Below are 230,686 nucleotides of genomic sequence, written 5' to 3' on the forward strand. Positions count from 1 at the left end.
CACGTAAAAAACGCTTTTGTTTTCCTGTTAATTGCAAATTATTCACCTCTTAGTTTCTTTTCTAACTGGTCGACCAAATGCGATACTTCCAGATATTTCCCTGTCCATTTCTCAAATGCAAGCTGTCCTTGATATAGCAGCATAGCATGCCCATGATGAATTTTCGCCCCCCTGCTTTTGGCGTCTGCTAACAACTGTGTCATGATGGGCTGGTAGACAATATCACTCACTACTGCATTTACTCTCAGATTATCTAATGCAATAATTTGTCTCTCCACTTCTGGTTTCATCCCTACTGAGGTAGTCTGAATGATCAGGTCATAATCGTTTAACTGTGCCTCTGCTTCTTGAAAATGAATGACACTGGTAGACACATCACCTATTCTTAGGTCAAGTAATGCCTCTGCCCTTTCCGGCGAACGATTGGCAATATCCATTCTGGCTACTTGTTTTTGCATCAACGCTCGATAAATCCCACGCGCTGCGCCGCCAGCACCTAATACTAATACCGATGTATTGGAATGAAGGAGACCGGGAAAGGCCTCCTCTAACGAACGGACATACCCTTCCCCATCTGTGCTGTAACCTTTCCATTTACCATTGCTATGAACCACCGTGTTAACAGCACCTAATAAAGCGGCATCCGTGTCCATTTCATCTAAATAATCGATAATGACTTGTTTATAAGGAACCGTAATATTAAAACCATCTATCTCTTCAATCCTAAGCTTTTCAATGACTTGTGGCAAGGCATGTTGATCCCCTTCATATAATTTATATTCCCCATCTATCTGCGCTAAATCTAAAAAATGCTGATGAATCCATGGTGATAAGGAATGTCCAATCGGATTTCCTATCAATCCTAATTTATAACCCATTTATTCTCTCCTCTCCCAACACCGTTAAATCAAGGCTGGACGCAATGTGATTTGATTACCCTTGGGAACATGAACGGTGACGGTTATTCCACCTTCTGTTACCGTTAGCCAGCCAAGTCCCGGGATCACAATGTCTGTTTTTTCTCTAGGAATTTTAATGGTCTGTGCCACTAACGGCGGCAGTTGTTCTAATGTTGCTGGACTAGGCGGCTGCAACAATTCCCCAATATGCTTTTCATAAAAGGTATCTGCTTGCTCTAGTTTCGTCCGATGAATCATTAACTGATTTGAAAAATAACAAACGAATGACTGCTTCATTCCCTTTTCGATATCAAATCGGGCAAAACCGCCAAAAAATAGCGTTTGTTTGTCCTGTAATTGATAAATTCTTGGCTTAATCTCTTTTTTCGGATGGATGAGCTTTAAATCTTTATCCGTTACATAATGAACTAATTGGGAGCGATTGACCACTCCGGGAGTGTCATATAAATAACTAGTATCATCCAACGGTATTTGAATAAACCCTAACGTAGTCCCTGGAAAATAAGAAGTCGTAATCGCGTCTTTTACACCACTGGAACGATGAATTAACTGATTGATAAACGTGGATTTCCCTACATTCGTACAGCCAACAACATAGACATCTTTATGCTTACGATGCTTGTCCAGCTCTTGTTCCACTTTTTCAAAACCAATACCTTTGGTGGCTGACACCAAAAAAACATCTTGTACCTTTAAACCATAGTCACTGGCTGTCTTTTTCATCCAATGAATCAGTTTATTATGGTTCGTTGATTTCGGTAAAAGATCCAGTTTATTTCCTATTAAAACTATCGGGTTATTGCCTACTAATCGTTTCAACCCCGAGATAAAACTACCATCAAAATCAAATATGTCAACAATTTTCACTACCAAACTGTTTGTATCACTAATCTGTTGAATCATACGTAAATAATCGTCATCAGTATATTCTACATCCTGTACTTCATTGTAATGAGTCAGGCGGAAACAACGTTGGCAGATAACCTGTTGATTGGCTAATGCTGCCTTTGGGACATAGCCTGCCTTTGTTTTGTCTTCCGTTTGAATGACAGCCCCACATCCTTCACAATAGATCGTTTCCTCTACTCTTCCTCCCATGAAATCATGCCCTTCCTTCTCATCCATGCTAGCACCCTTCTTTCCATCATTCTATTGATCCGGGTAATCTTGCCATCTGTCTCTACGATTGGCACTACTAAAACCGTATAAAAACCGGCACGATTCCCGCCCAGTATGTCGGTTAGCAGTTGATCACCCACTACAACTATCTCTTCTTTTTTTAGTTCCATCTGCGTTGCTGCACGTTTAAATGCTCTAGTCAGCGGCTTTCTGGCACTGTAAACAAAAGGGGCCTCTAAGGGCTCGGAAAAGATACTAACCCGTTCTTGATCGTTGTTGGAGATAATTGTTACTTTTATATCGTTCTCTTTCATTTGTTGAAACCATTCGATGATCTCAGGAGTTGCGTCCTTTACATTCCATGCCACGAGTGTATTATCTAAGTCCGTGATCACACCTTTGATGCCTTTTTCTCGTAAACGATCAGGTGTGATATCTAACACGCGCGGAACATGCTCATTTGGTAAAAAGTTTTTAAGCAAATTTGTCCACCTCAACTATCCAATTACATACCTTTGTCTATCATAAACAATTTTCTGCATTTATTCAAAGGAAACTGAAGAATTTTTATAAAAATCAAGCTGGCGTATTTACGTTTTTTGTTGATAGAGTAGTCGCATTCCGTTGCTTTATTCAACGACTAGCCTTTTACTTCACATAACTCGCCTTATCGATGTTTTGTTAACATTCGCAAGGGATTTTATTTTCCATAAATTTGCCGATAACACCAAGCCAAACTAGGATGTTCCTCATGAAGAACAAAGATAGAACCAAGAATCGTGCGACAATTTACTACAAAACACGACATGTGGATAACTTTATTCACACTATCCACACTGACAACGATTGACTTCTCCCTTTATTCCACAAACGTTATACACAAGTTATGAACAACCCCATGTAGATAACTGTTCTGTTGTTGTTTTTTACGTTTCATGCTACATTTACTAATGACATGGGAAGGACAACCTATTTATGGGAGGGAAAACAATGGACAAATTATCAGATGAACTACTCATTGAATCCTATAAAAAAGCAAATGAACTATGCTTAAGCCATGAATTTATCCAGTTAATAGAAGAAGAAATGAACAAGCGCTCCTTGATGGATTATATCCAATTCGCCAAACAGATATAGATAATACGACACTTAGTCACCAAGACTGAGTGTTTTTTGTTTAAGTAAAAAAAAAACTAGCGGGTTGTGCCCGGGTTTTTTTCATGAGAAAGGAAAGCCTAGTCCTTAAACAATGTACCGATATGGAGTGGCTATACGGTAAAAAAACAAGTTACCATACTATCCGCTTAGTCTTAACCAACTATTATAAAGCCTCTCCACAATCATCACGAGAAGACAATAGAATAATTTTCCTCAACCATTTATCACCCTCTCACTATTAAAAATTTTTTTCGTTTATTTATAAATAGGTAGTTTCTCGTTATAATGGATAAATATCTTGTCATAATAATGCTCTACCCTTGTGTTTCGTAATAATTTTAGATTAAAATATAAGAGGATGTTCAAAAAAATATTCCATCATGAAATGAGCATATACACAAGGAGGAGCAATGATAGATGTTATTTGCAGTTTTTTTGCCGGTATTACTGGCGATTTTTATCCCTTTCTTTAGTAAATGGAAAGAAAAGATACATACAGGCTACTTTGTCCTGTTAGCACCACTAGCTGTATTCCTTTATTTCATTCCACACATCGGTAATGATTTTTCTCCTATCCAGCAATCATATAATTGGATTCCATCATTACATATCGATCTTTCTTTTTATTTGGATGGTCTTAGTTTATTATTTGTGCTGTTAATCAGTGGAATTGGAACACTAGTAACATTATATTCCATTTTTTATTTGGATACTTCTGAGCGATTAGGCCAGTTCTATGTCTACCTCTTATTATTTATGACAGCCATGTTTGGTGTCGTCTTATCTGATAATGTATTTGTTCTTTATTCATTTTGGGAATTGACCTCGATTTCTTCCTTTTTACTAATTGGTTATTGGAACTTTAAAGAACGTTCTCGATACGGTGCACTAAAGTCAATGCTAATTACTGTTTTTGGCGGTCTCAGTATGCTTGGTGGTTTCATCTTACTTACTTTGGAAACAGGGACTACCAGTATCCAAGGCATGATTAGCCAAGCTGATCTTATCTTATCCAGTGATTATTTTGGATTGATTTTAGCACTTATTTTGTTAGGTGCCTTTACCAAATCGGCACAGTTTCCTTTCCATATCTGGCTTCCAGACGCTATGGAAGCTCCGACACCAGTAAGTGCTTATCTGCACTCCGCAACCATGGTGAAAGCTGGGATTTTTCTTGTTGCACGTTTTACTCCCATTTTCTCGGGGAATGAATGGTTCTTTATTTTGGTGAGCGGTATTGGAATTGTCACGCTTATTTGGGGCTCGTATATGGCGGTAAGGCAAACTGATTTAAAAGGTATTTTAGCCTTTTCCACCATCAGTCAATTAGGTATGATCATGTCCATGTTGGGATTCGGTACAAGCGTAGCTATTTACGCAGCCGTCTTCCATATTCTTAATCACGCTACCTTTAAAGGAAGCCTGTTTATGATAGCTGGTATTGTTGACCATGAGACAGGCACTCGTGATATTAGAAAACTTGGCGGGTTATTCACACTAATGCCCATTTCGGCCACACTTGCCTTCTTTGGCACGTTTTCCATGGCTGGGGTACCTTTACCATTTCTCAATGGATTCTATAGTAAAGAAATGTTCTTCGATGCTTCACTAGCGATTGAAACCAGCTCGCAAATTGCTGGTACACTTGCTACTGCCATTCCTTATTTGGCGGTATTTGGCAGTATTTTTACCTTTGTTTATTCCATGTATCTGGTATTTGGGACTTTCATGGGCAAACAACAACTGGATGAATTACCCAAAAAACCGCATGAAGCACCCATTGGCATGTTGATTTCGCCAATTATTTTGGTGATCGGTGTGGTTACGATTGGTTTATTCCCTAATCTTGTCAATAGCTCCTTCTTGGCACATACGGCCGAAGCGATTTATGGCAGTCCGGTAGAGAAACATGTACAATTCTGGCATGGGTTTATCCCACCACTTTATATGTCGTTAATCGTGGTTGCGGTAGGAGCCGTTCTTGCCTTGACCATTCGTTATTGGAACAAGATATATACCATCTTACCTGGTAAATTAAGCCTTAATAAGTGTTATGATTTTCTCGTTGATCAGTCAGAAAAGACATCTGCTAAAATCACCAATACTTATATGAACGGTTCCTTGCGTAGTTATATGTCCTACATTTTGGTAGCGATATTGGCAGTCAGCATCACCGTCATGTGGTTGACAGATGGCTTTGCGTTGGATACATCTGATCTTGCTGTGATAACGATTGAAGAAATGGTGATTGCCATTGCAATGGCAGTAGCGGCCATTGCAACAATTTTTACTAGAAGCAAGCTGGCAGCGATTCTTATACTTGGTGTTGTTGGCTACAGCTTAGCCTTGCTATTTGTGATTTACCGGGCTCCTGACTTAGCCTTGACACAGCTTGTCATCGAAACGATCACGGTTGCCTTGTTTCTGCTTTGTTTCTATCACTTACCTAACCTGCGTCAACGAACAGAGAAAATTTCAGAGAAAACGACTAATCTCATCATTTCGATAGCCTTTGGCGGATTAATGACCTTAGTTGCCATTTCTGCTCATAGCACCAAGCTGTTTGACAAAATTTCGGACTACTTCTTAGAAGTTTCCCATGACATTGGCGGTGGCGATAATGTCGTAAACGTGATTCTTGTCGATATGCGTGGTATTGATACATTATTCGAAATCGTCGTGCTAGGTATTGCAGCGTTCGCTATTTATGGTTTAATTAAATTGCGAAAGAAAAAGGAGGCAGAATAGATGGAAATTGTAATGTCGATTCTTGCCGGTATTCTTTTTACAACAGGGATCTATAACTTATTACAAAAACAGATGCTGCGTATTGTAATTGGTACAGCACTAATCTCACATGGGGCTCACTTATTTATTTTAACAATGGGGCAATTAAAAACAGGAGCACCCCCTGTTTTGGAAGATGGAATTTCCAACTACACAGACCCATTACCGCAAGCTTTGATTTTAACATCTATTGTCATTAGCTTCGGTGTAACGAGCTTACTGTTAGTACTTGCATATCGAACATCGAAGGTAAATGGAACAGATAATATGGATAAATTAAGGGGTAACGAAGATGATGAGTAATTTAGCAGTATTACCAATTGTCATACCACTGATTGCTGGTGTGATTGTGGCGCTCTTTCCGAAAAAAAGAAAAGCAGCACGGATTTTCTCGCAAATACTTACCATAATCAGCACCCTTGTTGCTGCATGGGTATTATACTATGTGCAGCAGAATGGGACGGTTATATTAGAAGCCGGCAATTGGTCGGCACCTTATGGTATTGTACTTGTGGCTGATCTATTATCGATGACCTTAGTGCTAACAACCAATATCATCGCACTAGCCTGTGTCTTTTATGCACCTAAGTCGTTAAGTGAAAAACAGGAAGCATTTTATTTTTACACCTTCTATTTTTTATTGATTAGTGGTGTGTCAGGTGCGTTTATAACAGGAGATTTATTTAACCTGTTTGTATTCTTTGAGGTATTACTGATGGCCTCTTATGGATTAATTGTATTAGGCGGCGAACGCATTCAACTACGAGAATCGATGAAATATGTGTTGATTAACTTATTCTCGTCGATGTTGTTTGTGACCACGATTGCTTTCTTGTATTCCGTTGTAGGAACCGTGAATATGGCTCAAATTGCCGAGCGTATTGGAGAAGTGGAACAAACGGGCATTCTTACAACGATTGGAATTCTATTGTTTTTTGTCTTTGGGACCAAAGCAGCCTTATTCCCGCTATATTATTGGCTGCCCAAACCATATATCACACCAAACCCTGTTGTATCGGCCTTATTTGGCGCTTTGTTAACAAAGGTAGGTATCTATTCTTTATTACGTGTCTTCTCATTAATTTTTGTGCATAATCGTGATATCACACATGAGTTTTTTGTTTGGGTAGCGGCACTAACCTTGATATTTGGAGCGATAGGGGCATTATCAACCAATAATATTAAAATGGTGATTGCTTACAACATTATCCCTGCTGTTGGATTCATGCTGTTAGGAATCGGCGTATATAACGCTACAGGTTTTACAGGAACCATTTATTATTTAGTGAACGATATGTTTATTAAAGCAGCGTTATTCCTATTGGCTGGTGCGATTGCCTACCTCGTTGGAACGAGTGATTTACGAAAAATGCGAGGGCTCTTGCATCAGTATCCTTTATTAGGCTGGATGTTCTTTATCGCTGCTCTCGTATTGGCTGGTATCCCACCTTTCAGTGGATTTATCGGTAAGTTGGTCCTATTACAAGGGGCTATCGAAGCAGATCATATTGTGGTTGCCATTATCGGTCTTGGCTCCAGCTTGCTTATCTTATTATCGGTTATCCGTATTTTTGTTCGAGGTTTCTGGGGAGAGAAAGATGAAACGATTATTGCCGATAAAAAAGCTGCTCGAGGATTTGCTTGGCCAATTGCCTTCTTATTATTCTTCACCGTACTCTTAGGGGTTGGAGCAGAATGGTTCTATCCAAGTATCGAATCGATCGGTGACTACTTAATGAATCCTGATGAATATATTCAATCTGTGTTAAAGGAGTAAATTATTATGCCACTGCAAATAATCTTAAATATAATCATTGCGGTTATGTGGATGTTTTTAAGTGAAAGCTATACGTTCCCTTCTCTTTTGACAGGGTTTATCATCGGAGCACTATTATTGTTTATGTTGCGACGATTTATACCAGCTAATTTCTATTTGTATCGCGTATGGAAAATAATTAAGTTATTGCTCCTTTTTGTCAAAGAGTTACTTATATCCAATATTGACATTGTAAAATGGGTGTATAAACCAAAACAAACATACTATCCTGGTATCTTTGCTTATCCCACGGAATTGAAGAGTTCTTGGGAAATTCTGCTCTTAACGTCGTTGATTTCTTTAACGCCGGGTACATTATCCGTTGCCGTATCAGATAACAATAAGATCATCTACATTCATGCAATGGATATCGAATCAGATGAAACATCGATTAAGGAAATCAAGGAGACTTTTGAGAAGGCTATTATGGAGGTGACACGATGAGTGATCTGATCCAAATCGTCGCAATTATCTGCATGATTGTGATTACCATTTCTATTACCTTGTTAATGTTTCGTGTCGTTAAAGGTCCAAGCAATCCGGATCGTGCCGTTGCCTTAGATGCCATCGGTATTAACCTAATGGGAATGGTTGGGTTGAGTGCCATTCTCTTAGTGACCACCCGTTTAAATGACGTCATCCTCTTGGTTGGAATTTTACTGTTTATCGGAACCATTGCCTTAGCAAAATATATTGAAAAGGGTGTTATCATTGACCGGGACAACGATTGAAACCATCATTGATATTTTCGTGATTATCTTGCTGCTATTTGGTACGTTTTTCTTGCTGTCAGCTTCCATTGGTGTACTGCGTTTTCCTGATGTGTACACTCGGTTACACGCCTCCACGAAAGCTGCTACCTTAGGGATTGCTAGTGTGATGATTGGTGCTTTCATTTTCTTACATGCAGAGTATAACATCGTAAGCGGGAAATTGATCTTGGGCATCATCTTTATATTATTGACTGCCCCAGTTTCTGCTCATATGATTGGCCGAGCAGCCCATACGGCTGGCATCAAACCATGGTCACCAGACGGCCATACCAAAGACGCTTATGCCGATAATCAAGATAAAACGTCGTGACTAGTTCACGGCGTTTTTTTTATACACTAGAAATCACTATAATAGGAATTTGATTGAACTTTGAACGAATTAGACTACCTATAAGTTGGATTATGTTAGTAGATTATTTTTCTGATTGGTGCGTTTGATCGTATTATCTGTGCGAAGCAAGCGCTGCGGGAATATGGTGCGCTTCGATGCATAGGACATGCATGTGCAGTCGTGGCGATTGTCGTCGTGATCTTAGCCTGCGAACCTTCATGGCCGGCTTCAGCTAACTAAAAAGAAGAGCACTTTTTAGTGGATTTTCAGCTCGTCCTGCGATGCACAGGACGTTACGGTTTTACCTTGTAAACCATTTTCGAGTCTTCGCATATTCCCTCCGCTAGAAAATGATTCAACAATGGTTATCACTGCAAGGATAATGGATTCTATGCCCTTTAAAACATTAAATATCCATCATCGTATAACTTTTATAATGAAAGTATCAGGAAAACTCAGAAATAGCCATGCAAAAATTATCTCATCTCTCATCAGTAGAAAAAAGATAACTTATTGAATTATGCCTGTGACAAAACCGATTATGATGATGAGATTTTCGTTCCTTAGCTTCAGCAAAAATCAAGCATACAAACGGCTCTGATGTCGATCATCACCATGCTATTTCTTGCTAAAAGTGTGGAATCACTCCCTAGCAGAAGCCAACCACGTAGACAAAATGAGTAGTTCGCAGGCTAAACCAACCTTTGACATCCAGTCACACCCCTACACTTGCAAGTCTCGTGGCATGAGCGGAAGATCCACTTGGAAAAGTGCTCTTCTTTTGCCAGTTAACTAAAGCCATGCCTAGGTATGAGAAATACGATGAAGGTGTCCTTTACCTAAATCGCTTGTTGACTTATGCTCTGTGGGTAAAAGTGAAGGGCTTGGTTGGACCTTTGAGCTGCACTATTCATATCTCAAAGTGGTCCCTAGTCAGATTTACATAATCCAACTTATCGGCAGTTTTTTTACTTTGTTTTATTTGCAAGAAAGGACCGGGCAAATTTCAACCCGTTTCATATGTCCTCCTATTATTTTTCGATTGGTCTAACACACTTATAGAAAAACAGCTTGGACGTATGACACGTTGGACAACGGTACTGCATAGGATGGGATATAGGCAAATACCTAGTTTGATATCGCAGGAGGTGCTGTATTGTCCATTCTACTTGGTTTGTTAGCCTTATGTAAGGAGGCCCTATTCTTTGTTGCTTACGTAAAGCAAAACACCTTTCCTCAACCACTCCCACCTGAAGAAGAAAAACAAATGATCCAGCGATTGCATGCAGGCGATGAACAGGCGCGAAACAAACTAATCGAACATAACTTAAGGCTGGTTGCCCACATCGTAAAAAAATTCGAAAACACGCAAGAAGAGCCAGAGGATCTCATTTCCATTGGCACCATCGGATTAATTAAAGGGATAGAGAGCTATTCCAGTGGAAAGGGAACAAAATTGGCTACTTATGCCGCCAGATGTATTGAGAACGAGATTCTCATGTACTTACGCGCCACAAAGAAGACGAAAAAAGACATCTCGCTACAAGATCCAATCGGGCAAGATAAGGAAGGAAATCAAATTAGCTTAATTGATATTCTCGAGGCAGATAACGAAGATGTGACAGAGACGATTCAGTTACACATGGAATTAAAAAAAATTCAGAAATACCTGCGCGTGTTGGATAAGCGGGAAAAGGAGGTGCTGATTGCCAGATTTGGCTTGGCAAATACCGATGAACTAACACAGAGAGAGATAGCCTCTAAACTAAAAATCTCACGCAGTTATGTTTCTCGTATTGAAAAACGAGCCTTAATGAAGGTCTTTCATGAATATTATCGAAACGAACTAAAATAGCTGTCGTTCACTCGACAGCTATTCTTCTATATTTTGTACTACATGTATAATTAAGTTTGCTGCATTCTCTGCTGCCTTTTGCAGGAATTCATCAAAAGAAACCGACGAATCTTTTCCGGCAATATCTGATAAGGCACGTATCACCACAAATGGTCTACTGTATTGATAACATACTTGCGCAATTGCGGCAGCTTCCATTTCTGCAGCAATCAGATCGGGAAACGCTTGTCTTACTGCATTGACTCGATCTGCCTCTTGCATAAAGGCATCGCCCGTACTAATCAAACCTTTCATAGCTTGGACATTTTCTAATTGTTTTACGGCTAGCATCGCCTTTTCAATCAGCACTGGATCTGCCTTAAACATGGCAGGGAGCCCAGGCACTTGACCATATTGATAATCAAAGGCCGTGACATCCACATCATGATGAACCACGTCTGTCGATATCACAATATCACCAACTTCTAACCCCTCATGAAAACCTCCTGCTGAACCAGTATTAATCACGATACTTGGACCAAATCTTTCAAATAAGATCGTAGTGGCAATCGCCGCATTTACCTTGCCAATACCGGACTTTAACACGACCACTTCTTTACCGCCTAACATACCAACAAAGAATTCACTATTTGCAGCCTGAACGGTTTCTTTTACTTCCATACGATCTTTTAATAAAGCGACTTCCTCATCCATCGCCCCAATAATACCTATCATTCTGTTATCCCCCAGACGTTATCTTCTTTCCACTTCATGTAATTCCTCTACTAAAACCGGTTTCCAACCTTGATCCTCTACCCACTCTAAATGGACACGGTAAAATTCATCTTGATTAGATTCGGGAGAGACCGTTGCTTCTACGGCTTGTTCTCCAGCACCGCCAAACCACTGATCGATTTGTGCTTCACTTGGTATACCTGTAGCAACCTCAACAGCTTGTTTCATTTCCTGCCAGTCGGTAGACCCTTGTTCAAAAGAAGTGGTATGAGGGCCCTCTTGTGAGGTACCGATGGCTTCCCAATTACTTTTATAGGCGTTCTTCACATTGCTATCATCAGACTCGACTTCTTCTGTGTCGTTTTGTCCCTCTTCCTCTTCTTCCTCATCATCACCTTCCACTTCATTAACCTCCAAGTCTTTCTTCTCTTGACTTTCGGGTTCATCTGCCTCTTGATTGGAAGAGCCCAAAGCAAATTCTTCTGCCTGATTTTCCTCGTTTCCGGCTGTAGTATCACTCTCTCTACCTATAAAAATAACCGACAGCATCACAATAACTAATACACCGCCAATTACACTTAACCATGTAAGTAATTTTGTATTGGTTCTTTTTTTCTCAAATCTGTCTCTTCTTGTATTCGTTTCATGATTATCCGACATGTCTTTCCCCTCCCAATGTCATTATACTAAAAAAAAAACAAGTGTACCACGACCAGCTATTACTTTAGGAAAATAGATCGATTTTTTTCTGTTTTTGTCATCGTTGCAGGAATTTGTTCATAGTTATGGAATATAACTATAACGATAATGGTTAAGGAGTGATTACATGTTGTCAACAAGCTTTGATGCAACAATTTGGAAAGAAACCCCTTTTTATATGATCAGCTATGATAAGACAAAACAACTGCTTATCATTCATTTTCATGAAAATGATTGTGTTACTTTTGAGCCAGTATCCGAGAATCTTGTCTTTCAATTAATCATTTCAACCGATAAACAGCGTTTTATCGAAGAACAGCTTGAGCCGCTTCAACAAAAACGAGAATTGGTCTGACCTTTCTCTCGCCTGACTAGCAGCTAACTTCTATGACAAAATGGATGCCATACGTCATGACATCCATTTTACATGTGTTATTCTACATTCACTATTTTTACATTCATCTCACCAGCTGGTGTGGGAACCGTAATCTCTTCACCAATTGCATGACCAAGTAAACTTTTAGCAATTGGTGAATCATTGGAAATTTTCCCTTCAAAAGGATCCGCTTCAGCACTGCCGACAATAGTATAACTTTCTTCTTCACCGTCAGGCAATTCTAAAAAAGTAATCGTTCTGCCTAACGATACAATATCAGAATTCGCGTCCTCATTCTTTATAATAACGGCATTTCGAATCATGTTTTCAACCTGTACAATACGGGATTCTACAAATGCCTGTTCATCTTTTGCTGCGTCATACTCTGAATTCTCTGATAAATCCCCGAAATCTCTTGCTATTTTGATGCGTTCTACTACCTCTTGACGTCTTTCCGTTTTTAAGTATTCTAATTCTTCTTCTAACTTTTCCAGACCCTCTTCTGTCATATAAAATTCTTTTTCTTCTGCCATAACCCTACACTCTCCTTCAAACTATTACTATCACTCAGATAAGGCATATCTTGTACATGATATGAATCCTTATACAGAAATAGCACTTATTATATTGGTGAAAATGCTTTAATTACTAATCACTACTATCTCAGATTTTCAATTATTTTTCAACCGTTTTATTTGTCTATTTTTACTAACCTGACCGGATATGTTATAAACGCTAACCAGCCTACTAGAGCAGCTTGTTTTTCGTGTATACTCCTATTACTATACAAGTTGAACTTATAAATGTAACAAAAACGTGTTTCAAGCAAATCTCTACTCACATTATTTCCTATAATATAGTTTTGAATGACCATTCACACGCCTTTCAGTTCTGCTGAAAGGTAGCTGTATGATAAGATAATCAGAGAATAAATGCATTTATTCCTTGGTTATCTCATCTCATATTGCGTAAATGGATCAAGAGCACCTCTATTATTTCATTCAACTTATATAGTCATTTGCTCGTTTGATACTAATGGCAATTCCATCGCCAATAGGAAGAATAACCGTGTCATAGCCCTGATGTTGTAATAACCATCGATTATAGGCATCTATTTTTTTGACCATGTTTCGTAAACGCTTAGGGGCTCCGTCAGGATTTGCTACATAGCCATGAAACAATACATTATCAGTTATGATGACCCCATTTTTTGATAAAGTACCTTCATACAATTCAAAAAAGCGTCGATATTGACCTTTGGCAGCATCAATAAAAATCATATCAAATTTGCCTTTAGTCTTTGTTTCCACGGCTAGTTCTAAGGCGTCGCCTAAGATAACCTCAATTTGTGCTTGTCTCCCCTGATCCACTATATGATCCATAGCTCGTTGATACATTGCTTGATCTCGCTCTATCGTTACAATTTCCAAGTTGTTTTTAGCCTCGATCATGCGCAAAGCAGAATAACCAATTGCCGTCCCAATCTCTAGTAATTTTTGCGGCTGATAGAGTCGAATCAGTTGTTGCAATAAGGCAATTCCTTGTGTATCCATGATAGGCACATGATCTTTTTGGGCATCATGTTGCATTTGTTTCACCCATGCCGGCTCCTGTTTCGGTAGACTATCTAGGTAATGGATTAATTGGCTCTCATTCATGTTTCCACATTCCCCTTGTATCAAACAAGGTTAAAGCAGGGCGATCCCTGCTTTAATCTTGATTATGAATATATTGTTCTTCCAGTTGTTGGTGTTCTTCATACGTTTGCGCATAATGAACATTTCCATCTGTATCCGCCAAGAAAAACAAGTAGTTGTTATTGGCTGGATCAAGCACGGCTGATAATGAACTCTCTCCAAAGTTAGCAATAGGGCCAATCGGCAAACCGTCTATTTGGTACGTATTATACGGTGATTCAATCTCATAATCGTCATAGGTAAGCCGTGGGATGTGTTCCCCGTGAGCATAAATAACGGTTGGGTCTGTTTGCAATCTCATACCATCATTCATACGATTATAAAATACTGCTGCGATATTTCTCCGATCATCATTGGATGGCGCTTCTTCTTCTACCAACGAAGCAAAAGTGATGATTTCATGGGGCGAATAATCAGACTCCTCTATTTGCGATTGATAGGCTGCCATCACCTCATTCGTTTTATCAAGCATTTGTCTTACCACTTCATCTACGGTTGGATTCTCGTGATAAAATTCATAGGTAGCTGGGAACAAATAACCTTCTAATGGATAGATAATTTCTTCGGCTAATATTTCCTCGCTTAGGAAAGCAGAATATTCGTTTATCAAGGTTTCTATATACGATGTTTCTTGCATCCTATTCAAAAATTCATTCCGCTCGATACCTGCCTCTTCTTCAAAAATGGTTGCTATTTCTTCGATGTTCCGCCCTTCCGGAATCGTAACTCTCATAGCCGCTTCTTGCTGCAAAGTACCAGTTTCCAACTCATCAGAAATCTCTTTAAGTGTCATGGATGGACTTAAAGTATAATCCCCTGCTTGAAAATCAGATATATTATTAAATTTGACATAGAAGCGATAGACAAGGCTGTTTGCAATTAATCCTTCCTCTTCTAGCTGATTGGCAATATCGGAACTAGATGCACCAAGTGGAATGGTTAATTCTACGGTTTCATCAGATGATGGATCCACTGGTGTGGTGGCTGTCTGGATAAATTTATACGCAGAATAACCACCGATGATCATCAGGATAACTAATGCAATCAATACAATAGCTATGATCTTACGGGCAACGGTTATTTCCTTTGCTCGATTCTCGGCAATTTCTTTATATGTAGTTTTTTGGCGTTTTTCTTTCTTTTTACTCAATTTAGGGTTCCCCCTTTCACCCGATATATTATACTATAAATTAAATAAAAGGGAAACCATTCACTCATCTAATCGTTCTATATCGTCTATCAACAAGGCTAACTTATATAGAATTACTCCGTGTTCCCTTTGATATTCTGGATGGTTTATTGGTTTATTCCATGATGTGTTCCTAAGAATTAGCTTAGGAAAATAGCTTTAAACCTCATTTGATCTTTTCTCACTAAACCAATGTAGTATAATGGACATTTATGTCGTGTCATTTTTCCTATTTATTTATCTCTACGTTCCAATAAACGATGACACTGTAGATGTTAAACTATTTTACCCATTAGCAAAACCTCGTATCCAGGATTGGATACGAGGTTACTTTTCTTATGATTATTCGGTCAGATCCTCATCGGCTATGGTGTTTAACACTTCCTCTACCATATCCCATTCTTCATCCGACTCGATATGGAAAAGTTCGAGATCGTCCTCATTTTGCTTCTCTTCATAACGAAAAGCGAAGACTTCTACTTCTTCATCGTCACTTTGTTCTGCGGGTACAACGGCCACATAGGCATTCTCGGTCTCATCCACATCGAATGTAAATAAGACTTCAAACAAATGCTCTTCACCATTCTCATCTGGAATGATAATCCGTTCTTTTTCTTCCAATGACATGTTATCTACCTCCTTTACGATTGACTGTCCAAGTAACCTTGCAAAATCATGACCGCAGCCATTTTGTCGATTACTTTTTTACGTTTCGATCTGCTTATATCTGCCTCAAGCAAAACCCGTTCTGCTGCCATCGTTGTCAAACGCTCGTCCCACAAAACCGTCTCAATAGAAAAATCATCTTTTAGGAATTGAGCAAAATCTTGTGAGGCCTCTCCGCGAAATCCAATCGATCCGTTCATATTTTTAGGTAATCCAATAACTACCTTATCTATAGTGTGCTCTTCCATAAGTTGTTTAAACGTATCTTTGATTGAGTCATATTCTGGTTCCGTCCAATGCAAGGTGGTTAACCCTTGTGCCGTCCAGCCTAATTCATCACTTATCGCCACACCAATAGTTTTGGATCCTACATCCAAACCTAATATTTTCGTCATACTTGTTTTTTAGCGTTGATGTAATCCTTGACTAGTTCTTCCATGATTTCATCACGCTCTACTCTCCTTATTAAATTGCGTGCATCATTATGTCTGGGAATATAGGCCGGATCCCCCGAAAGTAAATAACCAACTATCTGATTAATCGGGTGATAGCCTTTTTCTTCGAGCGCTTGATAAACGACATGCAACACTTCCTTTACATTCTGCTCATCTGGCTCATCAGAAAAATCAAATTTCATTGTTTTATCCATTCCATCCAATCGAAGCACCTCCAAATTATAGTTCTTTCGGTAGCTTGTATTTGTCTATTATACCTGTTATTGAACTAAATTACCAAACTTATTCATGGGTTTGCACATATTTTTCCGCATAAGCAAGTGCCTGTGATAATTTTGTTGTGTCCTTACCACCTGCTTGTGCCATATCAGGACGACCTCCACCGCCGCCGCCACAAATTTTTGCGGCTTCTTTCATTAGATTGCCAGCGTGATACCCTTTTTCTACTAAATCTTTCGTTACTCCAGCAGCTAGTTGTACTTTATCATTATTAACAGCTGCTAATAAAATAATTCCTGAAGCTAATTTTTGCTTCATCTTATCCACCATTTCACGCAGTTGATTCATATCTGATACATCCACTTTCTGTGCAAGTACCTTTACTCCATTTACTTCTTTCACCTCATCCAAGATAGAAGAAGACTCCAACTGCGATAGTTTACTGTTTAATGATTGGATAGAGCGATCTTTCTCTTTCATTTCTTTAAAAAGATGTTCCAAACGCTCGGGTACTTGATCTTCTTTCGTTTTCAACAAGGATGCTGCTGATTGTAATAACTGCTGCTTGCCGTTAACAAATTGATAGGCTCCTTTTGCTGTAACGGCCTCTATTCTCCTTGTTCCTGCCCCTATTCCAGACTCAGAAATAATCTTGAATAATCCGATTTCAGCAGAGTTTCGCACGTGACAACCACCGCATAATTCAACGCTATAATCTCCTACTTCAACAACACGGACAACTTCTCCGTATTTTTCACCAAAAAGCGCCATGGCTCCCATCTGTTTTGCTTCGTCCATTGTCTTATTTGTGATCGTTACCGGTAAAGAATCCCATATTTTTTCATTTACTTTTTGCTCTATTTCTATTAATTCAGCCGTATTCACTGCATTGAAATGCGAGAAATCAAATCGCAGTCGTTCACTTGCTACCAAGGAGCCTGCCTGATTAACATGTTCACCCAACACATCTTTTAATGCTTGATGAAGTAAGTGAGTCGCTGTATGATTCTTAATAATAAACTGTCTGCTTCGCCCATCCACTGTGGCTTGGATGTCCTGTCCTTTTACCAGTTTTCCCTCTTTGACCAGAATACGATGGAGGTTTTGACCATTCGGTGCTTTCTGAACATCTAACACCTCGGCAACACCTGTTTCACAAGTAAGGGTACCTTTGTCCGCAATCTGTCCGCCGCTTTCTGCGTAAAATGGTGTCGCTTTTAAGATTACCAATGCCTCCACACCTGATACTGCTTCTTCTGCTAATTCCTTATCTACGACAAGTGCTTGGATCGTTGTTTCCTTGGTTAATTGCTGATAGCCAATAAAGCTGCTGTCTACCTGAAGGTCACTTAGTACACGATCTTGACTTTGCATTGAGTCCACTTTCTGCCTTGCATTACGAGCTCGATCACGCTGTTTCGCCATTTCCGCTTCAAAGCCTGCTTCATCAATTGTGAAACCAGCTTCTTCTGCGTATTCTTCTGTCAATTCTTTAGGAAAGCCATAGGTATCATAGAGGCGAAATACTTCTGAACCAGGGAAGACTTCACTGCCTGCTTCTTGTTGCTGCTCAATGATATGATAGAAAATTTGTAATCCTTCTTGCAATGTCTCATGAAATCTTTTTTCTTCCGTTTGAATGACGTTCTGAATGAAATCGGCTTTCCGCTGTACCTCTGGATAGAAGGCCTCCATAATCGAGGCAACGGTTGGCACTAATTGGTACATAAATGGTTGATCAATACCGATTTGTCGTGCATATCTCACCGCTCGACGTAATAACCGGCGCAGTACATATCCTCTGCCTTCGTTGGAAGGAAGGGCACCATCACTTACGGCAAACGTCACTGTACGAATATGATCCGCAATCACTTTAAAGGCCACATCTGTTTCTTCCTGCTGTTGATAGGTGGTATTAGCTAATTTTTCGGTTGCATGAATAATCGGAATAAATAAGTCTGTTTCAAAATTGGTTTTGGTATCCTGAATTACACTCACTAAACGCTCCAAACCCATTCCCGTATCAATATTTTTTTTCGGTAGTGGAGTATACGTATCATCAGGATTGTGATTAAACTCAGAAAATACTAAGTTCCAGATCTCCAAATAACGCTCGTTCTCTCCACCAGGATACAGCTCAGGGTCTTGTGCATCATATCCATATGCCTCACCGCGATCATAGAAAATCTCTGTATTAGGTCCACTTGGCCCCTCTCCTATATCCCAGAAATTCTCTTCCAAACGAATGATACGTTCTTCTGGCAGCCCAATATGATCACGCCATAAAAGGTAGGCATCTTCATCCTCCGGGTGTACGGTAACCGATAACCTTTCTGGATCAAATCCAATCCATTTCTCACTTGTTAGGAACTCCCAAGCAAAGACAATGGCTTCCTTTTTAAAGTAATCACCAATAGAGAAATTGCCTAACATCTCAAAAAACGTATGATGTCTCGCCGTATAACCCACGTTGGTGATATCATTTGTCCGGATCGATTTTTGTGCATTAGCAATGCGTGGATTCTCCGGAATAACCCTTCCATCAAAATATTTTTTAAGGGTTGCCACACCACTATTAATCCATAATAAGGTGGGATCCTCCTGCGGAACTAAAGATGCGCTTGGCTCAACGGCATGACCTTTCTCTTGAAAGAAATCTAGAAACATCTGACGGACTTGTGCAGAAGTTAATCGTTTCATATCTATCGCCTCCCATATATCAAATACTTGGATCCATTAAAAAACTCTCCTCCCCATGCAATAAATGCAGGGACGAGAGTATATCCGCGGTACCACCCTGATTACAGTAAAACACTGTCATCTTCTCATCGATAACGGTGATGTAACCGGCAGGTGTTAGCTGCACTTCAAACTAGCTTCTTGGATAAGGGCATTCCGGAATTCTTTCAGCCTCAGAAATTCCTCTCTGTTGAAATGATTGTCCAATACTCAGGTTCTTCCACGTTTTTAATATTTACTTCGCTAATTATAAGCTACATTTTACCTATCTGTCAACGTCCTTTACTTGTCGATAAGTAAGAGGAATAGCAACTTTAGCTATAGTAAGCAACGGTATAGCCAGTATCACTCCAACCACCCCCGTCGCTTTCGATAAAAAAAACAAGGTAAACATTAAATAAACAGGGTGGATATGGACACTTTTCCCCATAATAAACGGGGATAATAAATTACTCTCTAACAACTGGATGATCACCACAATTCCTAAAACAAACAGCACCATTTTTGTGGAAATAGTAAAGGCAATGAGTAGAGCAGGTATGGCACCAATAATCGGTCCAAAATAAGGAATGAGATTGGTGAATCCCATAATTACTGCTAATACCGCCGCATAGTTCATACCAACTATTTTTAGTAACACAAAACTAGTAATTCCCACAAGAAAGCAAACCAAGATTTGTCCTCGAATATATTGACCAAGACTTTCCTCGATTTCATGACCCAATTTTCTCGTAAAATCTCGATATTTTGGCGGTATCAGTTGAATAATCCTTCTTAACAGGGTTTGGTAATCCTTCAAGAAATAGAAGGAAAGGACAGGTATAAGTACAATCATAATTACAAAGTCAAATAACATCGGTACATTCATTAATACGCCGGTGATTCTCTCGCCTATATTACTTTCTATTCCCTCTAGAAAACGATCCAGATTATCATGAAACCCTTCTGGTAAAAAAGAAGTTTGCGAGTAAATATTATAAATAAAGGAACGATAGGCCTCCACATATTGCGGCAGGTTCTTTTGTATCTCTTCTATCTGTCTAATCCACACAGGCACAGAGGCATAAATACCTGCTCCAGCCATCACAAAAAAAAGCAAATAAATACTAACAATCGCTAGTGGACGCGGCAAGTGAAATTTTTGAATATATTGCACAACCGGATGTAAGAGATACGCAATTAAACCAGCGATTAGAAAAGGGGCACTGACCTTTAAGAGTAGGACGAGAATATCACGATAAAAAGGAAACAAGATATAAATTAAATAAATGGATAAAATGGCCAGACACAACATAAATAATTGTAGTATTCTTCTGATAATTCGATCATTAGACATCTTTATTCTCCTCAAGCCGCCTTTGCTCAATGGAAAATAAGTCGTCTAATGAATGAAGAGAGCCATCTGATTCTATTTCATGCAAATGAATCACATTATCCTGTACAGATAACTCCACATAACAACTCCAACAATAATATTGATTTGGGCCTATGATACCAATATTCTTTCCACGACAAATAGGACAAATCACTAGTCTACCTCATTTCATCATCATTTCCTTTCATTTTCGCCATATTTAAGTTGATTTATACGTCTAAACAGACAATCTTCAAGGCTTCATCAATATTTTTCCTGCATTATTTTGCTAACTATGTTACAATGCCGTTACAATATATTTAAATAGGAGGGAGAATTAAAATGAAGCAGATTTTTTACTTCATTTTACTGGCTATCTTTTTGGTAGCCTGCGGAAATCAGGATAGTGCAGAGTCATCTGAGGACGTGCCGGAAGAAACCACTTCAGAAACCGAGTCAGACATGGATGAGGAAACAGCAGATATCTCAGATTCAGATGATATGCCGGAGGTTGAAGAAGCAGTAGCCGATGAATCGGACAACTCTACTGTCGATGGAGAAGCACACGCATTGAAAGAATTAAAGGGATGCGAAGAGGTCTTAAGCCTTTTAAGTGAAAGTGTGAGTGGATTAACGATGCAATCCGATGTACCGGGAATCGTTGAACCAGGTGAAATCTCTTGTGAATTTGTTTCAGAAGCAGACAATGTGCTCACCTCATCGATTAGTGCCGATCAAATCGACACTGATCAAGATATGATGAACACTTTAAAAGAAATGGCTGAAGAGGATGAGATGACAGAACTTTTCGAGAATGAATCAGTAGCAGAAATGGGTGGTATTGCTCATGGGGTGGAAGACGGTCCGATTAAATCAACAGTCGTGATTCTTCCGCATTTTGAAATGCAGTATATAGCGCCTGCTGGTGAGGAAGGGCTCTATGGAAAGGATGCAATTGACGTATTACTGCAATTGTTAAAATAATAAAGTAATGTTCATGCGGCACGGGATTCTTCTTCCCGGCCGCATGTTTATTCGTAACAATCAGAAATAGCTACATCACATAAAGTCATATGGACTGAAGCTTTCCTGTTCTATTTCAACCGCGAGCAACTTCTCATCAGCGGTTAAGACCAGTTCCTTTGATTTTTCAGCAGGTTTTGCTTCCTCTTTCTGAAACAAATGATGCAGGTAGGTCACTAAGGATGTATAACGTTGATTGCTATCCTCTGTTGCGATGCCGCGTAGGAAGGCACGCTTATCACCACAGATGACTAACGACTGTTTAGCACGTGTAATCGCAGTATAGAGCAAATTTTTACGAAGCATCCGGTGGTAACCAGGAATCACGGGCATAATCACAATCTGAAACTCACTTCCTTGTGACTTATGAATAGATGTACAGTAGGCATGCATGAGATTGATCAAATCCGCTCTTGGATAGACTACTTCCCTTTCGTCAAAGCTGACCACCACTTGATCGACCTGATCCTCATTCTCATCCTTCTCCAAGATCGCTGCCACTTCTCCAATATCCCCATTAAACACTTGATCCTCTGGCTGATTTACCAATTGAATGACCTTATCCCCTTTGCGGAAAACGCTCTCGCCAAATAAAAGTTCCCGCCGTCCTTGCTGTGGAGGATTAATGGCGGCTTGTAATTCCTTATTTAAACGATGAATGCCTGCCTTGGAACGATACATCGGCGCTAACACTTGAATTTGTTTGAGGTCCACCCCTTTTTGATATGCCTTCTGCACAATATGGGTAACCATCTCCACCACCTGAAAATCAGGACAATCAATAAAATTAAAATCATTCGCTTTGGTTAACGTGTTAGGCATGACCTGATTATGCTTAATCTCATGCGCTAGCTGAATAATCTTAGAGCCCTCTTTTTGACGATACACTTCTGTCAAAGAAATGGAGGGAATCACCTTACTTTTTAGCAAATCTGCCAGCACCTGACCAGGACCTACCGAAGGCAACTGATCCTCATCCCCAACAATCACTACTTGCATATCGCTTGGTATCGCACGAAATAATTGATGGGCAAGCCAAATATCCACCATGGAGAACTCATCAATGACTAATAATTTTCCTTCTAGTTTATTATTCTCATCTTTTTCAAACGATTCATTTCCATCCCAGCCAAGTAGACGATGAATGGTCACACTATCAACACCCGTAGACTCCTGCATACGTTTGGCTGCCCTACCAGTTGGTGCTGTCAAAATAAAAGGGTATTCATCATCTTGATCATAAGCATGTTTGTTCATCGAGCAGTCATGGATAGCCGCGTAGGCGTTGAGAATCCCTTTAATAACTGTTGTTTTACCTGTCCCAGGGCCACCCGTCAGGATAAAAATCTTTTCCAATAAGGCCGTTTGCAATGCCTGATATTGTTCCTTACCATAGCTTAGTGCTTCCTCTTCTTCCATCTTTCCGACAATCTTAAGTAACTCAGCATCGGTAAACGTCGGCTCAATAGATTGGTTAGCTATCCGTTTTAATTTCGAACAAAAACCAGTCTCCGAATAATATAATGATGGCAGATACACCTTCCGCTCCATCACGATGATCTTTTTTTCTTTATTCAATTCGATAATCTGTTCACTCATCTTATCCGTCGGTATTTCATGAAGTTCACCGTCTATTAATTGGTCCATTTGGTATAATACTTGATCCAAAGGCAGATAGACATGACCATCTTGCATACTATTCTGCAAAACATAAATACAAGCGGCCTGCAACCTGGTAGCATGATCTACCGGGATGTCATGCTGTCTCGCTATTTGATCTGCCCGCACAAAACCAAAACCTTCTACTAAAAACACAAAGGCATATGGATTAGTTTGTAAGGTATCCAATGTCTCTTCTTTAAAAGCGGCATACATTTTTTGGGCCATTTTCAAGCCAAAGCCAAACTGGGATAACTGCACGACAATATGTTCAAACCCTTGATTTTCCTGGAGGACCTGATGGATTTTTTCTTGTTTTTCCTTAGACAGTCCTTTCACTGCTTTCAACGATTCTTTATTATGTAGGATAGTGGATAATGCGTTTTCCCCTAGCTCTTCCACGATATGCTCTGCTGTTTTCTTCCCTACTCCGGGGAATAAATTACTCGAAAGATAGGCAACCACCCCTTCTTTGGTTTCTGGTAAAAAACGTTGATAGCTTTCTACCTGAAATTGTCGGCCAAAACGAGGGTGATCTACCGTCTTTCCATAAAATTCGTAAGTCTCGCCAGGATCTAATCGTCTAAAATAACCCTTGACCACTACCTCTGATTCCTCGAATGACTGGTTAGTTTCAAGCACTTTGATCTTTGCAATGGAAAAATGCTCATCTTTATTTTCGAAAATCGTATGGATCATTTCTCCCTTGATATAATTTTTCCGATTGGCTCCTTCCATTACAAAGACCTCCTTTATCCGTCTTGCTCCCCTAACATTTTTTCAATCTGTTTCTTACCATTCCCTGCCAATAAGTGATCTGGTTGGATCTCAAGAGCCAGGTTGAAATGTTCAAGGGCTTGGCGAATCTCCTCATCATGCAACGCAATAACCCCTAAATTATAGTGAGCATCACTGTGCTGGGGCTCTAATTGCAGGGTGTGTTCAAAAGCTTCTCTAGCTTGTTCTAATTGTTGAGACTGTGCCAAGGCTAGACCATATTGGAATTGAATATCAACATCTTGCGGGCTTAGTTCCTGAGCGCGTTGTAAATATGGGAGAGATAAGCGATACTTCTCATTATATAAAAAGGTCATCCCTAACATAAAATAAGGATCGGCTTCCTCCAACCCTTTTTGAATCGATTGTTGAAAATATTCCTGTGCCTTGTCCAATTGTTCTGTTTCAAAATATACGTTTCCGAGTCCATAGAAGGCAGTTGCTGCCTTTGGATCGAGTTCTATTGCTTTGTGATAAAATCGTTCTGCGCGTTGATAATCTTTCATATGTAATAGAAGATTGCCGAAATTAATATAATGAACCGGTTCTTCCGGATTCGACTCAATGGCTTCGGTGAAATATTGTGCCGCTTCTTCTAGTTTGCCTTCTTGCATATACTGAATACCTGGGTCGATGTCAGACATAGGTGTGGTCTCCTCCTTCTGTTGGATGTAATTATTTGCTAGTAAATGCAGGAGTTCTTTATTCATTTTAGCCTACTATGCTCACCCTCCGCAACCTTCGCCTTTCGAAAAATTCATATTGGGCTAATGAATGGGTGAATGCGATCTTGTTTTTATAAGATAAAAAAGGTGGCATTCGTGATATCATTGTATTTGCATTGAATGAAACTTAACTGAATCGAAGTGTCGTTTCATTCAAAACTCATATCTTTCTAAAGCATATTACCCACGATTTTATGCTTGCCATCATATCAGAAAAACTGGCCACATCTCGCTCGGCTCCTTACCTATTCAAAGTAGTCATTGAACTGTCGATAACCCATCTTATCGGTACTCTGGTTCATTATAGATCAAATCGTTCCATATCCTATTATACCAAGGATTACATGCTTTTCTGTCATATTAAAAAGGACAGCATATCACGCGCTGTCCTTTTTGTTATCCTACGTAATCCAGTTGTTGATTGTTTTTACTTATTTCGTTGATTGTGCCACCGCCTAAACATACATCCCCTTGGTAAAAGACGACTGCTTGTCCAGGGGTAATCGCACGTTCTGGGGCGTCGAAAACAACTTTTACCTTACCATCATCTTGTGGATGCACCATTACGCCATGATCCTGCTGACGATAGCGGAATTTCGCTGTACAATGAAAAGATTCTATCGGCTGCTCATTGATCCAGTTTAACGACTCCGCCATCAGACTTTCTGAATACAAGGCGTCGTTATGATAATCTGCACCCACATACAGCACATTATCTTCCAGGTTTTTACCAACCACAAACCATGGACCACCTGGACCACCAATGCCGAGCCCTTGTCGTTGCCCAATTGTATAATACATTAAGCCATCATGGTTTCCTTTCTCGACACCATCTAATGTCATCATTTTACCTGGCTGTGCTGGTAAATATTCACTTAAGAAATCCTTGAAATTTCGTTCCCCGATAAAACAAATCCCCGTACTATCCTTTTTGTATGCAGTAGCTAAGTTATTCTCCTCAGCAATGCGACGGACCTCGGATTTTGGAAGATGACCAAGCGGAAATAACACTTTTTGCAAGACTTCTTGCGATAATTGATTCAAGAAATAGGTCTGATCTTTATTATCATCCACGCCTCGCAACATCTCCACTTGATTCCCTTCCCTTTTTATTTGGGCATAGTGACCGGTTGCGACATAATCAGCCCCTAGCGATAAGGCATGCTCCAAAAAGGCCTTAAACTTAATCTCTTTGTTACACATCACATCTGGATTGGGCGTTCTACCTGCCTTATATTCATCTAAAAAATAGGTGAATACCTTGTCCCAATATTGCTTTTCAAAATTCACGCCATAATACGGAATATCTAATTGATTACATACCCTGATGACATCTTCAAAATCTTCTGTTGCCGTACATACACCATTTTCATCCGTGTCGTCCCAATTTTTCATAAAAATCCCTACCACATCATAGCCTTGTTGTTTTAACAAGAGTGCTGTAACGGAGGAATCAACTCCACCGCTCATACCAACGACTACGCGGGTATCTTGCTTTTTTTTCATGTTATCACCACCTTATCTAGTCAGTCTATTTACTGTATCGGCTATCTTATCGGCTGCTTCTCTGATACTCTCTTCATCATTAGCTAAACCAAAGCTAAAACGGACAGAATTCATGGTGCGTTCTTCTTCATCTAAAAACATCGCACTAAGTACGTGGGAAGGCTCTATGGAACCTGCAGTGCACGCACTTCCGCTAGAAGCGGCCACACCGTTCAAATCAAAGTTCATCAACAGTGTCTCCACATTCGTACCAGGAAAACTTACGTTAATAATCGTTGGCACACTTGCACGCCTGTCCCCATTAACCACAAAATCCACCTCTTTGGCACGTAAGGTTTGCAAGAATAACTCAGCAAACTGTTGATAGATATCATACCGAACAGCTTGCGATTCTTGAACCAATTCAATCGCTTTGGCAAAGCCTGCAATACCTGCCACATTTTCTGTACCGGCACGGCGCTTGCGTTCTTGTTCACCGCCAAATTGCAAAGGCTGTAAGTTTAATTCTTTGTCGGCGTAAAGGAAACCCAAGCCTTTTGGGCCATTAATTTTGTGCGAAGAAACGGTTAATAAGTCGACTCGCAATGCTTGGATGTCAATAGGAAGAAGGCCATAGGCTTGCACGGCATCCGTATGAAACAATACATCGCGCTCGTGTAATAACCGACCTATTTCCGCAATTGGCTGTATCGTTCCTATCTCATTGTTCACCATCATAATCGATACTAAGATCGTATCTTCGCGAAGTGCATCCATGACTTGCTCCACATGAATATGACCTTGTTCGTTGACCTCTAAATAGGTCACATCAAATCCTTGCTTTTCTAAATGATTTACCGTGTGTAATACAGCATGATGCTCTATTTGGGTTGTAACAATATGCTTTCCTTTCGCTTGATTAGCTAAGGCCGCACCCATGATAGCCATATTATTTGCTTCTGTACCACCGCTTGTAAAGGTAATACTGCGTTCATCTGCACCGATCGATTCAGCTGCCGTTGCCCTTGCCCGATCAAGTATTTGCCTGGCCTTTCTTCCAAACGAATGGATACTCGATGGATTACCAAAATTCTCCTGATAGACCTGCATCATTACTTCGATCACTTCTGGATGGACCGGCGTTGTCGCAGCATGGTCTAAATAAATTGCATTCATCTTCTGTCATCCTTTACTTTCCTGTCTCTAATCATTATCTCCATAGAGTATAGTGCCAATATTAAATATAAAACATATAAGGATCTTGTATTCCTTTTTCACCATAAGTGGATAGGTCTTGTAATGTAGTTGTATCAAGCACCTCTTTTACGGCGTCTCGAATCCGGATCCATAACTCCTGTTTGGCAGGCTCTTCGTCTTCCATACCCTCTACTGGTGTGATCGGCCCTTCTAAGATTCGAATAATATCGCCTGCTGTTATTTCGCTAGGTTCTTTAGCCAGTATATATCCACCATATGCTCCACGAATACTCTTCACCAAGCTGGCGTTTCTTAGTGGCGCAACCAGCTGCTCCAAATAATGCTCCGATAACCCGTGTTCTTGGGCAATTGTTTTTAATGAAATCGGACCATTCCCTTTATTTTTAGCTAATGCAATCATAATGGTTAATCCATATCTACCTTTGGTTGAAATCTTCATTGTTACACCTCATTCTTTCATCCGCTACATTATTAGTTTGTGTTCAAAAGCCGCTTAAAGAATCATTCAGCGACAGCCCCAGGAGGACGATTACTCGATCCAGCAAAAGGATTATTCCAGGTGTTGGCACATCCGTCAAAAATGCCACTATCATTCATTGCGGTCTTTTTCTTGAATTTTGAACATCCTATATTAGTTGTATTATACCATGAATGTTATAATAATGGCAGAGCTATCCTTTATGGTTTGCATATTAAACAATAGTAAAAAAACAGACACTCCTTGTCAAGTTGATTGCTTTACAAGACACTAGGGAGTTCTGGTCATAATACATATCGGAAAGGAAAGAGATATTCACATGCCAAATCAACCGCTTGCCTTTCGAATGAGGCCAAAAAATATTCATGAAATAATTGGACAACAGCATTTAGTCGGGACAGGAGAAATGATTCAACGAATGGTCGAGGCCAATCGGTTGCATTCTATGGTGCTATACGGACCACCCGGCACAGGCAAAACATCTATGGCGATTGGAATCGCTAATAGTTTACAGATCCGCTATAAGATGCTCAATGCTGCCATTGATAGAAAGAAAGATATGGAAATTGCTGTAGAAGAGGCGAAAATGTCTGGACAGCTAGTGGTTATTCTAGATGAAGTACACCGTCTCGATAAAGCAAAACAAGATTTTCTTTTACCTCATGTAGAATCTAACCTGATCACCTTGATCGGCTGTACGACGGAAAATCCATATCATAAGATTAGTCCTGCTATTCGCAGCCGCTCTCATATTTTCGAACTGTATCGATTAGAAAAACAGGATATTGATGATGCCATTAATCGAGCAATAGCCGATAAAGAAAATGGGTTAGGTGACTTACCTTTGGTCGTGAAAGACGAAGCGAAGGATCATTTTGCCAATGCATGTAATGGTGATTTACGAGCTGCCCTGAATGGTTTGGAATTAGCCGCCTACTCTACCCCGCAGCAAAATGGAGAAATTGTGATTGATCTAAATAATGCGGAAAAATGCATGCAGAAAAAAAGCTTTTCTCACGATAAGGGTGGAGATGCACACTATGATGTATTATCCGCCTTTCAAAAATCAATCCGCGGTAGTGATGTGGATGCAGCACTTCACTATTTAGCAAGACTGATTGAAGCCGGCGATTTAGAAAGTATTGCAAGAAGAATGCTGGTTTGCGCTTATGAGGATATCGGTTTAGCCAATCCACAAGCAGGTCCCAGAGCCTTAGCTGCGGTAGAAACGGCGGAAAGAGTTGGATTTCCTGAAGCCCGCATTCCTTTATCTGTAGCCATTGTAGAGCTATGTCTCTCACCAAAATCAAATAGTGCACCAACCGCATTAGATGACGCTTTATCCGATATTCGCACCGGAAACACAGGAGACATCCCTGTCCATTTAAAGGATGCCCATTACAAAGGAGCTGCCGCTTTAGGCAGAGGAATTGATTATAAATATCCACACAGCTATCAAGGAGGCTGGGTGCAGCAGCAATACTTGCCAGATAAGTTAAAGCATAAGCAATACTATCACCCAAAAGATACAGGTAAATTTGAAAAAAATTTACAACAAATATATCAAAAAGTAAAAAAATAATGTTTATTCTTCCTTATTCCTGGTCACACTAAGCTATAAACAGAAATATCTATTGGTCCTGCTTGTGTGGAAGCAATGGACTGACCAAGATTGCTAGCTTCTCTGGCACCACTATCGACTTTCTACTTGGTATTTTAACAGGGAAATAGACTTCGACGATTACAAGGTGCAAGAGTTTATATGGTTGACAATAAAACAGGAATGATGAAGGAGTGAAGCACCATGACAAAGGTAAGACAAGACGCTTGGTCCCACGAAGATGATTTATTGTTGGCAGAAACAGTTCTGCGGCATATTCGAGATGGGAGTACACAATTAACAGCATTTGATGAAGTAGGAGATAAGCTAAATCGTACTTCTGCTGCCTGCGGATTTCGTTGGAATGCAGAGGTAAGGCAAAGCTATGAACAAGCCGTTCAAATTGCCAAAAAACAAAGAAAAGAGAAAAAACGGGAATTGGCTAAGCAAAAACAACCACAGCAACCCGTTGCTAAACAGGAAAAAGAAGCCGACCGAAGTATTGAGGAAGAGGTTTATTCTTTTCTAAATTGGAATCAAACAAAACAGCAGCCAACACAGCCTGCACCGACGGAAAATTATACGGAGACGTATTCCATTGATCTTGATCAAGTGATTCGTTACTTACAATATATCAAGAAGGATTACCATCATATTCAGTCTTCACAGGCTAGCCAGCAGCACGTATTAGAAAACCATGAGAAGCTTAAGCAAGAGTTAGCCAACGAACAGAGAAGGGTAAAAGAGCTAGAGCAGGAACTACGAACCATGAATGAGGACTATCAGGCATTTATGCAAATCGTGGAACGCGCCAGAAAAATGGTTGTATTCGATGAAGAAGAATCTCGTCCCGTACCCACGTTTCGCATGGACAAGAATGGAAATTTAGAACAAGTAGCCAAATAATAAGCCTTGATACTGATTAAATCAGTATCAAGGCTTATTTATCTAATATTACCATTACATACGGTCTTTCATATCTTAAAGATTTAATCTCTACTTTTACCGTAGTCTACTCTATATTTGCCCCAAAAAAAAGACAATCCCAATTGTGCCGTTGAAGAAAACAAGTTTTGATCCCGCTTCAAGCAGGTGGGTACCTTGTCCTGTACTTTGTGCGTCCGCAATAGATTCGTAAGTATAGCGGCATGCACTCCACACAAGAACAGCAGGTTCCCAATGTTATTAATGTTCGGTCAAAACATCATGAATTCAACGTACACATCAGGATTGCTTTTTCTATTTAACTAAATGATAGCATAACCATTTAAAAAATTCAAGCAATCACATACAATCTAGCCAAGCCCATTTTTAAGAATATACTTATTTTAACCTAAGGTGCAGCTCATTTAATTGTTTGTTATCTACCACGCTTGGTGCCTGTGTCATGGGATCGGCAGCAGAGGCTGTTTTAGGGAATAAAATAGTATCACGCAGGTTTGTACGACCAGCTAATAACATAATCAAACGATCAAAGCCAAAGGCGATTCCTCCATGCGGTGGTGCACCAAATTCCAAAGCTTCTAGCAAGAAACCAAATTGCGAAACGGCCTCTTCTTGCGTAAATCCAAGTTTCTCAAACATTTGATATTGCATGTCGCGCTGATAAATACGTAAGGAACCTCCGCCGAGCTCATAACCATTCAGTACAAGGTCATAGGCTTGAGCTTTCACGGAATCCGGGTCAGTGTCCACTTTGTCTAAATTAGCTTCTACTGGCATAGTGAAAGGGTGATGTGCTGCATGATAACGCCCCTCTGTTTCGTCATACTCCAAGAGTGGCCATTCCGTAATCCATAAAAAAGCAAATGTGCTTTCATCAATCAGATCATGGTCTTTTGCCAGTTTCATACGCAAAGCGCCCAGTGTATCGAAAACAACTTCTTTTTTATCCGCAACAAAGAAAAGAATATCCCCCGTCGATGCGTCAAAAAGGGTACGAAACTCTGTCTGTTCTTCCTCGGAGAAGAATTTCGCAATGGGACCCGTTAAAGCCTCTTCTTCCACCTTCAACCATGCCAATCCTTTTGCGCCGTAGATTTTGGCAAAGTCGGTCATATTGTCCAAATCTTTACGAGAGTATTGGTCTGCCTTGCCTTTTAAGTTCAGCCCGCTCACTTTTCCACCATTGTCAACCGCCTGACGGAAAACTTTGAAACTTGAGGTTTTGGCAACTTCAGATAAATTAACGAGCTCCATACCAAAACGGGTATCCGGTTTATCCGAGCCAAAGCGTTCCATGGCTTCCTCATATGGCATCCGTTGAAATGGCGTCTCTACCTCGAAATTCTTCACATCTTTCATTACCTTCTTCATCATTCGCTCGGTCATTGCCATAATTTCATCCATGGACATAAATGATGTCTCAATATCAATCTGGGTGAATTCCGGTTGACGATCGGCTCGTAAATCCTCATCTCGGAAACAACGAGCAAATTGGTAATACTTTTCAAAGCCAGCCACCATCAATAACTGTTTAAACAACTGTGGAGATTGCGGTAATGCATAGAAGTAACCTTCATGAACCCGACTCGGCACTAAATAATCACGAGCGCCTTCTGGCGTGCTTTTTGTCAGCATTGGCGTCTCCATTTCATAGAAATCTTCTTGATTTAAGAAGGATCGAATGGATTGTGTAGTCCGGTGGCGTAATTGAAAGGTTTCTTGCATCACTTCACGACGAAGATCTAAATAACGGTATTTTAAACGCAATTCTTCTGATACATCCATATCGTCTGTCAATGAGAACGGCGGCGTTTTTGCCTCGTTTAAAACAGAAATCTCGCTTACCATAACCTCAATCTCACCTGTTTGGATTTTTGGGTTGACCGTCTCTGCATCACGCTCAACCACTTCTCCCGTCACTTCGATCACATATTCACTGCGTACACTGTCAGCAATCGCATGAAGCTGTTTGCCGTTTTCAGCGTTCACCACAATTTGTACAACACCTGATCGATCACGTAAGTCGATAAAAATGATCTCACCTAAATCTCTGCGTTTTTGTACCCAGCCTTTCAATGTAACGCTTTTCCCTATATGCTCTTGCCGTAATGTTCCTGCTAATGTCCGCATCATCATATCCCCCTTATAGTATCTCTTTCATATGTTGTGTAAGCTGTTCCATGTCGATCGTCTCCTGATCTCCAGTTTTCATATTCTTTACAGCTATTTGCTGGTTGGCTAATTCATCATCACCCAGCACCAAGACATATTTAGCTTTAAGCCGATCCGCCGCTTTAAACTGAGCCTTGAATTTCTTATCTTGGTAATCTCGATCGGCCTGCACCCCTGCCAGTCGCAACTGATCGGTAATAGCTGCTGCTTTTAGCTTAGCCTCTTCACCAAGCGCTACGATGTAACAATCAAGTCCTTGATCAAGCGGTAATTCAATACCCTCTGCCTCCAAGGCCATCAATAGACGTTCCATACTTAAAGCAAAACCAATCCCCGGTGTTTCTGGACCGCCCAGATCCTGCACTAAACCATTATAACGACCGCCGCCAGATAAGGTAGTGATAGCACCAAACCCTTTGGCATCACTCATAATCTCAAATGCCGTATGGTTGTAATAATCAAGTCCTCTCACCAAGTTTGGGTCCACTTGATAAGTAATCCCCATTTCGTCTAAATATTCTTTTACTTTAGCAAAATAAGCTGTCGATTCCTCGTTTAAATAATCCAAAATGGATGGTGCTGTCTTCATTTTCGGATGATCTCGGTCCTTTTTGCAGTCTAATATACGCAGTGGATTTTGTTCCAGACGTGACTGACAATCGGAGCAAAGTTCTTTTTTCACCGGCGTAAAGTGATCAATCAATGCTTGACGGTGATTTTCACGACTTTCTTTATCCCCTAGACTATTAATTACTAATTTCAGCGACTGTAAACCGAAGACACGATAAGCATTCATCGCCAAGGATATCACTTCTGCATCGATAGCTGGGTCATCACTGCCTAAGGCCTCTACTCCATATTGGAAAAATTGTCGCATCCGGCCCTGCTGCGGTCTTTCGTAACGAAACATCGGACCAAAATAGAAAAGTTTTGTCGGCTGATTTGGAGAACCAAACAGCTTGTGTTCTACAAAAGAGCGCACAACAGACGCCGTTCCTTCTGGTCTTAAGGTAATACTGCGGTCTCCTTTATCTGTAAAAGTATACATTTCTTTTTGCACAATATCAGTTGTATCACCCACTCCGCGTTGGAATAATTCAGTATGTTCAAATATCGGCGTACGAATCTCCTGATAGTGATAATTGTAACTCAATTCTTGCAGTTTATTTTCGATATACTGCCATTTTTCAGAGATTCCAGGTAAAATATCCTGCGTTCCTCTTGGCGCTTTCATACTCATTTCCTCCTTCTTATCAAATGGTGTTATTTTCCTTTTTTAACCATATAAAAACCCCTCATCCCAGTAAAAAAGGGACGAGAGGTTACCCGTGTTGCCACCCTAGTTGAAGTATTACTTGACCACTTCCACTCAAACAGTTAACGCCTGTCTACGTTTATACCTACTCTTATTCAGTATAAAACCTCCAGAATGTCTTTCACGCAAGGCAGTGAGTAAGAATTCTTACAGCCAGTGGAATTCTCTCTCTTTTCTCCTGCTTCTTGGTTACTTTTTCCTTCTATGGTTCTTCCTTCATTGTAATGTTTCTATAATACTTGGTTGCGATATGATTTGTCAAGCTTGTTTTTGTCGATTGGTTGTTTTTTGTGTAGAAGGTATCTCCATTGCTAACAGAGCCAAACCGTTATGAGGGTGCTCTCGAAAGGATAATTCTTTGCTGGGATGTAATTGTTGTTTGTAATGATTGGTTGCTGCCGTTATAGGGTGATGCCGATTCTTATATCTCATCTGCTTATTCCTTTACTTTGTAGGATAGTCTAAGTTTCCCCAGAACAATCAAGTATATACGGAATAGCAGGTAATTCCCTCAACGCTTATATTCTTCACTATCGATAATCATGGTCACCGGACCATCGTTGGTAAATGAAATATCCATTTTTGCACCAAAAATACCGGTGGCTACCTGAATGCCCTTCTCGCTTAATTGTTTATTATAATATTCATATAATTGCTTTGCATGATCCGGTTTAGCAGCCTGAGTAAAACTTGGTCGCCTACCTTTTCTTACATCTCCATATAACGTAAACTGTGAAATCGACAAAACAGATCCACCTACGTCTTTTAGGGACAAATTCATCTTATCGTCGCTGTCCTCAAACACCCGTAAATGTATGGTTTTATTCACGACATAATCGACATCTGCCTCTGTATCGGCATGAGTTATGCCGACTAATGCCAAATATCCATGTTCTATTTCTCCGATGACTTGATTGTCTACAGATACGGAAGCATGTTTTGCTCGTTGTAACACTACTTTCATTTAGTCCTAACCTGCCTTTACTGAATCGTTCTTTCTACGGTATAGACATCTTGAATTTGTTTTAAACGATCTACTATTTTTTTTAAGTGTTGATTATTATGAATCAAAATATTAATGTGAATCACCGCTATTTTTTGTCGGTCGGATCGTCCATTTACCGCCATAATATTGGTTTTCGCTTCATTAATCACCTGCAATACATCATTTAATAAACCTTGGCGATCATACCCAGAAATCTCCAAATCTACATGGTAAGACCGTTTTTCTGATTGTTCATTTTCCCATTTCACCTCTAAGAGTCTTTCCTTGATATGATCGGTTTGCACATTCGGACAGTCGGCGCGATGAACAGATACACCACGTCCTTTGGTAATATACCCAACAATCTTGTCTCCTGGCACTGGATTACAGCATCTGGCAAGGCGAATCAGCATGTTATCTACACCTTCTACGCGTACCCCTGACTCCCCTTTCGCTTTTTTACGCATCGATTGCCCGCTTGCATTAACCTCTTCAATCGTTTCCTCGATTGCCTTATCCTTTTCTTGCTGTTCACGAATTTTCTCGGTTAATCGTGTAACAATCTGTGCTGCTGTTATCCCATGGTAGCCCACTGCAGCAAACATATCCGCTTCGGTCGTAAAGCTAAATTTCTCCAAAACGGTTTTCAATTGTTCTTCCGTCATCAATTCCTTTGGCTCAAAGCCAGCTGCCCTTAATTCTTGCTCCACCATTTCCCGACCTTTAGATACATTCTCCTCACGTTGTTGTTTCTTGAAAAATTGTTTAATTTTATTTTTTGCCTGAGATGTTTGGGTTAACTTGAGCCAGTCTTGGGAAGGTCCGTAGGAATGCTTCGATGTCATCATTTCAATGATATCACCATTTTTCAGCTGATAATCCAATGGTTCAATCTTGCCATTAATCTTTGCACCGATCGTGTGGTTTCCCACCTCGGTGTGAATCTTGTATGCAAAGTCAATCGGCACGGAGCCTCTTGGCAGTTCCACCACATCACCTTTTGGAGTAAACACGTAAACCATATCGGAAAACAAATCGACCTTTAGGGATTCCATAAATTCTTCTGCATCCGTGGCGTCATTTTGCCATTCCAAAATCTCCCGAAACCAAGCCAGACGCTCTTCATTGGACTGTTGAGAAGTATTTTTTCCCTCTTTATAAGCCCAATGTGCCGCAATCCCGTACTCCGCAATTTCGTGCATCTCTTGGGTACGGATTTGCACTTCTAAAGGGGCTCCTTTTGGTCCAATCACCGTGGTATGCAACGACTGATAAAGATTTGGCTTAGGCATAGCAATATAATCCTTAAAACGGCCAGGCATCGGCTTCCAACATGTATGAATAATGCCTAATACGGCATAACAATCTTTGATACTTGAAACGATAATTCGAACGGCCAATAAGTCATAAATTTCATTGAATTGCTTCTTTTGCAGCATCATCTTTCGGTAAATACTGTAGATATGCTTTGGCCTGCCTGACAATTCCGCTTTAATATCTACATCTTTTAACTGTCTTTTGACTTCTTCCATGACTTCATCAATATAATGTACACGCTCTTCACGCTTTTGCTTCATGAGGTGTACAATACGATAATATTGTTGTGGGTTTAAATACCGCAAGGCCGTATCTTCAAGTTCCCATTTAATAGCAGATATCCCCAAACGATGAGCAAGCGGGGCGAAGATCTCCAGTGTTTCATTAGAAATGCGGCGTTGTTTCTCTGCTGGTAAATGCTTTAATGTACGCATATTGTGCAACCGGTCTGCCAGCTTAATCAATATAACACGAATATCCTTTGCCATAGCAATAAACATTTTTCGGTGTGTTTCGGCCTGCTGTGCCTCTTTCGACATATATTTAATTTTCCGTAGTTTGGTTACCCCGTCCACAAGCATGGCAACTTCCTCGTTAAAGGCTGCCGAAATGTCTTCCAGTGTGTACTCCGTGTCTTCCACAACATCATGAAGAAAGCCACCTGCAACTGTCTCCGGATCCAATTTTAAGTCTACTAAGATTCCAGCCACCTGAACGGGATGAATAATGTAAGGTTCTCCTGATTTTCGAAATTGACCTTCATGCGCCTTTTCAGCAAACTCATACGCACGTTTAATAAACCCGACATCCTCTTTATTTAAATAACTTTCCGCTTCATGAAATACATCTTCAGGCGCTAAAATTTTATCCTTTGCCATATAATCACCTTTTACTAAGTAATACTTGCACATTAGATACAGCTTTTCAGAAATGCTCGCTGCTTTTCTATTCGATACTTATCTTCACATGTTATTGCATGGATATGCTAATAGTGTAGACCTTTATCATCGAACCAAAACGTTTATTTACTATCATAACAGAAAAATCGTGATTTTTCCTCATAAAAATCATATTTCTCTAATTGTTCGTCCCACATTTGGTTTTTACGATTGATGTTCTTTAGGAGTGATCTTCAAAAGTACACTTTATTCTTTATCTTGATAGAAGTGTATGCTCATGCTTGACTCGATAAGATGGATTATGTGAAGTAGCTTGGTCATTATGTTGAATATGTGTGGATGACAACGCTCCACCCAAGCCCTTCGTTAGGAATGGTATCCTACTGCGTTAATGGATCAAGAGCACATATCAGGTCAAAGAATGCTTTGTATCCAACTTCTTTTCTTTTTCATATATACCAGTGTCTAGAACCTATTCCCAAAGTGGATTATTTCACATAATCCACCTTATCGATACTTTAGCCGTCAAGCAACCTAAGCATATGGAATTATTTATGATTATCCATCGCACGATCAAAACCTTTCCAACTGCTGTTTAAGCAAGGGTTATATATCTTATTTACTGTATAAAAAAACCAAAGCATATCACTTTGGTTTTTTGTTCGGCATATGGTAATACGTGAACCTTATAATTAGTACTGCATAAGCGTTAATACATCATAGCCTTCTAATTTATCACGACCATTTAAATAGGTTAATTCAATTAAGAAAGCACAGCCAACAACGATTCCTCCAAGTTCTTCTACCAGATTGATGGTTGCTTCAATCGTTCCACCTGTCGCCAGTAAATCATCGGTAATAAGAACACGCTGTCCCGGCTTGATCGCATCTTTATGGATCGTTAGCACATTTTTTCCATACTCCAGTCCGTAGTCTACCTTAATGACTTCCCGTGGCAGTTTACCTTCTTTCCTAACTGGGGCAAATCCTATTTCTAAGGCAAACGAAACCGGACATCCAACAATAAAACCTCGTGCTTCTGGTCCTACTACCAAATCAATTTCTTTATTCGCCGCATATTCAACAATTTCTTCCACCGCAGCCTTGTAAGCAGGACCATTATCCATCAAAGTGGTAATATCCTTAAACTGTACTCCTTCTTTTGGCCAATCTTCTACTAAGGTAACATACTTTTTATAATCCATAGACGACTTCCTCCTCTTGTTCACTGTTCAATTGTTTCGTGATCCATGACTTTAATTGCTTATAAGATGAGTATACCAATATTTCTTCCAGTTGTATCTGTTTTTTTCTTTCCTTATATACATTGGCTTCCGTTAGATCCTTTTTAGAGGGACTCTGCAGCGGTACGATATTCTGACCATTTCCGCCAACAAAGTTTAATTCATGGAACACTTGAAACATAAATTTAATTTTGTCCAGCTTCCATCCCTTAAATTGGGCAAGTTTAGGAGCCTCTATTTTATAATTAAAGCTACCTTTTTTTAACAATGATTGATATAACCATTTGAACTCTTCGCGTGTCGGCAACGCTTCGAAATAATGACCTTGATTCGTTGGGTAACACAGAAATAAACGTTTGAAATTTAAGGTTTGTAACAAATGAATGACATCATCCAGTTGATTCGGCATATCTAATAGAAAAAGTCCATCGGTGGACCGATTTAGTTGTGCTGCTTGCTCCTTAGAAAGGACATGTTCACCATCATGCTGTCCTTGAAAACTAACAGTAATGTCTTGCGCTGTAGGTTTTATGTGCTTATGCCAATTTTTTACACCACGGTAATCAAATAATTGCCAATCAAACACGGCAATATCCTTTAGCATTAACTGAGGTTTGCGGATACCGTTCCATTCATTTATTTGCAGTTCAGCAATAACCTCTATCACGGAATCTTTTGCTAGATGAAGAAACGACGAGCCAAACCCAAAACCAATGGCATCCATTTGCACCCCTGCTTCCGCAAATTTTATTTTCAAATGATTCTTGGTTTCTCCAATTTGCCTCATCTCAGTAGGGACTGCCTCCAAGTGAAATAAAGGCTTTGGGTTTCCCATGCCAAATGGTGCGAGCTGTTGCAATTCCATCAACAAATCTAAATCAATCTGGCTGATCGTCAAATGACCAGTCACCGTTAATTGGGGTTTAAAGTCATCCTCTGCCAGCTGGATTTTGGCTAATGTCATTAATTCTTGTTGCAGCTTATTGATATTTTCAACGGGCAAGGTCATCCCAGCAGCTTGAGCATGACCGCCAAAATGCGTGAATAAATCTCGGTGCTGCATACAATTTTGAAACATATCAAATCCAGCTATACTACGTGCCGATCCTTTTGCTTGATTGGTTTCAGGGTCTATTGTTAATACAATGGCCGGTCGATGATAGGTTTGAATCAATTTCGATGCCACAATGCCGAGCACCCCTTGGTTCCACCCTTGCTTGGCCACGATAATGACATCGCCTTGTTGCTCATTTTCTTCATAGATTGCCATCGCTTCTTCTGTTATAGCAGAAACAATTCGTTGTCTTTCTGTGTTTAATTCTTGGATGTATCCTGCCAATTCTTCGGCTTCTTCTTCATCTTCTGTAAGCAATAAATCTACTGCCATATTGGCATCTTGCAGACGTCCAACCGCATTCAATCTTGGAGCAATTCGAAAGCCTACATCTTCTTCTGTTATCTGATCACTTATTTTACATTTTCTCATTAACGCTTGCATGCCTTTTCTTGATGTTTGGGCTAGTGACTGCAACCCATAATAGGCCAAAATCCGATTCTCATCTTGTAATGGTACCAAGTCAGCAATCGTGCCAACAGCTACTAAATCAAGATACTGTTTTGGTAGATAACCTAATAAGTGCTGGGCAAACTTAAAGGCGACACCTACACCGGCAAGTTCTTTAAAAGCGTAATCCTCCGAGCATTTTGGATGAATGACTGCCAAGGCTTCTGGCAGTTGTTCTTGTACCTCATGGTGGTCAGTAATGATAACATCCAGCCCTAATTCGTTAGCAACGGCTACTTCTTCCACTCCTGCAATGCCATTATCCACCGTGATAATTAACTGAAAGCCTTGTCGATGGGCTTCTCTAAATGCCGTCTCGTTTGGACCATACCCTTCTGTGAATCGATTGGGTATATAATAATCACACATGGCTCCCGCTTCTCTTAATGCTTCGATCATTACCGTTGTTGATGTTACACCATCTGCATCATAATCCCCATAAACAAGAATACTCTCTCCAGCTTCTACTGCTTGCTTTACTCGTTCTACTGCTGTATCTACCCCCGCCAAGTCACTCGTTGCAAGTAGATGATCTAAGGAAGGCTGTAGAAATTGTCTTGCCTTTTCCACCGAGTCAATTCCTTGCTGTACGAGCAGTTCCTTAACAACAGGGCCTGTGTCTATCGCGGCAAGCACCTCTGTGTTCGGTTTATTTTCCTGATTATATGTAAACAACCATTTTGACTGACTTTCTAACATGATTTCACCCCTGACTCACTTATTATACTAAAAGAGTAGCAGGGGTAGCAAACAGAAATTATTTATGATGGTTCGTCTCTTGTAAACTATGATTAGTTTCTGGATCCACCGTTTCCACATCTACAATCGGATCTTTCTTTGCTTTTAATGCATTTAATTCCGCTTTTACTGTCCGCAATTCTCTTTGCAACCGAATTAAACGAACGACGCCGACTGCTGCCGTAATCAATGCCCCCATCAATACAGAAAATAAAATGACAAGTATTAATGGTGCATGTCCGGTTCCGAACAAGTAATTCACTTCTACCGCATCAACATTGATAACCGCAAATATAGCAATAACAACAGCAAACACGACGGCTGATATAATGTATGTCTGACCTCTCATAACCACTCCACCTCCAAACAAGTCTCACTATTGTTCTATACCCTTTTCTCTTCTATCTATGCAAAACTTTTATCCTTCACACGATTTTCTACTTATTAAGAAAAGCCGGTCAAAATCCGTTCGGTCCTTTACCGACCACTCAAAGTAGTCACTGAACTGCCGATAAGATGGATTATGTAAATTAGTTTGCTTTCTTTAGTGGTGAGTTTGCCCGTTTTTTTATGCTAGGCGAGCGCTCCGTGAATATGCTGCGCTTTCCGTGGGGCCGGCTTCAGCTAACTTGCAAAAGAAGAGCACTTTTACAAGTGGATCTTCAGCTCGTCCTGGTCCCACTGGAGTCTCCGCATATTCCCTCCGCTAGGTAAAAGTACAACAATGGTTATCATTGCAAGGATGAAGCGTTCTAGGTACTTAGACACTATGATAGCAAAAGGAGAAAATCGTTAGCTGATTCTTCGGCTGTGTATTGGATCATGGTATAACTATAAAAGTCATAATGTATGATCGAATCGTTCTCAGAAAAAGGTTATGCGGTTTGCTTATTTGCAGAAATATAGTGCCTGGAACGCTTCATTCTCGCAGCCATTCGATTGTAGTACTTATTCCCCAGCGTAGGAAATAGGCGGAGACTCCTGCGAGAAAAGCGCAGCATATTCCCGCAGCGGCTTACTTCGCACAGATAAAACGGTCAAACTCATCACTCAAGAAGATGGATTATTTAACATAATCCATCTTCTCGGTACTCCGGTTCATTCAAGGTCAAATCGTTCCAAATCCCATTACATCAATGATTATAAATTTTTCTTACCTTAGAATAAAGGCTGGGGTTACCCAGCCTTTATCAAACTTGTGGACCGTCATTACGTTTTTTCTCAGCATAAATAATGGGTTTCTCTTTGATCGATCTTCCACGCCATACTAACCATAGCTGGGCGGCAATGAACAGGGACGAATAAGTACCTGCTAATAAACCGACAATTAAAGCAAACGAGAAGTTGGTAATAGCGCTAGCCCCGAATACAAACAACATCACGGCTGCAAAGATAACGGTAAGTACCGTATTGATACTTCGTGCCAATGTTTGCATTAAGCTGTTGTTCACAATTTTAGCTAATTCCGCAAATGACTTAATTTTCTTCTTACGTTTTAAGTTCTCTCTAATTCGATCAAAAGTAACAATGGTATCATTAATCGAATAACCGACGATCGTTAATATCGCTGCAATAATGGTAATATCAAACTCCATTCTCGTAATCGCGAACAATGCCACAATAAAAAAGGCATCGTGGAGCAAGGCGACAATAGCCGTAAGTGCAAAATAAAACTCAAAACGAAAAGCGAGGTAAACAACAATCGCAATGGAGGCATACAATACGGCCAATAAAGCATTTTCCGCTAATTCCTCCCCGACAATTGGGGAAACCGTGCTGACGGTCGGCGCATGGCCATACTGCTCTTCAAATAAGCTCCTCACCTCGGCCACTTTTTCCTGAGAAAGGTCTTCTGAAAAACGAGCAACCGCCATATTCTCATCCTCACCCGAAACAACAATCGGGGCACTTGCTTCTAATCCTAACTCTTCAAAGGAGGACTCTACCTGCTCTGAGCTGATCGCTTCGTCCGCCAGCACATCTACTCGTGAACCAGAAACAAAGTCAATCCCTAGATTTAAACGAAAGATCGCTAAGCAGACAATACCAACCACTACTAATAAAATGGAGATGCTAAAGAACTTCTTGCGGTGCTCTACAATGTTAAAATAGCGTCCAAACACTTTTGGTTCTACCTCTTCATTGCTGTTAATATCTTGAATTTGTGATTTTTTCACCCCAAACCAGCCTGGACGCTTTTTAAGAAAGTTACTCTTCACCCATAAGCCAAGAAATAGACGTGAACCGAAGACTGCCGTTACAAAACTTAACACAATACTTACGATAAGCAAGGTCGCAAACCCTTTGACAGAGCTTGTACCAAAGATAAATAACACGGAAGCTGCAATCAATGTGGTAATATTTGCATCCAAAATCGTGCTTAACGAATTCTTATTACCTGATTTAAAGGCCGCCTTAATGGATTTACCTTCTTTCAATTCTTCTTTAATCCGCTCGTAGGTGATAATATTGGCATCCACGGCCATCCCTACCCCCAGCACAAGGGCTGCGATACCTGGCAATGTCAACACACCATTCATAAGCTGGAACACCAATAAAACCAAATACACATAGATACTTAAGGTGATCGCTGCAATCACACCAGGAAAGCGATAAAAGCAAATCATATAGATAAAGATTAATAAAACACCTAAGAAACCAGCAAAAACGGTTTTATCCAAGGCCTGCTGACCAAACTGGGCACCTACAGAAGTTGAGTATTCCTCCTCTAAATCAACGGGCAGAGAACCCGCATTTAACAGATCAGCTAATTGCTGAGCGGACTCAACGGTGAATGTTGGACTCTCAATCATAATATCGGTGGTTCGTAAGACATTTTGAAAGCCTGGATCCGAGATAATTTTCGAATCTTCTTTATTTCTTTCTTCCTCGTAGCTGTCGCCTTCTTCATAATCCATCCAAATCACGACACGATTGCTCGCCTCAGGGTCATCCGCAATCGCCTGTGTTGTATCCCCAAAACGATCAGCATCCTTAAATTTCACACTAACGATCGGTTGATTGGTATCCGGATTAAAATCCTGCCTTGCACTTCCTTCCTGGAGATCGGAACCATCCAAGTACTCTTGGTCATTCACATCTCGAAAGGAGAGTTCTGCAGTAGTAGCCAGCATTTCTCTTGCCTGGTCTTGATTTTCTACTCCAGCTAACTGTACACGAATACGATCAGGTTCCTCAATACTAAAACTAGGTTCGCTGATCCCCATGGAATTCACTCGCCGCTCCAGATTAGCAACGGTTGCTTCCAGCACACTGCGGTCTATTTCTTGACCTTCCTCTTCATCTAAAGGTTTCACCTCATAAAGAACTTCAAAACCGCCCTGAAGATCCAAACCTAGATTAATTTTACTTGCTACTCCAGAATATGTAGTACCAATTGTTGCACCCAAAATAATAACAATAAGAAAAAAGGCAACAATTCTTCCTTTCTTTACCATTTATAAAGCCTCCCTAAATTAACAAACCCACTCCATTTTACAACAAATGCTAGTAAATCGACAAGTAACTGTGCTAAGCATCTGTTCTCCCTAGCACGGCATCCAGGGACTCTTGTAAATTGGTGTCCTCCCATGTACGCTGTGTTAAAAAGGTCATATACATACTCGATCGTAAGTGCATAATATCTTGTACCACCGCATTCAGCGATTTTTCCGGATCACCTTTCCATACTTTGGCTAGTAAGCATTGCCAAATATCCTCTGTCGAAATCTTGGAATAATCCAATAGTTTAAACTCTTCTACTTTACTCTCAAGCACAGGATCTAGTTCACTTTTCCAAGCAGATACTGCTTTTTTTGTCATTATAATTCCTCCGTTCATTCTACAAGGCTCTTTTCCTTAAAATAAAAAATCTATCTCATATTTGTCATGCCTGTCCTTATCTATTGCATATAATTCATTGTATATGAAAAATTTCGATTTGAGAAGGCAGGTCGATCAAAGTGACCAAACAAAATTTTTTAAAGGGAACATTGATTTTAATTACAGCAGGTATGATTACACGATTTCTAGGATTTATCAATCGAATTGTAGTTGCTCGCATAATGGGTGAAGAAGGAATTGGATTATATAATATGGCCCTCCCCACCTTGTTTTTGATGTATACTATCTCACAAGTTGGTCTACCTATTGCTATCTCTAAGCGGGTCGCTGAAGCAGAAGCTAAAAATAATCAGCAAAAAATCAAACAAATTCTGCTTATTTCTCTATCGATTACCATATCGCTTAGTGTTGTGTCCTCTGTGATTATGTTTATTAGCATCCCGTACATTGCAGAATATCTACTGACAGATAAACGGGTCATACTCCCCATGATGGCTATTATTCCGATGATTCCTATTAGTGCAGTAGGATCCGTTATACGTGGATATTTTCAAGGAAGACAGAACATGAAACCGCAAAGCTATGCCCAAGTAATTGAGCAAGTAGTTCGCATTGGCTTTGTGATCTTGCTTGTGCATTATTTGGTACCTTATGGTGTGGAATATGCCGCTGCAGGAGCAATGGTTTCCGTTATCATTGGTGAAGGCGTTTCGCTCTGGTATATGATTTGGGTGTTTCAAGCTAAAAAACGAATTAAAATAAGAAAAAATATTTGGCATCATTTAAAAACGGGAAAACAAACGTTATACCAACTGTTTTCAATCGCGATTCCGAGCACAGCCAGCCGGATGGTGAATTCCATTGCCAATTTTCTTGAACCAATCCTTGTTGCTCAAAGCCTTGCTTTAGCAGGATTTCAAGCTACGGTGGCTACGAAGCAATATGGTATGCTGACTGGTTATGCGCTGCCACTTTTATTCTTGCCAACCTTTATCACCCATTCGTTGGCAGTAGCGCTTGTTCCTAATTTAAGTGAGGCAGAGGCCTTGCATCACTCAAAACGGATTCACTATCGAATTCACCAGGCTATTCGTTTGTCGTTTGCTTCAGGAGCCATTGCAACCGTCTTATTAACCTTATTTGCTGATACGATTTTGCATTACATGTACGGAACGACCAATGCCAGTATCTTTCTTAAATTAATGGCTCCTTGTTTTCTGTTTATGTATATTCAGTTTCCGCTCAATGCCTCCTTACAGGCATTAGATCTGGCCAAGCAAGCCATGTGGAATAATATTATATCTACGATCATTAAATTTGTTGTCTTAATCGGGTTAACGACTAACCCAGAAATAGGTATTTATGGGGCGGCAATTGCGATGTGTGCTGGTGTTATTATTGGTACCATGCTTCATTTAATAACATTACATCGAGCGATTCGATTCCATATTCCGGCCATTATGATCGTAAAAATGCTCGCCTTAATTGTGCTGACATTTTGGCTCGGCGAACTATTGGTTCGAATTTTATCATTTGATTTAACCAATCTCGCTTCCTTTGTTGCCATACTCTTACTATTATTTGCTTGCTATATTATCTTTCTCTTCTGCTTACAGTTTATTCGTTGGGACGAGCTTAAACCATTATGGAAACGGTCATGATCAAAACAGAAGATAGCCTGATTACTATTAATTCCTATCTCTCATTCTTGATATCAATATACCACTCATCGTTCACATCAATGGAACAAAATGATATGTCCTCTATCGATCGATAGTTTTGCTCTTGCAATTGTTCAAGAAGCCATGCCTCATTTTTTCCTAATTGCTTCAAGGCATCGGGCTGGATTCTACTATCAATGATCAACGGTAGGACTAGTCCATCTATTTTCTGACGAATGGGTTCTTGGTCACCTTTCTCAATAATCGATAGATTGCCGGATGGTTCGAGGATGGCATACGAAACATCCTTGATGCTTTGGGTGCCATTTTCACGCAATTGCTGTAATAAATCATCGAAATTAAAACGGTTTTTCTTCATTTCGTATTCATCGATCTTGCCTTGAGAAATGATAATAGATGGCTTCCCTTCAAACCATTGTCGAAATAAGGGACTTTTCAATGAAATCCAAGCCGTTAATCGTTGAATAACTAATAATACAGCCATGGGAATCAGGCCATAACCAAAAAACATATCAAGATCATCAATGGTAAGCACCGCCATTTCTGCAATCATAATATACACAACAATGTCTAAAATGCTTAATTCACCAACTTCTCGTTTGCCCATTAATCGAAAAATAAGCACCACAATCACATAATAAAAGGCCGTTCTGGCAATTAACGCCAATATTTCTTCCATTGCCAATAAACTCACTTCCTTTATTTTTCTTTAACTATAGCTTATCCCGATTGAAAGGCATTATTCTTAGCTTCATCTAGCTAGAATATTACACTTTTTTCACTTCTAAGCAAGACAGGCTCTGCATATAGTTAAAGAAAAGCAATCGTTTGGGTTATTAGTTTGAGATTGCCAGTGCTGCCTGTTGCTTTTGTCCTGCTATAAACATCTGAACCCTACTCCAAACTTATGTAAATATCAACGATAACTTTGTGGGAAAACGGGGTTCTAACATCTCACTAACCATAAAATAACTAAAAGATTGGGGTGCTCCTATGCGAATGATAACCGGGGCGATGTATGGTTCTGTTTGTATCTTCACTTTGATGATAATCGCTAGCGTCATTTTGTCTTTTTTATTACGATTCACTTCACTAGGTGAATCTACACTTTCGTTAGCTGTATTATTTCTTAGCTTTTTTGCTTTGTTTACCGGCGGACTTATTGCGGGGCTGAAATCAAAACAGAAGGGCATTGTTGTCGGACTGATTACTGGATTGATGTTTAGTTTAATTGTTTGTTCTTATCGTTTTCTTGGATTGGGTGAAGCGTTCAGTGTAGTGGAAATCGTTCATCATGCTGCCTTTTTATTATTAGCCATGATTGGGGCAGTTATTGGTGTGAATTTGGCAAAACCAGAGGAAGCAAGTTAAATCGCTATTTTTTCGAGCTCCAGCTGGTCCATATGCTATCCATGAAGGAATATAGTATTATTCCATACTTCATGGAAATGACGACTGTTTTTCTGTGATTAAAACTTTTTTTGGTCGTCATTTTGATTATGACGACCGTTTTTTCGTGATTTGCGCTCTTTTTGGTCGTCATTTTCGTGATGACGTCCATTTCGACGCTTGTTCCTCAGATTTTGGCCGTCATTTCTGCGATGACGCCCATTTCAGTGCTTCTCCCTCGGATTTTGGCCGTCATTTCTGCGATGACGCCCATTTCAGTGCTTTTTCCTCAGATTTTGGCCGTCATTTCTGCGATGACGCCCATTTTAGCGCTTTTCCCTCGGATTTTGTCCGTCATTTTCGTGATGACGTCCATTTCGACGCTTTCCCCTCAGATTTTGGTCGTCATTTCCGGAATGGCGACCATTTCAGCGCTTTTCCCTTGGACTTTGACCGTCATTTTGTAGATGACGACCGTTTTTTCCTATTTCGCACTTTCTTACTGACTCCACGGTGAAAATCTTTTTCTGTTAAACTACAAAAATGCCTCGGCATTATCGATTGACATGTCAAGGCATTTTTGTTTGTTCCTCTATTAGCTTTGTTCTACAACATCACGTACAGCTGAACGATCATATGTAAGCTTCGTTCCATCAGCAGTAACTAGTACTAATTGGTTTTCGTCTAAGGCATGAACAGTTCCATGGAAACCACCAATTGTAATGATTTTATCACCTTTTTTAAGTTCTGACTGCATCTGACGCACTTGTTTTTGTTTTTTCTGTTGTGGTCTGATGAGCAAAAAGTAGAAGATTACAATCATCAATAGTAGTGGTCCCAGTGTTGCAACAAATTCCATTCTTGATTCCCCCCTTTCTAAAAGTTCTTTGCATTTGGTTGATTAAAACCATATTGTTCAAAGAATGCTTCTTTAAAATCTCCAAGCCGGTCCTGCATAATCGCTTCACGGACTTGCTCCATTAATTTTAACAGAAAATAAAGATTATGATAAGTAGTAAGCCTAAAACCGAATGTTTCATTTGCTTTCACTAAATGCCGGATATAGGCTTTTGTATAATTCTTGCATACATAACAATCACAATGAGGATCAAGTGGGGTGAAATCTCTAGCAAATTTGGCATTACGTACTACCAAGCGACCTTGTGATGTCATACACGTGCCATTACGCGCAATCCTTGTGGGTAATACACAATCAAACATATCAATCCCGCGAATCGCACCATCAATGAGCGAATCAGGCGAGCCCACCCCCATCAAATAACGAGGCTTGTCCGACGGAAGTAATGGTGTGGTATATTCTAATACTTGATTCATCACATCTTTTGGTTCACCAACCGATAACCCGCCAATCGCATATCCCGCAAAGTCCAATGAGGTGAGGTCACGTGCGCTTAATCTTCTTAAATCTTCATATTCTCCACCTTGTATGATTCCAAATAACCCTTGTTTGTCTTTCCTTTGGTGTGCCTCCAAACATCTTTCTGCCCACCTGCTGGTTCTTTCTACCGATTTTTTCATATAATCATGCTCAGCTGGATATGGCGGACATTCATCGAAAGCCATCATAATATCAGAACCTAAAGCATTCTGTATTTTCATAGCCTTTTCTGGGGACAGAAACAGTTTTGCACCATTTAAATGATTTCGGAAATGGACGCCCTCTTCCTCGATCTTACGCAAATCACTTAAACTAAAGACTTGAAAACCACCAGAATCGGTTAAAATAGAGCCATCCCAATTCATGAAGGAATGTAATCCCCCAGCCTCTTCAATAATATCCTCCCCTGGGCGTAACCAGAGGTGATAGGTGTTAGAAAGAATCATATTGGCTCCCATTTCCTTCAGTTCCTCTGGACTCATTGTCTTCACCGTTGCCAGTGTGCCTACTGGCATAAAAGCCGGCGTATCAAATGTGCCATGTGGGGTATGTACCTTACCTAACCGCGCACCTGTTTGTTTACATGTCTTGATATGTTCATACCTAATTGCCGTCATTATGCGTATTCCTCTCTTTACAATATTAACATCGCGTCACCAAAACTAAAAAATCGATAACGCGTATCCACTGCCCGTTGATAAGCCTCTAAAATAAATTCCCGATCCGCAAAAGCACTCACTAACATAATCAGGGTCGATTTTGGCAAGTGAAAATTGGTAATTAATCCATCAATAGCTTGAAACGAATAAGGTGGGTAAATAAAAATATCTGTCCAGCCATTCCTTTCAACAAAATGACCACCGGTATCTCTGGCGATGGTCTCCAGGGTCCTGGTGGATGTTGTACCTACCGAGATAACACGGTCACCGCGTTGCTTTACTTGATTAAGCTGGTCAGCAGTACCCTGAGTCATTTGATAGAACTCGGCATGCATTTTATGTGTTTCTATTTTATCCACACTAACCGGCCGAAAGGTACCTAATCCAACATGTAAGGTAATAAAGGCAATCTCTACTCCTTTTTGACGTAAAGCTGCTAACAAAGACTCCGTAAAATGCAATCCCGCCGTCGGTGCAGCGGCAGAACCTTCTTCCTTGGCATAAACAGTTTGGTAACGGTCCTTTTCTTCCAACTGTTCCTTAATATATGGAGGTAACGGCATTTCGCCTAATCGATCTAATATCTCATAAAAAATACCTTGATAATGAAAATGCAGCACTCTGCCCCCATGCTCTTTCGTACCAACACAAGTAGCCGTAAGCAGCCCTTCTCCAAACGTAATCGAGGTACCTACTTTAATTTTCTTAGCCGGTTTAACCAATACTTCCCATTCATCCGCTTCTAACTGGGTTAATAAAAGCACCTCCACTTTGGCGCCGGTATCTTCCTTCACTCCATACAGCCTCGCTGGAAGCACTTTGGTATTATTTAATACTAAACAATCACCCGGTCGTAAAAAGGAATCTATATTATAAAAATGGTGATTCGTAATCGTTCGTTCAGCGCGATCCAACACCATCAAGCGGGAACTGGCTCGATCTTTTAACGGCGTTTGTGCAATTAATTCTTCTGGTAAGTCAAAATCAAATGTTTCAATATCCATGTGCTTTCTCCTTCTGCTTATTTGAATCGTTGAACCAAGGCAAGTATAATGGCCAAAATAATACTAACGACAATCGATGTCATGATCGGAAAATGAAAGGAGACATTGCCTTTCTTAAAACTGATATCACCTGGCAGTCTTCCAAACAGGGACCATACCAAGCCAATCACAATAAACGCAATCCCTATGACAATAAAGATTTTTCCGAATCCCGTCAAGCCTCAGGCACCTCCCGATTAAAATGAGCATAAGCCTTAGCCGTTACCAATCTCCCTCTAGGTGTACGTTGAATAAAGCCTTCTTGTAGCAAATATGGTTCATAGACATCCTCAATCGTTTGTGATTCTTCACCAATCGAAGCGGCAAGCGTATCCAAGCCGACTGGCCCACCACTAAAACCATCCATGATCGATTCAAGCAATTTGTGATCAATATGATCCAAGCCTGCTTGATCGACCTGCAGCATGTTCAAGGCCTCTTTCGTCGTCTCTAACGAAATACTGTCCTCTCCTTTTACTTGAGAAATATCGCGAACTCTTTTTAACAGACGGTTTGCGATACGAGGAGTTCCTCTTGATCGTCTGGCAATTTCCAAAGCGGCCGATTTATCGATTTCTACTTGAAAAATGTCGGCCGTTCGCTCGACAATGGCTGATAAATCCACTATTTCATAGAATTCCAGGCGTGAAAGCACCCCAAATCGATCCCGAAGTGGTGCCGATAATAACCCTGCCCTTGTTGTCGCTCCTACTAAAGTAAACGGCGGCAAGTCAAGTTGAACAGAACGAGCACTTGGCCCCTGACCAATCACAATATCCAGACAAAAGTCCTCCATAGCTGGATAAAGAATTTCTTCTACTGCACGTGGCAATCGATGGATCTCATCAATAAACAGAACATCCCCCATTTCTAAAGAGGAAAGAATGGCAGCTAAATCCCCTGAACGCTCAATTGCCGGTCCAGAAGTCTGCTTAAATTGAACCCCCATTTCATTCGCGATAATCTGCCCCATCGTCGTTTTACCCAATCCTGGCGGTCCATATAACAACACATGGTCAAGTGGCTCATTACGCATTTTTGCCGCTTCAATAAAAATAGCCAAGTTTTCCTTCGCCTTATGTTGCCCAATATATTGTTTTAACAGCTGTGGACGGAGACTGAGCTCTTCTGATACATCTGTTTGTTGCAGCTCACTGGATATAATCCGTTCCTCCATTGTCAAGCCCCTTTCTCCCTATTTCATCAATAATGCTAACCCTTTTCTAATATATGTATCGGCCGTTTCTCCTGTTTCTTTCGTTAAAACAGGTTTAACTTGGTTGATTTCTCGCTCGGAGTATCCAAGTGCTTTCAAGGCCTCCACGGCTTCTTGCATCGCTACACTATGTTTTGTCGTTGTCTTGCTTGTGTTGACATTTTCTTCCATCGTATAAGTGAATGGCAGTTTGCCTTTCAAGTCAAGGATCATCTGTCGAGCCGTCTTCTTTCCTACCCCAGGGAAACTGGTAAGAAATTTCTCATCCTCTTGTTCTACCGCAATAACAAAGTCCTGTACGGAGGTAGTGGCCAGTACAGCTAATGCTCCCTTTGGTCCTATACCAGACACATTCAGTATATGAGAAAACAATTGCTTCTCTTCTTGATCTTTAAAACCATATAAAATTTGTGCATCTTCCCGCACATAGTGATAGGTATAGACTTTCAACTGCTGTCCAAGTTCTGCCTGAAAACGGAAAGGATTTGGGCAAATCAATTCATAGCCTACTCCGTTTGTATCTAAGACGATTACTTGCTCCGTTATTTCTGTTACTTCCCCTTTTATATACGCAATCATACCACTGATCTCCTCTTCATTCCAATTCTTCCTGCATTTCGCTTTCCTAATTCGTAGATTTTCTGCTGATAACGTACCATTTTATCATAACATTAACCTTTGATAGGAGAAAGCATTAATGAATGTTGGTCACGACTATCAATCATACGTTCGCATTATCTATCATAGCTTATCTTAGTAAAATTAGCAAGTCGACTTAAGAGAGAATCGTGTCCTTTGATATCTTGAAAACTAAAAAATGCAGCTGATTTTTTTTCATAAAAAAACAGGCTAGATCCACTGGCCCTTTACCACTTATACAAATGGTGTTAAATGACAAAAAAACATCAAGTACACACTGGTATGCTCCCCTAAGATAGACATTAAAACAAACTACTCTAGGGGAGCATACCAGATGATCCGTACCAGACTGTTTCCTATCTTTATTACTTGTCCACTTATTGGACCGGGTTCCATTCCATATTGCTTCTTTTCATTCCATAATTATTGTTTCATCCACATCGGTTCTAACATGTTTCCATCCATATCGGATACTTCTAAACCATACATTTGTTCTTCCGGTATTTCCGTGTCGATATGATAAGCATCGCCTCCGTTTGCTTTCGCTACTCGTCCAAATTCTTTGACTGCTTCCGCGCTTTCTAGGCTAAAACAGATTAAGGCAGCGTTTTCTTTTTGTGTATCAGCAATCTTCTTATCTCTGAGAAACTGTTGGTAAAACGAATGTTGTAACAACATAATATAAAAATGGTCGTCCCAAACCATACTGCTTGCATGATCACTGGAGAAGTGATCATTTTTCGTAAATCCTAGTTTTTCGTAAAAATTAGTGGCCTCAGCAACATTTTTGACTGGAAAGTTAACAAAAATCATTGTACTCATTAAAATGCCTCCTTTTTATTAGTTTACTATAAACCAATCATAAAAGCTTCTATTCAATTGCTCATGTAAAGCAATTTGTTAAACAACAAGAAAAGGCTGGATATTTGTTAGTACCCAGCCTTCTTCATGGTTCCTGTCTAGCTATTAACCTTTGAGTGCATTCGCATCTGAATAAACTCGAAATATCTCTAATGTATCTAAATAATCTGCTTTAGAATTGATTTTAATGCCTTCTTCCAGTTGTTGATACAATTTCGTCTCCAATTCTTCTGTATCAATTTGGTAAAAAGATTGAACAGCAGCTTCATGTAGAGGAATTCCTTCAAAAATGGTGAGCTGTCCATTTTTTAGTCCAAAATAACCGTTTGCCTTCAAATAAGGGGAAATATCATCTATTTCTTTTCGGAAACGAATATAACCTTCCGATTGCTCCATTACTTGCCAAGTTTCATATTCTGCCCAGAAGTCTTCCATGGAAGCGATAGACTTCTGCTTTCTTTCTGTCTCCACTCGCCCGTCCATAAACTGTCTTTCTAATTCGATCTCCAAGATTAATAGGTCACCTACTGCCTTTGCATTGATCTGATTACTATCTGAGTGATTGGTCGTCAAAAGAAAAGCAAAAACAGTTACACCAATCAATCCAATCACTGCTAATCCTATTTTACGCATCGACCATTACCTCCTATCAGGTTTTCTACTATATAGTTTGCCCAGCTTTTACAAGCTTAACCATCCAGGAGATTTTTTCTGATAAGATTCGTTGACATCGATTTTGCAAAGACAGACTACATCATTCACACGTTGCATGTTCCTTGTTTTGAACAACAGTCGTATTATAAAACAAAAAGACAGCCTCTTTAAAAGAAGCTGCCTGTCGTTAAAGTTGTGCCATGATTTCTTCAGCGGCATCCATGTTATGATACACTTCCTGCACGTCTTCCATCTCTTCCAGCATATTAACTAGTTTAATCATTTGATTGCCTGCTGTCTCGTCGACATTCGATAGTGTCTGTGGAATCATCGTGATTTCAGCGGTAGCAAAAGAGAAACCACTTTCTTCTAATGAGGTCTTGACTGATTGAAAATCCTCTGGACTAGTGAAGATTTCAAATGCTCCCTCTATAGTTTCCATTTCTTCCGCTCCAGCCTCAATCGCTTCCAGCATCACGGTATCTTCATCAGCAGCTGTTGAATCCTGTTCGATCACTAAATATCCTTTCCGGTCAAACATGAAGGCGACACAGCCATTTTCCCCAAGGTTACCTCCTGATTTACTAAAAGCATGGCGAACATCGGAAGCTGTTCGGTTTTTGTTGTCTGTTAATACCTCTACCATCACTGCCGTACCACCAGGACCATAGCCTTCGTATGTCAACTCTTCATAATTAGCACCATCCAGGTCGCCTGTTGCCTTTTTAATAGCACGGTCAATGTTCTCATTAGGCATATTATCGGATTTTGCCTTATCTACAGCTAAGCGAAGGCTAGGATTCATCTCCACGTCTCCTCCACCTTGTTTGGCAGCCACATATATATCTTTCGCGTGTTTCATAAAAATTTTCCCGCGTTTAGCGTCCTGTGCATTTTTTCGTCTCTGGATATTCTTCCATTTTGAATGTCCTGCCATCTAACTCACCCTCCAAATTCGTTTTCCTCATTTTATACTTTATCATAACTCGGATGAATTGAAAATGACATGGCACAATAAGCATTACTTCATCGACTCATTACGTTACATCATCCAACTTATCGGTATCGCGTTTCGTTCCAGGTCAACATCATTTCAAGTCCTATTATACCAAGGATTATTTCTTTACATACAAAAAAAGACGATCCAGAAAAGAATCGTCATCTAATGATTATTCCTTTCGATCGTCTCCACAACCACAGTCATTCATTGGTGGAAACATTGACATTTGCTGAGGAAATTGCGCCATTGGATAACCTGGCATACCCGGCTGAGGAATCATCGGCTGCTGCCCTTGCATCTGCATATTGCCTTGTTGTTGCATAGGCGGTGCTTGTTGCTGCATTGGCTGTTGCCACGGCATGCCATTCATCGACTGTGGCTGCATTGGTTGTTGCTGATAATTGCCATATTGATGCTGCATCGGCTGCTGAAAGCTAGGTTGTTGCATTTGTGTTCCCATTACTTGCGGTGAATAGTTTGCTGGCAATGGTGTTGGTTTTTGGTATGGATGATTGGTGTAACCAAAAGGAATGCCTTCCTGTGAATAACATGGTGCCTGATGTTGTTGCATTGGTTGCTGCATAGGCATTGGTGGCTGAGGGATTGGTTGCTGCATTTGCTGAGGTGGTTGTTTTTTTTCTTTTGGCGCTTCTGCTGGTGGCATCTGCTGTTTTTTTTCTTCTTGTTTCTGTGCTGGATGAAAGTGTGTTTCAAAATCAAAATTGTTGGTAAACTGCGCCCATTGTACTTCTTGAGATGGTTGCGGTTGCTGCGGTATCGGTTGTTGATTAAAATGTAACGGTAATGCTGGCATTTCCTTTTTTAATGGCTCCCATTTTTCTTGTTCATCTTCTTCAATTGCAGGTAGAATTTGATTGGATGGTTGTTGTTTTGGCTTCATCTCTTGCTTTTCTTTCATCTGGGTTTTAGGTTGTGCTTTGTTTGGTGTAGCAGCTTGTTGTTTGTTACTCGCATTGGCAGGAACCGTGATTTTCATACCTGGCATAACCATATTAGGATTCGAAATCTGTGGGTTAGCCGCAATAACCTCATCCACACTCACACCATATTTTTGGGCAATATTCCACAATGTTTCGTCCTTTTGCACGACATGAATTTTCAAACTTCTCTCTCCTTTCCTCCCCATAACATACATTAATCCTAGAAGAACATGACTAAAACAATCGTATTCTTCTTCGACGTTGGCTTCTTTACCAACATATGCAATACGCCCAAAATGTTGAATAAAAAACGATATTTTTTATAAATGCATGTTACCATCATTCAAAACAGCATCTATTCTCATAAAGAAAAACAGCTTAAGAAACTTGGGGAATTTCTGCCCGATCCTTTACCCAAAACCAGATGCAGACTATAGATAAGTTGAACTTATAAATGTAATAAAAACGTATGATAAGCACATCAATGAAAATAGTGTTCCTAATTCCTATCGATTTTTGCTTGCAAATGATAAAATAGAGAAACAAAAGGCTGTATATCAGTTAAAAGAAGGAGTTCATCCATCATGTCAAAAAAGATGATAGGAAAAAGGAGACGGGAGCAATTAGTGGGCTGGCTTCAGTCAAGTACCACCCCCATTACCGGCGCGGAGCTCGCTAACCGCTCCAATGTCAGCAGACAAGTCATTGTGCAGGACATTTCCTTACTAAAGGCACAAAACTATCCGATTATCGCTACAAGTAACGGATATTTATTTTTACAGCAAGACCCTTCACCTGCTTCGTATCGACGAGTGATAGCCTGTAAACATACCCCAGCACAGACCCGGGAAGAGTTATACACCATTGTAGATCATGGGGCTTCGATAGAAGATGTCATCATTGAGCACCCTATATACGGAGATTTAAAGGCATCGCTGCTGCTCGATAATCGTATGGACGTCGATCTATTTGTCAGAAAAATTGAAGAGGAACAAGCCCCTTATTTATTGGAGTTAACCGATGGCGTGCATAACCATACGATTATCGCAAACGAGGAGCAGCAACTGGACAAAGTCTTTGAAGCACTAAAACAAAAGGGATTTATTGTGGAATAAACTATCACCATACATTTAAGCATAGTATCGTTTCCTCAGCTGATGTAGTCATATCTTCTGAATCATACAGCTTGCTTAGAAACATTTCATTCTCTCAGGAAACGGGAAGAAAGGAAAAAACGCCTGCGATATTAAACCGCAAGCGTTACGCCATTTCCTGTGTGTAAATAATAAGGGTAACTTCCTAATATAGTAACACTACATCCTAAGGACTCCAACTCGGCAATTGCATTTGGAATCAATACTTCATCCAGCTTTTGCTCGATATCGATTAGAAAATAATAATTTCCCAACCCTGTCTTCATCGGACGGGATTCAATTTTTGATAAATTCAAGTTGCGCCACGCAAAGGCAGAAAGGACTTGATGTAAGGCACCAGGGCGATCAGATGGTAGCGTAACCGTGATCGTGGTCTTATGGCCTTTTTCTTCTAATGTATTGGATGTCACTTCCTGCGTATCCTCATGCAGGACCACAAAACGGGTATGGTTACTTTCAAAATCATGGATATCTTTTTGCACGATAGACAGCCCGTACTCTTTGGCCGCCAAATGATTGCCGATTGCTGCAATATTTTGTTCAGGATGTTGACTGACATACTCAGCAGCGGCGCCTGTCGACGTCATTGAGTCAGTGGCGACCTGTGGCAAATTAAGACGTAAGAACGCATGACATTGTGCAATCGCATGAGAATGAGAATAAATCGCTTGAAGCTTCATCCATTGATTGACATTGTCCGGATGAACCATTAAGTGTTGACGAATGGGGACAATCACCTCACTGACGATATGAATATCTTCTGTCTGTGCTAAATAATCCAGAGTAACATTGACCGTACCTTCAATGGTATTCTCCAAAGGGATAACGGCATAGGAAACCTTCCCTGTCGCAACCGCCTCTATACATTCTGGAATCGTTCCATAACCTTTCTTTTGTTCATCATCAAACATAGCGTCTACTGCCATCTTGGTAAACGTACCTTTAGGCCCTAGATAACCAACTGTTTCCTTCATTTCCTTTGTACCTCCTTACCTATGACACACCAGAGCTGAGTATTTCTACTTGATTCACATATTTCACCTGTTTTAACTCATATAGAAGCTGATCAATCTCTAGTTTCATACCATTTGTATTTAAAGATAATGTAACATTTGCTTTTCCTTGGATGGGGATCGTCTGGTGAATCGTAAGGATATTACAACCCGCTTCCGATACAACAGACAATAAACGCGACAATACACCTGTATGATCTTCTAGATGGAAAAACAGTGTGATCATTTGTGCCCTCACCATATCTTGGAAGGGAAACACGGCATCACGATATTTATAGAACACACTCCGTGAAACACCTACTTGACGTACTGCCTCATGAATCGATTCCACTTTGTGACTCTCTAATAATTTTTTAGCTTCTAATGTTTTTTTCATTCCATCTGGTAAAAATGTCTCGCTTACTAAATAAAATTTTTCGTTCTTCTCAGACATCCTGTTATTCCCCTTTTTTCGGATGATCTTTGCCTGCGCTTTGCTCTTTATTCCATAAACTCAAATTCATATTCCAATAATCGCACAGTATCCCCATCTTTGGCGCCACGCTCTCTTAAAGCATCGTCTACACCCATCCCTCTTAACTGTCTGGAGAAGCGCTGGATCGATTCGTCATGCGCAAAGTTGGTCATCTTGAAAAGCTTTTCGATGCGCTCACCATATAAAACATATGCACCATCCGGATCTCTTGTAATGGCAAATGGACGCTCTCCCTTTTCAAAGCGATAAACAACTCGTTCCTCTTGTTCTTCAATTGGTTTCGTATTCTTTGGTATCTGATCCAGTTGGTCGGCAACGGCAAACAGTAATTTCCTAAGACCTTGATTTGTCACTGTTGAAATAGGAAAAATAGGGTAATCCTTTTCCGTTAATTGTTCTTTAAAAAGGGCTAACTGCTCTTCTGCCTCGGGTAAGTCCATTTTGTTAGCCGCTATAATCATTGGCCGTTCTAATAATGATGGATCATACGCCGCTAATTCGTTATTGATAGTAAGAAAATCTTGATAGGGATCACGTCCCTCGGTCGCTGCCATATCAATCACATGTAAAATCACCCGTGTACGTTCAATATGACGTAAAAATTGCTGTCCTAAGCCAACACCTTGGTGAGCCCCTTCGATCAATCCAGGCAAGTCTGCCAGCACAAAACTGCGCTGATCCGCCGTATCCACGACTCCCAGGTTAGGAGACAAGGTAGTAAAATGATAATCCGCAATTTTGGGGCGGGCGGCGCTTACTGTTGACAACAATGTTGATTTTCCTACACTTGGGAAGCCCACTAATCCTACATCGGCAATTAGTTTAAGTTCTATTTGAATATCTCGTTCCATTCCAGGCTCCCCTTTTTCAGAAATATCAGGGGCTGGGTTTTTGGCTGTTGCAAATCGAATATTTCCTCTTCCACCGCGACCTGCCTTCGCAATCACGGCCCGTTGACCATGTTCCAGTAAGTCCGCAATGACCTCACCACTATTAACATCTTTCACGGTTGTTCCTTGAGGTACATGAAGGACGAGTGGATCTGCATTTTTGCCATGCATGCCTTTTCCCATGCCATTTCCGCCACGTTTGGCCTTAAAATGCTTCTGGTAACGGAAATCCATGAGTGTATGTAAACCCTCATCCACTTCAAAAACGACGTCACCGCCATTTCCGCCATCACCACCAGCAGGACCGCCCATGGGGACATATATCTCTCGTCGAAAGGCTACGATTCCATCACCACCATCGCCTGCCTTTACATATACCTTCACCTGATCGACAAACATCACTTCACACCTTCTTTCCTTATTCTTCCCATTCTATCCGAAGTTTATCATTTGCTGTCACCTGTTTGACAAATGAAAGAGAACGAAGCTCTTTCACTAATTGGTCTAGCTCATTCCAGTTCAAGCCAAGTGCTAGTTGAATATGTATTGTATGATGCTCTTTTTTAAAATGAAGTATACCATGATATTCCTCATATTCTTTTTGAAAAGAGGGAAGTATTTGAAATAATTTCTGCAGCTTTGTTAAAACCGCCTCATCGTCAATTAATATCGTATCCCCTTCAACAAATGACTTGAATTGAAGTTGAAAGGAAGCAGAACGCCAATTCAATTGGTACAACCACACCATGGTTTTCGGAATATTTAAACGATCTAATCCCTTCTCTTGATTAGACCTGTCCATTATGTCAGTAATTTTATTTTCTACTTTTTCTAACTTACCCAACTGTGCATAGCCTAATATTAATTGAAGATCATTTAACCAGTCATGTCGATAATGACGAAGCATCTCGACAACATCATGTTCTTCCAAATTTCTCACCTCTCATGCAATAAGCAAATTATAGCATAGAAACGCTATGTAATCATCCATCGGCTTCTAATTTCCCTTGATTCTTACTTCTATTAAGCAGTACTTGATAAAGGAAAAGGCTCTAACCTTGAAAGATTAGAGCCTTTTCCAACTTATTTATGCAGGGTATACACTTACTTGTTTACGATTGCGTCCTTTACGCTCAAATTTCACGATACCGTCGGCTTTAGCATAAAGGGTATCATCCCCACCGCGGCCTACGTTAACACCTGGATAAATTTTTGTACCGCGTTGACGATAAAGGATAGCACCACCACTTACGATTTGACCATCTGCACGTTTAGCACCTAAACGTTTTGATTCAGAGTCACGACCGTTTTTTGTACTACCTACCCCTTTTTTCGTTGCGAAAAACTGTAAATCTAGACGTAGCATATTACTGCACCTCCTTATTTTTCAGAGATAGAGATAAACTGACCATAATCCCGTTCCACTGTCTGTAAAGATACGATCATCCCCTCTAACAGCAAAGAAGCTTGCTCAAGCTTTTCTTTCGCTAGACCCTCAGGAATGGTTACCTTTAGAAAGCCACCTTCATCACCGGCTTGGTCGATCTCCAATTCGATTTCACATAATACAAACACTGCATTGACAGCACCAAAAGAAATACCAGACACAGCGGCGCATACAAGATCCTGGCCTGCTGGTCCGCTTTCGGCATGTCCTTTCAGTGTAAATGATTTAACATACGAGTGATCACGCTGGATTATGGCTTGAATCATGTAACCAATCCTTATGCATTGATCGCATCAATCGTCAGTTTAGTATATGGCTGACGATGACCTTGTTTACGTGAATAATTTTTCTTTGGTTTGTACTTAAATACGGTAATTTTCTTTTGACGACCTTGCTTTTCTACTTTCGCAGTAACGGAAGCACCATCAACATATGGTGTACCAAATTTAGCTTCTTCGCCACCAACAGTAAGTACTTTATCAAATGTTACAGAATCACCAGCTTCAGCTGCTAATTTCTCTACGTAGATCACTTGACCTTCTTCTACTTTGATTTGTTTACCACCAGTTTCAATAATTGCGTACATTCTCTGCACCTCCTTAGTTCACTCAGACTCGCCATACAGGCAGCTATGACAGCTTTACAACCTGTTCTGCGCGGTTGTAGCACGGGTGCTACAAATACAACAAAACGATTCTATCACAGTTCAGCTAAACTTGTCAATGACTATCTCTGGATGCTGTTTCATATATTCGTTAATCAATGTTTGACTTCCTGCACGCAAAAGTTGATAACCACTAATGGTTTCATCTATGTGGTAATACACATCCAACTGATAGGAGAAATTTTGCTGATGGAAACACGGATAAACAGCTGACTCCATGACAATAAGCACCGCTTCTACTTGCCGTTCTAGTTCCACTAGTTCACGTTGAAGCTGATAGGCAATGGAGGCATTCGATAATGGCGTGCGATAAGCGGATGTTCGATCGGTCAACAGCTGTAACAAGCCGATTCTTTCCCTTTTACGCGTCATCTCAAGCAACCCTAATGCCGTAAATTCGAATACCTTGGTTTGGACTGGGTCCTCTCTTAAGCACTTGTTTAATAATTGGATAATAACTTGTTCTTCTTTCGGTTTCATTTTGAGAAAATCGATCATAATCATGCCCGACATATTACGTTTTCGAATTTCCTCAACAGCGTACACAACAGCTCGTTTGTTCATTTGAAAGGTCGTCATTGCCTTATTTTGCCGACTTTTGAAGGCGTGACTATCTATATCTATGACCGATAAAGCCGCCGTTTCCTCCACGGTTAATACCATACCATCTTGTTTGCGTACTTCTGGCTGAATCGCCTCCACCAACCATTGATTAATATGCTTACCAGCAAAACGATGACGCTGCTTGCTTACCCGCATGTTTGCTGCTTGATTGGGATAAAGTTGCTGCATGGCTTGACATATCTTAGGATCGTCAAAGGTAATATCATCAAACGATTTATTTTGATAATCATTTAACATTTGATTAGGAACAAGTGGAGGTTGCCATAATAAAACTGGTGCTTCGGCTTTCGAGGCACTGTCTAAAAGATTTGTCCATTGACTCCGCAAATACCATAATTCTTTGCATATCGTTTCTTCTTCTGCGCTCTCAACATTGGTTCTTATAATTATCCCTTCACCGTTTTGTAATTCCTTCGCTACTATATTCTTCCAATGCCTCTGCATTGATTCTGGAAGCTTTCTGGAAGCAGTAATCTTATTGGCTATTGGCAGAAAAACAAGGTGTTGTCCTGCTATTGCGATATCTGCCGTTACCTGAGGCCCCTTATCCTGATAAGCTTCCTTGCTAATCTGCACCAGCAGACGTTTACCTTCCTGAAGATACGAAGACAGCTTGTCACCACGCGGTACAAATGGAATCATACGCTTGGGTAAAAAGGCAACCTTCTCCTCTCCAATGTCAATAAACGCCGCCTCCATACTTTCATCAATATTCCTAACCTTGCCTAAATAAACAGAACGATAACTTGCCTTTTGTATTTCTCGTTCTATAAATATATCTAAACATTGTTCCCCATCCAGCAGTAAACCTATTTTCTCGGATAAAGTCGTAATAAAATGCAGCTTCATCATGTATCCCTTCTATTCTGTAAATACTGCCCCTATTGTAGCATGAATCTGCTGTTCATCGAAGAAATAACGTAAACAATCTCTTTCTGACAAATAATGGACATCACCCGTTTGATCCAATACCTTCAATTGATAATGATTATGACGCTTAAAACGTTGAAAAACCTGCAACAATGGTGTCTGAAAGGATACCTCTAACACTCGTTGTTTGGCTGACTGTTCTGTACGGCTATACCGCTGCCATAAGGACTGCCACCAGCGATAATACACTCTTCTCCATTCCAAGCGATTCTCCCAGCCTAGAAATAGAATAAGCAGCATAAAACTTAAGGAAAAAGAATAGAAGCGCAACATACCATATGTCACTAAAAAGATGGTGACGAAGGATAGGATAATGGTAAGCTTATGAGCATATGTCAGTGTAAACAAACGTTCCAGCCCTAATTGCAGCAGTTTTCCACCGTCCAAGGGCCATATCGGTAACAAATTCCACACCAAAATAAAGGTATTATATTGCAGCATAAGCTGAAGCGTCGATTCGGATAAAAAAGAAGTCCCATCCGCCATATAAATAAAGAGATAAATCCACAGATGCTGTATGGGACCGGCTATCGTTACCAGACATTCTTCGTGCATGGGCCTAGAACCATATTCATCCGTTTCCATGACACCGCCAAATATCCATAAAAAAATCCGTCTGATCCGCCAACGAAAAAATCGCGCGCATACAAAGTGCCCCCACTCATGAAATAATACAATCCCAAAAATAATAGTGAATTCCAGCAACATCCCGGTAATGATAGCAACAAACAAGAAAAAAAAGAGAACCGGATGAATATGAATAATGGAGAATTTACGACTGATCGTCAACTTTTATCACCTGGATAGGATCCATAAATTGTTGATTTTTTTCAATAGCAAAATACATTTTATCGGTTGCTGCTTCCGGTTCAAATGTTCCAATTGCTTGATTTGCTTCGATCGATTGATAGGAGTGCACATCCAACGTGGATAGGTTGCCATAGATCGATTTACTGCGATCCTCATGCTGCAATATAATCGTATTCCCTGTTTCCCGGTCCTTACCTGCAAATAGAACCGTACCTGACTGGATAGCGACGACTTCTTTCTCCTCAGCGGATGAGATCAACACGCCTTCCCCATTCTCCTGAAAGGTTTGACTAATCTCTCCTGAAACCGGGAGAGCAAGTGGTTCTTCTTCGTTGACCTGTTTTTGCTGCAGGGCTAATGGCGCTCCAAATTTTGCTTGATACCAGGCATTTACAGTAGCAAAAGGGAATTCAACGGTATATAATTGCTTCGTAAATTGGTGTGGTTTTTCCAGCCATCCGTCCTGATTGGTTAATAATAGGGTGCTGGCAAAAAAAAGTGTAGTAGCAAGGAATGTTTTGATGAGAAACCTTCTTTGAAAAGAACGTTGTGGGACATGTGGTGTATTATTTTCTGAAAACGGCCTGTCCTTTTTTTGTTTATACATAACCGTATTCGACGCTTGAATCGTACTGGGACGTTTTTTCTTTTGTTTTCGCTTCATAATATTATGCCGAATGGTAGATAGATCTTTATTTTTCATCTCACTCAACCCTTTTTTATGTTTGTAACCAATATATGTGGACAACCCATAAAACATGCTAAAAAATATCTATATCGATTCCCTCTATATAAGCTATTTATTTCATCATATTCCGCATGGGAGCTCTCATTCATAAAAAATAAATTATTTTAGAAATATTTGAAGATTGGTTGAGCAAAATCTGAGAAACAGCCTGTACAATAAGAAGTATAGCAAAAGGAGGTAAGCAAATTGGACACCATATTAGAGATAAAACAACTAAATGTATCGTTTAAAAAACAATACGCCTTGAAAAATGTATCGTTATCCATCCAAAAAGGAGAAATTTATGGTTTGATCGGGAGAAATGGTGCAGGTAAAACCACCTTATTAAAGTCGATCGTAAAGCTCATCCATCCAACTAATGGACGAGTATCGTTATTCGGCTCCTCATCTGAAAAAAGCTGGACAACTGCTTTACATCGAACTGGTAGTGTAATTGAAATCCCAGTCGCGTATGACCAGCTTTCCAGCTGGAAAAACCTTGCTTATTATTGTAAATTACGAGGCATTACCGATGAAACAAAGGTTATTGAGGAAACACTTCATATTGTAGGATTAGATCCAACAGATAAAAAGAAATTCAAATATTTTTCATTAGGGATGAAACAAAAGCTTGGAATCGCCATCGCTATTTTATCTCGCCCTGATTTTCTCATACTTGATGAACCGATTAACGGCCTGGATCCTCTTTCTATCACTGAATTTCGTCAAATGATAAAAAGACTGCAGCAAGAACAAAATATGACGATTATTATTTCCAGTCATATCTTATCGGAACTGTATCATGTAGCTACCCGCTTCGGAATCATCGATCAGGGTAAAATTGTACAAGAGATTTCCAAAGATGAATTTGACACAATGGGACAGGAATACATCGTATTACAAACTTCACAAGTCGCAAATGCTTCCCGCGTATTGGAAGAAATCAACCAGTACCAAATCAAGATTGTGGCAAATGACAGCATCCATATTTTTGATACCTCGAACCAAATCAACCAAATCACGACCATGATGGTGCATCATCAGATACCGATTGATGGGATTTATTATCAAAAACAGGATTTAGAGAAATACTTCACCGGATTAGTTCAAGTAGAAACGGAGGAGGTTACGCATGATTAATGCAATTCGAGCCGATCTATATCGTTTATTCCATACAAAAGGATTTTATATCACCCAAGTTTTATTAATCCTGTTTGTCGTTATTAGCATTTTAGCTCAAGCTACCGGAACCGTTGGGGTTCAGTCTGATGAGACGACTGAGCTGCAAAGCCTGGTAAATCATTGGGATAGTTATCGGACATTTATCGCTTTTTCCAGTATGGCAAGCTTTTTGGTTTATTTTTGTTTACCGTTACTCGTGATGATTGTCGGTTATGATTTTGTTCATCAGAGTTATAAAAACCAACTGGCTTCTGGTGTATCCCGTTTTCAATATCTTGGTTCTAAGTATGTTATTTTTTCTGTTGTAGCTGCCTTACAGTTTATTTTTTATTATACCTCTGCTTTTTTCACGGCTGCAGCTGCGAATGGCATTGGTAGTATGCCTGATCATTTTTGGGTGAACGCCTTACAAACTATCGGCATTCAGTTTATTGCTTTCCAGAGTCTATTTATGATTGGCTTATGCATTTTAGTGATTACTTTTTCCAACATTAGCAGTATCATTAGTATTATCATCATTCCATTGGTGATGAATGTGTTATACGCCGTTTTCAACCGTCAATGGTTAACCTATTTCGATTTTCAAACAGGAATAAATCAAGCTTGGTTACGTGACATCCCTGATTTTTCCTGGTTCACTTTTTTGATTTGCAATATAGCTGTCATCTTGATTATGGCCGTTACCACCCATCAAGTTTTCCGTTATAAAAATCTATAAAAAAATGGAGGGCCGTTCTATAAATGAAAAGCCCTCTTTTTTTATGTGATAGGATTTGGAAAGATGATAACTTTGAATGAACTGAAGTGCTGATAAGACGAATTATGTAAAGTAGACTACTTTTGTGAGCAGTTGACTTTGCCCTTTTTTTTAGTGCTAGGCGAGCGCTCCGGGTAAAAGCGAAGGGCTTGGCTGGAGCATTGACCTGCACTATTTATATCTCAAAGTGATCCCTAGTAAGGTTTACCTAATCCATCTTATCGATAATCCTTATCTAGTTTCGAGTGACGATAAAGTACCGAGCAGAATTTGCCGAGTTTATCTAATTATTTTTCCAAGTTAAATGAACCGTAAACATGTCATTAAGCTCATGAATAGTCATATGACCATTCGTTAATTCGGTTAACTCTTTTGCAATATATAAACCTAACCCAGAAGAGTTCTCTGTATTAGACATATTTTCCGAATAAAAACGTGTTGTCAGATGTTCTATATTTTTTATTGGATGTTGCTCACCGTTTGTTACTTCGATTAAAACGTGTTCCTTTGTTTTATTTATATGAATCCGCAAATAATCTTTCCCATGTTTCAAAACATTCCCAAATAGATTTTGCATGATACGCTTTAATAAATCGGGATCACATGTTATTGTAATAATTTGTTCCAGATCCACATCTACATCAAAAGCACGATCGTTAAGTGTATCATAGAACAACACTAGCTCTTGCTTGATCAGTTCCGTAAGGTTTACCGATTGAAACACAGGCTGAACTGATTGCTCTAGAAGGTTTTGATACTCTAATAAAATATCTAAGCGATCGGCAACAATACGAATATTGCCATGGACTTTTTGTAGTGTTGGCTGCATGTTGCTCTGTTTTCTTAGCAACTGTTGTGTATAACCATTGGCAATCGTCAATGGTGTGCGAATGTCGTGGGTAATATTATGTAGTGCTAATTTTAAGGTTGCTTGTTCTTGCTGACTGGCAACTTTGGTAACTTTTAATTCATGAAAAAGCTGATTAAATGCGTGGATCAACTGATTGACTTCGGCATTTTTCGTTTGGCTGGTCAATAACAAGTTAGTTTCCGTGAGACGCTTTGTTTCGATATCCTCTAATAACCTTTTTAGCGCCTTTTTCTGTCGATAATAAAGAAAGATAAACACAGTGCATAGACCAACCAAGAAGATGGCAAAACCAATCATTTCTTCTCACCCGCCAAACGCACACCAAGCCCCCATATGGTTTCAATATATTCTTCTTTAGCATCTAAGGTGGCAATTTTTCTACGTAAATTACTTAATTGCGCATTCAAGGAATTATCTCCTGGCAAATAACTCTCTTGCCAAATCGTTTCGTATAATTGCTCTTTCGTATAAATCTGGTTAGGATGATCAAGTAAATAGGTCAAAATCTCAAATTCTTTTTTTCCTAGGCGCAGACGCTCCCCCTTACGTGATATCTCGAAGTTACGTCTATCTATCCATATATTTTTAATAGCTTGTACATCACTCACTGCTGATTCCACTTCCATATGACGTAGTTGAACCAGCACACGAGCTAGTAATTCATCATCATCAAATGGTTTCGTAATATAATCATTCGCTCCATTTAACAAGTACTCAGTGACCAGCCTTTTCTCACCTAAAGCCGTTATCATAATTATAGGTACTTGACTTACCTTACGAATTTCTTGCAATACTTGAGCCCCGTCTTTCCCTGGCAGCATAATATCCAATAATACTAAATCAGGTGCTTCCTTTTGTAGCAAAAGTAACCCTTCCGTTCCCGAGTATGCGCCGACTACTTGATAGTGATTAGACAGCAGCTCTCTCAGCATTTGGTTAATTTCATTATTGTCTTCTACCACTAAAATTTTCTTTTTCATCTGATTGCTCCTATATGCTTTATTGAGCAGCCTTCGTATGGTTCCGTTCCCAATATGTTAAGAAGAACCAGGCTAAATCGCCAGGTTCTTCCATGTTACGCTAGATGACTAAGATTGGTGAAGATAATTATCTTTTATAAAATGGTTACGGAGCAAAAGCTATTTTTTCCTCTTCATACCTAAAGCTTTTTTCACCTTATCCATGAAGGTTTCCTTGTTCTCTAAAGATTGTAATGGTACGGATTCTCCTAAGATTCTTCGAGCAATATTGCGATAGGAGATAGAAGCTCTTGCTTTCGGTTGAAAAGCAACAGGTTCACCATGGTTAGAGGCCTTTATCACGTCATCATCATCTGCCACTATGCCAATTAGATCAATGGATAGCACCTGTATCACCTCATCAACATCCAACATATCCCCATTTTTCATCATATGATTGCGAATTCGGTTTATAACTAAGTGGGGTGGTTCAATATCTTCTTGTTCCAATAAACCAATAATCCGATCCGCATCACGCACACTGGATTTCTCGGGGGTAGTTACAACAATCGCTTTGTCCGCTCCTGATACCGCATTATGAAAACCTTGTTCGATACCAGCCGGGCAATCAATCAATATGTAATCATAATCTGGCTTTAACTCTTCAATAATTTCAAGCATTGCTTCCGGCGTCAAAGCTGTTTTATCACTTGTCTGTGCTGCTGGCAATAAAGCCAGCTCGGAAAATCGTTTATCCTTGATAAGAGCTTGGGACACTTTACATCTGCCTTCGACCACATCCACAATATCGTAAATAATTCGGTTCTCTAATCCCATAATGACATCTAAATTCCGTAAACCGATATCCGTATCCACCAGGCATACCTTTTTATCTAATAAGGCCAATGAGGTTCCAAGATTGGCTGTAGTTGTTGTTTTACCGACGCCACCCTTACCAGATGTTATAACGATAGCTTCACCCATTCATAATTCTCCTTTCAAAAACATTAAGATCTGGACGATACCTTGAAATCGTACTAATACGATCCATAATGATTTGTTCGCCCTCCGCGTCTATAAAGCCGCACTCCATTGGTACGCCTACTTCATCCATCTTATCGGCACGGCTAATCAATTCTGCAATCCGCAGTTGACTCGGTGCCATGTGCGCTGCTGCGATAATTGCTTCTCGATTCCCTTGATAGCCTGCGTGTGCCACACCCTTCAGATTACCCATTATAAAAATGTTGCCCGTTGCGATAACTCTTCCACCAGGGTTCACGTCACCGATGAGTAATAAGTCTCCCGTTACCTGTAACACCTGTCCAGATCGAATGATTTTATTGTGTAAATGAATGTCTGTTTCGTCTTTCCATTCCAAAGCCTTTTGCCTTAACATCACGTTAGAAACAACCTGTCCCACTTCTAATTTATTGTATTTGCGAATTAATTCTGTTAGTGACTGTTCCTGTTCCTGTGTAATATAACGATTCCCTAATTCGACCTTTACCGTCACCACAGGCTCGTCCTCTGTGATATGTTTAGTGGAGAGGATCTCCTCCAATTCTCGTAAGATTTCATGCCATGCACATTGATCATCGAGAAAAAGCGTAAGACCATCCCTTGTACCTTTTATTGTTACCTGCTTGTTTGCTGGCATCCTTCTCAACCCCTTACCGCTTTCCTTCCGAGACGATGAAATACACGAGAAAATGATAGAGATATCTCGCTTCCCATCCATCAGCCTCTTATGGTTGTCTGTTCTGTTTTCTGACTATGTACATTCACTCCGGATGTCCTATCATTTAAACTAGTGGAAATAGGTAGAGTTCCTTCCACATAACTAAGAAAACCATACCATCTATATAACCTTCGCAAATTGCCTAAGATAACTGCCGGTCATCTAACAAATGGCAAACCTGTTTAATCCATACGGTCAAACTTGATCACGGACCAATTAGCTAATCGTTTCGAAAAGATCATGTACAATAAGATTCCAATGATCAGATTCCACAATACCGTTGGCAAGAGACGGTTTTGCCAATAGAAATACCAATCTACTTGTTGAATTTGGATTAATTGATAAAGAAAATTCACAACGGCATCTGCTGCGGTAACTCCCATTATAGTCATAAGCATAGCAATGAGCACATTTGCCTGTAATACTTTCATTAAAACCCGAATCACATATAAGGTGAAGGTATAGGCAAAGATGTATACGCCAATGACATCCGTGTATACAATATCAATAATCAAACTGAAGATGACAGAGAAGGCAATGGCGTAATAGGTATGTTCCTTTTCAAACAAAATGGTCACGTATATTAAAAAAACAAAAACAAAATGGGAAATAACCATCCAGTCTGTTGGAAGAAAGGGAATAGAAATAGCAGCAAACGTTCCTTCTAATATGACTAAAATAAAACAAATGAAGGCAATTAGAAAAGGAATCAATTGCTTCATGAAGATTCCTCCTCTGCTTGCTCATCCACCGTATCCATTGCACGGTCAATCACAATCACATGACTTAGGTCTGCCAAATCTGCAGCAGGCTCTACATAGGCCATGGTCGTCAATTCATACCGGTCTGCCTGCACCTCTTTAATCTCGCCAATTTCTAAACCTTTAGGAAAGATCCCGCCAAGTCCCGAAGAAAAAACGTTCTGGCCTTCCTCCACTTCTTGGTTGCTTTCATTCATTTCTAATACTAATAATTCTCTTTCTTCATCATAGCCAACGATAAAACCAGACATATCATTATCAGCCTCTGCTTGATTAACATTAACCGAGATGCGATTAGACCGATCAAACCCATTTAACAATAAAACCGTTGAAGTGAAAGGGGAACTGGTTTGCACCTTACCAATCATTCCATGACCAGCTATTACCGCCATATTAGGTTCCACGCCATCTTCTGTTCCCTGATTAATCGTTACCTCTTTAAACAACTTGTCTTTACTCCTAGCAATAACAGAGGCTTGAATCGTATCGAAATTCTGCAAAAAATCAGATTCCGTTTTATCGAGTACCTCTTTTAATTCTTCTATTTCCTGTGTTAGTTCTTGATTTTGATATTCTAACTGTCTTAGTTCACCTATATTCGTTTTTAACACTTGATTTTCCCGGTATACATTGCGAATTTCTTTTATATTGTTCGTCACACTTGCCGTAAATGCGATCGGTTTATTGACGATCTCTTGTACCCATCCCACGCTGTCATGTACAAAGTCCTCTACCATGGTTAAATTGGTACGATCTCGCAAAGTAAAACCAATCAATCCAACAATGATAATGAGGGATATCATGATGATAAACAGTCTTCTCTTTTTGTCAAACATTGTAACACCTTCTTTATTTGTTACGCATTACACGCCAACATTGGGATGTGCTTTAAAGTGATCAATATATTCCAATGCCTTTCCAGTCCCAATAGCGACACTATCAAGCGGTTCATCTGCTACAAATACAGGCATTTTCGTCTCATCACTAATGACTTGATCTAAATCTCGGAGTAAAGCCCCGCCTCCAGATAAAACTATACCTCGATCCATTATATCTGCCGCTAATTCTGGCGGTGTGCTCTCTAATGTATTTTTTACCGCTTCTACAATAGCTTCTACGGTATCTCTTAGCGCAGAGGTAATCTCTGATGATTGGATCGAAATAGTTTTCGGTAAACCGGTAAGTAAGTCACGCCCCCTGATGTCCATCTCTTGATCACTCTCTAGTGCTTGAGCCGAACCTATATCCATTTTAATCGATTCTGCGGACCGTTCACCAATCATTAAATTATATGTTTTTTTGATATATTGGATAATGGCATCATCCATGTCATCTCCTGCAGTACGGATAGAACGACTAGTAACAATACCACCTAAAGAGATAACGGCTACTTCCGTTGTTCCGCCACCAATATCAACGATCATACTTCCTGTAGGTTCCCAAACCGGCAAACCAGCTCCAATTGCCGCTGCAAATGGTTCCGCAATCGGAAAGGCATCCTTTGCTCCTGCTTGTTTGGTTGCATCAATAACCGCCCGCTCTTCTACCATCGTAATACCAGATGGTACACACACCATCACACTAGGCTTTTTCGCTAGACTGGAGCGATTTTTCTGAGCTAATTTAATATAGTATTTCATCATCGAAGCAGTTGTGTCATAATCAGCTATTACACCATCCTTCATTGGGCGAATAACCGAAATATTCCCTGGCGTCCTGCCAATCATATTTCTTGCATCACTACCAACTGCTTCAATGTTACCTGTCGTTTTATTTATCGCAACAACAGAGGGCTCTCGCACGATAATCCCTTTACTTTTAATAAATACCAATGTATTTGCTGTACCTAAATCAATTCCTAAATCTTGTGAAAAATTAAATATACCCACTCTTTCTCTTCCTCTCAACCAAGTTATTCACTTCTATTATTTTATGCTTTTCTAAGCGATCAAGCAAGAAATTGTATGTTGTCACAATAAGGAGCGCCTCCATACAAGCAATTCTTGTATAAGGCGCTATTCATAGCTTGTAACTTCTATTATACTGAAAAAAAAACAAAATAGATAGTATTATAAATACATGTATAAAAAGTTCGTTAAAAAGAATCATTTGTCTGTACATTTTCACGTTGCAGAACATCCGTAGAGACAGACATAAGCCAAGTGAACTTCTTGGTTTTAATACAGGAAAAAGATATCAAAACTCTATTACGTATAAAATGATGAAATGATCATTCTCTAGGATTTTGCCATCATTTTCAGAATAGGTGGTTCAAGCAGCGACAGTTCCATGTAGTAACAAAGGACCAAGTGTGTTTCTTTGATCTTCTATTATAAATACCCTTTTTCTTTTAAAGAGATAAAGGTATTATCCCCGATAATGATATGGTCTAATAGATCTATTCCAATCATCTTGCCACTATCTGCTAAACGTTTGGTTACATGAATGTCTTCTTGAGAAGGAGAGGGATCACCAGATGGATGATTGTGGGCACAGATTATCGAGGCCGCCGATCGCCTGACCGCTTCACGAAAAACTTCTCGCGGGTGCACAATCGACGAGTTAAGACCTCCAATAAAAATAGTTTGTCGATGTAAAACTTGATTTTTTGTATTAAGATATAGACAGACAAAATGTTCTTGCTTCAACGTCTTCATCTTCTCCATCAAGAAATTGGCACCATCCTCAGGGGTACGAATCGTGTAACGTTCTGGCTTTTTGTATACTTGAATCCGCTTACCAAATTCAACAGCAGCTAAGATGTTTACTCCCTTTACTTGGCCAATTCCATTGATGTTGGTCAATTCTTCAATGGTTACCTCTCGCAGCATGGACAAGCCTTCAAAGTGACGCAGTACCTTTTCCGCCAACTGATGAACATTTTCTTGGCGCGTTCCTGATCCCAATAATATCGCCAGTAACTCTTGATTCGATAAATGACTTGCGCCGTGTTCTAACAGTCGCTCACGTGGTCGGTCCTCTTTCGGTACTTCTTTCATTTTAATCGTTGTTGGCAGTTTCATTCTTTGTCCTCCTTTTCGCAATGATCTTATTGTAATAGGAAAAACAGCTGCCAACAAATGGTGAAAAACAGATTTGTGGTCGTTCACTACATCAGAAAAGCATCGTTTGCTAATGGTATAATCCGAATATAGCTTACTTTTACGTATCACTTTTAAGATTTTACTTATTCCGTTATTTATTGAGAAAGCATCTGATAAGCTTGAATTAATTCTAAAGTTGCCGCTTGTATCGCTTGTTCATTATTGGCTGATTGGATTTGCTCCAGTGCTTCTGTGATTGGTGCAGTGTCCAATGAATCTGTTCCTTGCCATTGATCGATTGCCCCTGCAGCATCTGCTCCCTCTAACAATTGCGTGATGATTGATTCCAATTGCGTTAATGCCTCCTGATCTGCACCGGTTATTTCCATAGAGTCCGAAGATATCTGCCATGGTTTGCCTGCATAAAATTCCATATCAGAAGGTAACTCGGAACTGGCAAATGCCTTTGAGCCTGCTTCATTCCCATCAACCCCTACCAACACATGAAATTGATTGTCTTCCACCCATGTCACAGATTTAATTTCTGCCCCTTGTAAGCGATCGACCAATTCTTGTGCCTTTGCTTCTTCGCTAAAAACACCAGCCTGTGTAACAAAAAAGGAAAAACTTTGTGATGCAAAGGTTGATGTGCTTTCAGTACCGTTTCCCTCGGCCTTGGTCGTCACAGTTTGTCCATTTGCCTGTCCTCCACTTTGAAAAGTTACTTCTTCTGGGTCTAAATCAATAAATATCTTCAACATAATCACACCTAAACTGACGCCAATGATTACAGCAATAAGCGTCGAAATAAGCAACCCTTTATACTTTTCGAAAAAAGAAGTTTTTTTTGAATAAGAAAAAGCTTGATTACCTGTAACGTGGGTATAACTTCCATTGTCCCAATCACTGTACCCTTTATGCACCAGCACATTATCTTGATTCGCTTGCTCTGTGTTACCTTCTTGATCTGTAGATGGAAATCTTGAACTATTTTTCTCTTCCATGCTTCTCCCTCGTTTCACCTTTGTTTCTATCACCCTACCATAATTGCTATAAAAAGTAAGACGACTTTTGTCAGTCTAGTAAAAAAAGTATCCGGCAATTAACGACAAAACAAAGAAACTTCATGGATAAAACGATAAATAATACGCAATAATAGGTTCTCCGCTAAACCAAGCTACCAATCCGGCAATAGCTAGAAATGGGGCAAAAGGGATCGGTCGTTTGTGGTGGATAAGGCGCAGCGCGATAAGACCATAACCCAACACCAATCCCAGCAAACTGGCGATAGATAAGGTTAATAATACACCTTTCCAACCTATTACTATCCCTATAACTGCCATCAATTTCATATCTCCTGCCCCCATCCCGCCACGAGACAATAGAATAATCAGCAACAAAAGCACGAATCCAAGGAGACTGCCCCAAATAATGTCATACCATGGAGTTGGTGTCTCTAGTAATCGCATGAAAAGTAATAGTGGAGTAAAACAAAGAAGTAAACGATCAGGAATTAACAGATAACGAATATCTGTTATGATCACAATCATCAATAAGGAGACAAAGAAGAGGCTGAGTAGACAAGCTGTGGACAAGCCAAAGAAATGATAACTCAACATAAACAAAAAGGCTGTACTTAATTCAATCAAGGGGTAAATGGGAGAAATTAGTTGTTGACAATGACGACATTTTGCAAATTGAAGTAGATAGGATACAACCGGGATTAGCTCATACCAACGGAGTACATGCCGACAATGCGGGCAAATGGATCGGCTCTGCTCTAAAAAATTTTGTTGCGGCACCCTTATTCCGACCACATTGAAGAAGGAGCCAAATACAAGTCCTAATAGACAAAAACATACATAGGGAAAAATGTGCAACACCGCCTTTATATAGAATATAGAGGAGTGCACGGAAGAGAGGGATAGTTCCCTTTCATTATAGAACAATGGACTATTATTGTCTATGTGGATGTAAGAAACACCCGCGAAAAAATTAATCGTTTTTCGCAGGCGAGTGATTCAACAAATACTTTCTTACTTGTGTAACAAATTCAACGGACCCAGTAACATACAATCGATCCATAGGCGCTAATGATAGTAAGAACGTTTTCCAGTCTACTGTCTGTACCTTAGGGAATGATAATGCTATTTCCTCTGTCTTAGCTGCCCGTGGATGGTCAAAAGTTGTACAGAGAATTTCATCAAACTGTCTTGCTAAACACGTCATCATGGCTGTAATGGGTTTATCTTTGAAAACAGCAAATAACACTTTTGGGGATTTACTGTTATCCCGTTGCGAAACGGTCCGACAAAATGCCTGTATGGACTCGTGATTATGAGCACTGTCTATAATAATCAACGGATGGCTCATCACCTGTTCAAAACGCCCCGATATAAAGGCATTGGATAATCCTATTTCCATATGCGCTTTTCCTATTGTAAAACCGTGTTCCTTTAATTGCTGACAAGCGGCAACAGCCAGTGCGGCATTGTCTACCTGATGCTCACCCACTATCTGTTTCGTAAATGTCAATCGATCACTACCCATCGTTAATTGTACCTGATCTATCCTATCAAGTGGGACATACTGATCCACGCTAAGCTGTTGTTCCAACCAAATCAAAGGGGCCGTTTGCCGTTCCGCTTCCGTTATAAACGTCTCTCTCGTACAAGCAGGGACTCTGCCCACTATCACTGGTGTATCCTTTTTGATAATACCTGCCTTATGGTAGGCGATCGCTTGATAGGTGTCTCCGAGAAAACGTTGATGATCTAAACCAATGGTTGTCACCACCGATACAAGTGGAGTGAGAATATTTGTGGTGTCCTCTCTCCCTCCCATCGCAACCTCAATAATGGCAATATCGGCAGACGCTTGTAAATGGACGAAGGCGATAACCGTTAATATTTCAAATTCGCTGGGAGGATCCTGTTGCTGATCTAATTGCTCAATACTCGGCAGCAGTCGTTGCAAAATATCAATAAAATCAGTGTCTGTAATCGATTGGTCACCCACTTCGATCATGTCCAAGAATGTCTCTTTTGGCGGAGAGGTGAAACTGCCCACACGATAACCTGCTTGCTCTAGTATACTCTTTAAAAAGACAACCGTAGAACCTTTTCCATTTGTACCTGCAATATGAACGGCATTCAGTAATTGCTCTGGATTTCCAACTGCTCCAGCCAGCTTCTCCACCCTTTGTAGGCCTGGTTTAATGCCTAATTGCCTGCGTTGTTGAAAAAAGTCGTGTGCTTCTTCCATTGATTGGATGCTTTTGTTAGACATGATTTTTTCACCCCTATTATCAGATAGACAGAACATTCTATGTTGTTGCTTGCTCTTAATGTAAAAATATACGATGACGGATTTTTCAGTATCGAGAACACTTCATTCTTGTCGTGAAAATTATTTTGGTCTATTTAACATCATCCCGTCTTATCAACAGTCACTTTCTGTGGACCGATTTTGACCTTGACGAATGGTGATGCCGATAAGATGGATTATGTAAAGTATCTAGTTCCATTATTCCATGTAGTAAAGTTGATTGTTTGTCTCTGCTAGATGGCGCTCCGAAAATAGGTTCCGCGTTCCGTGGGCTTGCGCTCAGCCTCCTCGTCAGCGAAGTTCGCTTCCTGCGGGGTCTTCACACTGCGTTTTCCCACAGGAGTCTCCACCTATTTTCTCCGCTAGGTAGTAGGACTACAATCGAATGACTGCTAGGATGTAGCATTCTAGGCACCATCATCATGCTAGATAAACTTTGTTGAGAGTATGATTCGATCATACATTATGGTTTTTATAAATGAAAGAACCATTTTGTAGCACGATCCATATGCAGTCGAAAAATCAGTTGGCGATTTTCTCTTTTTGCTACAAAATTATTTAGGTACTTAGAACGCTTCATCCTTGCAGTAACAACCATTGTTGTACGTATATCTAGCGGAGGGAATATGCGGAGACTCCTGTGGGACCAGGACGAGCTGAAGATCCACTTGTAAAAGCGCTCTTCTTTTGCAAGTTAGCTGAAGCCGGCCCCACGGAAAGCGTAGCATATTCCCGCAGCGCTTGCTTTGCACAGATAAAACGATCAAACTCACCACTAAGAAAAGTGGGCTACTTTACATAATCCATCTTATCGGCAGTTCAGTGGCTACTTTTAGTTATTCGTAAAGGACCGGGCGAATTTTGCCCGGTTTTTTCATTAATTATTTTTGTAACTCTTGAATACGTGCCTCTACCTTTTCTCTTTTCACAATATAATCTCTTTGTTTGTCTTTCTCTGCCTCGACTACTTGAGCGGGTGCCTTACTGACAAAACCTTGATTAGCTAATTTCTTTTCTACTCTAGCTACCTCTTGGTTTAATTTCTCGTGTTCCGCTCGCAGACGAGCCAGTTCTTTATCGATATCAATCAAACCTTCCAACGGCAGGAATATCTCTGCTCCTGTTACCACTGCAGACATTACCTTATCTGGAATGTCAAGCGATGTACCAATCGTTAGCTCACTTGGATTACAAAAACGTTCCAGATAGCTTTTGTTTGCTTCAAGCTGCTCTTGATTTGCTGTATCATTCGCCTGAATTAAAATGGGTATTTCTTTGGACATTGGTGTATCCACCTCAGCCCTTGTATTTCGAACCGAACGAATAATAGCAACCAGTTTCTTCATTACTTCGGCAGACTCCTTATTCGAAAGGGAATCGTCTACCGTCGGCCAGGAAGCGAGCACAATCGATTCTCCTTGATGTGGCAACTGCTGCCAAATTTCCTCCGTCACAAACGGCATAAATGGGTGAAGCATACGCATGGTAGCGTCTAAGACATACGCTAGAATGGAGCGTGTTGTCCGTTTCGCATCTTCGTCCTCCCCATAGAGCGGCAATTTGGCCATTTCAATATACCAATCACAGAAATCATCCCAAATAAAGTTATATAAATATCTGCCAGCCTCACCAAAATCATATTTATCAACATGGCGAGTCACCTGCTCGATCGTCTCGTTCAACCGGGTGAGAATCCATTGATCGGCAACGGATTTTTTTCCAGTTATATCGATCTGTTCGTGCGTCAGACCTTCCATATTCATCAACACAAATCGCGAAGCATTCCATATTTTATTAATGAAATTCCAGGTCGATTCCACCTTCTCCCAGTGAAAACGCAGGTCCTGCCCAGGGCTTGAGCCGGTTGCTAGGAAATAACGCAGTGAATCAGCACCATATTTTTCGATAACCTCCATCGGATCAACCCCATTGCCTAATGACTTACTCATTTTACGGCCATCTGCAGCACGAACTAACCCATGGAGCAATACATCTTGGAACGGTCGCTGATCAGTAAATTCCTTTGATTGAAAAATCATCCGCGATACCCAGAAGAAAATAATATCATACCCTGTAACGAGTACATTGGTTGGGAAAAAGTGTTTAAATTCCTCCGACTCCAAATTCGGCCACTCTAAAGTAGAAAATGGCCATAAGGCAGAAGAAAACCATGTGTCCAACACATCCTGATCCTGTTCCCAATTCTCCTCATCAGCCGGGGCTTCCTTGCCAACATAGATCTCTCCAGTTTCTTTGTGATACCAAGCAGGAATACGGTGTCCCCACCATAATTGACGAGAAATACACCAGTCCCGAATATTCTCCATCCAGCGCAGATACGTTTTCTCAAAGCGTTCAGGAACAAAATGGACTTTCTCTTCATCTGTACCTTGTTGCATATCGATTACAGCATCTGCTAAAGGCTGCATGTGGACAAACCATTGCGTAGATAAATAAGGCTCTACTACAGCGCCACTTCGCTCCGAGTGTCCAACTGAATGCATGTGTTCTTCGATTTCAAATAGAACGCCTTGATCTTGTAAGTCTTTTACAATCTGTTGCCGACAATCAAAACGATCCAAGCCTTGATACTTACCAGCATTTTCATTCATGGTGCCGTCCTCATTCATAATCAACACTCGCTCTAATTGATGGCGTTCCCCCACCTCAAAGTCATTGGGGTCATGAGCAGGGGTGATCTTTACAGCACCCGAACCAAATTCCATATCAACATAAGCATCAGCAACAATCTCGATTTCACGACCAATGATAGGTAGTTTTACCTTTTTGCCAATTAAGTGCTGATAGCGCTCATCGTCTGGGTGAACGGCTACCGCGGTATCTCCAAGCATCGTCTCCGGTCTTGTTGTCGCAATCTCAATATGACCGGAACCATCTACTAAAGGATATCTCATATGGTAGAAATGTCCTTGAACATCTTGATAGATCACCTCAATATCCGATAGCGCCGTTTTTGTATCAGGATCCCAGTTGATAATATATTCTCCACGATAAATGAGATCTTTTTCATATAATTTCACAAAAACCTCTTTTACCGCTTCGGATAATCCTTGATCAAGGGTGAAGCGTTCGCGGGAATAATCGAGACCTAATCCAAGCTTTTCCCACTGTTTCCGAATGAAGCCGGCATATTCTTCTTTCCAATTCCAGGCTTGCTCGAGAAATTTATCCCGTCCTAGATCATGGCGTGAAACACCTTCTTCACGCAGTTTGGCCTCCACTTTCGCTTGAGTAGAAATTCCAGCATGGTCCATCCCCGGCAAATATAATACATCATAACCTTGCATTCTTTTCACTCTCGTAATAATATCTTGCAAAGTCGTATCCCAAGCATGACCGATGTGCAGCTTCCCTGTGACATTTGGCGGTGGGATAACGATTGTAAATGGTTCCTTACTGGTATCATTCTGTGCTTCAAAATATTTTCCCTCTATCCATTTCTGATACCTGCCTTGCTCAACGGCAGCAGGATCATATTTTGACGGCAAATTTACTTCCGGCTGTTGTGTCATGTCTCTTCCTCCTTTTTCTGTGGACATTACAAAACCCTTCTCATCCTATTATATAAAAGGACGAAAAGGGTTAACTTCCGCGGTACCACCTTTGTTTATAGACAACCTGCCTATACACTCATTCAAGAAAATAACGGTTCCCACCGGCTAAACCTACTCGATTTTCAGCATAGCTGCTCTCAAGGCTACCTTCCTTCATCCCTTTTCGAGAAAACCTTTCAGCCAGTGGGTTTTCCTCTCTTTCGAACGGTGTGAAGTACTCTTCCTCATCAATGCATTTCATTGTTTATTTCTCATTACGTTATATGTTATTGTAGCTAAAAGGGTGTTCATTCGTCAAGTTTATTGTTAGAAAGTTCTATCACTTAAGCTGGGCATATCGATTAAAGAAGGTTTTATAGCCAAAATATAAAAACAGAATAACCGATAGAGAAACATTGCCCACCACACCCAGCATGATGACAATTTGATATTTGATCGCGTCTAAAGGCCCGGCACCTGATAAAATCACTCCAGTCATCCTACCCGGCAAAAATACGATTCCCATTCCGATCATACGGTGAATCGTTAGTAAAATAATCGAATCAAAGACATAATTTATAATCCCTTGAGGTCGCCCCTCACATTAGAGCTGCCTCTAATTCCTTTCTGTTGGCCTGATAACCCGTCAAAGCTGCTACCCCTAAGGTAATCCCTGTCATTGAATTTCCTACCAGCAAGACGACTATGGAGATAAAGTAACGAGGGTCACACCATGGAGAGAATTGCACGACAATGAAATTAAAATAGAACAAGGCAAAGGGAGGAAAGGGCGCTACTCTACATAATCCAACCTTATCTGCATCTCGGTTCATTCAAGGTCAAAATCGGTCCATATCCTATAATGCTGATCTTCTAAAAAAGAGCAGTCACCTTACGAGGCAGCTGCTCTTTTCTATACTTAGCGAAAATCTCGCTTATCTTCCATTTTTCTTGAAATTAGCACATATCCAACGGTTGCTAATGCTGTCAATAATGTATAGAACAATGTGTTTTTCATCTTGCTTTCCTCCTTGTAAGAAGAACTTGATATTTACCTCTAAAAAAGCGAATCTTTAAAATGGACGGAATTTCCCTTTTCTCAAGACGAGCATTGGTCCGCCAAGCAAGAACAGGTAACGATCATCAATGACATTTTTCATGACACTGGCAGATAAGCCATATAGTTTATTACCATCAAAAACCGTCCCCATCGCATCACTTCCACCTAATGAAGCCACTGTTCCCTTGTCATCAAAGGAAAATTCTTGTAAGGTACCACCAAAGATAGAAGTCTTAATGTTGTGAGCACACACATCTGCCTCCTGGATAGCAATTTGTGCAGTTGGAGGATATGGTTTGCCTGTTTCATTATTCATTACCCACGCACAATCACCGAGCATGTAAACTTCTTCATCACCAGGCGCACGCAGCGTGGCGTCAACATTCACTTTTCCTTTGGTCAATTCAAAGCCTGACTCACCAATGATTCGATTAGCTTGTACACCACCAGTCCAAACAATGGTACCTGCTTTTATTTCTTCGTTATCCTCGCCAACAATAACCGAATCTGCTTTTACTTCTTTAATCATCGTACCTAGTTTGAACTCAATACCACGAGCCTCTAAGGAATCCTTTGCATAATTTAATAATTCTTCGTCAAAACCGGGTAGAATGGTTTCCATTGCCTCGATATCAATAATTCGTACATCCCGGCGCGGAATGTCATATTTCTTGCACAAGACCGGAATCCGTTCCGCTAGCTCACCGAGGAACTCAATACCTGTGAATCCAGCACCACCAACAATAATCGTCAGCATACTTGAATCAGGATTAGCCTCATTGCGATAACGGGCAAATTGATATTCGATATGATCGCGAATCAACCGGCTTTTATCCACACTTTGAATCGAGAAGGCATGTTCCTCCATCCCTTTAATACCGAATGTAGCTTTTTCAAAACCTAACCCGACTACTAAATAATCATAATCCACTTTACCATTTTCCAATTGTACTGTTTTATCCGCTTTGTTAATTTTTTTCACGGTGTCATAGATCAAGTGAACACGTTTAGGGTTGATCACATCAGAGATCATTATACGCGAACGGTTAACATCAATCGTCCCTGCCGCCACCTCATGTAACCAAGTAGTTTGGTAGTGATAATTGTGTTTGTTAATCAGGGTAATCTCTGCTTCTTCTGGTGCAAATTGCTGCATTAATCGTTTAGTGGTCATCATCCCAGCATATCCAGCACCAAGTACAACTATTTTGGGTTTATTCTCTGACATACCTTTCATTCCTTTCTTTTCATTATGATCACTACTAAATTTTTGCTTTCACATAACCATATGTAACTGCATACAGTATAACAAAGATGTAAAAAGCCGTCTAATATGTTATACCCTTTCGAATAAAATATAATCATATCGCTACATAGTTATTGAAAAAAGAAAAGAGGTGTTTAGAATGAGTCGGTATTATCGATATCGCCTGCCTCCATGGGCAAGAGAATGGATTTTAATTTGTGAAAGATGTATGCTTCCGCTTGTAATCTTTCAGGCGATCCGCACGTTACTGCTGCCAACGACGTTTGATGTATTGCTTCTTGGTATCCTAATTGGTATTCTGATTGCCTTTCAATTAGAATGGATTTAACTCTATTCCATGACTTGCAGTTGCTGATAAACACTTGCCTGCATCTCGAATCCAAACAGCAAGGTGCGATAAATACGTTCCAGTTCCATGGAATATGACAAACTATCCAATCGATTGTTGTTTTGCTCCGTAGCCATATGTAACAAACGTGCTGGTGATAGTATTTGTAAAACAAACAACGATTTCTCAAAGTTGGTTAACGGCACATATTGACAATAGACTAGGAAGGCCTGCTTCAGTTTGTTCATATCGCAATCATGAAACTGAAATAGATATTGATAGTAGACCGTTAAATCGTAAGTAGGTGAGGACATGTAGGCGTATTCCCAATTCAATAGATACGTATAGGGGTTAGCTACCACATAATGAGATGGCTGCAGATTACCATGACATAAACAATACTTCATTTGTTCTGTTTTTTCTAGTTCTGTTACATAATAATTCTGCCATTCTTCCAACGTATCATATATCTGTAATAGATCGCGATAATACATACAGAACTGTAATTCTGCCGGTGCCATAAAACGTTTTGCCTCTATTTGACGCAGATAACCTAAGCTTTGTTCCCGATATTGCAATAATTCTTGTTGGAATTGTGCCGTTATCGTATCTTTATTATCTTTCAGTGACTGTGTTGGATGACTTTGCATCGTTGTCCCATGCAATCGTCCAATCGTATGCATGACTGTTTCATATTCATCAATGGGCTGCTCTTGTGTGCTGCGCTCCAACCAAGGCATTAAATAGTAGATAGCTTGCTGATCATAGATAAATGGCTGTTTTTGTTTACTCTGAAAAATCGGCGCAAACGCAAAGATTTGTTGTTGATCCAGATACTGCTGTATGGCTAACCATTTACCAAATACATCTTCCTGGTAAGGAGTGCGTTTCAGGGCATAGTATTGTTGATTGGCCTTGATCTTATACACCTTTTCCGTAACCTGTTCGATTTCTTCTGGTTGCAGTTGAAATGAATCCAGAATCTCGTTCCAATTCATTAGAAAACCTCCTCGAGATTGTTATCCTTCCTCCACCTAAAGACAATATAGGTTTTCTGGAGTTCCAAATCGTATAATACCAAGGATTATCTATATTCCCATTTTATCAGAAAAAAACCGAGCAAAACTCAACTGGTCCTTTATTACTATATAAGTGGAACGCATACATGTAACAAAAACGTGTGACAAACAAGTCTTTGCTCACATGCTTTCCTGCTAATACCTCGTTTGATCCATTTACACAGTATGATGAGATAACCAGATAAAATTCTTTGCTTAGTACAAAAAATCCCTTGCTGGTAGGACAAGGGATTCTATTGCTTCCTGCATATTAAGAAGATAGTGGGATATAAATAATCTGTCCCGTTGAAACATCCTCCTCTTCCAACCGATTCGTGCGGACGAGTTGATGCGTACTTACCTGATATCGTTCAGCAATATGATGGATTTGATCCTCCGGCTGTACGATATAAAGCTTCAATCGCGAATAATTGTTATCCTCTTCTTCTTGAAAAAGCTGTGACAAATAAGAAGTTTCATCGATATCCTGTTCTGCTGAACGAATATGGACTTGTTGCGTCTCCTCCGAAGGAACATCCACCACTTCGGCACCTTCTTCCTCGAAGTCTTCTATCTCCGCATCGGCAGTGTCTTCCGCCGTCGTTTTCTCTTCTTCAATGGCTTCTGCTTTCCTATCTGTTTCTTCTTGTTGAACACTTAACGTCGGTTCCTTTTCTTCTTGCCCCTCTGTCTCTTCTTGTGTAACAGATCGTTCCATTTGTTTTTCTTCTGTTGTGGTATTTTTGTGTGAAATCGGCTCTGCTACCTCCTCGTCACTATTGTTTTCCTCTTGCAATACCTGCTCTTCTTTTATGATTCGTTCTTCCTTCTGCAATAATGCTTCTTCCTGAGAGCTATCTTTCTTTATTTCCTGTATTTCCTCCTGCAATGCTTCTCTTTCCTGAATACTATCTTCATGTATTTCCTCTTCTTGCTCTAGCACTTCCTCCATCTTTTCGGGTATTGCTTCTTTGGCAGACGTTTCATCCATAATTGACGGGGTTACGTCTGCAACATCCGCAGAACGATTCACTGCAAACTGTTCTAGTTCTTCCTCTGTGATTTCCAAGTGAAAGCTTTCCTCACCCTCGTCCATCTCCTCTTCTTCCCGAAAAGCAGGCAGACTGTAAGTATCTTCTACTTCCTCTTCCACCTCTTCTACTTGCTGTCGAATGCCAGAGATAGCCAAGTTCACCTCAATTTCCATTTCAGCTGCAGAGTTTAATTTATAATCAAAGTGTTCTACATCTATCGCTACTGAATCCATGGATTCTACTCGATCAGCTGGAATGGAAATATCAATTAACAGCTTGTGAAAAAATTCATTGACGGTTTCAGACAATACATCCACTTGTTCTACATAAGTTCCGCGAATATCCTCTTCATTCTGCTCTATTGGGGCACTTGATCTCATATATTCTCCCTTTAGTTCCATCACTCCTCTAATGGACAAGCTGTGCTCCTGTTCATCAAAAGTAATGACAGGTTCCAGTCCAATCCCCAACATCTCTTGGATTTGCTGATCTTCTCGGAAGGCCAGTCTTTCCTGAAAATGAAACATAACGGTATCTTGCAACATCATTCCCCCTCTCCGATATACATGCGTTTCTCTTTATATGATATGAATCTTAATCGGTAATATGACTGTATTTCGTTAACAGAATCAAAAACGACCATCCTTTTATGGCTAACACAAAATAAAACGGATCTCCAAATAAAATCGATTATGTAAACTTGCTTTTGTAAATAGTGAGCTCCTAGGATAGGTAGGGTAAGGCGAACGATCATAATAAGAAAAACCGGGCGAATTTTGCCCGGTCCTTTACGAATAACTAAAAGTAGCCACTGAACTGCCGATAAGATAGATTATGTTAAGTAAAAGGCTATTCCAAGTGATCATGTTGAACATTTTTTATGTGCTAGGAAACGCTCCGGAAATAGGTTCCGCTTTCCGCGAGCTTGGCTCAGCCTCCTCGTCAGCAAAAACCGCTTCCTGCGGGGTCTTCACACTGCGCTTTTCTCGCAGGAGTCTCCACCTATTTCCTCCGCTGGGTAGTAGCACTACAATCGAATGACTGCTAGGATGAAGTGTTCCTGACACTATATTTCTGCCAATAAGTAAACCGCATAACCTTTTTCTGAGAACGATTCGATCATACATTATGACTTTTATATTTGTACCATGATCCATTACGCAGCCAAAGAATCATTTGACGATTTTTTCCGTTTGCTACAACAGTGTCTAGGTACCTAGAACGCTTTCTCCTTGCAGTAACAACCATTGTTGTACGCCAATCTAGCGGAACCTATTCCCGGAGCGCTTGCTTTGCACAGATAAAACGATCAAACTCACCACTAAGGAAAGTGGACTACTTAACATAATCTATCTTATCGGCACCACCATTCGTTCAAGATCAAAATCGGTCCACATCCTATCATACTCAGAATTCTATACTTTCTTACCTTTGAAAAAAAGATTCCGTATCCTCTATGATCTATAATCCGGCATATGAGAGATTATACAAGAATACACGAAAATAGGAGGGATGTACAAATCCCTGAAAAGAAAATCATTCAAAAGCGCTTTCCACCTTATCAACATAACGTTGGATGGAGGTTGACAGATACAAGAGGCAAGAAATATCTATTCGAAATATGCGATAAAGACGCGGTCACCTATCAGATAAACTTTAATCAGAAAGAATAGTATAAAAGTGAATATTTCCAATTGTTCACTGTTTTTGGGTGGGAATTTATCACGGAATAGGATTATTTTATCGTAAGCGATCAATAACCAAGTATCTATAAATGCAGCATCACCTCCTGTACACTTATGGTAAGACAAAGATACAGGAGGTTTTTCTATTTGATTGTTAATTTAAAGCAAGCGAAAGGGTTTTATATTGTATGTGGAAAAACAGACATGCGGTATGGGATTGATTCGTTGGCTTATACGGTGCAATCCCAATTCCATTTAGATCCTTTTCAAGAAGCGTTGTTTTTCTTTTGTGGAAACAAGCAGGATCGCTTCAAGATGCTGCATTGGGATGGAGAAGGTTTCTGGCTGTTATATAAACGGTTTGAAAATGGGCAATTAAAATGGCCTCGAACGACCAAAGAAGCCCGGGAACTGACCAGTCAACAAGTGGATTGGCTACTCCGTGGTTTTTCGATTGATCCACCGATACAAATCGCTTCTTCTCGCGCCTTTTATTAAATAAAGAGTGCTTTTATATCCCTTTTATGGTATAATATAGTTAGAAAATAAAAGGGAGAAACGCGTATGAGTCCCGAGGAGACATTACTAAAAATCAACGAAGCACAAGTGAAACAAATTGAACAATTAACAGCTCAGCTCGCTCAACAAGCGAATGAGCTGACATTGTTGCGGGAACAAGTCGCTTACCTCACCCAAAAAATCTTCGGTAAATCCAAAGAAACACTACCTCCTGATCATCAACTCACCTTCTTTGATGCAGCAGAAGCCCCTCCTATCGTGGAAGGGGAAATCGAGGAAGTTACCGTGAAACGAAAGAAAACGAAAGGCAGAAAAAAAGCCATCTTAGACCAGTTTCCGGAGCATCCTGTTCACCATCAACTGGAGGGGGAAGCCTGTACCTGTCCCACGTGCAAGGGAACGCTGGACGCTATCGGGAGCTATGCCGTGCGAGAAGAAGTCATTTACCTTCCTGCCAAGCTTCAACGAAAGGTGCACTACCAACATGCTTATAAGTGCGCAACCTGTTCCAAGCAGGGACCAGAAGATAAGATTATCAAAGCACCAGTTCCCAAAGCGCCTATCGATAATAGCTTGGGTTCTGCTTCGATTATTGCCCAGTCCATTCATCAGAAATTTGAGTTAAAAGTACCTGCCTATCGTCAAGAAAAAGGTTGGCACCGCATTGGTTTACCTATTACGCGCCAACAAATTGCCAATTGGCATATACGAGTGTCGGATTATTATTTAGCCCCTTTTTATCAACTGTTGAAAGACACGCTACTTCAACAGCCGATGTTACATGCCGATGAAACAACGTATCGGGTATTGGAAAGTGATACCGTGAATACGCATTTTTGGACCTTTTTAAGCGCCAAATATAGTGAAAAGCCGATCACGCTCTATCATCACGATCCAAGTCGGGGAGCCCATGTCGCCCAAAGCTTCCTTGATACGTATAAAGGGTACATCCATTGTGATATGTGGAAAGCTTATCAAGCCCTTTCTAACGTAGAGTTGGTCGGGTGTTGGGCGCATGTTCGTCGCAAATTCATAGACGCGATGCCAAAGGGTTGTCCCGCTGATGCGTTGAGTCGACAAGCAGCCGAGAGGTGTGACCAATTCTTCACGTATGAGCGCGCGTGGTCCAAACTATCCGATGAGGAAAGGCTGGAGAAACGCCAAACCATCTTGAAACCCAAAATGGATGCCTTTTTTGATTGGTTACGGGAACAAGATCCTTTATCCGGCAGCAAGTTAGGCGAAGCGATACAGTATGCTTTGACATACGAGTCCACGTTTCGCACGGTCTTGAAAGATGCGAAACTAGCGCTTGATAACAACCGAGCCGAACGGGCCATCAAACCCTTCGTGATGGGAAGAAAAAACTGGTTATTCAGCGCCACCTATGAAGGAGCGACAGCCGCTGCGATTATCATGAGTATCATCGAAACAGCGAAACAAAATAACCTCGTTCCCGAAAAATATATCACTTATTTACTCGAAGAACTTCCTAACCTTCCCACCTTAACCAATGAGGAAGATTTGAAGGCTTATTTGCCATGGCGTTCCCACGTCAAAGAACGTTGCCAGGAAAGAACGCTGCCAAAGCCACGAAACAAGAAATAAGGATAAATCTCCCCAACCCTTCTGTTCCTCTTTCTAGAACAGTTTATCGCAGGGTTGGGGATTTTTCTATACACTTGAGTATTGATCGCTTACATTTTATCTGGTCAAACACCCATTATGGTCGAGATTGTCTATTTTCTTTGCTTATTATGAAAAAACACCACCAAGCAATCTAATCTGCAAGGTGGTGTGGAAGATGACGCTTATTTTTTTGCTAATTTGGCGAACGCCTTTTCTACTGCTGCAATGGTTTTTTCTATATCTTCTTCGGTATGGGAAGTGGATAAGAACAATCCCTCGAATTGTGATGGCGGTAAGAAAATACCTTCTTCCATCATCGTACGATAGTAACTGGCAAATGCCTCGGTATCTGATTTTTTCGCCGTTTCAAAATTGATAACAGGTTCTTCTGCAAAAAAGATTCCTACCATGGAACCAGCTCGATTGATTTGTAGTGGGATCTGATATTCATCAGCGGCTAAACGGTATCCTTCTATCAAACGATCTACTTGTTGGTTTATCCATTGATAAGAAGAACGATCCAACGCCTTCAGTGTCTCTAGGCCAGCCGTCATAGCTAAAGGATTCCCAGACAGCGTACCTGCCTGATAAATATCGCCTACCGGGGCCACATGTTCCATAATCTCTCTCTTCCCCCCATAAGCGCCAACGGGCAGTCCGCCACCAATTACCTTTCCTAGACAGGTCAAATCCGGAGTGATTTCGAAATGACCTTGGGCGCAGTGGAAACCAACACGGAATCCTGTCATCACCTCATCAAAAATAAGCAAAGATTGATACTGCTTGGTAATATCCCTTATAGACGCTAAGAACTCTGCATCTGGCGGCACCACCCCCATATTCCCTGAGACAGGCTCAACGATGACAGCCGCTATATCATCACCAAATTGTTCAAAGGCATAACGAACGCTCTCAAAATCATTATATGGCACTGTTATCGTATGTTCAGCTACACTCTTCGGTACACCAGGGCTATCAGGCAAACCTAAGGTGGCCACACCTGAACCAGCCTTGATTAACAAGGAATCACCATGCCCATGATAGTTTCCTTCAAACTTCAGAATCTTATTCCGGCCCGTATAACCCCTGGCTAGACGCAAGGCACTCATTGTCGCCTCGGTACCTGAATTAACCATACGTACCATTTCGATCGATGGCACCCGATCAATGACCAACTGTGCTAATTCATTTTCCAAAAGCGTTGATGTTCCAAAGCTTGTACCTTTTGCCACGGCTTCTTGTAGTTTCGTGACAACCTGTGGATGGGCATGACCTAGAATTAGTGGTCCCCAGCTTAAGACATAATCGATATAGGCATTTCCATCAATATCATAAATTTTAGAACCTTCTCCATGATCCATATAAATCGGATTCATTCCTACCGATTTAAAAGCACGCACAGGTGAATTCACCCCTCCTGGCATTAAATCTATAGATTCTTTATAAGCATCTACTGACTTCTGGTTTTCTAACATGTTATTTGCCTCCTTCTCTATTTCGGAGCCATTTGGCAACATCTTTGGCAAAATAGGTAATCAAAATATCTGCACCTGCTCGTTTCATCGCCGTTAATTTCTCCAATACAATGGCTTGTTCATCCACCCAACCATTTTGACTCGCTGCTTTTACCATGGAATACTCTCCACTCACATTATAAGCTACAACAGGAACTGGATGTCGATCTTTCACTTCCCGAATAATATCCATATAGGCTAAGGCAGGTTTTACGATAAGAAAATCAGCCCCTTCTTCTATATCGGACTGCGCTTCACGCATAGCCTCTAACCGATTTGCTGGGTCCATTTGATACGTTTTTCGGTCACCAAACTGCGGCGTGCTTTCCGCTGCCTCGCGGAAAGGACCATAAAACGCAGAGGCATACTTCACTGCATAGGACATGATCGGAATATGTGTATAACCTTCCTTATCCAAACCTTTTCTAATCTCTGTCACAAAACCATCCATCATATTAGAGGGAGCAATAATATCAGCTCCCGCCTCTGCCTGGGTAATCGCTGTTTTTACATGAAGCGGCAGTGATTGGTCATTATCCACATCCCCAGCGCTGATCACCCCACAGTGCCCATGAGAGGTATACTCACAAAGACATGTATCAGCAATAATCAATAACTGATCTGTTTTTTGCTTAATGCGGCGAATGGCTTGCTGAACAATTCCATTCGGATCATATGCACCTGAACCAACTTCATCTTTGTTAGCAGGAATACCAAATAACAGGACAGAAGGAACACCTAAATCCAACAGCTCATCGATTTCTCCATCTAAATGATCCAATGATACTTGGTACACTCCTGGCATCGATCGGACTTCATCTCTGATATTGTCACCTTCCACAACGAACAGGGGATAAACCAAGTCAGCTGTGCTTAGTTCTGTCTCTCGTACTAGCCTTCTCATCACTTGTGAATGGCGCAGACGACGATGACGATCAAAATTGTTTGTTGCCATTAACGATCACCTTTTCTTAAATATTGTATATAGACATAAACCATGTCTTCTATAGTGTATGTTTCTGGATATATAATCTTGGAAAATTGCTGTTCTTCTAATACATTGGCGGTTGTATGCCCAATCGCTACTGCCGTCAGCTGTGTTGCCAGTTTCCTGAACATCCAATCAGGGAGAGACTGTTTAAACGCTTCAACGGTCGATGGACTAGTAAAAAAAACAGCATCTACACCAGAAACACTCTGAATCAGCCGTTGCTTGGATACTTTCTTTTTTATTGTACGATAAATGACGATTTTTTTAAAATAAATATCTGCTGCAGTCAGTATTTTGGGAATATCTTCTCGAGCACTTTCTCCACAAACTAAGGCGACGGACTGCTGCTGATATCGCTGCAGAAATTCCTTAGCCATTGTCTCACCACTGTATACAGATGGTTCAAAATCTATGTCATATCCTAAACGCAACAGCTCGTTTGTTGTTTTCTTACCTACAGAGCCAATCTTGTTGGTAACGGAATACGTCTCGCTTTGAACCCATTCATGGAAAAAACGGACGGTATTTGCACTCGTAAAAAAAAGCCAGTCAAATGGCGGCAACTGTTCTTCACATCGTTGTTCCAATTGCTGAAAAAGGGGTTCAAATTGCAGCAATGGGACAGATACGCAGTCCGCCCCATTCCTTTGTAATAATGTAATCAGGGGAGCTGCCTGAGATTCTTCTCTTGTCACCAAGACACGCTTCCCTGCTAAAGGCGAGTTCATTCTTGGTTTGCCTCGATCGCTTCATCGACCAATTGCTGGGCCCCTTGATCCTTTAATTTGTCAGCCGCCTGTTTACCAACTTGCTCAGGATCTGTACCCCTCACTACTTCTTTCAACACGGTCTTACCATCACTGCTCGCTACTAAAGCAGTAAGTATAATGTCTGTTCCCTCAAGGTAAGCATAGCCACCAATCGGTACTTGGCAGCCTCCATTCAATAGATGAAGAAAGGTACGCTCCGCCGTTACTGTTTTTTCGGTATAGGCATCATTGATCTGTTTTAATAAATCCAATAGTTCGGCATCATCTTCCCTACATTCAATCGCCAACGCACCTTGACCTACTGCTGGTACGCAAACATCTGGTTCCAAATATTCCGTTACGATTTCTTTATCCCAATTCATTCGATTTAAGCCGGCCGCCGCTAAAATGATCGCATCAAAATTCTCTTCTTTTAGCTTTCTCAATCTCGTTTCCACATTTCCTCTGATCCATTGAATTTCTAAGTCGGGACGTTCTGCTAATATCTGCGAACCTCTTCTTAAGCTGCTAGTTCCCACAATCGCACCAGCCGGAAGATCCTTTAGCGCCACATGATTATTTGAGATAAAGGCATCCCGATGATCTTCACGTACAGGGATCGATCCAATGATCAAACCTTCCGGCATGACAGCTGGCATATCTTTCATACTATGTACAGCAAAATCGATTTCCTTGTCATACATGGCCTTTTCGATTTCTTTTACAAATAATCCTTTTCCACCCACCTTAGACAAGGTTACATTGAGAATTTGATCTCCTTTTGTGACAATCTTCTTGATCTCAAACTCAAAGTGGTCACCAGCTCGTTCCTTTAATTGATCAATCACCCACTCCGATTGTGTGAGTGCTAAGTTACTTCGCCTTGATCCAACTACAACCTTACGCAATGTCATCCATCCTTTTTCTCACATAATTAATTCGTATAGCATCTGTATGCTTTTTCTTTCCCGCTAATAGTTGTCATAAAACCCCATCGATCCGAAAATGAAAGCATATGCACGTTTGCAACGGGTTAAGAAAAAACGCGCAAACTCTGCTCGGTCCTTTATTACTACCCAAAACCCGATACATCAACTCGGTTTTTATTCTCTTTTTATAAAAAAATGGTTAGGAATCATCCAAACCACTTTGAATAATCAGAAGACACTACTCTCTGACTCAGCGGCACAGCTGATTACATCCAGCTGTGCTTATTGTTATGAGCAGGCTGCCTGATTCCCTTAATGGGTTGATACATTCTGCAGCTTCTGAAATACTTTTTCTTTTGTTTTCGCCAAGGTAACTACCTTATCTTGCTCGGCTTGTTTCGTTTGTTCCACTACCTGATCCTCAATATTGAAGATTTTCATAAACAGATCCAAAGTTTCTTGCGCATCTTCCCTGCCAGCAAATTCTTTGGCCTGTAGAATTGGCTGCTTCAATAGTTGATTGACAATACTTTTGGTATGTTTATTCAATACTTTTCGTTCGCGTTCCGTTAGCTCTGGGATTTTCCGTTCAATACTCTTCATCGTCTCTTGTTGAATGGATAAGGCCTGTTCTCGCAATGCAGTAATAACCGGGACAACCCCTAATGTACCCAGCCATTCGTTAAACGCAATGATTTCTTCTTCAATCCATAATTCAATTTCCATTGATGCCGTTTGACGTACTTGCTTATTGGTATCTACCACATGCTGTAAGTCATCAATATCATAAAGAAACACATCTTCTAAATCTGCTAAAGCTGGATCTAAATCCCTTGGTACAGCAATATCCACAAAGAAAATCGGACGTCCTCTACGTTCAGATGCCACTTGTTGGTACATTTCCTTTGTCACTACATATTGATCGGAGCCCGTGGAGCTAATCACAATATCTGCTTCTTTTAAGGAATGAACCAACCCCTGAACCGTACATGCTTCTCCATTAAATTGCTCCGCTAATTGCCGGGCCTTCTCAATGGTACGGTTGACGACGGTTACTTGATTTGCGCCAGAACCATACACATTCTTAGCAGCTAGTTCTCCCATCTTTCCTGCCCCGATAATCATGACATGTTTATTTTTTAGATCTTGGAACAGCTTTTTGGCTAATTCAACCGCTGCATAACTTACAGAAACGGCATTCTCCCCGATCGCTGTACTTCGGTGTGCCTTCTTACCAATGGTAATCGCTTGTTTGAATAATTCATTAAAAATCGTACCCGTCAGTTGATGATGTTGAGCAGCTAAAAAGGTTTTTCGTACTTGACCTAGTATTTGTGTCTCTCCCATCACCATGGACTCCAAGCTGCAAGTCAATCGAAACAAGTGTTCAACAGCCGCTTCCTTTTCATAAATAATGATATGTGGTATAAAGTCCTCTTTGTCAATTTCAAACCAATCGGCAAGAAATTGCTTGATAAAGTATCTGCCCGTGTGAAGCTGATCAACAACGGCATATACTTCTGTACGATTACAAGTCGAAAGAATGACATTCTCTAAGATGCTTTTCTGTTTATTCAACGCTGTCATTGCTTCTACAAGCGTATCTTCACGAAAAGCAAGCAACTCTCGCACTTCCAAAGGTGCCGTCTTATAATTTATTCCTGCTGCTATAATGTGCACTATATCTACCCCCAAAAAAACAAAAGCCTAGCCAGTAATCTTCATTATAAAATACTCAAAAATAATTCTTTGTAGATTATTATTGTAATGAAGTTATTTTTCTCGTCATCAACCAGTGACTAGCAAAACTACTTTTATTATAACATGTTTTCCTAATGATTTCGTGATGATTTTATGAACAGTTACCGTATGAGTTATGGTAAAATGAAGTTCGGTACATTTATTATTAACAATTCATTTGTACTTTAGCATATTCAACATATTTTTTCAAGAAAATAAATTTAAATTAATAATCATTTTAATCTAGGAGTGTTTCGTTTGAAAAAGAATGGTTTGATGGCCTATTTATTAATTGGTATTGGTGTATTTTTCTTACTGCGAGAATTACACTTACCGATTTTAACCGATTTCTACTCATGGCCAACGCTTTTTATACTAATAGGGGCTGCCTTTCTCATCTATGCCTTTAATAGCAAAGAATATAAACAAATATTCCCTGGTGTCGTGTTACTGGGCTTCGGGATTCATTTTCATGGTCTGGCTCATTATCCTTTTTGGATTGATCATTGGGGAATGTACACACTTATCATCTCATTAGCTTTCTTGATTCGAGCCTTTAAAACGAAAAAAGGAGTAGTTCCGGGTCTTCTATTGTTAGCTCTTTCCTTGTTTGTCATGTTTGTTAATCAACAGCCAGGCTGGTTTTCGTGGGTTTATCAAGGAATGAACTGGTTAGAAAGGTTTTGGCCCGTACTATTAATTGCTATTGGATTTTATTTGTTATTGAAAAAGAAATAAGTAGCACGGTAAATGGTAAATGACTAGCTATAATGGTGAGGTGGATGGTCTTATGTGCAGGTGCTCCGGAAACCAGCTCCAATACAGTGTAACCGGAGCATTGTAATGCACATATAGTAAGATCTGATTATCGATCATGATTTTAACTGCTTATTGCAGATATTGCTTCAAATAGTTCCACACATCCTCTTTTCCTTCGCTTGTTTCTGCGGAAAACGGAATGACGGTATCTTCTGCTTCCATCTCCAGTGTGTTGATCACACGCTTAAGGTGAGAGGCTTTTTTATTCTTTGGAATTTTATCTAATTTTGTTGCTATCACTAACACTGGCAGTTGATAATACTTCAGAAATTCATACATCATGACATCGTCTTTTGTAGGCTGATGGCGGATATCTACAATCAAGACGGTTAGACGAAGTGTTTGTCGCAAAGCGAAATATTCTTCCATCATTTCACCCCACTTTGCCCGTTCCTTCTTGGACACCTTGGCATATCCATAACCAGGAACATCGACAAAATAAAAGGCATCATTAATGTTATAAAAATTCAACGTCTGCGTTTTGCCAGGTTTACCAGAAGTTCTTGCCAAATTCTTGCGTTGAATCATCTTATTAATAAAGGATGATTTCCCTACGTTCGATCGACCTGCCAAGGCAATTTCCGGCCATTGATCTTGAGGGTACTGTTTCTCTGAGACTGCACTAATCACAATCTCTGCTTTATTGACTTTCATGTTTCTCCTCCAATAATGCATACTTTAATACGGTATCCAAATGATCGACTGGAACGAAGCTAATTGCTTCCTTTACACTATCGGGAATATCTTCTAGATCTTTCTGATTATCGGCTGGGATAATAATCGTTGTAATGCCCGCGCGGTGAGCACTTAATGATTTTTCTTTTAGTCCTCCGATTGGAAGCACCCTTCCCCTTAAGGTGATTTCACCAGTCATACCAACCTCTTTGCGTACCGGTCTTCCAGTCAGTGCTGAAATAAGCGCTGTCGCCATCGTAATCCCTGCTGATGGGCCATCTTTCGGTGTTGCACCTTCCGGAACATGGATATGAATATCATTCTTTTCCAGAAAGTCAGGATCAATTTTTAATGTATCTGCCCTTGATCGAATATAACTCAATGCTGCCTGAGCCGATTCTTTCATGACATCCCCTAGTTTCCCCGTTAATGTAAGTTTTCCTTTACCCTTCGCAAGGCTTACTTCAATGGATAGAATATCGCCACCAGCAGCTGTATAAGCAAGGCCTGTAGCTGCACCTATCTGATCATTCAGCTCCATCATTCCATAACGAAATAGTGGTTTACCAAGTAGCTCTTCTAGTTGTTTTTCTTTGACAACGACACGCTTTTTGGCACCTGAGACAATCACTTTTGCAGACTTACGGCAAAGTGATGACAATTGTCGTTCTAAGCCACGTACGCCCGCTTCCCTCGTATATAAGCGAATCAACTTTAATAATGCTTGATCTCTTATTTGTAGCTGACTCTTCTTTAAGCCGTTTTCCTCTAGCTGTTTTGGTAATAAATGCTGTTTGGCAATAAAAAGCTTTTCTATTTCTGTATAGCCTGGAATCGTGATGACTTCCATTCGATCCAATAAAGGTCGTGGAATGGTCGCCAGATTGTTCGCCGTCGCAATAAACATTACCTTTGATAAGTCATAAGTCTCTTCTAAATAATGATCACTATAATTATGATTCTGCTCTGGATCTAGTACCTCGAGCATTGCAGAAGATGGGTCACCACGAAAATCATTAGACATTTTATCAATCTCATCTAACAAAAAGACGGGATTAATGGTTTCCGCTTTTCTCATACCTTGGATAATCCTGCCTGGCATAGCGCCAATATACGTACGACGATGCCCTCGTATTTCTGCCTCATCACGAACACCACCAAGGGAAGCACGGACAAAATGACGGTCAACAGCTTTCGCAACAGAGCGTGCCAAGGAGGTTTTTCCCACCCCGGGAGGGCCCACCAAACATAAGATAGGACCTTTCAGAGAATTAGTCAGCTGCTTTACTGCCAAATACTCAAGCACGCGCTCTTTCACCTTATCCAAACCATAGTGATCTTCATTTAAGATTTGTTCAGCATGCGCAAGATCTAAATTATCCGTCGTTTGTTCTATCCAAGGCAGGGCAAGAATCCAATCAATATAGTTACGGATAACCGAGCTTTCTGCAGAACTTTGCGGCACACGTTCATATCTAGATAATTCCTTGTCTACTACTTCGACGACACGCTCCGGCAATTCCTTTTCTGCCATTTTCTTGCGTAAATCGGCAATCTCACCTGTTTTGCCATCCTTGTCACCTAACTCTTTCTGAATCGCCTTCATTTGTTCTCGTAAGTAATATTCCTTCTGTGTATCCTCCATTGACTTCTTTACTCGCTGCCCAATCTTCCGTTCTAATTCCAACACTTCTTTTTCATTTGAAATAATATCCAACAGTAGCTGCAGTCTGGCCTTTACATCTAATGTCTCTAGTACCTTTTGCTTGTCCGACATTTTCAAAGTGATATGTGAAGCCACAATATCGGCCAATTGACTGGGCTCTTCCATGTCACTGACACTGGCTAATGTCTCCTTCGTCACTTTTTTGGATATTTTGGTGTAGTGTTCAAATTGCTCCAATAAGGCTCGCATTAAAGCGACTTCTTCTGATACGTTGTTATGAATATCCTCTAAGGCTTCAATTTCCACCAAAAAATGATTCTCTTGCTCGATAAAATGATTTAATTTCGCTCGATATATGCCTTCAATCAAGACCCGCACCGTTCCATTGGGCAATTTCAACATTTGATTAACCTTTGCTACTGCCCCTTGTGGATGGATATCTTCTGGTGACGGATCATCCAAGGCACTATCTTTTTGAGCTGCCAGGAAAATATGTTGATCAAGCATCATGGCTTTTTCCAAAGACTGAATTGATTTTTCTCGACCCACATCTAAATGAATCACCATTCCAGGGAAAATAATAAGTCCTCTTAATGGTATTAATGGCATATGTATTAAATTGGTTGTCATACGACACCTCCGTCATGCTGGCTTTATTTTTGAGTAAGTTATTCCTCTTCATACTTATAGCAGTAAAGAAAGGAACGGAGTCACTGTTATCAGTTTAATGAAGTTTTTCGGGTTTGTAAATCCCTTTAAGAGGTTGTTCAAAAGACCAATAAAAATGACACATAAATTTCTATAATAAGATAACCTCTGTCAAGGTTATCTAGGTCCAGTGGATAACGCAAAAATCAGCGTGATTAACTCTATTTTTAAACACGCACATCTCTGCTTCCTTAATCTTCCCTAAAAAAAAGAAAAGCATACAAAATCCCTTGTTGAAAAACAAGGGATTTCATGTTTATGCACTCTCTTTTGGTGATTTAAGTTCGATAACTGTACCATCTTCATGAACCAGTTTTGGACGCCCATTCTCTGTAGCTACTGTTTCTTTTGTGATAATACATTTCTTCACATCATCTCGTGAAGGTAATTCAAACATCACATCTAACATGATACCTTCAAGAATGGAACGTAGACCACGAGCACCTGTTTTCCGTTCAATTGCTTTTTCTGCAACGGCTTCTAAGGCTCCTTCTCCAAACTCCAATTCAACATCGTCGATTTCAAATAACTTACTATACTGTTTCACTAATGCATTCTTCGGCTGCGTTAAAATATCTACCAGCGCTTCTCTGTCTAACGGTTCTAAACTTCCAATTACAGGTAAACGACCGATGAATTCTGGAATTAGACCGAAGCGTAATAAATCTTCTGGCAGTACCTTTGAAAGCAAGGCAGCTTTATCTAATTCTTGATTATCACTTTCCGCGCCAAAACCAATTACCTTTTCGCCAAGACGACGTTTTACAATCTGTTCAATCCCATCAAAGGCGCCACCACAAATAAACAAGATATTCGAGGTATCGATTTGAATGAACTCTTGATGAGGATGTTTTCTTCCTCCTTGAGGCGGTACACTTGCAGTTGTCCCTTCCAAGATTTTCAGCAAGGCCTGCTGTACACCTTCACCAGAAACATCACGTGTAATGGACGGATTCTCTGACTTACGAGCTACCTTATCAATTTCATCAATATAGATAATACCCTTTTCCGCTTTTTCCACGTCATAATCAGCCGATTGAATAAGCTTCAATAGAATATTTTCCACATCCTCCCCGACATAACCGGCTTCCGTTAACGAAGTAGCGTCCGCAATAGCAAACGGTACATTCAATATCCGGGCCAAAGTTTGGGCGAGTAATGTTTTCCCACTTCCTGTCGGTCCGATCATAGCAATGTTACTTTTCGATAATTCCACTTCATCTTTTGATCTTGGGGAATTAATTCGTTTGTAATGATTATAAACGGCAACCGATAAATTACGTTTAGCCTTTTCCTGACCAATCACATAATCATCTAGAATTTCACAAATCTCCTGTGGTTTAGGTGTCTCTTTATATTCTACTTCTTCATCTGTACCTAACTCTTCTTCCACAATTTCTGTGCAAAGTTCAATACATTCATCGCATATATAAACACCTGGCCCTGCAACTAGTTTTCGAACCTGGTCTTGACTTTTACCGCAAAAAGAACATTTTAGCTGCCCTTTCTCCTCATTAAATTTATACATGTCTTTCACCCCTTGTTCAATAAATATAGCTTAAGCTACAACCAAACAATTTTAGCAAGCCTATCTTTACGTAATCATATCAAATTGTTTCGAAATACAAAAGCAATAAACATTATCAATGTCAAAGCCTACCAAGCTTTGGACATAATTACAAATAGTTTGCACTGTTTACCATGAGCTAAACCTTTATTATGATTTTATTTTGTGACGAGAAGCTATTCGATGAATGTCGATACGAGATCCAGTAACTCCGGTACAAAACGTCCATCGTCCATTCTCAGCAGAGGATAACGAACGCTTAGTCTCACTTCTATTATGTATATGTTGACCAGCACAATGTATTGCTTCTTTTTCATGTCTTGCTCTTCTCTTTGTGATACGGATGTAATCGTGTTGTATAGAAAACAAGGTGCAATGAGATGGCACCTTGTTCGCTATAGCGTTTATTTGGTTTTGCAATTATCTACAAGTACATTGATGGCTTTTTGAAATTTCAAATCATCCTGCAAAGCAGCGGCATTTCCACCAAGTGCTTGTTTAATTTGATCGATTTCCATATTATACATGGAAGCCATTGATTCCAATTCTTTTTCGACATCTTCATCTGTTACTTCTACATCCTCTGCTTCTGCAATAGCTTCTAATGTCAAGTTAGTTTTTACTCGCTTAGCTGCATCTTCTTTCATTTGTTCCTTCAAGGCGTCCTCATCCTGTCCTGAGAACTGAGTATACATTTCTAATGTCATGCCTTGCATCTGTAAACGCTGTTCAAACTCTTGCAGCATGCGATCTAATTCCGACTGCACCATTACGTCTGGAACATCTACTTCTGCATTATCAGAAGCTTGTTGAACAAGCGATTCCCTTTTGTTGGTCTCAGCTTGATTTTCTTTTTGTTCTTGCAGACGTTTTTTTGTTTTTTCTTTTAATTCTTCTAATGTTTCTACTTCTTCATCAACATCTTTAGCGAATTCATCATCCAATTCAGGCAGTTCTTTTGCCTTTATTTCATGAATTTTCACTTTAAACGTTGCATTTTTACCTGCTAGGTTTTCTGCATGGTATTCTTCAGGGAAGGTAACCTCTACTTCTGTTTCTTCCCCAGTTTGCTTACCAATCAACTGTTCTTCAAAACCAGGGATAAATGAATTCGAACCAATTTCTAATGAGTGATTCTCTGCTTGTCCACCTTCAAAAGCTTCACCATCAACGAAGCCTTCGAAATCGATGACAGCAGTATCCCCATCTTCAATGACACCTTCTTCTTTTACCACTAGTTCAGCTTGCTGTTCTTGTTGTTGTTGAATCTCTGCATCTACATCTTCATCTGTTACTTCTGTGCTTTCTTCCTCGACTTCTAATCCTTTATATTCACCTAATGTAACTTCAGGTTTTACGGATACCTTCGCAGTAAAAATTAGATTTTTCCCTTTTTCGATTTGTTCAATATCCACTTCTGGCTGATCAATTGGTTCAATTCCAGTTTCATCGATAGCCGCACTGTACTCTCCTGGAAGAATGAAATCTACTGCATCTTGGTATAATGATTCTACGCCAAAACGTTTCTCAAACATCCCTCTTGGCATTTTACCTTTACGGAATCCTGGAACTTGTACTTGTTTCACTACTTTTTTAAAAGCTTGATCTAACGCTTTATCAAATTTATCGGCATCTACTTCAATCGTCAGGATGCCTTCGTTACCTTCTTGTTTTTCCCACTTTGCTGTCATTCTTATTTCCCTCCAACATAAAACTTTGTATATTTGTCGCTTATTTTCTATTAGAACCGCACATAAATTGCAACCATTACATTATAACACAATTGCATCTGCTTTCAATAATAATGTATGTATTTTTATTTTGCAATCATTTCTGTCTTGTCCTCTTTGCTCTAAATATCAAGGATCGACGCATACAACTTATCAGACATCGTAATCATATCCACATAATGCTGTTTCATTTCCGATGTTTGGTGATCTGTATCATCGTAAAGCTGAAAACTTCTGCTCACATAATAAAATAAAGACTCTGCTAATAATTTATAATCATCCTTTGGCGGTAAAAATGGTGTATATACGTATGCGAAACGCTCCAAGATAAATTGAATCATTTGATATTTTGTTGGATCTTCCTGCTGCAATTCCTCTAAAAAGTACATAATACCCGAAAAAAATGAAGCTGGAATAATCGATTCCGTTGGATGTAACCTTATGTCATCTTGCAAGTTGAATTTCTCAATATGTATTGGTGCTTCTGTTCCCATTTTTTGATAATACTCAAGCATTGCTGTTTTCACGACAGGGTGAGTCGTTGGCTGGATCAACATTTCTCGGTATAATGGGCTGTCTTGATAAATATCCATTTTGGTTAATCGCTTGATCATATACCATTGCTGGCGGTCATTATTTTCTTGTAATGCCTGCTCTAACTGAGCGGTTACTTCATTAAAAGTCTGTTCATCATCTTGATGCTGTAATTCTTCACTTAATTGGTAAACATGACGTAGCTGTTCCTTGATCAATGCGGGCACTTCTTGATGGGATGAATTTCCTTCCAATACTTCATCAATTACTGACATAACTTCTTCATATTTGCTCGATTGAAACAATAGGGTCGCATAAATATGCACATAGGAGGAATAATATTGATCTTGCTTCGCGATTAATTGTTCACATAATTCTTCTGCTTCTTCTGCCATATTCAATTCCATCATACAAATTAGTTTACCTGTCATCACTTCGTGGGAGTATACTCCATTCTCCGTCAGTTGATGGAAATGTTCATAAGCCTCTTGAAAATGGCTGTCCTGCATAGCCTCTGTTGCCCTTTGCTCCAATGTGTGTCTCCACTGAGGCAGCATAACTATTTTTTCTTGGTCATTTTTCATATTGTCACCTGCCTTTTTCTTCCCAATTAGTAGTATATACAACAAATTCGATCAAACGATGAATCACACTCTCCAGCCGCTGAACTTTATTGACGTTAGCATAGCGGAATAAAAATTCAGATAGGCAAAAACAACAACTTTTTATTTAAGGTCGTTTTTATTCTTTTTCTTTGATAAAGCGACTGCCGAAATCCTTAAAAACAAAATACTTCACCATAAAAAAACTAGACAGAAATGACAAGAACATCGCTAAACCTTTGGCTAAGTTATACCGCAGCCAATTAGGAACACCGGTGTAATCCAATATTTCGTTAGTACCAATAAATACAAGATTGCTGACTCCTAAGCTAATCAGCCCCTGTATAACAAAAAGGATACGTTGGCGCTTACTCCCTATAGCTGAACGTTTGAATGTAATATTCACATTCCATAAATAACTATTTGCCACTGCTAAAGAATAGGCAATTGAATTGCATAAAACAAGCAGCATACGACTATCTGGATGAAAAAGGAGCAGCAACAGGTTCAATACTGCTATGTCCACTCCAGCATTAGAAACCCCAATTACACTAAATTGAAGAAACTGTAAAGGTCCTCGTTTTGCTTTTTGTTTTGTCATGAAATTCCTCTTTTTATACCTTTTTAAAGTTAACCACATGATGTTTACAAGTGATTAGTCCGCATAGACGATTTCTTCGTTAACTACGACCTCTTTATAATAATCCAGTACTTGTCTTGATTGGTGTTCCCAGCTCATGTTTGCCATATCAGCCCGCGCATATTGAACCAATCGTTCTCGTAACGTTTCATCTGTAAAACGTAAGACGGTGTTTGTAAAATCATCCTTTTTGTCTTTATCATATAGCAATCCATTACGATTATCTTCTACTTGCTCACAAGTTGGTCCACTTTTGGCTGCAACTAACGGTAATCCAGATGCCATCGCTTCTGTGATTACCAGCCCCAAAGTTTCTGAAGTGGACGGAAAGACAAAAATATCAGCAGACGCATATACTTTAGCCAGTTCTTCTCCATGCAGCATTCCAGTAAACACGGTGTTTGTGCCTGCAAAATAGTTTTCAAGCGACGATCGATGTGGTCCGTCCCCTACAATCGCCAGCACAAACTCATCGGATGCTTTGAGAACCGACCTGATTTTTTCAATTTCCTTTTCTGCCGCAAGCCTGCCGACAAAAAGGAGCAATTTTTTATCCGAATGACCAGCTGTTAGCTGCTTACGCATTTCCTGATCATATTTACTGGGGTGGAATAGTTCTGTATCAACACCACGTTTCCAAACCTCAACCCTCTGAAATCCATGTTCTTCTAGTTCTGTTTTAACAGCATGTGACGTGCATAAATTTAAATAAGCTTGATTATGAAGCTTACGAAAATACCACCACAAGAGACCCTTAAATATAGACAAGTGATAATAATCGAGATATTTAGGTACTTGCGTATGGTATGAAGCAATCATCGGAATTCCTAGCTTTTTGGCATACCGCACTCCGGATACTCCTAATAAGGCTGGGTTCACCACATGGACAATATCTGGCTGATATTCTTCCAGTATCTTTTTCACCTTGCGATTTGGCAGCGCGAATTGTTTAGAGCGATAAAATGGAAGTGTTCTGGCCGGAATCCCTGTTATCATTATTCCTTCAAACTCATCTACTCCAAGATCTGGAGCTATCACATGTATGTCATGTCCCTCGCGTTTAAAGTAGCGAATGCATGCTTTAAGCCTTGTCACCACACCATCTGTTGAAGGTATAAAGGTTTCTGTCACTATGGCGATTTTCAATCTTGATTCTCCTCCTAACAGCTACAAATAACAGCTTATTTCCAAGAAGCTTGTGGTAACACATTGCCTTCGATAACCCGTGACTTATGGATGATGACTGTCCGTAGTATTTCTCGTATGACATTATCATTTAGTAAATGAGGTTCTAGTCCCAAATCTTTCAGCTTCGTATTGACTGCTTGAAAGAAATGCTCTTCCAACTCGACTCTTGGATTGTCCAAGTGAGTGATTGCTGTTGGATAACTTTCTTCTTCAGCCACCTTTTGTACTTTTTCTGCCAATTCACCAACGGAAAATTCTTCGGTGAATTGGTTAAACACTCGGAATTCTCCTTTATCAGCAGGATTTTCTGCTGCTATCTCAATGCAACGTACGGTATCTTTGATATTCAAGAAACCTCGTGTCTGACCGCCTTTGCCATAAACAGTGAGGTCATGTCCAATCGTAGACTGGATGATAAAACGATTCAACACCGTCCCAAATACACCATCATAGTCCAAACGATTCGTAAGTACAGGATCCATTTGAGTTTCTTCGGTTTCCAATCCATAAACAACACCTTGATTGAGGTCCGTTGCTCTTATCCCCCAAATTTTACAGGCAAACATGATATTATGGCTGTCATGCACTTTCGACAAATGATAAAACGAACCAGGTTGTTTTGGATAAGGTAGCACATCTTTTCGACCTTTGTGCTCAACTTCTAAATATCCTTCTTCGATAGGAATATTTGGGGTTCCATATTCACCCATTGTCCCCAACTTAATCAAATGACAATCTGGTACAAATTCTTTGATTCCATAAAGAACATTCAATGTACCAACCACATTATTGCTCTGGGTGAAAATGGCATGCTCTCGATCGATCATCGAATAAGGAGCAGAGCGTTGTTCAGCGAAATGTACGAATGCATCTGGCCTCTCTTGTTTTAATACTTCACTGAGAAAGTCGTAGTGCGTAAGGTCACCTTCATATGTAGATATTCTTTTTCCAGTTAGTTCTTCCCATTTATTCACACGTTCTTCCAAGGACGCGATGGGTGTAATAGAATTAGAGTGCAGCTCTTGATCCATTTTTCTTCTTACCATATTATCAATAATAGCTACCTCATGTCCTTTTTTGGATAGATAAAGGGCGGTGGGCCACCCGCAAAAACCGTCTCCACCTGCTACAATAATTTTCATATTTTCAACCCCCGTCACTATTTTTCTTATCTTAAACAGCCTCTGTCTCACTAAGAAGCCTGTTCATAAAATATCACGTTCACCTTGACTTTACAAATATTCTGGTACAAAGGGAGCAATTATTTAGTGCTGTTTTTCGCATATAAAAATAGCGCTTCTGTGCTCTGGTGTACCCGTCTTATTGTTCTTTAGCAGCTACTTCTTTATCTTCAAAGCCTTCATCAAAATAACGATTATAACGTGCTTTAAACTTTCTGAAGACGAAGGTTACCAGCACTTTTCCAACAGCATATCCTGGTATACCAAGAATCACCCCGACAATTCCAAATAGTTTACCAGCCACTAATAAGACAAACATGATGGTTAATGGGTGCACCTTCATCGTTTTCCCCATCACATTTGGGGAAATAAAATGCCCCTCTGCGAATTGTACCACTGCCCATACTATCCCTAGTTTTAATAACATCCAAGGTGAAGTAACCAACGATATAATAATGGCTGGAGTAATAGCAATAATGGGTCCTAAATAAGGCACAACACTAGTAATCGCAGCAACACCAGCTAGAATAATGGCGTAGTCCAAGCCAATAATAAGGTAGCCTATGTATAATAAAAGCCCAATGCATAAAGCGACAAAGATCTGGCCTTGTATGTAAGAACCAACTTGTGTATCCATCTTATGCAGAATATTGGTGACATCTTTCCTGTATTTACGAGGAAACAATTTAAGGCAATAGTTTTTAAATCGCTGTCCATCTTTTAATAAGAAAAACAACACAAATGGAAAAGTGATCAACGAAACAATAATATTCGTCAATGTAGAGGCAAAATTAGCGACACCTTCCATCGTATTTCCTAATTGCGACATAATCCTAGAAGGAAGCTCCCCTAAATTAGATTCTACCCAACTTCTTGCTTCGTTAAAATAATTGGCAAAAATGGAGTTACTCATCAAACGATTGACTCCCTCGTTAATGGTGCTTACATAACCAGGGAAATTAGAGACCAATTCCTTTATCTGTGTTTCTATAATGGGAATGATAATAAATAGTATACCCGTGATTATACCTGAAAATGCGAGAATAATTAATATAATACCCCATACCCGTTTAATTCGCCATTTCTCTAACAGATTAACAATTGGGTTCAATAAATAGTAGGCGACAAAAGCCAGAATAACCGGTGGAAAAATCGTGGAGAAAACGATATGAAATGGATGAAAAATAAAAGATATTTGATTGTATACAATCACGGTAATACCAATTAAAATCAATGTTCCTAGTATAAATAAGATATTTTTTCCACCTAAAAATTTAATCAATCGATCATGAGATTGGTTCAACGTGAGCCCTCCTTGTTTCTACGTCATTTAATTATACCACTTTTTCATTCATTCAAAACGGGAATTTGAAATGGATCTGTGCAACTGTACCATTCATTATATCACTTTACCACTTCATTCGCCTGTTTGCTGTGTCTTCATACTGGATATGATATAATTTGGAAAATAGATGATGAATGGCCAGCTTAGATAGCCCTGTTCCAAAACCTATTCGTACCAATATGAACAATTTTTGGATAAATATATTTTACATGGAAGGAGAGGCATTAAGATATGAATAGACAGGAAGACTTAAGAAATTACCCACGTTCATGATAACACGAGGTATCTTCGTATCGAATATAAGGGAGCATGACATTCACAGAGGGCAGTTGAAAGACATCCGCATACGCTTAGGATTTCTTTCACTACCTTATGATAGAACCAATTAGTTAGTAAATACTTATTGAAAGTTGATATCGATATATAATTCTTCTCCGACATCTGAATAGTTTTCACCGCTATGCGGGGCGTCTATAATCAGTGTGCCGGATTTCATATTGTCTGCTAAACTGTCGATTGCAAAGTAGACTTCCCCTTTTTCCGTTACCTGACCTGAAACATCTTGACCTATATCAGCGGATAAGCCTAACTTGGTGTCTAGTATGAAATAAACCTCCCCTTCCTTCGTTGTTTGACCATTGAAATCGCCTCCTACATCATCAGATAATGCTGGTTTAGCGTCTAACGGCTTATTTGTGTTCGTTACCAAAACACCTTGGCTTGGATCAATTCGGATCGGATCCTCTGAGGTATTTTCGACCTCCATTTGGACAGTGACCATGGTTAGACTTTCTCGTCCATTAAATTGCTGCTTATATTCTTCTTCCGGCTCTAGACTAGCTACTTGAAGACTTTGGATCGTCAAATGAATCGGGCCTGTTTCATACGTATCATTCACATCCTGTTGCTCTGATTCTATTGTCAGTTTGCCGAATTCCGAGGTCTTTTTGTTGTCCTGGTTTGGTTCCACATTATTTGGCTCATTACTAACTTCAGAGGGATTTGCCAGCTCTTCTTCGTTATCGCCTGTATTTTTTGGTGCTGTTCTGCCGTCTGCTTCTTGTGTTCCAACGTCCTCTTCTGCTGTGCAAGCAACAATCAGCGTTAATATTGGAACAAGTAAAATAGATAAGAATACTTTTCTCACCGAATCACCCTTTTTATCTGTGTTCATTGCCCGTATTCTATCATACTTAAGAAAAACTAGGCAAATTCCGTCCGGCTCTTTATTATACCTTCTAAAAACCTATTTCTAAATTTCTTATTGACATTCCGCTGTTACCTTTATATAATTGTACTTGTCCGTTAAAAATTACATACCTAAACACCAGATTATGCGGGTGTAGTTTAGTGGTAAAACCCCAGCCTTCCAAGCTGATGTCGAGGGTTCGATTCCCTTCACCCGCTCCATGTCCCAGTAGCTCAGCAGGATAGAGCAACAGCCTTCTAAGCTGTGGGTCGCAGGTTCGAATCCTGCCTGGGACGTAAAGAGAACCCTTGTCAAAATGCTGACAAGGGATTTTTTATGGTATAATATATCCTATTTTTATTGAAAAGATTACATTATTTTAAACCCTGTTTTCTTAAATATGCGTCATTTTCTTTAGCTTGTTTGCTAACAGGATTGTCCTTCCACCATGCCCAGATACCTGCTGCGATGGTCGCTATACTGGACACCCCTTCATAAATCATTTCTTCACTGAATGGAAGAGGGTTAACACCAAATGCCACTAAAGCTTGATTAAGCAACACAAAGACTAATACAATTAACCTAATAATGGCTACTTTCATCAAATCACCACCTCTTCCTATATATATGAAAAAAGCAGCTTGCCCGATTGGACTAGCTGCTTATGTAACATGTTCTATTTTTTAGTGAAACCTTCTACAAGAAATAAATTAGCTTAAAGAAGTCTGATAAGCTAAACTTGAAATTTCTTTTCCATCTTTGGTATAAAAATGGACTTGCACATTTTCCAGATTATCATCGGACTCCAAAATGGCATAAGAACCGGGATGTGCACTGCGAGGCTGCTTGATACTGCCCGGGTTAATGAATAATTGATTCTCTATCTTTTCCGCCCCAGCAACATGGGAATGACCAAAGCAAACAACATTAGCACCAACTTCCTCCGCCCGATAAGCAACTGTCATTAGTGTCGCTTTAATGTTGTATAAATGACCATGCGTCACAAAGAAATGCAGCTTGCCAACCTTAACCTCAATATCCTCTGGCAAATTGCTGTCCAAATCCATATTTCCTTGAACGGATTCAAAACCTGCCAATTCATCACTACTACGCATTAATTCAGAATCCCCGCAATGGATCATAGCGTCTACCTCTGATCGGTGACGTTCTTGAATATGAACCAGTTCATCTGTCCAGCCATGACTATCACTGATGATTAATACTTTTGGCATATATTCCACTCCTTTACAACTGTTTTACCCAATTTTTCAGTTGATCTAACGCTTTTCTGCGATGGCTGATTTCATTTTTTTGTTCAGGAGTCAATTCTGCCATGGTTTGTGAAAGACCTTCAGGGACAAAGATAGGATCATAACCGAATCCATTCTCTCCTGCTGGCTGATTTGCGATCGTCCCTTCACATTCTCCACGCTTAAAAATCGTTCTCTGCCCTGGCTGTGCTACAGCTAATACACAAACAAAACGCGCACTTCGTTTTTGTTCAGGAATATCTTGCAAATTATGTAATACCTTTTCAACATTTGCTTGATCATCTTTGTTGAGGCCGGCATATCTGGCGGAATAAACGCCTGGCTCGCCATTTAAGGCATCTATTTCGATACCTGAATCATCTGCAATAACTGGCGTTTGTAATCTTTCACAAATAGCCTCTGCCTTCAATGCTGCATTCTCTTCAAAGGTTTCACCAGTCTCTGCAATATCTTCTACCGATTCTGTCAGATCCAGTAGAGAAGATACTTGGATCCCAAACGGCTCAAACAATCCCTTGAAATCCTTCATCTTTCCTTGGTTTTTGGTTGCAATAATTAATTCCTGCATCTAATTACTCCTTAACTTCCGGCATATATTCTAGGTACCTTTGCAATGCGTCTTGCTGTAGGAGAAAAATTTCCCTCATTCCTTTTTCGGCAAGTCCGAGCATTGCAGTTAATTGGTGGTTTGTAAAGGTAGCCTCTTCCCCCGTACCTTGAAGTTCAACGAATTCTCCTTTTCCGGTCATGACCACATTCATGTCAACATGGGCCTGGGCATCTTCGACATACTCCAAATCTAGGATTTCGGTTCCATCAGGTAAAACTCCCACCGATATGGCAGCCAAATAATCGGTGATTGGTAATGTAGTTATTTTTTTGGCATCCTTTAAGCTTCCTAAGGCTAAAACTACCGCCACAAAGGCACCTGTTATCGAGGCGGTTCTTGTACCCCCATCTGCTTGAATGACGTCACAATCGACCCAAATGGTCCTCTCACCAATCTTATCTAGATCCACCACTGCCCGTAAAGCCCGTCCGATCAGACGTTGTATCTCCATGGTACGCCCCGAGACTTTACCTTTGGACGATTCACGAATATTTCTTGTCTCCGTTGCCCTTGGTAACATAGCATATTCTGCTGTAATCCAGCCTTTTCCTGAGCCACGCATAAATGGTGGTACCCTGTCTTCTATACTTGCGTTACAAATAACCTTTGTGTCACCTACCGTGATTAAGACAGATCCCTCTGCATGTTTAGTAAAATTAGTGTCAATTTTGATGGATCTTAATTGATCTACTTCTCTTCCCGTTTCTCGCATGTTCATTTCCTCCTTACATCCTTTTTTATCTTAACATATTTTCCGTATCAGTTGGGTATTTCATGCATATTCCGCAAACAAATCACTGGATAACCTAAAAAAAGAAAGAGATGACACGATATCATCTCTTTTGATAGTTTTAAATACTTTTAGCAGGTGTTACCATTTCTCTTGTTACTGGTTCTGTATAGGGTTGTCCCTCTTCATTTATAACCTCTTGATGGTCTTCTACCGACACTTGCACAGCTTGTACTCCTTCTTGTTCGGTTAATGTGAGAACAATCGACTGGAGTACTTCATCAGCAATGACACCTTTTTCGCTATTCGAGAGGATATTCTCATTAAAGGTTAACGATAAGGTACCATCATCCAAGGTAGGAGCTGCTGTTAACTCAGACCCGTGATTAATATAATTCTCTAAAGGTAAGTCAAAGGCAGGACCTTCCATTAGGGCTTGTACAATCGATTGTTCCGTCTGATCTTGATCCATTTCAATATGCTGGGTAACTGGAACAAAGTAAACCATTTCATCGCCCTGCATTGGAAAGTAAAGCGTAGCAGCTTCACTTTCCATTAAATCGATACCAGTTGCTTGATGGACATTAATCCCTTCATCTCTTGAGTAACCTTGGGTTAACGGTGTTCCATTCACTGGCATTGTTTGCTGTTCTTCTCCATTGATCCAAAGCTTCACGCGATCTACATTTTTGAATTCCGTTAAGGTGTGCGTCATGGATTCAATAATTTTATCTTCGTCTTCTGCTTGATAATTAGCAAACTCTTCGGAAACATTAACCACCATTGTACCATCTTCTTCTAGGTTCAAATCAATAATCTCGGTCCCAGCTGGTAAAACGGCTTGAAAACCACTAGGTAGCATAGCCGTTACCGGACCATCTTGTACTAGGTATTGTAATACCTGTTTGGCTACCTCTTTGGAAGCTGGTGCAGGTAACTCCATCTCTTGTGGTACCACCAGACCATTTTGATCAATTAAATAGAGAACATGGGATAACGTTCCGCTTGCCTCTTCCCCCTCTGTTTCATCATCTGCCTCCGCGTCTGTTTCTTCTTCTGTTCCTTCTTCTGCGCCTTCACTTTCGTCCAAATCTTCACCTGCTTCATCCGTTTCTCCTACATTTTCAATATCATCCGTTACTTTTGCATCTTCAGGAGGTGCATCTATTTGATCTAGTGTTTGTTCCCCTTCAAATACATTACATCCAGCAAGCAATACGATACTTAATAATACTAGTCCTACACTTTTTTTCATCCAATCGACCCTCATACATCAATACCTCCTCGATGGTTTGTACTATTATGTATACGAGCTTATTACTAAAATAGACCAAGTAATTAGCAAAAGGAAACAGGAGAAATAAAAAAGTGAAAGACTAGATTGAATCCAGATAAAAATGTGTTCAGTCCTTTACGGATAGCTCAAAGCAGTCATTGAACTGCCGATGAGCTCATGTTTAAAATCATTCCAACAACTTTTGTAGCGAAAATTATATATTTAGCTGATTAAGAAAGATTGGAGAACCACGCCCGATCCTTTATTACTATATAGGTTGAACTTATAAATGTAACAAAAACGTGTGACAAACAATGATCTCCTGTTAATACCTCGTTTTGATCCATTTACGCAGTATGATGAGCTATGACTTTACGGAGTGGTGTGTTTGATCATTTTATCTGCGCTATCTCGCCTCGAGAAACGATCAACTTTATTAGATAGCATAGCTGGACTCGTTACGTTACATCATCCAATGTATTGGTATCTGATTCGTTCCAGGTCTACATTATTCCAAGGATTATATACTTTTCTACCTTACAAAAAAGAGCATAAGATTTACTTATACTCTTTAGCAAGCTTTGATAACATTTGTCATCACATGTTTTTCACCGTATTCAATTCGATCTGATCAACGGCTTCTATTCTTTTATTTAACCATCTGGAGGCTATATTTTCAAACACTTGCACATCACCAGTCGTATAAAAATGGTGCCGGGACGGGGCACTTCCTTGGTAAAGTTTTTTCTGATAACCCAGAATCGTACTGACTTCCCTAGCTGTTTCTTCGCCTGAAGAAATCACCATCACCATCGGACCCATTACTTCCTGAATGAGTTCTCTAATCATCGGGTAATGTGTGCAACCTAAGATCAAGGTATCCATGTTCACATGTCGCTTAAGTGGCTGGAGGCTTTCATAAACCACTTGATATGCCTTTTCTCCTTGCACCAATCCCTGTTCTACGATAGAGACAAACTGAGGGCATGCCAGATCAAACACATCAATCTCTGTATTGATATGCTGCAGGGCATTCACATACGCCTTACTACTTATCGTCCCCTCTGTCCCAATGACGCCAATCTCCCCTGTCCTACTGTGGGTAATCGCCGCTCTGGCACCAGGCTGGATCACACCAACAACCGGTATAGTCAATTGCTCACGTAGCTGCTCTAAGGTAAATGCCGTTGCTGTATTACATGCAACCACCAGCATTTTGATATCTCTTGCTAATAAAAACTGGACCATTTCCCACGTATATTGAACCACTTCTTCTCTAGGTCGAGGTCCATAGGGACAGCGTTTCGTATCCCCTACATAAATGATCGATTCCTTCGGTAATTGACGAACTAGTTCACTAGCCACCGTCAAACCTCCCACACCGGAATCAATCACACCAATTGGTTGTTTCACGTTCATCGCCTCTTTACACTTTTACATTTTTGTTTTGCTGCTTCATTTCTTGGTGAAGTAAATGGAGGAGTCTAGATAATTGCTCCATGTCCTCTCCTTTAACATTCGAGAGAACCTCTCCTAAATACTTCTGTCTTTTTTCAATTACTTCATTTATAATTTTTCGACCTTTATCTAATAAATGGATGCGGACGACGCGACGATCTTTGGTGTCCTTAACGCGTTTCACAATATCATTCTTCTCCATTCGGTCCACCAAATCGGTGGTGGTACTGAAAGCCAGATTGATTTTCTTTGATAATTCACCTAACGTTAGATCACCATTCTCAAGAAGATACTGTAAGGCTACAAATTGAGGAGTGGTCACAGGATAATTATGTAAAATTTCCCGTCCCTTTTGTTTAATGATACCTGCAATATATCTTAATTCCTTTTCGATATCGGTAATTTGCTCTATTTCTTTTGTCAAATCCCAGCTCTCCTTCACACACATACTAACTATACTATAACATTTTTTGTTACATATGGCTAAAGGGTTTATCTGTTAAAAGGTTTTGCATTTTTTTCCGAGAATAAAAATGCACACAAGGCACAAACTTGTTGTAATGGAATGGAGGTGGATCAATGTTTACGCAATCAAATCCTGCTATATATTATGAGAAGACAGGTCATGGTGTCCCTATCCTGTTTATTCCCCCACCAGCAATGGGGCATCTTACATTTCGCTATCAAACATTATTACGCCAATACTTTACCATACTTACCTTCGATCCTCGTGGTGATGGAAACAGTAGAGTGAGCGGAAAAGATATCACCCTAGATAATTGCCTAAGTGACATCGAACGCCTCCTAAAGGAAAATAAAATAGAAAAAGCCGTTATTTGCGGTTATTCCAATGGTGGATTACTTGCTCAACAGTTTGTCTTACACTATCCTGAACAAGCAATCGGCTTGATATTAATCGATTCTTTTTTTCATCCAACGAACCTATTGTTACGACTGGAATACTTGCTCGGCATCACCATTGCAACGTACCGAGCGATTCCTCTACTGGCAAAAGGACTTGCCCTAAGCCATTTTCCAATAGACAAAGAAGCAGCAGAGATGGAGCGGGCTGTAAAAAAAACAAATACTGCTTTATTAAAACAGCACTATCGACTGGGCTTCACATCCAATTTAACGAAACACTTGCAGAAAGTAAAGGTGCCATTACTATTGATTTACGGCGCCCATGATTACTATGTACAACATGCACAATATGGTTTTCGTAAACATATAGAGGATGTTGACGTCGCCTATGTCCATCTCGCTGCCCATCAGGTGCCAACTAGACATTATCGGGAATGTAATGCGATTATTTATGATTGGATGAAGCGCAAGATATTATGTAATGGGGATGACAGCAACCATCTGTAAGGAATGATTCCTTGCTGATGGTTGTTTGGTTAACAAGGAAATCCTACTTTTTTATCAGATTTGTAGCCAAGTGATATGTTATACTAAAGTAAGAATGACCAAGAATCTTACATATTGGAGCGTGATAAGATGACAAATGTGGTAGATGCTTATTTACAAGAACATCAATTAGATCGTCAAACACTTGCAAATGATGTTGGGCTACACACAGATTCCATTGCTGATTTAACCGGTAAGGATGTTATTCATTATCCAGTAGAAGTAGTAAGTGCCATTGCCTTGTCAATGGAAGAACAAGTGGGTACCGTGCTTAAAGCGTTACTCCTATTAGAAAAAAAGACTGCAGTGATAGAAGTGAACAGTGCAGCTGGACTGTTGCAAGCACTAAAGAATAAGGAAGACTTGATTATGATCCAAGGGGAATATGCAACAGAAGTACGTGAGTTAATCGATACCAAGCTGTCTGACACAGAATTACTAGGCTCAGAATTAGGTGCTGCAGGTACATTGTCCATCGCTGCTGAAGGCATTTACCGGCTTATTCAAACCTTCAGTAAACAAGCAAATGAACAAAAGCAGCTGGAAACACGAATCAGACGGTATAACGGGAAAGAATATAGCTCTCACACTATTGTGCTATATTTACGTGATGTTGACTATTGACATTTTTATGTTTTCTCTACACAAATGAAAAGGATGGAACAATAACTTATAGAAAAAATGAATGAATACGGGGATGAGGAGAGAGCAAACGATGAATATAGCTGTTTTACATGCACATCATTCCAATATCGATTATATGGAGCCACTACTTGCTACCAAGACAACGAAGCAATTACATTATGTTGATCCAGGGTTGCTTTACATTATTCCCAAACATTCAACCTTGAGGATAAAAAAGTTGGTAGCACAACAGTTAGCACGAATAGCTGAATCAAACCCCGATCTCATCCTTATCACTTGTACCAATTATGCTTTATACATAGAAGATCCTTCTATTTCAGAAATTCCCATTATAAAGCTGGATGACCTTTTCTTTCGAAGCCTACAATCATTTAATAAGGCTTCCTTATATTTCACTAACCCTCAAACCGTAGCTGGTACAATGAAACGAATGAACGATTATACCAAAAACAGTATTCCTAAAAATTATCAAACTCATGTAATAGAAGGCATATTCGATTGGATAATGGCGAATGAAAAGGATAAGTATGATCAGGCAATTGTTCAGTACATCTTAGAAAAACCGCCCGAACACGTAATAGCTTTTCCACAACTATCCATGTCAAATGCAGCGAAAATATTGAGACAAGAAGGATTAGAGGTTCTAACACCAATAGATGCTCTCCAAAAATACCTGTATAGTTATAGAAAGCTGCAATAACAAATACAGAGCGCTTTTTGCCCCATTTTTTGCATGACATTTGTATGGTGATTTCTCACAAGAAAAAGGGTGTTCCTCCTACCCTGGAACACCCTTTTTACTCTACAGCTTTAACTCACCCATTCGCAAAAGCTCCACGACAGCTTGGGAGCGCCCCTTTACACCCAATTTTTGCATGGCATTTGAAATGTGATTTCTCACCGTTTTTTGCGAGATAAATAATTCGTCAGCAATTTCTTTGGTTGTTTTATCTTGAACCAATAGCTCAAAGACTTCTTTTTCTCTTTTGGTTAGTAATTGCTTCGGCTTGTAGTCATTATCCTTCAAATGTGAACCCCTCCTTGCTAACTTAAGGGCGCTGAACTAGAGGGTAATTACTCAGTCCATTTATCATATGTTGCCCTAACAAAAGGGTGCCCTACAAGCGTCTAATTCCGCGAAAAAACGGCCCATATTCTTTCAAGAAAAAATATTGTTTTGCGTACATGTTAGGTGTTCATCATTTTGCTTTATCTTTAAGCACAGGCACAGGCATTAAAGGTTATTTCCAAATGATAATTTCTGGAGTGGTAAGTTTGATCGTTTTATCTGCGCAAAACAAACGCTGCAGGAATATGCTGCGCTTTCCGTGGGGCATAAGTCAACAAGTGACTCGAGCAAAGACCACTCTCGCCGTGTTTCCTATACCGTGGGCCGGCTTCAGCTAACTTGCAAAAGAAGAGCACTTTTACAAGTGGATCTTCAGCTCGTCCTGTGCATCGAAGCGGAACCTATTTCCGGAGCGTTTCCTAACACTGACAAACAATCAACTTTACTTTATGACAAGGATCATGATAATTAATACACTGGATTATACATGACCAGACTAGATACTGCCCTTTTAAAGTGGTTGTTTCAACATTTCATCATTCTTTTAACAACTAGTACTGTTTATATATAATACTAGACTATTTCCTGCCGCAATGCTGACTGCAATTTCTTTCCACATAGATTACTACAAACCACAAATAAACCATCCTGACCTTGTTCCTTGGCAGGGGAATCAGCTGTAGTAACAATCATCGGGACTTTTCTTTTCAAGGTGTGAAAGTAGATAGATACGACTTCGCCTTCTCTATTAGAATAATCAAATCCTTTATGGAATTTCACATCTATCGCTTTTAAAGATTGGTTATCACCTATTTTCTTGCCGCAGTATGCACATTCAAACATAAGTTGACCATTCCTTTCTCCTAATTGATATGAAAGCCCATTCATCATTGTTCCGTTCAAGCTTCTGGACAACATTACCCTATATAAGCACTCGTTTCTCCTTCCTCTCTCTTCCTATGATATACTTATTTTTGTACTGATAAAAGAGAAAGGGATTTTTGTCTTGCTTGTCTTTATAACCATGTTAGTTATTGGATTATTATTAGGATTTATCGGGGCAGGAGGATCGGGGGTTATAATTGCCGTATTAAGTGCTGTATTCGGGTTTCCGATTCACACGGCATTGGGAACCTCTTTGGCAGCCATGGTTTTCTCCTCCTTATCTGGCACTCTCAGTCACTTAAGAGAAGGTAATACAGTGATAAAAATTGGTGTTGCAACAGGGGTATTCGGGGCATGTGGGGCTTTTTTTGGTTCACAGCTAGCGAATATTATTCCAGGAGAAGAGTTAAAATGGTTCACAGCAGGTATGTTGATCTTGTCTGCCATCTTACTTTGGCTCCGTGTTACGATTGGCTTTGGCCGCTTTGCTACACAGACATTTGCAAGCCATAATCGATCGAAGCCTGCCCGTTTTTGGCTAGCGGCGGGAAGTATAGGTATAGTAACAGGTTTATTGTCAGGAGTGTTCGGTATTGGCTCCACGCCATTTATTCAGATTGGTTTGCTTGTTTTCTTTGGGTTATCGATTCAACAATCAGCCGGAACGACGATGCTAGTGATTATCCCAATTGCTTTAATTGGTGGTCTTGGTTATTATAGTGTCGGTTTTCTCGACTTACAATTATTTATCGAAGTAGTGGCAGGCACGATGGCTGGGTCTTATCTAGGTGCCAAATTCACCACACGATTACATCCACTCGTATTGAAAATTGCTATGGTTGCTGTACCTTTACTTGGCGGGATTGTGTTATTGTTTTGATGAATATTAGTTCTTTTCGTGCTTCAAAGTAAATGTCTGTTAAGATTTATAAAACCCTTCTTCGAGAACTCGAAGAAGGGTTTTATGCTTAATATGCATAATCACTACCGAAGAAATTCTTAAATGATTGAATATTAGTATCCCGATTTAATGCGGCAATCGATGTGGTCAATGGAATGCCTTTTGGACAAACTTCCACGCAATTTTGTGCATTACCACATCCAGAAATCCCACCATCTTCCATTAAGGCATCCAGGCGATCTCCTTTATTCATCTCACCAGTTGGGTGAGCGTTAAATAATCGGACTTGTGATAAGGCAGCTGGGCCAATAAAGTCAGAATTGCTGTTTACATTTGGACAAGCCTCTAGACACACACCACATGTCATGCACTTCGATAGTTCATAGGCCCACTGGCGTTTTTTCTCGGGCATTTTTGGACCAGCACCAAGATCATACGTACCATCGATCGGAATCCAAGCCTTCACTTTCTTCAAAGCATCAAACATGCGACTGCGGTCAACAACTAAATCTCGCTCCACTTTGAACGTCGTCATTGGTGCTACTCGGATCGGTTGTTCTAAGTTATCCACCAGTGTAGCACAAGCTTGGCGAGGCTCTCCATTAATCACCATCGAACAAGCACCACAAACCTCTTCTAAGCAGTTAGACTCCCATTGCACTGGAGCAACGTGCTGTCCTTCTGCATTAAATGGATTACGCTGTGTTTCCATTAAAGCAGAAATAATGTTCATATTCTTGCGATAGTTTATCTGAAAAGTCTCCTCATAGGGAGCTGAATCAGGACTATCTTGACGTGTTACAATCATCGTGAATTTTTCTTCTGCCATGTTTCGCTACCCCCTCTTATTTTGTCTTACTATAGTCACGTTTTCTTGGTTCAATAAGTGACACATCCACATCTTCATATTCAAATACAGGTGCCTTTTTAGATGGATCGAAGCTGGCCTTTGTTGTCTTCAGCCATTCCTCATCATTACGATCCGGGAATTCCGGTTTATAGTGAGCCCCACGGCTTTCATTTCGATTATAAGCACCTTGTGTAATCACTCGAGCCAAATGAAGCATATTCTTTAACTGACGAGTAAACATGACACCAGCGTTATTCCAGCGGGAGGTATCGTCCATATTGATATGATCCCAACGCTGTAACAACTCTTGGATTTTCTCATCTGTTTTTAACAGACGATCATTCTCACGTACAACCGTCACATTATCGGTCATTAATGCACCAAGTTCTTTGTGAATTTGATAGGCATTTTCTTCCCCACGCATGTTTAACAACTCTTCAAACTTCGCTTCTTCCTCTTTGAGTTGACGATCAAATACATCAGAAGAAATGTCTTCAATGGTTGTTTCCAAACCATCCATGTATTTAATCGCATTCGGTCCAGCGACCATACCGCCATAAATAGAGGATAACAAGGAATTAGCCCCCAAACGATTGGCGCCATGCTGTGTATAGTCACATTCACCAGCAGCAAAGATTCCTGGAATATTGGTCATCTGCTCATAATCCACCCATAGACCGCCCATGGAGTAATGAACTGCTGGGAAAATCTTCATAGGTACCTTACGCGGGTCTTCCCCAACAAATTTTTCATAAATTTCAATAATACCACCAAGCTTGACATCTAATTCTTTCGGATCTTTATGAGAAAGGTCCAAATAAACCATATTCTCGCCGTTAATACCTAGCTTTTGATTGACACAGACATCAAATATTTCTCGTGTGGCAATATCCCGTGGAACAAGGTTACCATAGGCGGGATATTTCTCTTCTAAGAAATACCAAGGTTCTCCATCCTTGTAAGTCCAAATTCGTCCACCTTCACCACGTGCAGATTCACTCATCAAGCGAAGTTTATCATCTCCAGGAATGGCCGTCGGATGGATTTGAATAAATTCGCCATTGGCATATACTCCACCTTGTAAATAAAGAGTCGCTGCCGCAGATCCTGTATTAATAACAGAATTCGTTGACTTACCAAAGATAATCCCTGGCCCACCAGAAGCCAGAATAGAGGCATCTGCCTTAAACGCTTTGATTTCGTGGGATTTAATATGTTGACCAATCACCCCGCGACCAATGCCATCATCATCGATAATCGCCGAGATAAATTCCCAGCCTTCATACTTGGTGACTAAGCCTTGTACTTCGTAACGACGAACTTGTTCATCTAATGCATACAGCAGTTGTTGCCCTGTAGTGGCACCCGCATATGCTGTGCGGTGGTGTTGTGTTCCACCAAAACGACGGAAATCCAACAATCCCTCTGGTGTTCGGTTAAACATAACTCCCATCCGATCAAGCATATGTATAATACCAGGTGCTGCGTCACACATTGCTTTTACCGGTGGCTGGTTGGCCAAAAAGTCTCCGCCATATACCGAATCATCAAAGTGCTCCCACGGGGAATCTCCTTCTCCTTTTGTATTGACAGCACCATTGATACCACCTTGTGCACAAACAGAGTGAGACCTTTTTACGGGTACAATGGACAGGAGATCTACGTGTACACCTGCTTCTGCTGCTTTAATAGTGGCCATCAGACCGGCTAAACCGCCACCAACAATCACCATATTTTGATCACTCATTACCTACTCACTCCCTTAACATCTTGACTACTTCCATTTAAACAAACGCGAATAAAGCTCGTACACCTATGTAGGTGACCGCTAAGAATACAATTAGCGTTGCATATGTAGCGATTCTCTGCGAACGAGGTGTGACTGTAATCCCCCATGTTACTAAGAAACTCCATAAACCATTGGCAAAATGGAATGTTGTAGAAACAACCCCTAGTAAATAGAAGGCAAACATGAACGGATTTGATAGGATATCTTCCATCATGTTAAAGCCAAGCTCCTTGGTTCCTAAACCAATCTGAATTCTTGTTTCCCATACATGCCATGCAATAAATACAAGTGTGATAATACCTGATATACGCTGTAAGAGAAACATCCAATTACGGAAAAACCCGTGTCGCCGTACATTGTTCTTTGCTGTAAGGACAATATACACTCCTAATACCGCATGGAATAAAATTGGAAGGAAAATCACGAAAATCTCCAAAGCATAACGGAATGGCAAGGATTCCATAAAGTGTGCTGCCTTGTTAAAGCTTTCTGGACTATAGGCAGCAAAGTGGTTGACCGTTAAATGCTGCAGTAAGAAAATCCCGATTGGCACCACCCCTAACAGGGAATGAAGCCTGCGATAAAAAAACTCCTTATTCTCCACTTTTTTTGTACCCCCCTCTTAAAAATCATGTTTTTGCAACATACGATTCTTTCTACGCTTGATTAAAGCGCTTTACAACTCATTTCACTATGTTACGATCTCATTTGGTTACTGGCAACTCTTTTTTTATTCCCATCCAAAGAAATTCGTATATTGGCACCACATTTATTGTACTTCTATCCGCAATAAGCGTCAAGAAAACGATATATTTTTTTGAGCGACCCTTCGCACTGTGAACCATCCTCCATCAAGATGGTTAGCACGATATGCTCTTTTTTTAAGGCAAGAAAGGTTAAAATCATTAATATAATAGGATTTGGAATGATGTTGACCTTGAATGAATCCGGGGTACCGATAAGACGGATTGATGTTAAGTAGAGTCCTTATGGTAAAAGCGGATTTTGTTACTATTTCTAATATCTACTGCAATTTATATTTATCTATTGAAAAAAATGGCACTTGTCAGTTCAAGAATTCTCTTTTTTCTCACTGTTATGCCTATGAAATCAAGGGTTACAAAAGATAGTTCAAGAAAATAACCAAGAAACATTTGCAGAAAACAGAGAAAAAAGCGATAATAGTAACTAAAGATAAAGTACAGTCTGACCAAGGCAAGAGAGGGGAAACAATCTAGTGACTAAACAGAACACCAGCATAGCCACTATACTCGCGAATCTGCAAACTACTAGCAGTGGTTATGATTTAATACGTTATATCGGGCTGCCCGATATGCTAGGACAAGAGAAAGATTTGATCCTGTATATTATGGGGAAAAACCTGGCACGTAAGGCACAATGTGGAAGTAAAGAAGAAATTCAGGAATTTTTTGTAGACGCAGGGTGGGGAGATCTGCACCTACTGCAAGAGAAACGACGCGGTTTTATATATGAACTCAGTGGCGAGATCATTGAGGCAAGACAGCAAACACTCGGACAGATCGATTATGTATTAGAGGCAGGGTTCTTGGCGGAGGCCATGGTCCAGATTATGGACGAAAGCTACGAATGTATCGTGGAAGAAAAAAAACAACAGATATTACTAAACGTCTTACATAACTAAAGCCCCTTTTCCTCTTATGGAAGGGGCTTTATGTCTCTTCTTTTAATTGCTGCCAGAGATTTTCAGCTACTGGCTTAGGGATTCCCAGTTTCATAATGTCTTCCAGCGAAGCTTGCTCGATTTCTTTAACGGATTTAAAATGAGTAAGCAATAGCTTTTTCCGTTGGGCGCCAATCCCCTCAATTTCATCTAATTTAGAACGAAAGGCACTTTTACCACGCAGCTGTCGATGAAAGGTAATAGCAAAACGGTGTACTTCTTCTTGAACCCGCTGAATTAAATAAAAAGATGGCGAGCGTCGATCGAGATCGATAACAGCAGGTGGATCACCATATAACAATTCACTTGTCTTGTGTTTATCATCCTTCGCCAAGCCGCACAATGGGATGTCCAGCCCCAATTCATTCTCTAATACATCCAAAGCGGCTGACATTTGTCCTTTTGCTCCATCGACTACGATTAAGTCTGGCAGAGGTTTGTTCTCCTTTAAAACCCTTGTATATCGACGCCTGATTACCTCTCGCATCGTTTCGTAATCATCTGGACCTTCTACCCCTTTGATCTTATATTTCCTGTATTCTTTTTTTGCTGGCTGACCATCTAAAAATACAATCATCGCAGATACCGGGTCCGTCCCTTGAATATTAGAATTATCAAAGGCCTCAATGCGATGTGGTGTCTCGATATTTAATGTATCTCCTAATGTTTCCACTGCCTTAATGGTTCGTTCTTCATTTCGTTCCATTAAACTAAATTTCTCTTGTAAGGCAATTTCAGCATTCTTCTTCGCTAACTCCACTAATTCCTTTTTCCTGCCTCGCATCGGGATATTCACGTCTACCTCTAACAGTTCATGCAATAATTCTGTACTGGTGGCTATGGGGACTAGAATTTGTTTTGGTTTGGGATGGTGATGGTGTAAATAAAAACTGCCGATAAAGCTGAGGAAAGTCTCTTCTGCCTCATCAAAAAAAGGAAACATCGATATATCCCGCTCAATTAATTTTCCTTGGCGAATGAAAAATACTTGAACACACATCCACCCTTTATCATAGCTGTAATTAAAGACATCACGGTCGACCTGATCATTAATGGTAATCTTCTGTTGTTCCATCACGGATTCGATATGTTGGATCAAATCACGAAATTCCTTGGCTCGCTCGAAATTTAATGATTCGGAAGCCGTCAACATTTTTTTCTTTAAATCTGCCTTAATCTCTTGATGTCCACCTTTAAGAAAACGAGCTATCTCTTGTGTGATTTCCTGATACTCTGCCACGGATGGCGGGTTTTCCGCACATGCGAGACATTGGTTCATGTGATAATACAGACAATGACGCCCTTTGGGATTGTTACACTTTCGTAATGGGTAAAGTCTGTCTAATAACTTTTTTGTTTCTCTGGCCGCCATGACATTAGGGTATGGGCCAAAATATTTCCCCTTATCCTTCTTTACCTTACGGGTAATAATTAACCGAGGATGCCGCTCATTGGTAATTTTGAGAAAGGGATAAGACTTATCATCCTTGAGTAATACATTATACCTTGGGTCATATTTCTTAATCAGATTCATTTCCAAAATGAGTGCCTCTACCTCTGACCCGGTAACAATATACTCAAAATCGACAATCTCTCGCACGAGACGCTGGGTTTTCTGATCATTTGCCCCAATAAAGTAAGAACGCACACGATTCTTTAATAGCTTTGATTTTCCCACATAAATCACTGTGCCATGTCTATCCTTCATGAGATAGCAGCCAGGCTGGGCTGGTAACACCGCTAATTTCTCTTTAATATGTTGATTCATGAATCCCCCTCCTCTCAAAAAACAATCCCCTATGAGCTTGTCATAAGGGATTGATAATCACATTACGCATGTTTGTTGATTGTTTCAACAAGTGCCTCTTTCGGTTGATAACCAACCACTTGATCCACTACTTCCCCGTCTTTGAATAGAAGCAATGTTGGGATACTCATTACTCCGAATTTACCTGCTGTCTCTTGGTTTTCGTCTACATCAAGCTTAACGATTTGTACTGTATCGCTCATTTCCCCATCTATTTCTTCTAGGACTGGTGCAATCATTTTACAAGGTCCACACCAAGTTGCCCAGAAATCGACTAATACTAATCCTTCACTTGTTTGATCTGCAAACGTGCTATCAGTTGCTGCTGTTATTGCCATTTTTAATTTCCTCCTTCATCCTATCCATTTTCTTCATCAGTATATCATCCTTGAATAAATCATCCTAATACTTTGCTTATTCTAATAAAAATGTTGCAATATACTCCTATCTACCTTAACTTACTGTAATACCGATAAGATCAATATATAAAAGTTGAACTTATAAATGTAACAAAAACGTGAGATAAGCAAGTCTTTGCTCCCATTATTTCCCGATAATCTATTTTGATCCATTTGTGTGGATGACCATTCACACGCCTTTCAGCTCTGCATAAATGGATCAAGAGCACATATTAGATCCATGGGAAATTATTTCATTCAACTTATATAGATAGCTATTTGATGTTTAAAATTCCTATCTTCTCGGGTTAGCAAAGCATGTTGATGTTGACCTTGCACTTACACCGTCATCACATAGTAAATACCTACGATAAGAAAGATTGCCGCTATTATCATCAAGACATATGCCAATGTTTTCACAAATACACCCCTTGGTTAGATACTGGAACCAATTACATAGGATAAGCCCACCGATATCATAAGTGAAATAAAACCAACTGCTCGATTATCCTCTGCAATTTCCTGATCAATTTTATAGGTTGGTGTCAAAAACTCAAAAATAAAGTAACCGAATAATAGCAGCAAGAAGCCAAATCCACCCCACGCAATACTTTCTAAAATCGTATCATTGTGTTCATTGGAATAGCGTAAAATATTGGCGATTCCAAATACTTTTCCACCGGTTGCCATGGCGACACTTATATTTCCTCGTCTTATTTCATCCCAATTCTTATAAGAAGTAACTAACTCAAAAATAACCAAAAATACGATTAGGCATAAGACGGCTACACTATATCTTGCAGCTGTCTCCACGTATACATTTGTCCAAAATTCAGGCATCGGTTTGCCTCCCTTTTTTTATCATGGAGTTCTCTTTCTTATTTATAAACAGAGATGTGCTCTGAACCGTCGCTTTGTTACCCGTATACAGCATTAAGCTGATTTACCATTGTGGCGGAAGACAAGTTCCATCGTCTCCCCCGTTTACTTTAATTCAAAAACTGTTACGCCACTGCCGCCTTCTCCCATTTCACCAGCACGGGAACCGGATACTTTGGAATGTTTTCGGGCGAAGTCGTTTACCCCTTTTCTCAAGGCTCCTGTGCCTTTACCATGAATGATAGATACTTTATTGTAACCAGCGAGAAGGGCATCGTCTACATATTTTTCAAGCTGGTTAATCGCGTCTTCATAACGCTCTCCACGCAAGTCTAATTCAGGCTTGACATGATATCCTGCGCCACGAATGGTGGCAATTGGCTGCTCGGTTTGCGGTTCATCTCTGCGGATAAATAAAAGATCCTTGCGTTTTGCCTTTAATTTCATAATTCCAACTTGGACTTGAAATTCATTCTTACCTGTCTGCTCTAAAATAGTGCCTTTTTGATCCAGATTTAGCAGCTTCACTTCATCACCAGTCTGTAATGTTTTGGCCTTGTTTTCATCGAAGCTAGGTTGTTTCTGCTCTTGTTTGCGAGTTAGCTCAGGATTAGCCTTTGACAAGCGTTTTCTAGCCTCTATCCATTCATGCTCTTTTAATTCTGACGCTGTTTGGGTTTGACGAAGTTGCTCCACAATCTCCTCAGCTTCTGTTCTTGCTTTCTCCACTGCTTTCTGTGCCTTTTCCTCAGCCTTTTTGTATAAAGACTCTCGTTCCTGCTCAAACTGCTTCCATTGCTTCTCCAAATCCTGTTTCACTTGCTCAGCCTCGATTAAAAGATCATGCGCTTGATCATAATCGGTTTCTGCCTTTCGTCTCGAATCTTCAAGAGAAGCAATCATATTCTCAACACTCTTGGAATCTGTGCCTATCAATCCTTTTGCTTCATCAATCACTATTTCCTGCAAACCAAGACGACGAGAAATTTCAAAGGCATTACTTCTGCCTGGTACACCGATAAGCAATCGGTAAGTAGGCTTTAATGTTTGAATATCGAATTCTACCGAGGCATTGGTTACACCTTCGCGATTGTAGCCATAGGCCTTTAGCTCGGGGTAGTGTGTGGTTGCAATCACCCTTGCCTGTTTGTTTCTTACATAGTCCAAAATAGACATGGCCAGTGCAGCCCCCTCTTGCGGATCTGTCCCTGCCCCTAACTCATCAAATAATAAGAGGGATTTCTCATCGAAGGTATCGAGAATCTCCACAATGTTTGTCATATGAGAAGAAAAGGTACTTAAACTCTGCTCAATCGACTGCTCATCACCGATATCGGCGAATACATCTGAGAAAACCGCCATTTTACAACCATCAAGTGCCGGTACATGTAAGCCTGCTTGTGCCATTAATGTACAAAGTCCAACCATCTTTAGGGTGACGGTCTTCCCACCCGTATTGGGACCAGTAATGACGATGGCCGTATAGTCTTCGCCTAATTCTACATCATTTGCCACCACTTCTTCTGCCGCTATCAACGGGTGTCGTGCCTGTCTCATTTTGATGATCCCTTGATCATTCATTACCGGACGTGTTGCCTTCATTTTGTGGCTTAGTTTAGCACGAGCAAAGATGAAATCAACAGCTGCTAGTGCCTCCACATTTTGTCGTAAGAGCGTTTCATCTTGGGCAATTCTTTCCGTCAGCTCTCGAAGAATCCGCTCCACCTCACGCTTTTCTTCTACGCGTGCTTCCTGGAGTTGATTGTTAAGATCTACTACCGCTTGTGGTTCCATAAAAAGTGTCTGTCCGGAAGAGGATTGATCATGAACAATGCCACCGATCGTACCGCGATATTCTTGTTTTACCGGCAGTACATACCGATCGTTTCGTATGGTTATAATCGCATCCGACAGCATCTTTGTTTGGCTCTTTGTATATTGATTTAAGCGATCCCGTACCCTGTTTTCACTTGTGCGGATCTTGGAACGGAGGCCACGTAATTTATCAGAAGCACCGTCCATCATATGTCCATGCTCGTCGATACAGTGCTTGATCTCTCGTTCCAATTCATTCAATGGTACAATCTCTTCAGCAAACTGGTCTAAGATAGGAATCTCAATATCCTCTAGATTTTCGATAAAATATTTCAGCTGTTTTCCACCATAGATTGTACTGGCAATGTCCAGACATTCATGTGTGTTTAGTACACTGCCGATCACTGCTCGTTTGACGCTTGGCTTGATATCTACGATTCCTCCTAACGGGACATGACCCTTCAGGCGAATCACATGATAAGCCTCATCTGTTTCCTTCTGCCAGCCCACTACCTGCTCAAGGTTGGTTGAAGGCTTTAATCCATATACTTTTTCAGAGCCTAAGGAACAAGCCGTTTGTTCTAATAACAACTCGATTATTTTTTTAAATTCTAATACATCGAGGATTCGATCGTTCATAAGCTAGTCCTCCTGCTTTATTTATTTCTTTTTAAAAATTGTTGCAGTGCTTCTTTTGTCATCGTATTGATGACCGTTTGTTTCTTAATATGTCCCCTTCTCGCCGTACCGATTCCGCTTGTCATATCCTCTAACATTTGATAGTTGTGGGCATCGGTATTTATCGCAAGCGCCACGCCTTGTTCCTGCGCTTTTTCCACCCATTGTGCCGATAAATCCAGACGATTAGGGTTGGCATTTAATTCTAACACGGTATTCGTTTCTTTCGCTTTCTCGATCAACCAGTTGACATCAACAGGATAACCTTCTCGTCTACCTAACAATCTCCCCGTTGGATGGGCGATCATATGCACATATGGATTTTCCAGGGCTTGAAGCAGACGCTCATGAATTTTATCCAGAGATTGGGTAAAGCTGGAATGGATCGAAGCAATGACAAAATCTAAGGTCTTTAATATGTCATTATCAAAGTTCAAGCTAGCGTTAGGCAGAATATCCATTTCCGTTCCTTTAAGGATCAGGATATCCGGATGCTTTTCCCTTACCTTTTCAATTTCCTCTGCCTGTTTTTTCAAACGGGTTTCGTTTAAACCGTTTGCTACTTGTAAGAATTTGGAGTGATCGGTAATCGCAATATATTCATAACCCTTCTCCTTAGCACGTACGACCATCTCCTCTATCGACTGTGCACCATCACTCCAAGTTGAGTGCATGTGTAAATCACCACGTATATCCGCTGCTTCAATTAATTCAATCGGTTCGGTCGCCTCGTCTAGCTCATGCTTTCCTTCCCTTATTTCAGGAGGAATGTAAGGAAGACCAAAGGATTGATAAAACTCGTCTTCGGTAGTGAACGTAGCCACTTCACCTGTTTCTGTATCCTCGACACCATATTCACTGATTTTCTTCCCTTGTGACTTTGCTAACTGACGCATCTGCACGTTATGATCCTTCGATCCAGTAAAATGATGTAACGTAGTAGCAAATTCCTTATCGGCGACCAAGCGAAAGTCTACACCGATGGCAAACTCTCCTTGCATGACAATCGACACCTTGGTATCTCCCGAGGCAATCGTTTCCATATGTCCATCAATCTGAAGGAGTTTTTCACGCACCTTCTCTGGCTGTTTGGTCGCAATAATAAAATCCAAGTCCTTTACAGTTTCACGAAAACGACGCATACTACCAGCAATGGAAAAACGGTCGATTTCCGCTATATCGGCTAAATAATCCTCTATTTGTTTCGCCACTCGTAATACACTAGCTACCGGCAAGCGATCTGGTCTTGTGCCGATATTATGGAGTACTTCCATGATTTTTTCTTCTGTTTTTTCACCAAAACCTTTAAGAGCTTGTACTTCTCCTGCCTCACATGCCTTGCGCAAGGTTGTTTCATCTACAACGGCTAATTCGTGATATAGTCTAGCCAGCTTCTTTCCACCTAAACCTTGTAAACCAAGTAAAGGAATCAAACCAGAAGGAATTTCCTGCTCCAATTGTTGGAGTGTCTCTGAATGACCGGTATCAACAAATTCATTGATTACCGTGGCAGTTCCTTTGCCTACTCCTGATAACTTGGTAAAGTCATCAATCTCTGTTAAAGAACGGTCATCTCTTTCCAAGGCTTGGGCAGCCTTACGATAAGCCGAAATCTTAAAAGGATTCTCCCCTTTTAGCTCCATATACGTTGCGATTTTCTCTAATAGTTTGATGACATCTTTTTTATTAATAGACATAGTCTCAACCTCTTTTCACCTTTTCAAAATCTATCACAGTGGAAAGTACCCTTGCTAAAACCATGGCAAGGGTACCCTTATTCGTCATTATTAAATGGATCATTTTCAAATAGGTAGGTTGTTACCTTCTCTGTTAACACAGGTGTATGCTCCACCATTCTTTTTGCGATGCTGGATGTCTCTATATGATCCTGCACGAATGAAACGGGTGCTAGTGCCAGTATATACAATACAATAAATAGGATAAAGTACACCTCTAGAAATCCAAGTACAGCCCCTAATATTTGATTTACAAAACGCATAAGTGGGATATCCGCAACAAAATCAAGCATGGTCGCCAAGATTTGCAGGACGATTTTCGAAACAAAGAATAACACTCCGAATGCGATGGCATTATAGTAAGCAGCTTCCAAAGGTAACGTTTCACCAAATATTGCCCATGTTGAATCAGACATCATCTCTGGATAAGGGACATATAGCTCCAAATGTGCCGCCAGATTGTCGTAATATTTCGCGGCTATTATAAACGCAATAATAAAACTTATTAAATGAAGGGCTTGTAAAATAAACCCCCTTCTTAATCCTACTAAAATTCCAATAATTAATAGGATAATTATGATTAAATTCACCATGGCAGCACTATTCCTCTTTCTCGTCTAGTAATTTTTGCAGAACCTCATACTCTTCTTGTAGTTTTATGTAATCATTCATCGTATTGACAGCGGTCAATACAGCCAAATTAGTGGTATCTAGTGATTTATTTACTTCATGAATACCTCGCATCTTTTCATCGACAAGATTCGCCACATGCCGAATATGCTCCGCATCTTCATTTCCTCTTATATGATAAGATCTTCCATATATATCAACGGTGGTCCGAGATTTATCTGATTGGGACACCATGATTCCTCCTTCTTGAAAATAACCTTAAAACTAATATTAACATGAAGCATGCAATTAGAAAACTATTTGCATGTAATAACTATCTGTTATACTACTAGTGTGTGTTCAAAAAGGCCGGTGAAAAGGACCAAGAAGTTCAAGGCGACGTAGCTTTAAGTACCGGACTTTCACAGGGGGTGATGACTTCTGTGTTGTCCATAGAACGTGGACGATCTTAACAAAAGTTCCTATTTCACCAACACAAACATTCGATGCGCATTTTTGTTTGACTTTTTGAACATCCTTTACTATGTATTAGATAAGAAAGGAAGAGATACCTTGTCGAACGTTGTACTGCAAATTCCGCCGAAACATTTACAAAAAATAAAAGATTATTATGCCCAACATATTACCAAGGTGCCACCAAACTCCCTTTTCCTTGCTAAAAAAAACATGACGACGATTACCGCCTATAAATCTGGCAAAGTGATGTTCCAGGGAGATCAAGCAGAAACCGAGGCAAAACAATGGAACGAATTAGCCTTCCGTACGAAAGCATCCTCTGCAAAAACGGTGAACCAACACGATTATGCGCCACCAACTGCTATTTTCCAGCAAGCCCATATCGGTACAGACGAAGCCGGTACAGGAGATTATTTTGGCCCTGTGACCGTTAGTGCCGCTTACGTACCACAAGATCAAATAAAGGCTTTACAAACGATGGGTATTACCGACTCCAAGACAATTACCGATCAGAATATTGCACGCCTAACCAAAGAAATCGTGCAGTTAAAGATTCCATATACCTTATTAACATTGCCTAATCGAAAGTATAATCAACTACAGAAGAAAGGTTGGAATCAGGGGAAGATAAAAGCAATGTTACACCAGCATGCGATCGATAAGCTACTGGCTAAAATAGGGGCAAAAGATTCACGTGGCATTGTGATTGATCAGTTTTGTCAACCCGCTGCTTTTCTCAAGCATATCCAGCAAGAAGGGCTTAAACTTGCTGAGAAGACCTATTTTATGACAAAAGCAGAAAGTTATTCTACTTCGGTTGCCGTTGCTTCGATTTTGGCACGAGCACGATTTGTGAGGGAAATGGATCGATTATCGGAACAATATGGGATCACGATTCCAAAAGGGGCTTCCAACCGAGTCGATGAAACGGCTGCTTATCTAATTAAACAAAATGGGATAGAAGCCTTGGATGACATAGCCAAGATGCACTTTGCTAATACCGATAAGGCCATGCGTTATCTTCATTAGTATGAAAAGGGGACATCTGCTACAGATGCCCCCTTTCCTAATTCTTTTAGAGATTGTTCAACAAGTCCAATAAAAATGACGCAGCAAACTTTTTGAACGTGTACTATCTATTAAGCATCGTTAATTTCTTTGATCTTCTCCATCGCTATCTTTGGCTCTCTGTTTTCATAGAGTAGTCCATTCACTTCCTGTTGTACATCTGTAGTCTGTGTATAACAATAACCAGTAATATAAGGAATGGATTTAATCGCGTCGGTGATCTCTCGATAACGCTTGAGAAACGCTACTTCCGAATCAACTTGGTTACCATAGCCCCAGCCCTTCTCATCCTGGAAGGCAATTCCACCATACTCGGTTAACATCACAGGCTGACCTTTGTAAGAGTAACCTTCCGCAAAGGCATACTTTCCTTTGTTGTGCGGAATCTTATTACCCAAAATCGTCTCTTTATCCTGATAACGATCGATAAATGCCTGACCAAACTCTTCATAGTCATGAAGGGCAATGATATCAGAGATCGTATGCTCCCAGCCATCATTAACAATTACTGGTCTTTCTGGATCGATCGACTTCGTTAAGTGATAGATCGCCTCGGTGAAGGCCTGTTGTTTTTTATTGGTAAAGATATTCGGCACTCCCCACGATTCATTAAACGGCACCCAAGTAATAATAGACGGATGATTAAAACGCTGCTGAACTATCTCCAGCCATTCCTTGGTAAACTGTTCGACCGCCTCATCACCATATTCATAAGTGGCAGCCATTTCGGACCAGACTAGCACCCCTTTCTTATCACACCAATACATAAAACGGTCATCCTCAATCTTCTGGTGTTTGCGGACACCATTGAAGCCCATCGCCAATGTCTTGTCGATATCTTCTATAATCGCTTCTTCTGACGGTGGTGTAATCGAGGAATCTGGCCAATAGCCCTGATCCAATAACAATTTCTGGTACACCGGAGAGTTATTTAATAATACTTGACCATCCTTGATCGATACCTTGCGCATGCCGAAATAGGATGTCACTTCATCGACCAATTGCTCACCGACATATAGCTTAAAATGAACATCATACAAATTAGGGTGCGCAGGCGACCAGAGTTTTAACTTCCACTCTTGAAAATCCGCCAATAAATCTACTTCCTGGCTCACTTGATTACGCTGTGGATAGATAGAAGTCTGTGTAATAGACTTCCCTTCAAAAGAAATCAGCGTATCTATGCGCACATCGTTGTCCAATTCGCCATTTACATGATAGGTAAACGCGATAGACTGCTGATCAATATTTGGTTCCATTTTCACATGATCCAGAGACTGAGTTGGCAGGTACTCCAACCAAACAGTCTGCCATATCCCCGTGGTTTGCACATACCAACAGCCGAAATTATAATCCACCCAGCGTTGTTTTCCTCGCGGCTGATAACAGCTGTAGCTATCTTCCACTTTTACCACTACTTGATTGGATTCTCCATATCGCACCTGATCAGAAATATCAAAGGCAAAAGCGGCATTACCACCTTGATGATCACCCACATATTTCCCGTTAATCCATACCTTCGTCAGAAAATCGGATGCTTGAAAACGTAAAATCACACGTTTTTCTGCCTGTTCTGCTGGTATTTCCACCTCTCTTTTATACCAGATATAAGGGTGGAATGCCTCCTCGCCAATACCACTTGCCTTTGTTTCATAGGTGAATGGCACTTGAATCGTCTGGTCAAAGTCTTTGTTATGAAACCACTCCGCTTTTTCTCCTTGGTTCTGGTCATCAAAAGCAAATTGCCAGGCCCCATTCAGGTTCTGCCAGTCCTCACGTTGAAATTGTGGTCTTGGGTAATCGGTTCGTTGGTGCGTTGATTGTGTTGTCATGTTCATCCATCCTTTCTTATCCTTTGATTCCTGTAAAACTAATTCCTTTTACAATTTGTTTTTCAAAAATTAAAAATGCAACAATGACTGGCAAGGAAGCAATCGCATTGGCCGTCATTGGTAATACATAGGCTTGTGAATAGGCCGAATTAAATACTGGTAGCCCTACTGGAAGGGTATACAATGTCTCTGACAAAATCGAGAGATATGGCCATAAGAAATTATTCCACGATCCAATAAAAGTAAAGATACCAATTGCAGCTAAAGCTGGTTTTGCTAAAGGTAAAACAATTTTATAATAAAGTGTAAAGTAAGAACAGCCATCAATTCTAGCACTTTCCACAATCTCTTTTGGTACGCCGTCAAAGAAGCTTTTCAAGATAATGACCCCAATTGGTGAAGCCACCATAGGCAATATCAGCCCTTCGTACGTATCAATCATATTCATCGCCTTCACAATTTCATACAATGGAATAATCGTTGCCTCCCCTGGGATCATTAACCCTAACAAAAAGAATACAAATATGGTCCGTTTGAAACGAAACTTCATTTGTGAAATCGCAAAAGCAGCTAAGGAAGTGATCACCAGCGTAATTGCCGTGGTAAAAATACCGATAATAAAGCTGTTCATCAGCCAACGTAAAATCAAACTATCCAAGATTAAATGAATATAGTTACCAATCGTATAAGGCGGCGTAAACCACTCTATAGGATTGGAGGTCATAAACCCATCCGGCTTTACGGAGACAAACAACATCCAAATAATCGGTAGCAAAAATACAGCAGCAACCAGACATCCAATCGTGATTTTTAAACCATGATACGGATCTCTATTTCTTTGTAACAATTTAGAACGATGTTGACTCATTTAATCCTCCTCCGATCTTTGAAAACGCAGTTGAATAATCGAAAGAATTAGCAAGATAAAGAATAAAGCATAGGACATCGTAGCGGCATAACCCAGATTATTTTGAGTAAAGCCTATCTCATAAATGTACTGAATCAATGGCTTGGTGGCACCACCCGGTCCACCATCCGTAATCAAGAGAATCTGGGCAAACACTTTATAAGAAGCCAGTATTTGCAATAGCAAAATGACTCTGCTTATCGGTGTCAATTGTGGCATCGTGATGTATTTAAACTGCTCCCATCTGGTTGCGCCATCTATTTCACTTGCTTCATATAGACTCTCCGGTATATCCTGTAAGCTTGCTAAGTATAAAATCATATTGAACCCGACGGTCCACCATAGAGTAACCCCTACAATGGAAAACCAGGCAAGTACTGTATCAGCCATCCAAAAAGGTTCGATATCCATACCTAACGATTGAATCACATTATTCACTAACCCATCATAAGGTTGCAGCATAAATATCGCTAAGAAGGAAATGACCGATACCGACAAAATACTTGGAAGAAAGTACGCACTGCGGAAAAAAGTTTGCAATTTACTGTTTAAGTTTGCTAACAGAGCCAACACGAGTGCTAAAATGACCATAGTTGGTGTTGTCAAAATAACAAACAGGGTCGTATTCCACAACGTACGCCAAAAGTCATTATCCGTAAACATCTCCACATAGTTAGCCAAACCGACAAAATCTAATTTCCCTACCAGGTTCCAATCATACAAACTCATTTCCATTCCTTTAAAAATTGGCAAAATGGTGAATAAGAAATAGGCGATAAAAAAAGGTAATAGAAATGGTACTGCCTTTAGTTCTTGTTTCCAAGATTTCTTCATGTTTATACTCCTCTCTGTCGATCCCTACCATCGAACAGGATTAATCGATTAGATCCTCTACATCCCTCTCTATTTGGTCAAAAGCCTCTTCAGGAGATATATCACCAGACCAAATCCTATCCAGGTTTTCTTGCATGACAGTTTGTAAACCTCTGGTATAAATCGTTTGATCCAAGAAATTGACATAGTCGGCAACTTCGGCATAATCACTTCGATAAGGTATCGATTGGAAGGCTTCTGATTCTACTACGGTATCTTTGGAAGGTATATGTCCAGCTTTCGCCCACATTTCCCCGTGGTCTGTAGCAAATTCCAAAAATTGAATAGCACCCTGTACCACTTCTTCATTCACCTCATCTTTTGCTGGAAGAATAAGCGTATGTGAACTACCCCACGCCCCTTCTTCATCGAAAAGAGTTGGAATCGGCATCGGTGTAAAATCTAACCCATCAGTGGTCTCCCAAATTCCTGTTGCCCATACACCCGTAGTGATTACTGCAGACTTTCCTGATTGGAAGTTCCCATAAAAATCGGCTTGATTTAATGGAATCACCTCATGTTCTTGAAAGAGACTTCGAACCAACTCAGCTGCTTCGATGGCTTTGTCCTCCTCTAGTGCATAACTAGTGTCATCGATGCTTTCTTCAGACAGGATATGCTCTCCACCAAGTTGTGTATAGAAGGTCCACCATAACCAAAATGGATCACTTCCATTCGTTGACAAAGCAAAAGGCATCTGCTCCCCATCCAATTCTCCTTTTAAGGTGACGAAAAAATCAACAAAACCTTGCGGCGATTCTTCCATATCGATTGAGCCATCCTCATTTAACAACCCTGCTCCATCAACAAGCTCATTATTGACATACATAATTTGCGAATGAGTATCAATAGGCACCGCGACATGTTTATCATCAAATACCGTTGACTGAAGAATGTTTTGATTAAAATCCTCCCATTGCATGACGTCTTCCTGATCTAATTCTCCAATGTCAAAAAGCAAGTCCTGATTAACGAATTCAGCTAATACATAGTCATGAGCAATCGCTATATCAGGTCCCCTGCCTGCCCCCATACTTGTCAGTAATTTCGTGTAATATTCCGCATTTTCCTGCATAATATTATGGATATAATAGTCTGATTGGCTTTCGTTGAAGGCGTTTACAATATCTTGCATATATTCCGCATCACCTCCACCAAACAAATTCCACATGACAACTTCTGTCCTCCCATCAGAGGTTTTCCCGCCCTGATTCGGCGAACCCCCGCTTAATAACCAAGAATGAGAACAAGCCGTTAAGAGAAAGAGACAACAAACGACTACAGAAACTGGTTTCCATCGTTCCTTCATACCAATAATTCCTCCTAACCGGAAGCAACTTATTATATTACAAATATTATGTTTATTTATAGGATATTTGTAATATTAACTAAAGTATACGTTTTCAAAACGGACATGTCAATGGAAAAATTGAATATTATATGTTTTAATACATTATTTTTGTAATTTGGATGTTTAAGAAAACCGAACAACCCTCGCCCGGTCCTTTATTACTATATAAGTTGAACTTATAAATGTAACAAAAACGTGTGACAGGCAAGTCTTTGCTCGCTTTATTTCCTGCTAATACCTCGTTTGATCTATGTTTGGTCCATTCGTGTGAATGACTATTCAAACGCCTTTCAGATCCATGAGAAGTGATTTCATTCTACTTATAACATCAAAAGAAAATGCTGACTACTGATAAAGAGGGGTTATAAGTAGACAACTTTACTATATGGCATAGATGGACTCGTTACATTATCCAACTTATCGATATCGCGATTTGTTCCATGTCAAAATGATTCCACATCTTACGATACCAATCATTTTTCTTATTTTAGTATAAACTAAATAACCCCTGCCATTATATTAATGACAAGGGATTATTCATCTTACTTATAATCTATTCTCATTACGATTTCTTGTGGATGATCACCGAATTCCTTACCAAATACATTCAATCCGCCTTTATGAATTGCTTCTTCTTTAATTCCTACACGAAAGGTAACGAAATTCTGATCCATTAAATGCAAATCTTCTATCGTCGCATCGGATAAGCGAATATCGTCCAACATCGTTTGTTCTTGGGTTATTTTCCATGTTTTCAAGCTACCATACTGTGTACTGGTTGATTCTGCCCAATAGGGAGGGTTCAATTTTCCTGGGCGATCACCAAAATCACCTGGACTTGTCCATGTACCTACATCCACTCCATTGACCCAAATCGTGATATCCGAGGGCCAATTATGATCATGGTTTGGTGCTTCTGAGCATATCTCTAAGGAAAATTGAATGTTTTTAATTTCTACTTGTTTCTCTAAAATAATAGGAAATGTGTACTCCAAGTATCCTTTACGAGTCCAAATAATCTGCGCCTCACTTTTGAGCGGACTGTAGAAATACACCGATTCATCTTCAGGAAATAGAATCCCGTCTCGGCTAGCCATTCCACATGTAGGAGCTACTTGAAAATCAGAGAATTGACCAATCGGCATCTCCATTTGATAACACTCTGTCTGACTTGCCTGCTTCACTTGCTGATTTAAAATAATATGTATATCATCGAAATTCCTTGTACATACCTTCATCGCCCCTCGGCTCGCCGGACGAAGTTCTGTATTAATCAAAGAGGCTTCCTCTAAGACTTTCACATGTGAAGCTGCGGTAGAAACAGGAATGTTTAACTCCTGTGATAGCTGATGCACATTAAGATTGTCCTTGTTTAACAGGTTAATCATTTGTAATCGCACCTTTGCCGACAAGGCATGGGTCACCTTTCGCAACTGTTCTGGATCATTCATCGACAATTCAAGCACAACCAACACCTTCCTTTCTTAACAACATTTATATTTATTTTCTGTTTTAATATAAATATTTTATATCATATCAAACATTACTACAAGAATTCAGCATTAAATAAAGATAATAGGTTAGCATAATGGAAAAATACACATTGTTGACTGTTTGTTCCAAGATATATTAGAAAACTCTGAAGCGCGTTGAACTCTTTGTCCTTTTTGCCAGGATAGATAGCCACATTCCAAATACAGTGTCGATAAGATAATAATGTGAACCTTACTAGGGATCACTTTGAGATAAGAATAGTGCAGGTCAACGCTTCTAGCAAGTCTTCTTTAGCGTAGGCGCTGTCGGGAAGTTGTCTAGTTTTTGACACTTGAGCGCAGTGTGAAGACCCCGCAGGAAACGATCTTTGCTGACTCATGAGGCTAAACCAAATGCCTCGCAGTATAGGAAACACAATAAGAGCGTTCTGTGTTCGAATCGCTTGTTGACTCATACCTTGTGGGTAAAATAGAAACCTATTTTCGGAGCGCTTCCTAGCACAAACAAACAATCAACTTTATTACATGGAATAGGTGAACTCCTTACTTTACATAATCCGTCTTATCGGCACACAGGTTCGTTCGAAGTCAAAATCGTTCCACAACCTATAATATCGAGAATGCTTTTTTATCCTACAAAATAATAACAAATTTGCTTGACATGATTGGCATCTTGGCTAGAAGAAACGTTTTTTAGGTCAAAACCTTGCGAACACCTATTATTGTCAAGATGATATTCTTTCTATATAAAAAATAGCCATACCCACTTCAGATATGGCTATCCATTAGTTATCCCCTTAATGAGGCATGGTGCTGCTCTTCCACCGCTGTAAGAATAGCTTGGTAAGAGGCTTCGACTTCTTCATCCGTTAACGTTCTATCCGGATCCTGATAAAATAAACGGAAGGCCACGGATTGTTTACCTACTTCCAAATGTTCTCCTTGATAAACATCAAAGACTTGAACATCTTGCAATAGCGCGCCACCTGCTTGCTGAATAGTAGTCTGCAATGCACCAGCAGGTACGGCTTCATCAACGACAAGCGCAATATCCCTTGTTACACTCGGATAGCGAGGGATCTTGTCAAAGCTCGGTTCATTATCGTGGATCGTTAATAAATAATCCAGATCAATGTCGAACACATAGGTTTCTTTTAGATCATAACTCTTTTGCAATTGTGGATGGATTTGACCTAGAAAACCTACCGGACGATCTCCAATAAAAAGCTGGGCAGTTCTGCCTGGGTGCATATCCAACAAACTAGCCTGTTGATAGGTGGCATCGATTTGCAGTGTTGCAAATAGCTCTTCGATCATTCCTTTTACAACATAGAAATCCACCGTTTTTTTCTCTTGCTGCCAAGGGTGGTTGACCCATTCTCCTGTCAATAAACCAGATAAACGCAGTCGTTCTTCAGGCTGATCCGTTAGCTGCTCTTGCTGTGAAATAAACACACTACCGACTTCATAATAGGCGAGGTTCCCCTGTTTTCTCGCCGTATTATACGAAGCAGAGCTTAATAATTCGGGCAAACTACTTAAACGCAAGGTACTGTGATCTTCACTCATCGGCATAGCCAGCGATACTGGAGAGACCATTTCATCTGCTACTTCTGGACTAATCAACTGTGTAGCACGTTCTTTGCTCGTTAACGAATACGTAATCGTCTCAGACAAGCCCATACCTTCCAAGAGTTGCTTGATATCACGTTTTAGCTGCTGCCTATTTGTTAGCCCTCCTGCTTGCACAGCCCCCGCAGGTAAAGTGAATGGCAAATGATCATATCCATAAATGCGTGCTACTTCCTCTAACATATCCTCAAAAATAACAATATCTTGGCGTCGAGTTGGGATATAAACCGTAAATACTTCTCCATCTTGGTCATAATTAAAATGCAATTTACGCAAAATCTCGGCAATTTCTTCCTCGCTAATCTCCGTTCCTAAACGATCATTGATCACAGAAGCCTGGACACTTACAATCTTTTCCGAATAATCTAATGTATCATGCTCGACAAGTCCCGAAAAGATGGTTGCTCCAGCATGCTCTTGAAATAATTGGCATGCCCGTTGTCCTGCCAAAGATACTCTATTAGGATCTAATCCTTTTTCCATACGGGTGCTTGATTCGCTTCGTAAGTCAAAGTCTTTTGCTGCCTTGCGAACGGTTGGCCCTTCAAAATAGGCTGCCTCTAATAAGACACTTTTCGTTTGGTCCGATACCTCTGAATCAGCACCGCCCATCACCCCAGCTAAAGCTACTGGTTCTTTGCCATTGGTAATCACTAAATGGTCTGAGGTCAAGGAACGCTCCTGACCATCAAGTGTTGTGATCTTCTCTCCGTCTTCTGCCATCCTGACAACTACTTCTGCAGAGCCAAATTTGTCGAAATCAAAGGCATGTAGCGGCTGACCGAGTTCCAACTGTACATAGTTGGTAATATCAACTACGTTATTAATGGGACGGATGCCAGCCGCCATTAAGTAATTTTGCATCCAGAGCGGGGATGGCTTCACTTGCAGGTCTTTGATTAAGAACGCTCCATAATAAGGGTTTTGTTTTGCTGCTTCTACTTTTACCGATAGAAAATCTTCCGCTGCTTGATCTGTTGTCAGATAATTCGACTGTGGCAAACGAATCGGCACATCCAAAATCGCTGCGACTTCATAAGCAACACCTAACATACTCAAAGCATCCGATCGATTAGGTGTGATATCTAAGTCGATAATAGTATCATCCAGATTCAATAATTCCGTCACATTGGTACCTATTTCGGCATCATCAGGAAATACATAAATGCCGTCGGCGAATGCCTTTTGGACAAATTGTTCTTCCACACCTAACTCCTGTAAGGAGCAAATCATACCGTTGGATTCTACACCTCGTAGTTTGGTCTTCTTAATCTTAAAGTTACCAGGTAATATGGCTCCCGGTGTAGCAACGGCTACCTTCTGTCCTTGTGCAATATTTGGTGCTCCACAAATAATCTGCAGACTTTCCTCTCCAATATTGACCTGACACAAGTTTAGTTTATCGGCATTGGGGTGTTTTTCACAGGATTCTACATAACCTACGACAACCTTTTCCAATGGTTTGGCAAAGTACGCTAGACCATCTACTTCAATACCTGTTTTCGTAATGCGTTCTGCTAATTCTTTCGGGCTGACTTGGTCTATATCTACATATTCTTTTAACCAATTTAATGATACATACATGCTAGCTCCTCCTTACTTGGTGTGAAACTGTTTCAAGAATCTGACATCATTCGTATAGAAATGGCGAATATCATGAATGCCATACTTTAACATAGCAATCCGGTCTGGCCCCATCCCAAAGGCAAAACCACTATATTCTGCTGGATCGTATCCTGCCATTTCTAAAACACGAGGATGAACCATACCAGCACCTAAAATCTCAATCCAGCCTGACTGTTTGCATACACTGCAACCTTTTCCTTTACACACCTTACAAGAAATATCCATTTCAACCGAAGGCTCGGTAAACGGAAAAAAACTGGGACGAAGACGGATTTCACGATCTTCGCCAAACATTTGCTTGGCAAAATGATTTAAAACACCCTTCAAATCACTCATACGCACATTTTTATCGACTAATAGTCCTTCAATTTGTGTAAACTGATGAGAGTGAGTCGCGTCATCGGTATCTCTGCGATAAACTTTACCTGGACAAATCATTTTTACCGGTCGTTTATCCTCAATTGCATTCATCGTGCGTGCCTGTACCGGAGACGTATGGGTACGCATCAACAGTTCCTTGGTAATGTAGAACGAGTCCTGCATATCACGTGCCGGGTGTTCTTTTGGTAAGTTTAATGCCTCAAAGTTGAAATAATCGGTTTCCACTTCTGGCCCTTCTCTAACCTCAAAGCCCATGCCGATAAACAGATCTTCTATCTCTTCAATGATGGAGGTAAGAATATGGGGTCCACCAATTGGCACAGGACGTCCAGGTAATGTGACGTCGATGGTTTCAGCTGCCAACTGCTTCTCTAATTCGGCTGCTTCGATTGCCGTTTGTTTCTCCTCAATCGCGGTAGCAATCTCTCCTCGAACGGTATTGGCCATTTCTCCTATCACTGGGCGCTCCTCTTTGGATAATTTGCCCATACCTCTTAGCACTTCCGTTATCGGCCCTTTTTTCCCTAGATAGGCAATCTTCACGTCTTGCAGTTCTTTTAACGTCGTGGCGTGAGTAACTTTTTCTACAGCTTCTGTCTGTAAAGCTTCTAATTGATCTTTCATCGATTGTTACCTCCTTTTATGGATGACTGTTCGTTTCTTGAAACATACCTTCTATTGATACACGATGACTTCCAATAAAAAAAGCCCCTCCCTGTAAAAAGGGACGAGGCTATTAATTTCGCGGTACCACCCTTGTTGATACAGCATCACCAGCTATATCCACTCAAGTTATCAAGATAACGGTATAAACCGGAACACCTTTACTTGTTAGGTAAACAAGGTCTAAGTGTCAGCTCCAGAGTGAAATTCGATATGTGATCGTTAGAAACACTTCCAATCCAAGGTGTCTCCTTCCTGCAAACGATGGGTCACACATGTACTAACTCCTTCACAGCCATTAAAATAATGTTAGTAATATTCCTATTATAAGCAACTGCCAGTGATGTTGCAAGTTTCTTTTTCATTTTCCTATTTTTTCACCGTTTCGTACATCAGAATAGCGGCGGCGATGGAGACATTTAACGATTCTGCTTGCCCATGAATGGGAATGTTGACACGCTGATCGGCTTGCTCCATTAAATCTGGGCTGACACCTGCCCCTTCATTTCCGACAATGATCGCTAATTTATTGGGAACGGGTAATTGGTGATAATAATTGGCATTGTCTAGTCCAGTTGCCCACACCGTTATATCTGCTTTTTTTAATGTTTCTAGCTCCTCTAATAGATCAACTTCGAGAATTTCCAGATGAAATAACGAGCCTTGCGTACTGCGTAGCACCTTGTCATTAAATAAATCCACGGTTCCCTTTCCTAACATGACGGTGTCAAATCCCGCTGCATCTGCTGTCCGGATCATGGTGCCCAAATTACCTGGATCCTGTACTTGATCGACTAATAAGGCACGCTTGATCACTCTGTTTGTCGCATGCTTCTTTTTTACCACCGCGATAACGCCTTGTGGTGTTTGGGTGGTACTGACAGCATCCATCACATGGTCGCTTACCTCATGACAAGGATAGTGAATCCACGCTTCGGGTACTTCCACACCTGTTTGGTAAATGATTTCCTCTATCTCCCAATCGCTATAATGGGCTTCTTCCACTAAATGGAATCCTTCCACAATAAACGTTTTCGTTTGATCCCGACTTTTTTTCTTGTGCAATTTGCGCCATTGCTTCACTTTTTCATTTTTTACGGATGTTAACATACGGTTCATTCCTCTTATTTTGATGTTACTATCATACATATTATAAGACAGGTAGGTCAAACTAAAACGAAAAGATCAAGCTAAAGATAAAAGGTGGGTGAAGAAAAAATGGATTTAAACTTACGTAAGGCGATTATGTCTAATGTCAGTGGTAATTCCGCCGACGAATTAGAAGCAACGATCGTTGACGCTATTCAAAGCGGTGAAGAAAAAATGCTGCCAGGGCTTGGTGTATTATTTGAATTATACTGGAATGAAGTAGATCAAGCAGATAAAACAGAGGTATTGGAAACATTGGAACATGTCGTGCAGCAAGGGCAATAACAATAATAAAGCAACGTATCATGGCTGGTACGTTGCTTTGTTTGATCGTATACACCTATTTCCTATTCAAAATAAACATAGCACCTCCAAATCCTAAGATACACCATACCAATAAATTTAGATAATTTCCCATCGTCGCTTCAAAAGTAGAGGTTGCCAAGGAGGCACGCATCACTTCTGCCATGGAATAAATCGGCAATACTTCATGGAGAGATTGGAGCCATTCCGGCAATCGATCCATTGGAAAATTCACTGGAGAAAACATCAGTGCTCCAAATATAACTAGCTGGGAAATACCCATGGATGCCGTTGGTGACAATAGATAAGAAAATCCATACCCTACACCGATGGAGGTTAATGCAATCATCAACAATGCTGGAACTACCGTCCATGAAATATCATATCCCGGACTAAACAAAAAATGCGCAACCATCGTGGAAACGACAATTCCCGGTAAGGTAATGAATAGCCAAATGGTCGTATCTGCACTAAGAATGACAGAACGGTTAACAGGCCAGGTCCGCATAAATTCCATATACCCATCTGATTTTGCACCACCCACCTGTTGAGGTAAAATCACCATCCCTGCCGTAATCAAAATAATCGTCGGTGCACCGGTAGCCAAAAATAGGATCGTCTCCGTACTTGGACTTGGGATCAGATAGGTGAATCCAATGACAATCCCTATCGATATCAGAATTTGCAGCAATGCCATAAAAATAAAATATCCGGCATTTTTAATAAACTGCATCTGAAACACATACTTATAATGGCTGAGAATATTCATTACGAAACCGCCTCCTTGTTAGAGGTTAACTTAATATAGACATCCTCAATGGTGGTTGGAGACAAGGTATAGTCCATAACAATACCTTTATCTGCCTGATTCTTTGCCCACTCTATGGTGGCTAATACTTCCGACGAATTTAAAGAAAAAATAAGACGGGAGCCATTTTGTCGTGGTGATAGTACCCAATCTGGAAGCTCTATATGCTTTAATTCTTTACCTAGACTAAGCTCCATACGCATCTTGTCTTCCACTAAGCTTTTTATTTCCGTTGGATCTCCTTGGGTCAATATCTTTCCCTTATCCATAATCGCCACACGATTAACGGCCTTTTCCGCTTCCAAGACATTGTGTGTTACCAAAATTACGGAAGTTCCATTCTGAGTCAAATCCCGTATGACCTGCCAAAGATAACCTCTGCGAACTGGATCCACATCATTGGTAGGCTCATCAAGAACAACTAATTCACCCGGGGTAACCACCGCCATGCAAAAGGCTGTTAGACGACGTATGCCACCTGAGAGCTTTTCACCTTCTGTATTCGCCCACTCTTGGATATCCAACACCTCAAAAAGCTGTTCTACTCGCTTTGGGTCAAACTTTTTCCCTGCCCGAATTTTCCCCATCAACGTAACTGCCTGTTTTGGCGTTAAAAGGCCCAATGGTACTTGGGACTGTGGCTGCACGGAACATAAAGATCGTGCCCTGGCAGGTGAAGCCGTAACCGATTTACCTAGCAGCTCTATATTTCCTTCTTCTGGTGTTAGAAGTCCTGTTATTTGATTAACTAATGTTGTTTTACCCGCGCCATTATGACCGAGAAGTCCAAATATTTCCCCTTCCTTAATCTGAAATGTAAGATGATCATTAGCTACATTTTCAGATTTACCTTTACCACGAAAGACCTTCGTAACCCCTTTTACATCAAGTATCATTCTTTAATTCCTCCTCCTTTGCCATAAAGACACGTTCAATGAATTGAATAACTTCTTTGTTCATGGGATAAAAAACAATGCCTTCTTTTAAGTTTTGCAGTGCCCCCCACATATCTAGAAGTAACTCTTCATCATTCCCAAACATACTCTCTACCTGATTTGACCAATCCTCTACCAGCCGCTGTGCTTTTTCTGAAGCCGGGTCAAGATCCAAGTTATCTTTCATATCATGGATAACATTTATCCACTTTTTGATAGCTTCTTCACTCATATTCTTCACATTCATATCCATAACTCTTTTCATTTCTTGGCTATTTAAATAATCTGCATAAGGATTTAATGTTTCTTCTGGATGCTGTTGATACATTTTAATAATGCTAAAAATGATCTGCCAATTAATTTCTCCCTCTATTTCAATTGCATACGAAACACCCAGCAATGATTTTTCTAGTGTCTCCAAGCGTTCTTGTTCTTTTTTTATCAACTCAAGCTGCTGTTGAATCGATTCCTGCCAGGTCGAAGTGGAATCTTCCAGAATTTCTTTTATTTGTTCGAGTGAAAAGCCCATATATTTTAATGCCAAAACACGCTCTAAACGCATGACATCATCCTCACTGTATAAGCGATATCCTCCCTCCGTCTTTGATGTAGGTTCGATTAACCCAATTTCACCATAATAATCCAATGTTCTTACCGTCACTCCCGAATTCTTTGATAACTTTCCAATGGTATACATCGCTTCACCTCACCTTTACTTTCTTAAGTATAAAGCAACACGTAACGTGCTGCTCAAGAGAAAAATGAAAAAAATTTATATAAAGATGGAACACTTTGCTTTGGACGTGCCATTTATGAACGAAAAGCGGAAAGCGCCCTCTTAAAAATGTAGAGATTGGAGAGACGCAACTGAGATAAAGGAAACACGGCGACGTGAGGAGTCGATGTTGACTTTCACCCGCAGGGCATAAGTGCGACTTTAGCTCTGTCTGCGCCTGTTGGCTTGCCAGTCGCTAAGTCTTCTTTATCGTAGGGCGTGTCGTGAAATCTCTAAAGTTTGGCGCTTGGAGCTGGACACGGCTGTTCCTGAATAAGAATTTATTCATGCAAAATGATATGCTTTCCTATCTTACAAGAAAAGCATTGATAATCATTGCCTTTCCTGATAAAAAAGGGTATATTTAACATAGTTAGTTTGATTTTAAAAGGGGTTATCCACGATGAACATAGACGCATATAATCACCTGATCCAAACACAGGCAATGACAAATATACAAAATCCGACTTCGACCAGTCCGGTTAGCTCTCCATTTGGACAAACAATCCGGGAAATATTGCAATCTAATACAGCTATGTCTCCTCTCCGTCAACCACAACTGAGCAGTACATACTTAACGAATGACCAGCTCGCTACAGGTATGTCCATCCGGAGTCAGCTTGGTGATACAGCTGTTATGCCAAAAATAACGGTACAAAACAGTAACCCAGCGCCCGTTTCTAATGCTAATAATGATATAACCACCATTGTGGAGCAGGTGGCTAACCAGTTTAATCTAGACGCCAAATTGATCAATGCCGTTATTCAAACGGAATCTAATTATAATCCTAATGCCGTCAGCCATGCCGGTGCACAAGGGCTCATGCAATTAATGCCTGGAACGGCTCAAGGTTTGGGTGTCACTAACCCTTTTAACCCTGTCGATAATATTACAGGTGGTGCGAAATATCTAAAACAAATGCTGGATCGTTATCAAGGCAATAAGACACTAGCCTTAGCTGCATACAACGCTGGTCCGGGTAATGTAGATAAATACAACGGCATTCCACCATTCAGCGAAACTCAGAATTATGTCAAAAAAGTACTAGGAACCTACCTGGGATAACCTGCAAATTTGTAGTAGCCATAGCTAGCCCTCTCTATCAAGAGCGAGGGTCTTTTTTATATCTGGAGACGGAAGTATATCCATATGGCCTCGATTGATGACGTCCGTTTTGACTGTTTCTCCTCGGTTTTTGGTCGTCATTTTTCGAATGACGGCCATTTTGGCGACTTCTCCTCAGATTTTGGTCGTCATTTTCCGAATGACGACCATTTTGGCGACTTCTCCTCAGATTTTGGTCGTCATTTTTCGAATGACGGCCATTTTGGCGACTTCTCCTCAGATTTTGGTCGTCATTTTCCGAATGACGACCATTTTGGCGACTTCTCCTCGGATTTTGGTCGTCATTTTTCGAATGACGGCCATTTTGGCGGCTTCTCCTCAGATTTTGGCCGTCATTTTCCGAATGACGTCCATTTTGACTGTTTCTCCTCGGATTTTGGTCGTCATTTTCAGTATGACGAGCATTTCGGCGGCTTCCCCCCTGGAATTTTGGTCGTCATTTCTATATGACAAACACCTAATAAACTTCACAACCTTTTTAAATTCCACCCTTGCATTACGATGTATTAAGATTTATAATGAAAAAAATCAAAAGAAATGAGGTGTAACAAAATGGATAAGGAAATGATGAAGGGTAGTATTGATATGCTGTTACTATCCCTGCTGACCAATCAAGACTTATATGGCTATGAAATGACTCAAAAGCTGCATGAATTTAGCGAGGAAAGCTACTTGATGAGTGAAGGGACCCTATACCCCGCATTAAAACGCATCGAACGAAAAGAATGGGTGACATCTTACTGGAGTCAGCATGGCAGTACCCGACGCAAATATTATCATTTAAGCGACAAAGGGGAAAAAGAACTCGAACGAAAACGACAAGAATGGCAATCGTTAAATAACTTGCTCGACCGCATCAACGAAGGTGCGTCCTATGAGTAAGGAATTAGAAACCTACGTAGAACGAATTGTCGCTCACACAGATTGCAATAAAGCCGATCGCGACGATTTATATGAGGAAATGCTGATTCATTTAACGATCTTGCGTGATGAGCACCGAGAACAAGGTAAAGGCTTAAAGGAGGCTAATCAGATGGCAATGAAATCCTTTGGTAAAGAAGCAGATTTAGGTGATCAATTCCAGCAGGCAATGTTCCCCTATCGAAAAGAACTGCTTTTACTATTGGCACTGCTAGGATTTATCTTCACCATTGGTCAATTCCTGTATATGATGATGGCGGAACAGGTAGTGCTGCTTTATTCATTAACCGGGATCATTGGTCACTCCGCTGTCTTGTTTTTCGCTTTGAATAAGGAATTTCCAGTTAACCGAAAGCTGTGGCTGGGATTAGCACTCTTATTGAATTTCCTGCTGTTACTTTGGAATGGGAGTCTCTTATCTGGAAACAATGGCGTGTTGTTTGTCGCCTATTTGCTAATATTGATTCTAAATGTATTCCTGCTTTACCGAACCGTACTCACTTATCCGACCAACACCAGCAACAAAAAAACAAGGCGCGTGATTCATGCGGTCAATATCACATTAGGCATCCTAACCATACTCCCCGCCGCCTATATCTATGCCATGGCGATCGGCTTTGGCGCACCGCAGACTATGTTTTTTTATCTTTTGGGACCGATAATCGGTTGGATCATACTCTATAGTGCACAAGTATTACTAGCTCGACGCTATCCCAAGACCTCTTTAGGAAGTTTAGTATTATCGCTCGGAATGCTCAGCGCTATTCTATGGCTGCCATTTTTACTTGCTTCCCTATCATTCGACGCCTAAGATCGCTTTGCAACAAAGGAGGACGACCAGATGAAGAAAAAGGGATTGCTCATTACCTTTAGTATCATTCTCGTGATAACGGCAGGATTGACTGTTACGGGTATCTTATACAATGCTAAAATCAATGCTCAACCTAGTTTTACCGGAGAATATGATATAAATCACAACCAGCCGTTGTACGTCATGAAAGCAGACGAGACGGAAATCCTTTATTTACAAGGAGAAAATGGCGGCGTTCATAAACTCTATGAAGCGGACGAAAATCTAAAAATAATGAGTCCCGTTTTCACAGGTGAATCAGAGGTTTCATTTATACTAACGGATGGACCGCCAGAGGCCCCACCAGGAGAACAAGAATTTCAATTGGTGCACAGTAATGTACTGACCTATGACGTAGAAGAAGAAGAACTGACGACAAACCTTGAGGCAAGGGGTTATATAACCAACCTGCTCTATGATCAAGCGGAGCAACACATGATAGTAAGCGGGGTGCATGTCAGTACAGAGGGAGAACCAGAACCAGGCTTTATCTCTTTTGCTTCTGCCCTCTACACACTAACAAAAGATGGCAACTTTGAAAAGATACATGACTTTGACGCCTATGAACCAGGATCCCTTCAGATAACCGAAAATGGCGAGAAACTTTATATGATTTTACCGGATGATTTTGAAGATGTATCACCAGACTCGATGTTCGAAGCTACTGAAAGAATCTATGAAATGGCGATCGATCAGCCTAAGGAAATGACCGTCGTTTCCCAACCAGATAATCAAGTGCCTATCAGTGAATTTGTGTTGCTAGAACAGGAGAACAAGCTGCTGTATCAAACCATTATGAACTTTAATGAAGGGGAAAACTATTTATATGATTATGTTTGGTTTGACTTAACGAATCAGGAAGAAGGCGAAAGGCTGCATATCGATGAAGCCAGCGAAAACGCCAAGACAAACGAAAACTGGCTCTATTATACCAAAACAACCGATAAAGCAGACCAAACGAAGGTGTATAAGTTGTATCGCTACGATTTACTTCGGGATACGGGCGAAGAGGAAATCGAGCTGCGGGTAGAACCGGAAGAGTAAAAGGCAAGACTTTTTAAAAAGGAAATATCGTTCCATTAAAAGACGCACCAACTTATAAAAGTTGGTACGTCTTTTCGCCATTATGCAAAGGTAAGTTGTTTCACTGTTTTACTATCCAATTGTTTGATCACTTCCACAATTAATTGTACAGCATGTTCGAAATCATCTTGGTGCAGTATTGCTGCGTGCGTATGGATATAGCGCGTAGCTACGGTGATCGACAAGGCCGGTACCCCATTAGCTGTTAAATGAATCGAACCTGAATCTGTACCTCCGCCTGGCATGGTCGTGTATTGGTAAGGGATATCGTGCTGATCGGCTGTATCAACAACCAGATCCCTTAAACCTTTATGAGATACCATGCTTGCATCGTATAAAACAATTTGTGGGCCCTCTCCGATTTTACTATCTGCATCCTTATCGGATACGCCTGGTGTGTCACCAGCAATTCCAACATCCACCCCAAAAGCAATATCTGGTTCAATCGTATAAGCAGACGTCTTCGCCCCGCGCAATCCGACTTCTTCTTGAACCGTTGCCGCACCATAGACACGGTTAGGATGATCTTGTCCTTCCAAGCGACGTAATACTTCAATCGCAATCGCGCAGCCAATTCGATTATCCCATGCCTTCGCCAATAACAACTTTTCATTTTTTAACTGCGTAAATTCGAAATACGGGACGATCGAATCGCCTGGTTTCACCCCAAAATCGGCTGCTTCTTCTTTACTCGTTGCCCCGATGTCAATAAACATATCCTTGATTTCAACGGGCTTCTTGCGGGCTTCGGCTGATAAAATATGCGGAGGTTTCGAGCCGATAATACCAGTCACATCACCTTTTTTAGTCAATACCGTCACTCGTTGAGCTAGCATAACCTGTCCCCACCAGCCGCCAACGGTTTGGAAATAGACAAAGCCTTTCTCATCAATTCTTGTCACCATGAAACCAACCTCATCTAAGTGTCCAGCAACCATCACCTTAGGACCACTAGCGTCGCCATTCTTCTCCGCGATCAAGCTGCCTAAATGGTCGGTATACACCCGATCGGCATACGGGGTAATCCATTTTTTCATTACTTCACGCGCTTCTTTTTCATCACCAGGGATAGACCTTGCATCCGTTAATTCTTTTAACATGTCTAACTGTTCCTTGTTTGTCATATCCTACATCCTCCTGCCATTTAGTAACCTTGATTTTGTCGTTCAAAGTTAATCTTATTCTTATCCATATAGGCTTTTTTTATATCCTCGGGAGAAAAACCTAAAACCTGACCAAGGCTTACATATGTATCGAATAAGGTTCGATAGGTCGTCAACGATTTGTCTGCCTTCAGGGTTGTTATTGCCTGAAATACTTGATGAAACAACGTGGTTACATCATGATCGCTTGCTTTATCGTCTGATTCATAGGTGTCCAGTCCAAGATCTAAACCAAGTGATAGGATAAAATGAATCCCATCTACATACTCCTCGGCAATGACTGGTTTCTTGCTCGGCGGTTTGACGCTCCAATATTTAAAGCAACGTGTTTCATTAGCGAGTTCACCAATCTCTACTAAGAGCGCTAAGACCTTTTTATCAAAAATATTTTCCGTTTGCAAGTCATGTTGTGTTAAAATATAGTGGTCCAATTCTTTCTGCATGTCGAAAAGTGTCTTCCAGTTCATATTATACTCCTTTTGTCTTGCTGAATTTTTCTCTTTGGAACAACTTCTATTATTATAACATGATTCTATGATATTTTTGAAACCAATGCTTCCACTCATTCGTACATAATGTAACGAGCCCTTTTATCGTCAGGAGGTGGAGAAGGATGATCATCATTCTTTTTCGGGTATTAATTTTAGCAGCTATCATTGTATTATTATATACAGGATATCAATACTGGATTAGCCCTAACCGTAAGCTAGCACTAGCCCAGAAGCGAAAAGATTTTTATTTTTTAGATCAAAATGATGATATTAAGCGAAATTTCTTTATTGCGTATAAAGGATATTTGTTTGAAGGGGAAAAGTATGTAGGTGCGACGGAGGACGCATTTGAAGTGACAAACATCGTGATGCATATCCATAATCCTGAGAATTTAAATCGGTTTGAGCGGCAAGATATGTATTTTTTAGAACAAGAGATATTGATTCGTTATGCACATGCCAAGATTGAGTGGCGTTATCCGATGAATAGACTGCTGCTTCCATAAGATTAAGCAGCAGTCTCTGAAAAGAATTGATGCCATTTGATGATCGCTTGCTTTCTGCGAACAAGGTATGTTAATAACAGCATTAGCGCAATGATCGGTATGGCATAGTAAATGGACACAGCTTGAATCGATTGTCCTAGCAATGTGTATAAGATGGCAACCGGAATTACGGATATAAGCGTGGTACATAGATAAGAAGCAAAATTACGAGATTTTTTATAAATGCAAAAGGACAGTAAATGAAAATGCATAAATGGTAGCATACGTAAGATCATAATTTGGAGGGTGTTTAAATGGATTTGATTCTTCAACCATTTTTCTTCCATCTTCCTACATGACTTTTCTAGCATCGGTAATAGCTTAATCAAGCAATAAAAGCCAATGCTGGAGACCACCAAACCAATGATGGAATAAATACTTCCTGCTGCGAAACCAAATACCATTCCTCCAGTCACACAAACCATTAGGACTGGTACAAACAAGATGGGGCGCAACAAATGCACGAGAATAAATAACACTGGTGCTACGAATACATAGCTCTCCTTCACCTCTAATTGACTGATAAACTCCACCGTCATTCCCATCACCCCTCCCTTCCATCTTATGATGGTTTGGAGGGGATTATACCTGTAAAGGCTATGCAGACAGGCTGTTTGTCTTCGCAGACATCCTTTTTCAGGAAAAGAATGACGCTACCCTTCAGTTAAAATAATAAATAATCAATCCAATCTGCACAATCGTTAACAACGGCAATCCGAAACGAAACAGTAGATGCCTGGTTTTGTGTCGAAATTGAAACATCGCCAATGTTGCTCCAAAGGATCCGCCAATCAGTGCCACCAGCCAAAGATGGGCTTCTGGTGTGCGCCATTTTTGTTTTTCTGCCTTACGCTTATCCCTTTTCATCATAATAAATGCGATGTAATTAATAAGTGCCAAATAAATAATCATGTTTCCCCATCCTTAAATGTGGTCATTGCTTGATAAATCTCTTCTGTCTCCTCTGTCGTTGAACGGTTAAAAATAATCGTATCTTGATCGGTTTCTATATAAAGATAAGGCGTCTGCTCACCACTAATAAACAAGATAACCGAGGAATCATATTCTTCAACCAGGAACCTGCCTTTCCATTGATTGGCCATCGCAAATCCATTGGTCCTTGCCGTAATCGTTGGCGCTTGATCCCTCATCTCCACGGTTTGAATATCTTCCCAAGCAAGCTCCTCACCATACATACCATCTATCGTTATGCCATCATTGGTTACGGTAATCTCGGTTGTCACATATCCATAACCAGTTAAAACAGCAACAAATACAATCGTCACCACGGCGATACTGCCATTAATCCAGTAGCCTTTTTTACGCTTAGCTGGTACCTCGTAGCGATTGATCCATACGATACCAGTCATCACAACCAATAAAAACATGCCTATACCGATTGATACGCCATATGGCACTTGGAAGATCCCTAAAATATAACTAAGCAAAAATAAGAAAAAGCTATAAGTTAACAGCTTTCCGATGGCATCTACATAGCCATTTTCCATAAGATACTTCTTTTCTTCTTCCGAACGCTTGATAAACCCGTTAATTAAGGAGAGATCCTTTTTTTTGGCGATCAAAAAGGTAAGTCCCCCGTAAATAAGCACAGCCCATCCCATTAATATAATAAATAGAATTTGTCCTTTTTCCATTATCATCCCTCATTTTTTATGCTGGTAACGATGTATACGGTTTGGGAGATTGTTTTGTTTCATGGTATTTTTTCTCTACATAAGTTGAACTATAAATGTAACAAAAACGTGTGACAAGCAAGCCTTTGCTCGCATAATCTCCTGATCATACCGCATAAATAGATCAAGAGCACTATCAGATTCATAAGACATTATTTAATTCAACTTAACTTATATAGAAAGGTAAGAAAATGACTGGAGATGGAAAAGAAGAGGATATCTAAAGGTGACTTCACTTATGAATTTCAACAAATCAACGATCAAATACGATTTACCACAGCGTTAAGGGTTCATGAGTTTTCCGGCTATAGAGGAGGTAATCCATCGTGGATATGGAAAACAACGATCCATAAACATCCTGATAAGTCTCGCTTTACCACAGCGGAATCATTCAAGTGGGGAGGAAATATGTAATAAAATAATATTTTATTTATAAATCGTGATATTTTATAAATGTTCGTGTTATATTCTTAAAATCTTGTTTGCTCAAAACTCCAATTTCTTTTATATGAATATTTTCAAACTTTTTATAGCGATCAAATTGTACATATGATCTTTTGGTTAACCCTGAATAAGGACTATTTATAATTGGAATTCTATTGTAACGCGGACTGCCTGTTATTTTTAAACCTAAAGCTTGATTTCCATCATCGGATAGGACAATAATTAAGACAGGACGCATTTTCGCCTCCTGCCTTTCTTCATATGGGAACCGAATCGGTAAATATAGCCTTCTTTCATCAATCATCTTCCGTCCAATACTTATAATCAGGATGGTCCGGTTGAATATCTACGTTTCCTAGAGAGTCTACTGGCAATACCTCTTGATCATTTAATTTAGTAATATCAATCTGTTTGGAAATAGCTCTTAATTCACGTCCATGTAAATCTTCTCTAACCGCTTTTGCAGATCTTTTCACAGGAGTGTTAGTATCCATACTGTATCCTCCTTTTCTCCTCAATACTAATCACCACCTTTTGGTAATCAGTATATGCAATCCATTTAATATTAGTCATCTTATATTTACATCATATCACGTATTACATAATTTCTCAATCATCATACATATACTTTAGCTCCAGCAAAAAAGATTAGAATTTCTTCTGTTCCCGCTTTTTTGCGTTCTAACACGAAAAAAGGACACCTCACTCACATGTGAAGCGCCCTTGAGTAACTTATTTTAAAGCAGATTTTGCTTGATCTGCTAATTGTGCAAATGCTTTTTCGTCGTTAATGGCAATATCTGCTAGCATTTTACGATTTACTTCTACACCAGCAAGCTTTAAGCCATGCATGAAACGGCTGTAAGAAAGATCATTTAAACGTGCCGCTGCGTTAATACGCGCAATCCATAGCTTACGGAAATCACGTTTTTTCTGACGACGGTCACGGTATGCATACTGACCTGATTTCATTACCTGTTGTTTTGCTGTTTTGAATAGTGCATGTTTCGAACCATAATATCCTTTAGCTAACTTTAATATACGTTTACGACGCTTACGTGTAACTGTTCCACCTTTAACACGTGCCATTTTAAACCCCTCCTGTATAAATCAACGAATCTGTTGTTCCTGTTTTTGTTGTACGTTTGACTACCTTATTTAGGTAGCATTTGGTTAATACGTCGCTGATCTCCAGCAGACACAATCGCTGATTTACGTAACTTACGCTTTTGCTTTTGCGACTTGTTGGCGAACATGTGACTTGTATATGCGTGGGAACGTTTGAGCTTCCCAGAACCTGTTCTTTTCATTCTTTTCGCTGTACCGCTGTGTGTTTTCATCTTTGGCATGATTACTTCCTCCTTGAAACTAGAATCTATTTAACTACGTGCACGAATAGCGAGTTATTTCTTTTCGTTTACTGGTCCAAGCATAAGGAACATACTGCGACCTTCCATCTTCGCCCGCTGTTCAACCGTTGAAACATCCTTACATGCTTCCGCCATGCGTTCCAGCACTTTTTGACCTAATTCTTTGTGCATGATCGCACGACCACGGAAACGGATCGATACTTTTACCTTATCGCCCTTCTCCAAGAATTTACGTGCGTTACGTAACTTGGTATTGAAGTCATGTTCTTCAATGCTTGGGCTAAGTCGAACTTCTTTCACGTTGATCACTTTTTGTTTTTTGCGTGCTTCTTTTTCTTTCTTTTGCTGCTCAAAACGGTATTTACCGTAATCCATGATTCGGCATACGGGCGGTTTTGCTTTGGGCGCCACCAATACTAAATCAAGATTTCTTGTTTGAGCGATGTCTAATGCTTCTTGACGAGATTTTACTCCTAATTGATCCCCGTTAGAATCAATGAGACGCACTTCACGTGCACGAATATTCTCATTGACATTCATATCTTTGCTAATAATCAGCCACCTCCGAAATATAATAAAAACGTAATGAAACATGATCAATGGTACTAGACAAGTGTCATTTTTCCATAAAAAAAGCGTCGGTACACATACGGCACCCACACGTCCTCATTTCATTACTAAATGCTCGGATCTGTTACCTGTCAACTGCCTTAAGCGTCAATCAGGTGAGAAGCGGGTGCTTCTACTTGTCTTTTAAGTGATCATATTTAATTTACCTAACATAGTTTACCATGTAGGTATTGCTTTGTCAACTTGTTTTATTGAATCTTTTGGTTAGATGTTATTTACAGTAGCCCTTTTCCAATCGGATAACGGAATGCATAGATTGATGACCAAAACATATACAGGAAATAACAATATTACAAAGATTAAAATCAAGCCCGCTCCAGGGCCAGGATCGTCTCCTGGGTTCGTCATCGGAAATAAACAAGCTACGATAAAGATGAGTAGGAGAAAATAGGGGAACCAAAGAAGCAGTGTCCAAAATCTCCCATTACTTTGCTTAAACCATCTGTTGGTTAGGAATAATACGAATATCGTGCCTATTATAATAGCGATAAGGGAAATAATAATTAAAAGTATAGCTGCTTGATCGCCATCCCAGTTCAACAGTCGAGCTATTCTGTGAACGTTGAGCATTAGTTCGATTGGGATAAGCAGTACAAGCGCATGGATTATGCTTAACATATTTAATCTTACAAATGATTGCATGATACTGTTTCCTCCACTAAGTCTCATTTGATCATCATCATACCATACTATAAATAGTATATCATCATCGTTTTATCTTTTTTATCAGATGGAAATCATGAACCTATTTTTCTTCCATCAGATGACATCAAATATTATACATGTTATCATGTGAATAAATTACTACATATAAAGAAGGTGTGTTGGATGATTCTCTCGCTTTCTCTCATTTTATCGCTGTTGGTCGCATGGCTTAATCTCTCTACTGGCCATCCTATCCATGGTTCGGTAATGATGATGGTAAGTCTTTTGGTTGGTTGGGAGTTCATCAAGCGAATGAAACATGATGGACAGGATGAAGGAAGTCATTGATACCGCAGTAAATTGCGCGCTCCATCATGACATTCGCTTATAACGAACAGAAGCCGATTATTATAAGGAGGCTGATCAATGCTGAAGAAAAAAACTTATCTTTGGAAAGTGAAACTGCTAATATTTATCATTTTGGCAGTCTGTATTTATTCCCTTCCTAAAGAATATGGATTGTATATTGCATTGATAGCTTCTCTGGCCCCCTTTATCATCGATGTCATCTACGAAAAAAAGAAAGAGATAGCTGAATCTGAAGCTACCCATAAACGTTAGCATAATAGACAGCTAACGCTTATTATGATGAAGTTTAAATGTGAATAAAATCACATAATTATATTGAACTCCTTACCTATTTATGATATCCTGTAAATAATACTTGTGAATAATTGAACAAAAGGAGTGCTTGCTATGAAAGCATTGATTGTATTTTGTCACCCAAGAGAAGAAAGTTTCTCACATGCCTTATTGGAGCGCATCACCAAGACATTAGTGGCTAAAGGTTATCAAGTAAACGTAAGGGATCTCTATAAAATGGACTTTCAACCGATCTTAACGGGGCCAGAGATGATTCATATTGAAGATGATGTGTTTGTAAGGGAGAATAAAGAATTTCCGGCCGATGTGCAGGCAGAAATGCAATATATGCTAGAGAGTGACCTGTATCTTTATATTTTTCCAAGTTGGTGGAACGGTATGCCCGCAATGATGAAGGGGTATTTTGATCGTGTCTTTCAGCATGGCTTTGCCTACAGTTTTGATGATGAAACAGTCGCCGATCGATTTGCAGGAAAACGCGCCTTATTCTTCACACCAACAGGACAGCCACAGCAAATAGACGGAAAAGAAAATCCATTAACCGCACCGATCCGCACCTTGACATCTGGATGGTTATTTAATGGGAATGATGTCGAAGTAATCGATCATGTTTTTTACGGCAGCGTACCTTATCTAACAACAGAAGAACTAGAACGATATTTACAAGATGCAGAGAAAAGAATAATGGAATTGTAAAATGAGACTGGGTCTAAGCGGAGGTAAGTGCTCCCTTCGCTTAGACCCAGCTATGATTTATATCATCTTGTAAAGTTAAATTGAAAGCGCTGTATAGGTATGATATACTATGGTAAATATGGGAGGTGAATAAAGTTGCAAGCTGTACAAACACTACTGTTGTTTCTCGTTGTTTTTGTAGCCCTTTATGCGATTTTGAGAACCTTTTTCGATCCACCCAAGGGCAAGTTGAAAAACTTCATCGCAATCACACCCGCTTTGACTGGTGCTGTCGTATTTCTTATCGTCACCTATTTATTCCCCGAGATTATCAGCGCCGATTTAATGATGACCGAGTTACTAGCCGCTAATTTACTGCCTACCTTGATGGTACTGATCACCTTCGTTCTACTGATGAAATTAAAAATAACTAATACTGCCAATGAATGACTTTTTCAATGGAATGTATCAAAAAGGGAAAGCCCCTTCATCGTTATAGGCTTTCACTTTTTATTTTCATGATTCTGTAACGAGGGAGGGATTAACATGATTGGTATATTCTTATTATCATGGCTGTTGTTATCACTGTCAGGCTATTTACTATGGCAGAAACACATGCAAGACCATTTCTTTCTGATCGTTCAGGCTGTGCTATGGCTGGGGATCAGTGCTTTTATGATTAGTTATTTGATCTCACCAGCAGTCATTACTGCCGTACCAGCTATCATCTATTGGTTTCTTATCTTTATCAGTATGCTATTGGCAGGCATCAGCTTTCCTAAAAAACATATCCCCGGTGAATTGATGGCGATATCCTTATTTCTTTTTACAGGTTTTATCACTATTTTTTCTATTGGCATCTTCTTGCTTGCTCTCGCTGCTATCGGTATCGTTATGTTACTATTCCATTTCAAACAATCCGTCACTGTCGCCTATTAGCCAAAGTTACTTCACATGCTGCTAAGTCTATTAAAAATCCGACCCATTATGGATCGGATTTTTCGTTTACTTATTTTTTCCGCAAAACCTTATTCTGAATTTCATTAGTAATTAATGCCTGGAATTCATTTAAAGACATCGTCTCAGACTGCTGCTCGCCATAACGGCGAACATTAACTGCCTTCGCTTCTACTTCCTTATCCCCTACGACTAAGGCAAATGGAATCTTGGCAGTTTGGGCCTCGCGAATCTTATAACCGATTTTCTCATCACGATGATCGATTTCGACCCTTACGCCCGCTTCACGCAGCTCATCTTCCACTTTTTTGGCATAGTCGGTGTGGGCATCAGCCGATACAGGAATAATCCGAGCTTGAATTGGTGCGAGCCAAGTTGGCAAGGCTCCTTTGTATTCTTCCAATAAAAAGGCTACAAAGCGTTCCATGGTAGACACAACACCTCGGTGGATAACGACTGGTCGATGTTCTTTTCCATCTTCACCAATATAAGTTAAATCAAACTTCTCTGGTGAGTTGAAATCAAGCTGAACCGTCGATAAGGTTTCGTCCTTACCTAGGGCCGTTTTTACCTGTACATCCAATTTCGGACCATAGAAGGCTGCTTCCCCTTCTGCTTCCACATAGTCCAATTTCATATCATCCATGGTTTCTTTCAATAAGCTTTGCGCCTTTTCCCACATTTCATCGTTATCGATATACTTTTCCGTATCTTCTGGATCACGATAAGATAAGCGGAAATAATATTTATCAATGCCAAAATCTTTATAAACATTCTCGATCAATTGCACGACTCGAATAAATTCTTCTTTCAATTGATCAGGACGAGCAAAGATATGGGCATCGTTTAATGTCATGGCCCGAACACGCTGCAAGCCAGCCAAAGCTCCGGACATTTCATGACGATGCATCATGCCCAGTTCAGCAATACGGACAGGAAGATTACGGTAACTGTACAGCTCATTTTTATAGATCATCATATGGTGTGGACAATTCATTGGACGTAAAATTAACTCCTCATTATCCATCTTCATTGGCGGGAAGTTATCTTCACTGTAATGATCCCAGTGTCCACTGGTTACATACAATTCCTTACTTCCAAGCACCGGTGTATAGACATGATCATAACCTAAGCGTTCTTCCAAATCAACAATATAACGTTCGATGGTGCGTCGAATCGTTGCCCCTTTTGGTAGCCAAAGCGGTAATCCTTGGCCTACCTTTTGGGATACGGTAAAAATACCGAGCTCTTTTCCTAATTTACGATGATCCCGTTCCTTTGCCTCTTCACGAAGACGTAAATATTCGTCTAATTGACTTTGCTTTTCAAAGGCTGTTCCGTAAATTCGCTGCAGCATCTTATTATTACTGTCGCCACGCCAATAGGCTCCAGAGATACTTAACAGTTTAAAGACTTTGATTTTACTGGTTTGCGGTACGTGAACACCACGACAAAGATCGAAGAATTCCCCTTGACGATAGATCGTCACTGTCTCCTCCTCTGGAATCGCATCGAGCAATTCTAATTTCAGATCATCACCTATCTCTGCAAATAATGCTCTTGCCTCATCGCGTGTTACTTCTTCTCTAACAATTTCTAAGTTTTCATCGACAATCCGCTTCATTTCTTTTTCAATACGTGGCAAATCTTCTGGGGTAATCGCCTCTTCCATATCAATATCATAATAGAAGCCATCTTCAATAGTCGGGCCTACCCCTAACTGCACGTGATTGTACAGCCGCTTAATCGCTTGTGCCATCAAGTGAGCAGTAGAGTGACGTAAAATATCCAAGCCCTCGTCTGTTTTAATCGTGATAATCTCGATCACGCCGTCTGTCTCCAGCGGTGCACGAAGATCATATAATTGCTGATCTAATTTAATGGCTAACGCCTGTTTTTTTAAGCCTGGAGAAATAGAGGCGGCAATCTCTTCTCCTGTTGTTCCCTTATCAAAACCCTTAATGGAGCCATCGGGAAAAGTAATATGAATCTGACTCATTTTCTTGCACTCCTTTTCTAGATCGATTGTACTTGTTTTATTTTCATATGCTCTGCACCTATTTTCACATTAAAAAACACCCGCCCCTCTACTAACGTGTAAAGGGACGAGTGTGGTTACCCGTGGTTCCACCCAATTTTCTGCACAACAAATGCGCAGCTCATTGAAAACAAATCGATAACGATGATGAATCGCTGCTAAATAGTAGCGGTACGCGTTCCTTAGCAGTGCTCCGAGGTGGTAATAGGGAGTAGCTGATACAGGAAGTTTTCAGCTGGTACTTCCTTCTCTGTTCGTATCGCAGACAAACTATCTTGTCCTCATCTAAGCATTTTTATCCTAACTATGACACTTATTATAACGATTCAGATAAAAAAAAGCAAGATCCTCATTCTGAAAATAAAATCGGCATACTATTCTCCACTTGTCACTCGATCATCATTGGGGTAAAAAGGGAAATAACAAGAATCATGAAAAGAACACCTTTCCTGAAAAATATTCATCATCGTATGTGTCTTTGGTTCGAGCGGATCCTCCCCATAGATAAATATCTGCTGAGGACTAAGCATAATCAATGGAGAAATATTCCACTCCTCCTGTTCCAAACCAAAAATAAACAAAGGAAATAACGATTGTAACTTTTTAAAATCAGATGTCGTATAGAGTTCCCCGCTATCCCGATAAATCTGAAACTGCTTGCCTTGCAAAACATGCACCGCTTCTACCTCAGGAGGTTTTTTGCTGATAAACTCTCTAATCGATTGAATAAACGCCTGATGGTCCTCTTCTCGTTTAAATTCATCAATAGCTAGTCCTACCAATTCGGTTAATTGTTCAAAGTAAGGGTGCAGTCTGAACTGTACAATCGAATCAAAGGATATGATTTCTCGATTTAATTGTAGCTGAAATAATGCCGTTAACGTATCACGCAATTCATGTTGATGTACCCTTTCCTCATAGAAGGTCTCCTCTTTATCTAATAGCGAAATAGCAATTAATGTGATCCTTTCGATTTCTTCCTCTAATGAAAAATAGTATTTTTTCCTAAGTATTTGCTGGATCATGTTCATCTCACGCCATTCGGTAAAAACTTTTGTGAGCAGGCATGCCAGCTTCCACGTCTCTTCCTCTCCTTCCATCGAAGCCGCCGGAACAGCTTGAATTGTCTTTCTTGTACTTCTCCTCCTAAAGGCTGTCCATTGCTCATCTTGTTTTACTAGCTTGTAAAACATGGAAGCCTCTTGTTCCTCTGTAAATTGAATCTGCATTACCATAGTAATCATCACCCTTATCACCATCAAACTGGTATATTATATGGATGAAAAGGCAAAAAAATAACTCCTGTCTAAGGATTAGACAGAAGTCCTGTAAAAAAGTATGGTAGCAACAATGATAACTAGCGGTAACGATTCATTAATTCGATTGGCTGGCTCAGCTGTTTGATCCGCTCAATAATTCTCCCCGCTTTAATCGTCTCGACATCGCCGCGATTATTCGTTGCTAAGTGGCTTTCCAGCTGATCGAGATCGTAATTGGACGTGAAAAATATGGGCAGCTCTTCCATCATACGATATTGCAAGATCGCTCCGAGCACCTCATCACGAAACCAAGGTGAGATCGATTCTGCGCCAATATCATCCAACATCAGTACTGGTACTTGTTTGAATCGTTCTATTTTTTCTTGTAAGGTATCATTTCCAATCGAGGCCTTCATTTCTCTGACAAATTCCGGCATATAAATGATATCGGTAGGAATATCATGTTTTTTAAGTTCATTGGCAATGACCCCTAAAATATATGATTTACCTGTACCGAATTGCCCGTAGATATACAAACCTTGATGAAAATCCCCTGCCTTACTCGCTTCCACAAATTCAATGATCTGTTTGATCACATCTTTACGCTCATAGCTGGAGGCATCAAGGTCTTCCAGTTTTGCCTGCTTAATTTGCTTCGGAATATATAAACTGTGGACCAGCGATTCTTTTTGGACTTGTTCTTCCTCATGAAGTTTATTGGGACATTTCTCATAACGCAAAGAAATATCCTTTCCATTGATATCCAGATGGGGCGTGTATCCCTTTAGAATATTGATGCACCCTTCTAAATGAGGGCAATCATGACAATCTTTGGAGGCTTGTTGATACTCATATAATTTCATCAAATGCCGGTTAATATCTTGTTCATCCAACTCGACATGCTCGCTCAATCGTCTCTTTATCTCAGGATCATTGATCACCTGATTACGTTGAGCGACAAATTGCTCTTGCATTTTTTTATTCGAGTTCATCCATTTTTTCATTGCTGATTGGATCGGCTCCATCTTTATCACCTTTATTCTTGATTAGCCTGATTTGCTAAATAGTTCGCCAGCATTTCATCCGCTTCCTTGGCCGTTTTTGCTTTTTCTTCGGTGCTTGGTGTTTGTTTTGGTTGTTGCTGCTGTTTCTGTTTCTTATACCATTCTGGCACGATATCTTTTTTGGGACTCGTCTGACGGTATCGTTGATTACTCTTCGTATTGGTTGTCCATTGCTGATATTTTTTGTTTTCCGACTTAGCTAATGTCATCGCCTGACGGACCGTTTTTACATTTTTACGTGCCCAATGACTGGCTATCTTCTCCATATAGGCCTTGGAAAGTTTCATATCTGTCTTTAACATCACATAATGAATCAATACATTCATCACGCCAGGATTAAGCCCTTGATTTGTCATAATATCACTAATCATGCGCAGTTCCTGCCTGGAGGCTTGATGTCCATCCAATTGATCCTCTAACAGTTTTTTTGGCGAGATATGCTCCAGCATATCGATAAATTGTTCTTCTTTCGTTTCCGGTTTGGCGACAGACGCCGAACTGATCACCTTTTGCTGATTGGTTACCTTATTTGAGGAATCCGACGAAGCACGTGGTATCAAATCCATACATGCCTGCTTGAATTCTTCAATCTGTAATTGGTTTTCCTCATTGATCGCCCAAAGCAGTGCCTTTTCAATGTCTTGATTATGAAGTTCATAGGCTACATACATCTGGTTAATAATCTGTTTCGCCTGTTTGGTCAAGATAGTGTCAACGGGAAGCATCCGCTGCCTTAATACTTGCTCCAGCCATTCGAAGTCTACTTCATTATCGATGGGAATGGCTGGTCGTGATTCTACCGATTCTATAGAGGGAGCCCCTGACTCACCAGCAAATGGGAAAACTTCCGTGAATTTTGCTGTTGTTTCTTTTTCCTGACTTGTTCGCTTATGTTTGCGAAAGATCGCTTGTACTTTCTTATATTTCTCGCTGCCAAGTTGATGATACAGCAGATGATTTAAGAAATCATCGTTGAGAAATCGTTCTGGTGACAAAGGCGGATGTAGCAAATAATGAAAGGCTTTATTCCCCTGATGTTCCTGTTCAAAAGTTTGCAGTAAGCCGATTGCTTCCAGCTTTCTTCTGGCTCGATACAGCCGATCCAATGGTAAAGAAATATAGGACATTAATTGGTGATGGGTTTGATATTCTTCTGTCAAGGCCGCTTCCGTATATAAGGTTTGATACAGGGTTAATGCTTCCATTCCTATCAACGGCTGATAAAGGTGCGTTAGTGAATTGGTATAAGATAATGGAACATCATTGGACATCTCGACTATATATAATTCTGATGGTAGTATTTTTCCGATATCTCCTAGTTGCATATATACATAGCCCCTTTATTCTTTATCCTTCGTTCTTATCTGTACGTATCAAATCCTTCAATTCATCAAGAAACACACTGATATCCTTAAACTGACGATATACCGAAGCAAATCGTACATAGGCGACTTCATCGACATCTACCAGACGATCCATTACCATTTCGCCGATTTCATCACTTTTTACCTCTGATGTACCGCGATTTCGTAATTCAGTCTCGATTTCTATCGCTATATTCTCTAATTCCTCTAACGCAACTGGACGTTTTTCACAGGCCCTGATCAGACCCCTTAACAGTTTATCTCTGCTGTATTCTTCTCGAGTGCCTTCTTTTTTTACTACTATAAGTGGTACCTCTTCGATCCGCTCAAAGGTAGTGAAACGAAAATGACACGATTCACACTCTCTACGGCGGCGTATCGTGCGACCTTCTTCAATGGGCCTTGAGTCTAAGACTTTGGTATTCTTATAGTGACAATGAGGACATCGCACAATCCATCACCCTTTATGTTATTTATTCTGTCGTCCCAACAAAGTCTAATTCTTTCTTAATCCTATCATATAGTTTGGGGATGAGTCGATGACTGTAACCAAAATCAAATGGAATAGCCGACTCCGTAGTTGCTGAGATATCAATTGCTGTACGATATGGCTTTACCATAATAATCGTCATAATGACAAATACCTTTCTGCCGGCTTTATAATTGAAACTAATCTCGCCATGATCTTTGGACATCCCCACAATTTGGCATTCCTTCATTTCTTTGAAAAGAGGTTCCAATTTATCAAATGCCTTGTCCTTGGTTGTCTTAAAATAGTGGGTTTTTAGTGCCTCATCCCAATGCTTGTCTCTCGTCTCTGAATGGTTATTAAAATTCTTGTTTAACGTGTCCCTAAATGACATGTAATGTAACACCCCAATTATGTATTATTATTTTATCATCATGCACTCGTTCTTATGTTTTCAGCCCAAAGCAAGCAGCTGCAAGTCGTCCAGTGCCAGCGAACGATATACCGTCTGATAAGTTGTATGGATCATTAGCAGGAAAATCGCTACTAATGAATGCCTCACTTAATTATATTGTAACATGTTTTTAAAAAGAAAACGATTAAACACGTTGATTTATCAGGAAAACAATCAAAATCATGAAGGAGGGATAGATTTAGCAGGGATTTCCCCATCCCTAACGGATCAGGCAGGGATTACATACTAAAAACGGTCTATTGATGATGGGAAGTGGTCTCTCTCCTGCCTCTTTTTAATTCTTGCTTGGAGACATTTTTTGCCTCTAGCTTATCTACCAGTTTTGTCACAATATCATGCGGATTGATGGTTTCACCACATGTATATACATCGATGCTGGCGTAGGCATGTTCTGGAAAACTATGTATGGTTAAATGCGACTCTGAAATAATCACCACACCACTCACGCCTGCAGGTGCAAATTGATGAAACGCCACCTCTCGCACTTCTGCACCTGCCAGTAAAGCAGCATTTACAAGGATTCTTTCCAGTTTCTCTATATCATTTAAACGTTCTGGGTTACACTCCCATAATTCTGCTATAACATGTCTGCCTAATGTATCCATTTCCCATCTTCTCTCCTATCCCAACTCTTAAAGTGGATAATCATTCACCCTTGTGATTTGCCAATCCTTTAGAACAGCCGCCACTTGTTGTTTGGTTTCCGTAATAGTGCCGCTATTATCAATCACATAATCAGCCAGTTGTTTCTTTTTTTCCAGATCCATTTGACTGCCCATTCGTTTTTCTGCTTCTTCTTTAGACAGCTGGTTCCGTTCCATTAGTCTTTTTTTTTGCACCGATTCGGTCGCTGCCACTACTATAGTTCGGTCGACTAAATATGTCAGATTATTTTCAAATAACAAGGGAATATCCAAAGCGATGGTGGCATGTCCTTGTTGCAGTAATGTCTCTTTTTGTTGCTGCATGCGTTGCCGTATGGCTGGGTGTACAATACTATTTAATTGATGTCGGCTTTCCTTCTCCTGAAAAATAAGCTTGCCCAGCTTCCCACGGTCAAGCGTTCCGTCAGCTTGTAACATTTCTTCGCCAAATACGGTTATAATTTCATGGAGCGCCGGTTCTCCTGGTTCAACTACTTCACGAGCAACAAGATCTGCGTCAATCACGGGGATATGATAGTCCTCCATCAATATTTGACTGACCAGTGATTTGCCTGTAGCAATGTTCCCTGTTATACCAATTATCATGTATGTCTCTCCTCTTTTTCACAGAAACAGAGTAAGCCACCCTGTTTCTGATTCAACTTTCACCCTGTTCAAGAATTGCCCCTCTTTCTTTATCACTAATCTAGGGTAGATAGAATGAAAGAATCACATCCAACATTTTTTTCAATGCTAGGCAAGTACTCCGCTGCGTTTAAGATCACCATCATGTTAACAGTGAGGGCTTTAATTGTGTGGTTACTAGACAATCACCATTTTCCAAATACCAATCATCATTAATAGACAACTTGGCAAAAAAGACAATTTCTTTAGCGATTTGCGATCGGCAAAGGTCTTCCCTACTCGAACACCGACCAGCAAACAGCAAATGGTCACGATAAACAGAAAAATCGGTGTCATATAAGGGGAAGCACCAAGCAAATAAATACCAATCCCAGCGCCAAAGGAATCTAAAGACAAGGCGATCCCTATAAATATAGATTCCACACCGTTTATTTTTCCAGATTTATCAATATCTGCCGTCATCGGCTTTTTTAAGATCCTCAGAAAAATAGGGGCATTTTTCTTTGCTTTTCCTTCGAGCAGTAAAGAAATGAATAACACCAAACCAAGACAAGTTAAAATAAAACCACCTGTTATTTCCGTGTAACGAACCGAAAGAAACGTCGATATCACGGATCCAGCTAACATCGACAGCATAAAAACGGCCGCCACGGTAATCGAAATCTTGAGCAGCTCTTTAACAGGCAGTGTTATACCACGCAGACCATAAGTAAAAGCCACTAAGAAACTATCCATACTAATCGCCAAAATAAGCAATGGGAGCATCATCGGTTATCATTTCTCCTTTATACAGGACTTTACGGTTAGTATATGGTGAAATAACAACCAATGTGCTAGCCTTATGCCAGCGGTTGACAGCTTGGGCAATAATGCGTACCTCTGCCGCTTATTTTTATTTTCATAATAGTATCCTCGCAGTGTGAACAGGGCTTATCTGTTTGACCGTAAACATTAAGCTGCTGTTGAAACATCCCAATTTGCCCCTGGGAATTAACGTAGGACCGAATCGTCGTGCCCCCTTGCTTTATCGCATCCTTTAGGGTTAAAACCGACGCTTCCAGGATATGCACTATTTGTTGTTCAGATAGCTGTGATCCCTTAATTAGGGGATGAATACCTGCTAAAAAAAGGGTCTCATCGACATAAATATTGCCTAATCCTGCAATGACGGATTGGTCTAACAAAATATTCTTAATATTTCGCTCACTGCGCTGTATCTTCTCCTTGAACAACGAAAAGGAAAACTGAGGTTCCAAGGGATCGTTTGCCAGTAACACAAGGGGCTTTTTGTTTAATTCATCCCCTTTTTTTTGCAGGTGCATGGTGCCAAATTTACGTACATCTTGATAACGCAAATCGCTACCATCCGTTAAATGAAAGACGACATGTGTATGGAGTGCTGTCTCTTCATCTCCAGGAAACACACCATATTTCCCCTCCATTCTTAAGTGGGAAACTAACACATAGCCATCCAAGTCAAACAGCAAGAACTTTCCTTTCCGTCGAATATCATGAATGGTTTGTCCCTTGATTAATTGCTGAAAAACCGCTGTATCATCTGGCTCTTGAATGATCTTCGGCCAGAAAATATCCACTGAAGCGATCGTTTTTTTCGATACTAACTGTTTTAATGTTTGCCTTATCGTTTCTACTTCTGGTAATTCAGGCATGGCATTATCTCCTTATTTTGCATCATACCAAGTATCGCCATAATCTACATCTACCTTTAACGGGACAGATAAATCAATCGCCTGGCTCATGACATCGACGACCAACTTGGAAATGGCGTCTAATTCTTCTTCTGGTACTTCTAATATTAATTCATCATGTACTTGTAAAAGCAGGGTTGACTGGTAATTCCCTGACTCCAGCTGATGATCAAGCTCTAGCATAGCCAGCTTGATCACATCGGCTGCACTTCCTTGAATCGGTGTATTCATTGCCGTCCGTTCAGCAAAGCTGCGCTGGTTAAAATTACGGCTGGTGATATCCGGCAAATAACGACGACGGTTCATAATCGTTGTCACAAAGCCATCTTGTTTAGCCTGTTGGACAATCTCATGCATATAATCCTGAACCCCGGGATAGCTTTCTAAATAACGTTTAATAAAAGATTTTGCCTCTTTTCTTGGAATACCAAGGTTCTGCGACAAGCCATAATCACTGATACCATAGACAATGCCAAAGTTGACCGCCTTAGCCTGACGTCGCATAGTGGAATCAACCTCTTCTTCCCTTACATGGAAGACGTCCATTGCCGTTTGGGTATGGATATCCTTATCTTCTTTAAAGGCCTTTTGCAGTTTCGCATCTCCCGCAATATGAGCGAGTACACGTAATTCAATCTGTGAATAGTCAGCCGCAAGTATCTTCCAGCCTGACTGTGAAGGAACAAAGGCTTGACGTATTTTACGCCCTTCTTCAATCCGGATCGGAATATTCTGCAAGTTAGGGTCAATGGAGCTCAATCGACCGGTCTGTGTTAAGGCTTGATTAAAGCGAGTATGAATCTTACTAGTATCTGGATCAATCACTTTGGTCAAGCCTGCGATATAAGTAGAATCGAGTTTTTTTAACTGTCGATACAGCAACAATTTATCAATAATCGCATGCTGGCCTTGCAGTTGTTCTAATACGTCAGCCGCTGTGGAATACCCTGTCTTCGTCTTTTTAATCACTGGTAAGCCGAGCTCTTCAAATAAAATCGGACCAAGCTGCTTCGGTGAATTGATATTAAATGACCTGCCTGCCAATTCATAAATGTCCTTCTCCAAGGAATCCAGCTTTTCGGTTAATTCTTTCCCCATTTCGTTTAATCGGGATTTGTCTACCTGCACACCTGCCGCTTCCATTTTGCCTAAGACCATCGCAAGTGGCAGCTCTAAATCCATCAAAAGCGGCAATTGTTTGTTGTCAACCAAGGCTTGTTCCATTTGCTCTTTTAATCGATAAAGCATGGCTGCTTTGCGTACGATATGTTCCTGCCACTGTTCTTTTTCTTCGGGCAAGCCCATTTTGGCTCCCTTGCCATATACCTCTTCGTCAAATCGAATGGCTGTCTCGCCAAAACGATGGCTGATTGCCGGGATATCATGATTATTCTCGGAAGGATTGATCAAATAAGAAGCCAATAATGTGTCAAACGCAATCCCTTTAATATCGATCGATAATCGACGAAGAAGCACAAGAATCTTTTTGGCATCAAATAAATACTTTTTGCTAGAAGCAGCCTCTGCCCATTGCTTAAATGCGGCGGAATTTTCCATAACAGTAATCGGAACAAAAAAGTTCCCCTTCTCATTACTGATCGCCGCACCCACCATTTCTTCTGTATGATAGTTCTCACCTAATATTTCAATCTCAAAGGCGTCATGGCCGGTAAATATATCCTCCTGCACATTTTCTATCACTTGATATTCTATCTCTGGTATCTCCTGTTCTTCTTCCACACTTTCTTCCCCTTGTACGCGATGAACAAGTGACTGAAAACCTAATTCTTGAAAAAGCTGCTGTACCTTCTGTTCTTGATATTCATCTAATACGGTGTCTTGAATCGATACAGTAATGGGTGAAGCTTGGTTAATCGTTGCTAACTCCTTACTCATAACGGCTGATTCTTTATGTTCCACCAGTTTCTCTTTTAGCTTCTGGCCGGAGACTTCCTCTAGATGGTCATAAAGGTTCTCCAGTGTACCAAATTGCTTGAGTAATTTGGTTGCCGTCTTCTGCCCAACCCCCGGTACTCCGGGGATATTATCGGATTTATCTCCCATTAAGGCCTTTAAATCCACCACTTGATCTGGTGAAATCTCCATATCCTCTTGCAACGTTTTTTCTGTATAGGTCATCACATCACTGATTCCCTTTTTCGTTAAACGAACTTGGATCTGCTCAGAAACTAGCTGGAGTAAGTCCTTATCTCCTGATATGACTTCTACTTGCATGCCTTGTTCCTTTGCTTGATGAGCAAGCGTACCAATAATATCATCTGCCTCATAGTTTTCTAATTGATAATGTTTGATTTGGAAGGCATCTAACAGTTCTCGCAAAAGAGGAAACTGCTCACTTAATTCAGAAGGGGTCTTCTCTCGACCTCCTTTGTAATCCTTATAAGCCTTATGACGAAAGGTCGTTTTGCCCGCATCAAAAGCTACTAGCATATTACTAGGCGTTTCCTGCTCCAATACCTTTAAGAGCATCGTTGTAAAACCATAGACGGCATTGGTATAGACGCCCTTATCGTTATTTAAAAGTGGTAAAGCGAAAAAAGCCCGATATGCAATACTATTACCGTCTATTAAGATGAGCTTATTGGTCATGTGATCCCTGTCTCCTTTGTGTACTAAATACGTTATTTATATTTTATCATGTTTACCGATCCACTGCACAGAAAGCAAATTTTTACTGATAGTTAGATACATTACTTTGCCATACATTTACCTGTTTTTCCCTTACTTAAGAAAACGAGTGGCAAACACGTCTTTGCTCACATTATTTCCTGATAATACCTCGTTTGAAAGTTGAATGAAATCATGTCTCACGGATCTGGTAGATGTTCTTGATCCATTTACGCAGTATGAGGAGATAACCAGGGGATAAATGCATTTATCCCCTGGTTATCTCCTCATACTGCTACCTTTCAGCAGAACTGAAAGGCGTGTGAATGGTCATTCACACGAATGGATCAAACATGGATTTATTGACCTCATATTATGTTGTCCTCATTAAAAACCATGTATACTTCCAGACACATTTTCTATTGAACACTGGATCAATTATATAAAGTAGTCTCGTGAGATCACTCACCACTTATTTGATAGGTTTACTCTGAAACGAGAACCTTCCGCTAATTTACTATCTACTTCGATTGTGCCATGATGTGCCTCAACAATATGTTTAACGATAGCTAACCCTAAACCTGTACCACCTGTGTTTCGACTTCTGGCCCTATCCACACGATAAAAACGTTCAAATATTCTTGGTATCGAATCCTCTGGAATACCAATCCCATTATCCTCGACTTCAAAAACAATCGTTGCGTCTGGTTGATAAATCCGTAAGATAACCTCTCCTTGTTCCTGGGTATAGCTCAACGCATTATATACGAGATTTAAAACTACTTGTTGCAATAAATCCGGATCGCCATAAAAAGATAGTCCCGGTTCGATATCTGCTTTAAAATAGCGCTGCTTTCCTGAAAATTGCTGTTCAATCAGCGTCAAGCTTTTACTGATCCAATCGTCCACCTCAATTAATTGAATCGAGAGGTTTAATTCCTCTTTTTCAATCTTTGATAGTTCCAACAAATCATGAATTAATGACTGCAGTCGGCTACTCTCATTTAAAATGATCGTCAGAAATTGTCTTTGTGTCTCTGAATCGGCATGTTCATCCTCCAATAAGGTTTCTGCAAAACCTTTTATGGAAGTCATTGGTGTCTTTAACTCATGGGAGACATTGGCAACAAAGTCTTTTCTCATCTGTTCTACTTGTTTTAGTTCTGTAATATCATAAAAAACTAATACCGATCCCTTTAATTCCTTTGATTCATTAATCACCGGAGCACCAACGATTTCGATATATTGTTTTTTCCCTTCCGTAATATTGGTAATATTGCCGTTGACTTTTTCTTCGTATAAAAAGGTTTCTTTCACCACTTTATGTATATCTTGATCCGCTAGCACCTCATAATACAAATAGCCCAAGCAATCACTCGATTGGTACTGAAACATTTCTAAAAATTTACGATTAATTAAATGTACATACCCTCGTTCATCAATTAGCATTAAACCACTTTCCATATTGTCCAATACCGTTGACCACTGATCAGATTGCACCTTTTGCCGAATAGACACTTCTTGTAAATGCCGTGCTAATGCATTAATCGAATTCCCTAATAATTGAGCATCGCCATAAGAAGGCACATAAATGCGGGCATTATAATTCCCTTCTGTTAAACTAGTAACAGTTTTCAAGGTAGAACGAACGGGACGAACATAATGAATGTATATGTTATAAACAAGTACTAATAAGATAATATAACCCATCGCTAATGAAAATAACACCATAAACCGCTCTGCTGTTGAAGCAAACTGCAAGATGACAATACCAATAAACACAAAGATAACAGCACTTACCACCATATAACGCAAAAAGAGCGTGTTTCGTTTGTTACCATTCATGGACGAGGCTCCTCCATTTTGTAACCTAAACCTCGTATTGTTTTAATATAAACGGGTTTCTTCGTATCTGGTTCAATCTTGTCACGCAAATGGCTGATATGGACATCAACAATTCTGGTATCACCAACGAAGTCATAATTCCAAACGGCACTTAATAGTTGATCCCGCGAAAGAACACGCCCTTTATGCTGTACTAAATAATGTAATAATTCAAATTCTTTTCTTGTAAAAGTAAGCGGCTGTTCATGAATAGTAGCTTCATATTGTTGTGGATATACTTTCAAGTCAGCAATTTTTATCACTGGATCCTCCGTGTCAGTATCTAATTGTTTGCGTGTCCTGCGTAAAATAGCCTTGACGCGGGCTACTACTTCTTTAGGACTGAAAGGTTTGGTTAAATAATCATCCGCCCCCAATTCCAAGCCCAATATCTTGTCCAACTCCTCTCCTTTTGCCGTTAGCATTAAGATCGGTGTCTCCACTTTGTTTTGTCGCAAAGCTTTGCATACTTCCGTCCCATCCATTCCAGGTAACATTAAATCTAATATAATTAAATCAAAGTTTCCTGTGTTGGCTTTTGCTAATCCTTCTGTACCATCATAGGCAACCTCTGTTTGAAAACCTGCTCTTTCCACATTATATTGCAGCAAGGTAACAATCGGCTGTTCATCATCAATAATTAACAATTTCTCTGCCATAGTCGATCCTTCCTTCTTGTTTAGTAGTTATCTCGATGCAAGCACTCCATGAGGTTTACTATATTCTAGTATGAGCTTTCCTCTGATTGCTTTTGTTAAGTTTAACCTAACTCTATCTTCATCATACACGGTGCTTGGAGGAATGTGAACAGATTCGACTATTTCTGCTTGTAAAAAATGGTTTACAATAAATTTACCAAAACTTAATATAAGAGAAACCAGGTTGAACCCCATCCGGTCCTTTATCGATCACTCAAAGAAGCCACTGAACTGCCGATAAGATGGATTATGTAAAGTATCTAGTTCCATTATTCCATGTAGTAAAGTTGATTGTTTGCCAGTGCTAGGAAACGCTCCGGAAATAGGTTCCGCTTTCCGCGAGCTTGGCTCAGCCTCCTCGTCAGCAAAGATCGCTTCCTGCGGGGTCTTCACACTGCGCTTTTCTCGCAGGAGTCTCCACCTATTTCCTACGCTAGGTAGTAGTACTACAATCGAATGACTGCGAAGATGAAGTGTTCCAGACACTATATTTCTGCCAATAAGCAAACCGCATAACCTTTTTCTGAGAACGGTTTGATCCTACGTTATGACTTTTATATTTGTAGCATGATCTATTACGCAGCCGAAGAATCAGCTGACGATTTTCTCCTTTTGCTCCAACAGTGTCTTGGTACCTAGAATGCTTCATCCTTTCAGTAACAACCATTGTTGTACTCCAATCTAGCGGAGGGAATATGCGGAGACTCCTGTGGGACCAGGACGAGCTGAAGATCCACTTGTAAAAGTGCTCTTCTTTTGCAAGTTAGCTGAAGCCGGCCCCACGGAAAGCGCAGCATATTCCCGCAGCGCTTGCTTTGCACAGATAAAACGATCAAACTTACCACTAAGGAAAGTGGGCTACTTTACATCATCTATCTTATCGGCACCGCCATTCGTTCAAGATCAAAATCGGTCCACATCCTATCATACTCAGAATTCTATGCTTTTCTATCTTTCAAAAAAAGCCACTATCATCTAAGATAGTGGCTTTTTCATCAAGGTAGCTTATGGATAACTTCCTTAACAGAAGCAGCGGACTGCTCTAATTGCTGCTTTTCTTCTTCTGTAAGTTCTAACTCAATGATCTCTTCCACACCATTTCCACCAATAATAGTCGGTACACCTAAATAGAGATCGTGATAGCCGTATTCGCCTTCCAAATAGGTAATCACAGGAAGGACACGCCTCTGATCTTTGAGGATGGCTTCTACCATTTCAACGAGGGAAGCGGCCGGCGCATAATACGCACTACCATTTCCTAATAGTTCGACTATTTCTCCTCCACCTTTACGAGTACGTTCTATAATTGCTTCCAAGCGGTCGGGTGTGAGTAAGCTTGCTATCGGGATGCCACCAGCATAGGAGTATCTAATCAGTGGTACCATATCATCACCATGACCACCCAACACAAAACCAGTAATATCCTTTACAGATAGACTCAACTCTTGTGCCACAAACGTACGGAATCGAGCGGTATCTAATACACCGGATTGACCAATCACCCGACGTTTGTCAAATCCAGATTGTTTGAATACCGTGTAGGTCATGGCATCGACTGGATTTGTCAGCACAATCACCAACGAGTCAGGGGCATAGGTGACGATATTATCTGCAATAGTTTTCATGATATTCGCATTCGTCTGAACTAAGTCATCACGGCTCATCCCCGGCTTTCGGGCAATCCCGGCTGTAATCACGATAATATCTGAATCTACGGTATCCGCATAATCTGCTGTTCCAGTAATAGATGCGTCGAACCCCTGCACAGGTCCGGCCTCTTGCATATCCAAGGCCTTCCCTTTCGCAGGTCCTTCCATATCTGGAATATCAACCAGAACTACATCCGCTAATTCTTTTTGCGCCATCATTAACGCCGTTGTTGCGCCTGTAAAACCACTGCCTATGACAGATACTTTCTTCCGTCTTATTGCCATAAATAAGGACAGCTCCTTAGTCCATATTTTTGATTAATTCATCAGCAAATCCTGACGTTTTTACTTCCGTTGCCCCATCCATTAAACGGGCGAAGTCATAAGTAACCACTTTCGAACCAATGGTTTTATCCATAGATTTCAACACTAGGTCTGCTGCTTCTCTCCAGCCAAGATGCTCTAGCATTAATACGCCAGAAAGGACAACGGAGGATGGATTTACTTTATCTAGCCCAGCATATTTTGGTGCTGTACCGTGTGTTGCTTCAAAGATGGCATGACCTGTTTCATAGTTAATGTTGGCACCTGGTGCAATACCGATTCCACCAACCTGTGCAGCTAAAGCGTCGGATACATAATCACCATTAAGGTTCATTGTCGCCACAACATCAAATTCTTTTGGACGAGTAAGAATCTGCTGTAAGAAGATATCAGCAATAGCGTCCTTCACGATTAGACGGCCAGCTGCTTCTGCTTCTGATTGTGCCTTATCCGCTGCCTCTCTGCCTTTTTCTTCAACGATTTGATCGTATTCTGCCCAAGTAAATACTTTATCTCCGTATTCTCTTTCTGCTAGTTCATAACCCCAGCTTTTGAAGGCACCTTCTGTAAACTTCATGATGTTACCTTTGTGTACTAACGTCACACTCTTACGCCCTTCGTTAATGGCATAATCAATAGCCGCACGTACTAGACGTTCTGTTCCTTCTTTCGATACCGGCTTCACACCTAGTCCAGAAGTTTCAGGAAAACGAATATTTTCCACGCCCATTTCATTTTGAAGGAAATCAACAACTTTCTTCACTTCATCGCTTCCTTCTTGCCATTCTATCCCTGCATAGATATCTTCTGTATTTTCACGGAAAATGACCATATCTGTATCTTCTGGACGCTTAACAGGTGATGGTACGCCTTCAAACCAGCGTACAGGACGAAGACAAGTAAACAAGTCCAGTTTTTGACGCAATGCTACATTTAAGGAACGAATACCTCCACCAATTGGGGTAGTAAGAGGACCTTTAATCGCAATCTTATATTCACGGATAGCGTCTAAGGTTGCTTCAGGAAGCCATTCGCCTGTTTGGTTATATGCTTTTTCACCAGCAAGTACTTCTTTCCATTCAATACCTTTTTCACCGTTATATGCTTTATCAACTGCCGCTTCTAGTACCCGCTTAGAGGCTGCCCAGATATCAGGACCTGTTCCATCCCCTTCAATGAAAGGAATAATTGGTTTATTAGGTGTTTGAACGACACCATTTTCTACTGTGATTTTGTCTCCCATGTTTTAAATCCTCCTAGTTTTATAATTATTTATAAATCATTTCCATAAAGAAAATGTTTAACGCTCTTGAATGTCAACATATTTTTTGTTTGTTGGGCCTACATATTCTGCCCTTGGTCGGATTAAGCGGTTGTTTTCATACTGTTCTAAGATATGTGCTGTCCAGCCCGAGAAACGACTGATGGAAAAAATAAGGGTGTATAAATCATGTTTTATCCCTAAACTATGGTACACGGAAGCGGAATAGAAATCAACATTTGCCGGCAGGCCTTTTTCGGCTTTAATATAATCTTCAATCGTAACCGATATTTCGTACCATTTCTCCATACCATGACGGGCAGTTAATTCCCTTGACATCTCTTTTAAATACTTGGCACGTGGGTCCCCTGTTTTGTACACACGGTGTCCCATTCCCATAATTTTTTCTTTGTTTGCCATTTTCTCTTTGATATAAGGAACGGCATTCTCGACTTCACCTATCTCCAGCAGCATGTCCATCACTCGTTCATTTGCTCCACCGTGCAGCGGCCCTTTCAAGGCACCGATGGCGGCCGTAATACCAGAATACATATCTGATAATGTAGCGACACACACGCGCATGGTAAAGGTGGAGGCATTTAATTCATGATCGGCATGAAGCACTAATGCCTTATTGATTGCCTCTATTTCTAGTGCCTCCGGTTCTTCCCCTCTTAGCATGTACAAAAAGTTAGCAGCATAACTTAATCCTTCTTTTGGTTGCACTACTTCCTTGCCATCACGAATACGGGAAAAAGCCGCTACTATAGAAATGACTTTTGCCTGCAATCGTACGGCCTTACGTCGATTTGCTTCCTCAGACATTTCATCCGCTTCCTCGTCATAAATCCCTAACAAAGATATAACCGTTCGCAGGGCAGCCATTGGGTGCACATTATGTATATCATATGAATGAAAATGATTTACTATCGCTTCTGAAATCGTCATATTTTCAAATAAGTCTTTCTCTAGTGCCTCCAGCTCCTCTTTCTTAGGAAGACGTTTATTCCAAAGTAAAAATATTACTTCTTCAAAGCTAGCATTTTCTGCCAAATCATCAATCGTATAACCTGCATAAGTTAATTGATCATCAATAATAGAACTAACTTCCGATTCAAGCGCTACTATCCCTTCAAGACCTTTTGCTGTTGTCATAAGTTCCCACTCCTTTTCTTATCTAAACTACTAGTCTATTATGTTGAAAGCCATTATTTACATATTGCTTTGAACATCCCCATGCCTATTATAAACAAACGAAAAAATGAAGTAAATGAAAACGATTAAAATTGTTCATAAATAGACCATCTATATCATAGCTTGTACAAATAACTAATCTTTATCATATCATATTTTCAATGATTTTTAAAAAAATAGCTCTAGACGATGATCAAACACACCATCAAGCCATGCTGATCCTCTACCATAACAGGGTACGCGGCTCTTTTGAACACGTCCTTAAACAGAAAGGTCTGACTTATATGCTCTGGAAACAAATGCTGCTAAGAAGCCTTTATTTAGCGTTTTTGCTCTGCTTAGCTGGGTTATTATTATATGGCCTGGTGCATTACCTCTTCCCGCTTTTATTAGGCGGATTATTTTCTTTGCTTATTTATCCGATAATCAAATGGGTAGAGCAGCGTTTTCGGCTGCCCTATATCGTAAGTTGCATACTAACGATCCTATCGCTTATTATTAGCGGGATGGCTTTGGTAATTATGATAGGAATTGAATTGTTACAAGGTGTTTATTATTTATCGGAATGGCTGCCCCGTTATCTGTATGAATTATTGGAAAAAATCATCTACTCCCTGCAATCATGGATTCAGCCCATTTTGAATAAACTGAATCATTATATGGAAGCCCTGCCTAATCAGCAGCACATTTTGGTGGAGGATACCTTTGCGAAATGGAGTGTAGAATTAACCACGTATTTCTCTTCATTACTGGAGGGCTTGTTTAATGGACTCGTTGAACAAATGGTTCATTTACCTGGTTCCATTACTATTTTTATCTTTTCTTTGTTGTGTACCTTTTTCATTTGTAAGGACTGGGATCGTGCTTATACGACCCTAAACCGTTTTGCCCCTTTTTCCATCAGTCTAATCACACAATTGTATATTCAAATCCGAGAGAAAATTGGACTGTATATCAAGGCACAATTATTGCTGATCATGATTTCCTTCGTGATCATTCTCACTGGATTACTTATTTTTCAAATTCCTTACCCACTGACGATCGCACTCTTGATTGCGGTGATTGATCTCTTACCTGTTGTTGGTACAGGCCTGATTTTCATCCCTTGGAGTCTTTATTTAATGATGGCCGGTGATTACGGTTTGGCAATTGGGCTCTTTGTCCTTTATGCGATTGTTCTGCTGCAAAGACAAATATTGGAGCCAAAAATTATTGCCAATGCCTTAGGTATTCATCCTTTACTCACATTGCTGACGATTTATTTAGGCTTTCGTCTCTTCGGTGTCATAGGAATTTGGTTTGGGCCGCTTCTGCTCTTTATCGGAAAAGCTAGCGTTGACATCAAATTATTTCACATGCTCCGGAATTATATCAAACATCATCAATTTACCATCGATAAAACTTAAAATTTCCTTTGGATGACCATTTTATTGCCAAATTATGAAACATATTTCGAAAAGGCACCCTGGTGAATGGAATTAATAAACAAAAACCAAAGAGATCGGTGACAAACCCAGGAGATAACAGGGCAACGGATCCTAATAAGATACAGAGCCCATCAAATACATAAGCATTCGGGGCATATCCCCTATTCATGTCTACCTGCGTCTTTCTAAGGGTTTCTATTCCTTGTTTTCTTGCTAACCAAAGACCGATTACTCCGGTTAAAACAATCAATATACCTACCCACCAAGGTCCGATATAACCACCTATCCAAATAAACACCGCGATTTCGACGGCAGGCATTAGGATAACTAACAATAATAACCAGCGCAACATACGATATCACTCTCCATAAATAGTTTGTAAGAAAAGCAAGCGACTTTTCCACTTCGACCACGCAAATGCCTGAAAAAAAGTGACTTGGATAGCGACACGAGCTTTTCATCACACGAAGGGGGAAGAGAAGATCAACACTTTATTGAGTTATATACTTTTCTTTCCTGATCAAAAAGGAGAAGATGCGCACCTTCTCCTTTTGAATTCTATCTCATTTTATTTTGCGTATTTTGTTTATTATAACACACTGGCATGTCCAGCGTAAATGTCACCTTTTTTAGCGTCCATCGTAATATCCTGACCGTTTTCGATAATATCAAGGGCGTTCTCCACGCCTACAATTACCGGAATATCTAAGCTTAGTCCTGCAATAGCTGCATGAGATGTTAAGCCGCCTTCAACGGTGATAAGTCCACTCGCTTGCTCTAGCACTGGAATCATGTCTTTATCCGTGCTGTACGTTACGACAATGTCATCTGGCTTTACCTTGTTTTTAGCGTCTTCTGCATTCTTACAAATAACTGCTCGTCCATAAGAACTGCCTTTGCCAACACCTTGTCCTTTTGTTAAGACATCACCAATCACATGAATTTTCATAAGATTGGTTGTCCCACTCTCTCCAACTGGTACGCCTGCTGTGATAATTACACGATCACCACGTTGGAATTGATTTGTTTTCAAGCCTTGTTCAATGGCCTCTGCTAATACATCATCCGTTGTATACAATAAATTGCCAACGATCGTTTCTACCCCCCACACCAAGGCTAAGCGGCGACTCACTTGTTCATCAAATGTCATGGCTACAATTGGCGCTTCCGGACGGTATTTGGAAATCATACGTGCGGTAAATCCACTCACAGTTGGAGTAAGAATGGCGTCCGCATCAAGATTCATCGCCGAGTGATTGACGGACTGACTAATGGCATCAGTAATCGTCATCTCGGAAGATTTGGAACGAAGATCAAGCACCGCCTTGTGAGGAATGGAAGTCTCCGCCTTTCGGGCAATATTGCTCATGGTTTGAACAGCCTCAACAGGATAATCTCCGGCAGCTGTTTCCCCAGACAACATGATTGCATCGGTTCCATCTAAGATAGCATTCGCTACATCGGATGCCTCTGCTCTTGTTGGACGAGGGTTTCGTTGCATAGAGTCTAACATTTGGGTTGCCGTAATCACTGGTTTCCCTGCGTTGTTACATTTGAAAATCATTTCTTTTTGCACTAACGGGACTTCCTCTGGTGGAATTTCAACACCTAAGTCACCACGTGCCACCATCAAGCCATCACTAATTTGAAGAATGGAGTCTAGATTGTCAACTCCTTCTTGATTTTCGATTTTCGGAATGATATGAATTTGAGTTGCCTCATTTTCCTCAAGCAATCCTCTGATTTCCAATACATCCGATGCCCGACGAACGAACGAAGCGGCAATGAAGTCCACACCTTGCTCGATACCAAATTGGATGTCTGCTGCATCTTTATCCGTGATACCTGGAAGATTCACACTAACATTTGGTACGTTTACACCTTTTTTATTCTTTAGTACGCCTGAATTCAAGGCAACTGTCTTTAACTCTTGTGTATCTTTATGAATCTCTACTACCTCTAAGGCAATTAAACCATCATCTAGTAACAGCTTAGAGCCAACTTCCACATCATGAATCAGTTGTGGGTAGGTAACCGAAATATGCTCCGAATCACCTTCAATCTCGTTCATGGAGACATAAATGGTATTTCCCTTCACGATATCAATCATGCCATCCTTCAGTACTCCTGTACGAATTTCTGGTCCTTTTGTGTCCAATAAAATGGCAACGGTTTTGCCTAATTTTTTTGCGGCCTTGCGTATATTAGCTATTCGGGCACCATGCTCTTCAAAATCACCATGAGAAAAGTTAAGACGCGCGACATTCATTCCCGCTTCTATTAATTGTTCTAATTTCTCTTCGGACTCGGATGCTGGGCCGATCGTACATACGATCTTTGTTCTTCTCATTTTTTTCTTCCTCCTTTATTAACTTACCGGGTGGTTCCAAAAATACTGTAGTCACTATATTTAGATAGATAACTGATTAGCTAGCTTATACATATTCATATTAATTGTGTGTTTGGTGCTCAACACTTCATTGATATCACGGTCGACCACAATATTATTTTCTACGCCAACCATTCTACCGCCGATTCCATCCATCAACAAGTCTACCGCCTTTGCTCCTAGTCTGCTCGCTAATACGCGATCATAACCAGATGGCGAGCCGCCTCGCTGAATATGACCAAGTACGGTTACACGTGTATCCATTTTGGTTTCTTCTTCAATCCGTTTTCCATACGTAACGCCACTGTCTACCCCTTCCGCCAAAATAATAATGCTGTGTTTTTTGCCACGTTCTTGTCCTCTTTTTAATTTGGCTACTACACTTTCAAACGTTTCATGCTGCTCAGGAATAATGACTGTTTCCGCACCATTGGCCAATCCTGCCCACAAGGCCAGATCACCTGCCCCTCTACCCATTACTTCAATGACATATGTACGTTCATGCGAGGTAGCTGTGTCACGGATCTTATCAACAGCATTAACAATCGTATTCAAGGCTGTATCAAAGCCAATGGTGTAATCTGTACCAGCAATATCATTATCAATCGTACCAGGTACACCAATACATGGAAAACCTTTTTGCGTTAATTTTTCAGCTCCACGGAATGATCCGTCGCCACCGATGACAATTAAACCTTCCAAACCTATTTTCCGCATTTGTTTAATAGCTTTTTCTTGGCCTGCGTCAGTCTTGAACTCATCTGATCTAGCAGAATACAGAATAGTCCCTCCACGCTGGATAATATCTCCTACTGAACCGAGCACCATTGGCTTGATGTTACCTTCCATCAACCCTTCAAAGCCATTGTAAACACCATAGACTTCTAAATCGTTAAAAATAGCAGTACGCACAACCGCTCGAATAGCTGCGTTCATTCCAGGTGCGTCGCCCCCACTAGTTAAAACACCAATTTTCTTCAACACAATCACCTCTTTAATAATTGAAAACCTGCACGTTTATCCAATGGCTAAGCAAAAGACTTATTGCTAAAATATACCGTGTTGCTTTATTACTTTATCCCTGTCTTTGCTTCACCTCTGTTTACGTGTCATGTCGTCTTTTTAGCTTTTTACTTTTGACTATTGTCATTATACATGAAATAACAAGGAATCTCATCCCTCCACCTATCTATTTTAGCTCATTTATTCACAATTTGAAAGTTTTATTACAATCAGAATGAAAGATAACGTATGAAAGAGCAGTCAGTTTTGTCTGGAGTGAAAATCTTCATCATTTATTGTACTGATAATAGTTGTCCAGCTTGCTCTTTTATCGCAGTGTGGTTGCAGTAACTATAAAAACTCCTCATCACTGTGATGAGGAGGAATTTCTTTTTATTCAGGTATGGGTGATTTCACATCACCAATTTTTTGATATTTTTCCCAGCGTTGGTTTAACAATGTTTCGGTTGACTCGCCTTGTAATTCTTCCAGTGATCTATCCAATGTTTCGCTAATATAAAGGGCCTGTGTTACGACATCGCGATGTGCTCCCCCAAGCGGTTCTGGGATCACTTCATCGATAACGCCTAATTCCTTTAAATCGGGTGCTGTAATTTTTAAGGAGGCAGCTGCACGTTCTGCTTGGGCAGAATCTTTCCATAACAATGCTGCTGCACCCTCAGGGGAGATAACGGAATAAGTAGAATTCTCTAACATATGAATGTGATCCGTTACACCAATACCTAAGGCACCGCCACTTCCACCCTCCCCAATAACAATAGAGATTGTTGGAACTTCCAGAGCTGACATTTCCATTAGATTGCGGGCAATTGCTTCACTTTGACCACGTTCTTCTGCTGTTTTCCCTGGATAAGCACCTTTTGTATCGATAAACGTAATAATTGGCCTATTAAATTTTTCGGCTTGCTTCATATGGCGGAGAGCTTTACGGTATCCCTCTGGATGCGGGCTTCCAAAATTTCGTTTAATATTATCCTTGGTGTTTTTACCACGCTGCTGTCCAATAATGGTAATCGGCTGACCTCTGTACTTTGCCATTCCTGCTACGATCGCCTCATCTTCTGAATAGAAACGGTCACCATGAAATTCAATAAAATCAGAAAATAATTGCTCAATATAATCTAGCGAAGTAGGGCGATCAGCATAACGAGCAATTTGGACACGGTCCCAAGGCTTTAAATTCCCATAAATATCATTCTCCAGCTTTGCCAAACGAGCTTCCATTTTGCCGATTTCATCTGATAAGTCAATATTTGTATCTTGCGTCATTGTTTTTAATTCTTCGATCTTCTCACGCAGTTCTACTACTGGCTTTTCGAATTCAAGAACTTGTTTCATCTGATTCACCTCCGAACCCATGAATATCTAGGATTGTACTCAGAGTCTCTCTCATTTTTAAGCGCGATATCACTTTATCCACTTGGCCATGTTTTACTTGAAACTCTGCCGTCTGAAAATCTTTCGGAAGCTTCTCACGGATGGTCTGTTCGATAATACGCCGGCCAGCAAAGCCAATTAATGCACCAGGTTCGGCGAAATTGTAATCCCCAATCGAGGCAAAACTTGCAGAAACACCGCCTGTGGTCGGGTTGGTCATTATTGATATAAACAAGCCACCTTCTTTATGGAAACGTTGAATGGCCATCGATGTTTTGGCCATTTGCATCAAGCTTAAGATTCCCTCTTGCATCCGGGCACCGCCTGAAGCTGTATAAATTATGATTGGTAGCTTTTGTTGTCGTGCATTTTCTATTGCCCTAGTAATCTTTTCGCCAACAACAGATCCCATACTTCCCATTCGAAAACGAGCATCCATTACAGCAATAGCAGTTTTATGACCATTAATAGTTCCGGTACCTGTGACAACCGCCTCGTTAAGACCCGTTTTTTTGCGATCATTTTCTAACTTCTCTTGATATTGCGGAAAATCTAGGGGATTCTCAGATAATAAATCACCGTCCCATTCTTCAAACGAGGCTTCATCAAATAAGGCTGTTATACGCTCATTAGCGGCTATTTGATGGTGGTGCCCACAAGAAGGACAGACATATAAGTTTTTTTGAAATTCTTTTTGATAAATGATTTTTTTACAGCCGGCACATTTCTGTAGTAGCCCCTCCGGCACGTCTTTTTTAGCATTTTCTCCAGAAACGGGTGTGTTTCTTTTCTTGTTACCAAACAAATCTTTCAACAATGGAGATTCCTCCTTTACAACTCTCACAATCCATCTATTCAATTCATTTATCGAACCTTTGGGGTTGTCTATATCATAGAGGCAACTTTATAGTGCTGTTTCTGTGTATGACTATACGTATAAGTACTTTTTCTATGGGTACTGCTTTGGAAGCCACACCACATGTGAAATGCTGCCTTATGTCAGTGCTGGACTCCTCATGGAACTTCCTGTGATAGGACACTGCCTGCTATAAAATGTGAATGCCACTGAGTTTCATTTCCGTACGCATTCCATAACAAAACGGTCCCTGTCCTATACAGTGTGGGATCGTTTTGCCTGTCCAAAAGCAACTTCCTTTTCAAATATTTTATCTCATCATGAAAACAGACGAATGAACTATTACATTATATCAGATCATCCAATGATGTAAAGAGCGTTTCTATTCAAGCGGAGTTTTCAACACGACATTATCCTCGCCAAAAAACTGTTTAAGTTGCTTGATGACTGGCCACCTGCTATCTAAATTATATTCGTCAGAAAGTTTGTACAATTTCTGTTCCTGTTCATGATAGAGATAAACAACGGCTGTTCCTGGGTATTGCTTAGCTAATTCATCTAACCGAGAGATCGCCTCTTCCTGGCGAACTTTGATATAAATTTGTTGTGGTGATGGTTCTTCTTCTAGCTGATATGGTTCTAGCTTGTCGATAATAATTTGTTTTTTATCATTTCTTGTTTCCACTCTTCCCTCTATAAAGACAAATTGGTCCTCTTCCAACCAATCATTCACTTGGCGGAAGGTGACAGGAAATAGAACAGCGTCCATTTCAGCTAGTTCATCAGATAAGGTTACAAAAGCCATTGCTTCCCCTTTTTTTGTGCGGATAACCTTTAAATCTTGCACCACGCCAGCTAATTTTATTTTCTTATTTGGAAATTGGAGCACTTGCTGGATACTGAGATAACCACGCCGTCTTAATACTTGACGCTCCTCTGCCAATGGATGCTGTGACACAAAGAAGCCAAGTACTTCCTTTTCTTTCATCAACTTCTCCATGATCGGCATCTCCTGTCTTGCTGTATAGCCAATATCAAGGGAGAGTCCCATATCGAAATCCCCTTGCAAACCAAACTCTTTAAACAGTTCTCCTTGCTCAACGGCCTCCTCTAAGGTCGCGATCAAGGTCGCCCGATTTTGTTGCATAACATCAAAGGCCCCTGCTAGAATCAATGTGGTAATAATAGACCGATTGATCTTTTTTAATGGTACACGCAGACAGAAATCAAACAGGCTAGTAAAGGGCTGGCGGTCCCTTGCTTCTATCATTGTTTGCACAGCTTGATAACCAATGCCTTTAATGGTTGTTAAACCAAGCCTGATGTTTTCCTGCTCTACTTTTGTTCTGGCCAGACTATGGTTAACAGACGGCGGTAGTATCGTTAACCCCTTTTGTCGTGCTTCACGCACATAAATAAATAATTTATCGGTATTCCCTCGATTCATATTTAACATTTCTGTATAAAAAACTAATGAAAAGTTCGCTTTAAAATAAGCCAATTGATACGTGATCATACTATACGCCACGGCGTGACTCCGGTTAAAACCGTAATCCGAGAAACGGACAATCCAGTCAAAAACTTCTTCGGCCACTTCTTTTGTGTATCCTTTACCTAAAGCTCCTTTTATAAACGCCTCTTTATTTCCTAATAATAATGCTTTGTCCTTTTTACTGACGGCCCTCCTTAGTATATCTGCCTGGCCATAGGTGAAGCCTGCCATTTCGTGTACAATTTGCATAATCTGCTCTTGATATACCAATACACCGTATGTTTTTGCCAGAATCGGAGCTAAGTCAGGATGTAGATAGTCTATTTTTTCCTGACGATGTTTACGCGCTACATAGGTAGGAATAAAGTCCATTGGTCCTGGACGGTAAAGTGCATTGACGGCCACTATATCCTCAAACTCGGTAGGGCGTAGTTTTTGCAATGTTTGTTGCATCCCTTGTGATTCTAACTGGAATATCCCATTCGTTTCCCCTTTTTGCAGCAGTTGGAAGGTAGCTTTATCTGAAAACGATAAATCGCCCAAATGGTCGTTTTTGGGGTAATGAAAGGCGATCTGTTTTGTCATTCGCTCAATAATCGTCAGATTGCGTAATCCGAGAAAATCAAATTTCAAGAGACCTACTCGTTCCAATTCATGCATAGCAAACTGTGTAAGAGGAACATCATGTTGTGACGGCATCGTCGCTGTATGCTGCGTCAATGCATCTCGACTAATCACTACACCAGCAGCATGTGTCGATACATGCTTTGGCAATCCTTCCAGACAGTTGCAAACCTTGAATAACTGACGCAGCTTAGCGGATTGCTTTACGTAATTTGTTAATTCAGGAGATTGTTTTAACATGGCAGCAATCGGCAGTGAACTATCCCTTGGCAATAACCGCAAAATATAAGATTGATCATTTTCAGGGATCACCAGTACCTTGAATAATTCTCTTAACAAAGAACGAGCAGCAAACGTGCCAAAGGTGACAATTTGAGCTACATGGTCTGTACCGTATTTATGCGCCACATAATCAATCACTTGATCTCGCTTCTCATCAGAAAAATCAATATCGATATCCGGCATCGTGACTCGTTCCGGATTCAAAAAACGCTCAAATAGCAAATCATAGCGGATCGGATCAACATCGGTAATCCCTAATAAATAAGCAATCAGCGAACCTGCCGCCGATCCACGTCCAGGCCCAACTAAGATGTCGTGCTCTTTCGCATACTTGACAAAGTCCCATACAATCAGAAAATAATCACTGAAACCCATGGATTGAATGACCTCTAACTCATGTGCCAACCTTTGTTTAACTGCATCCGTTACGGGATGATATTTTTCAGGTAATACTGCAACAGCTAACTCTTTAACCATTTCGTTGGCTGTTTTTTGGGGAGAAACAGGGTATTGGGGCAGCTGCTTTTCTTCAAAAGAAAGCTCGACATGACATTGGCTGGCCAATCGATTAGTTGCTGCAATTACCTCTGGCCATTCTTGGAATTGGTCAGTATATACAGATGGATCAGGTAAGAAGGTTCCCTCAACCTCTCTAGTGTTTTCTTCCGTCCATGTTACCCCTTGATCGATCGCTCGCAAGCAACTATAGGCCATTTGATCTTGTTTATGTAAATAACGCACATCCGCTAGAGCCACTTTTTCCATTGGATATGCCGCTAACTTCTCTTTATCAGCTACTAATGCGTTCGAAATACCAATATAAGTATTGGGCAACACTTGAAAGTGTGCGAAGGTATCATTCCATAAGAACGAATCAATGGAATCTGCTAGCAGGATGGTATGAAGATTATTCGCAAAGGGTTGGTAATCATTCATTTCTAAGCCATCTTCATGCTGTATCTTTGTACTCAACTGCAACAATGCTTGATAGCCGTCGTTATTTTTGGCTAGAACCAGGACTGGTACCGATGATCCCTTTATATCGATTGGTATAGTTATTCCCATAATGGGCTGAATATTCTCCCGCTTACACGCCTGATAAAAGGCAATGAGACCATGGACCGTTCGATTATCAGTAATCGCCAAATATCGATATCCCAAGTGTTTAGCCTGCTTGACAAGAGAGTCAATTTGTAATGTGCTTTGCAATAAACTATAGCCAGTTGTCACTTGTAACTGTGCTTCTAATACCATCTCATCACCTCCAAACATACGAGCATAAGTTTCCTTATCCTCTATTATAGCAAAACTTATGCTTCCTGTAAGTCGATAAACATATCTCCAATATTTTCGTCATATATATAATACAGGAAAAGTTCTAAAAGTGCTAAAAATAGGACAACTCCACTGTGTCAGGAGGGGGAGTGCAAATGGAAGAACGATTTATGGCAACGATGATTCAATGTTTCTTTATTGCATTCGGTGTAATGATCGGAGGTTCCTTAATAGGTAGTATTGGGGCATTTGTGACAGGCGATGCCCCTTTTACACATATCAGTAGAATTGCGAAAAGTCTACGAATCTGGGCGATTGTCGCAGCGATTGGTGGTACATTTGATGCGATTTATAATTTTGAAAGAGGTCTATATGAAGGCTCTACCATCGATTTGGTCAAGCAGTTGCTCCTGATCATTATTGCCATGGGCGGTGCACATACAGCCTTGTTAATTATCGAATGGCTGATTCAAGAGGAGTTGGAATAATGCATATTCCTCCTTATTATAAACGACCAGCTTGGCAGCGATTTTTGGCTGGAGTCGCCCTTGGATCCATCATTGGCTATTTTATCTTTTTGTATATGTTTGGTTCCTTGCAACAGCAATGGATTGAAGAAAAGATAGCTTTACGAACAAGATATCAAGACCTTTATCAGAACTATACTACTCTGGTCCAAAATCACCAAAAACTGGACCAACAAACCAAAGAAGGTGTTCAAATTACCGAGATAGAGATAGAATTTTTGAACTTAGAACAATTAGACCTTGCCAATGATCGCTTGATGAGGCATCAATTAGAGGAAGCGATTAGGGAAGAAGCCGGACAAGCCATCGGAAAAAAAGTAGAAGATATGACCGAGTCGATTGATTTCTTGATCGCGACGGTTGAAAACAAGACGATCCGCATTGACGATTTTCGTTTTCAAGCTACTGTCTCTCGCATGGTTGTCAGTGAAACACTTTATCTTTCCATCGAGTTAACAAAGGCAGATTAACGCAGCTCGCTGGCAGAGTTCCGCGCAGCGAGCTGCCCCTTACGAATCAAACTGACAAACTTTTTCCAAATCAGCCAACACGGCTGGAACAGAATCCCAGCTATGAATCTGAGCTCCAGCTGCCAATGGGTGCCCCCCACCTTCATAGATAGCGGCAACCTGATTAATAACTGGCCCTTTGGAACGCAAGCGCACACGGATCACCTCGGTTTCCTCCACAAAAATGGCCCATGCCTTGATCCCCTCCACATCACCTAGGATGCCAACGATTGAGCTCGTTTCTTCAGGTTCCACCTGGAATTTATCGAGTACATCTTTTGGTAACTTAATATAACTGACTCCTGCTTCCGAAATAGAAATATGTTGTAGAACATAACCTTTCAAACGAGCAATGTTCTCCGATGTTTTGTACATTTGATTATACAGGTAGGAACGATCAAAATCATAAGCTACCAATTCAGAAGCATACTGAAAGGTCCTTTCTGTCGTACTTGGAAAAAGGAATCTCCCTGTATCTCCAACAATACCGCAATAAAGCAGAGAAGCTGCCTTATTGTTTAGATATAAGCCCTGTTCTCTCTCCTCCCGATAAAAATGATAAATCATTTCACTTGTCGAGCTGGCATTCACATCTACCCATTGAATATCGCCATACTCATCCACAATCGGATGGTGATCAATTTTGATTAATTCCTTTGCATGGCTGTATCGTTGATCGGAAATACGTGCTTGGTTCGCCGTATCACAGACAATAACCAAGGCATCCGTATAGGCCTCATCTGCTACTTGGTCCATCCCAGCTAAAAAAGTAAGAGAATCCTCTTCTTCCCCCACTACTAAGACTTCCTTTGTAGGGTAACTTGACTTAATAATCTCCGCTAATCCATTCTGTGAGCCATAAGCATCTGGATCTGGACGCACATGACGGTGAATGATAATACGTGGATATTGTTTCATTTTTTGATGAATAGTAGACATAATGGACATCGTAAAATCTCCTTTTTTTGATAGGTTGTTTATACTGGTAATTTCATAGCTAAAAGGGTAAAATAGTATAGGATTTGCACGATTAACTTGCTGAATTGGAGGCCGTATTGCAATGATTGTTTTCCCAATTGTCATTATCTTATCAATTATCATATACGTTTATTATAAATTTTCTCTGTTAAGAGAGTCGGACCCATTAATACAGGAAATTAAGAATGCCAAAGCACGAATTTTTTTAGGTATCTTTATGAGTATGTTCGGCATTAATCAATATCTATTCTATCAAACACAAATCGCACTATTTATCACCATTATATTTCTCTTTTTTGGTATTGTACAAGGGTATGGTGGTATCAAACGTTACCTTCACTATAAAAAAGAACTGCGGAAAAGAAACGATTCATAACCTCACCTACCTGTTTTTATTCTAATACATATAAGAGAGCAGCTGCTGTTCAGCTCTGCTCTCTGAGCTTTCTCCAAACGTTAGCGATCAATTAATTGCGCCACTAGCATCGCCTTACCAACCACCTTTTTTTCATGTAACACTTCCACATCTACTTTCGCCGACTTTCTACCGATATCAATAATCTGGGGTTGAAATGTGACGGTGGTTTCCAGTTGTACTGGCTTAATAAAATAGACCGTAATATGCTCGACTACTAAGTCACCCTTTTTCATCTGACGCAGCATTCGTCTGGCCGATTCGATCACATAGGAAACGAAGACACCATACGATAAGGTTCCAAGCTGATTAGTCATTTGGGGAGTTATCTCCGCACGGTAGATCATTTGATGAGAATCAGAGGGGACTTGATCAAAGTAACTTGCAACAATGTCATCAATCGTTTCACCAACTTGTGGCTGTTTCTGAATATGCTGTAGCGCCTTCAATACATCTTGACGTGATACTAATCCTTCCAGTTGATGATGTTGATCAATCACAGGCATGATCTCTATTCCTTCCCAGACCATCATATGAGCGGCATAAGCTAGTGATGTTTCTTTCATCACGGTTAGGGGATTTTTCGTCATCACCTTTTCGATCAAGACGTCTCTTTCCTTATGGATCACATCTTTGGATGTCACAATCCCAACTACTTTATTCATATTATCCACTACCGGATAGCGGCTGTGCGTTGTTTCCTCTTCCCATTCATACCACTTATCCACCACATCTTTCGTGTTAAGAAAACAGGTATGCTCGATATCCGTATAGATATCCTCTACTAACACGATTTCTTTCTTGATTAACTGATCATAAATAGCGCGATTAATCATGGCTGCGACAGTAAAGGTATCATAGCTTGTGGAGATAATCGGAAGTTGTTTTTCATCTGCCAGCTGCTTTGCTTCCTCATCTGTGTCAAAGCCTCCCGTAATCAGTACGGCCGCTCCTTCTTTTAATGCTAATTGGTGAGCCTCTGTTCGGTTCCCCACAATGAGCAATGAATCTTTCTCTGTATAACGCATCATGGCATCTAACTTCATCGCACCTATCACAAATTTATTTAATGTCTTGTACAATCCATCTCTGCCCCCGAGTACTTGACCATCTACAATACTAACAATTTCTGCAAAAGTTAAATTTTCAAAGTTTTCCTTTTGTTTTCGTTCAATTCGAATGGTTCCTACTCGTTCAATGGTGCTCACAAGGCCCTGATTTTCTGCTTCTTTGATGGCTCGATAAGCGGTCCCTTCACTGACATGTAGCTCTTTTGCAATTTGTCGCACTGAAATTTTATTACCTACTGCAAGAGACTCAATAAAAGATAGAATTTGTTCATGTTTTGTAGCCAATTGCAATTCACCATTCTTTCATCTGTACTAATATTTTAACACATGTTTTTATTATACAGTTGATTATCCTATTATTCAATTTATTCTTGAACTATTTATTTATTCGGCTTCTTGATCTGAACTGTTTTATGTATCTACATGGAAACTGTATTACTTTTGTATGGCGAAAAAACGGGATCTATTCATATAGCTTTTTATAAGAACAACAGGCCAAATTCCTCCCGATCTTTTACCGACCACTCAAAGAAGTCACTGAACTGCCTATAAGATGGATGGTGTTAAGTAGTCCACTTTCTGGAGTGGTAAGTTTGATTGTTTTATCTGTGCAAAGCAAGCGTTCCGGGAATATGCTGCGCTAGTTTGGAGTACAACAATGGTTGTTACTGCAAGAATGAAGTGTTCTAGGTACCAAGACAGTGTTGTAACAAAAGGATAAAATTGTCAGCTAATTCTTCGACTGTGTAATGGATCACGTTTATGAGAATCACAACGTATGATCGAATCGTTCTCAAAAAAGGTTATGCAGTATGGGCTGAAATATAGTATCATGAACGTTTCATCCTAGCAGTTCATTTGATTGTAGTACTACTACTCAGCGGAGAAAATAGGCGGAGACTCTATAAAGGCCGCTGACTAAGATCGCAACGTCCTGTTGCAACCCTGCACTTGCATGTCCTATGCATCGAAGCAGAACCTATTTTCGGAACACTGTCTAGCACAGACAAACCATCAACTTTACTACATGGAATAGATGGACTTGTTACTTTACATCATCCATCTTATCGGTACTCTCGTTCATTCAGGGTCAACATCATTCCAAGTCCCATCATACCAAGGATTATATATTTGCTTATAAAAAAATGGGGACATGTTTTCTTTTTCATATCCCCATTTGTTTATTCCGTTATATTGCTTTAGCTAATGTTAAAGTTCAATACTTCCCCCTGGTTCTAGGTGTACCCCTTCGCCTGTTCTTACTTGTTTGCTAAAAGCTGCTCCATCTTGAGCAATTAGCGGAAACGTATTATAATGCATCGGCACCACTTTTTTAGCCTGAATCCAATCGGCCGCTATTAAAGCATCCTCAGGTCCCATCGTGAAATTATCTCCTATCGGTAGAAAGGCTAAGTCAATATCATTCATTTCTCCAATCAGCTTCAAATCAGAGAACAAACCAGTATCTCCAGCATGATAGATCGTTTTGCCCTCAACAAATAAGAGTAACCCTGCTGGCATACCACCATAGATCAAGTTTCCTTCTTCATCTTGAAACATCGATCCATGAAATGCTTGGGTTAATTTCACCCTGCCGAATTCAAAATTATGTGCCCCTCCAATATGCATGGGGTGGGTATCCAGCCCCCTTGAGCCTAAATACTCTGCCAATTCATTTGGTGCTACGATTAAACAACCAGATCGTTTTGCAATATCAATCGTATCTCCTACATGATCATTATGCCCATGGGTTAATAAAATCACATCTGGATTTTGTGTAGCGGGATCTAGATCACTTGTCTCATTCCCTGTAATAAAAGGGTCGATTAAAATCTGGTGGTTTGCTGCCTCCACCTTTACACAAGACTGTCCATGAAACGATACCTTCACTCTCATCACTCCTCTTAAAAAATCCTTATTCATCTCTTTCCCATTTTTAAAGGTTTTAAACGTGAGGTTAATAATACTGCCATTCCCTTTCGTACATCTGAATAAGCACAGGATCAATCAAAGTATTAATCTCTCTGTCTTCTTCTGCCTGCATGGGGTTGTCTTCATCCTTGCCAAACATCGCCAAGCTAGGCAGCAGGTCACTGGTTAAATATTCGGTATCCACATCGATACTAATATTATCCATGGTCATTGGTTCTCTACTTGCTAAGACAAAGCCCCAATTACCAAAGCTGGGAACATCAATATGCAGATTTTCTACATTCATCCCTGTTGCCGCTATCGTATTGGAAATAGTCCAGTACACCTCCCTGGCGAACACGGGGCTCGTTGCTTGAATAGCCGTAACACCGTCTGGTTGCAAATGATTTCGTACTAAGGAATAAAACTCTTTGGTGTAAAGCTTATTCAAACTCTCATTATTCGGATCCGGTAAATCTACGAAGATGACATCGAATAAAGCCGTTTGCCCTTCTAAATATTGAAAGGCATCAGCTTGAATAACTTCTACTCGATCGTTTTGGAGTGAACCCTCGTTTAAGCTCAATAAATAAGGATTTTTATTGGCCAGCTCTACAACCGATCCATCCAAATCAACTAAGGTAATCGATTGTAAACTATCATATTTTAATAGTTCCCGCACAGCCAAACCATCTCCACCTCCCAACACAAGTGCCTTGCGAGGCTGATCTACCATGCTTGCTGCTGGATGAATTAATAATTCATGATACCTATGCTCATCAATAGAACTAAATTGCAGCCCGCCATCTAAGTATAGACGAACATCATCCTGCCGCTTGGTAAGGATGATTTTTTGATAGGGACTTTCCTCTGAATGGATGATGGGATCGGTATATATTTTCTCTTCAAATTGCAAAGCAATCATTTCTCCAAATAATAAACCGATGATTAATATAACACCAATTACTCCCCCAACCACCGTATGTATCCATTTGCGTGCCAATTCTTTGCGAAATAAATATAAGACTACCATCGCCACGGTTAAATTAATTAGACCTACTAAAAAGGCTGTCTTCACCATTCCCAGCTGAGGTCGTAGAAAGAAGGCGAATAACAGTCCGCCAATTAATCCACCTGCATAGTCAGAAAAAAGAACCCTGGCCGTGCTTTTTTGCAGGGTCACACCTATCTCATTGGCTTTACGAATTAATATCGGTAGCTCCACTCCTGTTAAGGCACCTACTATCAACGTAATGGAATATAAGAACAACGCATCTGTTCCGTTTCCAAAAAAAGCCGTTGCCGCAAACATAAGAAAGCTGGATAAACCTCCAATTAATGCTACAAAGTATTCAATATAAATAAATGAAAGAATGAGCTCTTTCGTCACTTTCTCACTTAAGCTGGCGCCAATTCCCATTCCAGTAAGAAATAAAGAAATGGTCAATGTATATTGTTTGACACCATCTCCTAAAATATAGGACCCTAGAGCTCCGAAAAGCACTTCAAAGATAATCCCGCAAATGGAGACAATCCCTGATGCCCAGTAAATAAATTGGCTTTGCTTAAATTTGGTTTCCATTGTTCTTCCCTTCTTCCATTTTAAGCCCAAACTTCTTATTATCAACAGAAAAGGAGCTGTCGTCTCAACAGCCCCAAGTCTTTTGAAATGCACGAAATATTACACGCTCTTTCCTGCAAAATGTTATCATACATAAGATCCCCTACTGGATGAAGTACATATTATGTAATAGAAGCCCCAATTACAAAGGCTAAACCTAGGGATACACCGAAGGAAATGATACCTACTGCCAGATTGTTTTCTTTCAGTTGTTCTTCAACAGAAAAACTGCGAGTCAATGCTTCAAAGATGAAATAAGCGACGAGTTGCAATACCATACCATACGCTCCCCAAATCAGTGTTTCAGTAATGGTAATACTATGGTAAATCGCAAACGCCAGCACAATACAAATCCCGACTATCTTCCCTGCCACAGAAAGGGCAATGGCTTGATTGCCTTGTTTAATTTGCTCCCAATCCTTATACTTTGTTGTCAGCCACTCAAATAAAACGAGTCCTATAATAACAATTATGATAGCCGCAATAAAATAAAAAAACGTTAACACAAATGGAGCCATATTTACATTCCCTCCTTTATTATTTTCCTACACCAGGTCCGCCACCCCGATAAGAGCCGGTACCTCGTTTACGGTTGGTGGTTACATTATCATAACTAGTGGTAGAGCTATATCCACCGTAACAGCCGTTGTTTCTGCAATAATTATGCCGATCCGTTACCCAATTGTTGCCGAACAAACCATCTAACATCCTAATCGTGAAATAGGTCGTTAAGAAACTAGGGGCGTAATTATTCCTTACAAATTGCTCACTGGCAACTTCTACGAGTGTTGCATCTTCCACTTCTTCACTTTCTTTCAATGTGACAAACTGGTCCTGATAAATAAGAATTTGCTGACCTTCTTTATAATCACTAACTTCAGTAGCTGGTTGAATGTCATTTAATAAAGTGGCCAGTTCCTCTACACCAAATTGTAATGTACCGTAAACATTGGCAGTAGCCTGTTCACCTGACACAGTATCAACAAAAGGAAAATGATTAGAAATTAATGCTTCGATATCGGCGTTGCTGTCTGTCTCTAATTGATCAATCGTCTCTTGCTTTGATTCGCTCACTTGTAAATCGGATTCTGTGATTGCCCCTGATTCATTAAAGAGCGATCCTCCACCAAAGGCATTTGCTTGGCATCCTGCTAACAATCCTCCCAGCAGAAGGAACATCAATAGGAGCAGTTTTTTATACAAAGAGGTCACCTCCTGACATCTTGGCCAAACAGGTAGAAAGAACCTAATTACATTTAGGTTCTTTCTACTGCAACTAATTACTCTTTACCTAACTTCTTCTTCAACTCTGCCAACTCATCGTCCACACCGTTTTTTTCCAATGCTTCAAACTCATCATCCAGTGTTTTGCTTGCCTGTGATAAATCTTCGCTGGTATCTGCTTCTGCCTCAAATTGTAATACCTTTTCCTCCATACGCTCAAATCCACGTTTGGAGTCATCATTACCAATTGAAGACATGGTGCGATTCATTTTAGTACGTGTTTGAGCAGATTCTGCCCTTGCTTTCAAGGAATCTTTCTTCAATTGCATATCCTGGTATTCTTTTTTCATTTCATCCAGTTTGTCACGAAGTTGATCTGCATCTTGTTTTGCGCGTTCCCATGAGGAACGGAGCGTATTTGCTTGTGATTCTTGTTCGTTTTTATCTTGCAATGCTCTTCTCGCCAGATCGTCATTACCTGCTTCAATGGCTTGTTCCGCTTGAGTTTGACGTTTCTCCACTAATTTTTGAGCATCATCTGATTTACGCTTCAACATCTTTTCATTTGCAATTTGTTTAGCTACTGCCTGCTCTACTTCTCGAATATCAGACTCCATATCTCGCATAAATTGATCCAGCATTTTCACCGGGTCCTCCGCACGGTCAATCATGGAATTCAATTCAGAGCTCACTACCGTTTTGATTCGATTAAAAAATTTAAACATAGAACATTCCTCCTGTTTTTTTATTGGCTAGTACCTGCAATAATCTTAATTTCGTAAGGCTGAATAGGATATCCTATACTCGCTTCTACATCACTGCCCCACTCCTCCACACTAATATATGAGGTTTCCTCCTCATTACAATATTCTGCGTAATGAATGCGCTGACCGGTAAGGGAACTGCTTCTGCCTTCTCCGGTTACTTCCGCATGACCATCCTCATCCAAATGATAAGCAGTTTGTTGAAAACTTAACTTACTAGGAAAATCATTTGCATCTGGCAGCTGTATTTTCTCATAGATACCTAATTCTAACGCATCATCCATCTCAGCACTCAGCCAGATCGTTTTACTCTCTCCCAAAAGCTGATAGCTGTACCAGACGTATTTACCTTCCCTATACGTTATTTTACCAACCACTTCATAATCTGCCAAATCATATTCCAGAATATCCCCTACTTCAATAGAGAGAACATCCCTTTGTTTGACTTTCTTTGGTTGGTCTTTTTTTGAGAATAGTTTTGCAAAAAACCCCAACTGGTGCACCTCATTTCCTTTAATACTATTATTTACGTGTGACTCCCTAGAAGGTTTCAATTTTTTTAAAAAGATTATCTATAATAAGTTGAATAAAATAATTTCTCATGGATCGAATAGGCGCTCTTGATCCATTGACGCAGTATGATCAGAAAATCATGCGAGCAAAGACTTGCTTGTCACACGTTTTTGTTACATTTAGACGTTCAACTTATCTAGTTTGATGAACCACATCTAGTCCTCCTGTTACATCAATTACAGAACCTGTGATCATGTCTGCATCCTTTTCGCACAGGAACATCACTGTGCGTGCAATATCCTCTCCTGTACCAGAACGGCCAATCGGCGTTGCTTGATCAGGAACCATTCGGCTGTAATCAATGGTTGCTTCTTTCATTTCACCAGTGATATCCCCAGGACAAACCATATTTGCGGTGATACCATGCGCCGCTTCTTCATAGGCTATCGATTTAGTTAAGGAAACTAGCCCAACCTTTGCTGCAGCAAAAGCGGCACGATCCTTCCAACCCGCAGCAGTATGTGCAGCTTGAAAACCGTAGTTAACTACACGGCCAAATCTCTGCTCCCTCATGGCTGGGATCGTTCTTTTTAATAAATGAAAAACAGCGTCCAGGTTACCTCGGACGGCGCTATTCCATTCCCCCTCTGTGTAATCCATCAGATTCTTTCTTTCAAAAATGAATGGACCTGCATTATTAATTAAGTAATCAATCGTACCGAATTTTTGCACAGCCTGATGCACGGCAGTTTCTATGGCTTCTTGGCTGCTCACATCTAATGGAATAACTTCCAGTACAGTATTAGGATAGGCAGTCTCAAGTTCCTTTGCCCTTTCCTTATCGGAATAGTATGTAACAGAGACGGTATGACCACTATTAATAAAAGCTTCCGTCACCTTTAAACCCAAGCCTTTTGTTCCTGCTGTTATAAAGGCATGTCCCACAATGTTTCCCCCTCAAGCATTTTTAATGTCCAAAAGCCTAACCTCCTCCCTGTACACAACGTACAAGTGGAAGTTACCATTTTTCACTGGATGACTTTCATCTAAACACTTCTATATTCCTATGGTACACGAATCATGACTATTTTTCTATTATTGTGCTAACAAAGTACGCCCTCATTTATCAAAAAAATGTAACAAAAGTGTAAATTTATCTATACACAAAGAAAACGTATACATGTTATAATGAATATATAGTTCAAAGGGGGATTTTATTATGGCATTTGAATATGATCGAATTCTAGTAGCAGTTGATGGATCAGAAGCTTCAGAATTAGCTTTCAAAAAAGCAGTAGATGTTGTCTTACGAAATGATGCCAAACTATTTTTGGTTCATGTCATTGATACAAGAACCATTACCACCATTGCTCCAGAGGTATATGATCAAAGTCTGGCTTCACGCTCCGAAGACTATGCCAAAACGTTACTGGATGAGTACAAGGAGAAAGCAAGCAATCGTGGTGTGAAGGATATTACCACTCATGTTGAAATAGGCTCACCAAAAATCAAAATCCCAAAAGACCTAGCGAGCAAATTTGAAGCAGATTTAATTATATGCGGGGCAACAGGGATGAATGCAGTGGAACGCTTTTTAATTGGAAGTGTATCAGAGAGCATTACAAGATATGCCAAATGTGATGTGCTTGTGATAAGAAGTTAGCGCAAAGAAGTTGTAAGATAGCATAGAGATCAAAAGCATGGAGATCCCCATGTTTTTGATCTCTATTTTAACATATATAGTAAAAATATCCTGGGTGCGATCTTCCTTTTTTCATATAGAAGGCGCCGTTATTTCCCACTTCTGCACGCGTGAAATAACACCTTTTTTCATTGGGATTGGAATGGGCTAATTTACCAGAAAAGTAGCTATTCCCTTGTTTTATGACGTCGAGCGTTATTGTATGATAATTTTGAAAATTACGATTTTTTTTAATTTATTAATTTCTCTTTTTAATTGTGCTATAGTTAGTAAGTATGGTTTTCTTCATACACTTGTAACCTTTTCTTAACAGATCAAAATGCATTTTTTTCTGTGCTATTAAAGGCGACATTTTACTTATATTATAAAGCCATCCATTTTAGATACGGAATACATGGTACGCTTTATAGTATAAATAAGGTGAATCCAGAAATAATTTGAAATCTGTAAATAAAAAGTGTTATAAGTAAACATTCGTATCTGTAATCGAAGGGGGTAAACATATTGAAAACGGAACAAGTAGGCTTCTCCGGTCAAAAAATAAAATCAGAAGGACCATGGAGAAGAAGCTTAAAAGAATTCTATAAAAAACTAATTAAAAATAAGAGTGCCTTAGTTGGTGGATATTTCATTATATTTTTAGTACTAGTAGCTCTTATCGGACCATTCTTGACAAGCATGGAGCCGGACACAGTAGATTACGGGGCGAAATTCGTCGGTCCATCCGCTGATCATTGGTTTGGCACTGATCAACACGGTCGGGATATCTTCACTCGTGTCATTCATGGTGTTGGTATTACCATGTTTATCGGTTTTGTTGCGACCGTGTTAGGCGGATTCGTCGGGACGATCATTGGGGTTATATCCGGTTATTACGGTGGAAAAGTGGATGCCGTGATTATGCGGTTAATGGATATCTTGCTGGCGTTTCCTGGTATCTTATTAGCATTAGCGTTGGTTAGTATCTTTGAACCGAGCAGAACCAATGTAATCTATGCCATTGCTATCTTTGCTATTCCAACTTTTTCCCGAATTGTACGTGGTTCCACACTCGCTAATAAGAACCTGGAATATGTGGATGCGATGAAGGCATTAGGCGCCTCGGATTTACGAATTATTGGGAAGCATATTCTGCCAAATATCTTGTCACCAATTATTGTACAGGCCAGTTTATTTATAGCAAGTGCGGTCCTAACCGCTAGTGGTTTATCCTTCTTGGGAATGGGGGAACAACCGCCTTCTCCTGAACTTGGTGCCTTACTTAGTGATGGCCGAGACTATATGTGGGATGCTGGACATATTGCTCTTTTCCCTGGCTTGGTTATTATGTTAATCGTATTGGCATTTAACATCCTAGGTGACGGATTGCGAGACGCATTAGATCCTAAATCGAACAAAAATTAAAGGAAGAAGGTGTGACAATTGTTTCAATTTATTGTCAGACGTATTTTACAATTAATACCTGTATTGCTAGGTGTTACAATATTAGTGTTTTCACTTATGCACCTGACCCCCGGTAACCCGGCACAAATTATCGCAGGTGAAAACGTGCCTGCCGATACCATTGAACAAATCGAAAATCGACTAGGCTTAAACGACCCAATTGTTGTACAGTATTTTCATTTTCTTAAAGACGCCGCCATGCTGGATTTTGGAACATCTTGGCGAACCAGCCTTCCTGTAGGGCAGGAGCTCTGGCCAAAGTTTTGGGTTACGTTTGAATTAGCAGTTTACAGTACCATATTTAGTGTATTCCTTGGACTAATTGCAGGAGTTATCTCCGCCGTAAGACAGTATTCTTTCTCTGATGTTGGTATTATGTTAGTCGCACTATTTGGACTATCCATGCCTAATTTCTGGTTAGGTTTAATGTTGATGCAATGGTTCTCTCTTAACCTTGGCTTATTACCGCCAACAGGCTGGGGGTCGTTCCAACAGGTCATTCTGCCAGTTGTGACTTTAGGAACCATGGGGGCAGCGGTGATTGCCCGTATGACACGATCCAGTATGCTGGAGGTCATATCACAGGATTATATCCGAACCGCTCGTGCAAAAGGATTAAAAGAAAGAACGGTTATCTATCGTCATGCTTTAAAGAATGCCTTAATCCCGGTGGTTACAGTCATCGGTCTACAGTTTGGAAGTCTTTTAGCTGGTGCCGTATTAACCGAATCTGTTTTTGCAATTAATGGAATGGGCAAATTGATTGTTGATCGAATCTTAGCAAGAGACTTCCCTGTCGTTCAAGCGTCAGTCCTTGTTATTTCCGTCGTTTTTGTCATTGTCAATCTTATTGTCGATATTTCCTATAAATTCTTAAACAAACGAATTAACCTAGACTAAACTTTTGAAGTGAGGTGATATTTCATGAATAAAGAAACCATTTTAGATATTAAAGATCTTCAGACCTCTTTTACGGTCGATGGATTTGAAATAAAAGCTGTCGATGGGGTTTCCTTCCAGCTTCCCAAGGGTAAAACGATTGGTATTGTTGGAGAATCTGGTTCAGGGAAAAGTATTACAGCTATGTCGATTCTGCAGCTTCTAGATAAACCAGGTAAGATTAAAGGTGGGGAAATCAACTTCAAAGATCGCGATTTAACGAAATTAAGCGAGAAAGAGATTCGGTCGATTCGTGGTAATGAAATCTCGATGATTTTCCAAGAACCAATGACCTCGCTTAACCCGGTCTATACGATTGGACAACAAATACGCGAGACATTGAATGTACACCAGGACCTTGGTAAAAAAGCAGAAGCAGATAAAGCGATAGAGTTGTTAAAATTAGTAGGTATCCCATCTCCAGAAACACGTATTAAACAATACCCTCATGAACTATCTGGGGGTATGAGACAAAGGATTATGATTGCGATGGCCTTGGCCTGTAATCCAGAATTATTGATTGCAGACGAACCAACAACCGCATTAGACGTTACCATCCAAGCACAGATCTTACAGTTAATTAAACAACTGCAAGAGGAATTAAACATGTCGGTTATTATGATCACTCACGATATGGGTGTAGTGGCAGAAACATGTGACTATGTTGCTGTCATGTATGCAGGTAAAGTCGTGGAGTATCAGCCAGTCAATGACCTGTTTAAGTCACCAAAACATCCGTATACGGTTGGCTTATTAAACTCTATTCCACGTCATGATACCGATGTTGATGAATTAGAACCAATTAAAGGAAATGTACCAAGTCCGAAAAATATGCCAGAGGGGTGCCGTTTTGCACCGAGATGTCCTTTCGCAACAGAATTATGTGTGAAAGAACTACCAGCACTTGAAGAAATCAAAGACGGCGAACAAATCCGCTGTTGGATTTATACAGACCGTTGGGATGGAGATCCGGAGGTGAATGTGAATGAGTCAAAAAGAACTGCTCAAAGTTAATCATTTGAAACAATATTTCCCTATTAAAGGGGGAATCTTTGGCAGAACCATTAACCACGTAAAAGCGGTCGATGATATCTCTTTCACTATAAATGAAGGAGAAACACTAAGTGTAGTAGGTGAATCCGGCTGCGGGAAGTCTACCACTGGCAGAGCTATCTTACGCCTGGATGAACCAACAGATGGTACAATTGATTTTGATGGTATTGATTTACTGTCTTTAAATAAACGTGAGATGAGAAAGAAACGTAAGGACTTACAGGTTATTTTTCAAGATCCGTATGCTTCGCTTAATCCTAGACAAACCGTTAGTCAAATTTTAACAGAAGCAATGGAAATTCAAAATGTGGTTCCAAAAGCAAAAAGACGGGAACGTGCAATGGAGTTGATCGAAACGGTCGGGTTAAACCCAGAACAGATTGATCGTTATCCCCATGAGTTTTCTGGCGGACAACGACAACGTATCGGAATAGCCCGCGCTCTTTCTGTTGAGCCTAAGCTGATTATCTGTGATGAAGCAGTCTCAGCACTTGATGTATCCGTACAGGCTCAAGTATTGAATCTATTGAGAAAGTTGCAGCGAGAGTTTAACCTGACATTTCTTTTTATTGCCCATGACTTGGGAGTAGTTCGTCATATTTCGGATAAGATCATTGTGATGTACCTTGGGAAGATTGTAGAAGTAGGTGACAAAAAGTCTATCTTTGACAATCCGAAACACCCTTATACCAAGGCATTACTTTCTTCGATTCCTGTTCCTGATCCAGAAGCGAAGAGAAAACGGATTATGTTAAAAGGGGATATCCCTTCTCCGATTGACCCACCAACTGGGTGTCGATTCCATACGAGATGTCCGTTTGCAACCGAAGTGTGTAAAAACAAAGTTCCTGAACTTCGTACGATCGAAGGCATGCAAGAAGGTCACAAAGGAGCTTGTCATCATATGGAAGAGATTATGGCACAAGAAAAAACGGTATAAGAGGATGTTCAAAAAGACCAACAAAAAAAGACGCGGCGAATTTCTGCGTTGGCTATATAGGAACTTCTACTAAGACCGCCCACGTTCTGTAGGCAACGCAGAAGTCAACACATCCTGCGTGAGTCCGTTCCTCACGTATGAAAAGCATACGTTCCGGTACCGGGAGACTGCGCCGCCTTAAACTTTCGACGTACAGGACGTACTAGTGTCGGCGTTGCAACAAATGGGTTCGGTGGGGCGAGTAATCGCAGTCCCAGGACGCCTGAGGTTTTAGCCAACGAGGTCCTATTTAACGGCATTTTTGAACACGCACGATAACGTATATTTTAAAAACAGTCTGCTTACAAAACGAGCAGGCTGTTTTTATGTGGCATGTTTGATATGCTTATCTCTTTTCTAAATAATTACCTCCATATCATTTACATATACAGCATTTCCAGTTATCTTCACATCCAATGTATTTGCGCGTTTTGAAACTTTTACTCCGACCATCCCTTCTTTACTTATTTCATGCCCTTGCTCCACCATCAGGTTTAAAGACTCATCAAAACCCTTATCCATATAAGTAGCAAAATAAGCACCCATTGCCCCAGAAGCCGTGCCAGTTACTGCATCCTCTATCGTCCCTGAATACGGTGAAGAAAAATGACGGGCGTGCATATCTGCCTGAGGATTATACGTTTCTGTACAAAAAGGATGAACAGAGGAAGCTGGGATTTCCTGCAATATGGAAGGGAAATCCTGATTATTCGGTTTCATCTTTTGAAAAACCGCTAATTCTTTGATGGGTACCAATAGTGTCCAGGTACCAGTACTGCCATATACAATCGATAATTGGTCGTCAAGCTCCGTTTCTTGTAAACCAATGGATTTGGCTAGATCCTGCTTGGAACCCCTAAATGCTTGAAAGGTGGGAGATGCTTGATTCATGATGATATCTGTCTCTTTGTCTGACGTAGAATCAATCGTTAGTGGCAAAACACCTGCCTTTGTTTCTATCGTTAATGTTGACTTTTCGACTAATAGCTTTTGTGTTTTTACTGCATAAATGGTTGCGATGGTCGCATGACCACATAAGTTCATTTCATGTCCTGGTGTGAAAAAACGTATTCCCCAGTCTGCTATCTCTGACTCCACCAAAAAGGCAGTTTCATTAAAGCCTACTTGATAAGCAATTTCCTGCATCTGTATCTCACTTAATTCGTCTCCGTTTAAAACGATTCCTGCAGGGTTTCCTTTACCGGGTTTTGTGGTGAAAGCATCATAATGATAGACCTGGATGGATGGCATCCTATCTCTCCTTTTGTTTAATCGAATTTTCTATACATAAAAAGGCTTCTTCACTTTTAGAAGAAGCCTTTTTGTTGATTCATATCTGCATTATGCGAAATAGAACCTATTCCTCAATATAAGCGTCGTTTAATTGATAGATACCTTGAGCATCAATCGTGAAATCTTTCACTGAATCATTTACCCCTAATAGGTACTGCTGATGATGTGTATATAACATCGGAGCAAGATCTACCAGTCTTTCTTGCACTTCCGAATAGATCGCCAAACGCTCATCTGGATCTGTTTCGACACGTCCTTCATCCAATAAGCGATCTACTTCTTCATCTTCAAGGAAGGCACGGTTTCCTGGGTCCCCTAATTGTGAGCTGTGGAATAATGGATATAAACCATAATCAGCATCACCAGTTACAGTAGACCAGCCTAAGATAAACATATCGTGTTCACCATTAGCTGTACGTTCAAGGTATGCGCCCCATTCTAATTCTTCAATTTCCACATCCACACCAATCTCGCTTAGTTGAGATTGCAAGTTGATAGCTGTATCGACACGCTGTTCATTATCATTAGTCCAGATGGTTGTTTGGAAGCCATCTTCATAACCCGCTTCTGCCAACAATTCTTGGGCAGCTTCCGGGTCATATTCAAGACCTTCAATCGAATCATCGTAACCAAATACCGGCGGGGCTAAGGCGCCAATGGCTGGAATCCCCACACCATTCATAACACCATCAATAATTTGTTCTTTATCGATAGCCATGGTTAATGCCTGGCGTACTCTTGGATCATCAAATGGTTCTTTTTGAGTATTAAAACCAATATAAGAAACTGATACACTGTCCTCTTGGATTACACTGGCATCAGAAAGGTTATCTACACGAGAAATATTGTTTGGACCAATTTGATCCGCTACATGCGATACACCTGATTCCAATTCTGCCACACGAGCACTCTGTTCAGAGACAACCTTAAATTGAACACTATCCAATTTGGCTGGCTCTCCCCAGTAATCATCATTTCTAGTTAACGTAACACTTTCACCTGCTGTCCAGTCATCCAATTCGAATGGACCTGTTCCTACAGGATTTTGGGTAATATATTCGTTATAATCTCCACCGTCTTCCACTGTAGCATAGTCTTCATCAACGATTTCAGGACTCATAATACTAGTCCCACTATGAGCTAAGTTTGCCAGCAATGGTGCAAACGGTTCAGTTAGCGTCAATCTAACCGTGTAGTCGTCAACTACCTCTACATTGTCTACTTCCGCTAATAAAAAGGCACGAGGAGAAGCAACATCAGGGTCCTTCAATCTATCAAATGTTTTCTTTACTGCTTCTGCATTAAAATCAGCATCATCATGGAACTTCACGCCTTCTTGAAGTGTGAATTCCCAAGTTAAATCATCCGTTTGTTCCCACTCTGTTGCCAATCCCGGTTCCACTTCCATATCTTCGTTCAATGTGGTAAGTGTTTCAAACATATTCTCACGGACGTTACTAGAAGGCACATCATTATCTCCTTGTGGTGACAATGAAACCACATCGGAAGGTAATGAAATGACTAAATCTCCTCCAGAACCAGAGGCCTCTTCCCCTGATGAGTCTGAAGAGTCATTTCCTGAAGTATCCTCTTCTGGCTCTCCATCTCCAGCACAAGCAACGAGTGCGAGCGACAACATAAAGAGTAAAGACAGTAGTAAGTATCTAGACTTCTTCAATCAAAATTCCCCCTTAATATTTTGTAAAGATCATGTAAAGAAATCATAATCTTTTTCTAATATATAAGAAAATTCGCAAAAATTCAACCGCTTGGAAAGAATTTCAAAAATTCTAATTATTTAAACTATTTCAAATTTTGCAAAGAGAAGCATACCAGAGTGTTATTAGCGTTTTGAGAACAACTATAAAACGACCGCTCTCTTTCTATGCTTGTATAGAAAGAGAACGGCCAACTTACTCGTTCGTAATATTTTGCTTTTTAAGCTTGTCCCACTGGTGTATTCTGCGTCAAACGCATCACATCTCGGGCGATCATTACTTCCTCGTTCGTCGGGATCACTATTACCTTAACCGGAGAGTGTGGGTAATTGACAAAGGCTTCTTTTCCACGAATATGATTGGATGTTTGATCCCAATATACACCCATAAACTCTAAGCCTTTTAGAACACGTTCTCGAATGTCAATACTGTTCTCACCAACACCAGCCGTGAAGATAATTGCGTCTACCCCCTGCATACGGGCTGCATAGGAGCCAATATATTTATGAATTCGTTCTGCGAATACCTCTAGTGCTAATTCAGCCCTGTCTTCACCTTCTGCCGCCTTCTCTTGGATATCCCGAAGATCACTGGAAAAGCCAGATAAAGCCAGCATACCACTTTTCTTGTTTAAAATACTCATGACTTCTTGTGCTGATTGTCCTGTTTTATCCATGATATATGGAATCAACGCCGGATCAATGTTCCCTGACCTTGTTCCCATTGTTACACCGGCAAGCGGGGTAAAGCCCATCGAAGTATCAATCGATTTGCCACCTTCAATAGCTGCAATACTTGCCCCATTACCTAAGTGACAGGATATCAAGCGTAATTGATCCAAGGGAATACCCATTAACTCCGAAGCCCTCTCGGATACATATTTATGTGATGTACCGTGGAAGCCATATTTACGAATGCCATATTTCTTATAATATTCATAAGGTAAACTATACAAGAAAGATTGCTCAGGCATCGTCTGATGGAACGCCGTATCAAATACTGCTACAGCAGGCACATTTGGCAATACCTCACGAAAAGCTTTGATCCCTGTTAAATTAGCAGGGTTGTGCAACGGGGCCAATTCAGAAATTTCCTCAATTTCTTGAATTACTTCCTCTGTAATCACAACCGAGTCATTGAATTTTTCACCACCGTGAACCACACGATGTCCAATTCCGTCAATCTCTTCCAGAGTTTCAATGACCCCAGCTGATGTTAATTTTTCTAATAATAATTTTACTGCAACTGCATGATCTGCAATTTCTGTTACTTCTTTATCTTCTTCATTTCCATACTCTATGGTGAAAGTAGAGTTGTTGATACCGATTCGTTCAATAAGACCTTTAGATACAACTTTTTCCTCAGGCATTTCAAACAATTGGAATTTCAAAGAAGAACTTCCTGCATTCACCGCTAGAATTTTACGCAATATGTTCAGTCCCTTCCAAATTATCCTGCTAATGTAAGATCATTTATCATGTATGTTCAAAACAATTTGAATAATCTCTTATACCCTTATTTAAACACCGTCAGAATAAGTTTGCAACAGGAATGTTTGATGTTAACGTTTGCTTCACAAATTTTTAATTTTCAGTTTATTTCTAGCGTTCACTTTGGAACCATTCATCTATTTTCAACAGAATATTTTGTGTTTTTTGAACCTCTTTGAACGATGGTAATTGGGCCATTAACGTTTGTTTGGGCGGCTGTGTTGTTTTACCTTGTTTTTGTAATACGAGAATACTTTTCGCCTGTTGTTCTGAGGCAAACATAGACATAGGCAATTGTAATATCGCCAGTATATGGGCATGATCCCGTAAGTATTTCTGTAATTTCTCACTTTGATCACTAGTAAATAAGAAATTGGGAATAAGACATAGGACATAACCAGCTTCTTTCGTATAATTTAAGCTTTGTTCGATAAAAAGATGGTGTGCATAGGCGTGCTCATCTTCTGCTTGTAAGATGAAATGACCAGCCTGCTGATCGTCTGGATAGTATCCAACAGGAAGGTCAGCAACCACGGCGTCAACAGGATCCAGTAGCAATGGTGTTAAACTGTCCTGATGAAAGAATTCTACCTCAGTCCTTTGTACATTGGCACTTTCTACCGCAATTTGCAGCAATGTTGGATCGATTTCACTGCCATAAGCCTGAACTTCGGGTTGAATTTGGTTAATGACGGCGGTTAATAAATTCGCTGAACCAACAGCTGGATCCAATAAGCTAATCTGCTTGTGATCACCTACTAGTTTTTCTAAAAAATAACCGATAAACATGGCAACGGAGTCTGGGGTTATCAAATGCTGTTGCTGGACAGATCCTTTCATTCCCTTAATTAGTGCGAGCTGGATAACCTTACGACTCGATTCGCTTTCGGGTTTATCGGTGAGAAACACACTTTTTAAGTAGGATAACCGATCTTGGGTTTCTTGATTGGGCAAGTCTAATTCCTCTTCCGTCTGAATCGCTCGTAAGGCATAAGTAATACTATCTAAATAAGTCTCGTTTTCGGTTGTTTCAATCGTGGTCACGAATTGGTCAAATGCTGAAAACACTTTTTCTATATCAAATGACATCCTCTTTCCCCCATCTCTAAACAAATTGAATAACTGCCCATATATTATGAGGGCTTGTCATTCAATTTGTCTACTGAGAAGCCTTATTTACATGCCAACAGGGTCGGATTTTTACTTTTTTTCTTTTCTTTCCTTTAATAACTCTACCACCTGTTGAATCAAATCAGGATTTTTTTCCGTTAGTTTGTGTGGTACTTCTTCATGATTTTGGTCTTGATGTAAGTTTAATACCTCTACATTATCTTTGCTAATTAGTAAAAATGCCGTTGGAGTTACAGAAACACTCCCTCCTCCCCCGCCGCCGAATGGAATGATGGATTCTTGCTGGCTGCTTTTTTGACTTTTAGGGATAAATTCACTTCCCCCTGTAGCAAATCCATATTTTACGTGTGATAACGGAATCATTACCTTTCCATTTGGTAACTCAATCGGTTTACCAATTGCTGTATCTACCTCAATTAATTGTTTTAAATGATCCATGGTTAACGTCATAAACCCTTCCAAGGGATGTTCGTTTTGGCTATTCTCTTCCATGTGAAAACTCCTTTCGCCATTTATTCAATTCTCCAATAGTTTGACTCAATTTCATCGATATCATGCATTCTCCTTCTGTTTGCAATACCTCTTCGTCAAAATCAGCGGATACGGCGATATCTGTATTCTGTATTGATCGAAGCCATTCCGCAATACTTTGCAGAAAAACGTAGAGATAAGCCGTATGACCTGGGTCTGATGTTGCTACAATTGTCTCCGAACGAATCTGCTTCACTTCCGCATGATGAAAAATGTACGTCATCCGTTCACGCCATTGATGATGATCTACGAATAAATCAAGTGATTGATCGGCGGTAATTCTTTTGGTATAGACAGGGATGCGCAAAATGTGACATTTCACTTTCAAATAGCGTTCTTCCTCATTCCATAACCAGTGGACATCAAGGTTTATCGCTAATAAAAAAAATAATAGCAAAAAGACCAATACAATCATACATATAGCGATCAAAGCAATCATCATAAACCTCACCTCTGTCTACTTATTATGAACGTTTTAAGAAACTTCATTCTTGCAAGCGTACGATAAGTAGTTTTCAATAGGAACGTATGTTAAATCATGATAAAATGACTTTAGAAGTATTTTATTTAGGAGGTAAACGTATGGATAGTCGATCAAACATTTTCTTTTTTTACAAAAAAGATCAAGAAACTTTGGATAAACTAACCCCTCTTTTTGATTATGTAACGGAACAGGGGTTTAAAATTGTAGAAAATTCAGATCATGCCAATATTGTGATCAGCTTTGGTGGAGATCGGGAGTTTCTTCAAGCAGTAAGACAGTCCCAATTCCGTGAAAATTGTGTATACCTTGGTATTACTCATGCCGATGAATCCGGGCTGTACTGTGACTTTAATATCGATAATTATGATCGCATGGTGGATTCGATGATGACAGATAACATTGAGGTTCGAGAATTTCCAGTCATCGACGTCATGATAAATGGAAAAACATCTTTTCAATGTTTAAATGAAGTGACCGTCCGTTCAAACATCATCAAAACGATTGTGATTGATGTACTGATTGATGATAATTATTTTGAAAGCTTTCGTGGAGATGGACTGATTGTAGCGACACCAACCGGGAGTACGGGGTATAATAAATCAGCATCTGGCGCTGTGATTGATCCGAAGATTCCGTGTTTTCAAGTCAGTGAGGTCGCTTCGATGAATAATAATCATTATCGTACCCTGGGTTCCTCTTTCGTCTTGAATCAGGATCGCACTCTGCGACTGGAAGTGATCCAGGATGGGAATGACTATCCAATTGTAGGATTGGATAATGAGGCTTACTCGATCCAGAATATCCAATCTCTTACGGTGAAATTAAGTGATAAACGGATTAAAACCGTTAAATTAAAGGACAACTCTTTCTGGGATCGCGTACAGCGCACCTTTTTATCTTAACGATAGTATTAAAGAGCGGAAGCCCCCATGTCAGTCATATCATGGAGGCTTTTTACTAGTAATTAGCTAGTACTCTGCGGTGATTTGTCTAAGTTGTTCCTTGAGCTGTTTATTCGTCTTTTCACTAATATAGCTTTGTCCGTCATTTTCGGGATGACGGACATTTTTTCCGGATTTCCACCTTTTTTGGCCGTCACTTTCGGAATGACGCCCATTTTTTCCGGATTTCCACCTTTTTTGGCCGTCATTTTCGGGATGACGCCCATTTTTTCCGGATTTCCACCTTTTTTGGCCGTCATTTTCAGAATGACGCCCATTTTTTCCGGATTTCCACCTTTTTTGGCCGTCATTTACGGGATGATGACCAGTTTTCCAAAAACATCACTCTTTTTGGGGCTGTCATCGGATTCATTTTTTCACAAACAATACCAGACCAACACCAATTTAATAGAAGTTCTATATATTTCCAACATAAAACAGGCTGGAATCATCATCTATTCCTTTATTTTACAAAAGTTTCTTATTTTTAGCGTTATTTTCGATACATTACCTCACCATTCACAATCGTTGTATTCACTGCTATTTCATGAAAGAATGCAGGGTCATGGTAAAACAGATCCTTTTCTAAAATAGTGAAATCGGCCGTGTATCCTGGCTGAATTACACCTCTGTCGTGTTCATGATTAATCACAAATGCACTGCCTTTCGTGTAAAGAGAGATTGCCTCGAAAACAGACAACTCCTCATTTTCCCCATAGATCGCTCCATCCATGCGAGAACGTCGTGTCACGGCTGCCTGGATACCTTTTAATGGATTGACATCCTCAATTGGTGCGTCTGATCCTCCTGCACAAGCAATGCCTTGTCTCAGATAAGTTTTCCAAGGATATGACCGATCGGCTCTCTCCGCCCCCAATCGCCTGATCACCCATGGGAAATCAGAGGCCACAAACGATGGCTGAATATCTAACACGACTGGCAGTTCCTTTAATAGCGCCAAGACGTCCTTATCCATGACCTGAGCATGAATAATCCGGTCACGAAGTCCATTCGTTAAAGGGTATTTCTTGATCATTCGCGCTACTTCTTCCACGGCTTGGTCGCCAATGGCATGAACCGCTACAGGGTGCTGCCATTTCCGCACCTTTTGAAAAAGGATATCTAAATCGGCTGTGGTATGTATCGGAATACCACTATTCTTTTCATCATCGGCGTAAGGCTGCTTCAACCAAGCTGTCCTTCCTCCTAATGCCCCATCCGAAAAAATTTTCATCGGACCTAAGCTCGTATATTCCCCTCCATCTCCAAAGCGATACCCTGTCTCCAGCATATCATCGAATACCAAGTGATGAACGAGCAAATGTGCCCGGAACTTATACATGGTCGGTAAAATTGCTTGATAGGCAGCTAATGTTCTTTGGAATCCACCATAATAAAATAAATCCTCACTATGTCCGCCAACTAGACCAAGACGTAATAAATCTTCAACTGCCACTTGCACGGTTTGCTGCAGCTTTTTCTCAGATATCATTGGCACAATTTCTTTTACCAATTCCTGCGCTTGATCTAATAAATAGCCTGTCGGTTCACCTGCTTGATTACGTACGATTTTGCCACCTTGTGGATCGACAGTATCTTTGGTGATATCTGCTAGCTCCAGCACCTTTGAATTTGTGATAATGGCGTGACGACACACACGGGTTAACATCATCGGGTGCTCAGTCGAAATAGCGTCTAGTTCTGATTTATCGATAACCCTGCTATCCTGCCACTGATTTTCATTCCACCCCTCTGCAACCAACCACTCATCAGGTTCTAATTCTTTCGTCTTCCGTTCGACGGCTGCTAATACTTCTTCTGCAGACTGCATTGCCGATAAATCTAAATGAAGTAACTTCTCCCCGTGACCAATAATATGTAAATGGCTGTCGACAAAGCCTGGATACATGACTGCCCCTTGTAAATCATGGTAATGGTCAATGTCTGTTTGATAAGCGGCTTCGATCTCCTTTACGGATCCAATAGCTACAATACTGCCATTCTTCTCTAATACCGCTTCGATTGTTTCATTCTCTTGATTCATCGTATATATGGTACCACCATAATATAATGTCCCCATCTTATCATCCATTCTTTATCTTATATTCTACACTGGCTATGTTAATAAGATAGCAAAAACGAAGACATAAGAAAAGGATAGTGCTATAAAAACACTATCCTGCATGTATTTATTTTGATTGTCCACCCATTTGTTGTTCAGCCATTTGTACTAGACGTTTAGTGATTTCTCCACCTACTGAACCATTTGCACGTGATGTTGTATCAGCACCTAAGCTAACACCAAATTCTTGTGCGATTTCATATTTCATTTGATCAAGAGCTTGACTTACTCCAGGTACTACTAAGTTGTTAGAATTGCTTGTCGCCATTTCCTTTCACCTCCTCCTGACTACACTACTATCATTCGCGGGAGGAGGTGAATTCATACAACTTTTTCGTTGGTAGTTATTGGTTAGTTAACCAGTCATTAAAACAGTTCATCTAAGGCGTTTGTTTCCCCTTCTTTCGCCTTGATAGTAACTGTCTCAACCACTTCAACGACATCCTGAATATCTTGTTCTACATCGATCAACGCCTCCATTTGCTCCACTTTCTCAAGCTTCGGTTTTGTCTTGGGCTGTTTCGGAACAAATACTGTACAGCAATCTTCAAAAGGGCGAATCGAGATACCATACATATCGATCGATTCGGAAATAGCGATGATTTCTTTTTTATCCATGGTCACTAATGGACGAATGACCGGATAAGAAGTAACGGCATTAATCGCGTGCATACTCTCCATCGTCTGACTGGCCACCTGTCCCAAGCTCTCTCCCGTGACAAGCGATAAAATCCCTTCCTGTTTAGCCACCGCTTCACTAATACGCATCATCATCCGACGCATGACAGTCATCGAATACCCATGAGGGATTTCGCGATGGATTTTTTGCTGTAAGGCTGTAAACGGTACGAGATGTACACGAACAGAATGACCATAATAGGCTAATTTTTCTGCTAGATCTAATACTTTTTCTTTGGCTCTTTCACTTGTATATGGTGGGGAATGGAAATGAATGGCTTCGATCTCCACCCCTCGTTTCATGGTTAAATAACCAGCAACAGGGCTGTCAATACCACCAGATAATAAAAGTAAGGATTTACCGGAAGAGCCGACTGGTAAACCTGCTGCACCAATAACCTTATCTGATGTAAGAAAAGTCGCTTCTTTTCGGATATCAACCGTAATTTCTAAATCAGGCTCATGCACATCCACTGTTATCCCATCTGTATTGATCAGTAAATGCCCACCCAACACATGATTGAATTGCTGTGAAGTAATCGGAAAATCTTTATTGGAGCGTTTCGTGGTTACTTTAAACGTTCGCACCCCTTCTTTATCTCTCAACAATTGCAAGCCAGCTTCTTTAATCGCTTCCTCATCATTCCTTACCTTCATCGCCAAACTCATATCATGGATACCAAAAATAGTTTGGCACCTTTTCATAATGGCATCGGGATCCTCTCCGTTAAGGACAATATACATCCGATCCCTTGTTTTATTTATTTGTATAGCAGCGAATGAACGTAAGGCTTGCCGCACATTCTTAGCCAGTTGATTGATAAATAATTTTCGATTCTGTCCCTTTAAGGTCAATTCCCCATAACGGACTACGATATGATCATATTGCATCTGTATCTACCTCATTATCTTTGCTAATTTTTTTATAATAACCGCTAGTTTCTCACAAAAATGTTCGATCTCCGCTTCCGTTGTATCATAAGACATACTCACCCGCAAACCAGAGCTGGCGATTGCTTGTTCTTTTCCACAGGCTGCCAAAACCGCACTTTCATCAGCACTCTTGGAGGAACAAGCCGATTTTGTGGAAATATAAATGGCCTCTTCTTCCAAGGCGTGGATGACTACTTCTGGCTTCAAGCCCGGTACGGAAAAATGGACAATATGCGGAGCTTTTAGCTGTTTTGGTGTATTAATGACCACATCATCCATCGTGGACAAGCGTGCCATCAATTGCTGCTGGCGCTCTTTCAATTCTGTTGATTTGTTGGTTTCTTCAGCAGTTATCAACCGCATTGCCTTTACGAGAGAGACATTACCTGCTACATTTTCGGTACCTGATCGCAAGCGATTTTCTTGACCTCCTCCGTGCGCTAACGGGAATAGACGAATACCATTTTTCACATATAATAAACCAGTTCCTTTGAGTCCGTGAATCTTGTGTCCAGAAATCGTACATATATCTACGCCAGCCTTTTTTAAAGAAAGGGTCACTTTACCATAGCCTTGAACATTATCCACATGAAAAAATGCTTTAGGATAACCTTGAAGTATGTCACCTATCTCATCAATCGGCTGGATGCTGCCGATCTCATTATTGACATGCATGATGGACACTAAGATCGTATCTTCTCTCAGGCTTTGTTTCAACTGTTGAATGTCGATGACACCCTGTTGATTTACGTCGAGATAAGTGACTTCAAAGCCCTGTTTTTCTAATCCTTGACAAGCTTCCAGCACGGATGGGTGTTCCACTTTGGAGGTAATAAGATGTTTCCCCCTATTCTGATGTTCCCAGGCAACCCCCTTGATGGCAAGGTTATTCCCTTCCGTGCCACCTGATGTAAAAATAATTTCGTGACTCGCCACGCCCAACAACTGTGCAGCCTGCTCCCGCGCTTTACGCAACAAGCGCTCCGCATCCATTCCAAGCGCATGTAGTGAGGACGGATTGCCAAAATATTGACTAGCAACCGTGGTAAAACTTTCTATAACTTCTGCTTTGGGCTGTGTGGTGGCACTGTTATCTAAATAAATCATGTTATCTCCCTCTTTTTATTTCAAAATCGATTTTTTCAACGCATCAAAGTGTGATACCGTTAATACTTGATCAACTTTCGCATAGTTACCATGACATGTAAAGCCAAGTTTCTTTTTGAGTGTGGTCATATACGTCATTTCATCCTATCCTAAACAAACATAGAAAAGATATCCCTATTTGCACAGGAATATCTTCTTCATATGGATCATTTATTTTACTCTGTGTTAATGTCTAACGCCGATAGAATGTCATCAATCGATACAGTATGATCATCATGGACGGGTAGTTCAACATTTTGCAGTGGAGAATGCCTGTCTGCAAAAGCTCTATTCTCCGTCTCGATGTTGTCTGTACTCGTTTCCCTAACAAATGGTTGCTTTAATACATGACCTTGATTATCATTCAACACATGGTAGGTCGCGTAGTTAACGGTTTGACCATCTATCGCGAAATAAAGTATGATAACCACCGACCAAGTGATGACCATTAATATAGCCAATGCAATGCTTACTACCTTTATACTGAGTTTATTCATCCAATTGGCCCACATGGTTAATTCGCCATATGATGGATGTCTTTATCCAATTCCTCAATCTTCTGCATCACATTAGGGTCAACTTCTTCTAACGCCTTAATCGACATTTCCAAGGCAGCGTCATATTTATATTCACGGAATAACGTCTCGGCTTGGGTTAACGCTTGCGACAATGCCGGATATTGACGACGATATCGATTACCATACTGGATCGTCAATTCTACCAAACGCGCTTGATCCATCAGTAAATTCGTTTGTTCCATAAAGTAATTGACGGAACGCTTGGCTTCTTCAACCAATTGCTGTACTTGGTTCATATCCAATGGATGGTTTTCCAGCTGCTTTAGCACAAGATCCGATTTCTCTGTTGCTTCCTCAGCTGCATTGATAATAAAAGATGGAATTCCTGGTACGTTACTCTTATCCAGTTTTTTACTCGTCTGTACTAGCTGTTGCTTAAGATGATGGATAGCTTCTTTTGCTTCAATTTCATCTTTTCTTAAATCTTTAATTTGCATCTGAAAGTCATCTTGCGCTTGATCTAACTTCTCTAGATCCTCCGCAAACAAGGTTAGTTTCTCTTCTATTTCAATATGGTTAATCTCTTCATTTTCCAGATTCTTTTCCAGTTGCTCGCAAGCTTTTTCTGCTTTAGCAAGCCATTTTTCCAAACTCGACATTAAATTCAAGATGGTCGATTCAATATAATAGCTTTCCTGTAGCTTTTTGATTTGATTTCCAGCCTCTGTAATACGTTCTTTGATTTCGGATAGTCGCTGCTTTTCTTTCGGCAATTGGTTTTCTATACGTGTTTTTGCATTCGCTTCTTGATCCAACAGCTGAGATATTTCCTGAATACGTTCATCCATCTGATCTAATGTGTCTTTAATTCCTTCTGTTTCTCCACTATTTAATTGCTTTACCATCTGGCGTAATTGATCTTCAAAATCACTTAACTCCTCTGTAAAACCAAACGGCTTCACGCGACATCCTTCCTCTTCCATCTCCTCTATTTGACGAGATAAATCCTTGATTTGAGCAGGGAAATCTTTTTTTACTGCTTGGAATAAATCAGGAAAATTATTTATTTTTGTTTTTAACAAATCAAGGTCGGTTTTTAAATGTTCCATTAAGTCCTGAGCCTCAATATAATTTCCTTCGCTAGTTAATTCAGTCGCTCGGGACAATTTATCTGTCATATCGGCAAGCGAATCATTAAATATCGCTTCTGCACGACTGTATTGACTTCGATTATGTAAAAGCTCTCTTTTTAATTCCTTCAGCTCTGGTTCTATTTCTTCCAATTGCTTCCGGACATACTTCTCAGAGTTCAATAAATGGTCTAATTCTTCAAACATTTCCTCAATTTTGGTTTCAATTTCCTGTAGCTGACGTTCTACCTGCCCAAGATTGTCCTGTGCTGACCTAATACGGAATTTATCGGCAGCTTCTTCGGCATCTAATAGATATTCTTCCATATCTGGTAAATCTTTTGTAACAATCGTATCCCATTTATCCTTCCAGCTTTCAAATTTTTCTTGTGTTTCCCCGGAAAGATTTAATTTTTTTACTTTCGCCAATTCCTCGGTAACATTTCGATTCATAATATCTAATTTCCATGCTTCCAACCGATCGACATTGTCATAGACTTTCTTTCGAAAAATCAAGCCTACAATGAGTAACACGATCACAATAAGGATGGCACCGATCACTACTTCTACCATTCAAACTCCTCCTTCAAACCCAACCGAAAAACTAAAAAATATGTATTGATTCAACCGAAATGATTGTTACTAGCTATGATACCATGTTTCTAGCCCTTTTTGCTAAAATATTTACTATTTTTTTGATTATTTTATCGAAATCCGTTATTTTTTGACGTAAACGGAATAGTTGTCATACTATTCATTGTATTGTATGATAAGACAAATTCAAAAGAAAACGAAATAAGGAGTGGGGATTTATGTTTCAAACCGAGAGTTATCAGGGGTCAAAAGAAAAGAATTATCCGATTGTTGTGAAGCAGTTAGAGGCGCTCATTCAAGACGAACCCGATACCATCGCTAATTTGTCCAATGCCTCGGCACTACTTAATCAATTCCTAGATAATGTTAATTGGGTTGGTTTCTATATTTGGAGAGAAGATGAATTAGTATTAGGCCCGTTCCAAGGTCTTCCGGCTTGTGTACGCATTAAGAGCGGGAAAGGCGTTTGCGGCACTGCTGTATCCGAGCAGAAAACACAACTCGTAGCCGATGTTCATCAATTCCCCGGACATATTGCTTGTGATGCGGCTAGTCAATCCGAAATCGTGGTTCCTATTCAACAGAATGGAGAAATTTACGGTGTCTTAGATATAGACAGTCCAAACAAAGATCGTTTCGACGAAATAGATCAAAAATATTTGGAACAATTTGTGGCTGTATTGGAACGTTATTTATAAGCGTCCCTTTTAGATAGTGAAACCACACTGATTTTTGAGTTTCTTGTTTTTTGTTTAAAAAAGTATATAACCTGTTGTTAGAATGCTTTAGACCTTTGATTCAAGAATGACGACTATTTTTTGATGATCTGTCTTCCTTTTGGTCATCATTTTCGAAATCATCTATATATATTAGCTTAGCACCAAAGCTCGCCATATACTTCTTGTTTTTCTTGGATTTGCAGAGAAATCAGCTAAAGTGGTTGACTTTCCTGCGTCTTCATCATATAATGTACTTTGTGTAAAAAAGGTAGCCTATGTGAACCACCAGCTTCCTAGTTTGTTCCTTAACAGATTGATTAAGGTGCATCGTGTAACTCTCTGCTACTAGGGCGAGGATGCATGAAAACAAAATAGGTGCTCGGAAAAGGAACACACTGTCTTATTTTATGCAAATTCATATAATAAAGGAGAAGATGCACAATGGCTCGCTATACAGGTTCTGTATGGAAAAAGTCTCGTCGTCTTGGTATCTCATTAACAGGTACTGGTAAGGAGCTAGACAAGCGTCCTTACGCACCAGGTCAACACGGACCTAATCAACGTCGTAAACTATCAGAATATGGTTTACAATTGCAAGAAAAACAAAAGCTTCGTTTTATGTACGGAATAACGGAACGTCAATTCCGGAACTTATTTGACAAAGCTAGCAGAATCAAAGGTATCCATGGTGAGAACTTCATGATTCTTCTTGAATCACGCCTTGATAACCTTGTTTATCGTTCTGGTCTTGCTAGAACTCGTCGTCAAGCACGTCAATTGGTAAACCATGGACACATTACAGTAGACGGAGGTCGTGTGAACATTCCTTCTTACCAAGTAAAACCTGGCCAAGTGATCGGTTTGCGTGAAAAATCACAAAAACTTGACATCATTGCAGAAGCAATCGAGGCAAACACCTTCACACCAGAATATATCACTTTTGACGAAGATAAATTAGAAGGTACATTCACTCGCTTACCTGAGCGTTCAGAATTACCAGCTGAGATTAACGAAGCGCTTATTGTAGAGTTCTACTCTCGTTAATCGAGATGAACGGAATAAGAGATATAGAAAAGCCAAAAGCCTTAGAAATGATAAATCATCATTTCAAGGCTTTTTTGCATAGGAGGCAATAAATAAATGAACCACACTTTCCAACAGATTTGTTAATACAACATTTTGCACTTGTGCAGGTACTTCCTCTTCCTTTGTTCAACCATTGCTGTTTCAATAATGGTTAATTACACTTACTTCTAAGTCAGATGATCAGTCTCTTCTCCTTTTGGAATATTCTCTTTTTCAAAATCACCAATATATGCTATGAGATTTTTGAAGAGATATGATAATCTGCTCATCCTATCTTTTACCTTTCTTTAAGATATGCTATGATAAATCCATAACATGGAATTATTTAACACATACGAAAGGGGTCATTCCTTTGTTTGAGACGTTTACTTTTTTGACTGCGGCACTCCCGTTACTAATCATACTTTGTTTCATTGGACTTTTTATTTATTCTCTCATCAGATTAATCCAATTTTTAACAAAAATAAGGCAGTTAGAAGAAGAGAGGAATCAAAAGCTGGATACATTAATACGAGAAATCCGTTCACTCGATGAGAGGAGGAGACCATGACTTTTACATTCTTAGACTTTGATAGGATTTATGGAAAAGAACTAGACTTACACCTGTATAAAACGATACCAGGCAACAGTGAAAAAGATTGGATACCTGCCTATCATTTTGATATCAAATTACATGGTGAGAGTTATTCCATTGGAAAAATTGATATCGGTATCGGTCACAATCAACAACTCTATTATGGTGGTCATATTGGCTATGAAATCTATTCGAAATACCGCGGTCACCATTACGAAGGAAAAGCTGTTCAACTTATCGCACAAGTTGCCAGGGCGCACCAAATGGGAGCTGTACTCATCACTTGCAATCCTGATAATATGGCTTCACGGAAAACATGCGAATATATAGGGGCTACTTTGCTTGAAATGGTTGATCTGCCACCAGAAAACGACATGTATCAACGTGGAGAGAAACAAAAATGTATTTATAGCTATTCGCTTGAAGCCACATAAGGATTCGGAAAACTCCGAATCCTATGCTTCCCTATCTATCCTTTTCTTCTGCCCCCCACCAAAAAATATTCTTGAGCTCTTTTATATCGGTGTAATGGAAGCTTGGATCTTCCCCTGCCTTTCTTTTCTTCACATAATCCTGTAATACCGCGAAGGCGATTTTGCCGAGTAACAGAATCGCAATCAAGTTAACGACTGCCATCATCGCCATAAACATATCTGCCATATCCCAAACAACCTGAATCGATGCTAATGAACCAAACATCACCATGCCTAACACCAACACCCGGTATAGATTCAGCCAAAGACCTGGAGGTACAAGAAAACTAACATTGGTTTCTCCGTAATAATAATTGCCAATCACCGAACTAAAGGCAAATAGAAAAATGGTTATCGCAATAAAGATCGACGCCCATTCCCCAACATGTGCGCTAAGCGCAATCTGTGTCAGTTGAATACCGTCTTCAGAGGCGGTAGCAAAATTATCATATAAAATAACAATAAACGCGGTAATACTGCAAATAACCAATGTATCGAAAAACACGGCAAGAGATTGAACTAACCCTTGCTTAGCAGGATGGCTGACACCGGCAGTTGCCGCCGCATTGGGGGCACTACCCATACCTGCCTCATTGGAGAATAGGCCACGGCGTATACCATACATCATCGCAGCACCTGCCCCGCCGCCAAAGAATTCTTCTAAACCAAATGCATTACGGATAATTAGCATAAATACATGTGGCACTTCCGTAATATTGATCACAACCACGTACAATCCGACAAGAATGTATACTGCGGCCATAATGGGCACGATGACACCTGCAATAGCAGCAATACGATTAATGCCGCCGAATATAATAATACCGGCTAATACAACCAAAATAATTCCTGTCCAGACACGATCGATATCAAAGGCCTGCTCGACAGCAGCGGTAATCGTGTTAGCCTGTACGGCATTAAAGATAAAACCAAAAGAAATGGTAATTAACACAGAAAACAAAATCGCCATCCATTTTTGACCCAGTGCCTTCTCCATATAATAAGCTGGACCGCCTCGAAAACCGTCTTTGTCAGGTATTTTGTAGAGCTGAGCTAATGTACTCTCAATAAACGCCGATGCCATACCAATAATAGCAATCATCCACATCCAAAATACAGCGCCCGGCCCACCAATTGCCACAGCAAGTGCGATTCCTGCTAAATTACCTGTACCGACTCGTGAGGCTACGGTGATACTGAAGGCTTGGAAGGCATTGGTTCCTCTCTTTCCGCTTTTTTCGACGGCTTCTTCCGTGATAACACGGAACATTTCACCAAACAATCGAAATTGAACAAATCTGGAACGCAAGGTGAAATATAACCCCGCCCCAATTAATAAGTATAAAAGGACATAATCCCAGAGAATCAAATTTCCCCATTCTACGATCCACTCGATTATCTTCTCCACTGACTCCATGTTGTGAAACACTCCTTTCTTATCTGCCTTTGATATACCCTGATTCGGTTGTTTCTATGCCAAGAAAAGTAAGAAAAATCTAAAAACACACGCAATCTTTAGAGTAGAACTTATCATCAAAAAACAAAAGACCCAGCGATAACTAATCACTAGGTCATATATTTATTCACCATTTTCTAACCAATTTACCTCTTCTTTTGTTAAAGAAATCTCAGAGCCTTCTAAGCAAGACAGCAATTCTTGTTCATTCTGAGCGCCGATCAAGGCACTTGTAGGAAAGGTTTGATTAAGAACATAAGCTAATGCTATTTGGATAGCGGTTACTCCCTTTTCCTTTGCCAAGCTCTCCGCACGATGCAGACGCTGCCAGTTTGCCTCACTATAGAATACGCGAACCAAGTCTTCATTACTACGATCCTCTGGTGTGAATCTGCCGGTGAAAAATCCACGCGCTTGTGAAGACCATGATAAGATAGGAAGTTGAGATGCTGCATGCCATTTTATATCCTCCTGGTCAGTGGATACACAGCCAGCCCAAAACGGTTCATTAGCCTTTGCCAAGCTAAGATTAGGACTGCTAAATGAAAAACCGACTAAACCATTGGCCTCGGCATACTCATTCGCTGCTTGCAATCGTTCTGTAGTCCAGTTTGATCCACCTATTGCCTTAATGCGTCCTGCCTTAATATGTTCATTTAATGCATCGATAATGACATGTACAGGTACATTCGGATCGTCCCTGTGTAAGCCATACAAATCAATATAATCGGTACCAAGCCTTTCTAGGCTAGTAAATAAATCTTCCCTGATTGCTTCTGGATTAACGCGAGGACCATGCTGATCATGATGTGCCCCTTTGGTAAAAATAACGATATCTTCCCGATTTTGACGTTCTTTCAACCACATTCCTAAAGCAACTTCACTTTCTCCGCCACAATAAATATTGGCCGTATCAATCGTATTACCACCAATTTCAACATAACGATCCAATACTTGACAAACTTTTTCAAAAATACTTGGTTTAAAATAATCAGAACCTTGTATCAATGTCGTCACTGGTTTATCTAATCCCTTGATAGAAATAGTATTCATTTTGAATCATCCTTCCATAATTTCTATGCGTTGTCTTTTATCGGCTGATTCCAGACAGGCATCGACCACTCGCATATTCAAGATCGCATCATGGATCGGATACGGAAGCGGTGCACCAGTACGGATACTTTCAGCAATCACATCTGCTTGCAATGCATATTGATTCACGTGAGGCACTGTTATTTCCTTCACACCATCTTGACTATGTAGCTGGAAATGGTCCTTCTCATCTTGATGAGCAACGAAGGCAGAAGGAACCTCAATTCTTCCCTTTGTTCCCAGGATTTCTAACTGATTGCGTCCAGCCGCCCACATCCCACAGTCAAAGGTAAGCGCTACCCCATGATTGAACTCTAAAATACCCGAAGCCATCATATCCACATCATCATGTTCTTTAGAAAACAAAGCATGAACGGTTGCTGCCTGTGGTTCCTCATTGAGTAGCATTCGGGCTGCACTGATTGGATAGACACCGATATCATAAATCGATCCACCACCCCATGCTTTTCGAAAACGAACATTTTCTTTGTTCGCAGCACTATTAAATGTAAATGTTCCATGTATGCCACGAATGTCACCAATCTCACCTGATTCGATCACTTTCTGAATCATCTGATAACGCGGATGGTAGCGATACATAAAGGCCTCCACTATTATTTTCCCCGTTTGTTCACTTACGGTCGCCATTTCTTCCGCTTCTTTCGCATCTAATGCAATTGGTTTTTCGCATAATACGTGTTTGCCTGCCTGCATTGCCTTAATCGCCCAGTTCTTATGGAGATGATTAGGCAGTGGCACGTATACGACTTCGATCTCCGGATCAGCCAACAATGCCTCATAACTGCCATATGCGTTAGGAATCACCAATTCTTCCGCTGTTTGTTTTGCATTTTCCAAACTCCTGCTCGCTATGGCATAGACTTCGCCGGCCTCAGATTCTTTGATACCAGGAATCACCGCATTTTTTGCAATAGTGGCTGTACTAAGAATTCCCCATTTGATTGACATCTTTGAAACCCCTTTCTATTACTATATTGTTATTATAATGGATTCCGTATAAAATAAAAATAGAATCTTTTTGCAATGAGATAACACTATATTGTCCTAAGGAGGTGTCGTGTTGTACCGACATATTTTATTAGCAACATTGAAAAATCATGCCTATATGATCCTTCCTGAATCGGTAGGCTGGTATGACAAGGTGTGGGATCATGAAGTATATCGAAAGGCAGGATCTTGGAACAGTTTCAGTATTCATCTCGTTATCTCGGGTACAGGTTTCGTGGAAATTGATCAAAAGACGTACACCTTAACGGCTGGTGATGCCTTTCTTTATTTTCCTTTACAAGAACAAAAGTATTATAGCAGTAAAGACGATCCCTGGAGCTTGCGTTGGGTGCACTTCTATGGCAGTGCCCTACAAATGTTTTTCTCCGAGACAGGGATTGGAAGGTTTATCTTATGGAAAACAACGGCCATGGAACAACTGATAACGATCCATCAGCAATTATTGCGAGAAGCCGAAGAACACAGTATGCTTCAATTAGTTTCTTTGTCTACACTTACTTATTCGCTGGTAACCACCTTTATTAACAATGCTATACCGAGAAATGCACAAAAAAGGGATGATCGAATTCCATCCCTTCTGCCTAAGATGCAGCAAGACGCTGCCTTGCCATTTGATTTGAATTATTGGGCGAGCCAAATCGGAGTAAGTCATCATTATTTTTGTAAGTTATTCAAACAGGCTACACAGTTAACACCTGTTGCCTTTATTACCCTATGCCGCCTGCAACGAAGCAAGCAGCTGCTATTGGAAGATAGACAATTAACCGTGAAGGAAATCGCTCATGATGTCGGATATACCAATATCAGTTATTTCAATAGGGTCTTCCGAGAGAACGAGGGCATGACTCCTACAAGCTATCGAAAAATGTATTATTGAGGATCTCTCAAAAAGTGTAGTTTTTGTGCTTGTTGAGATGACAACCATTTTTCCCAGTTTTTCGCTTTTTTTGGTCGTCATTTTTAAGATGACGACCGTTTTCCCAGATTAAAAGCGAACCAGAAAGTATTTTTTCTTACCTCTTCTGACAATAGTAAAAGCATCTTCAATACGATCTGCTGCTGTCAGCTGATGGGAAGTCACTTGATTGCGCACACCATTAATATAAATGGCACCATTCTGAATATCTTCCCGAGCTTGGCGTTTCGAGGAGGATATTCCTGACTCCACTAGCAAGTCCACTAACCCAATTTCTTTATTATCGATTTGCACAGAAGGCACATCCTTAAATCCTTGTTCGATTTCAACGGCATTTAATGTAGCGAGCTCGCCACTGAATAACGCATCGGTAATCTTCTGTGCTTGCTGCAAGGCTTCTTCACTGTGTACCAGCTTCGTCATCTCCTCTGCCAATCGTTTATGCGGAACACGCTTTTCCGGTGCTTCCGCCAATTCTTTTTCCAACGAGGCTAGTTCGTCAAATTCAATAAAAGTAAAGTATTTAATAAAACGAAGCACATCACGATCATCGGTATTAATCCAGAATTGGTAGAATTCATATGGTGTCGTTTTCTCCGCATCTAACCAAATCGCTCCGCCAGCCGTCTTGCCAAATTTGGTACCATCACTCTTGGTAATAAGCGGCACCGTTAAACCAAATACTTCCGCTTCCTCTGCATCTTCTTCAAAACGTTTCCGGCGGATGAATTCCATCCCTGCAGTGATGTTACCCCATTGGTCACTCCCCCCTATTTGTAGGGAGCAATTTTCTTTTTCATATAATTTCAAAAAGTCAACAGACTGGAGCAGCATATAGCTGAATTCCGTAAAAGAAATACCATTTTCTAGGCGTGACTCCACGGAATCCTTGGCCAACATATAGTTGACACTAAAGTGTTTACCTATGTCACGAAGAAAATCAATAATCGTCATCGTTGAAAGCCATTCCGCATTATTACGAGCAACCGCGCTATTCTCTCCCTGATCAAAGTTTAAAATGCCAGCAAGCTGTTCTTTAATACTCTCACTAAAACCTTGCACTACCTCTGGGGCGTTTAATGATCTTTCCGTAGAGCGACCACTTGGATCACCAATCATCCCTGTGCCTCCACCAATCAAAGCAATCGGTCGATGACCCGCTAATTGGAACCGTTTCAGCATAAGTGCCGGTAATAAATGGCCAATATGCAGGCTGTCTGCGGTCGGGTCAAACCCACAGTATAACGTAACAACTTGGTTATCCAAATGTTT

Annotated in this window: 229 protein-coding genes, 2 tRNA genes, 1 other RNA gene and 6 other annotated features (2 of these 238 cut by a window edge); of the genes, 57 read left to right on the forward strand and 175 right to left on the reverse strand. The window is 40.3% G+C overall.

The genetic code is table 11. The annotated features are described in order from the left end of the window. The 4 genes in view from yhbY to E0E32_RS14800 are tightly spaced (at most 24 nt apart) and all read right to left on the reverse strand, a layout consistent with a single transcriptional unit that may run on beyond the window. Positions 1 to 37, reverse strand: partial view of a ribosome assembly RNA-binding protein YhbY gene (gene yhbY, locus E0E32_RS14785; protein WP_066194235.1) — the start only. 257 nt of this gene lie to the left of the window's left edge; the window shows 37 of its 294 coding nt (coding positions 1–37); the start codon lies at positions 35 to 37; its stop codon lies off the left edge, out of view. Position 38: 1 nt separating this feature from the next. Beyond that, entirely contained in the window at positions 39 to 878 is an 840-nt protein-coding gene (gene aroE / locus E0E32_RS14790; RefSeq protein WP_066194238.1) for a shikimate dehydrogenase, read from the reverse strand. 24 nt (positions 879 to 902) lie between these two features. Then, the gene (gene yqeH / locus E0E32_RS14795) at positions 903 to 2,045 is read right to left on the reverse strand and encodes a ribosome biogenesis GTPase YqeH (RefSeq protein WP_235817549.1); all 1,143 of its coding nucleotides are present in this window, start codon (positions 2,043 to 2,045) and stop codon (positions 903 to 905) included. After that, on the reverse strand, positions 2,003 to 2,521 hold the full coding sequence (locus E0E32_RS14800; protein WP_066194242.1) for a YqeG family HAD IIIA-type phosphatase: 519 nt from the start codon (positions 2,519 to 2,521) through the stop codon (positions 2,003 to 2,005). Before E0E32_RS14800 ends, yqeH begins: the two co-directional genes overlap by 43 nt. Positions 2,522 to 3,029: 508 nt before the next feature. Between E0E32_RS14800 and E0E32_RS14805 the strand changes: the two genes are divergently transcribed. The 8 genes from E0E32_RS14805 to sigK all read left to right on the forward strand — a co-directional run bounded on the left by E0E32_RS14805 (position 3,030) and on the right by sigK (position 10,759). Beyond that, the gene (locus E0E32_RS14805) at positions 3,030 to 3,176 is read left to right on the forward strand and encodes a sporulation histidine kinase inhibitor Sda (protein ID WP_066194245.1); all 147 of its coding nucleotides are present in this window, start codon (positions 3,030 to 3,032) and stop codon (positions 3,174 to 3,176) included. A 438-nt stretch (positions 3,177 to 3,614) separates the two neighbouring features. Further along, on the forward strand, positions 3,615 to 5,945 hold the full coding sequence (locus tag E0E32_RS14810) for a Na+/H+ antiporter subunit A (protein WP_066194249.1): 2,331 nt from the start codon (positions 3,615 to 3,617) through the stop codon (positions 5,943 to 5,945). Then, positions 5,946 to 6,287 carry a Na(+)/H(+) antiporter subunit C gene (locus E0E32_RS14815; protein WP_066194251.1) on the forward strand — a complete coding sequence of 114 codons (342 nt, stop codon included), beginning with the start codon at positions 5,946 to 5,948 and terminating at the stop codon, positions 6,285 to 6,287. Continuing rightward, complete coding sequence (locus E0E32_RS14820; RefSeq protein ID WP_207302289.1) at positions 6,280 to 7,761, forward strand: Na+/H+ antiporter subunit D; 1,482 nt, start codon at positions 6,280 to 6,282, stop codon at positions 7,759 to 7,761. The genes E0E32_RS14815 and E0E32_RS14820 overlap by 8 nt, the downstream gene beginning before the upstream one ends. Positions 7,762 to 7,767: 6 nt before the next feature. Continuing rightward, on the forward strand, positions 7,768 to 8,244 hold the full coding sequence (locus tag E0E32_RS14825; protein ID WP_066194257.1) for a Na+/H+ antiporter subunit E: 477 nt from the start codon (positions 7,768 to 7,770) through the stop codon (positions 8,242 to 8,244). Continuing rightward, entirely contained in the window at positions 8,241 to 8,531 is a 291-nt protein-coding gene (locus tag E0E32_RS14830; protein ID WP_130860063.1) for a Na(+)/H(+) antiporter subunit F1, read from the forward strand. Before E0E32_RS14825 ends, E0E32_RS14830 begins: the two co-directional genes overlap by 4 nt. Then, positions 8,512 to 8,883 (forward strand): monovalent cation/H(+) antiporter subunit G, encoded by a 372-nt coding sequence (gene mnhG, locus E0E32_RS14835; protein ID WP_066194264.1) that lies wholly within the window; start codon positions 8,512 to 8,514, stop codon positions 8,881 to 8,883. The genes E0E32_RS14830 and mnhG overlap by 20 nt, the downstream gene beginning before the upstream one ends. A 1,177-nt stretch (positions 8,884 to 10,060) precedes the next feature. Beyond that, positions 10,061 to 10,759, forward strand: coding sequence for an RNA polymerase sporulation sigma factor SigK (gene sigK, locus E0E32_RS14840; protein WP_066194267.1), 699 nt, complete (start codon positions 10,061 to 10,063; stop codon positions 10,757 to 10,759). A gap of 18 nt (positions 10,760 to 10,777) precedes the next feature. On the opposite strand, the gene mtnN is transcribed toward sigK, so the two are convergent. Together mtnN and E0E32_RS14850 are read right to left on the reverse strand one after the other, a co-directional pair. Next, complete coding sequence (mtnN, locus tag E0E32_RS14845) at positions 10,778 to 11,473, reverse strand: 5'-methylthioadenosine/S-adenosylhomocysteine nucleosidase (protein WP_066194271.1); 696 nt, start codon at positions 11,471 to 11,473, stop codon at positions 10,778 to 10,780. Between the two features lie 18 nt (positions 11,474 to 11,491). Further along, the gene (locus E0E32_RS14850; RefSeq protein WP_066194274.1) at positions 11,492 to 12,133 is read right to left on the reverse strand and encodes a YrrS family protein; all 642 of its coding nucleotides are present in this window, start codon (positions 12,131 to 12,133) and stop codon (positions 11,492 to 11,494) included. A 166-nt stretch (positions 12,134 to 12,299) separates the two neighbouring features. On the opposite strand from E0E32_RS14850, the gene E0E32_RS14855 reads away from it, so the two are divergent. Then, positions 12,300 to 12,527, forward strand: coding sequence for a KTSC domain-containing protein (locus E0E32_RS14855; RefSeq protein ID WP_130860064.1), 228 nt, complete (start codon positions 12,300 to 12,302; stop codon positions 12,525 to 12,527). A 77-nt stretch (positions 12,528 to 12,604) separates the two neighbouring features. Here E0E32_RS14855 and greA read toward each other — a convergent pair whose 3' ends face one another. The 9 genes from greA to E0E32_RS14900 form a co-directional block, all read right to left on the reverse strand. Continuing rightward, positions 12,605 to 13,081 (reverse strand): transcription elongation factor GreA, encoded by a 477-nt coding sequence (gene greA / locus E0E32_RS14860; RefSeq protein ID WP_066194279.1) that lies wholly within the window; start codon positions 13,079 to 13,081, stop codon positions 12,605 to 12,607. Positions 13,082 to 13,549: 468 nt separating this feature from the next. Continuing rightward, complete coding sequence (locus E0E32_RS14865) at positions 13,550 to 14,206, reverse strand: O-methyltransferase (RefSeq protein ID WP_130860065.1); 657 nt, start codon at positions 14,204 to 14,206, stop codon at positions 13,550 to 13,552. 52 nt (positions 14,207 to 14,258) lie between these two features. Further along, positions 14,259 to 15,395, reverse strand: coding sequence for an endolytic transglycosylase MltG (gene mltG, locus E0E32_RS14870; protein ID WP_235817550.1), 1,137 nt, complete (start codon positions 15,393 to 15,395; stop codon positions 14,259 to 14,261). 381 nt (positions 15,396 to 15,776) lie between these two features. Beyond that, positions 15,777 to 16,061 (reverse strand): DUF1292 domain-containing protein, encoded by a 285-nt coding sequence (locus tag E0E32_RS14875; RefSeq protein ID WP_066194284.1) that lies wholly within the window; start codon positions 16,059 to 16,061, stop codon positions 15,777 to 15,779. Between the two features lie 14 nt (positions 16,062 to 16,075). Next, the gene (gene ruvX / locus E0E32_RS14880; protein WP_066194287.1) at positions 16,076 to 16,495 is read right to left on the reverse strand and encodes a Holliday junction resolvase RuvX; all 420 of its coding nucleotides are present in this window, start codon (positions 16,493 to 16,495) and stop codon (positions 16,076 to 16,078) included. Next, positions 16,492 to 16,758 carry an IreB family regulatory phosphoprotein gene (locus E0E32_RS14885; RefSeq protein WP_078060152.1) on the reverse strand — a complete coding sequence of 89 codons (267 nt, stop codon included), beginning with the start codon at positions 16,756 to 16,758 and terminating at the stop codon, positions 16,492 to 16,494. Before E0E32_RS14885 ends, ruvX begins: the two co-directional genes overlap by 4 nt. A gap of 79 nt (positions 16,759 to 16,837) precedes the next feature. Next, complete coding sequence (alaS, locus tag E0E32_RS14890; protein ID WP_130860066.1) at positions 16,838 to 19,474, reverse strand: alanine--tRNA ligase; 2,637 nt, start codon at positions 19,472 to 19,474, stop codon at positions 16,838 to 16,840. 304 nt (positions 19,475 to 19,778) lie between these two features. Continuing rightward, on the reverse strand, positions 19,779 to 20,849 hold the full coding sequence (locus E0E32_RS14895) for an AI-2E family transporter (RefSeq protein ID WP_066194303.1): 1,071 nt from the start codon (positions 20,847 to 20,849) through the stop codon (positions 19,779 to 19,781). Continuing rightward, positions 20,842 to 21,042, reverse strand: coding sequence for a YrzR-like zinc ribbon domain (locus tag E0E32_RS14900; RefSeq protein ID WP_066194306.1), 201 nt, complete (start codon positions 21,040 to 21,042; stop codon positions 20,842 to 20,844). The genes E0E32_RS14895 and E0E32_RS14900 overlap by 8 nt, the downstream gene beginning before the upstream one ends. Before the next feature lie 167 nt (positions 21,043 to 21,209). Here E0E32_RS14900 and E0E32_RS14905 point away from each other — a divergent pair, with 167 nt between their 5' ends. After that, on the forward strand, positions 21,210 to 21,851 hold the full coding sequence (locus E0E32_RS14905; RefSeq protein ID WP_130860067.1) for a hypothetical protein: 642 nt from the start codon (positions 21,210 to 21,212) through the stop codon (positions 21,849 to 21,851). Positions 21,852 to 21,926: 75 nt separating this feature from the next. Here E0E32_RS14905 and recD2 read toward each other — a convergent pair whose 3' ends face one another. The 5 genes from recD2 to cymR form a co-directional block, all read right to left on the reverse strand. Next, positions 21,927 to 24,287: an SF1B family DNA helicase RecD2 gene (gene recD2 / locus E0E32_RS14910; protein WP_130860068.1), complete on the reverse strand. Its 2,361-nt coding sequence runs from the start codon at positions 24,285 to 24,287 to the stop codon at positions 21,927 to 21,929. Between the two features lie 14 nt (positions 24,288 to 24,301). Next, the gene (locus tag E0E32_RS14915) at positions 24,302 to 24,970 is read right to left on the reverse strand and encodes a tetratricopeptide repeat protein (RefSeq protein WP_130860069.1); all 669 of its coding nucleotides are present in this window, start codon (positions 24,968 to 24,970) and stop codon (positions 24,302 to 24,304) included. Positions 24,971 to 25,447: 477 nt separating this feature from the next. Then, positions 25,448 to 26,557, reverse strand: coding sequence for a tRNA 2-thiouridine(34) synthase MnmA (mnmA, locus tag E0E32_RS14920; RefSeq protein WP_066194319.1), 1,110 nt, complete (start codon positions 26,555 to 26,557; stop codon positions 25,448 to 25,450). A gap of 12 nt (positions 26,558 to 26,569) precedes the next feature. After that, positions 26,570 to 27,712 (reverse strand): cysteine desulfurase family protein, encoded by a 1,143-nt coding sequence (locus tag E0E32_RS14925; RefSeq protein ID WP_130860070.1) that lies wholly within the window; start codon positions 27,710 to 27,712, stop codon positions 26,570 to 26,572. Positions 27,713 to 27,773: 61 nt separating this feature from the next. Continuing rightward, positions 27,774 to 28,193, reverse strand: coding sequence for a cysteine metabolism transcriptional regulator CymR (gene cymR / locus E0E32_RS14930; RefSeq protein ID WP_066194326.1), 420 nt, complete (start codon positions 28,191 to 28,193; stop codon positions 27,774 to 27,776). Positions 28,194 to 28,551: 358 nt separating this feature from the next. On the opposite strand from cymR, the gene E0E32_RS14935 reads away from it, so the two are divergent. Both E0E32_RS14935 and E0E32_RS14940 read left to right on the forward strand, forming a co-directional pair. Beyond that, positions 28,552 to 29,814 (forward strand): replication-associated recombination protein A, encoded by a 1,263-nt coding sequence (locus tag E0E32_RS14935; protein ID WP_066194329.1) that lies wholly within the window; start codon positions 28,552 to 28,554, stop codon positions 29,812 to 29,814. A gap of 222 nt (positions 29,815 to 30,036) precedes the next feature. Beyond that, the gene (locus tag E0E32_RS14940; RefSeq protein ID WP_066194332.1) at positions 30,037 to 30,738 is read left to right on the forward strand and encodes an RsfA family transcriptional regulator; all 702 of its coding nucleotides are present in this window, start codon (positions 30,037 to 30,039) and stop codon (positions 30,736 to 30,738) included. Positions 30,739 to 30,870: 132 nt separating this feature from the next. On the opposite strand, the gene ssrS is transcribed toward E0E32_RS14940, so the two are convergent. From ssrS to E0E32_RS14990, 11 genes are all read right to left on the reverse strand, one after another. After that, positions 30,871 to 31,066, reverse strand: a non-coding RNA gene (gene ssrS / locus E0E32_RS14945) — 6S RNA. Positions 31,067 to 31,155: 89 nt separating this feature from the next. Further along, positions 31,156 to 32,913 (reverse strand): aspartate--tRNA ligase, encoded by a 1,758-nt coding sequence (gene aspS / locus E0E32_RS14950; protein WP_130860071.1) that lies wholly within the window; start codon positions 32,911 to 32,913, stop codon positions 31,156 to 31,158. Between the two features lie 7 nt (positions 32,914 to 32,920). Continuing rightward, on the reverse strand, positions 32,921 to 34,189 hold the full coding sequence (hisS, locus tag E0E32_RS14955; RefSeq protein WP_066194335.1) for a histidine--tRNA ligase: 1,269 nt from the start codon (positions 34,187 to 34,189) through the stop codon (positions 32,921 to 32,923). Positions 34,190 to 34,256: 67 nt separating this feature from the next. Next, positions 34,257 to 34,478, reverse strand: a binding site (T-box leader). Between the two features lie 44 nt (positions 34,479 to 34,522). Continuing rightward, a complete protein-coding gene (locus E0E32_RS22315; protein ID WP_161485725.1) occupies positions 34,523 to 34,696 on the reverse strand; it encodes a hypothetical protein in 174 nt (57 codons plus the stop codon). 79 nt (positions 34,697 to 34,775) lie between these two features. Continuing rightward, positions 34,776 to 35,228, reverse strand: a complete 453-nt coding sequence (gene dtd / locus E0E32_RS14960) for a D-aminoacyl-tRNA deacylase (RefSeq protein WP_066194338.1) — start codon at positions 35,226 to 35,228, stop codon at positions 34,776 to 34,778. A gap of 17 nt (positions 35,229 to 35,245) precedes the next feature. Then, the gene (locus E0E32_RS14965) at positions 35,246 to 37,444 is read right to left on the reverse strand and encodes a RelA/SpoT family protein (protein WP_130860072.1); all 2,199 of its coding nucleotides are present in this window, start codon (positions 37,442 to 37,444) and stop codon (positions 35,246 to 35,248) included. A 713-nt stretch (positions 37,445 to 38,157) separates the two neighbouring features. Further along, positions 38,158 to 38,670, reverse strand: coding sequence for an adenine phosphoribosyltransferase (locus tag E0E32_RS14970; protein ID WP_130860073.1), 513 nt, complete (start codon positions 38,668 to 38,670; stop codon positions 38,158 to 38,160). Next, positions 38,660 to 40,972, reverse strand: coding sequence for a single-stranded-DNA-specific exonuclease RecJ (gene recJ, locus E0E32_RS14975; RefSeq protein ID WP_130860074.1), 2,313 nt, complete (start codon positions 40,970 to 40,972; stop codon positions 38,660 to 38,662). The genes E0E32_RS14970 and recJ overlap by 11 nt, the downstream gene beginning before the upstream one ends. Positions 40,973 to 41,030: 58 nt before the next feature. Then, positions 41,031 to 41,360 carry a LapA family protein gene (locus E0E32_RS14980; RefSeq protein WP_066194351.1) on the reverse strand — a complete coding sequence of 110 codons (330 nt, stop codon included), beginning with the start codon at positions 41,358 to 41,360 and terminating at the stop codon, positions 41,031 to 41,033. 841 nt (positions 41,361 to 42,201) lie between these two features. Continuing rightward, positions 42,202 to 44,469 carry a protein translocase subunit SecDF gene (secDF, locus tag E0E32_RS14985; RefSeq protein WP_130860075.1) on the reverse strand — a complete coding sequence of 756 codons (2,268 nt, stop codon included), beginning with the start codon at positions 44,467 to 44,469 and terminating at the stop codon, positions 42,202 to 42,204. A gap of 73 nt (positions 44,470 to 44,542) precedes the next feature. Further along, the gene (locus E0E32_RS14990; RefSeq protein ID WP_066194356.1) at positions 44,543 to 44,833 is read right to left on the reverse strand and encodes a post-transcriptional regulator; all 291 of its coding nucleotides are present in this window, start codon (positions 44,831 to 44,833) and stop codon (positions 44,543 to 44,545) included. A gap of 140 nt (positions 44,834 to 44,973) precedes the next feature. On the opposite strand from E0E32_RS14990, the gene spoVB reads away from it, so the two are divergent. Next, positions 44,974 to 46,515 carry a stage V sporulation protein B gene (spoVB, locus tag E0E32_RS14995; protein ID WP_130860076.1) on the forward strand — a complete coding sequence of 514 codons (1,542 nt, stop codon included), beginning with the start codon at positions 44,974 to 44,976 and terminating at the stop codon, positions 46,513 to 46,515. A 34-nt stretch (positions 46,516 to 46,549) separates the two neighbouring features. Here the strand turns inward: spoVB and E0E32_RS15000 are convergent, their stop codons facing one another. After that, entirely contained in the window at positions 46,550 to 47,221 is a 672-nt protein-coding gene (locus E0E32_RS15000; RefSeq protein ID WP_130860077.1) for a DUF421 domain-containing protein, read from the reverse strand. A gap of 308 nt (positions 47,222 to 47,529) precedes the next feature. Between E0E32_RS15000 and E0E32_RS15005 the strand changes: the two genes are divergently transcribed. Continuing rightward, positions 47,530 to 47,907: a TIGR04086 family membrane protein gene (locus tag E0E32_RS15005; protein ID WP_130860078.1), complete on the forward strand. Its 378-nt coding sequence runs from the start codon at positions 47,530 to 47,532 to the stop codon at positions 47,905 to 47,907. 179 nt (positions 47,908 to 48,086) lie between these two features. Further along, complete coding sequence (locus E0E32_RS15010) at positions 48,087 to 48,392, forward strand: hypothetical protein (protein ID WP_165445041.1); 306 nt, start codon at positions 48,087 to 48,089, stop codon at positions 48,390 to 48,392. Positions 48,393 to 48,520: 128 nt separating this feature from the next. Here the strand turns inward: E0E32_RS15010 and yajC are convergent, their stop codons facing one another. From yajC to safA, 10 genes are all read right to left on the reverse strand, one after another. Further along, entirely contained in the window at positions 48,521 to 48,784 is a 264-nt protein-coding gene (gene yajC / locus E0E32_RS15015) for a preprotein translocase subunit YajC (protein WP_066194364.1), read from the reverse strand. Between the two features lie 17 nt (positions 48,785 to 48,801). Then, positions 48,802 to 49,941, reverse strand: a complete 1,140-nt coding sequence (gene tgt, locus E0E32_RS15020; protein ID WP_066194367.1) for a tRNA guanosine(34) transglycosylase Tgt — start codon at positions 49,939 to 49,941, stop codon at positions 48,802 to 48,804. A gap of 17 nt (positions 49,942 to 49,958) precedes the next feature. Then, on the reverse strand, positions 49,959 to 50,987 hold the full coding sequence (queA, locus tag E0E32_RS15025) for a tRNA preQ1(34) S-adenosylmethionine ribosyltransferase-isomerase QueA (protein ID WP_130860080.1): 1,029 nt from the start codon (positions 50,985 to 50,987) through the stop codon (positions 49,959 to 49,961). Positions 50,988 to 51,004: 17 nt separating this feature from the next. After that, complete coding sequence (locus E0E32_RS15030; protein WP_130860081.1) at positions 51,005 to 51,205, reverse strand: DUF2905 domain-containing protein; 201 nt, start codon at positions 51,203 to 51,205, stop codon at positions 51,005 to 51,007. Further along, positions 51,202 to 52,203, reverse strand: coding sequence for a Holliday junction branch migration DNA helicase RuvB (ruvB, locus tag E0E32_RS15035; protein WP_066194377.1), 1,002 nt, complete (start codon positions 52,201 to 52,203; stop codon positions 51,202 to 51,204). Before ruvB ends, E0E32_RS15030 begins: the two co-directional genes overlap by 4 nt. An 18-nt stretch (positions 52,204 to 52,221) precedes the next feature. Next, positions 52,222 to 52,821: a Holliday junction branch migration protein RuvA gene (gene ruvA, locus E0E32_RS15040; RefSeq protein ID WP_066194380.1), complete on the reverse strand. Its 600-nt coding sequence runs from the start codon at positions 52,819 to 52,821 to the stop codon at positions 52,222 to 52,224. Between the two features lie 483 nt (positions 52,822 to 53,304). Then, positions 53,305 to 53,703 carry a VOC family protein gene (locus E0E32_RS15045; protein ID WP_066194383.1) on the reverse strand — a complete coding sequence of 133 codons (399 nt, stop codon included), beginning with the start codon at positions 53,701 to 53,703 and terminating at the stop codon, positions 53,305 to 53,307. A gap of 144 nt (positions 53,704 to 53,847) precedes the next feature. Then, positions 53,848 to 54,375, reverse strand: a complete 528-nt coding sequence (locus E0E32_RS15050) for a BofC C-terminal domain-containing protein (RefSeq protein WP_066194385.1) — start codon at positions 54,373 to 54,375, stop codon at positions 53,848 to 53,850. A 208-nt stretch (positions 54,376 to 54,583) separates the two neighbouring features. Further along, positions 54,584 to 55,333, reverse strand: a complete 750-nt coding sequence (locus E0E32_RS15055) for a YebC/PmpR family DNA-binding transcriptional regulator (protein WP_066194387.1) — start codon at positions 55,331 to 55,333, stop codon at positions 54,584 to 54,586. Positions 55,334 to 55,565: 232 nt separating this feature from the next. After that, on the reverse strand, positions 55,566 to 56,519 hold the full coding sequence (gene safA, locus E0E32_RS15060; RefSeq protein WP_165445042.1) for a SafA/ExsA family spore coat assembly protein: 954 nt from the start codon (positions 56,517 to 56,519) through the stop codon (positions 55,566 to 55,568). Positions 56,520 to 56,921: 402 nt separating this feature from the next. Here safA and E0E32_RS15065 point away from each other — a divergent pair, with 402 nt between their 5' ends. Further along, on the forward strand, positions 56,922 to 57,452 hold the full coding sequence (locus E0E32_RS15065; protein ID WP_130860083.1) for a transcription repressor NadR: 531 nt from the start codon (positions 56,922 to 56,924) through the stop codon (positions 57,450 to 57,452). A 131-nt stretch (positions 57,453 to 57,583) separates the two neighbouring features. Here the strand turns inward: E0E32_RS15065 and pheA are convergent, their stop codons facing one another. The 10 genes from pheA to E0E32_RS15115 form a co-directional block, all read right to left on the reverse strand. Continuing rightward, the gene (pheA, locus tag E0E32_RS15070) at positions 57,584 to 58,465 is read right to left on the reverse strand and encodes a prephenate dehydratase (protein WP_066194394.1); all 882 of its coding nucleotides are present in this window, start codon (positions 58,463 to 58,465) and stop codon (positions 57,584 to 57,586) included. Between the two features lie 19 nt (positions 58,466 to 58,484). Next, the gene (locus E0E32_RS15075) at positions 58,485 to 58,937 is read right to left on the reverse strand and encodes an ACT domain-containing protein (protein WP_066194396.1); all 453 of its coding nucleotides are present in this window, start codon (positions 58,935 to 58,937) and stop codon (positions 58,485 to 58,487) included. A 47-nt stretch (positions 58,938 to 58,984) separates the two neighbouring features. Beyond that, positions 58,985 to 60,268 (reverse strand): GTPase ObgE, encoded by a 1,284-nt coding sequence (obgE, locus tag E0E32_RS15080; protein ID WP_066194400.1) that lies wholly within the window; start codon positions 60,266 to 60,268, stop codon positions 58,985 to 58,987. Positions 60,269 to 60,287: 19 nt separating this feature from the next. Then, a complete protein-coding gene (locus E0E32_RS15085) occupies positions 60,288 to 60,800 on the reverse strand; it encodes a Spo0B domain-containing protein (protein ID WP_066194403.1) in 513 nt (170 codons plus the stop codon). A gap of 156 nt (positions 60,801 to 60,956) precedes the next feature. Beyond that, a complete protein-coding gene (rpmA, locus tag E0E32_RS15090; RefSeq protein WP_066194405.1) occupies positions 60,957 to 61,235 on the reverse strand; it encodes a 50S ribosomal protein L27 in 279 nt (92 codons plus the stop codon). A 14-nt stretch (positions 61,236 to 61,249) separates the two neighbouring features. After that, positions 61,250 to 61,582, reverse strand: coding sequence for a ribosomal-processing cysteine protease Prp (locus tag E0E32_RS15095; RefSeq protein WP_130860084.1), 333 nt, complete (start codon positions 61,580 to 61,582; stop codon positions 61,250 to 61,252). 11 nt (positions 61,583 to 61,593) lie between these two features. Beyond that, positions 61,594 to 61,902, reverse strand: a complete 309-nt coding sequence (gene rplU / locus E0E32_RS15100; protein WP_066194412.1) for a 50S ribosomal protein L21 — start codon at positions 61,900 to 61,902, stop codon at positions 61,594 to 61,596. A gap of 14 nt (positions 61,903 to 61,916) precedes the next feature. Next, positions 61,917 to 61,988: a sequence feature (ribosomal protein L21 leader region), on the reverse strand. Positions 61,989 to 62,022: 34 nt separating this feature from the next. Then, the gene (locus E0E32_RS15105; RefSeq protein ID WP_066194415.1) at positions 62,023 to 63,453 is read right to left on the reverse strand and encodes a ribonuclease E/G; all 1,431 of its coding nucleotides are present in this window, start codon (positions 63,451 to 63,453) and stop codon (positions 62,023 to 62,025) included. A gap of 12 nt (positions 63,454 to 63,465) precedes the next feature. Beyond that, positions 63,466 to 64,323 (reverse strand): site-2 protease family protein, encoded by an 858-nt coding sequence (locus E0E32_RS15110; protein WP_078060156.1) that lies wholly within the window; start codon positions 64,321 to 64,323, stop codon positions 63,466 to 63,468. After that, positions 64,307 to 65,047, reverse strand: a complete 741-nt coding sequence (locus E0E32_RS15115; RefSeq protein WP_130860085.1) for a M23 family metallopeptidase — start codon at positions 65,045 to 65,047, stop codon at positions 64,307 to 64,309. The genes E0E32_RS15110 and E0E32_RS15115 overlap by 17 nt, the downstream gene beginning before the upstream one ends. A 231-nt stretch (positions 65,048 to 65,278) precedes the next feature. Here E0E32_RS15115 and E0E32_RS15120 point away from each other — a divergent pair, with 231 nt between their 5' ends. Both E0E32_RS15120 and E0E32_RS15125 read left to right on the forward strand, forming a co-directional pair. Beyond that, positions 65,279 to 66,211 (forward strand): ABC transporter ATP-binding protein, encoded by a 933-nt coding sequence (locus E0E32_RS15120; protein ID WP_130860086.1) that lies wholly within the window; start codon positions 65,279 to 65,281, stop codon positions 66,209 to 66,211. After that, positions 66,204 to 66,971, forward strand: coding sequence for a hypothetical protein (locus E0E32_RS15125; protein WP_130860087.1), 768 nt, complete (start codon positions 66,204 to 66,206; stop codon positions 66,969 to 66,971). The genes E0E32_RS15120 and E0E32_RS15125 overlap by 8 nt, the downstream gene beginning before the upstream one ends. Before the next feature lie 322 nt (positions 66,972 to 67,293). On the opposite strand, the gene E0E32_RS15130 is transcribed toward E0E32_RS15125, so the two are convergent. The 15 genes from E0E32_RS15130 to E0E32_RS15195 form a co-directional block, all read right to left on the reverse strand. After that, the gene (locus E0E32_RS15130) at positions 67,294 to 68,178 is read right to left on the reverse strand and encodes a sensor histidine kinase (RefSeq protein ID WP_130860088.1); all 885 of its coding nucleotides are present in this window, start codon (positions 68,176 to 68,178) and stop codon (positions 67,294 to 67,296) included. Further along, complete coding sequence (locus E0E32_RS15135; RefSeq protein ID WP_066194420.1) at positions 68,175 to 68,861, reverse strand: response regulator transcription factor; 687 nt, start codon at positions 68,859 to 68,861, stop codon at positions 68,175 to 68,177. The genes E0E32_RS15130 and E0E32_RS15135 overlap by 4 nt, the downstream gene beginning before the upstream one ends. A gap of 159 nt (positions 68,862 to 69,020) precedes the next feature. After that, the gene (minD, locus tag E0E32_RS15140; protein WP_066194423.1) at positions 69,021 to 69,824 is read right to left on the reverse strand and encodes a septum site-determining protein MinD; all 804 of its coding nucleotides are present in this window, start codon (positions 69,822 to 69,824) and stop codon (positions 69,021 to 69,023) included. After that, on the reverse strand, positions 69,817 to 70,500 hold the full coding sequence (minC, locus tag E0E32_RS15145) for a septum site-determining protein MinC (RefSeq protein ID WP_066194426.1): 684 nt from the start codon (positions 70,498 to 70,500) through the stop codon (positions 69,817 to 69,819). Before minC ends, minD begins: the two co-directional genes overlap by 8 nt. A 263-nt stretch (positions 70,501 to 70,763) precedes the next feature. Continuing rightward, entirely contained in the window at positions 70,764 to 71,303 is a 540-nt protein-coding gene (mreD, locus tag E0E32_RS15150) for a rod shape-determining protein MreD (protein ID WP_066194429.1), read from the reverse strand. After that, positions 71,300 to 72,178, reverse strand: coding sequence for a rod shape-determining protein MreC (mreC, locus tag E0E32_RS15155; RefSeq protein ID WP_066194431.1), 879 nt, complete (start codon positions 72,176 to 72,178; stop codon positions 71,300 to 71,302). Before mreC ends, mreD begins: the two co-directional genes overlap by 4 nt. Positions 72,179 to 72,205: 27 nt before the next feature. Then, a complete protein-coding gene (locus E0E32_RS15160) occupies positions 72,206 to 73,231 on the reverse strand; it encodes a rod shape-determining protein (protein ID WP_066194433.1) in 1,026 nt (341 codons plus the stop codon). Between the two features lie 441 nt (positions 73,232 to 73,672). Beyond that, positions 73,673 to 74,365, reverse strand: coding sequence for a RadC family protein (gene radC / locus E0E32_RS15165; RefSeq protein ID WP_066194435.1), 693 nt, complete (start codon positions 74,363 to 74,365; stop codon positions 73,673 to 73,675). Positions 74,366 to 74,541: 176 nt separating this feature from the next. Continuing rightward, complete coding sequence (locus E0E32_RS15170; RefSeq protein WP_130860089.1) at positions 74,542 to 75,390, reverse strand: SPOR domain-containing protein; 849 nt, start codon at positions 75,388 to 75,390, stop codon at positions 74,542 to 74,544. Between the two features lie 120 nt (positions 75,391 to 75,510). After that, positions 75,511 to 76,299: a prepilin peptidase gene (locus E0E32_RS15175; RefSeq protein ID WP_316245337.1), complete on the reverse strand. Its 789-nt coding sequence runs from the start codon at positions 76,297 to 76,299 to the stop codon at positions 75,511 to 75,513. 82 nt (positions 76,300 to 76,381) lie between these two features. Then, positions 76,382 to 77,674, reverse strand: a complete 1,293-nt coding sequence (locus E0E32_RS15180) for a bifunctional folylpolyglutamate synthase/dihydrofolate synthase (protein WP_165445043.1) — start codon at positions 77,672 to 77,674, stop codon at positions 76,382 to 76,384. 920 nt (positions 77,675 to 78,594) lie between these two features. Continuing rightward, positions 78,595 to 81,246 carry a valine--tRNA ligase gene (locus E0E32_RS15185; RefSeq protein WP_130860091.1) on the reverse strand — a complete coding sequence of 884 codons (2,652 nt, stop codon included), beginning with the start codon at positions 81,244 to 81,246 and terminating at the stop codon, positions 78,595 to 78,597. Positions 81,247 to 81,299: 53 nt separating this feature from the next. Further along, positions 81,300 to 81,528: a binding site (T-box leader), on the reverse strand. Between the two features lie 79 nt (positions 81,529 to 81,607). Continuing rightward, entirely contained in the window at positions 81,608 to 81,802 is a 195-nt protein-coding gene (locus tag E0E32_RS22655; RefSeq protein ID WP_286171943.1) for an ABC transporter permease, read from the reverse strand. A 64-nt stretch (positions 81,803 to 81,866) separates the two neighbouring features. Continuing rightward, positions 81,867 to 82,040: an ABC transporter permease gene (locus tag E0E32_RS22660; RefSeq protein WP_286171944.1), complete on the reverse strand. Its 174-nt coding sequence runs from the start codon at positions 82,038 to 82,040 to the stop codon at positions 81,867 to 81,869. 300 nt (positions 82,041 to 82,340) lie between these two features. Further along, positions 82,341 to 83,555, reverse strand: a complete 1,215-nt coding sequence (locus E0E32_RS15195) for an NAD(P)/FAD-dependent oxidoreductase (RefSeq protein ID WP_130860092.1) — start codon at positions 83,553 to 83,555, stop codon at positions 82,341 to 82,343. A 178-nt stretch (positions 83,556 to 83,733) separates the two neighbouring features. Between E0E32_RS15195 and E0E32_RS15200 the strand changes: the two genes are divergently transcribed. Beyond that, positions 83,734 to 83,922: a YszA family small membrane protein gene (locus E0E32_RS15200; protein ID WP_066194449.1), complete on the forward strand. Its 189-nt coding sequence runs from the start codon at positions 83,734 to 83,736 to the stop codon at positions 83,920 to 83,922. A 2-nt stretch (positions 83,923 to 83,924) separates the two neighbouring features. On the opposite strand, the gene E0E32_RS15205 is transcribed toward E0E32_RS15200, so the two are convergent. Together E0E32_RS15205 and E0E32_RS15210 are read right to left on the reverse strand one after the other, a co-directional pair. Further along, the gene (locus E0E32_RS15205) at positions 83,925 to 84,920 is read right to left on the reverse strand and encodes a phosphotransferase (RefSeq protein WP_130860093.1); all 996 of its coding nucleotides are present in this window, start codon (positions 84,918 to 84,920) and stop codon (positions 83,925 to 83,927) included. Between the two features lie 331 nt (positions 84,921 to 85,251). Continuing rightward, positions 85,252 to 86,556 (reverse strand): LysM peptidoglycan-binding domain-containing protein, encoded by a 1,305-nt coding sequence (locus tag E0E32_RS15210; protein ID WP_165445044.1) that lies wholly within the window; start codon positions 86,554 to 86,556, stop codon positions 85,252 to 85,254. A gap of 1,290 nt (positions 86,557 to 87,846) precedes the next feature. Between E0E32_RS15210 and tnpB the strand changes: the two genes are divergently transcribed. Next, on the forward strand, positions 87,847 to 88,197 hold the full coding sequence (gene tnpB / locus E0E32_RS15215) for an IS66 family insertion sequence element accessory protein TnpB (RefSeq protein ID WP_205410304.1): 351 nt from the start codon (positions 87,847 to 87,849) through the stop codon (positions 88,195 to 88,197). Positions 88,198 to 88,263: 66 nt separating this feature from the next. Continuing rightward, positions 88,264 to 89,826: an IS66 family transposase gene (gene tnpC, locus E0E32_RS15220; RefSeq protein ID WP_286171945.1), complete on the forward strand. Its 1,563-nt coding sequence runs from the start codon at positions 88,264 to 88,266 to the stop codon at positions 89,824 to 89,826. A gap of 203 nt (positions 89,827 to 90,029) precedes the next feature. Here tnpC and hemL read toward each other — a convergent pair whose 3' ends face one another. The 4 genes from hemL to hemC are packed head-to-tail and all read right to left on the reverse strand — an operon-like array spanning position 90,030 to position 94,009. Beyond that, positions 90,030 to 91,322 carry a glutamate-1-semialdehyde 2,1-aminomutase gene (gene hemL / locus E0E32_RS15225; RefSeq protein ID WP_130860095.1) on the reverse strand — a complete coding sequence of 431 codons (1,293 nt, stop codon included), beginning with the start codon at positions 91,320 to 91,322 and terminating at the stop codon, positions 90,030 to 90,032. Between the two features lies 1 nt (position 91,323). Next, complete coding sequence (gene hemB, locus E0E32_RS15230; protein ID WP_066194460.1) at positions 91,324 to 92,316, reverse strand: porphobilinogen synthase; 993 nt, start codon at positions 92,314 to 92,316, stop codon at positions 91,324 to 91,326. Further along, positions 92,316 to 93,047: a uroporphyrinogen-III synthase gene (locus tag E0E32_RS15235; RefSeq protein ID WP_165445045.1), complete on the reverse strand. Its 732-nt coding sequence runs from the start codon at positions 93,045 to 93,047 to the stop codon at positions 92,316 to 92,318. Before E0E32_RS15235 ends, hemB begins: the two co-directional genes overlap by 1 nt. A 29-nt stretch (positions 93,048 to 93,076) precedes the next feature. Then, the gene (gene hemC / locus E0E32_RS15240) at positions 93,077 to 94,009 is read right to left on the reverse strand and encodes a hydroxymethylbilane synthase (RefSeq protein WP_130860096.1); all 933 of its coding nucleotides are present in this window, start codon (positions 94,007 to 94,009) and stop codon (positions 93,077 to 93,079) included. A 97-nt stretch (positions 94,010 to 94,106) separates the two neighbouring features. Between hemC and E0E32_RS22320 the strand changes: the two genes are divergently transcribed. Then, the gene (locus E0E32_RS22320) at positions 94,107 to 94,337 is read left to right on the forward strand and encodes a hypothetical protein (protein ID WP_165445046.1); all 231 of its coding nucleotides are present in this window, start codon (positions 94,107 to 94,109) and stop codon (positions 94,335 to 94,337) included. 5 nt (positions 94,338 to 94,342) lie between these two features. Here E0E32_RS22320 and hemA read toward each other — a convergent pair whose 3' ends face one another. Continuing rightward, positions 94,343 to 95,710 carry a glutamyl-tRNA reductase gene (gene hemA, locus E0E32_RS15245; protein ID WP_066194468.1) on the reverse strand — a complete coding sequence of 456 codons (1,368 nt, stop codon included), beginning with the start codon at positions 95,708 to 95,710 and terminating at the stop codon, positions 94,343 to 94,345. Positions 95,711 to 96,019: 309 nt separating this feature from the next. On the opposite strand from hemA, the gene E0E32_RS15250 reads away from it, so the two are divergent. After that, complete coding sequence (locus E0E32_RS15250; RefSeq protein ID WP_350308630.1) at positions 96,020 to 96,508, forward strand: LiaI-LiaF-like domain-containing protein; 489 nt, start codon at positions 96,020 to 96,022, stop codon at positions 96,506 to 96,508. 150 nt (positions 96,509 to 96,658) lie between these two features. Here the strand turns inward: E0E32_RS15250 and yihA are convergent, their stop codons facing one another. From yihA to E0E32_RS15300, 10 genes are all read right to left on the reverse strand, one after another. Continuing rightward, a complete protein-coding gene (yihA, locus tag E0E32_RS15255) occupies positions 96,659 to 97,243 on the reverse strand; it encodes a ribosome biogenesis GTP-binding protein YihA/YsxC (RefSeq protein ID WP_066194469.1) in 585 nt (194 codons plus the stop codon). After that, the gene (gene lon, locus E0E32_RS15260) at positions 97,230 to 99,560 is read right to left on the reverse strand and encodes an endopeptidase La (RefSeq protein ID WP_130860098.1); all 2,331 of its coding nucleotides are present in this window, start codon (positions 99,558 to 99,560) and stop codon (positions 97,230 to 97,232) included. Before lon ends, yihA begins: the two co-directional genes overlap by 14 nt. A 334-nt stretch (positions 99,561 to 99,894) precedes the next feature. Next, entirely contained in the window at positions 99,895 to 101,166 is a 1,272-nt protein-coding gene (gene clpX, locus E0E32_RS15265) for an ATP-dependent protease ATP-binding subunit ClpX (RefSeq protein WP_066194475.1), read from the reverse strand. A 443-nt stretch (positions 101,167 to 101,609) separates the two neighbouring features. Next, a complete protein-coding gene (tig, locus tag E0E32_RS15270; protein WP_130860099.1) occupies positions 101,610 to 102,896 on the reverse strand; it encodes a trigger factor in 1,287 nt (428 codons plus the stop codon). Between the two features lie 161 nt (positions 102,897 to 103,057). Next, positions 103,058 to 104,053, reverse strand: coding sequence for a hypothetical protein (locus tag E0E32_RS15275; RefSeq protein WP_130860100.1), 996 nt, complete (start codon positions 104,051 to 104,053; stop codon positions 103,058 to 103,060). 157 nt (positions 104,054 to 104,210) lie between these two features. Further along, on the reverse strand, positions 104,211 to 104,672 hold the full coding sequence (locus E0E32_RS15280; protein WP_130860101.1) for a GtrA family protein: 462 nt from the start codon (positions 104,670 to 104,672) through the stop codon (positions 104,211 to 104,213). 54 nt (positions 104,673 to 104,726) lie between these two features. Further along, positions 104,727 to 105,857 carry a glycosyltransferase family 4 protein gene (locus E0E32_RS15285; RefSeq protein WP_130860102.1) on the reverse strand — a complete coding sequence of 377 codons (1,131 nt, stop codon included), beginning with the start codon at positions 105,855 to 105,857 and terminating at the stop codon, positions 104,727 to 104,729. A gap of 35 nt (positions 105,858 to 105,892) precedes the next feature. Beyond that, entirely contained in the window at positions 105,893 to 107,041 is a 1,149-nt protein-coding gene (locus E0E32_RS15290; protein ID WP_130860103.1) for an NAD-dependent epimerase/dehydratase family protein, read from the reverse strand. A 178-nt stretch (positions 107,042 to 107,219) separates the two neighbouring features. Next, positions 107,220 to 108,383 carry an AI-2E family transporter gene (locus tag E0E32_RS15295; RefSeq protein WP_066194497.1) on the reverse strand — a complete coding sequence of 388 codons (1,164 nt, stop codon included), beginning with the start codon at positions 108,381 to 108,383 and terminating at the stop codon, positions 107,220 to 107,222. A 442-nt stretch (positions 108,384 to 108,825) separates the two neighbouring features. After that, on the reverse strand, positions 108,826 to 109,599 hold the full coding sequence (locus tag E0E32_RS15300) for a DUF4352 domain-containing protein (protein WP_130860104.1): 774 nt from the start codon (positions 109,597 to 109,599) through the stop codon (positions 108,826 to 108,828). Positions 109,600 to 109,761: 162 nt separating this feature from the next. On the opposite strand from E0E32_RS15300, the gene E0E32_RS15305 reads away from it, so the two are divergent. Both E0E32_RS15305 and E0E32_RS15310 read left to right on the forward strand, forming a co-directional pair. Then, positions 109,762 to 109,835 (forward strand) — tRNA-Gly (locus E0E32_RS15305). A 1-nt stretch (position 109,836) separates the two neighbouring features. Then, positions 109,837 to 109,910: transfer RNA gene (locus tag E0E32_RS15310), tRNA-Arg, on the forward strand. 78 nt (positions 109,911 to 109,988) lie between these two features. Here E0E32_RS15310 and E0E32_RS15315 read toward each other — a convergent pair. The 7 genes from E0E32_RS15315 to E0E32_RS15345 all read right to left on the reverse strand — a co-directional run bounded on the left by E0E32_RS15315 (position 109,989) and on the right by E0E32_RS15345 (position 115,407). After that, positions 109,989 to 110,216 carry a phage holin gene (locus tag E0E32_RS15315; protein ID WP_066194506.1) on the reverse strand — a complete coding sequence of 76 codons (228 nt, stop codon included), beginning with the start codon at positions 110,214 to 110,216 and terminating at the stop codon, positions 109,989 to 109,991. Positions 110,217 to 110,324: 108 nt separating this feature from the next. Beyond that, entirely contained in the window at positions 110,325 to 110,846 is a 522-nt protein-coding gene (locus E0E32_RS15320) for a metallophosphoesterase family protein (protein ID WP_066194509.1), read from the reverse strand. A gap of 13 nt (positions 110,847 to 110,859) precedes the next feature. Beyond that, a complete protein-coding gene (locus E0E32_RS15325; RefSeq protein WP_066194511.1) occupies positions 110,860 to 111,453 on the reverse strand; it encodes an XTP/dITP diphosphatase in 594 nt (197 codons plus the stop codon). Positions 111,454 to 111,457: 4 nt separating this feature from the next. Continuing rightward, the gene (gene rph, locus E0E32_RS15330; RefSeq protein ID WP_066194513.1) at positions 111,458 to 112,207 is read right to left on the reverse strand and encodes a ribonuclease PH; all 750 of its coding nucleotides are present in this window, start codon (positions 112,205 to 112,207) and stop codon (positions 111,458 to 111,460) included. Positions 112,208 to 112,346: 139 nt separating this feature from the next. Then, complete coding sequence (locus E0E32_RS15335) at positions 112,347 to 113,495, reverse strand: GerMN domain-containing protein (RefSeq protein ID WP_130860105.1); 1,149 nt, start codon at positions 113,493 to 113,495, stop codon at positions 112,347 to 112,349. A gap of 603 nt (positions 113,496 to 114,098) precedes the next feature. Beyond that, positions 114,099 to 114,914, reverse strand: coding sequence for a glutamate racemase (gene racE / locus E0E32_RS15340; protein WP_066194516.1), 816 nt, complete (start codon positions 114,912 to 114,914; stop codon positions 114,099 to 114,101). A gap of 13 nt (positions 114,915 to 114,927) precedes the next feature. Then, entirely contained in the window at positions 114,928 to 115,407 is a 480-nt protein-coding gene (locus E0E32_RS15345; RefSeq protein ID WP_130860106.1) for a MarR family winged helix-turn-helix transcriptional regulator, read from the reverse strand. A 131-nt stretch (positions 115,408 to 115,538) separates the two neighbouring features. On the opposite strand from E0E32_RS15345, the gene E0E32_RS15350 reads away from it, so the two are divergent. From E0E32_RS15350 to E0E32_RS15360, 3 genes are all read left to right on the forward strand, one after another. Continuing rightward, positions 115,539 to 116,330 carry an alpha/beta fold hydrolase gene (locus tag E0E32_RS15350; RefSeq protein ID WP_066194522.1) on the forward strand — a complete coding sequence of 264 codons (792 nt, stop codon included), beginning with the start codon at positions 115,539 to 115,541 and terminating at the stop codon, positions 116,328 to 116,330. Positions 116,331 to 116,459: 129 nt separating this feature from the next. Further along, positions 116,460 to 116,993, forward strand: coding sequence for a hypothetical protein (locus E0E32_RS15355; protein ID WP_066194525.1), 534 nt, complete (start codon positions 116,460 to 116,462; stop codon positions 116,991 to 116,993). 91 nt (positions 116,994 to 117,084) lie between these two features. Then, the gene (locus E0E32_RS15360; RefSeq protein ID WP_130860107.1) at positions 117,085 to 117,714 is read left to right on the forward strand and encodes a hypothetical protein; all 630 of its coding nucleotides are present in this window, start codon (positions 117,085 to 117,087) and stop codon (positions 117,712 to 117,714) included. A gap of 102 nt (positions 117,715 to 117,816) precedes the next feature. On the opposite strand, the gene E0E32_RS15365 is transcribed toward E0E32_RS15360, so the two are convergent. Together E0E32_RS15365 and E0E32_RS15370 are read right to left on the reverse strand one after the other, a co-directional pair. Further along, complete coding sequence (locus E0E32_RS15365; protein WP_066194531.1) at positions 117,817 to 118,041, reverse strand: helix-turn-helix domain-containing protein; 225 nt, start codon at positions 118,039 to 118,041, stop codon at positions 117,817 to 117,819. A gap of 615 nt (positions 118,042 to 118,656) precedes the next feature. Continuing rightward, positions 118,657 to 118,926 carry a hypothetical protein gene (locus tag E0E32_RS15370; protein WP_066196628.1) on the reverse strand — a complete coding sequence of 90 codons (270 nt, stop codon included), beginning with the start codon at positions 118,924 to 118,926 and terminating at the stop codon, positions 118,657 to 118,659. A gap of 181 nt (positions 118,927 to 119,107) precedes the next feature. On the opposite strand from E0E32_RS15370, the gene E0E32_RS15375 reads away from it, so the two are divergent. Continuing rightward, positions 119,108 to 119,848 carry a sulfite exporter TauE/SafE family protein gene (locus E0E32_RS15375; protein WP_066194536.1) on the forward strand — a complete coding sequence of 247 codons (741 nt, stop codon included), beginning with the start codon at positions 119,108 to 119,110 and terminating at the stop codon, positions 119,846 to 119,848. Between the two features lie 88 nt (positions 119,849 to 119,936). On the opposite strand, the gene sdhB is transcribed toward E0E32_RS15375, so the two are convergent. From sdhB to E0E32_RS15390, 3 genes are read right to left on the reverse strand one after another with little or no spacing between them, the layout of a single operon-like run. Next, on the reverse strand, positions 119,937 to 120,698 hold the full coding sequence (gene sdhB / locus E0E32_RS15380) for a succinate dehydrogenase iron-sulfur subunit (RefSeq protein ID WP_066194539.1): 762 nt from the start codon (positions 120,696 to 120,698) through the stop codon (positions 119,937 to 119,939). 16 nt (positions 120,699 to 120,714) lie between these two features. Next, entirely contained in the window at positions 120,715 to 122,466 is a 1,752-nt protein-coding gene (gene sdhA, locus E0E32_RS15385; protein WP_066194542.1) for a succinate dehydrogenase flavoprotein subunit, read from the reverse strand. A 37-nt stretch (positions 122,467 to 122,503) separates the two neighbouring features. Beyond that, positions 122,504 to 123,112: a succinate dehydrogenase cytochrome b558 subunit gene (locus tag E0E32_RS15390; protein WP_066194549.1), complete on the reverse strand. Its 609-nt coding sequence runs from the start codon at positions 123,110 to 123,112 to the stop codon at positions 122,504 to 122,506. 633 nt (positions 123,113 to 123,745) lie between these two features. Here E0E32_RS15390 and E0E32_RS15395 point away from each other — a divergent pair. After that, positions 123,746 to 124,171 (forward strand): DUF2507 domain-containing protein, encoded by a 426-nt coding sequence (locus E0E32_RS15395; protein WP_066194552.1) that lies wholly within the window; start codon positions 123,746 to 123,748, stop codon positions 124,169 to 124,171. Between the two features lie 28 nt (positions 124,172 to 124,199). Here the strand turns inward: E0E32_RS15395 and uvrC are convergent, their stop codons facing one another. The 7 genes from uvrC to zapA form a co-directional block, all read right to left on the reverse strand. Further along, complete coding sequence (gene uvrC, locus E0E32_RS15400; protein WP_066194554.1) at positions 124,200 to 125,978, reverse strand: excinuclease ABC subunit UvrC; 1,779 nt, start codon at positions 125,976 to 125,978, stop codon at positions 124,200 to 124,202. A 62-nt stretch (positions 125,979 to 126,040) separates the two neighbouring features. After that, positions 126,041 to 126,355 carry a thioredoxin gene (gene trxA / locus E0E32_RS15405; protein WP_066194557.1) on the reverse strand — a complete coding sequence of 105 codons (315 nt, stop codon included), beginning with the start codon at positions 126,353 to 126,355 and terminating at the stop codon, positions 126,041 to 126,043. Positions 126,356 to 126,850: 495 nt separating this feature from the next. Beyond that, the gene (locus tag E0E32_RS15410; protein WP_066194560.1) at positions 126,851 to 127,255 is read right to left on the reverse strand and encodes a DUF350 domain-containing protein; all 405 of its coding nucleotides are present in this window, start codon (positions 127,253 to 127,255) and stop codon (positions 126,851 to 126,853) included. Between the two features lie 144 nt (positions 127,256 to 127,399). Then, the gene (locus E0E32_RS15415) at positions 127,400 to 129,748 is read right to left on the reverse strand and encodes an endonuclease MutS2 (protein ID WP_130860108.1); all 2,349 of its coding nucleotides are present in this window, start codon (positions 129,746 to 129,748) and stop codon (positions 127,400 to 127,402) included. A 17-nt stretch (positions 129,749 to 129,765) separates the two neighbouring features. Next, positions 129,766 to 131,484 (reverse strand): DNA polymerase/3'-5' exonuclease PolX, encoded by a 1,719-nt coding sequence (gene polX, locus E0E32_RS15420; RefSeq protein ID WP_130860109.1) that lies wholly within the window; start codon positions 131,482 to 131,484, stop codon positions 129,766 to 129,768. Between the two features lie 77 nt (positions 131,485 to 131,561). Next, a complete protein-coding gene (locus tag E0E32_RS15425) occupies positions 131,562 to 132,116 on the reverse strand; it encodes a CvpA family protein (protein WP_066194571.1) in 555 nt (184 codons plus the stop codon). A 7-nt stretch (positions 132,117 to 132,123) separates the two neighbouring features. Further along, the gene (gene zapA, locus E0E32_RS15430; RefSeq protein ID WP_066196630.1) at positions 132,124 to 132,384 is read right to left on the reverse strand and encodes a cell division protein ZapA; all 261 of its coding nucleotides are present in this window, start codon (positions 132,382 to 132,384) and stop codon (positions 132,124 to 132,126) included. A gap of 321 nt (positions 132,385 to 132,705) precedes the next feature. Here zapA and rnhC point away from each other — a divergent pair, with 321 nt between their 5' ends. Continuing rightward, positions 132,706 to 133,638 (forward strand): ribonuclease HIII, encoded by a 933-nt coding sequence (gene rnhC, locus E0E32_RS15435; RefSeq protein ID WP_066194576.1) that lies wholly within the window; start codon positions 132,706 to 132,708, stop codon positions 133,636 to 133,638. Between the two features lie 110 nt (positions 133,639 to 133,748). On the opposite strand, the gene E0E32_RS15440 is transcribed toward rnhC, so the two are convergent. The 8 genes from E0E32_RS15440 to E0E32_RS15475 form a co-directional block, all read right to left on the reverse strand. Beyond that, positions 133,749 to 135,515, reverse strand: a complete 1,767-nt coding sequence (locus tag E0E32_RS15440; RefSeq protein ID WP_434059214.1) for a glycoside hydrolase family 2 protein — start codon at positions 135,513 to 135,515, stop codon at positions 133,749 to 133,751. A 10-nt stretch (positions 135,516 to 135,525) separates the two neighbouring features. Beyond that, complete coding sequence (locus E0E32_RS15445; protein WP_066194581.1) at positions 135,526 to 136,377, reverse strand: carbohydrate ABC transporter permease; 852 nt, start codon at positions 136,375 to 136,377, stop codon at positions 135,526 to 135,528. Beyond that, positions 136,378 to 137,250 carry a carbohydrate ABC transporter permease gene (locus E0E32_RS15450; RefSeq protein WP_066194584.1) on the reverse strand — a complete coding sequence of 291 codons (873 nt, stop codon included), beginning with the start codon at positions 137,248 to 137,250 and terminating at the stop codon, positions 136,378 to 136,380. A gap of 40 nt (positions 137,251 to 137,290) precedes the next feature. Further along, entirely contained in the window at positions 137,291 to 138,598 is a 1,308-nt protein-coding gene (locus E0E32_RS15455; protein ID WP_130860111.1) for an extracellular solute-binding protein, read from the reverse strand. 584 nt (positions 138,599 to 139,182) lie between these two features. Further along, complete coding sequence (locus E0E32_RS15460; protein WP_066194589.1) at positions 139,183 to 140,106, reverse strand: ArsR/SmtB family transcription factor; 924 nt, start codon at positions 140,104 to 140,106, stop codon at positions 139,183 to 139,185. 816 nt (positions 140,107 to 140,922) lie between these two features. Further along, positions 140,923 to 143,349 carry a phenylalanine--tRNA ligase subunit beta gene (gene pheT, locus E0E32_RS15465; RefSeq protein ID WP_066194592.1) on the reverse strand — a complete coding sequence of 809 codons (2,427 nt, stop codon included), beginning with the start codon at positions 143,347 to 143,349 and terminating at the stop codon, positions 140,923 to 140,925. A 12-nt stretch (positions 143,350 to 143,361) separates the two neighbouring features. Then, the gene (gene pheS, locus E0E32_RS15470) at positions 143,362 to 144,396 is read right to left on the reverse strand and encodes a phenylalanine--tRNA ligase subunit alpha (RefSeq protein WP_066194595.1); all 1,035 of its coding nucleotides are present in this window, start codon (positions 144,394 to 144,396) and stop codon (positions 143,362 to 143,364) included. A gap of 96 nt (positions 144,397 to 144,492) precedes the next feature. Then, positions 144,493 to 144,737, reverse strand: a binding site (T-box leader). A 67-nt stretch (positions 144,738 to 144,804) separates the two neighbouring features. Then, the gene (locus tag E0E32_RS15475; RefSeq protein WP_066194598.1) at positions 144,805 to 145,545 is read right to left on the reverse strand and encodes a TrmH family RNA methyltransferase; all 741 of its coding nucleotides are present in this window, start codon (positions 145,543 to 145,545) and stop codon (positions 144,805 to 144,807) included. Positions 145,546 to 145,653: 108 nt separating this feature from the next. On the opposite strand from E0E32_RS15475, the gene sspI reads away from it, so the two are divergent. Continuing rightward, positions 145,654 to 145,869, forward strand: a complete 216-nt coding sequence (gene sspI, locus E0E32_RS15480) for a small acid-soluble spore protein SspI (RefSeq protein WP_066194601.1) — start codon at positions 145,654 to 145,656, stop codon at positions 145,867 to 145,869. A 55-nt stretch (positions 145,870 to 145,924) separates the two neighbouring features. Here sspI and E0E32_RS15485 read toward each other — a convergent pair whose 3' ends face one another. Genes E0E32_RS15485 through E0E32_RS15495 form a run of 3 tightly spaced genes read right to left on the reverse strand, consistent with a single transcriptional unit; the run spans position 145,925 to position 148,327 of the window. Beyond that, entirely contained in the window at positions 145,925 to 146,656 is a 732-nt protein-coding gene (locus tag E0E32_RS15485; protein ID WP_130860112.1) for an ABC transporter permease, read from the reverse strand. Next, complete coding sequence (locus E0E32_RS15490) at positions 146,656 to 147,591, reverse strand: ABC transporter ATP-binding protein (protein WP_066194605.1); 936 nt, start codon at positions 147,589 to 147,591, stop codon at positions 146,656 to 146,658. Before E0E32_RS15490 ends, E0E32_RS15485 begins: the two co-directional genes overlap by 1 nt. Beyond that, the gene (locus tag E0E32_RS15495; protein WP_130860113.1) at positions 147,581 to 148,327 is read right to left on the reverse strand and encodes a MerR family transcriptional regulator; all 747 of its coding nucleotides are present in this window, start codon (positions 148,325 to 148,327) and stop codon (positions 147,581 to 147,583) included. Before E0E32_RS15495 ends, E0E32_RS15490 begins: the two co-directional genes overlap by 11 nt. A 481-nt stretch (positions 148,328 to 148,808) precedes the next feature. Here E0E32_RS15495 and E0E32_RS15500 point away from each other — a divergent pair, with 481 nt between their 5' ends. The 5 genes from E0E32_RS15500 to E0E32_RS15520 all read left to right on the forward strand — a co-directional run bounded on the left by E0E32_RS15500 (position 148,809) and on the right by E0E32_RS15520 (position 152,346). Continuing rightward, positions 148,809 to 149,471, forward strand: a complete 663-nt coding sequence (locus tag E0E32_RS15500; RefSeq protein WP_130860114.1) for a lytic transglycosylase domain-containing protein — start codon at positions 148,809 to 148,811, stop codon at positions 149,469 to 149,471. An 84-nt stretch (positions 149,472 to 149,555) separates the two neighbouring features. Then, on the forward strand, positions 149,556 to 149,981 hold the full coding sequence (locus E0E32_RS15505; RefSeq protein ID WP_130860115.1) for a hypothetical protein: 426 nt from the start codon (positions 149,556 to 149,558) through the stop codon (positions 149,979 to 149,981). A gap of 102 nt (positions 149,982 to 150,083) precedes the next feature. Beyond that, on the forward strand, positions 150,084 to 150,413 hold the full coding sequence (locus E0E32_RS15510) for a PadR family transcriptional regulator (protein ID WP_066194615.1): 330 nt from the start codon (positions 150,084 to 150,086) through the stop codon (positions 150,411 to 150,413). After that, positions 150,406 to 151,263: a hypothetical protein gene (locus tag E0E32_RS15515; RefSeq protein WP_066194620.1), complete on the forward strand. Its 858-nt coding sequence runs from the start codon at positions 150,406 to 150,408 to the stop codon at positions 151,261 to 151,263. Before E0E32_RS15510 ends, E0E32_RS15515 begins: the two co-directional genes overlap by 8 nt. A gap of 30 nt (positions 151,264 to 151,293) precedes the next feature. Continuing rightward, entirely contained in the window at positions 151,294 to 152,346 is a 1,053-nt protein-coding gene (locus E0E32_RS15520; RefSeq protein ID WP_130860116.1) for a hypothetical protein, read from the forward strand. A gap of 80 nt (positions 152,347 to 152,426) precedes the next feature. Here E0E32_RS15520 and E0E32_RS15525 read toward each other — a convergent pair whose 3' ends face one another. Beyond that, complete coding sequence (locus E0E32_RS15525; RefSeq protein WP_066194628.1) at positions 152,427 to 153,509, reverse strand: M42 family metallopeptidase; 1,083 nt, start codon at positions 153,507 to 153,509, stop codon at positions 152,427 to 152,429. Positions 153,510 to 153,529: 20 nt separating this feature from the next. Further along, positions 153,530 to 154,015, reverse strand: coding sequence for a dUTP diphosphatase (locus tag E0E32_RS15530; protein ID WP_130860117.1), 486 nt, complete (start codon positions 154,013 to 154,015; stop codon positions 153,530 to 153,532). 146 nt (positions 154,016 to 154,161) lie between these two features. Between E0E32_RS15530 and E0E32_RS15535 the strand changes: the two genes are divergently transcribed. Then, positions 154,162 to 154,545, forward strand: coding sequence for a sigma-w pathway protein ysdB (locus E0E32_RS15535; protein WP_066194633.1), 384 nt, complete (start codon positions 154,162 to 154,164; stop codon positions 154,543 to 154,545). 2 nt (positions 154,546 to 154,547) lie between these two features. Here the strand turns inward: E0E32_RS15535 and E0E32_RS15540 are convergent, their stop codons facing one another. The 9 genes from E0E32_RS15540 to E0E32_RS15580 form a co-directional block, all read right to left on the reverse strand. Next, positions 154,548 to 155,123, reverse strand: coding sequence for a TVP38/TMEM64 family protein (locus E0E32_RS15540; protein ID WP_078060164.1), 576 nt, complete (start codon positions 155,121 to 155,123; stop codon positions 154,548 to 154,550). 121 nt (positions 155,124 to 155,244) lie between these two features. Next, positions 155,245 to 155,496, reverse strand: a complete 252-nt coding sequence (locus E0E32_RS15545) for a DUF1294 domain-containing protein (RefSeq protein WP_130860118.1) — start codon at positions 155,494 to 155,496, stop codon at positions 155,245 to 155,247. Further along, a complete protein-coding gene (locus E0E32_RS15550) occupies positions 155,493 to 156,239 on the reverse strand; it encodes a DUF3784 domain-containing protein (protein ID WP_165445047.1) in 747 nt (248 codons plus the stop codon). The genes E0E32_RS15545 and E0E32_RS15550 overlap by 4 nt, the downstream gene beginning before the upstream one ends. 469 nt (positions 156,240 to 156,708) lie before the next feature. Next, on the reverse strand, positions 156,709 to 156,960 hold the full coding sequence (locus E0E32_RS15555; RefSeq protein ID WP_130860120.1) for a hypothetical protein: 252 nt from the start codon (positions 156,958 to 156,960) through the stop codon (positions 156,709 to 156,711). Positions 156,961 to 157,018: 58 nt separating this feature from the next. Continuing rightward, positions 157,019 to 157,216, reverse strand: coding sequence for a hypothetical protein (locus tag E0E32_RS15560; protein ID WP_066194652.1), 198 nt, complete (start codon positions 157,214 to 157,216; stop codon positions 157,019 to 157,021). Positions 157,217 to 157,454: 238 nt separating this feature from the next. Then, on the reverse strand, positions 157,455 to 157,811 hold the full coding sequence (rplT, locus tag E0E32_RS15565; protein ID WP_066194657.1) for a 50S ribosomal protein L20: 357 nt from the start codon (positions 157,809 to 157,811) through the stop codon (positions 157,455 to 157,457). A 65-nt stretch (positions 157,812 to 157,876) separates the two neighbouring features. After that, positions 157,877 to 158,071 (reverse strand): 50S ribosomal protein L35, encoded by a 195-nt coding sequence (gene rpmI, locus E0E32_RS15570; RefSeq protein WP_066194660.1) that lies wholly within the window; start codon positions 158,069 to 158,071, stop codon positions 157,877 to 157,879. 54 nt (positions 158,072 to 158,125) lie between these two features. Continuing rightward, the gene (gene infC, locus E0E32_RS15575; RefSeq protein ID WP_066194663.1) at positions 158,126 to 158,632 is read right to left on the reverse strand and encodes a translation initiation factor IF-3; all 507 of its coding nucleotides are present in this window, start codon (positions 158,630 to 158,632) and stop codon (positions 158,126 to 158,128) included. A gap of 83 nt (positions 158,633 to 158,715) precedes the next feature. After that, positions 158,716 to 158,846 (reverse strand) — a sequence feature (ribosomal protein L20 leader region). Between the two features lie 80 nt (positions 158,847 to 158,926). Beyond that, entirely contained in the window at positions 158,927 to 159,364 is a 438-nt protein-coding gene (locus E0E32_RS15580; protein WP_130860121.1) for a hypothetical protein, read from the reverse strand. A 429-nt stretch (positions 159,365 to 159,793) separates the two neighbouring features. Here E0E32_RS15580 and E0E32_RS15585 point away from each other — a divergent pair, with 429 nt between their 5' ends. From E0E32_RS15585 to E0E32_RS15600, 4 genes are all read left to right on the forward strand, one after another. Then, entirely contained in the window at positions 159,794 to 159,988 is a 195-nt protein-coding gene (locus tag E0E32_RS15585; protein WP_130860122.1) for a hypothetical protein, read from the forward strand. A 135-nt stretch (positions 159,989 to 160,123) separates the two neighbouring features. Continuing rightward, positions 160,124 to 160,726: an NAD(P)H-dependent oxidoreductase gene (locus tag E0E32_RS15590; protein WP_130860123.1), complete on the forward strand. Its 603-nt coding sequence runs from the start codon at positions 160,124 to 160,126 to the stop codon at positions 160,724 to 160,726. 135 nt (positions 160,727 to 160,861) lie between these two features. Beyond that, positions 160,862 to 161,155, forward strand: coding sequence for a hypothetical protein (locus E0E32_RS15595; RefSeq protein WP_130860124.1), 294 nt, complete (start codon positions 160,862 to 160,864; stop codon positions 161,153 to 161,155). Between the two features lie 96 nt (positions 161,156 to 161,251). Further along, positions 161,252 to 161,644 carry a hypothetical protein gene (locus E0E32_RS15600; RefSeq protein WP_130860125.1) on the forward strand — a complete coding sequence of 131 codons (393 nt, stop codon included), beginning with the start codon at positions 161,252 to 161,254 and terminating at the stop codon, positions 161,642 to 161,644. 70 nt (positions 161,645 to 161,714) lie between these two features. Here the strand turns inward: E0E32_RS15600 and thrS are convergent, their stop codons facing one another. From thrS to E0E32_RS15630, 6 genes are all read right to left on the reverse strand, one after another. Next, positions 161,715 to 163,661, reverse strand: coding sequence for a threonine--tRNA ligase (gene thrS, locus E0E32_RS15605; protein WP_130860126.1), 1,947 nt, complete (start codon positions 163,659 to 163,661; stop codon positions 161,715 to 161,717). 99 nt (positions 163,662 to 163,760) lie between these two features. Then, positions 163,761 to 163,997 (reverse strand) — a binding site (T-box leader). Between the two features lie 77 nt (positions 163,998 to 164,074). Then, complete coding sequence (ytxC, locus tag E0E32_RS15610; protein WP_286171947.1) at positions 164,075 to 164,944, reverse strand: sporulation protein YtxC; 870 nt, start codon at positions 164,942 to 164,944, stop codon at positions 164,075 to 164,077. Positions 164,945 to 165,057: 113 nt separating this feature from the next. After that, the gene (gene dnaI, locus E0E32_RS15615; RefSeq protein ID WP_130860127.1) at positions 165,058 to 165,984 is read right to left on the reverse strand and encodes a primosomal protein DnaI; all 927 of its coding nucleotides are present in this window, start codon (positions 165,982 to 165,984) and stop codon (positions 165,058 to 165,060) included. 11 nt (positions 165,985 to 165,995) lie between these two features. Further along, a complete protein-coding gene (locus E0E32_RS15620; protein ID WP_066194687.1) occupies positions 165,996 to 167,348 on the reverse strand; it encodes a replication initiation and membrane attachment family protein in 1,353 nt (450 codons plus the stop codon). A 22-nt stretch (positions 167,349 to 167,370) separates the two neighbouring features. Continuing rightward, positions 167,371 to 167,838: a transcriptional regulator NrdR gene (nrdR, locus tag E0E32_RS15625; protein WP_066194689.1), complete on the reverse strand. Its 468-nt coding sequence runs from the start codon at positions 167,836 to 167,838 to the stop codon at positions 167,371 to 167,373. Between the two features lie 22 nt (positions 167,839 to 167,860). Continuing rightward, complete coding sequence (locus tag E0E32_RS15630; RefSeq protein ID WP_066194693.1) at positions 167,861 to 168,250, reverse strand: cytosolic protein; 390 nt, start codon at positions 168,248 to 168,250, stop codon at positions 167,861 to 167,863. A gap of 184 nt (positions 168,251 to 168,434) precedes the next feature. Between E0E32_RS15630 and E0E32_RS22665 the strand changes: the two genes are divergently transcribed. Further along, the gene (locus E0E32_RS22665) at positions 168,435 to 168,560 is read left to right on the forward strand and encodes a hypothetical protein (protein WP_286171948.1); all 126 of its coding nucleotides are present in this window, start codon (positions 168,435 to 168,437) and stop codon (positions 168,558 to 168,560) included. 7 nt (positions 168,561 to 168,567) lie between these two features. Here E0E32_RS22665 and speD read toward each other — a convergent pair whose 3' ends face one another. From speD to citZ, 11 genes are all read right to left on the reverse strand, one after another. Beyond that, positions 168,568 to 168,936 carry an adenosylmethionine decarboxylase gene (gene speD / locus E0E32_RS15635; protein WP_066194696.1) on the reverse strand — a complete coding sequence of 123 codons (369 nt, stop codon included), beginning with the start codon at positions 168,934 to 168,936 and terminating at the stop codon, positions 168,568 to 168,570. A 27-nt stretch (positions 168,937 to 168,963) separates the two neighbouring features. Beyond that, positions 168,964 to 169,581, reverse strand: coding sequence for a dephospho-CoA kinase (gene coaE / locus E0E32_RS15640; protein WP_066194703.1), 618 nt, complete (start codon positions 169,579 to 169,581; stop codon positions 168,964 to 168,966). A 216-nt stretch (positions 169,582 to 169,797) separates the two neighbouring features. Continuing rightward, complete coding sequence (ytaF, locus tag E0E32_RS15645) at positions 169,798 to 170,388, reverse strand: sporulation membrane protein YtaF (RefSeq protein WP_130860128.1); 591 nt, start codon at positions 170,386 to 170,388, stop codon at positions 169,798 to 169,800. Between the two features lie 71 nt (positions 170,389 to 170,459). Then, positions 170,460 to 171,290 (reverse strand): DNA-formamidopyrimidine glycosylase, encoded by an 831-nt coding sequence (gene mutM, locus E0E32_RS15650; RefSeq protein WP_130860129.1) that lies wholly within the window; start codon positions 171,288 to 171,290, stop codon positions 170,460 to 170,462. Between the two features lie 12 nt (positions 171,291 to 171,302). Further along, a complete protein-coding gene (gene polA / locus E0E32_RS15655) occupies positions 171,303 to 173,939 on the reverse strand; it encodes a DNA polymerase I (RefSeq protein ID WP_130860130.1) in 2,637 nt (878 codons plus the stop codon). Between the two features lie 483 nt (positions 173,940 to 174,422). Beyond that, complete coding sequence (pnpS, locus tag E0E32_RS15660; RefSeq protein WP_066194714.1) at positions 174,423 to 175,802, reverse strand: two-component system histidine kinase PnpS; 1,380 nt, start codon at positions 175,800 to 175,802, stop codon at positions 174,423 to 174,425. Next, positions 175,799 to 176,500: a response regulator transcription factor gene (locus E0E32_RS15665; RefSeq protein ID WP_066194717.1), complete on the reverse strand. Its 702-nt coding sequence runs from the start codon at positions 176,498 to 176,500 to the stop codon at positions 175,799 to 175,801. The genes pnpS and E0E32_RS15665 overlap by 4 nt, the downstream gene beginning before the upstream one ends. A 249-nt stretch (positions 176,501 to 176,749) precedes the next feature. Continuing rightward, positions 176,750 to 177,025, reverse strand: coding sequence for a hypothetical protein (locus E0E32_RS22325; protein WP_165445048.1), 276 nt, complete (start codon positions 177,023 to 177,025; stop codon positions 176,750 to 176,752). A 509-nt stretch (positions 177,026 to 177,534) separates the two neighbouring features. After that, entirely contained in the window at positions 177,535 to 178,473 is a 939-nt protein-coding gene (mdh, locus tag E0E32_RS15670) for a malate dehydrogenase (RefSeq protein WP_066194720.1), read from the reverse strand. A gap of 16 nt (positions 178,474 to 178,489) precedes the next feature. Beyond that, positions 178,490 to 179,755 carry an NADP-dependent isocitrate dehydrogenase gene (gene icd, locus E0E32_RS15675; RefSeq protein WP_066194721.1) on the reverse strand — a complete coding sequence of 422 codons (1,266 nt, stop codon included), beginning with the start codon at positions 179,753 to 179,755 and terminating at the stop codon, positions 178,490 to 178,492. A gap of 57 nt (positions 179,756 to 179,812) precedes the next feature. Further along, on the reverse strand, positions 179,813 to 180,928 hold the full coding sequence (gene citZ, locus E0E32_RS15680; RefSeq protein ID WP_066194725.1) for a citrate synthase: 1,116 nt from the start codon (positions 180,926 to 180,928) through the stop codon (positions 179,813 to 179,815). A 200-nt stretch (positions 180,929 to 181,128) separates the two neighbouring features. Here citZ and ytvI point away from each other — a divergent pair, with 200 nt between their 5' ends. Next, positions 181,129 to 182,373 (forward strand): sporulation integral membrane protein YtvI, encoded by a 1,245-nt coding sequence (gene ytvI / locus E0E32_RS15685; RefSeq protein WP_130860131.1) that lies wholly within the window; start codon positions 181,129 to 181,131, stop codon positions 182,371 to 182,373. Here ytvI and E0E32_RS15690 read toward each other — a convergent pair. From E0E32_RS15690 to E0E32_RS15715, 6 genes are all read right to left on the reverse strand, one after another. Continuing rightward, positions 182,354 to 182,746, reverse strand: a complete 393-nt coding sequence (locus E0E32_RS15690) for an FxsA family protein (RefSeq protein WP_066194731.1) — start codon at positions 182,744 to 182,746, stop codon at positions 182,354 to 182,356. The genes ytvI and E0E32_RS15690 overlap by 20 nt on opposite strands. A 237-nt stretch (positions 182,747 to 182,983) precedes the next feature. After that, positions 182,984 to 184,744 carry a pyruvate kinase gene (gene pyk / locus E0E32_RS15695; protein ID WP_066194733.1) on the reverse strand — a complete coding sequence of 587 codons (1,761 nt, stop codon included), beginning with the start codon at positions 184,742 to 184,744 and terminating at the stop codon, positions 182,984 to 182,986. Positions 184,745 to 184,804: 60 nt separating this feature from the next. Then, on the reverse strand, positions 184,805 to 185,764 hold the full coding sequence (gene pfkA / locus E0E32_RS15700) for a 6-phosphofructokinase (protein ID WP_066194735.1): 960 nt from the start codon (positions 185,762 to 185,764) through the stop codon (positions 184,805 to 184,807). Positions 185,765 to 186,178: 414 nt separating this feature from the next. Beyond that, positions 186,179 to 187,144: an acetyl-CoA carboxylase carboxyl transferase subunit alpha gene (accA, locus tag E0E32_RS15705; protein ID WP_130860132.1), complete on the reverse strand. Its 966-nt coding sequence runs from the start codon at positions 187,142 to 187,144 to the stop codon at positions 186,179 to 186,181. Beyond that, positions 187,128 to 188,000, reverse strand: coding sequence for an acetyl-CoA carboxylase, carboxyltransferase subunit beta (gene accD, locus E0E32_RS15710; protein ID WP_066194740.1), 873 nt, complete (start codon positions 187,998 to 188,000; stop codon positions 187,128 to 187,130). Before accD ends, accA begins: the two co-directional genes overlap by 17 nt. Positions 188,001 to 188,421: 421 nt before the next feature. Further along, positions 188,422 to 191,691 (reverse strand): DNA polymerase III subunit alpha, encoded by a 3,270-nt coding sequence (locus tag E0E32_RS15715; protein ID WP_130860133.1) that lies wholly within the window; start codon positions 191,689 to 191,691, stop codon positions 188,422 to 188,424. 176 nt (positions 191,692 to 191,867) lie between these two features. On the opposite strand from E0E32_RS15715, the gene ytrH reads away from it, so the two are divergent. Together ytrH and ytrI are read left to right on the forward strand one after the other, a co-directional pair. Beyond that, positions 191,868 to 192,200 carry a sporulation membrane protein YtrH gene (ytrH, locus tag E0E32_RS15720; protein WP_066194744.1) on the forward strand — a complete coding sequence of 111 codons (333 nt, stop codon included), beginning with the start codon at positions 191,868 to 191,870 and terminating at the stop codon, positions 192,198 to 192,200. Beyond that, the gene (gene ytrI / locus E0E32_RS15725) at positions 192,200 to 192,709 is read left to right on the forward strand and encodes a sporulation membrane protein YtrI (protein ID WP_066194746.1); all 510 of its coding nucleotides are present in this window, start codon (positions 192,200 to 192,202) and stop codon (positions 192,707 to 192,709) included. The genes ytrH and ytrI overlap by 1 nt, the downstream gene beginning before the upstream one ends. A 39-nt stretch (positions 192,710 to 192,748) precedes the next feature. Here the strand turns inward: ytrI and E0E32_RS15730 are convergent, their stop codons facing one another. Beyond that, on the reverse strand, positions 192,749 to 193,696 hold the full coding sequence (locus E0E32_RS15730; protein WP_130860134.1) for a DHH family phosphoesterase: 948 nt from the start codon (positions 193,694 to 193,696) through the stop codon (positions 192,749 to 192,751). A gap of 112 nt (positions 193,697 to 193,808) precedes the next feature. On the opposite strand from E0E32_RS15730, the gene E0E32_RS15735 reads away from it, so the two are divergent. After that, positions 193,809 to 194,102 (forward strand): YtpI family protein, encoded by a 294-nt coding sequence (locus E0E32_RS15735; protein WP_130860135.1) that lies wholly within the window; start codon positions 193,809 to 193,811, stop codon positions 194,100 to 194,102. Between the two features lie 80 nt (positions 194,103 to 194,182). Here E0E32_RS15735 and E0E32_RS15740 read toward each other — a convergent pair whose 3' ends face one another. From E0E32_RS15740 to E0E32_RS15775, 8 genes are all read right to left on the reverse strand, one after another. After that, positions 194,183 to 195,496: a DRTGG domain-containing protein gene (locus E0E32_RS15740; protein WP_130860136.1), complete on the reverse strand. Its 1,314-nt coding sequence runs from the start codon at positions 195,494 to 195,496 to the stop codon at positions 194,183 to 194,185. 924 nt (positions 195,497 to 196,420) lie between these two features. Next, a complete protein-coding gene (locus E0E32_RS15745) occupies positions 196,421 to 197,101 on the reverse strand; it encodes a metal-dependent hydrolase (RefSeq protein WP_066194919.1) in 681 nt (226 codons plus the stop codon). 67 nt (positions 197,102 to 197,168) lie between these two features. Further along, on the reverse strand, positions 197,169 to 198,704 hold the full coding sequence (locus tag E0E32_RS15750; RefSeq protein ID WP_130860137.1) for a polyamine aminopropyltransferase: 1,536 nt from the start codon (positions 198,702 to 198,704) through the stop codon (positions 197,169 to 197,171). Between the two features lie 161 nt (positions 198,705 to 198,865). Further along, on the reverse strand, positions 198,866 to 199,261 hold the full coding sequence (locus tag E0E32_RS15755) for a DUF350 domain-containing protein (RefSeq protein WP_066194927.1): 396 nt from the start codon (positions 199,259 to 199,261) through the stop codon (positions 198,866 to 198,868). 19 nt (positions 199,262 to 199,280) lie between these two features. After that, on the reverse strand, positions 199,281 to 199,946 hold the full coding sequence (locus tag E0E32_RS15760; RefSeq protein WP_286171949.1) for a DUF4247 domain-containing protein: 666 nt from the start codon (positions 199,944 to 199,946) through the stop codon (positions 199,281 to 199,283). A gap of 77 nt (positions 199,947 to 200,023) precedes the next feature. Next, positions 200,024 to 200,692, reverse strand: a complete 669-nt coding sequence (locus E0E32_RS15765) for a PspA/IM30 family protein (RefSeq protein ID WP_066194930.1) — start codon at positions 200,690 to 200,692, stop codon at positions 200,024 to 200,026. 20 nt (positions 200,693 to 200,712) lie between these two features. Then, a complete protein-coding gene (locus E0E32_RS15770) occupies positions 200,713 to 201,225 on the reverse strand; it encodes a DUF4178 domain-containing protein (protein WP_066194932.1) in 513 nt (170 codons plus the stop codon). A gap of 211 nt (positions 201,226 to 201,436) precedes the next feature. Further along, complete coding sequence (locus E0E32_RS15775; protein ID WP_350308633.1) at positions 201,437 to 202,192, reverse strand: SDR family oxidoreductase; 756 nt, start codon at positions 202,190 to 202,192, stop codon at positions 201,437 to 201,439. Positions 202,193 to 202,463: 271 nt separating this feature from the next. Here E0E32_RS15775 and E0E32_RS15780 point away from each other — a divergent pair, with 271 nt between their 5' ends. The 5 genes from E0E32_RS15780 to E0E32_RS15800 all read left to right on the forward strand — a co-directional run bounded on the left by E0E32_RS15780 (position 202,464) and on the right by E0E32_RS15800 (position 207,321). Next, a complete protein-coding gene (locus E0E32_RS15780; protein ID WP_066194938.1) occupies positions 202,464 to 202,907 on the forward strand; it encodes a universal stress protein in 444 nt (147 codons plus the stop codon). A gap of 543 nt (positions 202,908 to 203,450) precedes the next feature. Then, the gene (locus tag E0E32_RS15785; protein ID WP_066194941.1) at positions 203,451 to 204,350 is read left to right on the forward strand and encodes an ABC transporter permease; all 900 of its coding nucleotides are present in this window, start codon (positions 203,451 to 203,453) and stop codon (positions 204,348 to 204,350) included. An 18-nt stretch (positions 204,351 to 204,368) separates the two neighbouring features. Beyond that, entirely contained in the window at positions 204,369 to 205,289 is a 921-nt protein-coding gene (locus tag E0E32_RS15790; protein ID WP_066194944.1) for an ABC transporter permease, read from the forward strand. A gap of 24 nt (positions 205,290 to 205,313) precedes the next feature. After that, positions 205,314 to 206,342 (forward strand): ABC transporter ATP-binding protein, encoded by a 1,029-nt coding sequence (locus E0E32_RS15795; protein ID WP_066194947.1) that lies wholly within the window; start codon positions 205,314 to 205,316, stop codon positions 206,340 to 206,342. Then, positions 206,314 to 207,321 carry an ABC transporter ATP-binding protein gene (locus E0E32_RS15800; RefSeq protein ID WP_130860139.1) on the forward strand — a complete coding sequence of 336 codons (1,008 nt, stop codon included), beginning with the start codon at positions 206,314 to 206,316 and terminating at the stop codon, positions 207,319 to 207,321. Before E0E32_RS15795 ends, E0E32_RS15800 begins: the two co-directional genes overlap by 29 nt. Before the next feature lie 396 nt (positions 207,322 to 207,717). Here E0E32_RS15800 and E0E32_RS15805 read toward each other — a convergent pair whose 3' ends face one another. From E0E32_RS15805 to E0E32_RS15830, 6 genes are all read right to left on the reverse strand, one after another. Then, the gene (locus E0E32_RS15805; protein ID WP_130860140.1) at positions 207,718 to 208,611 is read right to left on the reverse strand and encodes a PhzF family phenazine biosynthesis protein; all 894 of its coding nucleotides are present in this window, start codon (positions 208,609 to 208,611) and stop codon (positions 207,718 to 207,720) included. A gap of 106 nt (positions 208,612 to 208,717) precedes the next feature. Further along, positions 208,718 to 210,331, reverse strand: a complete 1,614-nt coding sequence (locus E0E32_RS15810; protein WP_434059215.1) for a glutathione ABC transporter substrate-binding protein — start codon at positions 210,329 to 210,331, stop codon at positions 208,718 to 208,720. Between the two features lie 260 nt (positions 210,332 to 210,591). Further along, complete coding sequence (locus E0E32_RS15815; protein ID WP_130860141.1) at positions 210,592 to 211,800, reverse strand: acetate kinase; 1,209 nt, start codon at positions 211,798 to 211,800, stop codon at positions 210,592 to 210,594. A gap of 172 nt (positions 211,801 to 211,972) precedes the next feature. Beyond that, positions 211,973 to 212,950: a class I SAM-dependent methyltransferase gene (locus E0E32_RS15820; protein ID WP_130860142.1), complete on the reverse strand. Its 978-nt coding sequence runs from the start codon at positions 212,948 to 212,950 to the stop codon at positions 211,973 to 211,975. 111 nt (positions 212,951 to 213,061) lie between these two features. Then, the gene (ytfJ, locus tag E0E32_RS15825) at positions 213,062 to 213,484 is read right to left on the reverse strand and encodes a GerW family sporulation protein (RefSeq protein WP_130860143.1); all 423 of its coding nucleotides are present in this window, start codon (positions 213,482 to 213,484) and stop codon (positions 213,062 to 213,064) included. Beyond that, entirely contained in the window at positions 213,471 to 213,962 is a 492-nt protein-coding gene (locus E0E32_RS15830) for a DUF2953 domain-containing protein (protein ID WP_066194960.1), read from the reverse strand. The genes ytfJ and E0E32_RS15830 overlap by 14 nt, the downstream gene beginning before the upstream one ends. Before the next feature lie 143 nt (positions 213,963 to 214,105). Between E0E32_RS15830 and E0E32_RS15835 the strand changes: the two genes are divergently transcribed. Next, positions 214,106 to 214,909 (forward strand): NAD kinase, encoded by an 804-nt coding sequence (locus E0E32_RS15835; protein ID WP_066194962.1) that lies wholly within the window; start codon positions 214,106 to 214,108, stop codon positions 214,907 to 214,909. A gap of 62 nt (positions 214,910 to 214,971) precedes the next feature. On the opposite strand, the gene E0E32_RS15840 is transcribed toward E0E32_RS15835, so the two are convergent. The 8 genes from E0E32_RS15840 to E0E32_RS15870 form a co-directional block, all read right to left on the reverse strand. After that, positions 214,972 to 215,259, reverse strand: coding sequence for a hypothetical protein (locus tag E0E32_RS15840; protein ID WP_130860145.1), 288 nt, complete (start codon positions 215,257 to 215,259; stop codon positions 214,972 to 214,974). 182 nt (positions 215,260 to 215,441) lie between these two features. After that, on the reverse strand, positions 215,442 to 217,040 hold the full coding sequence (locus E0E32_RS15845) for an amidohydrolase (RefSeq protein ID WP_286171952.1): 1,599 nt from the start codon (positions 217,038 to 217,040) through the stop codon (positions 215,442 to 215,444). Positions 217,041 to 217,137: 97 nt separating this feature from the next. Beyond that, complete coding sequence (locus E0E32_RS15850) at positions 217,138 to 217,338, reverse strand: alpha/beta-type small acid-soluble spore protein (RefSeq protein ID WP_066194968.1); 201 nt, start codon at positions 217,336 to 217,338, stop codon at positions 217,138 to 217,140. 98 nt (positions 217,339 to 217,436) lie between these two features. Next, complete coding sequence (gene thiI / locus E0E32_RS15855; RefSeq protein ID WP_130860147.1) at positions 217,437 to 218,639, reverse strand: tRNA uracil 4-sulfurtransferase ThiI; 1,203 nt, start codon at positions 218,637 to 218,639, stop codon at positions 217,437 to 217,439. A gap of 6 nt (positions 218,640 to 218,645) precedes the next feature. Next, positions 218,646 to 219,788: a cysteine desulfurase family protein gene (locus E0E32_RS15860; RefSeq protein ID WP_066194973.1), complete on the reverse strand. Its 1,143-nt coding sequence runs from the start codon at positions 219,786 to 219,788 to the stop codon at positions 218,646 to 218,648. A gap of 15 nt (positions 219,789 to 219,803) precedes the next feature. Beyond that, positions 219,804 to 219,926, reverse strand: coding sequence for a hypothetical protein (locus E0E32_RS22670; protein ID WP_262361323.1), 123 nt, complete (start codon positions 219,924 to 219,926; stop codon positions 219,804 to 219,806). Between the two features lie 77 nt (positions 219,927 to 220,003). After that, the gene (locus E0E32_RS15865) at positions 220,004 to 220,324 is read right to left on the reverse strand and encodes a hypothetical protein (protein WP_130860148.1); all 321 of its coding nucleotides are present in this window, start codon (positions 220,322 to 220,324) and stop codon (positions 220,004 to 220,006) included. 17 nt (positions 220,325 to 220,341) lie between these two features. Then, entirely contained in the window at positions 220,342 to 222,048 is a 1,707-nt protein-coding gene (locus E0E32_RS15870) for a septation ring formation regulator EzrA (protein ID WP_066194979.1), read from the reverse strand. Between the two features lie 239 nt (positions 222,049 to 222,287). Here E0E32_RS15870 and E0E32_RS15875 point away from each other — a divergent pair, with 239 nt between their 5' ends. From E0E32_RS15875 to E0E32_RS15890, 3 genes are all read left to right on the forward strand, one after another. Next, the gene (locus tag E0E32_RS15875; RefSeq protein WP_130860149.1) at positions 222,288 to 222,767 is read left to right on the forward strand and encodes a GAF domain-containing protein; all 480 of its coding nucleotides are present in this window, start codon (positions 222,288 to 222,290) and stop codon (positions 222,765 to 222,767) included. A 462-nt stretch (positions 222,768 to 223,229) separates the two neighbouring features. Continuing rightward, positions 223,230 to 223,832 carry a 30S ribosomal protein S4 gene (gene rpsD / locus E0E32_RS15880; protein ID WP_066194985.1) on the forward strand — a complete coding sequence of 201 codons (603 nt, stop codon included), beginning with the start codon at positions 223,230 to 223,232 and terminating at the stop codon, positions 223,830 to 223,832. Between the two features lie 588 nt (positions 223,833 to 224,420). Next, positions 224,421 to 224,882 carry a GNAT family N-acetyltransferase gene (locus E0E32_RS15890; RefSeq protein WP_130860150.1) on the forward strand — a complete coding sequence of 154 codons (462 nt, stop codon included), beginning with the start codon at positions 224,421 to 224,423 and terminating at the stop codon, positions 224,880 to 224,882. Between the two features lie 31 nt (positions 224,883 to 224,913). On the opposite strand, the gene E0E32_RS15895 is transcribed toward E0E32_RS15890, so the two are convergent. The 3 genes from E0E32_RS15895 to E0E32_RS15905 form a co-directional block, all read right to left on the reverse strand. Then, the gene (locus E0E32_RS15895) at positions 224,914 to 226,338 is read right to left on the reverse strand and encodes an alanine/glycine:cation symporter family protein (RefSeq protein WP_130860151.1); all 1,425 of its coding nucleotides are present in this window, start codon (positions 226,336 to 226,338) and stop codon (positions 224,914 to 224,916) included. A gap of 162 nt (positions 226,339 to 226,500) precedes the next feature. After that, complete coding sequence (locus tag E0E32_RS15900) at positions 226,501 to 227,430, reverse strand: aldo/keto reductase (RefSeq protein WP_130860152.1); 930 nt, start codon at positions 227,428 to 227,430, stop codon at positions 226,501 to 226,503. A 6-nt stretch (positions 227,431 to 227,436) separates the two neighbouring features. Continuing rightward, the gene (locus E0E32_RS15905; RefSeq protein WP_066194996.1) at positions 227,437 to 228,438 is read right to left on the reverse strand and encodes a Gfo/Idh/MocA family protein; all 1,002 of its coding nucleotides are present in this window, start codon (positions 228,436 to 228,438) and stop codon (positions 227,437 to 227,439) included. 109 nt (positions 228,439 to 228,547) lie between these two features. Between E0E32_RS15905 and E0E32_RS15910 the strand changes: the two genes are divergently transcribed. Then, positions 228,548 to 229,375, forward strand: a complete 828-nt coding sequence (locus E0E32_RS15910; RefSeq protein WP_392388603.1) for a helix-turn-helix domain-containing protein — start codon at positions 228,548 to 228,550, stop codon at positions 229,373 to 229,375. Between the two features lie 108 nt (positions 229,376 to 229,483). Here the strand turns inward: E0E32_RS15910 and tyrS are convergent, their stop codons facing one another. Then, a protein-coding gene (gene tyrS, locus E0E32_RS15915; protein WP_066195003.1) for a tyrosine--tRNA ligase crosses the window boundary here: on the reverse strand, positions 229,484 to 230,686 show its 3' portion. It continues 69 nt past the right edge of the window; 1,203 of the gene's 1,272 nt are visible here — the last part of the coding sequence; the start codon falls outside the window, past its right edge; it ends in the stop codon at positions 229,484 to 229,486.

This window comes from Gracilibacillus phocaeensis, from assembly GCF_900626275.1.
Lineage (GTDB): Bacteria > Bacillota > Bacilli > Bacillales > Amphibacillaceae > Gracilibacillus > Gracilibacillus timonensis.

Bases quoted from the DNA above. Each gene is read 5' to 3' on its own strand.
- aroE (WP_066194238.1), bottom strand. From the start codon at position 878: ATGGGTTATAAATTAGGATTGATAGGAAATCCGATTGGACATTCCTTA.
- yqeH (WP_235817549.1), bottom strand. From the start codon at position 2,045: ATGGATGAGAAGGAAGGGCATGATTTCATGGGAGGAAGAGTAGAGGAA.
- E0E32_RS14805 (WP_066194245.1), top strand. From the start codon at position 3,030: ATGGACAAATTATCAGATGAACTACTCATTGAATCCTATAAAAAAGCA.
- E0E32_RS14810 (WP_066194249.1), top strand. From the start codon at position 3,615: ATGTTATTTGCAGTTTTTTTGCCGGTATTACTGGCGATTTTTATCCCT.
- E0E32_RS14815 (WP_066194251.1), top strand. From the start codon at position 5,946: ATGGAAATTGTAATGTCGATTCTTGCCGGTATTCTTTTTACAACAGGG.
- E0E32_RS14820 (WP_207302289.1), top strand. From the start codon at position 6,280: ATGAGTAATTTAGCAGTATTACCAATTGTCATACCACTGATTGCTGGT.
- E0E32_RS14825 (WP_066194257.1), top strand. From the start codon at position 7,768: ATGCCACTGCAAATAATCTTAAATATAATCATTGCGGTTATGTGGATG.
- E0E32_RS14830 (WP_130860063.1), top strand. From the start codon at position 8,241: ATGAGTGATCTGATCCAAATCGTCGCAATTATCTGCATGATTGTGATT.
- mtnN (WP_066194271.1), bottom strand. From the start codon at position 11,473: ATGATAGGTATTATTGGGGCGATGGATGAGGAAGTCGCTTTATTAAAA.
- E0E32_RS14850 (WP_066194274.1), bottom strand. From the start codon at position 12,133: ATGTCGGATAATCATGAAACGAATACAAGAAGAGACAGATTTGAGAAA.
- E0E32_RS14855 (WP_130860064.1), top strand. From the start codon at position 12,300: ATGTTGTCAACAAGCTTTGATGCAACAATTTGGAAAGAAACCCCTTTT.
- greA (WP_066194279.1), bottom strand. From the start codon at position 13,081: ATGGCAGAAGAAAAAGAATTTTATATGACAGAAGAGGGTCTGGAAAAG.
- E0E32_RS14865 (WP_130860065.1), bottom strand. From the start codon at position 14,206: ATGAATGAGAGCCAATTAATCCATTACCTAGATAGTCTACCGAAACAG.
- E0E32_RS14875 (WP_066194284.1), bottom strand. From the start codon at position 16,061: ATGTCATTGGAAGAAAAAGAACGGATTATCATTCCAGATGAGAATGGT.
- ruvX (WP_066194287.1), bottom strand. From the start codon at position 16,495: ATGACGAAAATATTAGGTTTGGATGTAGGATCCAAAACTATTGGTGTG.
- alaS (WP_130860066.1), bottom strand. From the start codon at position 19,474: ATGAAACGATTAACTTCTGCACAAGTCCGTCAGATGTTTCTAGATTTC.
- E0E32_RS14895 (WP_066194303.1), bottom strand. From the start codon at position 20,849: ATGTCTAATGATCGAATTATCAGAAGAATACTACAATTATTTATGTTG.
- E0E32_RS14905 (WP_130860067.1), top strand. From the start codon at position 21,210: ATGAAGCAGATTTTTTACTTCATTTTACTGGCTATCTTTTTGGTAGCC.
- recD2 (WP_130860068.1), bottom strand. From the start codon at position 24,287: ATGGAAGGAGCCAATCGGAAAAATTATATCAAGGGAGAAATGATCCAT.
- E0E32_RS14915 (WP_130860069.1), bottom strand. From the start codon at position 24,970: ATGTCTGACATCGACCCAGGTATTCAGTATATGCAAGAAGGCAAACTA.
- mnmA (WP_066194319.1), bottom strand. From the start codon at position 26,557: ATGAAAAAAAAGCAAGATACCCGCGTAGTCGTTGGTATGAGCGGTGGA.
- E0E32_RS14925 (WP_130860070.1), bottom strand. From the start codon at position 27,712: ATGAATGCAATTTATTTAGACCATGCTGCGACAACGCCGGTCCATCCA.
- cymR (WP_066194326.1), bottom strand. From the start codon at position 28,193: ATGAAGATTTCAACCAAAGGTAGATATGGATTAACCATTATGATTGCA.
- E0E32_RS14935 (WP_066194329.1), top strand. From the start codon at position 28,552: ATGCCAAATCAACCGCTTGCCTTTCGAATGAGGCCAAAAAATATTCAT.
- E0E32_RS14940 (WP_066194332.1), top strand. From the start codon at position 30,037: ATGACAAAGGTAAGACAAGACGCTTGGTCCCACGAAGATGATTTATTG.
- aspS (WP_130860071.1), bottom strand. From the start codon at position 32,913: ATGATGATGCGGACATTAGCAGGAACATTACGGCAAGAGCATATAGGG.
- hisS (WP_066194335.1), bottom strand. From the start codon at position 34,189: ATGAGTATGAAAGCGCCAAGAGGAACGCAGGATATTTTACCTGGAATC.
- E0E32_RS22315 (WP_161485725.1), bottom strand. From the start codon at position 34,696: ATGAGATATAAGAATCGGCATCACCCTATAACGGCAGCAACCAATCAT.
- dtd (WP_066194338.1), bottom strand. From the start codon at position 35,228: ATGAAAGTAGTGTTACAACGAGCAAAACATGCTTCCGTATCTGTAGAC.
- E0E32_RS14965 (WP_130860072.1), bottom strand. From the start codon at position 37,444: ATGGCAAAGGATAAAATTTTAGCGCCTGAAGATGTATTTCATGAAGCG.
- E0E32_RS14970 (WP_130860073.1), bottom strand. From the start codon at position 38,670: ATGGATTATAAAAAGTATGTTACCTTAGTAGAAGATTGGCCAAAAGAA.
- recJ (WP_130860074.1), bottom strand. From the start codon at position 40,972: ATGTTAGAAAGTCAGTCAAAATGGTTGTTTACATATAATCAGGAAAAT.
- E0E32_RS14980 (WP_066194351.1), bottom strand. From the start codon at position 41,360: ATGAGAGGTCAGACATACATTATATCAGCCGTCGTGTTTGCTGTTGTT.
- secDF (WP_130860075.1), bottom strand. From the start codon at position 44,469: ATGGTAAAGAAAGGAAGAATTGTTGCCTTTTTTCTTATTGTTATTATT.
- E0E32_RS14990 (WP_066194356.1), bottom strand. From the start codon at position 44,833: ATGACAAAAAAAGCAGTATCTGCTTGGAAAAGTGAACTAGATCCTGTG.
- E0E32_RS15005 (WP_130860078.1), top strand. From the start codon at position 47,530: ATGCGAATGATAACCGGGGCGATGTATGGTTCTGTTTGTATCTTCACT.
- E0E32_RS15010 (WP_165445041.1), top strand. From the start codon at position 48,087: ATGACGTCCATTTCGACGCTTGTTCCTCAGATTTTGGCCGTCATTTCT.
- yajC (WP_066194364.1), bottom strand. From the start codon at position 48,784: ATGGAATTTGTTGCAACACTGGGACCACTACTATTGATGATTGTAATC.
- tgt (WP_066194367.1), bottom strand. From the start codon at position 49,941: ATGACGGCAATTAGGTATGAACATATCAAGACATGTAAACAAACAGGT.
- queA (WP_130860080.1), bottom strand. From the start codon at position 50,987: ATGGATATTGAAACATTTGATTTTGACTTACCAGAAGAATTAATTGCA.
- ruvB (WP_066194377.1), bottom strand. From the start codon at position 52,203: ATGGAGGAACGGATTATATCCAGTGAGCTGCAACAAACAGATGTATCA.
- ruvA (WP_066194380.1), bottom strand. From the start codon at position 52,821: ATGATTGCGTATATAAAAGGGGAAGTAACAGAAATAACGGAGCAAGTA.
- E0E32_RS15045 (WP_066194383.1), bottom strand. From the start codon at position 53,703: ATGAGTACAATGATTTTTGTTAACTTTCCAGTCAAAAATGTTGCTGAG.
- E0E32_RS15050 (WP_066194385.1), bottom strand. From the start codon at position 54,375: ATGCGTAAAATAGGATTAGCAGTGATTGGATTGATTGGTGTAACTGTT.
- E0E32_RS15055 (WP_066194387.1), bottom strand. From the start codon at position 55,333: ATGGCAGGACATTCAAAATGGAAGAATATCCAGAGACGAAAAAATGCA.
- E0E32_RS15065 (WP_130860083.1), top strand. From the start codon at position 56,922: ATGTCAAAAAAGATGATAGGAAAAAGGAGACGGGAGCAATTAGTGGGC.
- pheA (WP_066194394.1), bottom strand. From the start codon at position 58,465: ATGAAGGAAACAGTTGGTTATCTAGGGCCTAAAGGTACGTTTACCAAG.
- E0E32_RS15075 (WP_066194396.1), bottom strand. From the start codon at position 58,937: ATGTCTGAGAAGAACGAAAAATTTTATTTAGTAAGCGAGACATTTTTA.
- obgE (WP_066194400.1), bottom strand. From the start codon at position 60,268: ATGTTTGTCGATCAGGTGAAGGTATATGTAAAGGCAGGCGATGGTGGT.
- rpmA (WP_066194405.1), bottom strand. From the start codon at position 61,235: ATGCTACGTCTAGATTTACAGTTTTTCGCAACGAAAAAAGGGGTAGGT.
- E0E32_RS15095 (WP_130860084.1), bottom strand. From the start codon at position 61,582: ATGATTCAAGCCATAATCCAGCGTGATCACTCGTATGTTAAATCATTT.
- rplU (WP_066194412.1), bottom strand. From the start codon at position 61,902: ATGTACGCAATTATTGAAACTGGTGGTAAACAAATCAAAGTAGAAGAA.
- E0E32_RS15105 (WP_066194415.1), bottom strand. From the start codon at position 63,453: ATGAAGCTGCATTTTATTACGACTTTATCCGAGAAAATAGGTTTACTG.
- E0E32_RS15115 (WP_130860085.1), bottom strand. From the start codon at position 65,047: ATGAAAAATAAAGATCTATCTACCATTCGGCATAATATTATGAAGCGA.
- E0E32_RS15125 (WP_130860087.1), top strand. From the start codon at position 66,204: ATGATTAATGCAATTCGAGCCGATCTATATCGTTTATTCCATACAAAA.
- E0E32_RS15130 (WP_130860088.1), bottom strand. From the start codon at position 68,178: ATGATTGGTTTTGCCATCTTCTTGGTTGGTCTATGCACTGTGTTTATC.
- E0E32_RS15135 (WP_066194420.1), bottom strand. From the start codon at position 68,861: ATGAAAAAGAAAATTTTAGTGGTAGAAGACAATAATGAAATTAACCAA.
- minD (WP_066194423.1), bottom strand. From the start codon at position 69,824: ATGGGTGAAGCTATCGTTATAACATCTGGTAAGGGTGGCGTCGGTAAA.
- minC (WP_066194426.1), bottom strand. From the start codon at position 70,500: ATGCCAGCAAACAAGCAGGTAACAATAAAAGGTACAAGGGATGGTCTT.
- mreD (WP_066194429.1), bottom strand. From the start codon at position 71,303: ATGAAGCAATTGATTCCTTTTCTAATTGCCTTCATTTGTTTTATTTTA.
- mreC (WP_066194431.1), bottom strand. From the start codon at position 72,178: ATGTTTGACAAAAAGAGAAGACTGTTTATCATCATGATATCCCTCATT.
- radC (WP_066194435.1), bottom strand. From the start codon at position 74,365: ATGAAACTGCCAACAACGATTAAAATGAAAGAAGTACCGAAAGAGGAC.
- E0E32_RS15170 (WP_130860089.1), bottom strand. From the start codon at position 75,390: ATGGAAGAGAAAAATAGTTCAAGATTTCCATCTACAGATCAAGAAGGT.
- E0E32_RS15180 (WP_165445043.1), bottom strand. From the start codon at position 77,674: ATGTCTAACAAAAGCATCCAATCAATGGAAGAAGCACACGACTTTTTT.
- E0E32_RS15185 (WP_130860091.1), bottom strand. From the start codon at position 81,246: ATGACACAACAGCCGGAAGTAAATTTGCCGTCAAAATATGATCCTGCT.
- E0E32_RS22655 (WP_286171943.1), bottom strand. From the start codon at position 81,802: ATGATCGGAATGGGAATCGTATTTTTGCCGGGTAGGATGACTGGAGTG.
- E0E32_RS15195 (WP_130860092.1), bottom strand. From the start codon at position 83,555: ATGTCAGAGAATAAACCCAAAATAGTTGTACTTGGTGCTGGATATGCT.
- E0E32_RS15200 (WP_066194449.1), top strand. From the start codon at position 83,734: ATGAGTCGGTATTATCGATATCGCCTGCCTCCATGGGCAAGAGAATGG.
- E0E32_RS15205 (WP_130860093.1), bottom strand. From the start codon at position 84,920: ATGAATTGGAACGAGATTCTGGATTCATTTCAACTGCAACCAGAAGAA.
- tnpC (WP_286171945.1), top strand. From the start codon at position 88,264: ATGAGTCCCGAGGAGACATTACTAAAAATCAACGAAGCACAAGTGAAA.
- hemL (WP_130860095.1), bottom strand. From the start codon at position 91,322: ATGTTAGAAAACCAGAAGTCAGTAGATGCTTATAAAGAATCTATAGAT.
- hemB (WP_066194460.1), bottom strand. From the start codon at position 92,316: ATGGCAACAAACAATTTTGATCGTCATCGTCGTCTGCGCCATTCACAA.
- E0E32_RS22320 (WP_165445046.1), top strand. From the start codon at position 94,107: ATGAAAGCATATGCACGTTTGCAACGGGTTAAGAAAAAACGCGCAAAC.
- yihA (WP_066194469.1), bottom strand. From the start codon at position 97,243: ATGAAAGTCAATAAAGCAGAGATTGTGATTAGTGCAGTCTCAGAGAAA.
- lon (WP_130860098.1), bottom strand. From the start codon at position 99,560: ATGACAACCAATTTAATACATATGCCATTAATACCATTAAGAGGACTT.
- clpX (WP_066194475.1), bottom strand. From the start codon at position 101,166: ATGTATAAATTTAATGAGGAGAAAGGGCAGCTAAAATGTTCTTTTTGC.
- tig (WP_130860099.1), bottom strand. From the start codon at position 102,896: ATGACAGCAAAGTGGGAAAAACAAGAAGGTAACGAAGGCATCCTGACG.
- E0E32_RS15275 (WP_130860100.1), bottom strand. From the start codon at position 104,053: ATGAAAAATGACCAAGAAAAAATAGTTATGCTGCCTCAGTGGAGACAC.
- E0E32_RS15280 (WP_130860101.1), bottom strand. From the start codon at position 104,672: ATGACAAAACAAAAAGCAAAACGAGGACCTTTACAGTTTCTTCAATTT.
- E0E32_RS15290 (WP_130860103.1), bottom strand. From the start codon at position 107,041: ATGAAAATTATTGTAGCAGGTGGAGACGGTTTTTGCGGGTGGCCCACC.
- E0E32_RS15300 (WP_130860104.1), bottom strand. From the start codon at position 109,599: ATGAACACAGATAAAAAGGGTGATTCGGTGAGAAAAGTATTCTTATCT.
- E0E32_RS15315 (WP_066194506.1), bottom strand. From the start codon at position 110,216: ATGAAAGTAGCCATTATTAGGTTAATTGTATTAGTCTTTGTGTTGCTT.
- E0E32_RS15320 (WP_066194509.1), bottom strand. From the start codon at position 110,846: ATGCCAAAAGTATTAATCATCAGTGATAGTCATGGCTGGACAGATGAA.
- E0E32_RS15325 (WP_066194511.1), bottom strand. From the start codon at position 111,453: ATGCAGGAATTAATTATTGCAACCAAAAACCAAGGAAAGATGAAGGAT.
- rph (WP_066194513.1), bottom strand. From the start codon at position 112,207: ATGCGAGAAACGGGAAGAGAAGTAGATCAATTAAGATCCATCAAAATT.
- E0E32_RS15335 (WP_130860105.1), bottom strand. From the start codon at position 113,495: ATGAGGGTCGATTGGATGAAAAAAAGTGTAGGACTAGTATTATTAAGT.
- E0E32_RS15345 (WP_130860106.1), bottom strand. From the start codon at position 115,407: ATGTGTGTGAAGGAGAGCTGGGATTTGACAAAAGAAATAGAGCAAATT.
- E0E32_RS15350 (WP_066194522.1), top strand. From the start codon at position 115,539: ATGTTTACGCAATCAAATCCTGCTATATATTATGAGAAGACAGGTCAT.
- E0E32_RS15355 (WP_066194525.1), top strand. From the start codon at position 116,460: ATGACAAATGTGGTAGATGCTTATTTACAAGAACATCAATTAGATCGT.
- E0E32_RS15360 (WP_130860107.1), top strand. From the start codon at position 117,085: ATGAATATAGCTGTTTTACATGCACATCATTCCAATATCGATTATATG.
- E0E32_RS15370 (WP_066196628.1), bottom strand. From the start codon at position 118,926: ATGTTTGAATGTGCATACTGCGGCAAGAAAATAGGTGATAACCAATCT.
- E0E32_RS15375 (WP_066194536.1), top strand. From the start codon at position 119,108: ATGTTAGTTATTGGATTATTATTAGGATTTATCGGGGCAGGAGGATCG.
- sdhB (WP_066194539.1), bottom strand. From the start codon at position 120,698: ATGGCAGAAGAAAAATTCACGATGATTGTAACACGTCAAGATAGTCCT.
- sdhA (WP_066194542.1), bottom strand. From the start codon at position 122,466: ATGAGTGATCAAAATATGGTGATTGTTGGTGGCGGTTTAGCCGGTCTG.
- uvrC (WP_066194554.1), bottom strand. From the start codon at position 125,978: ATGAATCAACATATTAAAGAGAAATTAGCGGTGTTACCAGCCCAGCCT.
- trxA (WP_066194557.1), bottom strand. From the start codon at position 126,355: ATGGCAATAACAGCAGCAACTGATAGCACGTTTGCAGATCAAACAAGT.
- E0E32_RS15410 (WP_066194560.1), bottom strand. From the start codon at position 127,255: ATGCCTGAATTTTGGACAAATGTATACGTGGAGACAGCTGCAAGATAT.
- E0E32_RS15415 (WP_130860108.1), bottom strand. From the start codon at position 129,748: ATGAACGATCGAATCCTCGATGTATTAGAATTTAAAAAAATAATCGAG.
- polX (WP_130860109.1), bottom strand. From the start codon at position 131,484: ATGTCTATTAATAAAAAAGATGTCATCAAACTATTAGAGAAAATCGCA.
- E0E32_RS15425 (WP_066194571.1), bottom strand. From the start codon at position 132,116: ATGGTGAATTTAATCATAATTATCCTATTAATTATTGGAATTTTAGTA.
- E0E32_RS15440 (WP_434059214.1), bottom strand. From the start codon at position 135,515: ATGAACATGACAACACAATCAACGCACCAACGAACCGATTACCCAAGA.
- E0E32_RS15445 (WP_066194581.1), bottom strand. From the start codon at position 136,377: ATGAGTCAACATCGTTCTAAATTGTTACAAAGAAATAGAGATCCGTAT.
- E0E32_RS15450 (WP_066194584.1), bottom strand. From the start codon at position 137,250: ATGAAGAAATCTTGGAAACAAGAACTAAAGGCAGTACCATTTCTATTA.
- E0E32_RS15455 (WP_130860111.1), bottom strand. From the start codon at position 138,598: ATGAAGGAACGATGGAAACCAGTTTCTGTAGTCGTTTGTTGTCTCTTT.
- pheT (WP_066194592.1), bottom strand. From the start codon at position 143,349: ATGTATGTATCATTAAATTGGTTAAAAGAATATGTAGATATAGACCAA.
- pheS (WP_066194595.1), bottom strand. From the start codon at position 144,396: ATGAAAGATCAATTAGAAGCTTTACAGACAGAAGCTGTAGAAAAAGTT.
- E0E32_RS15475 (WP_066194598.1), bottom strand. From the start codon at position 145,545: ATGTTAACATCCGTAAAAAATGAAAAAGTGAAGCAATGGCGCAAATTG.
- sspI (WP_066194601.1), top strand. From the start codon at position 145,654: ATGGATTTAAACTTACGTAAGGCGATTATGTCTAATGTCAGTGGTAAT.
- E0E32_RS15485 (WP_130860112.1), bottom strand. From the start codon at position 146,656: ATGAATATTCTCAGCCATTATAAGTATGTGTTTCAGATGCAGTTTATT.
- E0E32_RS15490 (WP_066194605.1), bottom strand. From the start codon at position 147,591: ATGATACTTGATGTAAAAGGGGTTACGAAGGTCTTTCGTGGTAAAGGT.
- E0E32_RS15495 (WP_130860113.1), bottom strand. From the start codon at position 148,327: ATGTATACCATTGGAAAGTTATCAAAGAATTCGGGAGTGACGGTAAGA.
- E0E32_RS15500 (WP_130860114.1), top strand. From the start codon at position 148,809: ATGAACATAGACGCATATAATCACCTGATCCAAACACAGGCAATGACA.
- E0E32_RS15505 (WP_130860115.1), top strand. From the start codon at position 149,556: ATGGCCTCGATTGATGACGTCCGTTTTGACTGTTTCTCCTCGGTTTTT.
- E0E32_RS15510 (WP_066194615.1), top strand. From the start codon at position 150,084: ATGGATAAGGAAATGATGAAGGGTAGTATTGATATGCTGTTACTATCC.
- E0E32_RS15515 (WP_066194620.1), top strand. From the start codon at position 150,406: ATGAGTAAGGAATTAGAAACCTACGTAGAACGAATTGTCGCTCACACA.
- E0E32_RS15520 (WP_130860116.1), top strand. From the start codon at position 151,294: ATGAAGAAAAAGGGATTGCTCATTACCTTTAGTATCATTCTCGTGATA.
- E0E32_RS15525 (WP_066194628.1), bottom strand. From the start codon at position 153,509: ATGACAAACAAGGAACAGTTAGACATGTTAAAAGAATTAACGGATGCA.
- E0E32_RS15530 (WP_130860117.1), bottom strand. From the start codon at position 154,015: ATGAACTGGAAGACACTTTTCGACATGCAGAAAGAATTGGACCACTAT.
- E0E32_RS15535 (WP_066194633.1), top strand. From the start codon at position 154,162: ATGATCATCATTCTTTTTCGGGTATTAATTTTAGCAGCTATCATTGTA.
- E0E32_RS15540 (WP_078060164.1), bottom strand. From the start codon at position 155,123: ATGACGGTGGAGTTTATCAGTCAATTAGAGGTGAAGGAGAGCTATGTA.
- E0E32_RS15545 (WP_130860118.1), bottom strand. From the start codon at position 155,496: ATGATTATTTATTTGGCACTTATTAATTACATCGCATTTATTATGATG.
- E0E32_RS15550 (WP_165445047.1), bottom strand. From the start codon at position 156,239: ATGGAAAAAGGACAAATTCTATTTATTATATTAATGGGATGGGCTGTG.
- E0E32_RS15555 (WP_130860120.1), bottom strand. From the start codon at position 156,960: ATGCGTCCTGTCTTAATTATTGTCCTATCCGATGATGGAAATCAAGCT.
- E0E32_RS15560 (WP_066194652.1), bottom strand. From the start codon at position 157,216: ATGGATACTAACACTCCTGTGAAAAGATCTGCAAAAGCGGTTAGAGAA.
- rplT (WP_066194657.1), bottom strand. From the start codon at position 157,811: ATGGCACGTGTTAAAGGTGGAACAGTTACACGTAAGCGTCGTAAACGT.
- rpmI (WP_066194660.1), bottom strand. From the start codon at position 158,071: ATGCCAAAGATGAAAACACACAGCGGTACAGCGAAAAGAATGAAAAGA.
- infC (WP_066194663.1), bottom strand. From the start codon at position 158,632: ATGAATGTCAATGAGAATATTCGTGCACGTGAAGTGCGTCTCATTGAT.
- E0E32_RS15580 (WP_130860121.1), bottom strand. From the start codon at position 159,364: ATGCAATCATTTGTAAGATTAAATATGTTAAGCATAATCCATGCGCTT.
- E0E32_RS15585 (WP_130860122.1), top strand. From the start codon at position 159,794: ATGCTGAAGAAAAAAACTTATCTTTGGAAAGTGAAACTGCTAATATTT.
- E0E32_RS15590 (WP_130860123.1), top strand. From the start codon at position 160,124: ATGAAAGCATTGATTGTATTTTGTCACCCAAGAGAAGAAAGTTTCTCA.
- E0E32_RS15600 (WP_130860125.1), top strand. From the start codon at position 161,252: ATGATTGGTATATTCTTATTATCATGGCTGTTGTTATCACTGTCAGGC.
- thrS (WP_130860126.1), bottom strand. From the start codon at position 163,661: ATGAGTCAGATTCATATTACTTTTCCCGATGGCTCCATTAAGGGTTTT.
- ytxC (WP_286171947.1), bottom strand. From the start codon at position 164,944: ATGATTACTATGGTAATGCAGATTCAATTTACAGAGGAACAAGAGGCT.
- dnaI (WP_130860127.1), bottom strand. From the start codon at position 165,984: ATGGAGCCGATCCAATCAGCAATGAAAAAATGGATGAACTCGAATAAA.
- E0E32_RS15620 (WP_066194687.1), bottom strand. From the start codon at position 167,348: ATGCAACTAGGAGATATCGGAAAAATACTACCATCAGAATTATATATA.
- E0E32_RS15630 (WP_066194693.1), bottom strand. From the start codon at position 168,250: ATGTCATTTAGGGACACGTTAAACAAGAATTTTAATAACCATTCAGAG.
- E0E32_RS22665 (WP_286171948.1), top strand. From the start codon at position 168,435: ATGTTTTTAAAAAGAAAACGATTAAACACGTTGATTTATCAGGAAAAC.
- speD (WP_066194696.1), bottom strand. From the start codon at position 168,936: ATGGATACATTAGGCAGACATGTTATAGCAGAATTATGGGAGTGTAAC.
- coaE (WP_066194703.1), bottom strand. From the start codon at position 169,581: ATGATAATTGGTATAACAGGGAACATTGCTACAGGCAAATCACTGGTC.
- ytaF (WP_130860128.1), bottom strand. From the start codon at position 170,388: ATGATGCTCCCATTGCTTATTTTGGCGATTAGTATGGATAGTTTCTTA.
- mutM (WP_130860129.1), bottom strand. From the start codon at position 171,290: ATGCCTGAATTACCAGAAGTAGAAACGATAAGGCAAACATTAAAACAG.
- polA (WP_130860130.1), bottom strand. From the start codon at position 173,939: ATGACCAATAAGCTCATCTTAATAGACGGTAATAGTATTGCATATCGG.
- pnpS (WP_066194714.1), bottom strand. From the start codon at position 175,802: ATGAATGGTAACAAACGAAACACGCTCTTTTTGCGTTATATGGTGGTA.
- E0E32_RS15665 (WP_066194717.1), bottom strand. From the start codon at position 176,500: ATGGCAGAGAAATTGTTAATTATTGATGATGAACAGCCGATTGTTACC.
- mdh (WP_066194720.1), bottom strand. From the start codon at position 178,473: ATGGCAATAAGACGGAAGAAAGTATCTGTCATAGGCAGTGGTTTTACA.
- icd (WP_066194721.1), bottom strand. From the start codon at position 179,755: ATGGGAGACAAAATCACAGTAGAAAATGGTGTCGTTCAAACACCTAAT.
- citZ (WP_066194725.1), bottom strand. From the start codon at position 180,928: ATGACAACAGCAAAAGGTCTTGAAGGGATAGTAGCGCTTGAATCGGAA.
- ytvI (WP_130860131.1), top strand. From the start codon at position 181,129: ATGATTTTTAAAAAAATAGCTCTAGACGATGATCAAACACACCATCAA.
- E0E32_RS15690 (WP_066194731.1), bottom strand. From the start codon at position 182,746: ATGTTGCGCTGGTTATTATTGTTAGTTATCCTAATGCCTGCCGTCGAA.
- pyk (WP_066194733.1), bottom strand. From the start codon at position 184,744: ATGAGAAGAACAAAGATCGTATGTACGATCGGCCCAGCATCCGAGTCC.
- accA (WP_130860132.1), bottom strand. From the start codon at position 187,144: ATGAAACAAGTTCTTGAATTCGAAAAGCCAGTAGTAGAACTGCGTGAG.
- E0E32_RS15715 (WP_130860133.1), bottom strand. From the start codon at position 191,691: ATGGTATTAGAAGCACAGTTACAAGTGACAACTGGCTATAGTTTATTG.
- ytrH (WP_066194744.1), top strand. From the start codon at position 191,868: ATGGAAGAACGATTTATGGCAACGATGATTCAATGTTTCTTTATTGCA.
- ytrI (WP_066194746.1), top strand. From the start codon at position 192,200: ATGCATATTCCTCCTTATTATAAACGACCAGCTTGGCAGCGATTTTTG.
- E0E32_RS15730 (WP_130860134.1), bottom strand. From the start codon at position 193,696: ATGTCCATTATGTCTACTATTCATCAAAAAATGAAACAATATCCACGT.
- E0E32_RS15735 (WP_130860135.1), top strand. From the start codon at position 193,809: ATGATTGTTTTCCCAATTGTCATTATCTTATCAATTATCATATACGTT.
- E0E32_RS15750 (WP_130860137.1), bottom strand. From the start codon at position 198,704: ATGGAAACCAAATTTAAGCAAAGCCAATTTATTTACTGGGCATCAGGG.
- E0E32_RS15755 (WP_066194927.1), bottom strand. From the start codon at position 199,261: ATGGCTCCATTTGTGTTAACGTTTTTTTATTTTATTGCGGCTATCATA.
- E0E32_RS15765 (WP_066194930.1), bottom strand. From the start codon at position 200,692: ATGTTTAAATTTTTTAATCGAATCAAAACGGTAGTGAGCTCTGAATTG.
- E0E32_RS15780 (WP_066194938.1), top strand. From the start codon at position 202,464: ATGGCATTTGAATATGATCGAATTCTAGTAGCAGTTGATGGATCAGAA.
- E0E32_RS15795 (WP_066194947.1), top strand. From the start codon at position 205,314: ATGAATAAAGAAACCATTTTAGATATTAAAGATCTTCAGACCTCTTTT.
- E0E32_RS15800 (WP_130860139.1), top strand. From the start codon at position 206,314: ATGAGTCAAAAAGAACTGCTCAAAGTTAATCATTTGAAACAATATTTC.
- E0E32_RS15805 (WP_130860140.1), bottom strand. From the start codon at position 208,611: ATGCCATCCATCCAGGTCTATCATTATGATGCTTTCACCACAAAACCC.
- E0E32_RS15820 (WP_130860142.1), bottom strand. From the start codon at position 212,950: ATGTCATTTGATATAGAAAAAGTGTTTTCAGCATTTGACCAATTCGTG.
- ytfJ (WP_130860143.1), bottom strand. From the start codon at position 213,484: ATGGAAGAGAATAGCCAAAACGAACATCCCTTGGAAGGGTTTATGACG.
- E0E32_RS15830 (WP_066194960.1), bottom strand. From the start codon at position 213,962: ATGATTGCTTTGATCGCTATATGTATGATTGTATTGGTCTTTTTGCTA.
- E0E32_RS15835 (WP_066194962.1), top strand. From the start codon at position 214,106: ATGGATAGTCGATCAAACATTTTCTTTTTTTACAAAAAAGATCAAGAA.
- E0E32_RS15840 (WP_130860145.1), bottom strand. From the start codon at position 215,259: ATGACGGCCAAAAAAGGTGGAAATCCGGAAAAAATGGGCGTCATTCTG.
- E0E32_RS15845 (WP_286171952.1), bottom strand. From the start codon at position 217,040: ATGGATGATAAGATGGGGACATTATATTATGGTGGTACCATATATACG.
- E0E32_RS15850 (WP_066194968.1), bottom strand. From the start codon at position 217,338: ATGGCGACAAGCAATTCTAACAACTTAGTAGTACCTGGAGTAAGTCAA.
- thiI (WP_130860147.1), bottom strand. From the start codon at position 218,639: ATGCAATATGATCATATCGTAGTCCGTTATGGGGAATTGACCTTAAAG.
- E0E32_RS15860 (WP_066194973.1), bottom strand. From the start codon at position 219,788: ATGATTTATTTAGATAACAGTGCCACCACACAGCCCAAAGCAGAAGTT.
- E0E32_RS22670 (WP_262361323.1), bottom strand. From the start codon at position 219,926: ATGACGTATATGACCACACTCAAAAAGAAACTTGGCTTTACATGTCAT.
- E0E32_RS15865 (WP_130860148.1), bottom strand. From the start codon at position 220,324: ATGAATAAACTCAGTATAAAGGTAGTAAGCATTGCATTGGCTATATTA.
- E0E32_RS15870 (WP_066194979.1), bottom strand. From the start codon at position 222,048: ATGGTAGAAGTAGTGATCGGTGCCATCCTTATTGTGATCGTGTTACTC.
- E0E32_RS15875 (WP_130860149.1), top strand. From the start codon at position 222,288: ATGTTTCAAACCGAGAGTTATCAGGGGTCAAAAGAAAAGAATTATCCG.
- rpsD (WP_066194985.1), top strand. From the start codon at position 223,230: ATGGCTCGCTATACAGGTTCTGTATGGAAAAAGTCTCGTCGTCTTGGT.
- E0E32_RS15890 (WP_130860150.1), top strand. From the start codon at position 224,421: ATGACTTTTACATTCTTAGACTTTGATAGGATTTATGGAAAAGAACTA.
- E0E32_RS15895 (WP_130860151.1), bottom strand. From the start codon at position 226,338: ATGGAGTCAGTGGAGAAGATAATCGAGTGGATCGTAGAATGGGGAAAT.
- E0E32_RS15900 (WP_130860152.1), bottom strand. From the start codon at position 227,430: ATGAATACTATTTCTATCAAGGGATTAGATAAACCAGTGACGACATTG.
- E0E32_RS15905 (WP_066194996.1), bottom strand. From the start codon at position 228,438: ATGTCAATCAAATGGGGAATTCTTAGTACAGCCACTATTGCAAAAAAT.